The sequence below is a fragment of the Pandoraea eparura genome, from assembly GCF_902459725.1.
Taxonomy (GTDB): domain Bacteria; phylum Pseudomonadota; class Gammaproteobacteria; order Burkholderiales; family Burkholderiaceae; genus Pandoraea; species Pandoraea eparura.
The window spans coordinates 115,203-345,888 of sequence record NZ_CABPSH010000001.1 but is presented as its reverse complement, the minus strand read 5'-3'; the positions used below and the strand labels follow the sequence as shown (position 1 = coordinate 345,888).

At 63.3% G+C, this 230,686-nt stretch carries 195 protein-coding genes, 1 tRNA gene, 6 pseudogenes and 1 riboswitch (2 of these 203 only partly in view); of the genes and pseudogenes, 112 read left to right on the top strand and 90 right to left on the bottom strand.

The features are described from left to right. Window positions 1-1,270 carry the beginning of an isoleucine--tRNA ligase gene (gene ileS, locus PEP31012_RS01510; protein ID WP_150587590.1) on the bottom strand. It extends 1,568 nt beyond the left edge of the window, so only the first 1,270 of its 2,838 coding nucleotides appear in the window; it begins with the start codon at window positions 1,268-1,270; the stop codon falls past the left edge of the window. A gap of 140 nt (window positions 1,271-1,410) precedes the next feature. After that, window positions 1,411-2,403, bottom strand: coding sequence for a bifunctional riboflavin kinase/FAD synthetase (locus PEP31012_RS01505; RefSeq protein WP_150587589.1), 993 nt, complete (start codon window positions 2,401-2,403; stop codon window positions 1,411-1,413). A 237-nt stretch (window positions 2,404-2,640) separates the two neighbouring features. Between PEP31012_RS01505 and purN the strand changes: the two genes are divergently transcribed. The 6 genes from purN to nadC all read left to right on the top strand — a co-directional run bounded on the left by purN (window position 2,641) and on the right by nadC (window position 9,890). Beyond that, complete coding sequence (purN, locus tag PEP31012_RS01500) at window positions 2,641-3,291, top strand: phosphoribosylglycinamide formyltransferase (RefSeq protein ID WP_150587588.1); 651 nt, start codon at window positions 2,641-2,643, stop codon at window positions 3,289-3,291. 194 nt (window positions 3,292-3,485) lie between these two features. Then, window positions 3,486-4,757 (top strand): RsmB/NOP family class I SAM-dependent RNA methyltransferase, encoded by a 1,272-nt coding sequence (locus PEP31012_RS01495; RefSeq protein ID WP_150588029.1) that lies wholly within the window; start codon window positions 3,486-3,488, stop codon window positions 4,755-4,757. Window positions 4,758-4,855: 98 nt separating this feature from the next. Then, window positions 4,856-6,250 carry a mechanosensitive ion channel family protein gene (locus tag PEP31012_RS01490; protein WP_150587587.1) on the top strand — a complete coding sequence of 465 codons (1,395 nt, stop codon included), beginning with the start codon at window positions 4,856-4,858 and terminating at the stop codon, window positions 6,248-6,250. 313 nt (window positions 6,251-6,563) lie between these two features. After that, on the top strand, window positions 6,564-7,760 hold the full coding sequence (locus tag PEP31012_RS01485) for a DesA family fatty acid desaturase (RefSeq protein WP_150587586.1): 1,197 nt from the start codon (window positions 6,564-6,566) through the stop codon (window positions 7,758-7,760). Window positions 7,761-7,854: 94 nt separating this feature from the next. Continuing rightward, window positions 7,855-8,988, top strand: a complete 1,134-nt coding sequence (gene nadA / locus PEP31012_RS01480; RefSeq protein ID WP_150587585.1) for a quinolinate synthase NadA — start codon at window positions 7,855-7,857, stop codon at window positions 8,986-8,988. Then, a complete protein-coding gene (nadC, locus tag PEP31012_RS01475) occupies window positions 8,985-9,890 on the top strand; it encodes a carboxylating nicotinate-nucleotide diphosphorylase (protein ID WP_150587584.1) in 906 nt (301 codons plus the stop codon). Before nadA ends, nadC begins: the two co-directional genes overlap by 4 nt. Window positions 9,891-10,000: 110 nt before the next feature. On the opposite strand, the gene nadB is transcribed toward nadC, so the two are convergent. The 4 genes from nadB to radC all read right to left on the bottom strand — a co-directional run bounded on the left by nadB (window position 10,001) and on the right by radC (window position 13,163). After that, complete coding sequence (gene nadB, locus PEP31012_RS01470; protein WP_150587583.1) at window positions 10,001-11,605, bottom strand: L-aspartate oxidase; 1,605 nt, start codon at window positions 11,603-11,605, stop codon at window positions 10,001-10,003. Between the two features lie 242 nt (window positions 11,606-11,847). Next, on the bottom strand, window positions 11,848-12,015 hold the full coding sequence (rpmG, locus tag PEP31012_RS01465; RefSeq protein WP_017232785.1) for a 50S ribosomal protein L33: 168 nt from the start codon (window positions 12,013-12,015) through the stop codon (window positions 11,848-11,850). A gap of 16 nt (window positions 12,016-12,031) precedes the next feature. Beyond that, on the bottom strand, window positions 12,032-12,265 hold the full coding sequence (rpmB, locus tag PEP31012_RS01460) for a 50S ribosomal protein L28 (RefSeq protein WP_150587582.1): 234 nt from the start codon (window positions 12,263-12,265) through the stop codon (window positions 12,032-12,034). A 223-nt stretch (window positions 12,266-12,488) separates the two neighbouring features. Beyond that, window positions 12,489-13,163, bottom strand: a complete 675-nt coding sequence (gene radC, locus PEP31012_RS01455; protein ID WP_150587581.1) for a RadC family protein — start codon at window positions 13,161-13,163, stop codon at window positions 12,489-12,491. A gap of 160 nt (window positions 13,164-13,323) precedes the next feature. On the opposite strand from radC, the gene PEP31012_RS01450 reads away from it, so the two are divergent. The 7 genes from PEP31012_RS01450 (at window position 13,324) to PEP31012_RS01420 (ending at window position 20,516) form a co-directional block, all read left to right on the top strand. Next, window positions 13,324-13,779, top strand: a complete 456-nt coding sequence (locus PEP31012_RS01450; RefSeq protein ID WP_150587580.1) for an FKBP-type peptidyl-prolyl cis-trans isomerase — start codon at window positions 13,324-13,326, stop codon at window positions 13,777-13,779. An 8-nt stretch (window positions 13,780-13,787) separates the two neighbouring features. Beyond that, on the top strand, window positions 13,788-14,762 hold the full coding sequence (gene ispH / locus PEP31012_RS01445) for a 4-hydroxy-3-methylbut-2-enyl diphosphate reductase (RefSeq protein ID WP_150587579.1): 975 nt from the start codon (window positions 13,788-13,790) through the stop codon (window positions 14,760-14,762). Window positions 14,763-15,481: 719 nt separating this feature from the next. Beyond that, window positions 15,482-16,690, top strand: a complete 1,209-nt coding sequence (locus PEP31012_RS01440; RefSeq protein ID WP_150587578.1) for a branched-chain amino acid ABC transporter substrate-binding protein — start codon at window positions 15,482-15,484, stop codon at window positions 16,688-16,690. Between the two features lie 212 nt (window positions 16,691-16,902). Beyond that, entirely contained in the window at window positions 16,903-17,853 is a 951-nt protein-coding gene (locus PEP31012_RS01435; protein ID WP_017232791.1) for a branched-chain amino acid ABC transporter permease, read from the top strand. A gap of 18 nt (window positions 17,854-17,871) precedes the next feature. Further along, window positions 17,872-19,008: an ABC transporter permease subunit gene (locus PEP31012_RS01430; RefSeq protein WP_174978068.1), complete on the top strand. Its 1,137-nt coding sequence runs from the start codon at window positions 17,872-17,874 to the stop codon at window positions 19,006-19,008. Between the two features lie 21 nt (window positions 19,009-19,029). Beyond that, window positions 19,030-19,803, top strand: a complete 774-nt coding sequence (locus tag PEP31012_RS01425) for an ABC transporter ATP-binding protein (RefSeq protein WP_150587577.1) — start codon at window positions 19,030-19,032, stop codon at window positions 19,801-19,803. Continuing rightward, entirely contained in the window at window positions 19,803-20,516 is a 714-nt protein-coding gene (locus PEP31012_RS01420) for an ABC transporter ATP-binding protein (RefSeq protein ID WP_425494903.1), read from the top strand. Before PEP31012_RS01425 ends, PEP31012_RS01420 begins: the two co-directional genes overlap by 1 nt. A gap of 143 nt (window positions 20,517-20,659) precedes the next feature. On the opposite strand, the gene PEP31012_RS01415 is transcribed toward PEP31012_RS01420, so the two are convergent. From PEP31012_RS01415 to PEP31012_RS01400, 4 genes are all read right to left on the bottom strand, one after another. Further along, on the bottom strand, window positions 20,660-21,139 hold the full coding sequence (locus tag PEP31012_RS01415; protein ID WP_150587575.1) for a GNAT family acetyltransferase: 480 nt from the start codon (window positions 21,137-21,139) through the stop codon (window positions 20,660-20,662). Continuing rightward, window positions 21,136-21,633, bottom strand: a complete 498-nt coding sequence (locus tag PEP31012_RS01410) for a GNAT family N-acetyltransferase (RefSeq protein WP_150587574.1) — start codon at window positions 21,631-21,633, stop codon at window positions 21,136-21,138. Before PEP31012_RS01410 ends, PEP31012_RS01415 begins: the two co-directional genes overlap by 4 nt. Window positions 21,634-21,716: 83 nt before the next feature. Next, window positions 21,717-23,003 carry an acetylornithine transaminase gene (locus PEP31012_RS01405; RefSeq protein ID WP_150587573.1) on the bottom strand — a complete coding sequence of 429 codons (1,287 nt, stop codon included), beginning with the start codon at window positions 23,001-23,003 and terminating at the stop codon, window positions 21,717-21,719. Window positions 23,004-23,287: 284 nt separating this feature from the next. Next, a complete protein-coding gene (locus PEP31012_RS01400; RefSeq protein WP_150587572.1) occupies window positions 23,288-24,322 on the bottom strand; it encodes a CDP-6-deoxy-delta-3,4-glucoseen reductase in 1,035 nt (344 codons plus the stop codon). Window positions 24,323-24,337: 15 nt separating this feature from the next. Here PEP31012_RS01400 and PEP31012_RS01395 point away from each other — a divergent pair, with 15 nt between their 5' ends. After that, complete coding sequence (locus PEP31012_RS01395) at window positions 24,338-25,546, top strand: Rossmann-fold NAD(P)-binding domain-containing protein (protein ID WP_246171095.1); 1,209 nt, start codon at window positions 24,338-24,340, stop codon at window positions 25,544-25,546. Here the strand turns inward: PEP31012_RS01395 and PEP31012_RS01390 are convergent. After that, a pseudogene (locus PEP31012_RS01390) lies at window positions 25,465-26,697 on the bottom strand (MFS transporter); the annotation flags it as partial. The gene PEP31012_RS01395 and the pseudogene PEP31012_RS01390 overlap by 82 nt on opposite strands. 232 nt (window positions 26,698-26,929) lie before the next feature. Next, complete coding sequence (locus PEP31012_RS01385; protein ID WP_217427097.1) at window positions 26,930-27,505, bottom strand: isochorismatase family protein; 576 nt, start codon at window positions 27,503-27,505, stop codon at window positions 26,930-26,932. A 162-nt stretch (window positions 27,506-27,667) separates the two neighbouring features. Between PEP31012_RS01385 and PEP31012_RS01380 the strand changes: the two genes are divergently transcribed. The 4 genes from PEP31012_RS01380 to PEP31012_RS01365 all read left to right on the top strand — a co-directional run bounded on the left by PEP31012_RS01380 (window position 27,668) and on the right by PEP31012_RS01365 (window position 31,330). Continuing rightward, window positions 27,668-28,282 (top strand): LuxR C-terminal-related transcriptional regulator, encoded by a 615-nt coding sequence (locus tag PEP31012_RS01380; protein WP_150587569.1) that lies wholly within the window; start codon window positions 27,668-27,670, stop codon window positions 28,280-28,282. A gap of 563 nt (window positions 28,283-28,845) precedes the next feature. Further along, entirely contained in the window at window positions 28,846-29,067 is a 222-nt protein-coding gene (locus PEP31012_RS01375) for a hypothetical protein (protein WP_150587568.1), read from the top strand. Window positions 29,068-29,084: 17 nt separating this feature from the next. Next, window positions 29,085-29,927, top strand: a complete 843-nt coding sequence (locus PEP31012_RS01370) for a response regulator (protein ID WP_150587567.1) — start codon at window positions 29,085-29,087, stop codon at window positions 29,925-29,927. Further along, complete coding sequence (locus PEP31012_RS01365) at window positions 29,924-31,330, top strand: ATP-binding protein (RefSeq protein WP_246171094.1); 1,407 nt, start codon at window positions 29,924-29,926, stop codon at window positions 31,328-31,330. The genes PEP31012_RS01370 and PEP31012_RS01365 overlap by 4 nt, the downstream gene beginning before the upstream one ends. A 222-nt stretch (window positions 31,331-31,552) precedes the next feature. Here the strand turns inward: PEP31012_RS01365 and ppk2 are convergent, their stop codons facing one another. Next, entirely contained in the window at window positions 31,553-32,473 is a 921-nt protein-coding gene (gene ppk2, locus PEP31012_RS01360; RefSeq protein WP_150587566.1) for a polyphosphate kinase 2, read from the bottom strand. Between the two features lie 341 nt (window positions 32,474-32,814). On the opposite strand from ppk2, the gene PEP31012_RS01355 reads away from it, so the two are divergent. Beyond that, the gene (locus PEP31012_RS01355) at window positions 32,815-33,831 is read left to right on the top strand and encodes a transporter (protein ID WP_150587565.1); all 1,017 of its coding nucleotides are present in this window, start codon (window positions 32,815-32,817) and stop codon (window positions 33,829-33,831) included. Between the two features lie 37 nt (window positions 33,832-33,868). Here PEP31012_RS01355 and PEP31012_RS01350 read toward each other — a convergent pair whose 3' ends face one another. From PEP31012_RS01350 to PEP31012_RS01340, 3 genes are all read right to left on the bottom strand, one after another. Beyond that, entirely contained in the window at window positions 33,869-34,294 is a 426-nt protein-coding gene (locus PEP31012_RS01350; RefSeq protein WP_150587564.1) for a VOC family protein, read from the bottom strand. Beyond that, window positions 34,291-34,848 carry a helix-turn-helix domain-containing protein gene (locus tag PEP31012_RS01345; RefSeq protein ID WP_150587563.1) on the bottom strand — a complete coding sequence of 186 codons (558 nt, stop codon included), beginning with the start codon at window positions 34,846-34,848 and terminating at the stop codon, window positions 34,291-34,293. Before PEP31012_RS01345 ends, PEP31012_RS01350 begins: the two co-directional genes overlap by 4 nt. 190 nt (window positions 34,849-35,038) lie before the next feature. Continuing rightward, window positions 35,039-36,112 (bottom strand): porin, encoded by a 1,074-nt coding sequence (locus tag PEP31012_RS01340; protein WP_150587562.1) that lies wholly within the window; start codon window positions 36,110-36,112, stop codon window positions 35,039-35,041. A gap of 242 nt (window positions 36,113-36,354) precedes the next feature. Here PEP31012_RS01340 and PEP31012_RS01335 point away from each other — a divergent pair, with 242 nt between their 5' ends. Further along, complete coding sequence (locus tag PEP31012_RS01335) at window positions 36,355-38,172, top strand: sulfatase family protein (protein WP_150587561.1); 1,818 nt, start codon at window positions 36,355-36,357, stop codon at window positions 38,170-38,172. A 13-nt stretch (window positions 38,173-38,185) separates the two neighbouring features. Here PEP31012_RS01335 and PEP31012_RS01330 read toward each other — a convergent pair whose 3' ends face one another. Together PEP31012_RS01330 and PEP31012_RS01320 are read right to left on the bottom strand one after the other, a co-directional pair. Then, a complete protein-coding gene (locus PEP31012_RS01330) occupies window positions 38,186-39,436 on the bottom strand; it encodes an autotransporter strand-loop-strand O-heptosyltransferase (protein ID WP_150587560.1) in 1,251 nt (416 codons plus the stop codon). 327 nt (window positions 39,437-39,763) lie between these two features. Next, on the bottom strand, window positions 39,764-40,726 hold the full coding sequence (locus PEP31012_RS01320) for a LysR family transcriptional regulator (RefSeq protein ID WP_150588025.1): 963 nt from the start codon (window positions 40,724-40,726) through the stop codon (window positions 39,764-39,766). A gap of 205 nt (window positions 40,727-40,931) precedes the next feature. On the opposite strand from PEP31012_RS01320, the gene PEP31012_RS01315 reads away from it, so the two are divergent. After that, window positions 40,932-43,220 carry an NADP-dependent malic enzyme gene (locus tag PEP31012_RS01315; RefSeq protein WP_150587559.1) on the top strand — a complete coding sequence of 763 codons (2,289 nt, stop codon included), beginning with the start codon at window positions 40,932-40,934 and terminating at the stop codon, window positions 43,218-43,220. Between the two features lie 141 nt (window positions 43,221-43,361). Here PEP31012_RS01315 and PEP31012_RS01310 read toward each other — a convergent pair whose 3' ends face one another. Together PEP31012_RS01310 and PEP31012_RS01305 are read right to left on the bottom strand one after the other, a co-directional pair. Next, complete coding sequence (locus PEP31012_RS01310) at window positions 43,362-43,763, bottom strand: YXWGXW repeat-containing protein (RefSeq protein ID WP_150587558.1); 402 nt, start codon at window positions 43,761-43,763, stop codon at window positions 43,362-43,364. 193 nt (window positions 43,764-43,956) lie between these two features. Further along, window positions 43,957-44,358, bottom strand: coding sequence for a tautomerase family protein (locus PEP31012_RS01305; RefSeq protein WP_150587557.1), 402 nt, complete (start codon window positions 44,356-44,358; stop codon window positions 43,957-43,959). Window positions 44,359-44,492: 134 nt separating this feature from the next. Here PEP31012_RS01305 and PEP31012_RS01300 point away from each other — a divergent pair, with 134 nt between their 5' ends. After that, entirely contained in the window at window positions 44,493-45,377 is an 885-nt protein-coding gene (locus tag PEP31012_RS01300; RefSeq protein ID WP_150588024.1) for a LysR family transcriptional regulator, read from the top strand. On the opposite strand, the gene PEP31012_RS01295 is transcribed toward PEP31012_RS01300, so the two are convergent. Then, complete coding sequence (locus PEP31012_RS01295; RefSeq protein WP_150587556.1) at window positions 45,364-46,233, bottom strand: MBL fold metallo-hydrolase; 870 nt, start codon at window positions 46,231-46,233, stop codon at window positions 45,364-45,366. The genes PEP31012_RS01300 and PEP31012_RS01295 overlap by 14 nt on opposite strands. A 109-nt stretch (window positions 46,234-46,342) precedes the next feature. Between PEP31012_RS01295 and PEP31012_RS01290 the strand changes: the two genes are divergently transcribed. The 3 genes from PEP31012_RS01290 to PEP31012_RS01280 are packed head-to-tail and all read left to right on the top strand — an operon-like array spanning window position 46,343 to window position 47,624. Next, entirely contained in the window at window positions 46,343-46,735 is a 393-nt protein-coding gene (locus PEP31012_RS01290; RefSeq protein WP_246171093.1) for an ArsR/SmtB family transcription factor, read from the top strand. A 23-nt stretch (window positions 46,736-46,758) separates the two neighbouring features. Next, complete coding sequence (locus PEP31012_RS01285) at window positions 46,759-47,205, top strand: YeeE/YedE family protein (RefSeq protein WP_150587555.1); 447 nt, start codon at window positions 46,759-46,761, stop codon at window positions 47,203-47,205. Further along, entirely contained in the window at window positions 47,202-47,624 is a 423-nt protein-coding gene (locus tag PEP31012_RS01280; RefSeq protein WP_150587554.1) for a DUF6691 family protein, read from the top strand. Before PEP31012_RS01285 ends, PEP31012_RS01280 begins: the two co-directional genes overlap by 4 nt. A 38-nt stretch (window positions 47,625-47,662) precedes the next feature. Here the strand turns inward: PEP31012_RS01280 and PEP31012_RS01275 are convergent, their stop codons facing one another. Continuing rightward, window positions 47,663-49,045, bottom strand: a complete 1,383-nt coding sequence (locus PEP31012_RS01275; RefSeq protein WP_150587553.1) for an MFS transporter — start codon at window positions 49,043-49,045, stop codon at window positions 47,663-47,665. A 76-nt stretch (window positions 49,046-49,121) separates the two neighbouring features. Continuing rightward, window positions 49,122-49,715: a GNAT family N-acetyltransferase gene (locus PEP31012_RS01270; protein ID WP_150587552.1), complete on the bottom strand. Its 594-nt coding sequence runs from the start codon at window positions 49,713-49,715 to the stop codon at window positions 49,122-49,124. 857 nt (window positions 49,716-50,572) lie between these two features. Between PEP31012_RS01270 and PEP31012_RS01265 the strand changes: the two genes are divergently transcribed. Next, window positions 50,573-50,863 (top strand): H-NS histone family protein, encoded by a 291-nt coding sequence (locus tag PEP31012_RS01265; protein ID WP_150587551.1) that lies wholly within the window; start codon window positions 50,573-50,575, stop codon window positions 50,861-50,863. A gap of 431 nt (window positions 50,864-51,294) precedes the next feature. Here the strand turns inward: PEP31012_RS01265 and PEP31012_RS01260 are convergent, their stop codons facing one another. Both PEP31012_RS01260 and PEP31012_RS01255 read right to left on the bottom strand, forming a co-directional pair. Next, window positions 51,295-52,569: an ATP-binding protein gene (locus tag PEP31012_RS01260; protein ID WP_150587550.1), complete on the bottom strand. Its 1,275-nt coding sequence runs from the start codon at window positions 52,567-52,569 to the stop codon at window positions 51,295-51,297. Window positions 52,570-52,690: 121 nt separating this feature from the next. After that, window positions 52,691-53,410: a response regulator gene (locus tag PEP31012_RS01255; protein ID WP_150587549.1), complete on the bottom strand. Its 720-nt coding sequence runs from the start codon at window positions 53,408-53,410 to the stop codon at window positions 52,691-52,693. Window positions 53,411-53,942: 532 nt separating this feature from the next. On the opposite strand from PEP31012_RS01255, the gene PEP31012_RS01250 reads away from it, so the two are divergent. From PEP31012_RS01250 to PEP31012_RS01230, 5 genes are all read left to right on the top strand, one after another. Continuing rightward, window positions 53,943-55,292, top strand: a complete 1,350-nt coding sequence (locus tag PEP31012_RS01250) for an MdtA/MuxA family multidrug efflux RND transporter periplasmic adaptor subunit (RefSeq protein WP_246171092.1) — start codon at window positions 53,943-53,945, stop codon at window positions 55,290-55,292. Between the two features lie 91 nt (window positions 55,293-55,383). Next, window positions 55,384-58,569: an MdtB/MuxB family multidrug efflux RND transporter permease subunit gene (locus PEP31012_RS01245; protein ID WP_150587548.1), complete on the top strand. Its 3,186-nt coding sequence runs from the start codon at window positions 55,384-55,386 to the stop codon at window positions 58,567-58,569. Continuing rightward, the gene (locus tag PEP31012_RS01240) at window positions 58,566-61,733 is read left to right on the top strand and encodes a multidrug efflux RND transporter permease subunit (protein WP_150587547.1); all 3,168 of its coding nucleotides are present in this window, start codon (window positions 58,566-58,568) and stop codon (window positions 61,731-61,733) included. The genes PEP31012_RS01245 and PEP31012_RS01240 overlap by 4 nt, the downstream gene beginning before the upstream one ends. 181 nt (window positions 61,734-61,914) lie before the next feature. Then, the gene (locus PEP31012_RS01235; protein WP_246171091.1) at window positions 61,915-63,444 is read left to right on the top strand and encodes an efflux transporter outer membrane subunit; all 1,530 of its coding nucleotides are present in this window, start codon (window positions 61,915-61,917) and stop codon (window positions 63,442-63,444) included. 505 nt (window positions 63,445-63,949) lie between these two features. Beyond that, window positions 63,950-64,588, top strand: a complete 639-nt coding sequence (locus tag PEP31012_RS01230) for a response regulator (RefSeq protein WP_150587546.1) — start codon at window positions 63,950-63,952, stop codon at window positions 64,586-64,588. 60 nt (window positions 64,589-64,648) lie between these two features. Here PEP31012_RS01230 and PEP31012_RS01225 read toward each other — a convergent pair whose 3' ends face one another. Continuing rightward, the gene (locus PEP31012_RS01225) at window positions 64,649-66,871 is read right to left on the bottom strand and encodes an FUSC family protein (protein WP_150587545.1); all 2,223 of its coding nucleotides are present in this window, start codon (window positions 66,869-66,871) and stop codon (window positions 64,649-64,651) included. 254 nt (window positions 66,872-67,125) lie between these two features. Between PEP31012_RS01225 and recC the strand changes: the two genes are divergently transcribed. The 3 genes from recC to recD are packed head-to-tail and all read left to right on the top strand — an operon-like array spanning window position 67,126 to window position 76,513. Beyond that, on the top strand, window positions 67,126-70,551 hold the full coding sequence (recC, locus tag PEP31012_RS01220) for an exodeoxyribonuclease V subunit gamma (RefSeq protein WP_150587544.1): 3,426 nt from the start codon (window positions 67,126-67,128) through the stop codon (window positions 70,549-70,551). Next, on the top strand, window positions 70,548-74,384 hold the full coding sequence (gene recB / locus PEP31012_RS01215; protein WP_150587543.1) for an exodeoxyribonuclease V subunit beta: 3,837 nt from the start codon (window positions 70,548-70,550) through the stop codon (window positions 74,382-74,384). The genes recC and recB overlap by 4 nt, the downstream gene beginning before the upstream one ends. Beyond that, window positions 74,381-76,513, top strand: coding sequence for an exodeoxyribonuclease V subunit alpha (gene recD, locus PEP31012_RS01210; protein WP_150587542.1), 2,133 nt, complete (start codon window positions 74,381-74,383; stop codon window positions 76,511-76,513). The genes recB and recD overlap by 4 nt, the downstream gene beginning before the upstream one ends. Here recD and paeA read toward each other — a convergent pair. Next, a complete protein-coding gene (gene paeA, locus PEP31012_RS01205) occupies window positions 76,473-77,822 on the bottom strand; it encodes a polyamine export protein PaeA (protein ID WP_150587541.1) in 1,350 nt (449 codons plus the stop codon). The two genes, recD and paeA, sit on opposite strands and share 41 nt — an antisense overlap. A gap of 471 nt (window positions 77,823-78,293) precedes the next feature. Between paeA and PEP31012_RS01200 the strand changes: the two genes are divergently transcribed. Beyond that, on the top strand, window positions 78,294-79,382 hold the full coding sequence (locus tag PEP31012_RS01200; protein WP_150587540.1) for a hypothetical protein: 1,089 nt from the start codon (window positions 78,294-78,296) through the stop codon (window positions 79,380-79,382). A gap of 143 nt (window positions 79,383-79,525) precedes the next feature. Here PEP31012_RS01200 and thiC read toward each other — a convergent pair whose 3' ends face one another. Next, window positions 79,526-81,442: a phosphomethylpyrimidine synthase ThiC gene (gene thiC / locus PEP31012_RS01195; RefSeq protein WP_150587539.1), complete on the bottom strand. Its 1,917-nt coding sequence runs from the start codon at window positions 81,440-81,442 to the stop codon at window positions 79,526-79,528. 73 nt (window positions 81,443-81,515) lie between these two features. Then, window positions 81,516-81,614: riboswitch (TPP riboswitch) on the bottom strand. A 128-nt stretch (window positions 81,615-81,742) separates the two neighbouring features. Beyond that, window positions 81,743-83,311 carry a MocR-like pyridoxine biosynthesis transcription factor PdxR gene (gene pdxR / locus PEP31012_RS01190; protein ID WP_150587538.1) on the bottom strand — a complete coding sequence of 523 codons (1,569 nt, stop codon included), beginning with the start codon at window positions 83,309-83,311 and terminating at the stop codon, window positions 81,743-81,745. A gap of 227 nt (window positions 83,312-83,538) precedes the next feature. Here pdxR and PEP31012_RS01185 point away from each other — a divergent pair, with 227 nt between their 5' ends. Continuing rightward, complete coding sequence (locus tag PEP31012_RS01185) at window positions 83,539-83,994, top strand: carboxymuconolactone decarboxylase family protein (protein ID WP_150587537.1); 456 nt, start codon at window positions 83,539-83,541, stop codon at window positions 83,992-83,994. A gap of 37 nt (window positions 83,995-84,031) precedes the next feature. On the opposite strand, the gene PEP31012_RS01180 is transcribed toward PEP31012_RS01185, so the two are convergent. Next, window positions 84,032-85,687: a hypothetical protein gene (locus PEP31012_RS01180; RefSeq protein ID WP_150587536.1), complete on the bottom strand. Its 1,656-nt coding sequence runs from the start codon at window positions 85,685-85,687 to the stop codon at window positions 84,032-84,034. Between PEP31012_RS01180 and PEP31012_RS23520 the strand changes: the two genes are divergently transcribed. Next, complete coding sequence (locus PEP31012_RS23520) at window positions 85,686-85,844, top strand: hypothetical protein (protein ID WP_174978067.1); 159 nt, start codon at window positions 85,686-85,688, stop codon at window positions 85,842-85,844. The genes PEP31012_RS01180 and PEP31012_RS23520 overlap by 2 nt on opposite strands. A gap of 274 nt (window positions 85,845-86,118) precedes the next feature. Here the strand turns inward: PEP31012_RS23520 and wrbA are convergent, their stop codons facing one another. The 3 genes from wrbA to PEP31012_RS01165 all read right to left on the bottom strand — a co-directional run bounded on the left by wrbA (window position 86,119) and on the right by PEP31012_RS01165 (window position 88,467). Beyond that, on the bottom strand, window positions 86,119-86,751 hold the full coding sequence (gene wrbA / locus PEP31012_RS01175) for an NAD(P)H:quinone oxidoreductase (protein ID WP_150587535.1): 633 nt from the start codon (window positions 86,749-86,751) through the stop codon (window positions 86,119-86,121). Window positions 86,752-86,972: 221 nt separating this feature from the next. Then, a complete protein-coding gene (locus PEP31012_RS01170) occupies window positions 86,973-87,266 on the bottom strand; it encodes a hypothetical protein (protein ID WP_150587534.1) in 294 nt (97 codons plus the stop codon). Window positions 87,267-87,498: 232 nt separating this feature from the next. Further along, on the bottom strand, window positions 87,499-88,467 hold the full coding sequence (locus PEP31012_RS01165) for a LysR family transcriptional regulator (RefSeq protein WP_150587533.1): 969 nt from the start codon (window positions 88,465-88,467) through the stop codon (window positions 87,499-87,501). Between the two features lie 213 nt (window positions 88,468-88,680). Between PEP31012_RS01165 and PEP31012_RS01160 the strand changes: the two genes are divergently transcribed. Together PEP31012_RS01160 and PEP31012_RS01155 are read left to right on the top strand one after the other, a co-directional pair. Then, window positions 88,681-89,748: a bile acid:sodium symporter family protein gene (locus tag PEP31012_RS01160; RefSeq protein ID WP_150587532.1), complete on the top strand. Its 1,068-nt coding sequence runs from the start codon at window positions 88,681-88,683 to the stop codon at window positions 89,746-89,748. A gap of 283 nt (window positions 89,749-90,031) precedes the next feature. Further along, a complete protein-coding gene (locus PEP31012_RS01155) occupies window positions 90,032-91,522 on the top strand; it encodes a DEAD/DEAH box helicase (RefSeq protein ID WP_150587531.1) in 1,491 nt (496 codons plus the stop codon). 132 nt (window positions 91,523-91,654) lie between these two features. Here PEP31012_RS01155 and gluQRS read toward each other — a convergent pair whose 3' ends face one another. Both gluQRS and PEP31012_RS01145 read right to left on the bottom strand, forming a co-directional pair. After that, entirely contained in the window at window positions 91,655-92,590 is a 936-nt protein-coding gene (gluQRS, locus tag PEP31012_RS01150) for a tRNA glutamyl-Q(34) synthetase GluQRS (RefSeq protein WP_150587530.1), read from the bottom strand. 8 nt (window positions 92,591-92,598) lie between these two features. After that, a complete protein-coding gene (locus tag PEP31012_RS01145) occupies window positions 92,599-93,489 on the bottom strand; it encodes a sulfurtransferase (RefSeq protein ID WP_150587529.1) in 891 nt (296 codons plus the stop codon). A gap of 218 nt (window positions 93,490-93,707) precedes the next feature. Between PEP31012_RS01145 and dnaE the strand changes: the two genes are divergently transcribed. Then, window positions 93,708-97,304: a DNA polymerase III subunit alpha gene (gene dnaE, locus PEP31012_RS01140; RefSeq protein ID WP_150588021.1), complete on the top strand. Its 3,597-nt coding sequence runs from the start codon at window positions 93,708-93,710 to the stop codon at window positions 97,302-97,304. 92 nt (window positions 97,305-97,396) lie between these two features. After that, window positions 97,397-98,248, top strand: a complete 852-nt coding sequence (locus PEP31012_RS01135; protein WP_150587528.1) for a glycosyltransferase family 2 protein — start codon at window positions 97,397-97,399, stop codon at window positions 98,246-98,248. Between the two features lie 235 nt (window positions 98,249-98,483). Here PEP31012_RS01135 and PEP31012_RS01130 read toward each other — a convergent pair whose 3' ends face one another. Together PEP31012_RS01130 and recQ are read right to left on the bottom strand one after the other, a co-directional pair. Beyond that, entirely contained in the window at window positions 98,484-99,266 is a 783-nt protein-coding gene (locus tag PEP31012_RS01130) for a glycosyltransferase family 2 protein (RefSeq protein WP_425494902.1), read from the bottom strand. Window positions 99,267-99,313: 47 nt separating this feature from the next. After that, window positions 99,314-101,134 (bottom strand): DNA helicase RecQ, encoded by a 1,821-nt coding sequence (recQ, locus tag PEP31012_RS01125; RefSeq protein ID WP_150587527.1) that lies wholly within the window; start codon window positions 101,132-101,134, stop codon window positions 99,314-99,316. Between the two features lie 162 nt (window positions 101,135-101,296). Between recQ and msbA the strand changes: the two genes are divergently transcribed. From msbA to rfbC, 5 genes are read left to right on the top strand one after another with little or no spacing between them, the layout of a single operon-like run. Continuing rightward, window positions 101,297-103,048: a lipid A export permease/ATP-binding protein MsbA gene (msbA, locus tag PEP31012_RS01120; RefSeq protein WP_150587526.1), complete on the top strand. Its 1,752-nt coding sequence runs from the start codon at window positions 101,297-101,299 to the stop codon at window positions 103,046-103,048. 57 nt (window positions 103,049-103,105) lie between these two features. Further along, window positions 103,106-103,687: a peroxidase-related enzyme gene (locus PEP31012_RS01115; RefSeq protein WP_150587525.1), complete on the top strand. Its 582-nt coding sequence runs from the start codon at window positions 103,106-103,108 to the stop codon at window positions 103,685-103,687. A gap of 31 nt (window positions 103,688-103,718) precedes the next feature. Next, the gene (gene rfbB, locus PEP31012_RS01110; RefSeq protein ID WP_150587524.1) at window positions 103,719-104,783 is read left to right on the top strand and encodes a dTDP-glucose 4,6-dehydratase; all 1,065 of its coding nucleotides are present in this window, start codon (window positions 103,719-103,721) and stop codon (window positions 104,781-104,783) included. 7 nt (window positions 104,784-104,790) lie between these two features. Beyond that, complete coding sequence (gene rfbA, locus PEP31012_RS01105; RefSeq protein WP_150587523.1) at window positions 104,791-105,678, top strand: glucose-1-phosphate thymidylyltransferase RfbA; 888 nt, start codon at window positions 104,791-104,793, stop codon at window positions 105,676-105,678. A gap of 43 nt (window positions 105,679-105,721) precedes the next feature. Further along, on the top strand, window positions 105,722-106,270 hold the full coding sequence (gene rfbC, locus PEP31012_RS01100) for a dTDP-4-dehydrorhamnose 3,5-epimerase (RefSeq protein WP_150587522.1): 549 nt from the start codon (window positions 105,722-105,724) through the stop codon (window positions 106,268-106,270). Window positions 106,271-106,327: 57 nt separating this feature from the next. Here rfbC and PEP31012_RS01095 read toward each other — a convergent pair whose 3' ends face one another. From PEP31012_RS01095 to PEP31012_RS01025, 15 genes are all read right to left on the bottom strand, one after another. Continuing rightward, the gene (locus PEP31012_RS01095; RefSeq protein WP_150587521.1) at window positions 106,328-107,638 is read right to left on the bottom strand and encodes a cation diffusion facilitator family transporter; all 1,311 of its coding nucleotides are present in this window, start codon (window positions 107,636-107,638) and stop codon (window positions 106,328-106,330) included. Between the two features lie 30 nt (window positions 107,639-107,668). Further along, on the bottom strand, window positions 107,669-109,138 hold the full coding sequence (gene rng / locus PEP31012_RS01090; RefSeq protein ID WP_150587520.1) for a ribonuclease G: 1,470 nt from the start codon (window positions 109,136-109,138) through the stop codon (window positions 107,669-107,671). A gap of 44 nt (window positions 109,139-109,182) precedes the next feature. Beyond that, the gene (locus PEP31012_RS01085; RefSeq protein ID WP_150587519.1) at window positions 109,183-109,782 is read right to left on the bottom strand and encodes a Maf family protein; all 600 of its coding nucleotides are present in this window, start codon (window positions 109,780-109,782) and stop codon (window positions 109,183-109,185) included. Window positions 109,783-110,010: 228 nt separating this feature from the next. Continuing rightward, complete coding sequence (gene ugpQ, locus PEP31012_RS01080; protein WP_150587518.1) at window positions 110,011-110,790, bottom strand: glycerophosphodiester phosphodiesterase; 780 nt, start codon at window positions 110,788-110,790, stop codon at window positions 110,011-110,013. Next, window positions 110,787-111,884: a sn-glycerol-3-phosphate import ATP-binding protein UgpC gene (locus PEP31012_RS01075; RefSeq protein WP_150587517.1), complete on the bottom strand. Its 1,098-nt coding sequence runs from the start codon at window positions 111,882-111,884 to the stop codon at window positions 110,787-110,789. Before PEP31012_RS01075 ends, ugpQ begins: the two co-directional genes overlap by 4 nt. A gap of 2 nt (window positions 111,885-111,886) precedes the next feature. Continuing rightward, on the bottom strand, window positions 111,887-112,732 hold the full coding sequence (gene ugpE / locus PEP31012_RS01070) for a sn-glycerol-3-phosphate ABC transporter permease UgpE (protein WP_150587516.1): 846 nt from the start codon (window positions 112,730-112,732) through the stop codon (window positions 111,887-111,889). Beyond that, window positions 112,729-113,625 carry a sn-glycerol-3-phosphate ABC transporter permease UgpA gene (gene ugpA, locus PEP31012_RS01065; RefSeq protein WP_150587515.1) on the bottom strand — a complete coding sequence of 299 codons (897 nt, stop codon included), beginning with the start codon at window positions 113,623-113,625 and terminating at the stop codon, window positions 112,729-112,731. The genes ugpE and ugpA overlap by 4 nt, the downstream gene beginning before the upstream one ends. Window positions 113,626-113,773: 148 nt before the next feature. Then, window positions 113,774-115,105, bottom strand: coding sequence for a sn-glycerol-3-phosphate ABC transporter substrate-binding protein UgpB (gene ugpB / locus PEP31012_RS01060; protein WP_150587514.1), 1,332 nt, complete (start codon window positions 115,103-115,105; stop codon window positions 113,774-113,776). Window positions 115,106-115,370: 265 nt separating this feature from the next. Continuing rightward, window positions 115,371-115,841: a 23S rRNA (pseudouridine(1915)-N(3))-methyltransferase RlmH gene (rlmH, locus tag PEP31012_RS01055; protein WP_017232866.1), complete on the bottom strand. Its 471-nt coding sequence runs from the start codon at window positions 115,839-115,841 to the stop codon at window positions 115,371-115,373. 27 nt (window positions 115,842-115,868) lie between these two features. Then, on the bottom strand, window positions 115,869-116,318 hold the full coding sequence (gene rsfS / locus PEP31012_RS01050) for a ribosome silencing factor (protein WP_150587513.1): 450 nt from the start codon (window positions 116,316-116,318) through the stop codon (window positions 115,869-115,871). Between the two features lie 55 nt (window positions 116,319-116,373). Beyond that, entirely contained in the window at window positions 116,374-117,105 is a 732-nt protein-coding gene (locus tag PEP31012_RS01045) for a nicotinate-nucleotide adenylyltransferase (protein ID WP_150587512.1), read from the bottom strand. A 13-nt stretch (window positions 117,106-117,118) separates the two neighbouring features. Continuing rightward, complete coding sequence (gene hemF, locus PEP31012_RS01040) at window positions 117,119-118,054, bottom strand: oxygen-dependent coproporphyrinogen oxidase (protein WP_150587511.1); 936 nt, start codon at window positions 118,052-118,054, stop codon at window positions 117,119-117,121. 125 nt (window positions 118,055-118,179) lie between these two features. Continuing rightward, on the bottom strand, window positions 118,180-119,064 hold the full coding sequence (locus PEP31012_RS01035; protein ID WP_150587510.1) for a mechanosensitive ion channel family protein: 885 nt from the start codon (window positions 119,062-119,064) through the stop codon (window positions 118,180-118,182). Between the two features lie 361 nt (window positions 119,065-119,425). Further along, window positions 119,426-120,703 (bottom strand): phosphoribosylamine--glycine ligase, encoded by a 1,278-nt coding sequence (purD, locus tag PEP31012_RS01030; RefSeq protein WP_150587509.1) that lies wholly within the window; start codon window positions 120,701-120,703, stop codon window positions 119,426-119,428. A gap of 1 nt (window position 120,704) precedes the next feature. Then, a complete protein-coding gene (locus PEP31012_RS01025; protein WP_150587508.1) occupies window positions 120,705-121,430 on the bottom strand; it encodes a YebC/PmpR family DNA-binding transcriptional regulator in 726 nt (241 codons plus the stop codon). 326 nt (window positions 121,431-121,756) lie between these two features. Between PEP31012_RS01025 and PEP31012_RS01020 the strand changes: the two genes are divergently transcribed. Together PEP31012_RS01020 and PEP31012_RS01015 are read left to right on the top strand one after the other, a co-directional pair. Beyond that, the gene (locus PEP31012_RS01020; protein ID WP_246171125.1) at window positions 121,757-123,241 is read left to right on the top strand and encodes a helicase HerA-like domain-containing protein; all 1,485 of its coding nucleotides are present in this window, start codon (window positions 121,757-121,759) and stop codon (window positions 123,239-123,241) included. A gap of 118 nt (window positions 123,242-123,359) precedes the next feature. After that, window positions 123,360-124,277 carry a DMT family transporter gene (locus tag PEP31012_RS01015; RefSeq protein ID WP_150587506.1) on the top strand — a complete coding sequence of 306 codons (918 nt, stop codon included), beginning with the start codon at window positions 123,360-123,362 and terminating at the stop codon, window positions 124,275-124,277. A 62-nt stretch (window positions 124,278-124,339) separates the two neighbouring features. Here the strand turns inward: PEP31012_RS01015 and upp are convergent, their stop codons facing one another. Further along, window positions 124,340-124,990, bottom strand: coding sequence for a uracil phosphoribosyltransferase (gene upp / locus PEP31012_RS01010; RefSeq protein ID WP_150587505.1), 651 nt, complete (start codon window positions 124,988-124,990; stop codon window positions 124,340-124,342). Between the two features lie 206 nt (window positions 124,991-125,196). On the opposite strand from upp, the gene PEP31012_RS01005 reads away from it, so the two are divergent. From PEP31012_RS01005 to PEP31012_RS00995, 3 genes are read left to right on the top strand one after another with little or no spacing between them, the layout of a single operon-like run. Next, window positions 125,197-125,976, top strand: coding sequence for an SDR family oxidoreductase (locus PEP31012_RS01005; RefSeq protein ID WP_150587504.1), 780 nt, complete (start codon window positions 125,197-125,199; stop codon window positions 125,974-125,976). Between the two features lie 19 nt (window positions 125,977-125,995). Continuing rightward, on the top strand, window positions 125,996-126,409 hold the full coding sequence (locus PEP31012_RS01000; RefSeq protein ID WP_150587503.1) for a methylglyoxal synthase: 414 nt from the start codon (window positions 125,996-125,998) through the stop codon (window positions 126,407-126,409). A 52-nt stretch (window positions 126,410-126,461) separates the two neighbouring features. After that, entirely contained in the window at window positions 126,462-127,436 is a 975-nt protein-coding gene (locus PEP31012_RS00995; RefSeq protein ID WP_150587502.1) for a quinone oxidoreductase family protein, read from the top strand. 132 nt (window positions 127,437-127,568) lie between these two features. Here the strand turns inward: PEP31012_RS00995 and PEP31012_RS00990 are convergent, their stop codons facing one another. Continuing rightward, window positions 127,569-127,862, bottom strand: a complete 294-nt coding sequence (locus PEP31012_RS00990; protein ID WP_150587501.1) for a YkvA family protein — start codon at window positions 127,860-127,862, stop codon at window positions 127,569-127,571. A 349-nt stretch (window positions 127,863-128,211) separates the two neighbouring features. Between PEP31012_RS00990 and PEP31012_RS00985 the strand changes: the two genes are divergently transcribed. Further along, window positions 128,212-129,603 carry a gamma-glutamyl-gamma-aminobutyrate hydrolase family protein gene (locus PEP31012_RS00985; RefSeq protein WP_150587500.1) on the top strand — a complete coding sequence of 464 codons (1,392 nt, stop codon included), beginning with the start codon at window positions 128,212-128,214 and terminating at the stop codon, window positions 129,601-129,603. Between the two features lie 137 nt (window positions 129,604-129,740). On the opposite strand, the gene PEP31012_RS00980 is transcribed toward PEP31012_RS00985, so the two are convergent. Together PEP31012_RS00980 and PEP31012_RS00975 are read right to left on the bottom strand one after the other, a co-directional pair. Beyond that, complete coding sequence (locus tag PEP31012_RS00980; protein ID WP_150587499.1) at window positions 129,741-130,901, bottom strand: porin; 1,161 nt, start codon at window positions 130,899-130,901, stop codon at window positions 129,741-129,743. A gap of 877 nt (window positions 130,902-131,778) precedes the next feature. After that, complete coding sequence (locus PEP31012_RS00975; protein ID WP_150588019.1) at window positions 131,779-132,852, bottom strand: sigma-54-dependent Fis family transcriptional regulator; 1,074 nt, start codon at window positions 132,850-132,852, stop codon at window positions 131,779-131,781. Window positions 132,853-133,198: 346 nt separating this feature from the next. Here PEP31012_RS00975 and PEP31012_RS00970 point away from each other — a divergent pair, with 346 nt between their 5' ends. Next, window positions 133,199-134,143, top strand: a complete 945-nt coding sequence (locus PEP31012_RS00970) for a LysR family transcriptional regulator (RefSeq protein ID WP_150587498.1) — start codon at window positions 133,199-133,201, stop codon at window positions 134,141-134,143. 26 nt (window positions 134,144-134,169) lie between these two features. Here the strand turns inward: PEP31012_RS00970 and PEP31012_RS00965 are convergent, their stop codons facing one another. From PEP31012_RS00965 to PEP31012_RS00955, 3 genes are all read right to left on the bottom strand, one after another. Continuing rightward, window positions 134,170-134,925 carry an SDR family NAD(P)-dependent oxidoreductase gene (locus PEP31012_RS00965; RefSeq protein WP_150587497.1) on the bottom strand — a complete coding sequence of 252 codons (756 nt, stop codon included), beginning with the start codon at window positions 134,923-134,925 and terminating at the stop codon, window positions 134,170-134,172. Window positions 134,926-135,027: 102 nt separating this feature from the next. Further along, the gene (locus PEP31012_RS00960; protein WP_246171124.1) at window positions 135,028-136,890 is read right to left on the bottom strand and encodes a TRAP transporter large permease; all 1,863 of its coding nucleotides are present in this window, start codon (window positions 136,888-136,890) and stop codon (window positions 135,028-135,030) included. A gap of 15 nt (window positions 136,891-136,905) precedes the next feature. Further along, window positions 136,906-137,925, bottom strand: coding sequence for a TRAP transporter substrate-binding protein (locus PEP31012_RS00955; protein ID WP_150587495.1), 1,020 nt, complete (start codon window positions 137,923-137,925; stop codon window positions 136,906-136,908). Between the two features lie 576 nt (window positions 137,926-138,501). Here PEP31012_RS00955 and PEP31012_RS00950 point away from each other — a divergent pair. Genes PEP31012_RS00950 through PEP31012_RS00935 form a run of 4 tightly spaced genes read left to right on the top strand, consistent with a single transcriptional unit; the run spans window position 138,502 to window position 142,270 of the window. Continuing rightward, window positions 138,502-139,668, top strand: a complete 1,167-nt coding sequence (locus PEP31012_RS00950) for an acetyl-CoA acetyltransferase (protein WP_150587494.1) — start codon at window positions 138,502-138,504, stop codon at window positions 139,666-139,668. A gap of 39 nt (window positions 139,669-139,707) precedes the next feature. Continuing rightward, the gene (locus PEP31012_RS00945) at window positions 139,708-141,327 is read left to right on the top strand and encodes an acyl-CoA synthetase (RefSeq protein WP_150587493.1); all 1,620 of its coding nucleotides are present in this window, start codon (window positions 139,708-139,710) and stop codon (window positions 141,325-141,327) included. Further along, entirely contained in the window at window positions 141,324-141,860 is a 537-nt protein-coding gene (locus PEP31012_RS00940; protein WP_246171089.1) for a PPC domain-containing DNA-binding protein, read from the top strand. Before PEP31012_RS00945 ends, PEP31012_RS00940 begins: the two co-directional genes overlap by 4 nt. Then, on the top strand, window positions 141,857-142,270 hold the full coding sequence (locus PEP31012_RS00935) for a PPC domain-containing DNA-binding protein (protein WP_150587492.1): 414 nt from the start codon (window positions 141,857-141,859) through the stop codon (window positions 142,268-142,270). Before PEP31012_RS00940 ends, PEP31012_RS00935 begins: the two co-directional genes overlap by 4 nt. Before the next feature lie 80 nt (window positions 142,271-142,350). On the opposite strand, the gene alaC is transcribed toward PEP31012_RS00935, so the two are convergent. Then, on the bottom strand, window positions 142,351-143,568 hold the full coding sequence (gene alaC / locus PEP31012_RS00930; protein WP_150587491.1) for an alanine transaminase: 1,218 nt from the start codon (window positions 143,566-143,568) through the stop codon (window positions 142,351-142,353). A gap of 176 nt (window positions 143,569-143,744) precedes the next feature. Between alaC and PEP31012_RS00925 the strand changes: the two genes are divergently transcribed. After that, entirely contained in the window at window positions 143,745-144,074 is a 330-nt protein-coding gene (locus tag PEP31012_RS00925; RefSeq protein WP_150587490.1) for a DMT family transporter, read from the top strand. An 81-nt stretch (window positions 144,075-144,155) separates the two neighbouring features. On the opposite strand, the gene rocD is transcribed toward PEP31012_RS00925, so the two are convergent. Further along, on the bottom strand, window positions 144,156-145,373 hold the full coding sequence (gene rocD, locus PEP31012_RS00920; RefSeq protein WP_150587489.1) for an ornithine--oxo-acid transaminase: 1,218 nt from the start codon (window positions 145,371-145,373) through the stop codon (window positions 144,156-144,158). Between the two features lie 189 nt (window positions 145,374-145,562). Between rocD and PEP31012_RS00915 the strand changes: the two genes are divergently transcribed. Continuing rightward, a tRNA-Arg gene (locus PEP31012_RS00915) sits at window positions 145,563-145,639 on the top strand. A 168-nt stretch (window positions 145,640-145,807) separates the two neighbouring features. On the opposite strand, the gene PEP31012_RS00910 is transcribed toward PEP31012_RS00915, so the two are convergent. After that, window positions 145,808-145,909, bottom strand: coding sequence for a hypothetical protein (locus tag PEP31012_RS00910; protein ID WP_150588017.1), 102 nt, complete (start codon window positions 145,907-145,909; stop codon window positions 145,808-145,810). Window positions 145,910-146,108: 199 nt separating this feature from the next. Between PEP31012_RS00910 and PEP31012_RS00905 the strand changes: the two genes are divergently transcribed. The 4 genes and pseudogenes from PEP31012_RS00905 to PEP31012_RS00890 form a co-directional block, all read left to right on the top strand. Next, window positions 146,109-147,029 carry a hypothetical protein gene (locus PEP31012_RS00905; protein WP_150587488.1) on the top strand — a complete coding sequence of 307 codons (921 nt, stop codon included), beginning with the start codon at window positions 146,109-146,111 and terminating at the stop codon, window positions 147,027-147,029. Between the two features lie 351 nt (window positions 147,030-147,380). Continuing rightward, the gene (locus PEP31012_RS00900) at window positions 147,381-147,596 is read left to right on the top strand and encodes a hypothetical protein (RefSeq protein WP_174978066.1); all 216 of its coding nucleotides are present in this window, start codon (window positions 147,381-147,383) and stop codon (window positions 147,594-147,596) included. An 85-nt stretch (window positions 147,597-147,681) separates the two neighbouring features. Beyond that, entirely contained in the window at window positions 147,682-148,245 is a 564-nt protein-coding gene (locus PEP31012_RS00895; protein WP_150587487.1) for a hypothetical protein, read from the top strand. A 1,225-nt stretch (window positions 148,246-149,470) separates the two neighbouring features. After that, window positions 149,471-149,869: pseudogene (locus tag PEP31012_RS00890) on the top strand (integrase core domain-containing protein); the annotation flags it as partial. Between the two features lie 78 nt (window positions 149,870-149,947). Here PEP31012_RS00890 and PEP31012_RS00885 read toward each other — a convergent pair. After that, window positions 149,948-150,172, bottom strand: a pseudogene (locus tag PEP31012_RS00885) (DUF1153 domain-containing protein); the annotation flags it as partial. Between the two features lie 292 nt (window positions 150,173-150,464). On the opposite strand from PEP31012_RS00885, the gene PEP31012_RS00880 reads away from it, so the two are divergent. The 5 genes from PEP31012_RS00880 to PEP31012_RS00860 all read left to right on the top strand — a co-directional run bounded on the left by PEP31012_RS00880 (window position 150,465) and on the right by PEP31012_RS00860 (window position 156,702). Next, complete coding sequence (locus PEP31012_RS00880) at window positions 150,465-151,367, top strand: alpha/beta hydrolase (protein WP_150587485.1); 903 nt, start codon at window positions 150,465-150,467, stop codon at window positions 151,365-151,367. A gap of 41 nt (window positions 151,368-151,408) precedes the next feature. Beyond that, window positions 151,409-153,010, top strand: coding sequence for a flavin-containing monooxygenase (locus tag PEP31012_RS00875; protein ID WP_150587484.1), 1,602 nt, complete (start codon window positions 151,409-151,411; stop codon window positions 153,008-153,010). A gap of 252 nt (window positions 153,011-153,262) precedes the next feature. After that, window positions 153,263-154,153: a transporter gene (locus PEP31012_RS00870; protein ID WP_150587483.1), complete on the top strand. Its 891-nt coding sequence runs from the start codon at window positions 153,263-153,265 to the stop codon at window positions 154,151-154,153. A gap of 47 nt (window positions 154,154-154,200) precedes the next feature. Beyond that, complete coding sequence (locus PEP31012_RS00865) at window positions 154,201-155,253, top strand: alcohol dehydrogenase (RefSeq protein ID WP_150587482.1); 1,053 nt, start codon at window positions 154,201-154,203, stop codon at window positions 155,251-155,253. A gap of 18 nt (window positions 155,254-155,271) precedes the next feature. Beyond that, a complete protein-coding gene (locus PEP31012_RS00860) occupies window positions 155,272-156,702 on the top strand; it encodes an NAD-dependent succinate-semialdehyde dehydrogenase (RefSeq protein ID WP_150587481.1) in 1,431 nt (476 codons plus the stop codon). Window positions 156,703-156,956: 254 nt separating this feature from the next. Here PEP31012_RS00860 and PEP31012_RS00855 read toward each other — a convergent pair whose 3' ends face one another. Together PEP31012_RS00855 and PEP31012_RS00850 are read right to left on the bottom strand one after the other, a co-directional pair. Beyond that, window positions 156,957-157,886 carry a helix-turn-helix domain-containing protein gene (locus tag PEP31012_RS00855; RefSeq protein WP_150587480.1) on the bottom strand — a complete coding sequence of 310 codons (930 nt, stop codon included), beginning with the start codon at window positions 157,884-157,886 and terminating at the stop codon, window positions 156,957-156,959. A 335-nt stretch (window positions 157,887-158,221) separates the two neighbouring features. Beyond that, the gene (locus PEP31012_RS00850) at window positions 158,222-159,622 is read right to left on the bottom strand and encodes a GntP family permease (protein ID WP_150587479.1); all 1,401 of its coding nucleotides are present in this window, start codon (window positions 159,620-159,622) and stop codon (window positions 158,222-158,224) included. Window positions 159,623-160,409: 787 nt separating this feature from the next. On the opposite strand from PEP31012_RS00850, the gene PEP31012_RS00845 reads away from it, so the two are divergent. From PEP31012_RS00845 to PEP31012_RS00795, 11 genes and pseudogenes are all read left to right on the top strand, one after another. After that, a complete protein-coding gene (locus PEP31012_RS00845; protein ID WP_150588015.1) occupies window positions 160,410-161,864 on the top strand; it encodes an aldehyde dehydrogenase family protein in 1,455 nt (484 codons plus the stop codon). Between the two features lie 58 nt (window positions 161,865-161,922). Continuing rightward, window positions 161,923-163,146, top strand: coding sequence for a CaiB/BaiF CoA transferase family protein (locus tag PEP31012_RS00840; protein ID WP_150587478.1), 1,224 nt, complete (start codon window positions 161,923-161,925; stop codon window positions 163,144-163,146). Between the two features lie 94 nt (window positions 163,147-163,240). Then, a pseudogene (locus PEP31012_RS00835) lies at window positions 163,241-164,065 on the top strand (acetolactate synthase large subunit); the annotation flags it as partial. Between the two features lie 61 nt (window positions 164,066-164,126). Next, on the top strand, window positions 164,127-165,284 hold the full coding sequence (locus PEP31012_RS00830; protein WP_150587476.1) for an IS30 family transposase: 1,158 nt from the start codon (window positions 164,127-164,129) through the stop codon (window positions 165,282-165,284). Next, the gene (locus tag PEP31012_RS00825; RefSeq protein WP_246171088.1) at window positions 165,268-166,011 is read left to right on the top strand and encodes a thiamine pyrophosphate-dependent enzyme; all 744 of its coding nucleotides are present in this window, start codon (window positions 165,268-165,270) and stop codon (window positions 166,009-166,011) included. The genes PEP31012_RS00830 and PEP31012_RS00825 overlap by 17 nt, the downstream gene beginning before the upstream one ends. Before the next feature lie 60 nt (window positions 166,012-166,071). Next, a complete protein-coding gene (locus PEP31012_RS00820; protein WP_343039882.1) occupies window positions 166,072-167,037 on the top strand; it encodes an NAD(P)-dependent oxidoreductase in 966 nt (321 codons plus the stop codon). A gap of 39 nt (window positions 167,038-167,076) precedes the next feature. Further along, window positions 167,077-167,532, top strand: coding sequence for a cupin domain-containing protein (locus tag PEP31012_RS00815; RefSeq protein ID WP_174978065.1), 456 nt, complete (start codon window positions 167,077-167,079; stop codon window positions 167,530-167,532). A gap of 94 nt (window positions 167,533-167,626) precedes the next feature. After that, window positions 167,627-167,923 carry a DUF1330 domain-containing protein gene (locus PEP31012_RS00810; RefSeq protein WP_150587473.1) on the top strand — a complete coding sequence of 99 codons (297 nt, stop codon included), beginning with the start codon at window positions 167,627-167,629 and terminating at the stop codon, window positions 167,921-167,923. Between the two features lie 185 nt (window positions 167,924-168,108). Then, complete coding sequence (locus PEP31012_RS00805) at window positions 168,109-168,879, top strand: SDR family NAD(P)-dependent oxidoreductase (protein WP_150587472.1); 771 nt, start codon at window positions 168,109-168,111, stop codon at window positions 168,877-168,879. 224 nt (window positions 168,880-169,103) lie between these two features. Continuing rightward, window positions 169,104-169,904, top strand: a complete 801-nt coding sequence (locus PEP31012_RS00800) for an IclR family transcriptional regulator (protein WP_281355408.1) — start codon at window positions 169,104-169,106, stop codon at window positions 169,902-169,904. Between the two features lie 154 nt (window positions 169,905-170,058). After that, window positions 170,059-170,955 (top strand): LysR family transcriptional regulator, encoded by an 897-nt coding sequence (locus PEP31012_RS00795; protein WP_150588013.1) that lies wholly within the window; start codon window positions 170,059-170,061, stop codon window positions 170,953-170,955. Between the two features lie 164 nt (window positions 170,956-171,119). Here PEP31012_RS00795 and PEP31012_RS00790 read toward each other — a convergent pair whose 3' ends face one another. The 8 genes from PEP31012_RS00790 to PEP31012_RS00755 all read right to left on the bottom strand — a co-directional run bounded on the left by PEP31012_RS00790 (window position 171,120) and on the right by PEP31012_RS00755 (window position 178,223). Next, entirely contained in the window at window positions 171,120-172,070 is a 951-nt protein-coding gene (locus tag PEP31012_RS00790; RefSeq protein WP_150587470.1) for an electron transfer flavoprotein subunit alpha/FixB family protein, read from the bottom strand. Window positions 172,071-172,083: 13 nt separating this feature from the next. Next, a complete protein-coding gene (locus tag PEP31012_RS00785) occupies window positions 172,084-172,833 on the bottom strand; it encodes an electron transfer flavoprotein subunit beta/FixA family protein (protein ID WP_150588012.1) in 750 nt (249 codons plus the stop codon). 70 nt (window positions 172,834-172,903) lie between these two features. After that, entirely contained in the window at window positions 172,904-174,952 is a 2,049-nt protein-coding gene (locus tag PEP31012_RS00780; RefSeq protein WP_150587469.1) for an FAD-dependent oxidoreductase, read from the bottom strand. A gap of 44 nt (window positions 174,953-174,996) precedes the next feature. After that, on the bottom strand, window positions 174,997-176,157 hold the full coding sequence (locus PEP31012_RS00775) for an acyl-CoA dehydrogenase family protein (RefSeq protein WP_150587468.1): 1,161 nt from the start codon (window positions 176,155-176,157) through the stop codon (window positions 174,997-174,999). Window positions 176,158-176,346: 189 nt separating this feature from the next. Further along, the gene (locus PEP31012_RS00770) at window positions 176,347-176,631 is read right to left on the bottom strand and encodes a hypothetical protein (protein WP_174978064.1); all 285 of its coding nucleotides are present in this window, start codon (window positions 176,629-176,631) and stop codon (window positions 176,347-176,349) included. Window positions 176,632-176,767: 136 nt separating this feature from the next. Then, window positions 176,768-177,106 (bottom strand): hypothetical protein, encoded by a 339-nt coding sequence (locus PEP31012_RS00765; protein ID WP_217427096.1) that lies wholly within the window; start codon window positions 177,104-177,106, stop codon window positions 176,768-176,770. Window positions 177,107-177,257: 151 nt separating this feature from the next. Next, entirely contained in the window at window positions 177,258-177,614 is a 357-nt protein-coding gene (locus PEP31012_RS00760) for a hypothetical protein (RefSeq protein ID WP_150587467.1), read from the bottom strand. Between the two features lie 57 nt (window positions 177,615-177,671). Beyond that, a complete protein-coding gene (locus PEP31012_RS00755) occupies window positions 177,672-178,223 on the bottom strand; it encodes a DUF4339 domain-containing protein (protein ID WP_150587466.1) in 552 nt (183 codons plus the stop codon). A 182-nt stretch (window positions 178,224-178,405) separates the two neighbouring features. On the opposite strand from PEP31012_RS00755, the gene PEP31012_RS00750 reads away from it, so the two are divergent. Then, window positions 178,406-178,750: a helix-turn-helix domain-containing protein gene (locus PEP31012_RS00750; protein ID WP_425494915.1), complete on the top strand. Its 345-nt coding sequence runs from the start codon at window positions 178,406-178,408 to the stop codon at window positions 178,748-178,750. Here PEP31012_RS00750 and PEP31012_RS00745 read toward each other — a convergent pair. The 9 genes from PEP31012_RS00745 to PEP31012_RS00700 form a co-directional block, all read right to left on the bottom strand. Beyond that, window positions 178,728-179,366, bottom strand: coding sequence for a hypothetical protein (locus PEP31012_RS00745; protein ID WP_150587464.1), 639 nt, complete (start codon window positions 179,364-179,366; stop codon window positions 178,728-178,730). The genes PEP31012_RS00750 and PEP31012_RS00745 overlap by 23 nt on opposite strands. Window positions 179,367-179,368: 2 nt before the next feature. Continuing rightward, window positions 179,369-179,665: a hypothetical protein gene (locus PEP31012_RS00740; RefSeq protein WP_150587463.1), complete on the bottom strand. Its 297-nt coding sequence runs from the start codon at window positions 179,663-179,665 to the stop codon at window positions 179,369-179,371. A gap of 123 nt (window positions 179,666-179,788) precedes the next feature. Beyond that, a complete protein-coding gene (locus PEP31012_RS00735; RefSeq protein WP_150587462.1) occupies window positions 179,789-180,595 on the bottom strand; it encodes a DUF4942 domain-containing protein in 807 nt (268 codons plus the stop codon). Window positions 180,596-180,693: 98 nt separating this feature from the next. Beyond that, window positions 180,694-181,644, bottom strand: a complete 951-nt coding sequence (locus tag PEP31012_RS00730) for a hypothetical protein (RefSeq protein ID WP_150587461.1) — start codon at window positions 181,642-181,644, stop codon at window positions 180,694-180,696. After that, window positions 181,641-182,567, bottom strand: coding sequence for a recombination directionality factor (locus PEP31012_RS00725; RefSeq protein WP_150587460.1), 927 nt, complete (start codon window positions 182,565-182,567; stop codon window positions 181,641-181,643). The genes PEP31012_RS00730 and PEP31012_RS00725 overlap by 4 nt, the downstream gene beginning before the upstream one ends. A 76-nt stretch (window positions 182,568-182,643) precedes the next feature. Further along, window positions 182,644-183,639, bottom strand: a complete 996-nt coding sequence (locus tag PEP31012_RS00720; protein ID WP_150587459.1) for a YqaJ viral recombinase family nuclease — start codon at window positions 183,637-183,639, stop codon at window positions 182,644-182,646. Between the two features lie 80 nt (window positions 183,640-183,719). Next, window positions 183,720-184,688: a DUF932 domain-containing protein gene (locus PEP31012_RS00715; protein ID WP_150587458.1), complete on the bottom strand. Its 969-nt coding sequence runs from the start codon at window positions 184,686-184,688 to the stop codon at window positions 183,720-183,722. Between the two features lie 757 nt (window positions 184,689-185,445). Beyond that, on the bottom strand, window positions 185,446-186,102 hold the full coding sequence (locus PEP31012_RS00705) for a flavin reductase family protein (protein ID WP_150587456.1): 657 nt from the start codon (window positions 186,100-186,102) through the stop codon (window positions 185,446-185,448). 36 nt (window positions 186,103-186,138) lie between these two features. Beyond that, a complete protein-coding gene (locus PEP31012_RS00700; RefSeq protein ID WP_150587455.1) occupies window positions 186,139-187,527 on the bottom strand; it encodes a purine-cytosine permease family protein in 1,389 nt (462 codons plus the stop codon). A 137-nt stretch (window positions 187,528-187,664) separates the two neighbouring features. Between PEP31012_RS00700 and PEP31012_RS00695 the strand changes: the two genes are divergently transcribed. After that, window positions 187,665-188,315: a GntR family transcriptional regulator gene (locus PEP31012_RS00695; protein ID WP_246171085.1), complete on the top strand. Its 651-nt coding sequence runs from the start codon at window positions 187,665-187,667 to the stop codon at window positions 188,313-188,315. Between the two features lie 221 nt (window positions 188,316-188,536). Here the strand turns inward: PEP31012_RS00695 and PEP31012_RS00690 are convergent, their stop codons facing one another. The 5 genes from PEP31012_RS00690 to PEP31012_RS00670 form a co-directional block, all read right to left on the bottom strand. Then, the gene (locus PEP31012_RS00690) at window positions 188,537-188,893 is read right to left on the bottom strand and encodes a hypothetical protein (protein ID WP_150587453.1); all 357 of its coding nucleotides are present in this window, start codon (window positions 188,891-188,893) and stop codon (window positions 188,537-188,539) included. Between the two features lie 21 nt (window positions 188,894-188,914). Continuing rightward, complete coding sequence (locus PEP31012_RS00685) at window positions 188,915-189,430, bottom strand: DUF5681 domain-containing protein (protein WP_150587452.1); 516 nt, start codon at window positions 189,428-189,430, stop codon at window positions 188,915-188,917. Between the two features lie 184 nt (window positions 189,431-189,614). Beyond that, window positions 189,615-189,842, bottom strand: a complete 228-nt coding sequence (locus tag PEP31012_RS00680) for a hypothetical protein (RefSeq protein WP_150587451.1) — start codon at window positions 189,840-189,842, stop codon at window positions 189,615-189,617. A 15-nt stretch (window positions 189,843-189,857) separates the two neighbouring features. Further along, complete coding sequence (locus PEP31012_RS00675) at window positions 189,858-190,055, bottom strand: hypothetical protein (RefSeq protein WP_150587450.1); 198 nt, start codon at window positions 190,053-190,055, stop codon at window positions 189,858-189,860. Between the two features lie 287 nt (window positions 190,056-190,342). After that, window positions 190,343-191,026 (bottom strand): GntR family transcriptional regulator, encoded by a 684-nt coding sequence (locus PEP31012_RS00670; RefSeq protein ID WP_150587449.1) that lies wholly within the window; start codon window positions 191,024-191,026, stop codon window positions 190,343-190,345. A gap of 153 nt (window positions 191,027-191,179) precedes the next feature. On the opposite strand from PEP31012_RS00670, the gene PEP31012_RS00665 reads away from it, so the two are divergent. From PEP31012_RS00665 to PEP31012_RS00655, 3 genes are read left to right on the top strand one after another with little or no spacing between them, the layout of a single operon-like run. Beyond that, complete coding sequence (locus PEP31012_RS00665; protein ID WP_150587448.1) at window positions 191,180-192,025, top strand: fumarylacetoacetate hydrolase family protein; 846 nt, start codon at window positions 191,180-191,182, stop codon at window positions 192,023-192,025. Window positions 192,026-192,054: 29 nt separating this feature from the next. After that, the gene (locus PEP31012_RS00660) at window positions 192,055-193,848 is read left to right on the top strand and encodes an FAD-dependent monooxygenase (RefSeq protein ID WP_150587447.1); all 1,794 of its coding nucleotides are present in this window, start codon (window positions 192,055-192,057) and stop codon (window positions 193,846-193,848) included. A 19-nt stretch (window positions 193,849-193,867) separates the two neighbouring features. After that, on the top strand, window positions 193,868-194,830 hold the full coding sequence (locus PEP31012_RS00655) for a VOC family protein (protein ID WP_150587446.1): 963 nt from the start codon (window positions 193,868-193,870) through the stop codon (window positions 194,828-194,830). A gap of 52 nt (window positions 194,831-194,882) precedes the next feature. Here PEP31012_RS00655 and PEP31012_RS00650 read toward each other — a convergent pair whose 3' ends face one another. Next, window positions 194,883-195,647, bottom strand: a complete 765-nt coding sequence (locus tag PEP31012_RS00650) for a GntR family transcriptional regulator (RefSeq protein WP_150587445.1) — start codon at window positions 195,645-195,647, stop codon at window positions 194,883-194,885. Between the two features lie 177 nt (window positions 195,648-195,824). Here PEP31012_RS00650 and PEP31012_RS00645 point away from each other — a divergent pair, with 177 nt between their 5' ends. From PEP31012_RS00645 to PEP31012_RS00590, 12 genes are all read left to right on the top strand, one after another. Next, window positions 195,825-197,336, top strand: coding sequence for a class I adenylate-forming enzyme family protein (locus PEP31012_RS00645; protein ID WP_150587444.1), 1,512 nt, complete (start codon window positions 195,825-195,827; stop codon window positions 197,334-197,336). Next, window positions 197,333-198,172, top strand: a complete 840-nt coding sequence (locus PEP31012_RS00640) for a citryl-CoA lyase (protein WP_150587443.1) — start codon at window positions 197,333-197,335, stop codon at window positions 198,170-198,172. The genes PEP31012_RS00645 and PEP31012_RS00640 overlap by 4 nt, the downstream gene beginning before the upstream one ends. Window positions 198,173-198,229: 57 nt before the next feature. Further along, on the top strand, window positions 198,230-199,189 hold the full coding sequence (locus tag PEP31012_RS00635; RefSeq protein WP_150587442.1) for a VOC family protein: 960 nt from the start codon (window positions 198,230-198,232) through the stop codon (window positions 199,187-199,189). Window positions 199,190-199,196: 7 nt separating this feature from the next. Beyond that, window positions 199,197-199,868 carry an alpha/beta hydrolase gene (locus PEP31012_RS00630; protein WP_150587441.1) on the top strand — a complete coding sequence of 224 codons (672 nt, stop codon included), beginning with the start codon at window positions 199,197-199,199 and terminating at the stop codon, window positions 199,866-199,868. Window positions 199,869-199,887: 19 nt separating this feature from the next. Continuing rightward, complete coding sequence (locus PEP31012_RS00625; RefSeq protein WP_150587440.1) at window positions 199,888-200,946, top strand: maleylacetate reductase; 1,059 nt, start codon at window positions 199,888-199,890, stop codon at window positions 200,944-200,946. Between the two features lie 47 nt (window positions 200,947-200,993). Further along, window positions 200,994-201,707: an NIPSNAP family protein gene (locus PEP31012_RS00620; protein ID WP_150587439.1), complete on the top strand. Its 714-nt coding sequence runs from the start codon at window positions 200,994-200,996 to the stop codon at window positions 201,705-201,707. A gap of 80 nt (window positions 201,708-201,787) precedes the next feature. Then, window positions 201,788-203,383, top strand: a complete 1,596-nt coding sequence (locus PEP31012_RS00615; protein WP_150587438.1) for an alkaline phosphatase family protein — start codon at window positions 201,788-201,790, stop codon at window positions 203,381-203,383. A 183-nt stretch (window positions 203,384-203,566) separates the two neighbouring features. Beyond that, window positions 203,567-204,508 carry a TRAP transporter substrate-binding protein DctP gene (gene dctP, locus PEP31012_RS00610; protein ID WP_174978063.1) on the top strand — a complete coding sequence of 314 codons (942 nt, stop codon included), beginning with the start codon at window positions 203,567-203,569 and terminating at the stop codon, window positions 204,506-204,508. Beyond that, window positions 204,505-205,053: a TRAP transporter small permease gene (locus tag PEP31012_RS00605; RefSeq protein WP_150587436.1), complete on the top strand. Its 549-nt coding sequence runs from the start codon at window positions 204,505-204,507 to the stop codon at window positions 205,051-205,053. Before dctP ends, PEP31012_RS00605 begins: the two co-directional genes overlap by 4 nt. Window positions 205,054-205,061: 8 nt before the next feature. Next, window positions 205,062-206,342 (top strand): TRAP transporter large permease, encoded by a 1,281-nt coding sequence (locus PEP31012_RS00600; protein WP_246171083.1) that lies wholly within the window; start codon window positions 205,062-205,064, stop codon window positions 206,340-206,342. 121 nt (window positions 206,343-206,463) lie between these two features. Beyond that, window positions 206,464-207,651, top strand: coding sequence for a porin (locus PEP31012_RS00595; protein ID WP_174978062.1), 1,188 nt, complete (start codon window positions 206,464-206,466; stop codon window positions 207,649-207,651). A 20-nt stretch (window positions 207,652-207,671) separates the two neighbouring features. Next, a complete protein-coding gene (locus tag PEP31012_RS00590; protein WP_150588010.1) occupies window positions 207,672-209,414 on the top strand; it encodes a ClcB-like voltage-gated chloride channel protein in 1,743 nt (580 codons plus the stop codon). A gap of 380 nt (window positions 209,415-209,794) precedes the next feature. Here the strand turns inward: PEP31012_RS00590 and PEP31012_RS00585 are convergent, their stop codons facing one another. After that, window positions 209,795-210,766 carry a LysR family transcriptional regulator gene (locus PEP31012_RS00585; RefSeq protein WP_150587433.1) on the bottom strand — a complete coding sequence of 324 codons (972 nt, stop codon included), beginning with the start codon at window positions 210,764-210,766 and terminating at the stop codon, window positions 209,795-209,797. A gap of 269 nt (window positions 210,767-211,035) precedes the next feature. On the opposite strand from PEP31012_RS00585, the gene PEP31012_RS00580 reads away from it, so the two are divergent. From PEP31012_RS00580 to PEP31012_RS00525, 11 genes and pseudogenes are all read left to right on the top strand, one after another. Then, window positions 211,036-212,226, top strand: coding sequence for an NAD(P)/FAD-dependent oxidoreductase (locus PEP31012_RS00580; protein ID WP_174978061.1), 1,191 nt, complete (start codon window positions 211,036-211,038; stop codon window positions 212,224-212,226). Further along, entirely contained in the window at window positions 212,223-212,627 is a 405-nt protein-coding gene (locus PEP31012_RS00575; protein ID WP_150587431.1) for a RidA family protein, read from the top strand. Before PEP31012_RS00580 ends, PEP31012_RS00575 begins: the two co-directional genes overlap by 4 nt. Before the next feature lie 12 nt (window positions 212,628-212,639). Further along, window positions 212,640-213,884 (top strand): NAD(P)/FAD-dependent oxidoreductase, encoded by a 1,245-nt coding sequence (locus tag PEP31012_RS00570; RefSeq protein ID WP_150587430.1) that lies wholly within the window; start codon window positions 212,640-212,642, stop codon window positions 213,882-213,884. Between the two features lie 9 nt (window positions 213,885-213,893). Continuing rightward, window positions 213,894-214,976 (top strand): ABC transporter substrate-binding protein, encoded by a 1,083-nt coding sequence (locus tag PEP31012_RS00565; protein WP_150587429.1) that lies wholly within the window; start codon window positions 213,894-213,896, stop codon window positions 214,974-214,976. Next, a complete protein-coding gene (locus PEP31012_RS00560; RefSeq protein ID WP_150587428.1) occupies window positions 214,958-216,019 on the top strand; it encodes an ABC transporter ATP-binding protein in 1,062 nt (353 codons plus the stop codon). Before PEP31012_RS00565 ends, PEP31012_RS00560 begins: the two co-directional genes overlap by 19 nt. Further along, a complete protein-coding gene (locus PEP31012_RS00555) occupies window positions 216,012-216,887 on the top strand; it encodes an ABC transporter permease (RefSeq protein WP_150587427.1) in 876 nt (291 codons plus the stop codon). The genes PEP31012_RS00560 and PEP31012_RS00555 overlap by 8 nt, the downstream gene beginning before the upstream one ends. Window positions 216,888-216,895: 8 nt before the next feature. Then, complete coding sequence (locus tag PEP31012_RS00550; protein ID WP_150587426.1) at window positions 216,896-217,678, top strand: ABC transporter permease; 783 nt, start codon at window positions 216,896-216,898, stop codon at window positions 217,676-217,678. 820 nt (window positions 217,679-218,498) lie between these two features. Beyond that, window positions 218,499-219,869 (top strand): annotated as a pseudogene (gene ltrA / locus PEP31012_RS00540) (group II intron reverse transcriptase/maturase). A gap of 208 nt (window positions 219,870-220,077) precedes the next feature. Further along, window positions 220,078-220,260: pseudogene (locus tag PEP31012_RS00535) on the top strand (integrase core domain-containing protein); the annotation flags it as partial. Next, on the top strand, window positions 220,193-220,591 hold the full coding sequence (locus PEP31012_RS24225; RefSeq protein WP_425494914.1) for a type I restriction-modification system subunit M N-terminal domain-containing protein: 399 nt from the start codon (window positions 220,193-220,195) through the stop codon (window positions 220,589-220,591). The pseudogene PEP31012_RS00535 and the gene PEP31012_RS24225, both read left to right, overlap by 68 nt. A 941-nt stretch (window positions 220,592-221,532) precedes the next feature. Continuing rightward, window positions 221,533-222,951, top strand: coding sequence for a competence protein CoiA family protein (locus tag PEP31012_RS00525; RefSeq protein WP_150587425.1), 1,419 nt, complete (start codon window positions 221,533-221,535; stop codon window positions 222,949-222,951). An 867-nt stretch (window positions 222,952-223,818) separates the two neighbouring features. Here PEP31012_RS00525 and PEP31012_RS00520 read toward each other — a convergent pair. After that, the gene (locus tag PEP31012_RS00520; protein WP_150587424.1) at window positions 223,819-224,592 is read right to left on the bottom strand and encodes an IclR family transcriptional regulator; all 774 of its coding nucleotides are present in this window, start codon (window positions 224,590-224,592) and stop codon (window positions 223,819-223,821) included. 238 nt (window positions 224,593-224,830) lie between these two features. On the opposite strand from PEP31012_RS00520, the gene PEP31012_RS00515 reads away from it, so the two are divergent. From PEP31012_RS00515 to PEP31012_RS00495, 5 genes are all read left to right on the top strand, one after another. Further along, the gene (locus PEP31012_RS00515; protein WP_150587423.1) at window positions 224,831-226,852 is read left to right on the top strand and encodes a hydantoinase/oxoprolinase family protein; all 2,022 of its coding nucleotides are present in this window, start codon (window positions 224,831-224,833) and stop codon (window positions 226,850-226,852) included. A 2-nt stretch (window positions 226,853-226,854) separates the two neighbouring features. Then, window positions 226,855-228,483 (top strand): hydantoinase B/oxoprolinase family protein, encoded by a 1,629-nt coding sequence (locus PEP31012_RS00510; protein ID WP_150587422.1) that lies wholly within the window; start codon window positions 226,855-226,857, stop codon window positions 228,481-228,483. Between the two features lie 26 nt (window positions 228,484-228,509). Then, a complete protein-coding gene (locus PEP31012_RS00505; protein WP_150587421.1) occupies window positions 228,510-229,766 on the top strand; it encodes an ABC transporter substrate-binding protein in 1,257 nt (418 codons plus the stop codon). A gap of 128 nt (window positions 229,767-229,894) precedes the next feature. Further along, complete coding sequence (locus PEP31012_RS00500) at window positions 229,895-230,665, top strand: ABC transporter ATP-binding protein (RefSeq protein WP_150587420.1); 771 nt, start codon at window positions 229,895-229,897, stop codon at window positions 230,663-230,665. Window positions 230,666-230,681: 16 nt separating this feature from the next. Beyond that, window positions 230,682-230,686, top strand: the start of a protein-coding gene (locus PEP31012_RS00495; RefSeq protein ID WP_150587419.1) for an ABC transporter ATP-binding protein. 733 nt of this gene lie beyond the right edge of the window; 5 of the gene's 738 nt are visible here — the first part of the coding sequence; its start codon is at window positions 230,682-230,684; its stop codon lies off the right edge, out of view.

Sequence of the window (230,686 nt, the reverse complement as noted above, 5' to 3'; positions counted from 1 at the left end):
AGATGATTGGCGACTTGTGACGCCAGCAGTGCATGTAGCTGTGCGTGTACTTGAACGAATGGAACAGCGAGCCCGCTTCACGAAGCGCGTCGACGATCTGCGGGTTGGCATCCCAGATCGACTGGCCGCCGAACAGCGGCAGGCTGTCCTGGTAGCGGCCGTCGCCCAGCACCGGCATGCGGATTTCCGAGTCCGGCATGTCGTGCGACTTGCACGAGATAAAGTCTTCCACGCCGTAAGCCGGCGCCGAGTGGACGATGCCCGTACCGGTGTCGGTCGTCACGTACTCGCCCAGATAGATCGGCGAGGTGCGCGCGTAGCCGGCGTCGGCCGTCGAGAGCGGGTGATGGAAACGGATCAGCGAGAGCGCTTCGCCCTTCGTGCGGGCGATGATGTCACCGTGCAGGCCGTACGTTTTCAGGCACTCCTCGACGCGTTCGGTCGCGAGAATCAGCAGGCCGCGATCGGTCGAGACCAGCGCGTATTCGACCTCCGGATGCACGTTGAGCGCCTGGTTCGACGGGATCGTCCAGGGCGTGGTCGTCCAGATGACGATATAGCCGTCGTCGCGCGGCAGCTTCGGCAGGCCGAACGCCTTCGCGACCTTCTCCGGCTCGGCGAAGGCAAAGCCGACGTCGATGGCCAGATCGGTCTTGTCCTTGTACTCGACTTCCGCTTCGGCGAGTGCCGAGCCGCAGTCGAAGCACCAGTTCACCGGCTTCAGGCCACGGTACACATAGCCGTTTTCCATGATCTTCGCGAGCGCCCGAAGCTCGTTCGCTTCGTTCGAGAAGTTCATGGTCTTGTACGGGTTGTCCCACTCGCCAAGCACGCCCAGGCGCTCGAAGTCCGCCTTCTGGCGCTCGATCTGCACGGCGGCATAGGCGCGCGCCTTTTCCTGCACTTCGCGCACCGGCAGGTGCTTGCCGAACTGCTTTTCGATCTGGATCTCGATGGGCATGCCGTGGCAGTCCCAGCCCGGCACGTAGGCAGCGTCGAAGCCCCCAAGGCTGCGCGCCTTGACGATCATGTCCTTGAGGATCTTGTTGACCGCGTGGCCAATGTGGATGTCACCGTTCGCGTACGGCGGGCCGTCGTGCAGGATGAACTTCGGACGCCCCTTGCTGGCGCGCCGGATCTTCTCGTAGATCTTCTTCTCCTGCCATTGCTTGACCCACAGCGGCTCGCGCTTGGGCAGGTCGCCGCGCATCGGGAACGGCGTGTCCAGCAGGTTGACGGGATATTTGCTCGGGGCTTTCTTTTCGCTCATGGGGCTTCGCTACGAATTTGGAATGTCGGGGTAGGGCGCTTGCGCCGGTGGCGTTGCCGGCAGCCCATGTGGGCCCGGGCAGGTGCCGGCGGCGGCGGGCCGCGCGCGAGGCGCTGGGCGCCGGCGCACGCGGGCGAAGATCAACTAATTCGGTCGGTGGCCGAGGTGGCGAAGTCGCGTCGTGCGCTCGGGCCGTTGGCGTCGAGCGCATGCGCGAAGTAGGCGCGCGCCTCGCGCGTGTCCTGCGCGATGGCCGCCTCCAGTTCCGCCAGCCCGTCGAATTTGGCTTCGTCACGCAGCTTCTGCAAAAACTCCACGCGCACCAGCTTGCCGTAACAATCGCCGTCGAAATCGAGCAGATGCACTTCGAGCAGCACGCGCCCGGAGTCGTCCACCGTCGGGCGCCAACCCAGGCTGGCCACAGCGGGCAGCGGCCGGTCCGCCAGACCATGCACCTGCACGACGAAAATCCCCGTCAGCGCCGGATGCTTGTGGGCGATGCGAAGGTTGAGCGTCGGGAAGCCCAGTTGGCGGCCGAGCTTCATGCCATGCACCACGTGGCCAGTGATTGCGTACGGACGGCCGAGCAGCGCGTGAGCGCGCTCGAAGTTGCCGTCGGCGAGCGCTGTGCGCACTTCCGAGCTGGAAATCCGCACGCCGTCGTGCGCGATGGTCGGCATTTGCTCGACAACGAAGTCGAAGCGACGGCCCGCATCGCGCAAATATTCAATGTCGCCCGCGCGCTTCGCGCCAAAGCGGAAGTCGTCGCCCACGAGCAGCCAGCGAGTGTGCAAGCCGTCGACGATGATATTGCGCACAAACGCCTCGGGCGATTGGCCGGCGAAATGGGCGTTGAAATGCTCCACCACGAGACGGTCGACCCCATGCGAGCGAAGCGCCTCGAACTTGTCGCGCAGATTGGAAATGCGCGCCGGCGCCCGGTCGGGCATGAAATACTCGCGGGGATGCGGCTCGAACGTCATGACGCACACCGGCAGACCGCGCGCGGCGGCCGCCGCGCGTACGCGCGCCAGCAGCGCCTGGTGGCCCAGGTGCACGCCGTCGAAATTGCCGATCGTCAGCACGCAGGGCGCTTTGCTCTGCGCGTTCGGTAGACCCCGGAAGACTCGCACGATAAAGGAAGCGTCAGATCAGGACGTTGAGTTGAGCGTTGGTGAATGAACCGCGTGGCACCGCCGGCAGAACGTGCCGGCCTGCGGCAGCGGGACAGGCCCGGCATGGCGCAGGACGGCCGATCCGACATTGCGGCGCCGCAGAACGTTGAATTATAAACGCTTCGCGACCATCGCGGCGTACGACGCGGCCAATGCGACCTGTCTGGTGCGTCGCACCAATGATAAAATCCTGCGATGAAGAACATTGTCATCCTGATTTCCGGACGAGGCAGCAACATGCAGGCCATCGTCCGCGCCTGTACTGCAGAAGGCTGGCCGGCCCGCGTGGCAGCCATCATCGCCAATCGCGCCGATGCCGAAGGCCTGGCCTTTGCCCAGGCAAACGGCATTGCCACGGCCGTGGTGCCCAGCCAGGGCAAGACTCGCGAGGCTTTCGACGCCGAACTCGCCGCCGAGATCGACCGCCACCAGCCCGATCTGGTCGTGCTCGCCGGCTTCATGCGCATTCTCACGCCGGCCTTTACCGCACACTACGCCGGCCGGCTCCTGAACATTCATCCGTCGCTGTTGCCCGCCTTCCCGGGCCTGCAAACGCATGCCCGTGCGCTGGAAGCCGGCTGCAAGGTCGTCGGGGCGACCGTGCATTTCGTGACGGCCGAACTGGATCACGGTCCATACATTCTGCAGGCCGCCTTGCCCGTGCGGGCAGGGGACACCCCCGAGACGCTGGCCGAGCGTATCCTGCCGCTGGAACACATCATTTATCCGCGCGCCGTGCGCTGGTTCGTGGAAGACCGTCTGGTCGCGGCCGATGGCCGCGTGACGGTGTCTCCCGCGCCCGACGGCACGCCCGATCCGCAATGGCTTTTTGGTGAGGACGCATGAGCACCCGCCCGACACAGCGCCGCGATGGCGCCAATCAAGCCGGTCACCGCGCCGGCGGCCGATCCACCGATACCCGTCAGCCGCCCAAGGGCGGGCAGCCGGGAGAGCGTCACGAGCGATATGTCCGCCCCGATCGCTACGACCGCTCGCGCAACGATCGTCGCCCGGAGGCGCCGCCCGCCGAGTCGGCCCGCATGCGCGGCGAGCACCTGTCGCCCGCCCTCTTCGAACACACGCAACGACTGCTCGGCAGCGTGTTGACGTTCAGCGGCCCGGCCGATACGCTCGTGAGCACCTACTTCCGCGCCAACGCCAAGCTGGGCCACCGCGAGCGCGGCGTGCTGGCGGAAACGGTCTTCGCCATTCTGCGCCGCAAGCTCGAATTCGGTCAGCACGCGGGCAGCGGCTCCGGGCCGCTGGAACGCCGGCTGGCACTGCTCGGGCTGGCGTTCACGCGCGGTCTGGCGTCGGTGCAACTGGTGGCAACGCCCGATGAACTCACGTGGCTCGAGCACGTCGGTCAGATCGACCCGGCAAGCCTGTCGGCACGCGTGCGCACCAATTTGCCGGAATGGCTCTACGAGCGTCTGGCCAAGCGATTCGACGGCACCGAACTCGAAGCCCTCGCCGCCGCACTGAATCAGGCCGCGCCGCTCGACTGCCGTGTGAACGTGATCAAGGCCAATCGCGACGACGTGCTCGCGAAGCTGCGCGAAGACGGCTTTTCGGCCGAAGCGACGCCGCTCGCCCCCAACGGCATCCGTCTGTCGGGCAAGCCTGCGCTGCAGAAGCACCCGCTGTTCATGTCCGGCGCGATCGAAGTGCAGGACGAGGGCAGCCAGTTGCTGTGCCAACTGGTTGCGCCGCGTCGCGGGGAAATGATCGTCGACTTCTGCGCCGGTGCCGGCGGCAAGACGCTCGCCATCGGCGCGCAAATGCGCTCCACGGGCCGGCTTTACGCGTTCGACATTTCGGAGAAGCGCCTGGCCAAGCTCAAGCCGCGTTTGGCGCGCAGCGGCCTGTCGAACGTCTATCCGGTGATGATCGACAGCGAGAACGACAGCAAGATCAAGCGCTTGGCGGGCAAGATCGACCGCGTGCTGGTCGACGCCCCGTGTAGCGGGCTCGGCACGCTGCGTCGCAATCCGGATCTGAAATGGCGTCAGTCGCCGCAGTCGGTGGCGGAACTCACGCAGAAGCAGGCGTCGATCCTCGCGAGCGCGGCGCGACTGGTGAAGCCGGGCGGCCGTCTCGTGTACGCGACGTGCAGCCTGCTGACCGAAGAGAACAGCGCCATCGCCGAGGCATTTGCCGCCGCGCACCCCGATTTCGTGCTGGTGCCGGCGAACACGTTGCTGGCCTCTCAGAAAATCGACCTCGACACGGGCAAGTATCTCGAATTGCTGCCGAACCGCAACGCGACCGACGGCTTTTTCGCTGCCGTGTTCGAACGTCGGCCGGCGTAAGGTAGTGTTGGCGGTGATGGCGGTATTGGCAGTGCTCGGCGTCGGCTAACAACAAGAAGAAGAGAGAGAGAGAGAGAGAGAGAGAGAGAGAGAGAGCAATGCAGGAAAGTCCGGCTTTCGCGAGATTGGTGCGTGACGTCGTGCGTGACGTCGGCGAGCCGCAAATCGTCTGGCAGGTCGTCGCGCTCGTGGGCGCGCTGGCCGTCGCGTTCGTGCTGCGACGCTGGATGATCGGCCGGCTCGAACGTCATTTCGAGCGTGTCGCCCCCGCGCGTCGGGCGGGGTCATCGAGCCTGCGTCGCGCCTTCTTCCCGATCTTCGGCTGGATCTGCGTGGCGCTCACTCGCGTGGTGCTCCAGGATTACACGCACGTCTCGCTGCTGAAGCTCGCGGAAGTCCCGTTGTTCGGCACCGCGCTCATCTATCTGGCGTTCTATCTCGCGCGCCGATTGTTCGCCACCTCGCCCCACGCGTCGGGGCTGCTCAAAGTCTTCGAGCGGGTGTTCACGGCGATCGCCTGGCTGTCGATGCTGGCGTATGTGCTCGGTGTGCACGATGACATTCTGAAGTGGCTCGCCAGCGTGCGCTTCGCCGTCGGCTCGAGCCATCTGACGTTGCTCTCGATCCTCTCCGGCCTGCTCTGGATCGGCGTGACGCTGGTGCTCGCGATGTGGGTCGGGGCGCTGGTCGAAGATCGGATCATGCGCACGACCACGCTCGACGGCAATCTGAAAGTGGTGCTCTCGCGGCTGATCAAGGGGGTGTTGACGCTGATCGCCGTGCTCACGACGTTGTCGTTCGTGGGCATCGACATTACGGTGCTCGGCGTGTTCGGCGGCGCGCTGGGCGTCGGGCTGGGCTTCGGGTTGCAGAAGATCGCGTCGAATCTCGTGTCGGGCTTCATCATCCTGCTCGATCGCTCGGTGCGCATTGGTGACCTGATTACGGTGAGTCCGTATCACGGCACCGTTTCGCAGATCAATACGCGCTATACGGTTGTGCGTGGCCTGGATGGTGTCGAAGCCCTGGTGCCGAACGAGCAACTGGTGACGAACGTCGTCCAGAATCACTCATTTACCGAGACGCGCGGGCGTGCCAAGGTGAACGTGCAGGTGGCCTACAGCGCCGATGTCGAACTGGCGATGTCGCTGATGCTCAAGGCGGCCGTGGGCATTCCCCGGGTGTTGGCCGATCCGGCACCCTCGGCGCTGCTGTTGAATTTCGGCGCCGATGGGATGGATCTCGAAATGGGCTTCTGGGTGCAAGATCCCGCGCAAGGCAGTGGGGCGATCCGTTCCGAGATCAATTTGCGGATTTGGCGCACATTTCGCGAACATGGTATTGAAATTCCGTATGCGCAGCGCGAAATACGCATTCTCAATGATTGGACCGACGGCTTGCCGGTCGGGGGGGCGCCTGCGCCGGGCGTGATGGCGGAATCGCCTGAACGGGCGCCATCCCCTGCCGATGACGTCGTGCAGAAGCCCGCGTAGACGGCCATTGGGCGATTTTGCCGGGGGCACGGGTTGACCTGCGACAAAATGTGTGGCGGGCGCGTTACACACGGGCGACAGTCCGTCAGGTAAAATGCTGCCCAAACGATAATAAACCGACGTTCACTGGCACGTTTTCCGCCCATCTCGCCCCGGCATTCAGCAACTTGCCGAACTCCAGCGAATCCAAGCGTCAAGCGAGCGCAAGAACGACACCTGACGCGACGGCCATCGATGCCCTATCGGCCCGACAAGACAAGCCACGGCAGCATTGCCGTGATTGCTACCGTATTGATTAGTTTGGAGTGATATTTTGCTGGACAGTCTCCTTGGTTTTATCTCGACCGGCCTGCTCGGCTGGAGCGGCTGGAAGATCACGCTGTTTACCCTGGCCGTCACCCATGTGACGATTGCCGGCGTGACCATCTATCTGCACCGCTGCCAGGCGCATCGCGCGCTGGACGTACATCCGATCGTCGCCCATTTCTTCCGTTTCTGGCTGTGGATGACGACCGGCATGGTCACCAGCGAGTGGGCGGCCATTCACCGCAAGCACCACGCCAAGTGCGAAACGCCGGAAGATCCGCATAGCCCGCAAACGCGTGGTCTGTGGAAGGTGCTGGCCGAAGGGGCCGAACTCTATCGCGCCGAAGCGAAGAACGAAGAAACGCTGCGCAAGTTCAGCCACGGCACGCCGAACGACTGGATCGAGAACCATGTCTATAAGCGCTATCCGATTCTTGGCGTGAGCCTGATGATGATTATCGACATCGCTCTGTTCGGCGCCATCGGTCTGACCGTGTGGGCCGTGCAGATGGTCTGGATTCCGTTCTGGGCCGCCGGCGTGGTCAACGGCCTGGGCCATTATTGGGGTTATCGCAACTTCAATTGCGCGGACGCGTCGACGAACCTGCTGCCGTGGGGCATCATCATCGGCGGTGAGGAGCTGCACAACAATCACCACACCTACGCGACGTCGGCCAAGCTCTCGAACAAGTGGTACGAGTTCGACATCGGCTGGTTGTATATCCGCGTGCTGTCGGCCCTGGGCCTGGCGAAGGTGAAGAAGATCGCACCGACGCCGAAGCTCGCGAAGAACAAGGCGGCATGCGATGACGACACGCTGCAGGCCGTGCTCTCGAACCGCTATGAGGTGATGGAGCGCTACGCCAAGACATTCAAGCGTGCCTACGGCCAGGAACTGGCGCGCTTCAAGGAAAAGCGTCAGCATGGCGAGTATCAGTTGCTGCGCGGTGCCAGCAAGTGGCTGCACCATGACGAAGCCTCGCTTCAAGAGCCGCAAAAGCAGCAGTTGGGCGAGATCTTCGCGCACAGCAACGCCGTGAAGACCTACTACGAGCTGCGCCGCGAACTGGCCGGCATCTGGGAGCGCTCGAATGCGTCGCGCGAACAGCTTCTGAGCCAGTTGCAGAATTGGTGCCATCGCGCCGAGCAGAGCGGTATTCACGCGCTGCAGGAGTTTGCGACACGTCTGCGCCGCTACGCGTGAACGGGCTCAGCCAGAAATCCATTTTTGACGCATAATCGAAACCCCGCCAAGGCGGGGTTTTGTCATTCCCGGTCCCCCCGCGGGCCACGCGAAAATGAACGCTTCAATCAAATCCGTAGCATTCGAGCGCCCCGCACCGAGCGGCGCCACGTGCGTTGCCCATGCGTGGGCACGTGTCCCGGATGCGCCGTCGCAAGCAGAACGCGCGGCGCTCAAGGCCCGAATCAAGCGCTTGCTCGTGGAGCAGGACGCCGTGCTGGTGGCCCATTACTACGTCGATGCCGACTTGCAGGATCTCGCCGAGGAGACAGGCGGCTGCGTGGCCGACTCGCTCGAGATGGCGCGCTTCGGCCGCAACCATCCGGCCAAGACGCTGGTGGTGGCCGGCGTGCGCTTCATGGGCGAGACCTCGAAGATTCTCAGTCCCGAAAAACGCATTTTGATGCCGGACCTCGACGCGACCTGCTCGCTCGACCTGGGCTGTCCCGCCGACGAGTTCGCAGCCTTCTGTGATGCACACCCCGACCGTACAGTCGTCGTCTACGCGAATACCAGCGCCGCCGTGAAGGCGCGGGCGGACTGGATGGTGACGTCGTCGATCGGGCTGGAAATCGTTGCGCATCTCCATGCGCAGGGCAAGAAGATTCTCTGGGCGCCGGATCGTCATCTGGGCAGTTACGTCCAGAAGCAGACGGGCGCCGACATGCTGCTGTGGCAGGGCGCCTGCCTCGTGCACGACGAGTTCAAGGGCACCGAGCTGGAATTGCTGCGTCGCGAGTTTCCGAACGCCAAGGTGTTGGTGCATCCGGAGTCGCCCGCCTCTGTGGTGGAGCAGGCCGACGTGGTTGGTTCGACGTCGCAGATGATCACGGCCGCCCAGACGATGGATGCGACGGAATTCATCGTGGCGACCGACAACGGCATTCTGCACAAGATGCGTGCCGCGGCGCCGGGCAAACATTTCATTGAAGCGCCGACAGCCGGCAACAGTGCTACGTGCAAGAGCTGCGCACATTGCCCGTGGATGGCCATGAACAGTCTGCAGAACCTGGCTGACGTGCTGGCGTCCGGTAGCAACGAGATTCACGTCGATGCAGAGACCGGCCGTCGCGCCCATACCTGTATTGACCGGATGTTGAAGTTCGCCGAGGCGCGCAAGCAGAACGTTCGCGCCAGCGGTGATTTCGCGCGTGACGGCGCGCTGTTTGCCGGTGTGGGCCCCGCATGATGACGTCATCCAAAATCCTGAGTACCGACGAGGCCGTTTCACCCGAATTCGCTGCCTTTGGCGAGCCGCTCCACGCGGCGCTCGCCCGCAATGTGCGCGATGCGCTCGACGAAGACATCGGCGCGGGCGATTTGACCGGCCTGCTCGTGCCGTCTGAGGAAATGGCGCACGCACGCATCATCGTGCGTGAGTCGGCGGTGCTGTGCGGTGTGCGCTGGTTCGAGCGCTGCATGCAAGGCGTCGATGCGTCGGTGCGCGTTCAGTGGCACTACCGGGAAGGCGAGCGCATGGCGCCCGACTCGGCGGTGTGCGACATTCATGGCCCGGCGCGCGCGCTGCTCACGGGCGAGCGCACATCGATGAACTTCCTCCAGTTGCTCTCCGGCGTGGCGACGGCGGTGCGTCGTTATGCCGATATCGTCGAGGGCACGAAGGCGCGGGTGCTCGACACGCGCAAGACATTGCCCGGCCTGCGTCTCGCCCAGAAATTCGCGGTGCGCGTGGGCGGCGGGGCGAATCAGCGTCTGGCGCTCTACGACGGTATCCTCATCAAGGAAAACCACATCGCGGCGGCGGGCGGTATTCGTCAGGTGTTGGCGAACGCCGACCGTCTGGCCGATGGCGCGTCGGTGCAGATCGAGGTGGAGTCGCTCGAAGAGCTGGAAACGGCGCTGGAATGCGGTGCGACCTCGATCCTGCTCGACAACTTCACCTTGGAAATGATGCGTGAAGCGGCGCGCGTGACGGATGGCCGCGCGGTGCTGGAGGCGTCGGGCGGAATCAATCTCGAAACGTTGCGGGCCATTGCGGAGACGGGCGTCGACCGGATTTCCGTCGGTGGACTCACCAAGGATGTTCGCGCGACCGATTACTCGATGCGAATTCTGGAGACGGTGGGGTAAGCGCCGTTCGCGCTTGTCCGCTTGTCACGCGAGAAAAACGAAGGCCGCAGGGGTCCCCCTGCGGCCTTTTTGCTTTCACCGTTGGCGCGGTGCGAGCGATCGCCCGCCGGTCAGCGAGCGCGGCGCGGCAACGCGGGGGAAAGCACGGTCGGCAGGGCTTTCGGCAAGGTATCCGGGAAGTCTCTCGAGAAGTGCAGGCCGCGGCTCTCGTGGCGCGACAGCGCGCTGTCGACGATCAACGACGCCACGTCGACCAGATTGCGCAATTCCAGTAGATCGCGGCTCACGCGGAAGTTCGCGTAGTACTCGGCAATCTCCTCGCGCAACAGGGCGATGCGATGCTGCGCCCGCTCCAGCCGCTTGGTCGTGCGCACAATGCCGACGTAGTTCCACATCATGCGACGCAGTTCGTCCCAGTTATGGGCGACGACGACTTCCTCGTCGGCATCCGAGACGCGGCTTTCGTCCCATGCGGGGACATCTTCCGGCGTGGCTACCGTTGCTTCCCCTCGCTGGATATCTTCGGCCGCGGCTTTGCCGAGCACCAGGCATTCGAGCAGCGAGTTGCTGGCGAGACGGTTGGCGCCATGCAGACCGGTGTACGTGGCTTCGCCGACGGCGTAGAGCCCGGGCAGGTCGGTGCGCCCGCGCATGTCGGTGACGATGCCGCCGCACGTATAGTGCGCTGCCGGCACCACCGGAATCGGTTGCTTCGTGATATCGATGCCCAGTTCGGCGCAGCGTGCCAGGATCGTAGGAAAGTGCTCGTGCAGGAATTCGGGGCTTTGATGACTGATGTCGAGATACACGCAGTCCAGGCCGTGCTTCTTCATCTCGAAGTCGATGGCGCGGGCCACGATGTCACGCGGCGCCAGTTCGGCGCGCGGGTCGTGTTGTGGCATGAAGCGCGTGCCGTCTGGCAACACCAGGCGTCCGCCTTCACCGCGCACGGCTTCCGTGATCAGGAACGACTTGGCATACGGATGATAAAGACAGGTCGGGTGGAACTGGATGAACTCCATGTTCGCGATGCGGCAACCGGCACGCCAGGCCATTGCGATACCGTCGCCGGTCGCGGTGTCGGGGTTGGTTGTGTAGAGATACACCTTACCCGCGCCGCCCGTGGCCAGCACCGTGTGCCGCGCCGTCATGGCGTGGACTTCGCCGGTGCCGAGATCCTGCACGTACAGGCCTTGGCAGTGACGGCCGGCCGTCGGTGCCGCATCGGCACGGTCGGAGGTGATCAGATCGACCGCGAAGTGGTTTTCGAACACGGTGATGTTCGGATGCTGGCGCACGCGCTCGGTGAGCGTGGCGATCACGGCGTGCCCGGTGGCGTCGGCGGCATGAATGATGCGGCGGTGGCTATGGCCGCCTTCGCGCGTCAGGTGGAAGCCGAGTTCGGCGGCATCGTCGCGGGTGAACGGCACGCCTTGCGCGATGAGCCACTCGATGGCTTCGCGGCTGTGTTCGACGATGAATCGCGTGGCGGCTTCGTCGCACAGGTCGGCACCGGCAACGAGGGTGTCCGCGACATGCTCGTCGACGCTATCGGTCGAGTCGAGCACGGCGGCGATGCCGCCTTGTGCCCAGTCGCTTGCCCCTTCGGGCATGGGGCGTTTGGCGACCAGCGCCACGCGGCAGGTTTTGGCCAGATGCAGGGCGACAGACTGGCCGGCGAGCCCACTGCCGACGATGACGACATCGAAATTCATGATACGCGCGCTCTCTGGAATCGACGCCACGGGCGTGGTGTGATTCACGTGATGGGAAATGAGCCAGTATAGCGAGTCAATACGCGCGCGACACATGACCCTATGCGCACATCGGAGAAATTCTGCGTTGCGTGACTACGCATAGCGTAGCGTCGCGAATTTCGGGACGCCCAAACGAAAAACCCCGCCAGGGGCGGGGTATCGAACGCAGCAGCGAACCGCTGCGAGAAAACCTGTTGATCTTATTTGATCTTGGTTTCCTTGTAGGCCACGTGCTTACGAGCCACCGGATCGAACTTGCTGATTTCCATCTTTTCCGGATGGGTGCGCTTGTTCTTGGTGGTCGTGTAGAAATGACCCGTGCCAGCGGTCGATTCCAGCTTAATCTTGTCGCGAGCGCCTTTTGCCATGATGATCTCCTAAAACTTAGATGGCGCTGCGCGAACGCAGGTCCGCCAGAACGGCGTCGATGCCGTTCTTGTCGATCAGGCGCAGGCCGGCCTTCGAAATGCGCAGGCGCACAAAGCGGTTTTCGCTCTCAACCCAGAACCGGCGATTTTGCAAGTTCGGAAGAAAACGACGCTTGGTTTTGTTGTTGGCGTGGGAAACGTTGTTGCCGACCATCGGCGCTTTCCCGGTCACTTGACATACGCGTGCCATGAAGCACTCCTAACCCAGAATTCTGTGTAAAAAAAGGTGAGTCGAAAAGACAGACCGCGATGATACCACAAAAATCCCAGACAAATCAATCGCTTTCGCGATGTAGGATGCGAGTCCCTGGCGGGAAACGTCTGTCGGAGATTCGGGGAAGGGACGGATTATAGCGCAAGCGCGCCGCGAACGCGACCCGACTGCCAAAATTCTGGGCAAGTGTTGTAAGGCGTCACAGATCGCCATGCTCCGCGAGAGAGTACACGCCGGCCCCGGCCACGATGAAATGGTCGAGCAGCCGGATTTCCAGCAAGGCCAGCGCATCGCCCAATTGGCGGGTGAGCGCCAGATCGGCCGCGCTCGGGGTGGGAACGCCGGACGGATGATTGTGCGCGACGATGACCGCCGCGGCGTGCACGTCGAGCGCGGCGCGCACGATCTCGCGTGGATAGGCGCAGGTTTGCGTGAGCGTGCCCTCGAACATGATGCGGGTGCTGATCAGCCGGTGGGCGGCGTCGAGAAACAGGCAGGCAAAACGCTCGCGCGACCGATCCTGCAGCGTGAGCCGCAGATAGTCATGCACGCGCGACGGGGAGTCGAGCAGACTGCCGGACTGCATACCTTCGCCCAGCATGCGGCGCGCCACTTCGAGGGCCGCCTGAAATTGCAGAACTTTGGCTTGCCCCAGCCCGGGAATTTGGCGCAACGTCTCGAAAGGCGTGGCGAGCAGCCGGGTGAGCGATCCGCTTCGCGCCAGCAGGTCGCGACCGAGATCGACGGCGTTGCGCCCGTGCGAGCCCGTACGCAGCAAGATCGCGAGCAGCTCGGCATCGGACAGGGCGCCGGCGCCGCGGGCCAGCATTTTTTCACGGGGCCGCTCGGCGAGCGGCCATTGAGCGATGGACATGACGACTCCTGGGGCGGACACGGTCGCGCGCATGATCGCGGGTGTCACGAATCACAAACAGGGCCGTCGACGGGAAAAAATCGGGGCCGCTTCGATGGGGAGCCGGACGCGCAACGCGCCGTCATTTACAATAATAGCTTGACCTTGCTGTGAGACCCCCATGAGTTCTGCCGTAACCCCAGTGGTTCAAGATGATTCCTATCTGACGCTCCACTACCGGATCGCCGCGCCCGACGGTGCGGACATTGTCAACACTTTTGAAGGTACGCCGGCGACGCTGCAACTGGGCGGCGGCCAGATGGCGCCGACGTTGGAACAGGCGCTGCTGGGCATGGCGGTGGGGGAGCGGCGCCGGATCGACCTGGCGCCGGAAAACGCGTTCGGCCCGCGCAACCCGGAGCTGCTGCAACGCGTTTCGATGAAGACGCTGGAAGAAAACAGCAACTTCGGCGAAGCCTATAGCGTTGGCGATCTGGTCGAGTTCAATGCGCCGAGCGGCGGCCGCTATGCGGGCATCCTGCGTGAGCTGGGCGATGGCTGGGCCTTGTTCGACTTCAATCACCCGCTGGCCGGCCAGCCGATCGTGTTCGAAGTCCAGATTATCGGCATTCTGTAGGAATCGAGATGAGCGCCACCCAAGTTGTAGCACCGACCCTGTCGGATGCGGAAATCCTGCTGGCTCAGCCGCGCGGCTTTTGCGCGGGCGTCGACCGTGCAATCGAGATTGTCGAGCGCGCGCTCGCGATGTACGGCGCGCCGATTTACGTGCGCCATGAGATCGTGCACAACGCGTATGTCGTCGACAACCTGCGCAAGAAGGGCGCGATTTTCGTCGAAGCGCTGACCGACGTGCCGGCGGGCAACACGCTGATTTTCAGCGCCCACGGGGTATCGCAGGCGGTGCGCGCCGAAGCGGACGCGCGCGGTCTGCGCATCTTCGACGCAACCTGCCCGCTTGTCACGAAGGTGCACGTCGAAGTTGCGAAGATGCGCAGCCAGGGGCTCGAGATCATCATGATCGGCCACAAGGGGCATCCGGAAGTGGAAGGCACGATGGGCCAGTCGGGCGAGGGTATGTTCCTCGTCGAGACGATCGACGACGTGCTGGCGCTGCAGGTCGCAGACGAGGGCAAGCTCGCCTATGTGACGCAGACGACGCTGTCCGTCGACGATGCTGCCGAGGTCATCAACGCGCTCAAGCAGCGCTTCCCGCTGATTACCGAGCCGAAAAAGCAGGATATCTGTTACGCCACGCAGAATCGCCAGGATGCCGTGAAGTTCATGGCGCCGCAGTGCGACGTGGTCGTGGTGGTCGGCAGCCCGAACAGTTCCAACTCGAATCGCCTGCGCGAAGTCGCCGAGAAGATGGGTGTGCCCGCCTATATGATCGACGCACCGGAGCAACTCAAGCCGGAGTGGTTCGACGGCAAGCGCCGGATTGGTGTGACGGCCGGAGCGTCCGCCCCGGAAGTGTTGGCGCAATCCATCGTTTCGCGTCTGCGCGAGCTGGGTGTCAATCAGGTCAAGGTGCTCGATGGCGTGGAAGAGAATATTGCGTTTCCCCTTCCCAAGGGCCTTGTGCCGGTGAGTGCCGCTTAAGCGCCATCATCGCAGTCAGACCGATCGGCCAGCGGCAACCCCGCATGGCTGCCGAACCGGGTGTCGTCTTGTACGGCCCCGGTTTTTTTATGCCGCATTCCTGCGCCTCCTCGCTTCAGGCCGGCTCCCCAAGACGGTGCGCGTCAGGCCCCCCTGACGTACGTCCGGCGTCACTCGCTGGATCGCCGGTCGCGCCATCGATTTGTCGTGCGGAATTCGCGCATTATCGAATTTATTTTTGCAAAAAATCCGCACGTCGAATTTCGCTGTTTTCGATGTCTCGGTAGATAAAACTCCCTGCCGCAATCTGCAATTCAGTGAATATTGAATTGGTGCCCAAATGCGTAATTGACTTTCCGAAAGTCAATTATTTATTTGCTTCCTTAATTAGAGAGGACGCTCAAAATTATGTGGCATGCAAATTGCTCTTTTAGGTGTTGCAATGGTCTGGCCCATGAATGGTGCGCCGCTTGCACCATGACGTTACCCGGGCAGGTGAGCACGGGTGTATAAAACCTTTATCCAATCCAGGGTTGCGCTTTTGAAAAAATCGGGTTGCACAAGTCGGTATAAAACCTTAGGCCTCCATTATGGAAAACCCTGTGGCGGCGAGCATCGCATCCGCAAAGAATGGAGTTACAATGCGCGCGTTTCGCATACGAAACGTTGAATTGGCGTTACTGGCGTTATTCATCCGCCGACAATCTGGAGATAATCACATGCAACTCAAGTTCGCGAAGGTACTGCCCGTTGTAGCCGCAGTGACGCTGTTGGCGGCATGCGGTCAGAAGGAAGAAAAGCAGGCCGATTCGGGTGCCGCTTCGGCGCCCGCCGCGACGACTGCCGCCAGCGGGGGCGGTGATGCGGTTGTAGTCAAAATTGGTCACGTTGCGCCGCTGACGGGCCAAATTGCTCACTTGGGCAAAGATAACGAAAATGGTGCACGCCTCGCTGTCGAAGAAGCCAACAAGGCGGGTCTGGTCATCGACGGCAAGCCGGTCAAGCTCGAACTGCTGGCTGAAGATGATGCGGCCGATCCGAAGACCGCAACGCAGGTCGCCCAGAAACTCGTCGACGAGAAGGTCGTTGCCGTGGTGGGCCACTTGAATTCGGGCACGACGATCCCGGCATCGAAGATCTATAGCGATGCCGGCATCGTGCAGATCTCCCCGTCGGCCACCAACCCGGCCTACACGCAGCAGGGCTTCAAGACGGCCTACCGCGTGGTGGCGACCGATGCCCAGCAGGGTCCGGCACTGGCCAACTACGCCACCAAGGCGTTGGGCGCCAAGTCGGTGGCCATCGTCGACGACGCGACCGCGTACGGCAAGGGCTTGGCCGACGAGTTCGAGAAGACCGCCAAGGCCAACGGCCTGAAGGTGCTCTCGCACGACGCGACCAACGACAAGGCTACGGACTTCCGCGCCATTCTGACGAAGATCAAGGGTGAGCGTCCGGACATCATCATGTACGGTGGTATGGATGCGACCGGCGGCCCGTTCGCCAAGCAGTCGAAGGAACTGGGCATCGGTGCCAAGGTGCTGGCCGGCGACGGCGTGTGTACCGACAAGGTGGCCGAACTGGCCGGCGACGCCATTGACAACATCGTCTGCTCGGAAGCGGGTATGGCGCTGTCGAAGATGGAAGGCGGTGCGGACTTCTCGAAGCGTTACGAAGCCCGTTTCAACCAGCCGATCCAGATCTACGCCCCGTTCACGTATGACGCCGTCAACGTGATCATCGACGCCATGAAGCGTGCCAACTCGACCGATCCGGCCAAGATCCTGGCAGCCATGCCGGCCACCGATTACAAGGGCGTTATCGGCCACATCGCCTTCGACAGCAAGGGCGACATGAAGGAGCCGGTGATCACGCTCTACAACTACAAGGACAAGAAGAAGAGCGTGCTCGACGTGGTGAAGATGTAACTCTAGGGCGCTCGCGCCATGAAACGGCACCGTTGCCTACCCGTTCGGTGCCGTTCCTATCTCTGCGGAAAGACGCCGTGCCTGCATGACGGGCACGGCCCCCCCTCCTGACACAGGATTACGCCTCATTACCCGCAGTTCTCTCGACCCCCTCGCGCGCCCGATCGGGCAAGCGTGTCGAGAGCCCGTTCTCGGGACAAGGAGTTAGCTTCATGGATATCTTTATCCAACAAATCTTGAACGGCCTCGTGCTTGGCAGCGTCTACGCGATCATTGCACTCGGCTATACGATGGTTTATGGCATTTTGGGCATCATCAACTTTGCCCACGCCGATGTGATGATGATCGGCGCGATGGTCGCGCTCTCCACCATCAACCTGTTGTTGAAAATTGCGCCGGACATGAACCCGGCACTCATGCTGGCCATTGCCACGCTCGTGTGTATGCCCGTGTGTGCCTTGACCAACTTCGTGATCGAGCGTGTGGCCTACCGGCCGTTGCGCAATGCGCCGCGTCTGGCGCCGCTGATCACCGCCATCGGTGTGTCGCTGCTTCTGCAGACTATCGCCATGCTGATCTGGTCGCGTAACCCCCTCTCGTTCCCGCAACTGCTGCCGACCGACGCCATGACCGTGATTCCGCAGCACGGCGACCAAATCGGCGCCGTGACCAATGGCACCGGCGTCGTGATCGTGGTCGTTGCCTTCCTCGTGATGTTCGGGCTCACACAGCTCGTGAACCGCACCAAGCTCGGCCGCGCCATGCGGGCGACCGCGGAAAACCGTAACGTTGCCGGCCTCATGGGCGTGAACCCGAACTTCGTGATCTCCGCCACGTTCGCGCTGGGCGGTGGACTCGCGGCGCTCGCAGGCGTGATGATGGCGTCGAACTACGGCAACGTGCACTTCTACATGGGTTTCATTCCCGGGATGAAAGCGTTCACGGCGGCGGTGCTCGGCGGTATCGGCAACCTGCAGGGCGCGATGGTCGGCGGTGTGCTGCTCGGCCTGATCGAAGCGCTTGGCGCCGGGTATATCGGCGATCTGACCGGGGGCGTGTTTGGCAGTAACTATCAGGACGTGTTCGCTTTCATTGTCCTGATTGCGGTGCTCGTGTTCCGTCCGAGTGGTTTGCTCGGCGAGCGCGTGGCGGATCGTGCATAAGCGGGGAGGAACGACATCATGACTCAACCCGTACAAACCTCCTCCGGCGCCGCGACGCCGCTCACGGAAGCGGCCGCGGCTCGCAAGGCCTATCGCGGTCTCGCGTTCTTCCTCATCGCGGCGATTGTCGCGCCAGTGCTGGTCGGCTACGCCGGCGGCAACTACTGGGTGCGCGTGCTCGACTTCGCGCTGCTCTACATCATGCTCGCGCTGGGCCTGAACATCGTGGTGGGCTTTGCCGGCCTGCTCGACTTGGGCTACATCGCGTTCTATGCCGTGGGCGCGTACGTCACCGCTTTCCTCAGCTCACCTCACCTCACGCTGCACTTCGCATGGATCGCGCATCTGTTCCCAGGCGGACTGCATGTGCCGGTGTGGTTCACGATTCCGATCGGCGCAGCGGTTGCCGCCACCTTCGGTATTCTGCTGGGTGCACCGACGCTGCGTCTGCGCGGCGATTACCTGGCCATCGTGACGTTGGGCTTCGGGGAAATCATCCGTATCTTCATGAACAACCTGGACCGGCCGGTCAACATCACCAACGGCCCGAAGGGGATCACCGGCATCGAGCCCGCCTCGCTCGGTGGCTTCGACTTCTCGAAGGCGCACAACTTCTTCGGGATCCAGGTCAGCTCGGTGTACATGTATTACTACCTGTTCGTCTTTCTGGCGCTGTTCATCGCGTTCGTCTGCGTGCGTTTGCAGCACTCGCGCATTGGACGTGCCTGGGTGGCCATCCGTGAAGATGAAATCGCCGCCAAGGCGATGGGTATCAACACGCGCAACATCAAGTTGCTCGCGTTTGCCATGGGCGCGTCGTTCGGCGGTGTGGCCGGCGGCATGTTCTCGGCGTTCCAGGGCTTTGTCTCGCCCGAGTCATTCACGTTCTGGGAGTCGATCATCGTGCTCTCGATGGTGGTGCTCGGCGGCATGGGCCACATTCCGGGCGTGATCCTGGGCGGTATTCTGCTCTCGGCCTTCCCGGAAATCCTGCGCTCGACCATGGGCCCGTTGCAAACGAGCCTGTTTGGCAGCGTCATCGTCGATCCCGAAGTGATCCGGCAGTTGCTGTACGGTCTGGCCATGATCCTGATCATGCTGTACCGTCCGGCCGGCCTGTGGCCGTCGCCGCGTCCAGAAGAGCGGACACTGTAAGTTGAGGGAGATGACCTGACTATGAGCGAACAAATTCTTCTGTCCGTCAAGGGCGTGAACAAGCGCTTCGGCGGTCTGCAGGCCCTCACCGATGTGGGCCTGGAGATCAAACCGGGGCAAATCTATGGGCTGATCGGCCCGAACGGCGCCGGCAAGACCACGTTCTTCAATGTGATCACCGGTCTCTATACGCCGGACTCGGGCGAATTCAGACTCGACGGCTCGGCCTACAAGCCGACCGCCGTGCACGAAGTGGCGAAGGCGGGGATTGCCCGCACGTTCCAGAATATTCGTCTGTTCGGCGGCATGACCGTGGTCGAGAACGTGATGGTCGGCCGTCACGTGCGAACCAAGATGGGCGTGATCGGCGCGATCGTCCGGTATCCGGGCGCGAGGGCCGAGGAGCGAGCCATTCGCGAGCGCGCGATGGAACTGCTCGAATACGTGGGCGTGGCGAAGTATGCCAACTACACGGCGGCGAACCTCTCGTACGGCCACCAACGTCGTCTGGAAATCGCGCGTGCGTTGGCGACCGACCCGAAGCTGCTCGCGCTCGACGAACCGGCCGCCGGCATGAACGCGACCGAGAAGGTCGAGTTGCGCGGCTTGCTCGACAAGATCCGTAGCGACGGCAAGACGATTCTGCTCATCGAGCACGACGTGAAGCTGGTGATGGGCTTGTGCAACCGCATGACGGTGCTGGATTACGGCAAGGTGATTGCCGAGGGTTTGCCGCAGGATGTGCAGAAAAATCCGGCGGTGATTGAAGCGTATCTGGGTTCGGGAGGCCATTGATGAGCGCAATGTTGACGATCAAGGGCCTGAAAGTCGCTTACGGCGGGATCAAGGCGGTCAAGGGCATCGACCTGAGCATTCAGCCGGGCGAACTGGTCACGCTTATCGGCGCGAACGGCGCAGGCAAGACGACCACGATGAAGGCGATCACCGGTCTGCTGCCCTGGGCTGAGGGCGACATCGAGTATCTGGGCAAGTCGATTCGCGGCGTGAAGGCGTTCGATCTGCTCAAGCTGGGTCTCGCGATGGTGCCGGAAGGGCGCGGCATCTTCACGCGCATGACCATTCTCGAGAACATGCAGATGGGGGCGTATCTGCGCAACGACACCGCGGGGATCAAGCGCGACGTCGACAAGATGTTCGGCATCTTCCCGCGTCTGCAGGAGCGCCGTGACCAGCTCGCAGGCACACTCTCGGGCGGTGAGCAGCAGATGCTGGCCATGGCGCGCGCGCTCATGAGTCAGCCCAAGCTGCTGCTGCTCGACGAGCCGTCGATGGGGCTCTCGCCGATCATGGTCGAGAAGATCTTCGAGGTGGTGCGCACGGTGTCGGGCGAAGGCGTGACGGTGCTGCTCGTGGAGCAGAACGCGCGTCTGGCCCTGCAAGCCGCGCACCGCGGCTACGTGATGGACAGCGGTCTGGTCACCATGACCGGTGATGCGAAAGACATGCTCGACGATCCGAAGGTGCGCGCCGCGTATCTGGGGGAATAAGCGAGTGTGAGCGTGCGGCGCAAGCCGGACGTCAAGCGAAGGGCGCCGCAGGCAACTCCGGCGCCCTTCGTGTTTTCGTTGAACGATATTCGCGCTGCGAGCGTTCCATGCGCTCCGGGTGTTCCAAAGGTTACCGACCTGAGCTACCGGGGCGTCGACAGCGACGTGCCCGGCGTGAGCGGCAGCCGTTTGCCGAGACTCACGACATCGTCGGCGGCGTAGCCATGCGCGGTGTAGAACGCCAGCGCCTCGCGCGATTGGGTGAGCACCTGCAGATTGAGCTTGAGGCAGCCTCGCTCGGCCAGCGCGCACTCCGCATGTTGCAGCAGGGTGCTCGCCACGCCACGGCGTCGCAGCGCACGCGCCACCGCCAGGGAGTAGACCCAGCCGCGATGACCGTCATATCCGGCCATGACCGTGCCGACAATTTGCCGCTCGCACACGGCGACGAAAAACAACCCGTCACGCATGGCGACCTTGTTGGCGATCGATCGGCGCGGTTCGCGATGCGGTTTGTCGGCCGCGAGATATTCGGGAAACGCGTCGCGCCAGAGCGCGAGCACGGCGTCGGTATCCGCATCGTCGAAACCGCGGATGTGAACGTCGGCGAATGTGGCGATCATGGCGCGTCCTGTGGTCCGGTGTAGATGTCGGGCCGGTGGATCTGCATCATTTTGTTTACCGGGTCGAGCGGCTCGAACCCGTAGCGGGCGTAAAGGCCCGCCGCGTCGGTGGTGGCGAGCAGGAAGCGCCGCAGTCCTTGCAGGGCGGGATGCGCGAGCACGCTCTCGCACAAGCGCTTGCCGATGCCGAGCCCGCGCATCGACGGATCGACGAACACGTCGGCCAGATACGCAAACGTTGCGCGATCGGTAATCACACGAGCGAAGCCCACCTGACGGGCAGCGCCCCCCTCGACATGTGTGGCATAGGCGCCAAAGCACAGCGAGTGGGCGATGGCGCGCATGAGCGTGACGCGTGGGATGTCCTTCGCCCAATGCGTTTGCGTCGAGAGCGCGTGATGGATGAAGCCGATGTCGAGCCGCGCCGGATCGGACGAGATGTCGACGATGGCGTCGGCGGGCGGTGTTGGATGCCCGTGACTCAGATCGTTCATTGAGGGTGTCTCCTGTGCGATGGGGGCGCGCCGCGCTGCCCGGGAGGCGCCGGGCATGCCGCAGCGTGCATCGAGCCGATGCGTTAAACGTGTTTGGCGAGCAGCGCGTCGAGCATCGACAGCATCTGGTCGATCTCGTCGCGGCTCACGTTCAGGGCGGGCATGAAGCGCAGTAGGTTCGGACGCGCCGAATTGAGCAGCAGCCCGTCGGGGGTCATGTCGCGCGCAGCTTCCACCAGTTGCGGGCCGATGTCTCGGCCAAGCAGCAATGCGCGCAGCAGTCCGGCCCCGCGCTCGCCCTCGCCGCCGTAGCGCGATGACAGGTGGTCTAATCCGGCGCTGAGGTAGTCGGCCTGCGCGCGCACGAATTCGAGGAAGCCCGGCGCACTGACGGTGCGCATGACCGCGAGACCGACCGCGCACATGAGCGGATTGCCGTTGTACGTGCCGCCCTGGTCGCCCGGCTGGAAGACGGCGAATTCGTCGCCGCAGAGCATCGCCGCGAGCGGCACGCCGCCGCCAATGCCTTTGCCGAGCGTCATGATGTCCGGCACGATGCCGGCCTGCTGATGCGCGAAGAGCGTGCCGGTGCGTCCGCAGCCGGTCTGCACTTCATCCACGATCAGCAGCAGTCCACGAGATTTGGTGAGGGTGCGCAGTTCCTTCAGAAACGTGTCGGTGGCCGGCACGACACCGGCTTCGCCCTGAATCGGTTCGAGCATCACGGCGACAGTGTCGGGGCCGATGAGGGCTTCGACGGACGCGAGATTGTTCAGTTCGGCCTTCGGGAAGCCCGGCACCTGCGGGGCGAAGATCGTGTCCCAGCCTGGCTTGCCGCTCGCCGACATGGTGGCGAGCGTGCGGCCGTGGAAGGCGTCCCTGAACGTGATGATCTCGAAGCGCGCACCGCCCGACGCATTCGGATGCAATTGCCCCCACTTGCGGGCGAGCTTGATCGCGCTCTCGTTTGCCTCGGCGCCGCTGTTCGCGAAAAAAACCTTGCCAAGGCCCGAGAGCGTGGCGAGCAGGTCGGCGAGCTCGATCATCGGCACGTTGTAGTACGCGGGGCTTGGGTTGAGCAACAGGCCACTTTGCGTGGCGAGCGCGTCGCGCATCACCGGATGGCAATGGCCGAGGCTGTTGACGGCCCAGCCCTGGATGAAGTCGAGATATCGCTTGCCTTCGTGGTCATACAGCCAGCCGCCCTTGCCGTGCGTGAAGACGAGGTCGGGGCGCGACGTGATGGGCAGCAACGCCCCGGTCGCAAATTCCGAGAACCTGGCGTGGCGTGCTGCCTTGGACGCGGTGGACGCGCTGGGCGAGGTGGGGGCAGTGGGCGATCCGGCGGCGGAAGGCGTGGCAAGCGACATGACGGTCTCCGAAGGACAAGGGTGGGCGAGACGGAAGCATAAAAAAAGCCACGGGGGTTGCCCGTGGCTTCGCTGTACTTGAGAACTTGCGAGTTATCGCAGTCGATAGCGTGCCGCGCGGCATCCCGGTTGGGGCAGCGTACGGCGACGTCGGATCGAGGCGATGGCAATCAGGTTCATGACGGCAAGCATAAGTCGGTGACGCGGCGCTTGTCAAAGGGTACGGTCGCGCTGTGGCGCGCACGCCGCGCGGCGCCGCGTCGGCATCGTTCGATCGATACGGTTCACTGACCGCCGCCCGGGTTGTCGGCCTCGGTGGTGAACGCATCGGCGAAGAAGGCCGCTTCGGGCAGGTGGTGATGCGCGATGAAGTCGCGGCGCGCCGACTCCACCATCACGGGGGCCCCGCAGGCGTAGACCTCGTAGTCCGACAGGTCCGGCAGGTCTTCCACCACGGCGCGATGCACGAACCCGGTGCGGCCCTGCCACTGGTCTTCCGGCGCGGCGTCGGAGAGCACCGGCACGAACGTGAAGCCGGGAATCTCGCGTGCCCACTGTTCGGCCAGCTCGCGCAGGTAGATGTCCTTCAATTGTCGTGCGCCCCAGTACAGCGTCATGGGTCGCGCGAGCCCCTTGTGCGCGGCATGTTCGACGATGGCCTTGATCGGCGCGAAGCCCGTGCCCGACGCGAGCAGCACGATCGGCTTGTCGCTGTCTTCGCGCAGGAAGAACGTGCCCAGCGGCCCTTCGAAGCGCAGGATTTCGCGCTCCTTCATGTGATGGAACACGTGGTCGGTGAACACGCCGCCGGGCATGTGACGCAGGTGAAGCTCGAGGAAGCCTTCTTCGTGCGGCGCGGTCGCCATCGAATAGCTGCGCCGCTTGCCGTCTTTCAGGATGAACTCGATGTACTGCCCGGCGAGATACTGGAAACGTTCGTTGGCGGGCAATTGCAGGCGCATGACGATGACATCGTCGGCACGGCGCTCCAGTGCGTTCACGCGGCACGGCAAGCGTTTGACCGGGATATCGCCGAAGCCTTTGACTTCGCGCGATTCGACAACGAGGTTGCCCTTGGCATGGGCGCAGCAAAGCAGTGCAAAACCGCGCGTCTCTTCGTCCTTCGAGAGGGCGGAGCTGGAATGCGTGCCATGCTCGACGCTGCCCTCGACCAGCTTGGCCTTGCAGGAACCACAACCGCCGTTCTTGCAGCCGTAAGGCAGGCCGACGCCTTGACGCAGCGCAGCGCTGAGCACGGCCTCGCCGTCTTCGACCTGGAACTCGCGCCCGCTCGGCACGAGGGTAACGTTGTAAGCCATACTACAATCCGAAAAATGAATAAATCGTCAAAACCCTTCGGTCGTCCGCGCCTGCTGGTGGTGGGCTGCGGCGACGTCGGCATGCGCGCGCTGCCGGCCCTCGTCAAACGCTTTCGTGTCTTCGCGGTCACGTCGAGCGATGCTCGCCATGCGGCATTGCGCGCGGCGGGGGCCGTGCCCGTTGTCGCCAATCTGGACGACGCGGCGAGCCTGCATCGCATCGGCCGTCTGGCGCCGCGAGTGTTGCATCTCGCGCCGCCCGCCGGGGTTGCCGGCAGCGGCACTCTGGACCGGCGTACGCGCCGTTTGCGCGCGGCGCTCACCCAGCCGCCGAAGCCCACAATTGTACCCGAGGGAGGGCGGCACGCCCTGTCGCGCCTGCCTCGAGCGCCGCGTTGCATTCTCGTCTACGCGAGCACCAGCGGCGTGTACGGCGACTGCGGCGGCGCCCATGTGGATGAAACGCGCACACCGTGGCCGCGCTCGCCGCGTGGCCAGCGTCGTGTGGATGCGGAGCGCACGGTGCGCACGCTCGGCCGACCGTCGACGCACGCCCGGAACGCGCATCGTGTGCTGGCCGCCGGCCCGGCGCGCGCGCGCGCGGCATCGACGAGCGCCACGCATGCCGCCTGGCGTTTCACCGAGCGTGCGCGCGTGCCGTGGCGAACGACGCTTGTGCGCATTCCGGGGATTTACGCGGCGGATCGGCTTCCGGTCACGCGTTTGCAGAAGGGCACGCCGGCGTTGCAGGCGGCCGACGACGTCTTTACCAACCATATTCATGCCGACGATCTCGCCGCGATCCTGGTGCGCGCGATGTGGCGCGGCAAGGCGCAGCGGATTGTGCATGCGAGCGACGACACCGAGTGGCGCATGGGCGAGTATTTCGACCATGTGGCCGACGCCCTGGGGCTGCCCCGGCCGCCGCGTGTGTCGCGCGACGAAGCCCGGCGTGTGCTGGAGCCGACGCTGCTGTCGTTCATGTCTGAGTCGCGACGGCTCGTCAACACGCGACTCAAGCGCGAACTCGGCTATCGCTTGCGGTATCCCGACGTGGCGGTACTGCTCGCCACGCTCGCCCCGAGCCGCCACAACGCGGTCGCCGATATGACCGCCGACCCCACCATGAACCAGGCGACCGACGAGCCCTTCCCGGTTACGGAAAGCAAGGCCGTCGTGACGATGGGGGTCGCCGCGCTGCCCAGCAAGCCGGACAGCATGTAGCTCACCGATAGGCCGGAGTAGCGAATCTCGGGGCCGAACAGTTCCGCGAGAAACGTCGCGATCGGCCCATAGTTGGCAGCGAAGGCGGTCATCATCAGCAAATAACCGAGCAACGCCAGGGAGAACTCGCGGGCGTCGAGCAGCCAGAACAGTGGAAATGCCAGCAGCGCCTCGGCGACGATTCCGCCCATGATCACGGGCCTGCGGCCGATCCGATCGGAGAGCCATCCAAAGGCGGGCAACAACAGGAGACAAAGCGCGCAGGCGATGAGCGCGATCGTCAGCATTGCGCCACTCGAAAAGCCCAGGGTTTGGGTTCCATATGTCAGCCCGAACGCAACGATCAGGTTGAAGGACGTGCCCGTCGACATGGTGGCGATACCGCCGAGCAGCACGCGTTTCCAGTGCTTGCTGAGCAACGCGGCCAGCGGCACCTTGACCTGCGCATTGGCTTTCTGAATTCGGCGGAACGAGGGCGTCTCGGAGGTGTTCAGTCGAACATAGAGTCCGACAAAGACCAGTAATACGCTGATCAGGAACGGAATGCGCCAACCCCAGGCGAGCAGGGCGCCATCGGGCAGCATGACGTTGCTAAAGAGAAACACGAGATTGGCGATCAACGTGCCTGCCGGCACCCCGATCTGGACCCATGACCCGTAAAGCCCGCGCTGATGCCCAGGCGCGTGTTCGACCGCCATCAACACCGCGCCACCCCATTCGCCGCCCAGCGCCAGGCCCTGCACGATGCGAAGTGTGAGGAGCAGAAGCGGTCCCCAGATGCCGATCGACGCGTAGTCCGGCAGCAGGCCAATGCAGAACGTGGAGATGCCCATCATGACCAGCGAGACGAGCAACATCGACTTGCGTCCTAGCCGATCGCCGAAATGGCCGAACAGCGCGGCACCCACCATACGTGCAAGGTACGCGGACGCGAAGGTGCCGAAGGCGAGCAGGGTGCCGATCAGCGGGACAAAGCTTGGAAAGAAGACCTTGTTGAACACCAGCGCCGAGGCGGTTGCGAACACGAACAGGTCGTACCATTCGACCGTCGTGCCGATGACGCTCGCGATGGCAATGGTTTTGATGCTGCGCTCGTTTTTGTTGGCTTCGTTCGCTTCGAGCGGGCGCTCAACAGTGTGTGTTTGATTCATGGAATCCTCCATGAGGACAGGGGGCGCGAGCCGGTCACCGAACGCTGTCGACGGGACTGGACACGGTTGGGGGAACAATCGTGGCGGCGCATGCGGGTACGGCGAGTTGACCGTTCAAGGCGTCGAGAACGCGGGGCGCCTTGCCAGGTCGACCCGCCACCCGAAGCCGAACGCTGGAAGGGGGCTCCCAGCGTCCGAAAATTGGCGGATACCCGTCGCAGCACGCCGCCGTTCAGGCCATCGACTGACGGATATAGGCAATCACTTCGTCTGCGCTCGACACGTCTGCATAGCGCCGGCCGACGTCGCGCAAATTGTCGCGGTGCGGACCTTCCTCGATGTCGCCGACGCAGTCTTCCGGAACAATGGTGCGGAAGCCCCATTGAAAGCTGTCGATCGTCGAAGCGCGAATGCATCCGCTCGTGTTGCAGCCCGTGATGATGACCGTCTCGACGCCCTCTTTCACGAAGTACGGCACAACCGGCGTCTGGAAGAAAATCGATGGGCCATACTTGCACACGACCACGTCGTAGTCCTTGTCGTAGATCCGGGGATCGAGGGCAGAGCTGGGATGATCGAGCCTGAACTGATCGCGAACCGCGGCAATTTTCCAGTGAGGCATGTCGCGCTCATTTTTGTAGGCGGTGAAGCACGTCGCGATCGGAACGTTGTGCGCGCGGGCAACCTTGAGCAGGCGCTCGGTATTGGCAAGCCCACGCATGACCAGCGGTGCGCCGCCAAGCGGGTATTTCGGCTCGGTGAACGCCAGTTGATAGTCCACCACGACAATTCCGACTTTCCCCTTCATGCCAATTCCGACAGCCCCATAAGAGCGGTTTTGGTAATCGTCCATTTTTGACTCCAATTCAATGAGTTGAGCAACATTGCACTTAAGAGTCTAGTGGTGCAGCATACGTACATATATACGTATCGATTACGTACGGAATCACCCTGACGGCAAGGAGATGGCATGGACGACATGACGGCCGGCGCGCTCGCGTCTGAACCGATCGACTATGAACAGGTGTTCGCGAACGTACCGGTCGCGCTCATGGTGACCCGCAGGCGAGTGATATGCGCCTGCAACAAGCAATTTCTGGACATGTTTCGTACGAGCGGCGACGCCGTGATCGGCCAGTCGGTTCGCGTCCTGTACCCCAACCAGGTGGCGTTCGATCGATTTGGTGCGCGTGTGATTCCCGCTCTGAAAAAGTTCGGGCGAATCATGGAACCGCGAGCCATGCAGCGGCTCGATGGGCAATTGTTCTGGGTGAATGTGACGGGCGTCAGCGAGCACCGGGACGACCCGTACCGGGAGGCACTCTGGTTCTTTTCGGAGATGGGAGCGAGCATAAGCCTGTCCGGTGGCGCAAGTGCCGCCAACAAGCGGCTCGCAGAGACCAAGCATTCCATGACAAAGCGCGAGCGCGATGTGGCGGCATTGCTCATTCAGAACCAGACCGCCAAGGAAATTGGCATCGCCCTGGGGATCAGTCCGCGAACCGTGGAGGTCTTCCGGGGGAAGCTCTTGAAGAAGTTTGACGTTCCTACGACGCACGAACTGGTCAAGACGCTCCTTGCTTAGGCGTCTCCACTGCGCGGATGCCCACCTGCCTACCCGTCCGATTCGCACACGGCGGCGCCGAGTGGGGTAGGGCAGTCGACCATGGCCGCGAAAATGTGGAGACACGAATCGTGGCCGACGTTTTGCGGTGTTGCAGGCGCGACCGTGCCAGCGGCAGGCCCGCAAGCGCCGTCAGCCCCGCGAGACTGGGCGCCAGGCGCACATAGCGGGGGCGCGACCACAACAACGCTCGCCACGCTCGTCGTCGCGATGCGACTGCACAGTGTGAAGATTGCGCCGCGCATGTCGGCCCCGCATCGGCGTCTCGACTAACGGGAAAACGCCGTGGTGCGGGTGCGCATGCGACAACGTGGATATAATTGCCAGCTATGTCGCTTTACGTCTGCGAAATTCCGGATTTTCTTCGGGGGCTTTGTGGCCACGGCACGCCCCGGATGTCGACGCATCTTTCCAATCCTTTCTGAAATAAGGATTGAGCGCCATTCTGTAAGATGCTTCGGTCAACGCCGGCCTGGGCGGACACGCACACTTCGGTGTATCTCGACACCAAGGGAGCACACATCATGTCCACAGGCATTGGCGCGCCGGGGTCGGCGCTACATCGCGCCTGGCGTTTGCCAGGACAGGGGCCGGCCGCAACGCTCGGCACGCGTCGCGCGTCGTCGGCGCCGGAGCGATTCACGAATGCGCTGCGGGCGCTGTCCAGCACGCCAGCACCATCCGCTGTGACGCAAGACAGTGCCGTGACACTGTCGCAAGCCGCGAGCGCACGGCGCCAACCTTAAATTACCTAGAGAATTTCATGAGTCTGCATGTCCTGCTGGTCGACGACGATCCTGTCGTACGCGACCTCTTGCGCGAATTGCTGCATGCCAACGGCATGCAGGTCTCGGTGCTGCACAACGGCGCGTCGCTGATGCGCCGACTCGAACTCGAACGGCCCTCGGTGATTCTGCTCGATATCATGATGCCGGAGCGCGATGGCTTGCGTGCGTTGCAGGATTTGCGCGCGGCCGGCGAAGACATTCCAGTGATCATGCTCTCCGCGCGCGGCGGCCCGCTCGACCGGGCGCTCGGCCTCGAACTTGGCGCGGACGACTATCTGGCCAAGCCGTTCGACCCGCGCGAGTTGCTCGCCCGCATTCACGCGGTGTTGCGTCGTCGCGGGCCGGTCGCCGCCAGCGCGCCCGATGTGCGTGCACCGTACCGCTTCGGCCCCTTTGAGCTCGATTACTCGCTGCGCACGTTGCAGCGCGAGGGCGAGCGACTGCCGCTGCGCGATACCGAATTCGCCATGCTCAAGGCCTTTACGCAGCACCCAATGCAGGTGCTGCCGCGTGTGAAGCTCCACGCCATGCTCTATGGCGACGGCATTACGTTTCGCGATCGCAGCCTCGATGTGCCGGTGTGGCGTCTGCGTCGGCTCATCGAAGCCGATCCGTCCGAGCCGCGCTATATCCAGACGATTCGCGGCAAGGGGTACGTCTTCGTGCCGGGTGGCGAGTTGGCAGAAAGCGGCACGTCCGATGCGTGCGAGCGGTCAGGCTCAGGTGGTGTAGGCGGTCACGACAACGGGCAGGCGCTCGCCTCGCCGGCGCGGGTGGTCAAGCGTACGGTGCGCGGCTGGCGGGAGTCGGCGGCGTGAAACGGCGTTGGCTGCTGCGCGACTCGCTCTTCGCGCGCATGGCAGGGCTGGGTATTGCCGTGCTGTTGGTGATGCATCTGGTATGGAGTGCGCTGGTGTTCTACCAGCGTCCGCGTCAGCAAGTGGACGGATTTGCGCGCGGCCTGCTCATCGCCATTCAGAGTGTGGATCAACGCGCCGTGGACCCCGGCAGCCTTGTGCCGCCGCGCGGCCTGCGGCGCGTGCCACTGGCCGACGCCCCGACGTTTGTCGATCGCGTAGACGACGAACGCGCGGCACGCCTGCGCCACGAACTGCTCTCGCGCCTGCCGGCGGGGACGCAATTGCATCTGGTCGATGAGCGCAAGCGGGGGAGTTTATGGGTGTTGTTGCCCCAGCGAAGCGAGTGGATCGTCATCGGGCTCGACTTGCCGCCGACGCCCCCCTTTGTACGTGAGACGGTGGGCATTCTGATCGGCGCGGTGTTGCTGGCGTTGCTGGTCGCCTGGCAGATGCAGCGGCCGATCGCGCGCGTGGCACACGCCGCGCGTGTGATCGCACGTGGACGGCGTCCGGCCCTGCTGCCCGAGCAAGGGCCGCACGAGTTGCGCGATCTCACGCATGCGTTCAATGACATGGCCAAGCGCCTGGCGGAAGCGGAGGACAACCAGGCGATCATGCTCGCGGGGATTGCCCACGATCTGAAGTCGCCGCTCACGCGCCTGCGTCTTCGCGCCGACTTGATCGACAGCGACAGCTCACGCGACGGGTTTGTGCGCGATATCGCGTCGATCGACCACATCGTCCAGCAGTTTCTCGCCTACGCGCGCGACGAGGCCGATACGAGTCCGCTCGTCGGCGTCGATGCGTTCTTGCGCGAACAATTTCCCGTGGGGGAGGGCGAGCACGATGTCGCCACGACGGCGTCCGCCGCGGCGGTGCCGAACGCGTTGGACATGTCGAAACCTTCGAGCGCGCTGAATGATACGAGTGCATCGAGTGATCTGAGTGAATCGAGCGAGAGCGCGTCGTTGTTCGCCAGTCATTTGTGCGCGGGTCCGGGTTTCCGGTTGCCGCGCACGCTGCTCGACCGGGTGATGATGAATCTCGTCGACAACGCGCTTGAGCACGGCGAACCGCCGGTGCGTCTGGCGACGTGGTGCGAGGGGGCGGTGGGGTATATCGAAGTCAGCGATTGCGGGGCGGGGATTCCGGACGATCAGGCGGCGCTGGCGATGCGGCCATTCGTGCGGCTCGATTCGTCGCGCGGCGGCGAGGGCCATTGCGGACTCGGTCTGTCGCTCGTCGCGCGATTGGTCGAAGGGCTGGGCGGCACCGTGCGTCTGGGTAAGTCGCCGGACGGCGGGCTGCGTGTCACCCTGTGCCTGCCGGTCACCCCGGCCGCTGGGCTTGCGGGCGCGTGAGGCTGCCAGGGTGACTCAGTAAGCTCAGCAAGCTTAGGCGGCTTACGCGGCTTACGCGGCTCAAGCGGCTCAAGCGGCTCAAGCGGCTCAAGCGGCTCAGGCGGCTCAAGCGGCTCAGGCGGCTCAAGCGGCTCAGGTGGCTCAGGTGGCTCAGGTGGCTCAGGTGGCTCAGGTGGCTCAGGTGGCACGATGCCGCCCTGAACCGTCGCCGATCACACCGCGTCAGTAAATCTCCGGCACGATCATTTCATCGGGCACCGGCTGACGCATATAGTCTTCGCTGCGGGCGCGTTCGGGCAAGATCACCGACGAGCGCTCCACGTCGTGATACGGCACTTGCGCGAGCAGATGATGCATGCAGTTCAGGCGCGCCCGCTTCTTGTCGTCGGCCTGTACGACCCACCACGGGGCTTCCGGAATGTGGGTGCGCTCGAGCATCACTTCCTTCGCGCGCGTGTAGCTTTCCCAGCGACGACGGCTTTCCAGATCCATCGGGCTGAGCTTCCATTGCTTGAGCGGGTCCTGAATTCGCGCGAGGAAGCGCGCCTCCTGTTCGTCGTCCGAGATCGAGAACCAGTACTTCACGATCTGGATGCCGCTGCGAACGAGCATCTTTTCGAACTCGGGCACCGAGCGGAAGAACTCTTCATATTCGCTCTCGGTGCAGAACCCCATGACGTGTTCCACGCCCGCGCGGTTATACCAACTGCGGTCGAACAGCACGATCTCGCCGGCGGCGGGCAGATGCTGGACGTAACGCTGGAAATACCATTGCGTGCGTTCACGGTCGTTGGGGGCGGGCAGGGCGGCCACGCGGCACACGCGGGGGTTGAGCCGTTGCGTGATTCGCTTGATCGCGCCGCCCTTGCCGGCCGCATCGCGGCCTTCGAAGATCACGACGAGCCGGTGGCGGCTGCGGATGACCCAGTCCTGCAATTTGACGAGTTCGCCCTGCAGGCGGAACAGTTCGCGGAAATAGTGCAAACGGTCGCTGCGGGCGGCGTCGGTCAGGTCGTTCAGGCCGGGCAGACGAAGATCGTCGATCTCCATTTCGATCTCTTCGTCGTAGCTGTCGATCAGGTCGTCCTGGAGGCGACGCGCCAACGAGGCGTCGCGGTCGGCGTCGGAATCGAATTGGGTCATGGCGACGATCTCTTGCGGAGCAAAAAATACGGAAGGCGCCCGTAAGGCATGGGCGACGGCGGGCGGGAGCACGGCGTGTCAGCGCGTGCGGGGCGCACCCGAGGATGAGCCCAAGTCTGCGACGATTTTATGACACTGGCGTGGCGTTGACGAATCCTGTGCCGCGACGTTCCCATTCAGCCCTGCCTGATGGGCGAAAGCGGTGTTCGTGGACGGTGCGCGGGGTGCGGTATTGTCACAAAAACGCAATATGACGGGGTCATGATGTCACGCCCGTGCGCATTGCGTCGCGTTGCGGCGAGGTTCACGTTATTCCCCATGGTTGCCCACATACCGCGCGCATGTTCGCCGACTTGGTTCACAACGCTTATGGCTGCGATCAGGCGGGTCTGATCTACGGCTATCGATTTATCGACGGCACCCCGCCCGAACCCATCGATTCGCGCGAGGCACTCGCGTGGCTGGCGCAGGGCGAGCGTGCGCAGGGATTCCTGTGGCTGCACTTCAATTTCGCGCATGCCGCGTGCGAGCGGTGGTTGCAGCAGCATCTGCGCCTGCCGGACGAGTTCTACGAGCATCTTGCTGAAGGCTCGCGTTCCACGCGCATCGAGCATTCCGACGATTGGCTGCTGGCCGTCATCAACGATGTGATTTTCGCATTCGACATCGCGCAGTCGGAGATTTCAACGCTGCGCGTCGCCGCCAATGCGCGGCTGCTGGTCACCGGTCGGGTGAAACCGTTGCGATCGATCGACAAGTTGCGGGCATCGGTCAAACGCGGTGAAGCGTTTCGTTCGCCGCTGGCATTGCTGGTGCATTTGCTGCGCGATCAGGCGGATGTGCTCGAGCGCATCGTGCGCGAGACGAGCGCCCGCGTGGATACGGTGGAGGACCGGTTGTTGCAGCAGCGTATCGAGAGCAATCGCGCCGACCTGGGGTCGTTGCGCCGGGTGCTTGTGCGTTTGCAACGTTTGCTGGCGCCTGAACCGGCGGCGCTCTTTCGTTTGTTGAGCCGTCCCCCGGTCTGGGGGCATGTCGAGGACGTGCAGGAATTTCGCCAGGCAACCGAGGAATTTGCCGTCGTGCTCAACGACTTGACGGCGTTGCTCGAGCGCATCAAGTTGTTGCAGGAAGAGATCGCTGCGATGGTCAGCGAGCGCACCGAGCGCACGATCTACACGCTTACCGTCGTGACCGTGCTCGCCTTGCCCATCAATATTGTGGCGGGCTTTTTCGGCATGAACGTGGGCGGCATCCCGCTCGCCGATCACCCGCATGGCTTCTGGGTCCTGGTCGGCATCGTCGCCACCGGGACCGCCGCCGCCGGCGCGTGGGCGTTTCGGCGGCGGCCGGATTGACGGCGACAGGTCGGATAACGACGTCACAACCGGCGGTTCACTTTGCGTTCGGCGCGGCTTGAATCATCTTCCACCCGTTGCCGGCCGGGTCGCGAAAGCCCGCGTCGACGCTGCCATAGCGCTCGACCGGCGCCTGGGTGAATTCGACGCCGCGGGCTTTCAGCGCCTCGTAGCGCTCCCGGCAATCGGATACGTGAAGCACCAGGGGCGGCATGGCGCCCTTGGCGACCATCGCCCGCAACGTTTGGGCGGTCGCCTCGTCGTGAATCGGCGGGCCCGGGGTGAACAGGCCTAGCTGGAACGAGGGCTGGTCCGGATGCTGGACGGTCAGCCATCGGAACGCACCGTTGCGCACGTCCGTGTGGACGCGGAATCCGAGTGCCTCGACGTAAAAGGCAAGCGCTTCATCCTGGTCGTCGACGTACACGCCGACCACTTGTATTCCTTGGTTCGTCAGATTCATAAGTCCTCCTTGGTGGATGGAGGGACTGTACCCTCGGCCACGCGGCGGCGCTTCTCCAAAACTGCGATCTTGAGATCGGGCCGCTGCGCCGCTTTCACGACGCAGGCCGGGACACGATCCAGGCAATGGGGCGTGGCATTGCGCGCGGCCTGACGAACGGTGCTCGGGCTTTGTCCGTTGATGTCACGGAAGATGCGGCCAAACGTGCCCACGCTCTCCCAACCGGTGGCGAAGGCAATATCAGTGATGCTGAGGTCGGTGTCCCGCAACAGGGTATTGGCCTGCTCGATGCGCCGCGTCAGCAGGTAGCGATGCGGAGGAATGCCGAAGGCTCGCTTGAACGAGCGCGCGAAGTGCGCTTCGGAAGTGCCGCTGACCGCAGCCAGGCGTTTGACGGGCCAGGCCTCGTGCGAGGCCGCGTCCATGCGGTCTTTGGCGCGCAGCAGACGCCGCAGCAAGGCCGGGTCTTCCAACGGCGCGCCATCCGCCGGCCCGGCGCCGGGCACGGGCGACGAGGCAGGCAACGGGTCACGACGGCATTCGCGAGGGGCCATGGGTTCCAACGGCGCAGACGACATCCGGCTAGTTTAGGCGTAACACTGGGGGCGGTGTGACAATGCGCTCGACGAGAAAACGACAGGCGCTAACAACGATAGGCGTTGCACCGATTATCTTGAACACACGCCATGGTTGCCGCGTGACGCCTGCTATTGGGCGCCGTGAGAGGCCTAATGCCTGATTTCCTCAGAAGGTATGGTGCATGCCGCTCAGAACAATCACCTGATTCTCATTGCTGGATTGCCCCGCGATGGACAGATATGCCTTTGTCCCGGCGTTGGTGTGCTCGCACAGCGCTTGCAGATAGAGTTGCGTCGACCGGGACAGTGAGTAGATGTATCCCACCTCGATCTGCGACCATCGGTGACCAGACATCGTCGTCGTCGCAACGCCTCCGGTAACTTGATTGGCGAGCGTTAGCTGATACTCGGCACCAGCCTCGTAGCTCTGATAGACGTCGGAGGCGGTGCCCTTCTCAAGGCGAACGCGCGTGTAAAGTCCATGTACGCGAAGACTGCCGAATGTGTACAGGAGACCTGCGCCAAATGTCTCTGAACGGTCTGCAATGTATGCGGAAGCAGGGCTTCCTTGAAATGTTGCGAGCCCCGTTGCCGCCACACCAAAAGCGCGGTTGTGCTGGTTGGAGTAGATTGCTGCCGTTTTCAGATTCCCCGACGCGAAATTAACGCCGGCGCTGAACGTGTTGCCGAAACCAAAATTGGTCGTATTGCCGAGCCCGATCAACGAGCTAGCAGAGAGTCCGTGATAGCTTGCAGAACGATACTTGATCGCGTTGTTGACCGATGACGTCGCCGAGTTTGCGAGATTGTCGATATTGCCAGGATGGAACGCGTTCCATGACTGCGCGAGATAGGCGTTACTGAGCGGGGTGAGCAAATCGAAGTTCAAGGAACTTTGGTGCCCGACGGTAAGGGTGCCTGCGGTCGGCGAGGCGAGTCCCACGTATGCCTGGCGATTCCACATTGTCCCGCTTGAGACGGATGCACCGCTGCCGGTGAAAAAGCCGTTTTCCAGTTGAAAAACGGTATGTAGGCCGCCCCCGAGATATTCAACGCCTTTGAAGCCCCATCGATCCGGCTGCATATTGCTCTGGTTGAATTTGAACAGGGCACTGCCAGCGCTGTTACTGACATAAGCGCCCCCCGCGTCCAAGCTCCCGTACATCGTGACACCAGTTTGCGCCGACACATTGCCGGCGAGTGAGCACATCAGTAATCCAGTTGCGATCGAGACCTTCATATTTCCCCGTCGATTCGAAACGGAAGTCCGGACAAATCGAGACTTCGTCAGTTAGTCGAGATGGTGTTGTGTAATGTTCAAATATGAACACATAGAACAAAATTGTAGATTTCGAAGCGGATGGTTGCATACTCAAAATTTCCGAGATGCTAGTGATTTCACCAGTAGCGAAAGGGGAGGTCGTGATGGCTACAATTTCTCAATTGTGAATCACTGTTTCACACGTAAAACAAAGGAAGCAAATGGATACTCGGAGCACGACAGAGACCGATGCCGATTTACGGCCGGAGGGTGAGCGCCGACGCGCGTTCCTGAAGACAACGGGAGCCGCGCTTCTGTCCACATCGATCAGCAATCTCGTGCCTGCCGCCGCCGCTCCGACGCAGCACATCGCAAAATCCCCTCCTGCCTCGCCACCGACGGGTTACAACGTCCTGTTCATCCTCGTCGATCAGGAACGCTACTTTGAGGAGTGGCCGATGCCAGTGCCCGGACGAGAAAAGTTGAAGCGGCGCGGGATTTCGTTCGTCAATCATCAGATCGCGTCGTGTGTGTGTTCGCCGTCAAGATCGAACATCTACACGGGCCGCCATATGCAGCACACCGGCATCTTCGACAATGCGGGACTGCCATGGCAACCCGATCTGGGGCAAGACGTCCGCACGGTCGGGCATATGATGAAAGATGCCGGCTATCACTCGGCGTACTTCGGCAAATGGCATCTCAGCACGACCATGCATGAGTCGCGCAGCCCTTACGATGCCCCCGTCGCGGATTATGCGAAGACGATGCGGGCATATGGCTTTGACGATTACTTTGGCGTGGGCGATCTTGTCGGGGCCGCTCTTGGTGGTTATATGTACGATGGCACGACGACCGAGGCGGCGGTGACATGGCTTCGAAATCGCCGACCGAACGCGAGCACCTCCGAAACGTCAGCCAAGCCTTGGTTTCTCGCGGTCAATCTGGTGAATCCGCACGACGCGATGTGGTTCGACCCTGCACCGAGCGACAAAGGGCATGCGGGGTTGCTGCCTACCCGTGGCGCGCCAAAAGACAAGCTGTATGAAGCGCAATGGCGAAATGTGCCACTACCGCCGTCGCGCAAGCAACCACTGAACGGTCAGGGGCGACCGGCAGCACATGCGATGTACGGCGCGGCGCACGCAGCACTGATCGGCAGGTTCGACTTCAGCGACAGGAGTGTCGGCCTCTATCAAGACAATTACTTGAATTGCATTCGCGATTGCGATCGGCACGTCGCACGGATTCTGGAAGAATTGGACAACCTCGGCATTGCCGATCAGACCGTCGTGATCCTGACGTCAGATCATGGGGAGCTTGGCGGATACCATCAAATGATTGACAAGGGGGCGAACGCCTACCGCCAACAAAACCATGTGCCATTCATCGTTGCGCACCCGGCATACGAAGGTGGGAAACAATGCTCGGCCATCACATCACACGTCGACATAGCGCCCACGTTGCTGGCATTGACTGGGTTGCCGGAGGAAAAGGTGCGCGCCATCGCTGGAAAAGCATCGGTCGGCCGCAGTTTCGCGCATTTGTTGAAGGCGCCGGACGCAGCGCCCATGGACGCCGTTCGTCCTGCCGCGCTGTTCAATTATGCGATGCTGCTGTATTACGACAGCGAATGGATGCTCGCGGAGTTCAACACCATGCGGCAACGCGGTGTGCCGCCGCAGGAGATGCATCGACGCGCACGCGCCCTGCAACCCAATCTAACACTCAGGGGGGCAATACGGAGTGTATTTGACGGTCGTTATCGTTTCAGCCGGTATTTTGCGTTGTCGGATTTCAATCGTCCGACGACATTGGATGCTTTGATGCAACACAACGATCTGGAACTTTACGATCTTCAATCGGACCCGGACGAAATGAATAATCTGGCGTCGCAGCCGGGGCGATATGGGACCGAGCTGCTTGCGATGAACGGCAAACTGAATGCCCTCATCGACGCAGAAGTCGGCGAGGACGCCCTAAGCAGTCTGCCGTTCATCGACAACCGGCTGCAATTCAATTTCCGGAAACATTCATAGCGAAGCGCTTCCTTTACCCTGGCACGCGATCTAGCGCGGCCAACACATCTTCCGGGCGAATCTCCCGCGTGCACTCGAACGCGCGCGGCGTGTCGCGATGCCGTGGGCACCAGTGAAAGTCGTCGTGGTTGTAGCGCAGTGCCGGGTCGTGCCAGCAGCCGGTGCAGACGTCGCGCGCACTCACCCGGTAGGGCGTGGCGAACTCGTTGTGCGGCAGGGTGAAACCCGAGATCAGCACCGTGGGCGTGCCCATCGTCCACGCGAGCCACGACAGTCCGCTCGACAAGCCGATAAAGGCACTCGCGTGCATCAGCCAGCGCGCGCGTTCCGTCAACGGCAGGTCGCCTGTGGCATCGATCGCGCCCGCCGGGATCGACTGCCAGAAATCCCCTTTGCCATGCCGTGCCTTCTGATCGATACACACCACTTGCACGCCGCGCTCGTGTAGCCCGGCCACAACGGCATCCCATCCACCCGGCCGATTCCAGTACTTGCACTGCGCGGTACTTTGCACGGCGATGCAGACGTAAGGCGCCGCCATTGGCCGCGAGACGTCCGGCAACGCCGTTTTCGCGCGCGCCTCGGCGTCGTCCACGCCAAGGATGTGTGCCGCTGTGCGATGCAGTCCCGACGCGCGGAAGTCGCGCGGTTGCTTCACGAGTGCCACGTCGTCGAAGAAGAGGCCGACGTTGTACGTCGCGTAATACTTGCGTCGCTCGACCTTGTCCTGTGCGACGAAATCGACGTCCGGGTAAGCGTCGCGGAACAAGGCCGCCACCCCTGGGGTGACGACGCAGGCGAGCCGACATCCGTGCACCTGCGCAAAACGCAGCGCGTAGGGCAGCCAGCCGAGCACGTCGCCCAGGGCGGCCAACGGAAACTGGATCAGCACCGCCTGATCGCGCGCATCGTACCGATGCGCGAAGACCTCCACATCGTTCAGCCAGATCGTGATGCCGTACGGCACGAAATACTTGGCCGGACTGCGCACCACCCCCGAGGACAGCGAGACGTCGGCGAGCGTGCTGTCGTCTCGCAGGTCGCTGATCCGCACACGCCACGGCAGCGGCTGACCAAAATCGGGAATCACCACGCGCGCGCCGTCATTGAAGTCGAAGCGCAGGCCGGCCGGGCCGACTTGCGTGGGCAGCAGGGCCGGCGACAGGAATATCTGGTGCGGTGAGGGCACAAACGGCGTGACCACCGGCGAAGGGGCGTCGGGCGCGGTATCGGTGTGAGGCGGGGCAGGGGCGGCTTGGGTCATGCCCGACACCTTACGCGGGACATCGCGGGCTCGATCGCGCAGCAAATGAGCCGAAACGGGTCTATTTCAGGAAATTGGCCGGTTTGGGGGGGGCGAAGGGCCTTTCAGACCCTTTCGGCAAACCGTCCGGCAACGAGCCCGCGGACGCGTTCGACGACACCACGCCTGATCTACAGCCCGACGCGAAAGGAACCGCTTCGCACCCGCACCCGTAACCGCCCCCGTAACGGCAGAGGCGGACGCAAGGGCAAAGGCAAGGGCGAGGGCGAGGGCGAGGGCGAGGGCAGAGGTAGAGGCAGAGGCAGAGGCAGAGGCAGAGGCAAACGCTCAGGCCGCGCCAGCCACCACCTGATATTGCGCGCGCAGCGCCTGCGTGAACAGGCGATGGGTCTCGCGCGGACTTTCCCGACGCGTGAACATCGCCACGGGTGGCAGCGTCCACGCGAGCGACCAGGGCACGATCGCGACACCCGCAATGCGCACCAATTCCTCGGCAATGTCGGCCGGCAGCAACGACACCGCGCGCTCGCTGCTGGCGAGCAACTCCCCCGTCAGCCGGGACGAAAAACTCTCGACCACCGGCACCGGCGGCACCACGCCCGCATGTAGGAACAGATCGGACAACTGGTCACGCATTGGCGTATGCGGCGCGCCCATCACCCAGTCGAGTTCGGCGAGCTGCGCCCACACCGGGGCGCTGCGGCCGAGCCGGGCGGCCAGACGGCGGTTGGCAACCACACGCGGCATCTGGTGATGCAGCACTTCGAATTGCACCTGCGTCAGGTCGAGGCCGGCCGCAGCGCGTCCGATCACGACGTCAAGCGAGTGGTCGCGCAGTTGTGCCATCAGCGATTCGCTGGTGCCTTCATGGAGTGTGACGGTCAGCCGTTGGGGGATCTGGGCGAGCGTTTGCTGAATCGCGGCGGCAAGCGTCTTGCCAGAGATGTAGGGGATCACGCCCACCTGCAGCCGCGCGGCATGCCCGGCCATCACAGCCTCGATATCGCGGGTCAGGTGGTCCAGGTCGTGCACCATCGCCTGCGCCCGGGCGAGCACGACATCGCCCAGTGGCGTGGGCGTCATGCCGCGCGGCGTGCGGTCGAAAAGCGGCCCGCCGAGCATGCCCTCGAGTTCCGCGAGCGCGCTCGTGACCGCCGGCTGGCTCGTCGCCATGTGCTCGGCGACCCGCGTGAGCGAGCCGTGCTGCTGTATTTGCAGCAACAGCACGAGATGACGCATCTTGAGCCGAGTGGTCAACCGTCGGACCACTTCTCCCGTATCGAAAGGCACCGCCGCCATCTGTCCCCAATCCCCTGAAACCCCCGATGCTCCGGGCTTATAACGAAAACATGATGCCCCCATAGTAATTCAGAATCGTCCCCCGCTGGCGGCTCCCTAGAATGGCCTCACCTCTGATGCGCCCGAGCGGCAACCGTCTGCAGAACGGGCCGCGGCGCAAGGCAGAGCCGAGACATCGACCGAGGACGACACCCCCATGAGCCAAAGCAACGATCACCAGGCAGCCCTGGAATATCACCAGTTCCCGACCCCGGGCAAGATTTCCGTCACAGCCAGCAAGCCGCTCGTCACGCAGCGCGATCTGGCGCTCGCCTATACCCCCGGCGTCGCCATCCCGTGCCAGGAAATCGCGGCTGATCCGGCGCAGTCGTTCAAGTACACCGGTCGCGGCAACCTGGTCGGCGTGATCACGAATGGCTCGGCCGTGCTCGGTCTGGGCAACATCGGCGCGCTTGCCTCAAAGCCGGTGATGGAAGGCAAGGCCGTCCTCTTCAAGAAATTTGCCGGGATCGATGTGTTCGACATCGAAATCACCGAGAGCGACCCGGACAAGCTCGTCGACATCATCGCGAGCCTTGAGGCCACGTTCGGCGGTATCAACCTCGAAGACATCAAGGCCCCGGAGTGCTTCACCGTCGAGCGCAAGCTGCGTGAACGGATGAAGATTCCCGTCTTCCACGACGATCAGCACGGCACCGCCATCACTGTTTGCGCCGCGTTCATCAACGGCCTGAAGGTCGTGGGCAAGGACATCCGCGAAGTGAAGGTCGTGACCTCGGGCGCTGGCGCCGCCGCACTCGCCTGTCTGGATCTGATGGTCGACCTGGGGCTGCCGGTAGAGAATGTCTGGGCGACGGATATCGATGGCGTGGTCTACGAAGGTCGCGCGGTCGGCATGGACCCGGACAAGGCCCGCTTCGCGCAGAAGACCGACCAGCGCACCCTCGCGGAAGTGATCGAAGGCGCCGATGTGTTCATCGGTCTGTCCGCTGGCGGCGTGCTCAAGCCGGCGATGCTCAAGACGATGGCAGCGCGTCCGCTGATTCTCGCGCTGGCCAACCCGACGCCGGAAATCTTCCCGGAAGAAGCCCGCGCCGCACGCGACGACGTGGTGCTTGCCACCGGCCGTTCGGACTTCCCGAACCAGGTCAACAACGTGCTGTGCTTCCCGTATATCTTCCGCGGTGCGCTCGACGTGGGCGCGACCACGATCACGCGCAACATGGAAATCGCCGCTGTACACGCGATTGCCGCGCTGGCGCAGGAAGAGCCGAACGACTCCGTGGCGACCGCCTATGGGGCGTATGACCTCTCTTTTGGGCCGGAATACCTGATTCCGAAGCCGTTCGATTCGCGTCTGATCGTGCGCATTGCCCCGGCCGTGGCGCGCGCCGCCATGGAAGATGGCGTGGCCACGCGCCCGATCGCCGACTTCGACGCGTATGCGGACCAGTTGCAACAGTTCGTGTATCACTCGGGCGCGTTCATGAAGCCGATCTTCTCGGCGGCCAAGCAACTCGTGCGCGATGGCGGCAAGTCGCGCATCGTGTTCGCGGAAGGTGAGGAAGAGCGCGTGCTGCGTGCCGTGCAGGTGATCGTCGACGAAAAGCTGGCGCGTCCGATCCTGGTGGGCCGCCCGGAAGTGCTGCTCGCGCGCATCGAGAAGTTCGGTCTGCGTCTGCGTTTGGGCGAGGACGTCGAAGTCACCAACCCGTACTATGACGAGCGCTTCCACCAATACTGGACCAACTACTGGGAACTGCGTTGCCGTGACGGCATCACGAAGGAAATGGCGCGCGTCGAGATGCGCCGCCGCCTGACGCTGATCGGCGCGATGATGGTGCGTCTGGGCGACGCCGATGGCATGATTTGCGGCACCGTGGGCGCCTATCACGACCACCTGCGCTTCGTCGATGAGGTCATCGGCAAGCAGGCGGGCGCGAATACCTATGCGGCGATGAATATCCTGCTGCTCGACAAGCGCACCGTGGCGCTCGTGGACACGCACGTCAACGACGACCCGACGGCCGAACAGATTGCGGAGTTCACGCTGGCCGCCGCCAAGCAGATGTCGTGGCTGAACCTCAACCCGAAGGTCGCGCTGCTCTCGCGCTCGAACTTCGGCTCGGGCAGTGCCGCGTCGGGCACGAAGATGCGTCGTGTGCTGGAGTTGGTCAAGTCACAGGCGCCGGACCTGGAAATCGACGGCGAAATGCACGGCGACTGCGCGCTTGATGAAGGTCTGCGCAGCCGCATCCTGCCGCAGTCGCATCTGAAGGGCGCGGCGAATCTGCTGGTGTGCCCGAACGTGGATTCCGGCAACATCGCCTACAACCTGCTCAAGACGGGCGCGGGCAGCAACGTGGCGGTGGGACCGTTCCTGTTGGGGGTGGGGGCACCGGTCAATGTGCTGACGTCGAGTTCGACCGTGCGACGCATCATCAACATGACGGCGCTGACCGTCATTCAGGCCAATCACGACTGAGGTTCCCACGGCGCTCACATCCGGGGACGATTCCCTGGGGGTGAGCGCCACTCAAGGCCCCGGCCGGTTTGGCAGACGCATCGATCCGATGCGCTGCCGGCTGCGCCGGGGCCTTGTCGTTTGTACGTCAAATGGTGTGAATCAGCCGTGGTGGTCGCGGCCGTGGTCGCGACCCCGGTCATGGCCACGGTCATGGCCACGGTTGTCACGATGATCCGGTCCCCGGCCGCGATCGCCGTGATCCCAGCCGCCACGGTTGAGCTCCCAACCGTGCGGGCCCTGATGCCAGGCCGGCGCACGATACGCATAGCCTGGGCGCGCCCGTTCCCAGTGTCCGCCGCGCCATTCATGGCGATGACCGTCCCAGTCCCAGAAGCCCGGTGCCCAGACATACCCGACGCGCGGCGGCGGCACCGGTTCATAGCGCGGTGCCGGCGGCGCGCCGATGCTGATGGACACCCCCACCTGGGCGTGCGCCGGGGCCGTGGCAATGCCCCCGAGCGTGGCGGCAACGAGGGCAACGGTCAGCGTGAGTTTTTTCATGATGGCTCCCTTTGAGTTCGATTTTGGGTACGTCTTCATCGTACGAGGAGCCGCGTCTGCCGCGAAGCGAATAGTCGTAAGAAAGTGTTGGAATTGTTTTGTTTTGTTTGGCGAAACATGGCGTGGCCGGGGTATTCGCATCGACTGGCAGTCCTTGGGCGGCGTCCCGCCAGTCAATGTCAACACCGAGGTGTCACGACTTCGACGCGTGCTGATGACGATATTCCTGCGTGCGCCCGCCGTAACCATAGGCCGCGCCGCGCGCATCGATCACGTGGATGTACGAGCATTCGTGAACATTGCCGAGCAGACCCGACAACGTTTCGAACACCTGAGCAATGAATTGCGCCTTCTCCGCTTTCGTGTTCGTCTCGTCGGTCACGCTGATGTCCAGATGGAAGGCGTTCTTCCCTTGCTCCGACAGCGGCGCGCCGCCGATGAACCAGCGGGCATGCGGAATGTAGTCGACCGTGACGGCGATGACGTCCGGCGCCTTGTGCAGCGTATCGACGGTCAGTTGCGAGACTGCGCGAACGGCGTTGCGGGTGAGGGTGTCGTCGGGCGTGCCCGAGAGTTGCAGAACGAGGTGCGGCATGGTGTGACTCCCTGACGTTGAATGAAGGGGCATAAGGGGTGCAGACAACGACTTCAGTCTAGGGAGTGGATTGACATCGGAAAAGCGGGAATTTAAGATTTGATCCATCGGTTTTATCAATGGATGGAATCATGGTGCCCGGATTCGATTTCGACCAGTTACGTACCTTCGTTGCGGTGGCCGAGGCGGGTAGCCTGTCGGCCGCTGCGCCGCGCGTGTTCCTGTCGCAGTCGTCGGTGAGCGAGCAGGTTCGCAAACTGGAGGAGCGCGTTGGCGTGACGCTGTTCACGCGTGGCAAGCAAGGCGTGACAACGACGCCGGCGGGCGAGCGTCTGCTCGGACACGCGCGGCAGTTGCTCGCGCAGTCGGAGCGAGCGTGGCACGACGTACGTGGTTTTTCTCTCGCGGGCGAGCTGCGGCTGGCGATTACCGACTACTTCCGACCTGCCGACGTGGCTCGCCTGTTGCGACATCTTGGCGTCGCGTATTCGTCACTGCGCATTCACGTCACGATTCTGAAAAGTGGCGAGATCGAGTCGGGCTACGACACGGGCGACTTCGACATCGGTCTGTCGATGCGCGTGCTCGGCAAGGCCCTCGGTCGCGAGACGGTGCCGGGCACGCGAGCCTTGGGACGCGAGCCGCTCGAATGGGTTGCGTCGCCAGACCTCGCTCCGGTGGTGGGCACGCCGTTGCCATTGCTGGTGCTGCCCGACACCTGCGCATTGCATCGCTTCACCACGCAATGGCTTGATGAGCACCGCGTGCCTTACACGATTGCGCACGTGGCGTCGGGAGTGGCGGGGCTGCAGTTGGCGTTGAGCGCGGGACTCGGGGTCGCATGCCTGAATGCGTCGGCGGCTGGCCCGTCGCTTGCGCGTATTGCGACGTTGATGCCGGGGCGACGCTTACCCCCGCTGCCTGAGGCTGAGTTTCATCTGCTTCCCGCGCGCCGTGGCGAACCCGAGTGGGTCACGCAGGCGCGCGAGGCGTTGGCGGCGCACCTCACAGCACGTTGAGCGGGATCTTCAGATAGCGCGTGCCGTTGGCTTCCGGCGCGGGCATGTCACCCGCACGAATATTGACCTGCACGGCGGGCAGGATCAGCGTCGGCATGTCGAGCGTCTTGTCACGGGCTTCACGCATGGCGACGAAGGCGTGTTCGTCGATGCCGTCGTGCACATGGATGTTGGCGCGCCGTTGCTCGCCCACGGTCGTCTGCCAGTTCGCGGCGCGTCCGGCTGGCGGATAGTCGTGGCACATGAACAGTCGCGTTGACGCTGGCAGCGCCAGCAGACGGCGGATCGAGCGGAACAGCGTATGGGCATTGCCGCCAGGAAAGTCGCAGCGCGCCGTGCCGACGTCGGGCATGAAGAGCGTGTCGCCGACGAACACGGCATCCCCCACGCGATAGGCCATGTCGGCCGGCGTATGGCCCGGAACGAACATCGCTTCGGCTTGCAGGGCGCCAATCGCGAACGCCTCGCCATCTTCGAACAAGTGATCGAATTGCGAGCCATCGGGGGGCACGTCAGCGCCCAGATGGAACAGCGCCTTGAAGACGTGCTGTACCTCGCGGATGTGCGCGCCGATGGCGATGCGTCCGCCCACGCGTTCCTTGAGCCAGCGCGCCGCCGACAGGTGATCGGCGTGCGCATGCGTCTCGAGAATCCAGTCCACAGAGAGTTGGTTCGCGGCCAGGAAGTCGAGCACGCGCTCGGCCGATGCCGTGTGCGTTCGGCCCGCCTTGGGATCGTAGTCGAGCACCGGATCGATGATGGCCGCGCGAGAGCCCGGTGCATCGAACACGACATAGGTCACCGTGGAGGTGGTGGTGTCGAAGAAGGCTTCGATGTTCGCTGGCGTGGCTGACATGATCGGCTCCTGCATTAATTTATTAATTCATATATTATAATCAAGTAAATTGATTGTGGCGAGGCGACATCTCGTCGCGCCACAATGTCTCATTTGTGTCGATCCTGCCATGCCAAGAGTGACTGCGCTATCCCCTGACGACCGGGCGAGCGTTCCTGCGGACGTCGCGCCGCTGGATGCCGTCCCGCCGGAAGCCGCTTCGCTGGATGTCGCGCGGTTGCGCGCTGCCGCGTGCGATGCCACGGCGCTGCTGCGCGCGCTGGCCAACGAAGACCGTCTGCTGATTCTTTGTCAGCTGACGCAAGGCGAGTTGTCCGTGGGAGCGCTGGAGGCGCAGCTCGACATCCGACAACCGACGCTCTCGCAGCAGCTCGCCGTATTGCGTGCCGAGTCGCTCGTGACGACCCGGCGGGACGGCAAGCGCATTTACTATTCGGTCGCCGATGGCGCGGTGCTTGCGGTGCTGGCTTGCCTCTACGACCAGTTTTGTCCGAAATCCTGATGACTTAACGGGACATTCCGCTCATGACCCTCGATACCCTTCACTTCACTCCATGGACCGCGCTGGCCGGCGGTGTGCTGATTGGCGTTGCTGCCGTCTGGCTGATGCTGGCGACCGGGCGCATCGCGGGCATCTCCGGCATCGCGGGTGGCCTGCTGCGCCCCGTCTCGGGCGATGTGGGCTGGCGCGTCGCCTTCGTCGTCGGATTGATGGCGGCACCGTGGGCGTATCGCGCGGTGGCCGTCGTGCCCGCGGCGCAGATCGACGCCAGTGCCGCCATGCTCATCACGGCGGGCGTACTGGTCGGCTTTGGCACGCGACTCGGATCGGGCTGCACGAGCGGCCACGGCGTCTGCGGGTTGTCGCGCCTGTCGTGGCGCTCGCTCGTCGCCACGCTGTGTTTCATGGCGATGGGCTTCCTGACGGTGTTCGTCGTGCGTCATGTGCTCAACCTCGGAGGTGCGGCATGAAAAAGCTGCTGTTTGCGTTCATTGGCGGCCTCGTCTTCGGGCTTGGCCTGATTCTCGCAGGCATGGCGAATCCGGCGAAGGTACTGGGCTTTCTTGACCTGGCCGGTCAGTGGGATCCGTCGCTGGCGTTCGTGATGGGTGGTGCCATCGCCGTGGGGCTGGTCGGGTTCCGGCTGGCGCGTTCGCGGGCGCTGGCATGGACCGGCGAGCCGCGCGCTTGGCCGGGGGCAAAGGGTCTCGACAAACGGCTGGTGCTCGGGGCGTTGACGTTCGGCGTCGGCTGGGGGATCGCCGGGATTTGTCCGGGACCCGCACTGGTGCTGCTTGGCGCGGGGTCGGGCAAGGGATTGTTGTTTGTCGTCGCCATGGTTGCCGGCATGGCGCTGCACGCGATCGTGACGCGCGGCGACACGAAGTAACGCGACGTCGCGCGAAGTCGCGCAAAGTCGTGCGCGACTCAGCGCATTCTCGCCAGCTCCGTGCCCGCGTCGGCGGCCAGATGGCGGGTAACCGGGATCGACAGCCACGCGAACAGCCCGATCACGAGGAACGCCGGCAGGAAATCGCGGGTGGTCAGGTGTTCGTGACCGGCGAGCCGGCTGCTCGCCTGCAGCACCATCCCCGAGATCGTCACACCCAGCCCGAGCGACAACTGCTGAACCACACTCGCCAGACTCGTCGCGCGGCTGGCGTCGGCGCTGGCGATATCGGCGTACACGATCGAGTTCAGGCAAGTGAATTGCAGCGACGGGAAGAAGCCGCCAAAGGCCACGACCGCGATCATCACGATCACCGGTGTGTCATGCGTGAAGAGCCCGTAAGACGACAGCGCCAAACCGGCCAGCGCCGCATTGACGATCAGCACGCGACGAAAGCCGAATTGCGCCAGCACGCGCTGCGCAATCGCCTTCATGAAGATCGCCCCGAACGCCGATGCGCAGGTAATCATGCCGGATTCGAACGGATCCATATGCAGCCCTTCCTGCAGCGCCAACGGCAGCAGAAAGGGCACGGCCCCCAGTCCGATGCGAAAGAGCGAGCCGCCGACGACACTGGCGTGGAATGTCGGAATACGCAGTAACCGCAGGTCGAGCAGGGGCGCGTCCACACGATTGGCGTGGTGCCAGTAGGCGTAGACAAAGATAGCCCCCACGGCACACAAGGTGACGACAACGCTGCCGTCGATATGCGGCTCACCGATCATGGCCAGCCCCAGCATGAGCAGGCCGCTGCCGAGCGCGGAGAGGAGGAAGCCGAGCGTGTCGAGGCGTCCGGCGTCGCCGCCGCGCTCGTTGTCGATGTATTTGCCCGCGAGGTAGATGCCGAGCAGGCTCACGGGAATATTGACGAAGAAGATCCAGCGCCAGTGCAGGTAGGCCGTGATCGCGCCGCCGAGTGGCGGGCCGATGACTGGGCCGAGCAGCGCGGGCATCGTCAGGTAGCCAATGGCCTTGACCAGATCGTGCTTGGGCACCGCACGAAAGATCACGAGACGACCGACCGGCACCATCATCGCGCCGCCCACGCCCTGCAGGAAGCGCGCGAACACGAATGTTGTCAGCGAAAACGACAGTGCGCAGAGGATCGAACCGGCCATGAAGATGCCGATCGCCGTGCGGAAGACATTGCGCGCGCCAAAGCGGTCGGAGACCCAGCCGCAGATCGGAATGAAGATGCCCAGCCCGACCACGTAGGCGGTGAGGGCCATCTTCAGCGAAATCGGGTCTTGATGCAGGTCTCGCGCCATGGCGGGCAACGAGGTGGTGATCACCGTGGCGTCGATGTTCTCCATGAACAGGGCGCAAGCGATGATGAGCGGAATGATGACGGCGCGCGACACAATGGGGGAAACGGCTGGCGCAAAGAATCGAATTGTCCCACGATTTAAGCAGACGCTTCAATCGCTGAGGCGACGTCTAGCCCTTGTTGGCCGCCAATTCGTGGGCGTCGAGCCGATACAGCACATGACGGCGCATCCGGTGGCCCGGCGGCACCAACGGATGCAGAAAGTCTTCGCCGGGGCAGTGGCGCATGCCGATGCGTTCCATGACCGCGCGCGAGCGGACGTTGGCGGGCACGGTGAACGAGACCAGGGCCTCCAGATCGAGCGTTTCAAAGGCGAATTGGGCGACGGCGATGGCCGCCTCCGTCGCGTATCCCTTCGACCACCAGGCGCGCGCCAGCCGCCAGCCGATCTCCACGGCCGGCACGAAAGGGGCGTCGAAACCCACGCGCATCAGCCCGACGAACCCCGCGAACGGCGTCACGCCCGGAATCTCCAGTGCCCAGGGGCCGTAGCCATGGGTCTCGATATGCTGTGCCAGCCGGTGCGCGATGGCGTCGCTCTGGGCCCGGTCGAGGGTCGTCGGAAAGTGGCGCATGACGTCTCGGTCGGCGTTGAGCGCGGCGAAAAGCGGCAAGTCCTCGGGGCACCACTGACGCAGGATCGTGCGCTCGGTGCTTAACGTCGGCGCGGGCGTGCCGAAAGGTGAATGAGAATTCTCAGCCATGGTCGACGTGCTCATGCGTTCAAGATCCAGGTTGAATTCGTATGAATTCGAATGACAAATCGCCGATTGTGACAATTCTGTGTTGACTTAATTCGGTTCGCGCGAATGTTGCGTCCGTGTGCGTCAATACTGCCATACGGATCGTGGCGAGCGGTAGTGTTCGGCCGACCGCGCCCCCCTTGCGAAATGGCGCTCGATTCAGGAAATGACGTCGAAGCCTGCGTTTGATGTTCCAGGTCAATAGCGGGAATGACACGAATTTTTCTCGATTGAGTCGAATATCGACGTTACCAAATCGAGAATCGCCCGATGATGCCGGTGATTCAAGCTGCTGATCTCGCGCCAGACGATGCTCGGTGAATCTCCAGGATCCAGGGTCGCCTCCGCGTATCCGTAAATTACGGCGCTCCAATGCGAAGAATCCGAATCGGTGAAGTCTTTCGGATGCCGGAATGATCGGATGGTGCTCGACGGCTTGCGATCGTATCGCTTGAGTTCTCGATGACGGCGGGCGTCGGTGTCTCGGACATTGCCCTTTTTCGACGGAAAAGACTTACCAAACCTTGCAGGAGAATGCGTGAACTTGTCGCGTCGTGTCGTGTTCGGCACGCGGTGGTCGGCAATTGCCCCGGATGATGAGGCGATTGGCTGCGCTTATCCACCGATATGGACGTGGCGGATTCAATGGTAATCCCGGATTCATGCCCAGATGCTGTGCATTTTCTGAAGCATCGATGGGACGATTCAATGCGATTTCGGCATTCACAGACGCACTCTCTGGAAATGCGGTTTTCAAATTATTAAAACTCGTGCTATTTTAAGTGGCGATCCATTTTAACAACCTAAGGACACGCCAGATGGCAAGCTATAAAGAACTCGTCGCGCAGCGCGAAAAGATCGAAAAACAAATCGAAGAGGCCCGTGCCCGTGAAGTGGCTCAGGTCATCGCTGAAGTCAAACAGAAGATTCAGGAATATGAACTGTCCGCCAAGGATCTGGGACTTGCTGCGACAGATGGTCGCCGCCGCGCCGCGCGCGCCCAGATTGCGCCGAAGTACATGAATCCGGCCACGGGCGAAACGTGGTCGGGCCGTGGCCGCGCCCCGAAGTGGGTCGGCAAGAACAAAGAGAAATTCCTGATCAAGTAATTCCCAGGCTCAGGCTGGACGGGTATTGCCGGTCACATGTCAGGGGGCGGGGAGCCACTGTCGCCGCGTCGTCCCAACGTGCGCGGCGACCGGTTATCGGCGCCGTGTCCCAGTGAGCAGTAACGCAGCAGCCCAGTCGTCGCATTGCCCCCCCAAACCCGGATCGCCTGGCTGTGGCTTGATGTGATGCAGTGCCGTGAAAGACAAAATCCGCCGTTCGTGCACCGATGGCGGGTTTTTTTATGGTGCGAGGCGTGATGCGAAGAGCGTTTGCGGCGTGTCAGGGTGAGACGCCTGGGCGCCGATGCACGATGCTTCCCGCCGAACTCCCGAACTCCCGAACTCCCGAACTCCCGAACTCCCGCTTTCCCGCTTTCCCGCTTTCCCGCTTTCCTCGATTCCACCGATTCCACCGATTCCACCGACTCCGCTTATTCCGAGCCCGGATCCTCCGGCGGGAACATCAGCGTGACCTGCAAGCCGCCGGTGGGTCGATTGCTGAACGATACGCGTCCGCCCAGTTGCTGGGTGAGCTTGTCGACAATGGCGAGACCCAGCCCGCAATGCGCATTGCCGCCGCGCGCCGGGTCGAGTCGTACGAAGGGCCGCACGATGCGATTGATGTCCTCGTTGGCAATGCCCGGGCCGCTGTCTTCGATCACGAGACGCCAGCCGCTGGCATCGTGCGATGTGCGGATCGCGAGCGGCGCGCGGCCGTAAGTCACCGCGTTATCGAGCAGGTTGTTGACGATGCGCTCGAGATAGGTCTGCCGAAGCTTGAAGCCCGGCCCGGCCTGCAGATCCAGTTCGATGGCATAGCCCTGGTCGAGGAACGGCGCAATCAAGGCGGGAATGCGGGCTTCGACCGGCGACGCCGCACTCTCCATCTCGATGCCCCGGGCAAACAGCAGGAACTGATCGACGATGCGCGTCATCGATTCGGCGTCGCGCGTAATGCCTTCGCTCATCTGCGCGTCGTCGATCATTTCGGCGCGCAGGCGCAACCGGGCGAGCGGTGTCTTCAGATCGTGCGCGATCCCGGCAAGCATGGTGTTTCGCTCCCGATCCGTTTGCACGATGTCGTGGCTCATGCGATTGAAACGCTCGGTCAATTGACGCAACTCCAGCGGGCCGCGCTCCTTGACCTGGGTGCGAACCCGATGGGTCGCGAGTTGCTCGGCGGCCGCGGCCATGTCCCGCACCGGCCGTTGCAACTGCCACGCCGCGAACAACGCAAAGATGACCGTAATGCCGAGAACCGCCGCCAGGCCAGGCAGAATTGTGGCGGTACCCGGTGGGTTGCGCACCGACAGCACCGGCGTGGCGATCCAGTAGTCGCGGCCCGGCAGGCGTGCCCAGATACGCGGCGGTGGCGTGCGCTCCACGCGCAACTGCGTGCCGGCCGGCAGGCGCCGGGCGAGTTCGGTCGTCAACCGGGCGCTTTTGCTGACAGGCTCGAAGACGTCGCCATGCGCGAACGAGATCGGCACGACCTGCACGAGATCGGGCAGCGTGAGCGTCGAGTTGCCGTCGTGGACTTCGGCCGCCGCCTTGATGATGAAGGCCATTTGCTCCGCGGCATTCTGCACGCGCGTCTCGTCGTGATCGCTGCGCAGGATCGTGAGGTACGAGAAATGGCTGATGACCAGTGCCGCGATGATGAGCAACGCGAGCCGGCCAAACAAGGTGTCGAAACGGCCTTTCATGCAGGACTCCGCCTGTAGGCTGGGGTAAGCGGTAGCGGCGCCATGCCGGCGTCCTTGTCAGACCGGGGGATGACGTCGCCGAGTGGGACGACATCCATGCGTTGCGTCTGGCACCGGCCCATCAACCGGTGACCATGTCGGCGCGTTGACCGTCGGGAACGAAGATGTAGCCGCGTCCGCGCACGGTCTGGATGAAGCGAGGGCTCTGTGCGTCTTCGTCGAGCAGGCGGCGCAGGCGCCAGATCTGCACGTCGATGCCGCGGTCGTTGACGTCGCTGTCCGCACCGTAGAGCAATTCGATGATGCGCTCGCGCGAGAGCACCTGCATGGCGTGGTTCACCAGCAGGCGCAGCAAGCCGTATTCGCCGTCCGACAGCGTGAGCAGTTGCGCATCGCGCGTGAGCGTGCGGCTGCGGAAGTCGAGCACGAACGGACCGAACGTATAGTTTTCGCGCTGCTCGGGCACCGCGGCGTCGGGCATCTTGCGACGGCGCAGCACGGCATTGATCCGCGCCAGCAATTCGCGCGGGCTGAACGGCTTGCCGAGATAGTCGTCGGCGCCGATTTCCAGCCCCACGATGCGGTCGATCTCGTCGCTGCGCGCCGTGAGCAGAATCACCGGCACATCATCGTTGCGCGCGCGCAGGTCCCGCAGGGCCGTGAGGCCATCGACCTTGGGCATCATCAGGTCGAGCACGATCAGGGCGGGGCGCTCACGCTCCAGGCGTGCCGCCAATCCGTCGCCGTCGTGCATCACGGCGACCGAGAAGCCGTGACGGCTCAGGTACTCGCGCAGCAGGTCGCGCAGATCGGGGTCGTCGTCGACAACAAGAATCTTCATATTCGCTCGGACAGGTAGTGTTGTCATGATAGTGGCCTCCCCGCATGGCTTGACGCGGGTTTTGTTTCCAGACATTACAGCATTGGTCACCCGTAACGTTGCGTAATAATAGAGCCAGCGTCGGTGACACACGAATTTCGCCCCCATCGCGTAAGCTTTGATCTAACCGGCGAGCCGACCCTGTCGGTGGCCAAATCCGCACACCCAGTCGTACGTCTCGCGTCGCGAGAGTGCTGCGACAAGGCAACGCAGCGCATCACAAGGGGCAGCGCCAACGCTTCCATGCGAACCATCGCTCGCGCGGTCGGTCTCTTCTTTGCCGCGCCGCTATCGATCCCCCGCGGGGAAAGCTGATGTAATCAGCCGTCCTATCGGGCTTTTTGCGACGGTCTGCTATGCTGATCAGCCGAATCTGGCGTGAGGCACGGCCCCCGGGGCTTCCGGATGGTTTGCTGCGCCGCGGCAATCCGGCCACAAGACACGCGTCCATACGGGACGAATCCACCCACTACTGCGCTGTAACGAGGAAGTCATGACCGAGCACGGTCCCCACGGTTCCGAACCACCGAACGGTTCTGATCGGCCTGCGTCCGCCACCATCGGCACACAACGCGACACCGGCCCAGCGCCCGCGGCCTCGCGCACGCGTCGCTGGCTCGTGCCCACCGTGATCGGGCTGATCGTCGTGCTCATCGCCGGGGGCGTGTATTACCGTCTGCATTCGCAAAGCGCCCAGGGCCCGGCCCAGGCGGGTGGGCGACGCGGCGGTCCGCCGGGCGGCATGGGCGGCGCCGCCACGCCGGTGACGGCGGTCGAGGCGAAGACGGGCGATATGCCGGTCTTCCTCAATGGGCTGGGCACCGTCGTTCCCACGCGCAGCGTCACCGTGCATTCGCGCGTCGATGGCCAGCTCATGAAGGTGCATTTCAAGGAAGGCGACATGGTCAAGGAAGGCCAGTTGCTTGCCGAAATCGATCCGCGGGCGTTCCAGGTGCAGGTCACCCAGATGGAAGGTCAGCTCGCCCGCGATCAGGCGCTGCTCAAGAATGCGCAGATCGACCTCGCCCGCTACGAGACGCTGCTCAAGCAGGACTCGATCGCCGCCCAGACCGTGGACACGCAGCGCGCGCTCGTCAAGCAGTACGAAGGAACGGTCAAATCAGACGAAGGACAGCTCGGCAACGCTCGCCTGCAATTGAACTACGCAAGCGTGACCGCGCCGGTCTCGGGGCTCGCGGGGCTGCGTCAAGTCGATCCGGGCAACATCATTCACGCCTCGGACACCAACGGCATCGTCATCATCAACGAGGTCACACCGATTACCGTCGTCTACACCATTCCCGAAGACAACCTGCCGAAGGTCATCAAGCGCTCGCGTGACGGGGAAACGCTGCCGGTCGAGGCCTTCGATCGCTCGGGCAAGGTGAAGCTGGCCACCGGCAAGCTCGCCTCCATCGACAACCAGATCGATACGACGACCGGCACCGTCAAGCTCAAGGCGGAATTTGCCAATCGCGACGGCCTGTTGTTCCCGAACCAGTTCGTCAACGTGAAGATGCTCGTCGACACGCTCAAGGGCGCCACGCTGATTCCGAGCGCGGCGGTGCAGCGCGGCACGCAGGGTAGTTTCGTTTATACGGTGCAGCCGGATCAGACGGTCAAGCTCAAGACCGTGAAGCTCGGGCCGACCGACGGCACCCATGTGGCGGTCGAGTCGGGCATCGCGCCGGGCGAGAAGCTCGTGATCGACGGCATGGACAAGCTGCGCGACGGCGCCAAGGTCGAGGTGATCACGGCCGCGAGCCGTGCGGCGGCGATTGCCCCACCCGCGCCGGGGGAAAAGCGCAGCGGCAACGGCGGGCATCGCCGTTCGGCGCCCTAGGACGGTCTCGCGTGACGTCGCAGGACCTCGCGCGCCCACGCCCCGCCCACGTTTGGCCCACGGCCCCCAAAGTCGCCCTTCGACGTAGCCAATGAATCCGTCCCGCCCGTTTATTCTCCGACCGGTCGCCACATCGTTGCTGATGGTGGCGATCCTGCTTGCCGGTTTCGTCGCCTACCGGCTGCTGCCGCTCTCGGCACTGCCGGAGGTCGACTATCCGACCATTCAGGTGGTCACGCTCTATCCTGGCGCAAGCCCGGACGTGATGACCTCGTCGGTGACGGCCCCGCTGGAGCGTCAGTTTGGCCAGATGCCCGGCCTGAACCAGATGTCGTCTACCAGTTCGGGCGGTGCATCGGTGATCACGCTGCAGTTCTCGCTCAATCTCGGGCTCGACGTTGCCGAGCAGGAAGTGCAGGCCGCGATCAACAGCGCCAGCAACTTGCTGCCCAGCGATCTGCCGATGCCGCCGATCTACAGCAAGGTCAATCCGGCCGACACGCCGATCCTGACGCTGGCGATCATGTCGAAGACCCTGCCGCTGCCCAAGCTCGAGGATCTGGTCGACACGCGCGTGGCGCAGAAGATCTCGCAGTTGCCCGGCATCGGCCTGGTGAGTCTGTCGGGCGGGCAGCGTCCGGCCGTGCGCATTCAGGTCAACCCCCACGCGATTACGTCGTACGGCCTGAACATCGAGGACGTGCGCACGTCCATTGCGGCGGCCAACGTCAATCAGGCCAAGGGCAGTTTCGACGGCCCGCTGCGGGCGTCGACCATCGACGCGAACGACCAGCTCGCGTCGGCCGACGAGTATCGCAATCTGGTCATCGCGTACAAGAACGGCGGGCCGATCCGGCTGTCCGACATTGCCGACGTCATCGACGGCGCCGAGAACACCAAGCTTGCCGCGTGGGCCGATACCACGCCGGCCATCGTGCTGAACGTGCAGCGGCAGCCGGGCGCTAACGTGATCGAGACGGTCAACCGGGTCAAGGCGCTGCTGCCGCAGTTGCAGGCCTCGCTGCCGGGCAGCATCGACGTGAAGTTGCTGACCGACCGCACCACGACGATCCGCGCCTCGGTCTCCGACGTGCAATTCGAACTCCTGCTCGCCGTTGCCCTGGTGGTGATGGTGATCTTCCTGTTCCTGCGCAACGTCTCGGCGACGATCATCCCAAGCGTGGCCGTGCCGCTGTCGCTCGTCGGCACGTTCGGCGTGATGTACCTGGCCGGTTTCTCGGTCAACAACCTCACGCTCATGGCGCTTACCATCGCGACCGGCTTCGTGGTCGACGACGCCATCGTGATGATCGAGAACATCGCGCGTTACATGGAGCAGGGCGAAAAGCCGCTGCAGGCGGCGCTCAAGGGCGCGGAGCAGATCGGCTTCACCATCATTTCGCTCACGTTCTCGCTGATCGCCGTGCTGATTCCGCTGCTGTTCATGGGGGACGTCGTCGGCCGTCTGTTCCGCGAGTTTGCGATCACGCTGGCGGTGTCGATCCTGATCTCGGCCGTGGTGTCGCTCACGCTTACGCCGATGATGTGCGCGAAGCTGCTGCGTCATGTGCCCGAGGAGAAGCAGGGCAAGTTCTACCGCAAGACCGGCAAGATGTTCGATCGCATCATTGCCAAGTATGGCGAGTGGCTCACGTGGGTGCTCGATCGTCAAACCGCCACGCTGTTTGTGGCGCTCGCCACGCTCGTGCTCACGGTGCTGCTGTACCTGTGGGTGCCGAAGGGCTTCTTCCCGGTGCAGGACACGGGAGTGATTCAGGGAATTTCCGAAGCGCCGCAGTCGATCTCGTTCGCGGCGATGGGCGAGCGCCAGCAGGCGTTGGTCGCCGCGGTGCTCAAGGATCCGGCCGTCGAATCGGTCTCCTCGTTCATCGGGGTGGACGGGGTGAATACCACGCTCAACAGCGGGCGCCTGCTCATCAATCTGAAAGACAAGGCCGTGCGCGGACTCGATGCCTCGGAAGTGATCCGCCGGATTCAGCCCGAGGTCGCGAACGTGCCAGGCATCGCGCTCTATATGCAGCCGGTGCAGGATCTGACCATCGAAGACCGCATCAGCCGAACGCAGTATCAGTTCACCCTGCAGGACCCCAGTCTCGATACGCTCGGTATCTGGGTGCCGAAACTCGTCGACACGCTGCAACACGTGCCGCAACTGGCTGACGTGACGAGCGATCTGCAGGTCAATGGCTTGCAGGCGTATGTGGACATTGACCGCGATACGGCGAGCCGCCTGGGCGTGACGCCCGCAGCCGTCGACCAGACGCTCTACAGCGCGTTCGGTCAGCGACTGATTTCGACAATTTACACACAGGCGTCGCAGTACCGCGTGGTGCTCGAAGTGGGCAACGACTTCCAGCGCGGGCCCGACGCGCTCACGGGCATTTACGTGGCGTCGACCTCCGGGGTGCAGGTGCCGCTCACGTCGTTCGCGAAGATCGTGGAGAAGCCCACCCCGCTCGCGATCAACCACCAGGCCCAGTTCCCGGCCGCCACGATCTCGTTCAACCTCGCCAAGGGCGCGTCGCTCGGCGACGCCGTGAAGGCGATCACCGCGGCCGAGGCGTCCATCGGGCTGCCGGTGAGCACGCAGACGACGTTCCAGGGCGCGGCGCAGGCATTCCAGGCCTCGCTCTCCAACACGCTGTGGCTGATTCTCGCGGCGGTCGTGACGATGTACATCGTGCTGGGCGTGCTCTACGAGAGCTATATCCATCCCATCACAATCCTCTCGACGCTGCCGTCGGCCGGTGTCGGTGCGCTGCTCGCCCTGATGGTCTCGGGCAACGATATCAGCATCATTGCGATCATCGGCATCATCCTGCTGATCGGCATCGTGAAGAAGAACGCGATCATGATGATCGACTTTGCGCTGGAGGCCGAGCGCGAACAGGGCATGGCGCCGCGCGAGGCGATTTATCAGGCGTGTCTGTTGCGTTTCCGGCCGATTCTGATGACGACGATGGCTGCCCTGCTGGGCGCGCTCCCACTGATGCTCGGCTCGGGCGTGGGTTCCGAGTTGCGTCAGCCGCTCGGCATCACGATGGTGGGCGGGCTGATGGTCAGTCAGGTGCTCACGCTGTTCACCACGCCGGTCATCTACCTGTGGTTCGACCGTCTGGCTGCGCGTGCGCGCGCCTGGCGCGATCGGCGTTTCGACCCCTCGGGGCCGCCGGACGATCCGGGGCATGGCGATCACGGCCACCCGGGCGGTGGCGGCGGTGATGACCCGGCAACGACAGGCGGCCCGGCGCGATGAACCTGTCGGCCGTCTTCATCAAGCGCTCGGTCGCGACCGTTCTGCTGACCATCGGCGTGACGCTGGCGGGCATCGTCGCGTTCGGCCTGCTGCCCGTCTCGCCGTTGCCGCAGGTCGATTTCCCGACAATCTCCGTCTCGGCGTCGCTGCCCGGCGCGAGTCCAGAGACGATGGCCGCGAGCGTGGCCACGCCGCTGGAGCGCTCGCTCGGTCGTATTGCCGGGGTGACCGAGATGACGTCGAGCAGCTCGCTGGGCTCGACCCGCATCACGCTCCAGTTCGACCTCTCGCGCGACATCAACGGCGCGGCGCGCGACGTGCAGGCGGCCATCAATGCGGCGCGCAGTCTGCTGCCGTCGGGCCTGCCGAGCAACCCGACCTATCGCAAGGTGAATCCCGCGAGTGCGCCGGTGATGATTCTTGCGCTGACGTCGGACAGCATGACGCGCGGGCAGATGTACGACGCCGCATCGACCATCCTCGCGCAGAAGATATCCCAGCTCGATGGCGTGGGCGACGTGACCGTGGGCGGCAGCTCGCTGCCGGCGGTGCGCGTCGAACTCAACCCGACGGCACTCAACAAGTACCAGATCCCGCTCGAGACGGTGCGCACGACGATTCAGGCGACCAACGCGAACCGGCCGAAGGGCGCGCTCGAAGACGGCGACCGGCGCTGGCAGATCCTCGCCAACGATCAGGCGAAGACCGCCAAGGACTATCTGCCGGTCGTCGTCAGCTATCGGGACGGCCGACCGGTGCGTCTGTCCGATATCGCCGACGTCGTCGATTCCGTGCAGGACTTGCGCAACGCCGGGTCGGTCAACGGCAAGCCGTCGGTCGTGCTCATCATCACGACGCAGCCGGGCGCGAACATCATCAAGACGGTCGACGGCATCAACAAGATACTGCCCGTGCTGCGCGCCTCGATCCCGGCGGCCATCAATCTGGACGTGGCGATGGACCGCACGCCGACCATCCGGGCATCGCTCAAGGAAGTCGAGCGCACGTTGCTGATCTCGATTGCGCTCGTCATCATGGTGGTGTTCCTCTTCCTGCGGAACTGGCGCGCGACGCTCATTCCCAGCGTGGCGGTGCCCGTCTCGCTGATCGGTACGTTCGCGGTGATGTACCTGTGCGGCTTCAGCCTCGATAACCTGTCGCTCATGGCGCTGACCATTGCGACCGGCTTCGTGGTCGACGATGCCATTGTGGTGCTGGAAAATATCTCCCGCCATATCGAAGACGGGCTGAGTCCGTTCGCCGCTGCGCTCAAGGGCACGCGCGAAGTCGGCTTCACGGTGCTCTCGATGAGCATTTCGCTGGTGGCGGTGTTCATCCCGCTGCTGCTCATGGGCGGCATCGTGGGGCGGCTGTTCCGCGAGTTCGCCGTGACGCTCTCGGCCGCCATCCTGGTCTCGCTGGTCGTCTCGCTCACGGCCACGCCGATGATGTGTGCGCGTTTGCTCAAGGGCAAGCCTGCACCGCGTGAACCTGGTTTGCCGGAGGACACGCTGTCGCACGCCTGCGAGCCGCCGCCGCGCCCATCCGTCTGGTCGCGCATGGGCGGATGGAGCGAGCGCGTGTTCGACGGCATGCTGCGCGAATATGAACGCTCGCTGTCGTGGGCGCTGCGTCACGGGCCACTCATGCTGGGCATTCTGTTGGCCACGATCTGCCTGAACGTCTGGCTTTATACCGTCGTGCCCAAGGGTTTCTTCCCGCAGCAGGACACGGGGCGAATGATCGGCTTCATCCAGGCCGATCAGGCGATCTCGTTCCAGGCCATGGAGAAGAAGCTGGCCGACTTCATCAAGATCGTGCAGGCCGATCCGGATGTGTCGACCGTCACGGGCTTTACCGGTGGGTCAAACCGCAACGGCGGCTTGATGTTTGTCACGCTCAAGCCGCTGGGCCAGCGCAAGCTCTCGGCCGATCAGGTCATCGCGCGATTGCGGGGCAAGCTGGCCAAGGAGCCGGGCGCGATGCTCTATCTGCAGTCGGTGCAGGATATTCGCGTGGGCGGGCGGGCCAGTAACGCGCAGTATCAATACACGCTGCAGGCGGACGATCTCCAGCAGTTGCGCGAGTGGGAGCCCAAGGTGCGCAATGCGCTCTCGCATCTGCCGAATCTCGTCGATGTCAACACCGACCAGCAGGACAAGGGCTTGCAGACGACCCTCGACGTCGATCGCGATCAGGCGTCGCGCCTCGGACTGACGATGAGCCAGATCGATAGCGTGCTCAATGATGCGTTTGGGCAGCGGCAGGTCTCCACGATCTACAACCCGCTCAATCAGTACAAGGTCGTGATGGAAGTCGCGCCGCAATGGTGGCAAAGCCCCGAGTCGCTCAAGGACATTTATGTGGTGACCTCGGCCGGGGCACAGGTGCCGCTCTCCGCCTTCGCGCGCTACCGGCCGACGAACACGGCGTTGGGCGTCTCGCACCAGGGCCAGTTCGCGGCGAGCACGATTTCGTTCAACCTGCCGCCGGGCGTGTCGTTGTCGGCGGCGCAAGCGTCGGTCCAGGATGCCGTGGCCCGGCTGGGCATGCCGACGTCGGTGCATGGCAGTTTCCAGGGCACGGCGCAGGCGTTCCAGTCGGCCTTGTCGTCGCAGCCGATACTGATCCTCACAGCGCTGCTCACGGTGTATATCGTGCTGGGTGTGCTCTATGAGAGCTACATTCATCCGCTCACCATTCTGTCGACGCTGCCGTCGGCAGGTGTGGGGGCATTGTTGGCGTTGCTGCTCTTCAATACCGAGTTCAGCATCATTGCGCTGATCGGGGTGATTCTGCTGATCGGCATCGTGAAGAAGAACGCGATCATGATGATCGACTTCGCGCTCGATGCCGAGCGGCGCCAGAACATGTCGCCGCGCGAGGCCATCTACCATGCCTGTCTGCTGCGTTTTCGCCCGATCATGATGACGACGATGGCCGCCATGCTCGGTGCGATTCCGCTCGCGCTGGGCACGGGCGACGGCGCGGAGTTGCGCCAGCCGCTGGGCATCTCCATCGTGGGCGGCCTGCTCGTCAGCCAGGTGCTCACGCTTTATACGACGCCGGTCGTCTATCTGTATCTCGACCGCTTGCGGCTGCGCTGGGCGCGGTGGCGTGCAAGGGGTGGTCGGGGCGATGCTGCGGAGGTGACGCATGGCTGATGCCGCGCGTCGCCAGCGCCGCGCGTGTTCCGGTGCGTCGCGTTCTCGTGTGCCTTTTGAAACTTCTGTTCCGGCCGAAGGGCCGATGTGTGCCATGTCCCGTATCCTGAATCGTCAAGTTGCCACTGTGGGTTCTCGTGCGCCTGCCGCAGCTGCGGCGGCTGTGAGACAAGGGCGCCGTATGCAGACGTCGCCGCGCCTGCGTCGGGCCGTCACGTGGCTCGCGGCGAGTGCTGTGCTGTGGCTCGCGGGCTGTGCCGTAGGGCCGGACTACGTGCGTCCGAGCATCGATACCCCCACCGCGTTCAAGGAGACCGGCGACTGGAAGCTTGCCGAACCCAGCGATGCGGCGTCCAAGGGCGCGTGGTGGGCCATCTACCAGGACCCGGTGCTCGCCGAGTTGATGGCGCAAGTCAATGTCGACAATCAGAACATCAAGGTCGCCGAGGCCAACTATCGGCAAGCGCTGGCCGTGGCCTCGCAAGCCCGCTCGGCGTTTTTCCCGACGATCGGCGCCGATGCCGGTCTCACGCGGGCCAGCTCGCGCGTGAGCAGCACGGCGGTGAGCGGATCGGGGGCGGGCGGCATCTCGAACAGCTATAGCCTGTCGGGCACGGCGAGCTGGGAACCCGACATCTGGGGCAGCGTGCGCCGCTCGGTCGAGGCCGGCAATGCGAGCGCCGAGGCGAGTGCGGCCGATCTGGCCAATGCGCGTCTGTCGGCGCAAGCGCTGCTCGCGCAGAACTACTTCGACCTGCGGGTGACGGATGCGCAGAAGGCGCTGCTCGATCGTACGGTCGCGGCGTATGCAGAGACGCTTAAGCTTACGCAGAATCAGTATGCCGTCGGCGTGGCACAGCGCTCCGACGTGATCCAGGCGCAGACGCAACTGCAATCGGCGCAAGCCTCGGCGCTCGATATCGAAGTGACGCGCGCCCAACTGGAGCATGCGATCGCGCTGCTCGTCGGCAAGGCCCCGGCCGTGTTCTCGCTTGCGCCGGCGCCATTGCGCGCCGCGTTACCAGGGGTTCCGGTGACCCTGCCGTCGACGTTGCTGGAGCGCCGACCCGACATTGCGGCCGCCGAGCGCTCGGTGGCCGCAGCGAACGCGAAGATCGGCGTGGCCAAGGCGGCCTTTTTTCCGACACTTTCGCTCTCGGCCACGGGCGGGTTCCAAAGCAGCAGCTTCGCCGACTGGCTGACGCTGCCAAGCCGCTTCTGGTCGGTGGGCCCGGCGCTGGCGGCCACGCTCTTTGACGGTGGCCTGCGCCGCGCGCAGACCGACGCGGCCATCGCGGCGTACGACGCGCAGGTCGCGACCTACCGTCAGACGGTGCTCACGGCCTTCCAGTCGGTCGAGGATAACCTCGCCGCGTTGAACTATCTGGGACGCGAGGCCGCCGTGCAGGACCAGGCGGTGCAGTCATCGCGCGAGGCGCTGCAACTCATCCTCAATCAGTACAAGGCGGGCACCGTCGGGTTTCAGAATGTCCTGACGGCACAAACGACTGCGTACACCGCGGAGCGTACGGCGCTGACGATTCTCGGCCGTCAGTTCACGGCCAACGTGCTGCTCGTCACGGCGCTCGGCGGTGGCTGGCACGCGTTGCCGTCCGAGGGCGGTGCCGATGCCGAGTCGCCTGCGATGAAGGCGTCCGCTGCGCTCAGCCCCGCCGCCAGCCCCGCCACTGGCGGCAACGGGCAGAAGTAACGCCCGATTCGGAACCCCGCGTCACTTCCCGGTCGAGCCGAGGCTCGACCGGCGACCCCTCGGCATGCCTGCCGCCTCCGACTACGCATCTTCCGATGCCCGCAACGAGCCGATCACTAAATCGGCCGTCGGTGTTTAAGGTAATTCCGAACTTCGTGATTGGAATGTCGGAAGGGCGCGTGGCGAATCTTCCGAATACCGGTAACGCGAGTAGCACAGACTGCGCTGCGGGGCGTCTGAGCAATTTCACCTCCGGGCGAGTCCCATCAAGCGCTTAGGCGGCAGTGCCCGCGCTATCGGGCAGCATGCGGGGCGCTCGCGCATTGACCACGCCGCGTGGCAAGGCGGCGCGTGCGCACCGTCTATGTGACGTTTCCCAGCCGGTCGGCATGATCCCTTTTTGCCAGAATGGACTCGCTTCGCCGCGATGGCAGGCGCGAAGCACCGTACGTGTTGTGCGGCGATGACGGTGCTGCCAGATGACGAATAAGGGGAGGGGGCAACGATGACGATCAATGTCGTGGTCGCGGATGACCATCCGATTGTGCGCTATGGAATACGACGTCTGCTTGAAGAGCGGGAAATGATTCATCTGGTCGGCGAGGCGGCCAATTCGTCGGAACTTGTGAATTTGCTGGCAAAAGCGCCATGCGACATTCTCGTGACCGATTTCTCGATGCCGGGGGGGAATTTCAAGGACGGACTGTTTCTGATCGGCTATGTGCGCCGCTATTTCCCGCACATCAAGATCATCGTCGTGACGATGTTGGAGAATCTGGCGATTCTTCGCGGCATGCTCAAGCTTGGGGTGCATTCCATTCTCTCGAAGCTCGACGAGCAGAGTTCGATTGCCGACATCGTTTGCGTGGTGGCGGACGGTAGCCGCTACATTCCGGCGGGGCTGGCGACGCGGCTGCACGACTCGGTGGTCGACGACGCCGAGATCGATGCATCGAAGCTATCGGGCCGCGAAGTGGAAGTGGTGCGGTTGTTTGTCTCCGGGCTCACCATCAGCGAGATCGCGTTCCAGCTCAGCCGCAGTGTCAAGACTGTCAGTTCGCAGAAGACCAACGCCATGCGCAAACTCGGTCTGGATCGAGACGTCGATCTTTATCACTACGCCACCCGCACGGGTATCACCTGACGGATCGGGGGAACCCGCCAGCCGGGGCGTCGCGGCGGCGTGGCAGCGCCGCCGCCCAGGTCAGGCCGGCAGGCGAACGGCCCGCATATCACGCAGGATCAGCTCACCGGCCCGGAGCATTTGCTTGAGTTGATGCACCACCTGCTTGATCTCCTGCACGTGGGCCTCGGGGGCGCCGGGCTGCTGCTCCTGGGCGACGACCAACGCATCGAGGCGCCGCGTATAGTCGCGCATCGCCTCGCTCGCGGCCTGCGTATCCGTCGGCACCGACGCGGCCGGGGCCGCCACCGCCTGAGAGAGCAGATCGCTGATCGCGGAGACGACCTGTCCCAGCTCGCCGCTCTTGTCCGCCGCAATCTGACGCGGCAGCACGTCCGACATCCCCGTGATGTACGACGCCATCACATGGTTCTGCACCAGCAGATCGTTGAGTTCCCCGACCGAGACCTGTTTGGACTTGGGCTCCAGCATCATGCGCCTGAACGCCGCGCCGAAATTGCCGAACGCAATGTGCATGTCCTTGCGCGCCATGCGATAGGCGAGGTCGTCGCGCTTGCCGTCGCGACCGGCGCAAGATTCCAGATAGGCACGCGTCGACTGTACCGCTTGCCGGATAAGCGGCCCCATCAGGCGGTACTCCCAGTACGGGAAGAGATACGAGCACACCAGCGCCACGGCGGAGCCGATCAGCGTGTCGATCGCGCGCTCGCCGATCACGGACAGCGACCCGGGGAGCAGGAAATGGAACAGCAACAGCACGTAAGACGACATGAAGACGACCGACAGGCCGTAATTGAACAGGGACAGGCTGTTGCCCATGACCATGCAGAAGAACATGAGGGCGAGCAGCACCCACGCCTTGTGCACGAAGGCCAGAATGATCAGCACGCTGACGCACCCCACGAGCGTGCCAGTCAGACGCTGGGCGTTCTTCTGCTTGGTCAGGCTGAAGCCGGGCTTCAGAATCACGATGATCGTGAGCAGCACCCAGTAACTGTGCGCCTGCCCGGCGAGGAGCGACCAGTTCTCGCAAATGATCATCCCCGCCGTGATGGCAATCGTCACCCGCAAGGCATGGCGAAAGCTCGGTGAGGAAAACGTCAGATTCTTCCAGAGCAATTTCGGAGAATAGCTCTGTCGCGACGTGAAGCGAACAAGCGCCTGATCGATCTGCACCTCGGTGGCCGCGCCCGCCGTGGCGAGATTCGTGTTGCGGTGCATGCGTTCCACGACGCGCGTGCTGCTCCAGACCCGACGGAAGGTGCTCGTCAGCGCTTGATAGGCTTCGGGCGAGCGCTGCGGCAACGACTGCTTGCGCATCAACTCGATCTCGTACTCGATGGCCCGAAATTCCGCACGCCAACTGCGCTGCGCCCGCGACGGCTCGTTGGTGGCGATGGCATAGCCGATGGCATCGACTTCGTTGGCGATTTTTCGGATCATGTCGCGGAAGAACAGGAGCACGTCATGGTCGGCGAACTCCCTGCGCAGCATCGGATAATCGGTATGCACCGAGACCACGACCTCATGCAGATCGACGATGTTGATGAACAGGTTGAACAGCATCGTGCGGCGCGGCTCCAGCGTGCCGGTGCGCAGGCGGGGCAGGTTGCGAAGAATGATCTCGCGCGCCGCCTGCTGCTTTTCCACGACGTTGACCTGCGCGGCGATCAGTCGCCGGTAGCAATCGTCGATGTCGGTCGACGTGTCGTAGAACGCCGCCTTGGCTTCCAAGTACTGCGCCGTGACGAAGAAGCATTCGGCGAGCGTTTGCTGTTCGATGCGAAACCACCAGACTCGGCAGACGACGAGACTGAAGTAGGTGTACCAGAGCCCCCCGGCGAGCACGGCACCGGCATCGAGCACGGCCTGATGCCGGGTGAGGTCGCCCTCGACGTTGAGCACCATCATCATCAGGCAGGCGAAACTCACGAGCGACGCGCGATAGCCATAGATCACGAGCATCGACAGACCGAACGTCAGGATCAACGACGTGATCCAGAGCTGCCACGGCTGTGCGGCGGTGGCCATGCCCGTGATCAGCACCGTGAGGGCGCCGAGCAGCGTGCAACTGAGCAGTTCCGCGTGCTTGTGACGCAGCGGTCCGTTGATGTCGACCACGCTCGCGCACAGCGCTCCCGAGGCGACCTCGATGCCGAGCAGGTGCTGGTCCATCCCCCAGAAGAGCACGAGCGCCGGCAATACGACCCCCAGGGCCTGACGGGTGCCGGTGAAAAAGTAGTGGCTGTAAAGGAACTTCTTGATATCGGTCTGGTAGTCCATGCGTCGGGGGCGAGGGTTCCGCAGCAAAGCCGGCCGCGCGGCGGGGGCAGGCGCGGTGCAGTGAGAGTCTAGCCGAAGCCCTGCACGCCGCGAAGAGGGGGGCGGCGCGTGGCACTCGGCGTGCCGACGGGCTGGCCACGACGTGCAACGTAGACGTCACGCATGACGGGGCAGGTTTTCGGATCCGCCCGATCGGTTTCGCGGGGAGGCTTTTGTTATGCTTGCGAACAGACTCGCTCAGCCGCCACGCCCGCATGCTCCATCTATTCTTTTCCAACCGGTTCACGACCCTCGAAGCCGCCCTGCTGCGCGATCTCGCACAGGCGCCCGGTAGCGCGGGGAAATCCGGCCATCCGTTCGAGACGGAAACCATCGTCGTGCCAAGTGTGGCGGTGCGGCGCCGGCTCGAACTGGACTATGCGGACGTGTTTGGCGTGTGCGCGAACGTTCGTCTCACGTACCTCGCGCAGTGGCTGTGGGATATGGCGGGTCAGTTGCTCACGGTGCCCGAGAGTTCGCCGTTTGCGCCGGACCGGCTCGTCTGGCCGCTGTATCAGTGTCTCGGCCAGCCATGGGTGACGACCTCGCCACGACTGGCGGGCTATCTGGCGGGGGCGGACGAGGTCATGCGCTTCGAGCTGGCCGACCGTCTGGCGCATCTCTACGACCAATATCTGACGTATCGGCCGAACTGGCTCGAGCGCTGGCAATCCGGCGATGCGATCGCGCCGGGGGCGGCCACGGGCTGGGGCGACGTGCAGCGTGCCGACGAAGCGTGGCAGAGCGCCCTGTGGCGGCAGGTGTTGACACATCTCGAGATTCGCGAGCGGCATCCGACGTTGCGCGCCATCGACCGGATCGAGGCATTGACGCCAGAAACCGTGCCTGCCGGCTGGCCGTCGCGCGTGTCGGTGTTTGCACTGTCGTCGATGCCGCCGCTCTCGATGGCGCTGCTCAAGGCGATGTCCCGTCTGATCGACGTGCGCCTGTACGCCCTCAATCCGTGCGAGAGCTACTGGTTCGACATCGTGCCGCCGTCGCGTCTGTCTTATCTGGCACGGCGTGACGGGGCGGCGCATCGGGAAGTGGGGCATCCCTTGCTGGCCGAGTGGGGACGCCAGACGCAATCGCATATCGATGCGCTGTATGCCGACCTCGCGCCGCAGGCGGTGGAGGACCGGGCGTTGTTCCAGCCCAATGCCGCTCCGACCCTGCTTGCCGCCCTGCAGAACGGCATTCTCACGCTGGACGACGGCCGCCACGGCGCGCCCGACGGCGTGGGTGCCGACGGTTCGGTGCAGGTGCACGTGTGCCATAGCCTGGCGCGTCAGATCGAAGTGCTGCATGACCGGTTGCTGGCGTGCTTCGACGAGATTCCCGATTTGCGTCCCGACGACGTGCTCGTGACCGTGCCGGATCTCGGGCGCGCGGCCCCGCTCATCGATGCCGTGTTTGGTACCGCGACACCTCGCATCCCCTATCTCGTGACCGGGCTGCCGCCGACGCGGACCAACCCCGTCGCGCGTGCGTTTGCCGCGATCCTCGCCTTGGCGCAGCAGCGGGTGGCCGCGTCGAGCCTGGTGGAGCTGGCACGCACGGAGGCCATCGCGCAACGCTACGACCTCGGCGGCAACGTGCTCGACGCCATTCAGGACTGGTTGCATGCCGCGGGCGCGCGACGCGGCTGGCGCGGCGACGCCCTGCTGCGGCTCGACGCGCCGCCGTCGTCGGCGCTCTCCGATACGGAAGCCTCGCCGGTGTTGGAGCGACACACGCTGGGCGATGCCATGATGCGGCTGTTTCTCGGCTACGCCTTGCCTGACGACGCGTTGCCGGTCGCCGATTGGCTTCCTGTGGGGGGCATCGAGGGCGGGCGTGCCGAGTGGCTCGGGCAGTTGGCGCGGCTCATCGACGATCTCGATGCCAATGCCGTGACGCTGCAAACGGCGCGCACTGGGCTCGCCTGGCGCGACCAGTTGCTGGCGATGCTGGAGCAATTCTTCTCCGACGAGCCACGCTTTGCCGATGATGTTGCCGAGGTGCGCATGGCCATCGAGCAGATCGGCTCGGCCATTGCCGATGGCGCACCCGACGTGCAGGTGCCCGTCGATGTGGTGGCGCGCGTGTTGGCCAATGCGCTCGATGACCCGACCCGCGGTGGCGTGCCGTCGGGGCGCGTGACGTTTGCGGCGATCCCCAGTCTGCGCCTGCTGCCGTATCGGGTCGTGTGCATGATCGGCATGGACGATGGCGTATTGCCGGGGCGCGTGCGGGCCGACGAATTCGACCTCATGCGCGCGTTGCCGCAACGCGGCGATCGCCAGCGACGCGACGACGAGCGCAATCTCTTCCTCGATCTCATGTTGAGCGCGCAGGATCGATTCCTGATCACTTACACGGGGCGAAGCGTGCGTGACAACGCCCCATTGCCGCCATCGACGGCGGTGGATGAATTGCTTGACTTCGCCGGGCAGTTGCTCGCACCGGTGTTGCAGGGGTACAGCCTCGACGACCAGCGCGAAGCCCGCGAGCGTCTTGCCGTGTCGCATCCGCTTCAGCCGTTTTCTCCGGCGTATTTCGACGGGCACGATGCGTCGCTCTATAGCTACGACGCGGCTAATGGCGAGGCGGCGCAGCAATTGGCGGATCAACTGGCGTCCCCCGCGCCGGAGGCCCCCGCCGCTCCCTTCGTGCGCGAACCGTTGCCCGCCATCGTCCAAACCCATCTGACGTTGGATGACCTGCTGCGTTTCTGGCGTCACCCGGGCCGAGCCTGGGCGCGCGACCGGCTAGGGCTCTCGCTCGGTGAGCTGCTCACGGAGGTCGACGACGAAGAGCCGTTCGTGCTCGACTGGGCCGGACGCGATGCGCTGGCGGCGCGTCTGCTGCCGCGCCTGTTGCGCCAAGATGGACGCGGTGTGCGGGAGGGGCACGCGAGTACCGACGCGATCGAGCGGATTGCGAAGGTCAGTCATGAGTTGCCGGGTGGGGCGACCGGTGCCGTCTGGCGGCGCAGAGAACTGGGCGCCCTGCGGGCGCTGGCATCGCAGGTGCGCGAGGTGCAGGCAGAAGGCACGCAGGACTTGCTGGTGACGCTTCCGTTGACGCCGGCGCTGCCGCCGTCATGGCTTGAATCGACGGATACCGCGTGGCACGGCGATGCCACACTGCGCGCGGAATGCCTGTTGCAGGGGCGCTTGGCGCCGGTGTCGCGTTACGGCCTGGTGATGTATCGGTACGGCAGCATGCGTCCGAGCGATTTGCTGGCCGCATGGCTATCCCATCTGGCACTCTGTGCGCATTTGCAGCAGCCTGAGCACGCCGGGCTGGACGTGGCCGCCAGAACGCTCTGGTACGGCGAGGACGAGACGTTTGCGTTGCGGCCTGTGGAAGACGCGGCCGCGCTGTTGGGGCAATGGGTGGCGCTGTACCGCCTCGGCCAGACGCGGCCGTTGCCGTTCTTCGTACGAAGTGCCTGGAAGTTGGCGAGCACCGGCAAGCCGGGTGAGGCGCAAAGCGCGTGGCTCGGTTCCGCATTCGCCCGCGGTGACGTGGACGATCCCTACACGCGACTGATCTGGCGCGGCGTGGAGGACCCGCTGGCGTCGCCGTTCGATCGGCTCGCCAATCTGTTGTTCGGCCCGGTGGCGCAACACCTCGACATGGTGGAGGGCGCATGACGCAACTCATCGACCTCGACGTCTTCGGTTGCGACCTCGACGGCGTTTGTTTGATCGAAGCGTCGGCCGGCACCGGCAAGACCTGGAACATCTGCGCGCTTTACGTGCGGTTGCTGCTCGAAAAGCAATTGACGGTCGAGCAGATTCTTGTCGTGACCTTTACCAATGCCGCCACGGCGGAATTGCGTGAACGGATTCGCACACGGCTGGCCGGACTGGTCGCCGCGATAGCACCGGTCTTCGGGGAGGAGGACGATGCGACGGGAACCGAAGCGGGTGATGAATTCCCCGACTTCGATCCCGACGCGAGCGACGACCCCTTGTTCAGCGTGATGATCGCGGGGTTGATCGAGCGCGGTGACATGACGCCAAAGGCCATCCGCGCTTGTCTGCAAACCGCGTTGCGCGGCTTCGATCAGGCCTCGATTCACACCATTCACGGCTTTTGCCAACGTGCGCTCGCTGAGGTGCCGTTTGCTGCCGGATTGCCTTTCGCCTACGAGCTGGTGCCGGACGACAACGGCGTGCGCCACGATCTGGCGGTCGAATTCTGGCGCCGCGAGGTCGAACCGCTGGCCGCACAGGACGACGGATTTGCGGCGTGGCTGGTCGATGCCAAACGCTCCCCGGGCACGCTCACGGACCAGTTGGCGCGTCGGCTGAAGAAGCCGATGTCCGAATTGCGCTGGCCGGCGGCGGTGGAGGCGGACGCGCAAAGCGCGGCGGATCCGGCATGGCTTGCGACCTACGCGGCAGCGTGCGATTGCTGGGACGCCGAAGCCTCGGTGATTGCCGATCTGATGCGTGCCGCGTTACCCTCGTACAAGAAGAACATTTATCACGAGGCCTCGCTCGCGCAAGCCGTGGCGGCCTGGCAACGCTATCTGGGTGCGCGCGATGCCGGGGCGCTGCTGAGTCCGAAGGCGGAATTGCTCACGACGACGCGCCTCGGCAAGGACATCAAAAAGGGCGAGACGCCACCCGACCACCGCTTCTTCGGCATGGCCGATGCGCTGGTGCAAGCGCGTGCCGATGCGCACGCGCGCTACGCCATGCAGTGGCTGCGGATATTGCGCGAGTGGCTGATGCAGGCGCCCGACGAATTGGCGCTTCGCAAGCGCGAGTTGCGTGTGGTCTCGTTCGACGACCTGCTCGGCAATATTGCACGGGCACTGGTCCAGCACCCCGATCTGGCGCAGGCCTTGCGCGAGCGATATCCCTGCGCCCTGATCGACGAGTTTCAGGATACCGACCCGCTGCAATTCGATATTTTCAGCGCAGTGTATGGGCAGCGGGAGGCGGCGTTACCTACCACCGGACGCGGGCCGATGTTCATGGTGGGCGATCCGAAGCAGGCGATCTACAGCTTCCGGGCCGCCGATCTGCATACCTATCTGGCGGCGCGCGAGCGCGCCGACGCGGCGTACACGCTGGCGGTGAATCAACGCTCCACGCCCGCCATCATCGCGGCGGGCAATCGTCTGTTCGGTGCCAACGATCGGGCGTTCGTGCTCGAAGGGCTCGACTATCGGCCGGTGCGGGCGGGGGCGCGGCAGCGTGCGCCGTTCACGGATGCGCGCGACGTGGCCGATGTCACCGTCTGGTGGCTGCCCGACGATGACGAGCCGCTGTCGAAGGACGACGCGCAGCAGGCGTGCGCGCGCGCAACGGCGGCCGAGGTGGCGCGCTTGCTGGCTGGGGCGTCGCGCGGCGACGTGCGGGTGGGCGACCGAGCATTGGCGCCTGGCGACATCGCCGTGATCGTGCAGACGCACCGGCAGGGCGCGCTGATGAAGGCGATGCTTGCCGAGCATGCCGTAGGCAGTGTGGAGCTGACACAGGACTCGGTGTTTGCGAGCGAGGACGCGCAAACGCTGTTGCGGGTGCTGCGCGCGGTGGAGTCCCCCGGCGACGTGCGGGCGCTGCGTGCGGCGCTGGCGACCGAACTGTTCGGGCTCGACGCCACGGCGTTGTATCGCATGCAGACCAGCGAAGCCTCCGACGCCGAAGCGATCGCCTGGATCGAACGCCTTCAGCGCTATCGCCAGCTATGGATGGATCGCGGCTTCGCGGCGATGTGGCGCACGCTGATGCGTGAGTTGGGTCTCGCTGCGCGATTGGTCGCGCAGCCCGGTGGCGAACGGCGTCTGACGAACTTCATGCATCTGGCGGAGCTTGCACAGACCCGCTGGGCCGAGCAGCCGGGCATGCCCGCGCTGCTGCGCTGGCTCGCGTCGCAGCGCAATGCGAGCGGTGGCGAGGACGCGCAGTTGCGTCTCGAGTCGGATCAGAATCTGGTGCAGATCGTGACCGTTCACAAGTCGAAGGGACTTGAGTACAGCGTGGTCTTCTGTCCATTTCTGTGGGACGGCGCGGTGCGTGACGGCGGCAGTCTCGACGGACTCGAATATCACGATGGGCCGACCGCCGTCATCGACTTCACCGACGCCACGGGCAAGGGTTCGCCCGCCGCTGCCGCGCTGCGGCAGGAGCAATCGGCGGAGCAGGCGCGACTGTTGTACGTCGCGCTCACGCGCGCGGTCTACCGTTGCTATCTGGCGGCGGGCATCTATACCTCGCGACGCAGCGTCAAGGAGGGGTGCGGCGGCATGCTCAACTGGCTTGCGGCGGGTCAGGGCAATAGTTTTGACACATGGGTGTCGTCGACGCTCGATACCGACGAGCGCGTGGCCGCCATCCGCTTGGCGTGGAAGACGTTGGCCGGTGGCCCGATCGCCGTTGTGCCGTTGCCGATGGGGGACGCGTTGGAGGCCGACACGCGTATCGTCCACGAGGCGTCGCCGCAGCTCAGCCCACGCGCGAGTGCTCGCGCGCTGCGCGAAGTCTGGCGGATCGGCAGCTTCTCGGGACTGTTGGCGGGGATGCACACCGGTTCGCAACTGGGCGGCGGTCAACTCAGTGCGCCGGAGCGCACGCGTCCCGATTACGATGCGCAGGCCAATGCCGGGCCGACGTTCGCGTTGCCGCCGGAGGGGGACGACGCCTGGCCGCCGGCCGACGACATTCTGCGTTTTCCGCGTGGGCCGGCCGCCGGCGAGAGCCTGCACCGGGTGTTCGAACTGGCTGACTTTCAGGCGCGTGCGCAATGGCCGCATGCCGTGTCGCGCGCCTTGCGCGAGCGACCGCCCGGGCGTGGGGCCGAGCAAAACGAGACTTGGCGCGCCATGATGATGAACATGCTGGCCGATACCCTCTCCACCCCACTGCGTCCCGGTCTGCAACTGGCCGACGTGGCGCTGGCCGAACGGCTCACCGAAATGGAATTCACGTATCCGGCCGATGCCGTGTCGCTCGAGGCATTGCGCGGCGTGTTGCGCCAGTTCGGTTATCCCGATTTGCCGCTCGACGCGACGGTGTTGCGCGGCTACCTCAAGGGCTTCATCGACCTGGTATTCCGTCACGGTAGGCAGTGGTGGATCCTCGACTGGAAGTCGAACTACCTCGGAACCGCACCGGAAAACTACGGTGCAGAGGGTTTGCGCGAAGCGATGGCCGAGCACGGCTATCACCTCCAATATCTGCTCTACACGCTGGCATTGCATCGCTACTTGCAGCGCCGCCTGGCTGACTACGATTACGACCGCGATATGGGGGGGAGCCTCTATCTGTTTGTCCGAGGCGTTCGGCCCGACTGGGCGAGTGCGCATCTGACCGGCGACGATGTCCCTGGGGTGTTCTTCGACAAACCGTCGCGCGAGATGGTCGATGCACTCGACCGGCTGTTCGCCGCGGGCGAAAATACCGCGCTGGCACAAGCGCTGTCGCTCGACGTGCCGGGCAACGGCGCCGGTGCCGACGGGGAGCGCCCATGAGCGATATGCGACATCGGACAGAAGCGTCCGGCGCGCCGCTGGCCGACAGTGGCGTGGTGCGATTGGCGCAGGGCTTCGCGCGTCGAATGGCGATGCTCGCGCGCGGACACGGGGCGGACGAGTCCACATGCCGCCATGTCTGGCGTGCCGCCCTCGCGGTCAGTCTCGCCACGGCGGAAGGTCACGTCTGCGTGCCGCTCGATAACCTGCTCGACGGGCAAGCCAGCGGCGAATTGTTTCCCGGCGACGCGCCCGCATTGTCTGTCTGGCGTGAGGCGCTCTTTGCCAGTGGCTTGTGTGCCCCCGCCAACTTGGCGCTGGCGCTCCCCGGCGACGCGCAGGCCGACGCCTATCCCTTGCTGCTCGACGACCACGACCGTCTCTACCTGGCGCGCTATTACAGCTACGAAGCGCGGCTGGCGGCGGCGCTCGGGCGCAAGTTGTCGCTCACCGAGCGCACGCCGGTCACCGCTGAGGACCGCGCGCGTCTGCGCCGTTACTTTGGCGAGGGCGTGCTGGCGTCGTCCGATGGGCAGTGGGAACCGAACTGGCAGATGGCGGCCGCAGCGCTGGCGCTGCAACGCCGGCTGGTTGTCCTCAGCGGCGGGCCGGGCACGGGCAAGACGACCACCGTGGTGGGCTTGCTGGCATGTCTGCTCGAGCGGGACGCGAACCTGCGCGTGGCGCTCGCCGCGCCCACGGGGAAAGCGGCGCAGCGCATGCAGGAGGCATTGACGGCGCGCCAGGATCTCCCGGAGACGGTCCGCCGGGCATTGCCGGAGGCGGCCGTGACATTGCACCGGTTGCTGGGCGTCTTGCCGGAATCGGCCGAGCAAGTGGGTCGGCGCTTTCGCCATCACGCCGGCAATCCGCTGCCCTACGATCTGATCGTCGTGGATGAGGCGTCGATGATCGATCTGTCGATGGCGACGCAATTGCTCGAAGCGGTGCCCGAAGACGCGCGCCTGATTCTGTTGGGCGACAAGGACCAACTGGCGGCCGTCGAGGCGGGGGCCGTCTTCGGGGAGTTGAGCGCACAACGCATGTTCTCGTCGGATATGCGCCTACAACTGTTGTCCGCGCTGGATTGGCCCGCCGACGCACCGCCGCGCTCAGGGCCACTAACCGTCGTCGAGACGGGGGTGACGGGTGTCGCCGGCGGAGGTGTTCGAAAGTCGCAAGGCCTGGAGGACACCGTCGTCTGGTTGGAGCGGACGTATCGTTTCGGGGAGAACTCGGCGATTGGCCGTCTTGCAACCGCCATCAAGGCCGGCAAGGTCATCGAGGCGCGCAAGGCGTGCACCGTCGCGGATGACGTCACGCTCGCCGGCATCCGTTCGGCGAACGTTACCGCCGCGGCCGACGAGGACCGCGTGATGTTCAGTGAGGACAGCGGCGTGCAGTTGTCTGCCGCGCATCTGAACGCGCTGGCGGACGGGTATTCGGCGTACCTCGCAGCGCTTGCCGGGGCGGTGACGATGATCGGGCAACTTGGCGATCCGGCGGCGGCCACCGCCGCAGACGTGGCCATGGTCGCGCAGCCGGTGTTTGCGGCGTTCGGTCAGTTCCGTGTGTTGTGTGCCACCCGCGGCGGTCGGCGCGGCGTCGAATTTCTTGGGGCGCAACTGACGGCGTTGATCGCACGTCGGGCCGGCATGGCGCTTGGCGCCGGCGGCGGCGCATGGTTTGCGGGGCGCCCGGTGTTGGTGACGCAAAACGAATACGCGCTGAACCTGTTCAACGGCGACATCGGCATCGCGTTGCCGCTCGGGCCGTCCGGTACGCTGCGAGTGGCATTTGCCACGCCGGACGGCGCGTACCGACTTTATTCGCCGGCCAGTCTGCCGGCGCATGAAACCGCGTTCGCCATGACGATTCACAAGTCGCAGGGCTCGGAATTCGAGCAGGTGGCCATGGTGTTGCCGGAGCAGTCGAGCCGAGTGTTGTCAAGGGAATTGGTCTATACGGGGGTGACGCGAGCGCGCCGTCAGGTATGGCTCTACGCGCCGTGGCAGGTGGTCGCCTCGGCCATCGCGCGGCCCACGCAGCGCGACGGCGGATTGACCGACCGCTTGCGGGAGGTACTGGCTACGACGCCGGCTTGGATGTCTGTGCCGCCGCCGCGATAGCGGCCTCGGCCACCGAGCCCAGCCGTGTGACAAGCAACTGGTCGATCTTGTAGTTGTCGATGTCGACCACTTCGAACTTGTAGCCCGCCGCTTCGGTGGCCTCCGATTTTTTCGGAATGCGCTTGAGCTGATAGATCATGAACCCCGCGATGGTCTCGAATTCGCCTTCGCCGGGCAGCTCGTCGATATCGAGCGCCTTCTTCACGTCTTCGACCGACGTGACACCGTCGACGAGCCACGAATGCTCGTCGCGCTGCACGATCTGATCTTCGTCCGCCGGGTGAATCACGTTGCCCATGAGCGCGCCCACAATGTCGTTGAGCGTCACCACGCCGACCACCAGTCCGTATTCGTTGATGATCACGGCAAAGCCTTCGCGCGTTTCCTTGAAACGTGCCAGCGCTTCGGAAAGATTCAGGGTGTCGGGGATCACCAGCAGCTTCTTCGCATACAGGCGGTCGAGATTGCGAATCACGCTCGACAGGTCTTCGCTCGCAATCCGCTGAAGCAAATCCTTCGAGTCGACGTAACCGAGCACGTTGTCGATTTCGTCGCGGCACACGAGGTACTTCGAATGCGGGCTTTGGATGATCTTCTCGCGAATGCTGCGCTCTTCCTCGGCGATGGTGAAGTACACCACGTCGTCGCGAAATGTCATGACCGACCCGACGGTGCGCGATTCCAGCTCGAAGACGTTCTCGATCAAATGGAGTTCCTCCTTGCGCACCACGCCGGCTTGCGCGCCCGCGCCGACCATCGCCGCGACGTCTTCGGACGTGATGTTCTCGATGGCATGCGTCGGCAACTTGAACAGGCGAAGAAACAGGTTCGCGACGCCGTTGAAGAGGTAGACGAGGGGCCGCAGCACCTTCAGGCACAGCAGCATCGGATCGATGATGCCCATGGCAACGCGCTCGGGGTTGACCATCGCGAGACGCTTGGGGATCAGGTCGGCAAACTGGATGAAGGCGATGGTGATGAACAGGAACGAGCCGATGCCCGCCAGGCGCAAGGCCAGTGCCTGATCGGCGAGCGGCGAGAGCCATGCGAACAGATAGCCGGTCAGAAAACTCTCGCCGAGCACACCGCCGAGCACGGCGACCGCGTTCACGCCGATCTGCACGACGGTGAAGAAATTGCCGGGCTGCTCCTTGAGCGCCAGGACCTTGATCGCCTGTGGATCGCCCTTTTCCATGAGCACGTGCAGCTTGGTGCGCTTGGCGGCGGTCAGCGAGATTTCGGCGGCGGAAAAGAACGCACTCGCCAGAATCAGCAAGAAGATACTGAAAAGAAAGCCGTAACCACTCATGTTGTCATCCCTGTAAATGCGAAGGCGAGTACACAGCCGCGACGCTGTCCGGACCGATTCGCATGGCGAAGGGTTCGGTGGGCAGGGAGACATTTCAAAACAAGCCCGGTGGGCCGTCATTTTGAGATGCCTTCAGGCGGGCGCGCGGATGGCGCGTACCCGGCGCGGTGTCGCCGGCGGACCCAAGGTGCCGCCGACGCCATGTTGGCGGGCCGCGTCAGCCGCGTCGGCTGTGCCGCTGTCCGATAGCATGCCATAAGTTCGGGGCACCTCGACACCCGCGCCCCAACGATTGGGCGTGCGCCGGGGCGCGCTGCTGTCTACTTTCGGACGGTGGCGTGCGCGAGCTGCGAGACACCGTGTACAGAACCGACAATGGCGGCACACCGCCTCGGGCATCGTGAGCCTCGCATCGACACCTTGTCGGCGCCGTGGCGATGGGCCACGTTTCTCCCTACTGAGGATTTCACGATGATGAATGGCATCCAGGCATTCCACTATTCGCCGGGGTTGGGCAACGTTGCGGCAGCGGCCCCCATCGCGTTGGCGCCGGGGGCGGGACTCGCCAACGCCGCCGGCATTCCGCTGGTGCGCATCGCCAACGCGCGCGCCGAGAGTCTGGCGCACCCATGGACGGCGCGCGAGGTGCGTGCCGTGCCGGTGTCTCGTGGCATGGACAAGACATTCGGCAATGACTTCCTGGGCGCGTCGGCGGAAGTCGAGGCTTCGGGCCAGTTCATTTCCGAGGGCGACGGCATTGACAGCGGCGAACTGGCCGCACTCGTGCTCGCCGGTCCGACGAGTGGCCCCGCGCGTGGTGCGCAACCGGTCCTGAGCCCGTCCGCCGTGCAGACGCTTCATGTGTGCGCCAGCGCGCAGACCACCCATACACGCGGGGTATCGCCGGACGGTCGCAATCATCCGGTCTTCATGCCCGACGGTCGCAGTGAGCGGGCACAGATCTGCCGCGACATTGTGAGCGGCTCGCTGCTCGGCACGGGCGGTCGCAACGGTACGGTGGCGTTCGACACCGGCCGCGACGACGTGACGACGATCGTCGCGGATACCGCCCGCCGATGGACGGGCAAACCGGCACTGGCAGGTAAAAAGGAATGGTCGAAGGCGTGCGAGGAACTGGAGTCGCCCGCCACGTTCATCGCGAAGGTGAACGAGCGGTTGCACCAGGGGGCTCGCATTCTGCCCTCGCGCGAGAGCACCGAATGGATGCTTCGCGTGGGGTTCGCCGACGGCTTGCCGATGCATCAGGCCATGGTGCGCGCGGATCTGCCGCCGTCTGTCGGGCTGGGCACTGACGAGTGGGTCAAGCTCGCCCTGGGCGTCGAACAACTCGGTGAGCGACACTGGGAGCTTCGTCACACGGAGGTGATGGACGCCGCGGCGCTGCCCGCGACGAACACGAAGGCCTTTACGGCCCTGGCGACGTCGATGTCGTCGCGCCCGCCGCATATCGCCACGCAGCGCCTGCGCAACCAGCTGGCGATGCGGGGTGTGCCGACGGTCTCGGCCAGCACCACGATCGATCCGTCAACGAACGGCTAAGCGCGCCGACCGCCCGGCCGGGCAAGCGTCAGCCATGAAAAAACGCGCCCGGGGTGACCCGGGCGCGTTGGCTGTCGCCGGCGACGACGCAAAGCGTGTCGGCGGGGCGGCATGACAACGTCGCCGCCGCCGCGTGCGCATCGTCAGGTGCGACGATAGATTTCGGCGCCGCTCTTGACGAACTCCACGGCCTTGACTTCCATGCCCTGCTTGAGGGCGGCTTCGTCGGTAAGGCCTTGCTTGGCGGCGTAATCGCGCACGTCCTGCGTGATCTTCATCGAGCAGAAGTGCGGCCCGCACATCGAGCAGAAGTGGGCAACCTTGGCCGAGTCCTTCGGCAGCGTCTCGTCGTGGAATTCACGCGCCTTGTCCGGATCGAGACCCAGGTTGAACTGGTCTTCCCAACGGAACTCGAAACGCGCCTTCGACAACGCGTTGTCGCGAATCTGCGCGCCGGGGTGGCCCTTGGCGAGATCGGCGGCGTGCGCGGCCAGCTTGTACGTGATGATGCCTTCCTTCACGTCGTCCTTGTTCGGCAAGCCAAGGTGTTCCTTCGGCGTGACGTAGCACAGCATGGCGGTGCCGTACCAGCCGATGGTGGCCGCGCCGATGCCCGACGTGATGTGGTCGTAGCCGGGGGCGATGTCCGTCGTCAGCGGTCCGAGCGTGTAGAACGGGGCTTCGTCGCAGTACTCGAGCTGGAGATCCATGTTCTCCTTGATGAGCTGCATCGGCACGTGGCCCGGGCCTTCGATCATCACCTGCACATCGTGTTTCCAGGCGATCTGCGTGAGTTCGCCCAGCGTCTTCAGCTCGGAGAGTTGCGCTTCGTCGTTGGCGTCGTAGATCGAGCCCGGACGCAGACCGTCGCCCAGCGAGAACGCGACGTCATACGCCTTCATGATTTCGCAGATCTCTTCGAAGTGCGTGTACAGGAAGCTTTCCTTGTGATGCGCGAGGCACCACTTGGCCATGATCGAGCCGCCACGGCTCACGATGCCGGTCATGCGGTTGGCGGTCATCGGCACGTAGGCAAGGCGCACGCCGGCGTGAATCGTGAAGTAGTCGACGCCCTGTTCGGCCTGTTCGATGAGCGTGTCGCGGAACATTTCCCAGGTCAGGTCTTCGGCCTTGCCGTTGACCTTCTCGAGTGCCTGATAGATCGGCACTGTGCCGATGGGCACCGGGCTGTTGCGCAGAATCCATTCACGCGTTTCGTGAATGTGCTTGCCGGTCGACAGATCCATCACCGTGTCGCCGCCCCAGCGGATCGCCCACGTCATCTTGTCCACTTCCTCGCCGATCGACGACGTCACGGCCGAATTGCCGATGTTCGCGTTGATCTTCACGAGGAAGTTGCGGCCGATGATCATCGGCTCCGATTCCGGGTGGTTGATGTTGTTCGGGATGATGGCGCGACCGCGGGCGATCTCGCTGCGCACGAATTCCGGCGTGATTTCGGCGGGCAGGCTCGCACCGAAATGCTGCCCCGGATGCTGGCGCGAGAGCAGCTTGGCCAGGCGCTCGCCCTGCGGGCCGGCGTTGCGCACGCTCTCGATGTATTCCTGACGGCGCAGGTTTTCGCGAATGGCGATGTATTCCATCTCGGGCGTGATGATGCCCTGACGCGCGTAGTGCATCTGCGTCACGTTCTTGCCGGCCTTGGCGCGGCGCGGCGTGCGATGCAGGCCCGGGAAGCGCAGGTCGGCCGTGGCGTCGTCGGCGGCGCGCTCGCGACCGTAGGCGGATGTCATGCCCGGCAGGGCTTCGGTGTCGCCGCGCTCTTCGATCCATGCCGCACGCAGGGCGGGCAGGCCGGAGCGAATGTCGATGCGGGCGTCCGGATCGGTGTACGGACCGGACGTGTCGTACACGAAGATCGGCGGGTTCTTCTCACCGCCAAAGCTCGTCGGTGTGTCGGCTTGCGAGATTTCGCGCATCGGCACACGGAGGTCGGGGCGCGAGCCGCTGACGTAGATCTTGCGGGAATTCGGCAGCGGTGCGATCGCGGCTTCGTCCACGCGCGCATTGGCTGAGAGGAACTTCGGATTGGCGTTCATGCAATGTCTCCTGGCGGGGCACGTGTTGACGCCGACAATTTCGGCGAAAAGCGGCTCAGGAGCATGAACGGGGGCGAGGAACTTCTACGCTCCCTGCGCTGGCATTATCCAGATCAGGTTCTAAGGGTATTTCTCACCCACAACTCACGTTGCAGGACCCCTGCGCTAGCTTTGCGGCAACAATACACCGACATGCCCGGCAAACACAAGCACGATCCGTCCCGAAAAACGTGAACGGCCGATGGTGCGCTGCCGCATGCAACGGTGCGAGCGCTTGCCAACTCGCGTCCAGCGGCGATCTCAGGAGACCGGGGGTATGCCGGCGGCGGCGTCGAGCGTGCGCGCCAATCGTTGCGCGACGTCACCGGCCAGCGTCTCGGGCACGTTGGTAAAGCTCATCACCAGCGCTGGTGGCAGCGCACGGGCGAGGCAGAAGCGCGTTAGCGCGCCCGGTGCCAGTCCATGGCGCAACGCGATCCGGCAGACGGTGCGGTCGTCGAGCTGCGTCTCGAGCCAGCCGAGCAGATGCATGCCGCCGGCCTGGTGCGCCAGCTCGATGCGTCCCGCGAGGTGCTGGCGCAGGGCATCGGCAAGGGCGGCCCGGCGCTGCGCGTAAAGTTGGCGCATGCGCTTGATGTGGCGGCTGAAATGCCCCTGGGTGATGAAATCGGTGACGGTGGCCTGTTCAATCAAACCTTGTGCCGGGCAGGCGAGCGATGCGTGGGCGGTGAAGGCGTCGGCCAGCGAGGGGGGAACGACGAGATAGCCGAGTCGCAAGCCCGGAAACAGCACTTTGCTGAATGACCCGGCGTAGACCACGCGCTCGCCGCCATCCAGACTCTTGAGCGCCGGCAGCGGGGCGCCGGTGTAGCGGAATTCGCTGTCGTAGTCGTCTTCGACGATCCACGCCTCATTTGCCTGCGCCCATGCCAGCAGCGCGAGACGACGCGCAAGCGGCAGCGCCACGGACAGCGGTGACTGGTGCGATGGCGTGACGATCGCCAGTCGCGCGTTGGGCGCCGTGCGTTCGCCCGCCGCGACGTCGAGTCCGTCCTGATCGACCGGTATGGGCACCAGCGTTGCGCGCGCCAGTTTCAGCGCGTCTTGCGCGCGGAAATAGCCCGGATCCTCGCACCATACGGCATCGCCCGGGCGCAGGATCACGCCCGCGACCAAGGCGAGTGCGCCCTGATAGCCTGCCGTGACGACGATCTGCCCCGGGTCGCAATGAATGCCTCGTGCGATCGCGAGATAGCCGGCGATGGCTTCGCGCAGCGGCGCCCAGCCGGTGGCATTCTGGTAATGCAGGTCTTCGTGGGAGAGATGACGGGCACGACGCGCCGCCAGCCGAGCCCATAATTTGCGCGGGAATTCATCGAGGGCGGGCAGACCGTTTTGCAGCGGGAATGGCATGCCGACCGGGTTCAGCGGGATCGTGTCCGGGTTGTCGGCGAGATCGCCGCCGAGCCCGCCCGGCGCCTCGGCGCGTTCATCGACGACACAGGCGGGCCGAAGTGTTCCGGGCCCGACGGTTCGTGGCCCCGCCCCCGCCGGTATCGCATTCGCGGCCGCCCCGAGCCGTGCGGTGTCCAACTGCGGGTTGACGCGGCTGCCCGCTGCGCCGCGTCCGATCACGAAGCCTTCCGCGACCAGCCGCTCGTACGCCGCCTCGACGGTGCCGCGCGCCACGCCCAGCTCACTGGCGAGCGAGCGCGTGGACGGCAACCGGGTCGACGGCGCGAGCTTGCCCGAGAGAATGCCGTCGCGAATGCGCTCGTATAGCGCCCGATAAGTCGGCACCCCGACGGTTTGTGCGGCAGCGGCCAGATGCAGCGCCGCCAGCGCGGGAGGACTGGGTTTGTCGGTCATGAGGCAATCCCTGGGATGGCGTGGGGAGCGTCTGGCATCGGGCGCGCCGGACGCTGCACGCTCGGGGGTTCGCTTGGCTCACTTTGGCCTAACGATTTTATTCGATTTTGGCTCTTCCGGATGAGACAAGGGGTGCGTATCTTCAAAGGCATGAATACGTCGCATGCGTGAGCACGGCATGCGTCCTCTTTGTGAAGCCGATCCTGAACGGAATGGAGAATTGACTCATGCTACGACTGAACTACATCAAGGCCGCTCCGCGCCCATACGAACATATGGGTGCGCTGAGCCAGTACTTTCACGACTGCGGCCTGCCGGACGGCCTGGTCGAGCTGCTTTGGTTGCGCGCGTCGCAACTCAACGGGTGCGCGTTCTGCATTGACATGCACGTGACCGACGCCCTGAAGATGGGCATCGAGCCGCGTCGTCTGCATCTGCTCGACGCCTGGCGCGAGACCGAGCTGTACTCGCCGGCCGAACGCGCCGCGCTGGCATGGACGGAAGCCGTCACCAACGTGCAGGACGGGCACGTGCCGGACCCCGTGTTCGCCGACCTGCGCGCGCATTACGACGACAAGCAGATCGCCGACATGACGTTCGCCGTCGCCACGATCAACGCGTGGAACCGTATGGCGATTGCATTTCGCGCGCCGCTGCCGAAGGCGCCGCAGGGCGTGCGCTAAGGGCGTGCCCGACGCGAAGCGTGTTCTGGCGCCGACGTCATGGCGCCAGACGCACTTCGCGCTGAAAGTCGCGCGGCATCCAACGCAACGCATCGCGGAAAAAGCGCCGGTCGGGCGGCGGCAACACAGGCAGCACGCGGCCCAGCGAGTGGGCGGCGTGCAATGCCTGCGGCGAGTCGCCGTCCTGGTGTAGCGCGAACCACAACATCTCGAACCACAGGTTGGCGAGCTGCAACGGCTCGAAGCAGATGCGTCCCTCTTCATGGTCGGCGAGCGTCGTTGCCAGCACATCGGTCCAGCGCAGGAATCCCTTCGCCCGCGAGAACGGCGCCCCGAACGGCTGCACAGCGTCGAGAAACGCGTCGACGCTCAGCGGCGTGCTCGCGCGCAGCGTCGCCAGATCGGGGTCGCGCCGCGTGGGCACGGCACCGCGCGCAATGCGCAGCAGGAACACGGTATTCCAGACCGAATTGCCTCCGACCCCAAACCGGTCGCAGATCCACTCCGACAGCCCGATCCAGCGCAGCGCCTGCCGCTGGACGTCGACCGCGGCAAGTCGCCGGCCGGGATCGATGAGCGCGCCTTGCCAAAACAACCACAACGACAGCCCGATGTTGGCTGCGACGTGTTGCGCGAGTTCGAGGGAGTCGGCTTCGAACGCGGCTTGCAGGGCGTCCGAAAAGGCGGCCAGCGCGTCGGCCGCCGACTGGGCCCGTGCCGGCATCGGGCCGCTGCGCGCGGCGTGCGACTTGTGCAGTAGCGCTTGCAGGTTGCGACTCTCGAAGCGGATGCGCGGGTTGTAGACGAGACAGGGCGCGAGCGTGGCGTCGTCGGTAATGCGTTGCAGATGGGCGAATGCGCCGGCTTCGTCGCGCAATGCGTACGCTTGCCACGCCTGTACGACCCAGTGCATGGCGCGTAACGTGGGCGAGCCCGGCGGGTTCGCGCCAAAGGTCGCGGCGAGCGTTGCGAGCGTTCGATTCGTGCGCGCCGCGTCTCCCATGCGACGCCAGGCGATCGTCTCGGCAAGCAGCGCGATGCCGCGTTGCACGTCGTCGACGGCGCACACCTGCGCCGCATGAAACGAGGGAATCGCTCCGGTGCGCGGCTGGCGCCGCACCTCGCCATGCGACGGCGCTTGGGGCGGCGCGAAGAACACGCCGTCCTGCATATCGCGCTTGCCAAGCGTGAGGTGATGCCAGAACGCAATGTCCTGCATGACGTATTCGAGCGCGGGCGATGGCGTATCCGGGGCGGCGTCTTGTGCCAGTCCAAGAAACGAGGCAATGGCGCGTCGCGGATCGGTGGGCGTCGCGTCCCCGATCGTCACGACGATACGCGACATCTCGTCTCGCGCGAGCCAGAACGGTCCTTTGCTGCGCCCGCGCGTCGGCAGCAGCCGCGCATCGATCTGGACATCATCGCCCCAGCCTACGGTGACGCCCCAGCGTGCGAAGTCCGAGAACGCGCGGCTGACCAGCATGCGCAGATCGCCTGCTGCGCCCGATTGGCCGAAGCGGATCTTCAACGCGGCGAGCGAGACCGGCGACGGTTCGAAATGCGCCGCATAGTAGACCCGCATCAACAGCCACAGACTCTGATATCGCACCGGTTGGCCGTCGACATGGTGCGGCGCGTCAAGGCGGACGACGAGCGTCGGCGTCCCGGTTCCCGCGTCGTTGGAATGCGTCATGGCAGACGCACTGGAATACGCACTGGAATACGCAATGGAAGACGTGGTGGAAGACGTAGTGGACGACGCGACGGGAGGCGAGCTGCGTGGTAGACGGGTGTCGGTCATGGCGTCGAGGGGAATCGCGTCGCACCGGTCAGCGCACGGCGGCTGCTGACGCGGCGGAATCCAAGGGGAATCTTCAGATGCGGTGCGCCGATGATAAGGCGGTTACGTAAGTTACGGTAGCGTTGCGTTGTGCCTGCGCAAACGCGGACGATGCGGCAAACGCTCCCCTAATCGGGTACCCGGCCGCCGCCACGCACAACGCTTTTGTCTTCCAGAAGTCATTCCAGTAAATAAGGATTGCGAATCAAATGGAAAAGCCCATCGTCGACGTGGCAGCATCGCGCGACAGGCGGTCGACGCCGCCCGTGCGCGGTGGTAGCGAGTTACAACGTGCGTCCGTGCTTGAGGGCGGCGGCGATTTCCGCCACGTGACGGCCTTGCGTCCTAGCGATCTTCAACTCGTTCTCACTGGGCCTGCGCGAGCCATCGGCCGCGGCGAGCGTTGTCGCCCCGTACGGCGTGCCGCCGGTAATTTCACCCATGTTGGTGAGGCCCGGCTCGGTGTAGGGCACGCCGACGATGACCATGCCGTGGTGGAGCAGCGTCGTGTGAAAGCTGGTAATCGTTGTTTCCTGTCCGCCGTGCTGCGTTCCCGTGCTCGCGAAAACGCTGCCGACTTTGCCCACGAGCGCGCCCTTGGCCCACAGGCCCCCGGTCTGGTCGAGGAAGTTGCGCATCTGCGCGGTCATGTTGCCAAAACGCGTCGGGGTGCCGAAAAGGATGGCATCGTAGTCGGCAAGCTGGTCGGCGCGGGCGATGGGCACGTTCGCGAACGCGGCGCGCGCGGCTTTTGCGCCACTCTTTTCAAGCACTTCGTCGGGAACCAGCTCAGGCACTTGCATGACGGTGACGTCGGTGCCAGCAACGCTGCGTGCGCCCTCGGCGACGGCTTCGGCCATCGTGTGGATGTGCCCGAACATGCTGTAGAACACCACCAGGATCTTGGCGTTGGCCATGTGAATCTCCTTAGGGGTCGAGAGAGGCTGGCGTCACGGGCAGTTCGCCGCGCGAGGCGAGCCGTTCCATGATAGTCGACGCCAAGGGCGAAACACTGAATTCGTAGGGGGCAAGTGCGCGGCGCAGCGATGCGCCCCCATGAGGGCGCTCGCACGCCTGCCTGGCGTGGACGGGCCGCCGAATAGGCGTCGGCCCGTGGCGCGTGTGCCGCCCCGAACGATTAGCGCAAGCGCGAGCCGATGAGGCAGCCGAGCGCGAGTGCAGCGATCAGCACCGTGACACTCGCCGATACCCCGCCTGCCAGCGCGAGACTGGTGGCCGCCATGCCATGCGCCATCACCGCGGCCGGGACGAGCAACATTGTGCTCACGACACACCAGCGCATGACATAGCGCCACATGAAGCGACTGACGACATGCATGCGTGCGTCGAGTTGATGCCGCTGCCAGAACGACAGATCGGCCGCCGCGTGGAAGAGCCACAGCGGGCTGAAGTATTTGATGAACAAGTCCATGACGCCATACCGGAAACACAATGCCCGCAGGGCGCGGGCATGTCGTCGAGGCACGATGGCGGGGCGGTCGCCCGATGGCACAGTCACGCACTTGGGGGAGTCGACGTCCGCGTATTGTAGCAGGCGCTCACTCACTTTGTGGTGTCGGGAGGCGATCGGTGGCAGGAAAATTTCGCCGAATATCGCGTAATTCTCCCCGAAATTTCAAGATCGCATCGCATCTCCCATGATGTCAGGGTCGAGGTGGTGCGTCGCCCGTTGGCCCATTTTTTCCGGGCGGGGCGGTCATGGTGTGAGAGGTCCCGGCCGTGATTTGCTGGATCAACGTCCAGACCGTCTGGGCAGCGGGAGAGAGCGTGCGGTTCTTGCGGCGCACGAGCATGATGGTGCGGTCGAGTTGCGGCACGAGTGGCAGGGCGACGAGGCGCCCGCCTTGCGTCGGCGGCCCAGGCATCGCGGGCAGGGCCAGAGCCGGCATGATGCTGATGCCGATGCCCGCCTCGATCATTCGGAAGACGGTGATGGCATGGCCGACTTCCTGCGCCACCTGACAATAGGCGCCATGCTCGGCCAGCGCTCGGTCGATCAGCGGCCGGCTGCCCGACGCGTAGTCGAGCAGCACCAGCTTCTCGCCGTTGAGTTCCTCCCACGTCACCTGCGTCTGCTTGGCGAAGCGATGTGACCGGTCGCACACCACGAGAAACGGCTCCACCATGATGGGCTCGCCGACCAGGTCGTCCGTACCCTCCGAGGCCACGATGACGCCGAAGTCGACTTCACCGTGCCGCACGCTGTCGCTGGCGAGCGTCTGCACCTGATCGCGCAGCATGAAGGTAATGTCCGGATAGCGGGCCGCGCAGGCAGAGATGCATTCGGGCATCAGATTGGCGGAGATGGTCGGCGCGCTCGCGACGCGCACCCGGCCGCGCCGCTCCTCGGCCAATCCGTGCGTGTCGCGCAGGGCGCTTTCCAACTCATCGAGCACCCGAGCGAGCGTTGCGGAGAGGCTAGTGCCCACTTCGGTCAGCGTGACCTCGCGCGTGGTGCGGTCCACCAGCTTGAGCCCGAGTTCTTGCTCCAATTCCCGTATGCAGCGGCTGACGGCCGGCTGGGTCAGGCCGATGTCCTCGCCGGCACGGCTGAAACTCCCGTGTTCGGCCACTGCGAGGAACACCTTGAGCTGGCGCAGCGAGATATTCATGCGTGATTGGTATGAATAAATTTTTTAAATGAATTTGTATTTTAACTGCCCTTGCGCTCTAATACGTAAAAACCCGTATCGCGAGCGCACACTTCCGGTCACCCTCGATCGCCTGCCGATCGACTGACGGACGATCGCTGGCGGCCGCCACGCCGTCGCGTCCCGTGTTCTGGCGGACGGGCTTTGTCTTTTCCGACGCATCCGAGATCGACGATGGCCAGACCGCGTTACCTTCCCGACAATTTCACGTTGATGCTTGTGACGACCGTCGCGCTTGCCAGCTTCCTGCCGGCGCACGGCGAAGGCGAAGTCGCCTTCAACCTGCTCACCAACGTGGCCATTGCCGCCCTGTTTTTCCTGCACGGTGCGAAGCTCTCGCGCGAGGCGGTGCTCGCCGGCGCCACGCACTGGCGCCTGCACCTGCTGGTGTTCGGCAGCACGTTTGCGGTGTTCCCGATCGTCGGTCTGGCGCTCAAGCCGGTGCTCTCGTGGATGGTGACCCCGGAGTTGTATCTGGGCATCCTGTTCCTGTGCACGCTGCCGGCGACGGTGCAGTCCGCCATCGCGTTCACCTCGATCGCCCGGGGCAATGTTCCGGCCGCGGTGTGCAGCGCGTCGGCGTCGAGTCTGTTCGGCATTTTCATCACACCGCTGCTTGTCGGCCTGGTGGTCATCCATCACAACGGCGCGTCCGGCACGTCGCCGTTCGACTCGATCGGCAACATCATGCTGCAGTTGCTTGTGCCGTTCATCGCTGGCCAGGTGTCGCGCAAGGCCATCGGCAAGTGGGTCGAGCGCAATCGCGCATTGCTCAAGATCGTCGATCAGGGCTCGATTCTGCTGGTCGTCTACACCGCGTTCAGCGAAGCCGTGAACACGGGCTTGTGGCACCAGATTCCGCCGCTGGCGTTGGTCGGCCTGCTGGGGTGCTGTGCAGTGATCCTGGCCATCATGCTCGGCTTCACCACTTATTCGGCCCGTTGGCTCGGTTTCTCCCGCGAGGACGAGATCACCATCGTCTTCTGCGGTTCGAAGAAGAGTCTCGCGAGTGGGATTCCGATGGCCAAGGTGCTTTTCGCGACCGGACCCCTCGGCGCCATCGTGCTGCCGTTGATGCTGTTTCATCAGATGCAACTGATGGTGTGCGCGGTGCTCGCGCAGCGCTACGCCAATCGTCAGCGCGCGGCACAGGCGGGCAAGCGGGTGAGGGCTGGCGGCCCCAAGCCTGCCGTGGCCGACACCAAGTCCGAGAGCGGCGCCAACGCCGGCGCGGGTCGCTGACAGCGGAATCCAGGCAAAATCCGGGCTCGAATGCGAGCAGAAGGCGGCCCATCAAGGGCAACTGTCACACGTTGGTCGTGTGCAAGTGCTAGAATTGCGCTTGTTTTGCTTCTTCATGACCTCCCTGGTCCGGCGGCGCCCGACGCATCTGTCCCTCGACAGGCCCCTCTCGCGCCAGCCCCGAGCATGGCGCACAGCGCCCCTTGAATCTTCGCGAGTGAGCTTTGATGCGGAATCCTTCCGCGTGGCGGCCCCCGTTTTTTAAAAGAGATGTCCCTTCATCATGGCTGATGTAAATGCTGTTCCGACCCCCGGCTTCGATAGCTTTGGGCTGCATGCGGACATCTTGCGGGCCATCGCCGAGCAGGGCTACACCCAGCCGACGCCGATCCAGGCGCAAGCCATCCCGGTGGTGCTGTCCGGACGTGACGTCATGGGCGCCGCGCAAACGGGAACGGGCAAGACCGCCAGCTTCTCGCTGCCGATCATCCAGCGTCTGCTGCCTGATGCCAATACGAGTGCCTCGCCCGCGCGTCACCCGGTGCGTGCGCTGATTCTCACGCCAACGCGCGAACTCGCCGACCAGGTCGCCGACAACGTGCGCGCCTACGCGGCGCATACGCCGTTGCGCAACACGGTGGTGTTCGGCGGCGTCGACATGAATCCGCAGAAGGACGCGCTGCGACGCGGCGTCGAGATCCTGATTGCCACGCCCGGTCGATTGCTCGATCACGTCGAACAGAAGACCGTGAATCTGAGCCAGGTGAAGATGCTCGTGCTCGACGAGGCCGACCGCATGCTGGATATGGGCTTTCTGCCCGACCTTCAGCGCATTCTGAATTTGCTCCCGAAACAGCGCCAGACGCTGCTGTTCTCGGCCACTTTCTCGAACGAGATCAAGAAGCTCGCCTCGAGCTATCTCACGAATCCGCTCACGATCGAGGTTGCCCGTCGCAACGCCACGGCTGACAAGGTCGAGCAGGTCGTCTATGAAGTGGCTGAAGACGACAAGCGTGCCGCCGTGGTGCAGATTCTGAAGGAGCGCGATCTCAAGCAGGTCATCGTGTTCGTCAACAGCAAGGTGGGGGCGAGCCGTCTGGCGCGTCAGTTGGAGCGCGAAGGCGTTGTCACGGCCGCGATTCACGGCGACAAGTCGCAGAACGAGCGCATGCAGGCGCTCGAAGCGTTCAAGCAGGGCGGTATCCAGGCGCTCGTGGCCACCGATGTCGCGGCGCGCGGCCTGGACATCTCCGATCTGCCTGGCGTGATCAACTACGACCTGCCGTACAACCCGGAAGACTATGTGCACCGTATCGGACGCACGGGCCGTGCGGGCGCGTCGGGCGAGGCGATTTCGCTGTGTGCTCCCGACGAGCGCAAGCAGATCGTGGAAATCGAGAAGCTGATCAAGCGCGAACTCAAGCGTGGCGAACTGGTGCTCGAGCGCCGCAGCCGTCCGCGCGACGACCGTAGCGAGCGCGGCGAGCGTAGCGACCGCTTTGATCGTAGCGACCGAAGCGAGCGCCATGGCCGCCACGACGGTCTGCGCGCCGGCCGTAGCGGCGGCAGCGTGGCACCGCGTCGTGTCCGTCCGGAAGATGAATTTTTCTACAAACCGTACGAGCCGTCGCCGTCAACGAGTGACGCCCAACGCGACGACCGCTCGTCGCAGGAGTCCGGCGTGCCGACGTCATTTGGCGGGTTGCCCGACAAGGCACCGAAGCGCCAGGTGGCCGCGTTGCTCGCGGGTTTCCCGCGCAAGGCGAGTCATTGAGCGCCGACTGACGGCGTCGCGAACTTCGCGCGCTGAAGCGGTGCGTTGAAGTTGCTCGATGAAGGTGAAAAGCCAGCGTGGTTGCGCTGGCTTTTTCATTTTGGGAGCGCCAACGAAGGCAGGGGCGGGCCTTCACTCCCCGTGCTGAACCCGCCACGCCTGTGTCGCCGCGGCATAGAAGTCTTCGCGGTGGGCGGCGTGGGCAAGCGATGCAGGTAATCCGAGATGCGTCGCGGCGTCCTTGAGCGCGGCGAGTGCGGCCTCAGGCGTGTCGGTGACGAGCGGCGCCGCGCCGTTCTGTTTGCTCAGCTTTTCGCTGTCGTCCGCGAGGACGAGCGGCACGTGGAGATAGCGCGGTGTCGGCGCATCGAGGCATGCCTGCAGATAGATCTGACGTGCCGTCGAATCCAGCAAATCCGCCCCGCGCACGATATGGGTCATGCCCTGCGCCTGATCATCGACAACCACGGCCAACTGGTAGGCCCACTGGCCGTCGGCACGTTTGAGCACGAAGTCACCGACTTCCGTCGCCAGGTCCTGTGTCTGTGGGCCCATCCAGCGATCGTCGAAACGGATGCGCGCCGCTTCGCCGTCCGGCACGCGCAACCGCCAGGCCCGCGGGGTTTTGCCATGCAGGCCGTGGCGGCACGTCCCCGGATAGGCGAGTGTGCTGTGGCGCGCGTGCACGCGTGTGAGCGAATCGGCAATTTCGCGACGAGTACAGCCGCAGGGATACACGAGTCCGCGCGCCGTGAGCGAGGCGAGCGCTTGCTCATACTGCGCGTGTCGCTGGCTTTGCCAGACAACCGGTTCGTCCGAGTGCAGGCCCAGGCGCGAGAGCGTTGCGAGAATGGTGTCGGCCGCCCCCGGCACGCATCGCGGTTCGTCCAGATCTTCCATGCGGACGATCCAGATGCCGTCGTGCGCACGCGCATCCAGCCAACTGGCCAGCGCCGTGACGAGCGAGCCGCGGTGGAGCGGCCCGGTCGGGGAGGGGGCGAAACGGCCCCGGTAGCGCGGCTCAGAGCGGGCGGGCGGCGTGGCGTCGTGCGTGAAAGCGTGAGCCACCGACGCCCTCAGGCAGAGAGGGCAGGCGTGGCGGCAGGGGGCGCGTTCTCCAGCGTGTCGGCGTCAGCGCGGCTGTCCGCGCACGCCGGACACTGAGCGCCTTCGACGTAAGCGGGGCTGCGTTGATCCTCGGCCGTGACGACGGCACGACAGGCGAAGCACTGCTTGGTCGTCGACGGCGTGAGGTCGGGCGTCAGCGCCGTGCGGTAATCGAACACGAAGCAGTCGCCCTGATAGTGCGCGCCGCCTACGTCCTCGAAGTATTTGAGGATGCCGCCGTCGAGCTGATAGGTATGCTCGAGGCCTATGTCGCGCATATAGATCGCGGCCTTCTCGCAGCGAATGCCGCCGGTGCAGAACGACACGATGGTCTTGCCTTCGAAGTCCTCGCGGTGAGACGCGACGATGTCGGGAAATTCCGAGAACTTGGTCAGACGATAGTCGATGGCATTGTCGAACGTGCCGACATCCACTTCGAAGTCATTGCGGGTGTCGAGCATCACCACCGGGCGGCCGTCGTCGTCCCGGCCGGCGTCGAGCCAGCGCTTGAGCGTGACGGGATCGATGCCGGGCGCGCGCCCGTCTGCCGGCTTGATGACCGGCATCTTCATCGTGATGATTTCTTTCTTCGGGCGCACCAGCATCCGGCGGAACGGCTGTGTTTCCGAGAGGCTTTCCTTGACAGCCAGGTCGGCGAACCGCGCATCGGCGCGCAGTTCGGCGAGGAAGGCGTCGATGGCCTCGCGCCCGCCCGCCAGGAACAGGTTGATGCCCTCGGGCGCCAACAGGATGGTGCCCTTCAGGTCGAGCGCCTGGCAGGTTGCCTGCAGGGCCGGACGCAGGGTCGCGATGTCGTCGAGCGTGACGAACTTGTACGCAGCGATGTTGACGATGGACATGGCAACGGGATTTCGCAAAAGCGTGAAGCAATAAAACGCCATTATCGCCGATTCGGCGCGAACGCACTTTGATTTCACCCCGGATTTCACCGAATCGGACGGCATCCCGGTCACGGCGGGGAAAAATTCCGAGCGCCCGCCCGGCCTCATCCGAAAAGCGCGGCAAAGCGGCACGATTCGCGACGCGAGGCGCTGTATCCGAGGGACGGCGCGTTACAATACGGCCCATGTCAGAACCTCGCTTCGTCCACCTCCGTCTCCATTCCGAATACTCGATCGCCGATGGCATTGTGCGGCTCGACGACGTCGTCAAGGCCGCCGCCAAGGATGGTCAGGGCGCGCTCGCGCTGACCGACCTCGCGAACATGTTCGGCGCCATCCGTTTTTACAAGGAAGCCCGCAGCAAGGGCGTCAAGCCGATCATCGGCTGCGACGCCTGGATCACGAATCCGGCCGATCGCGACAAGCCGTCGCGACTGCTGCTGCTCGCGCGCGACAGGGAAGGCTATTTGAACCTGTGCCAGTTGCTCTCCAAGGCCTGGCTTGGCAATCAATGGCGCGGGCGGGCGGAGATCGAGTCGTCGTGGCTGCAGGCCGATGGCCTCGCGCGCGGCCTGCTGGCGCTGTCCGGCGCGCAGATGGGGGATGTCGGCGCGGCGCTGGCGGCTGGCAACCCGGAGCAGGCGCTGCAATGTGCGCAGCACTGGGCTAGCGTTTTCCCCGGCGCGTTCTACATCGAGTTGCAGCGCACCGGTCAGGCGGGCATGGAGACGTACGTACAGCAGGCGGTGCAACTGGCGGCCAAAGCGGGCCTGCCGGTCGTCGCCACGCATCCGATTCAGTTCATGACGTCCGACGACTTCACCGCGCACGAGGCGCGCGTGTGCATTTCGGAAGGCGAGATGCTGGGCAACGCGCGCCGTGTGCGCCGATTCACGCAGGATCAGAGCTTCCGCACGCAGGACGACATGCTCGCCGCGTTCGACGACGTGCCCTCGGCACTGGCCAACACCGTTGAGATCGCCAAGCGCTGCAACCTGACGCTCGAACTCGGCAAGCCGAAGTTGCCGCTGTTCCCCACCCCGGACGGCATGTCGCTCGACGACTATCTCGTGCATCTGTCCAAGGAGGGATTGGAGACGCGTCTCGGCCAACTGTTCCCGGACGACGCCGAGCGTGACGCGCAGCGTCCCGAGTATTACAAGCGGCTCGACTTCGAGACCGGCACGATCATCAAGATGGGCTTTCCTGGCTACTTCCTGATCGTGGCGGACTTCATCCAGTGGGCGAAGAACAACGGCGTGCCGGTGGGGCCGGGCCGTGGCTCGGGGGCGGGTTCGCTTGTCGCTTACGCGCTGGGCATCACCGATCTCGACCCGCTCAAGTACAACCTGCTGTTCGAGCGTTTCCTGAATCCGGAACGCGTCTCGATGCCTGACTTCGACATCGACTTCTGCCAGGACGGCCGCGATCGCGTCATTCAGTATGTGAAGGACAAGTACGGCGCAGACGCCGTGTCGCAGATCGCGACGTTCGGCTCGATGGCTGCCAAGGCGGCGGTGCGCGACGTCGGCCGTGTGCTCGATCTGGGCTACAACTTCGTTGACGGTATCTCCAAGCTGATTCCGTTCAAGCCGGGCAAGCACGTCACGATTGACGACGCACTCAAGGAAGAGCCGCAACTCGCAGAGCGCTTTCAGACCGAGGACGAAGTCAAGCAGTTGATCGAACTTGCGCAGCGCGTCGAGGGCCTCACGCGTAACGTCGGCATGCACGCGGGCGGCGTGTTGATCGCACCGGGCAAGCTGACGGATTTCTGTCCCCTGTACACGCAGGGCAGCGGCGAAGATGCCAGCGGCGTGGTGAGCCAGTACGACAAGGACGACGTGGAAGCCGTCGGCCTGGTGAAGTTCGACTTCCTGGGGTTGACCACGCTGACGATCCTGAATTGGGCCGAGCGCTACATCAAGCGGCTGCATCCGGAGATGGCGGACTGGTCGCTAGACCAGGTCTCGCTCACGGATCCGGCCGCCTTCAGCATCCTCAAGAAAGCCAACACGGTGGCGGTGTTCCAGTTGGAAAGCCGCGGCATGCAGGGCATGTTGAAGGACGCCCAGCCGGACCGCTTCGAGGACATCATCGCGCTGGTGGCGTTGTATCGTCCGGGTCCGATGGACCTGATCCCGAGCTTCTGCGCCCGTAAGCACGGCCGCGAGAAGGTGGAATATCCGGATCCGCGCGTCGAGCCGGTGCTCCAGGAGACCTACGGCATCATGGTCTACCAGGAGCAGGTGATGCAGATGGCGCAGATCATCGGCGGCTACTCGCTCGGTGGCGCCGACCTCTTGCGTCGTGCGATGGGTAAAAAGAAGGCCGAGGAAATGGCCCAGCACCGCGAGATTTTCGCGCAGGGTGCCGCGGCGAATGGCCTGACGCGCGAGAAGTCTGACGAAATCTTCGACTTGATGGAGAAGTTCGCGGGCTACGGTTTCAACAAGTCGCACGCGGCTGCCTACGCGCTGCTGGCGTATTACACCGCGTGGCTCAAGGCGCACCACCCCGCCGAATTCATGGCCGCCAACATGAGCTTGGCCATGGACGACACGGACAAGGTCAAGATTCTCTACGAAGACTGCCTGACCAGTGCCAACGGCCTGGGCGTGTTGCCGCCCGACGTGAATGTCTCGGCCTACCGGTTCGAGCCGGCCGACGCGAAGACTGTGCGTTACGGTCTGGGCGCGATCAAGGGGAGCGGTCAGTCGGCCATTGAAGAAATCCTGCGCGCGCGCGAAGGAAAGCCGTTCACCGATCTATTCGACTTCTGCGCGCGTATCGATCGTCGCGTGGTGAATCGTCGCACCATCGAAGCACTGATTCGTGCCGGAGCTTTCGACAGTATTCACGCCAATCGCGCGCAGTTGATGGCGTCGGTGCCCATGGCGATGGAGGCCGCCGAGCAGGCGAGTGCGGCGGCCAATCAGGTCAGCCTGTTCGATCTGGGCGACGAAAGCCTGCAAGCGCCGCTGGAGCTGGCTGACGAGCCGGCCTGGACCGACAAGCGCAAGTTGCAGGAGGAGAAGCAGGCGCTCGGCTTCTACCTGTCGGGGCATATGTTCGACGCCTACGCGGAGGAAGTGCGGCGCTTTGTCCGTACGCGCATCAAGGACTTGTCCGAGGGCCGCGACCGGCTGGTTGCCGGCGTGATTTCCAGCATGCGCACGATGATGACTCAGCGCGGCAAGATGCTGATCGTGCAGCTCGACGACGGCACCGCGACGCTCGAAGTCACGATCTTCAACGAGCAGTTCGAAGCGAACAAGCATTTGTTCAAGGAGGACGAACTGTTGATCGTGCACGGCAACGCCCGCCCGGACAGCTTCACTGGTGGCTTGCGCTTCACCGTGGAAAGCCTGATGGATCTCGGCCGAGCGCGTGCGCGTTTCGCGCGTGCGCTCAAGCTGTCGTTCAACGGCAATGCCGACTGGACGCGTCTACGTGCGACGTTGCAACCGCACTGCACGATGTACCGCGTTGCGGCAACGGCAGGCGCGGGCGGCGGCTCTCATGGCGGAGGCGGCGGCTTCAATGGCGGCGGTGGTGGCGGCGGGGGAGGACGGGGCGGCGGCTTCGGCCGACGCCATGACGAGGGTGAAAACGACAAGCAGAACGGCTTGCCGGTGCACATCGTGTATCGCCGTCCGGACGCCGAATGCGAGTCGCGACTGGGCGACGACTGGAAGGTCCAGCCGGGCGACGAACTGCTCGGCGAGCTTCGCCAGTGGCTGACGGCCGATTCGGTGCAAGTCATCTATTGAGGCAGGCGAGGCGGCGCGGCGTTGCATGACGGCGCGATGCCGCCCAATGCTGCCCAATACCGCCCAATTTGCGACACAACAAGGAAATCCGGATGTTTTCGATCATCGTTCCGACCTGGAACAACCTCGCCTTGCTGCAACTTTGCGTGCGCAGCATTCGCCAGAATTCGAGTTATGCGCACCAGATCATCGTCCACGTGAACGACGGCTCGGACGGGTCGCTTGACTGGGTGCGGGCCGAGGGGATCGAGCATACGGCGTCGCCGGAGAACATCGGCATCTGTTACGCCGTGAATCAGGCGGCGGCGCTCGCGCGGGAAAAGTACATCGTTTATCTGAACGACGACATGTATTGCTGCCCCGGGTGGGATCGCGCGTTGATCGAACGTGCCGAGGCCATGCCCGACAAGGCGTTCATGCTTTCGGGCACCATGATCGAGCCGGTCGATACGGGAAATCCGTGCGTGCTCGTGCAGGACTTCGGCCGAGATGTCGACACGTTCGACGAAACGGGGTTGCTCGCCGCTGTCCCGACCTATCGCAAGGCAGACTGGTTCGGCGCGACCTGGCCGCCGACGCTCGTGCACCGCGATTGGTGGTTTCTCGTCGGTGGCTACAGCACCGAGCTTAGCCCGGGCATGAGCAGCGACAACGACTTCTCGATGAAGATGTGGGCGGCGGGCGCGCGTCGGTTCGTCGGTGTCGGCGAAAGCCTTGTGTACCACTTTCAGTGCAAGAGCACGGGCAAGGTGGTGAAGAACGACGGCCGCACGCAGTTTCTGCGCAAGTGGGGCGTGACACAGTCCATTTTCGACCGCTATTACTTGCGCCGCGGCAAGCCGGTGCCGGCAGGTAACGACGGACGGCTGCCTGAGCCGGTCGATGACGGCAAGCTGCGCTGGGAACGGTTCCGCTCACGGGTGAAGCGGGCACTCGCCAAGTAGCGCCGACGTTGGAGGAAGCAAAACGGACGCCCTCGGCGTCCGTTTTGCTTTCGCGGCTAGCGATTCATGGTCAGCCGTTCGCAACCGGCCGCTGTGCGTTTCGATAGTTGTGTGTAGCAAGTCGCATTTGGGACTTCGCACTTACCACTTAGCCCTTAGCCCGTCGCCATTCGCACTTACGCAATTAACATTTCGCACCTAAAACGTCGTGATTTGCGGATGACCTGCGACTGCATCAGGCGTCTCCGCGTCGCAGCAGCGCGTACTTCAGAAAGGCACTGCGGGCATTCATCCGCGCAATCGCAGCGCCGGTGGCACCGTCGAGAAACCCTCGGCGCAGCAGGTAAGTGCGCACGAACGCCCACCCGCCATTGACCCACGGCTTCAGCGGCGAGACGCGTTTGCCGCGCAGCGCCATCTCCTTCGCGCCCGCGCGCGCATACCGCTGAACCTTGTCCTCGATCTGACGAACCTCGGTATAGCTGTAATGCAGCAAGTGATGCGCGAGCGTCCCGATCTCGCCATCAACGATCACGCGCTCGTGCACAAGGTTGTCGGAGAAGCGCCCGGCTTCGCGACGAAACAGTCGCAGCACGTAGTCGGGGTACCAGCCGCAATGCCGCACCCAGTGTCCGAGGAACTGCGACAGGCGAGGGATGCGGTAGCCCGCGTGGCCGCCGTGGGCAATCGCCGCTGCAATGTCGGCCGCCAGTTCGGGCGTGACGCGCTCATCGGCGTCGATCGACAGCACCCAGGGCTGTGTCGCATGCGACAAGGCGCGATTCTTCTGCGGACCGAAACCGGGCCAGTCCGCGGTGACGTGCACCTCCGCACCCGCGGCGCGGGCGATATCGACCGTGCCATCCGTGCTCGCGTTGTCCAGGACAACAATCTGCGACGCCAGCGATTGCACCGACGCGATGCACTCGGCAATGTTGTGGTGCTCGTTGCGCGTGAGAATCGTGACCGTAAGCGGCAGGTGCGGTGACGACGAGACAGGCGGTGTGGCTTCCATCATGACAATTCACGAAATGGCGGCATCCGAAATTCGGACTCGGGCAGCGATCAGGCGTTGGCGACGTGGTTGAGCAACTCGACAAGCGCTTCACCGTAGCGTTCGATCTTGGCTTCGCCCAGCCCGGTGATATCGGCCAACCCTTCCCGATGGCGGGGACGGCGCTGGGCGAGTTCGCGCAGCGTACGGTCGTGCAGGATAACGTAGGCGGGCACCTGCTGTGTCTTGGCGATGTCCTGCCGCCAGGCCCGCAGCTTGTCGAACAATTGCTGATCGGCGGGATCCAGCTCGATGGCTTGCGACGACGCGTACCCGGCAAAACGACTCTTCTTGCCGACGGCGGCCCGCTGGCGTCGCAGTGACAGTGTCGTCTCGCCCTTGAGCACTGGCCGTGCCGCGGCGTTAAGCGTCAGCGCGCCGTACTGGCTGCTGTCGGGCTCGATGATGCCATGCGCGATCAATTGCCGGAACACCGCGCGCCAGCCCTGATCGTCGAGTTCGCCGCCGACGCCGAACGTCGGCAGGGCCTCGTGCCCGAACTGACGAATCTTGTCGGTGCTGCGCCCGCGCAGCAGATCGACCAGATGCCCGGCGCCGAAGCGCTGGCCCGTACGCAGAATGGCCGAGAGCGCCTTCTGGGCGGCGATGGTCCCGTCGAACACTTCGGGCGGATTCAGGCAGACGTCGCAATTGCCGCACGGCTCGCTCGACTCGCCGAAGTACGACAGCAGCACGGTACGCCGGCAACGCGGTGCTTCGCAATAGCCGAGCAGGGCATCGAGTTTCTGGCGTTCGATGCGCTTTTGCTGTTCGGGGGCATTCGACTCGTCGATGCGGCTGCGGTGCACCACAACGTCGTTCAGCCCGTAAGTCATCCAGGCTTCGGCGGGTTCGCCGTCGCGCCCTGCGCGTCCCGTCTCCTGGTAATAGGCCTCGAGGCTTTTGGGTAAATCCAGGTGCGCGACGAAGCGCACATCGGGCTTGTCGATGCCCATGCCGAACGCGACCGTGGCCGACATCACCAGCCCTTCTTCGCGCAGGAAGCGCTGCTGGTGCGTGCGGCGCACGTCCGCATCGAGCCCGGCGTGATAAGGCAGCGCCGGAATGCCCTGCGTCTCGAGCCAGGCGGCGGTTTCTTCCACTTTCTTGCGCGACAGGCAATAGACGATGCCCGCCTCGCCCCGATGCCGCCCCAGAAAGGCGAGCAACTGCTTGCGGGGATTGTCGCGATCGACGATCTCGTAGCGAATGTTGGGCCGATCGAAGCTGGAGACGAACAACCGTGCCTCGGTCAGGCCGAGCCGCGTCTGAATATCCTCGCGCGTTGCGCCGTCCGCCGTGGCGGTCAGCGCGATGCGCGGCACGCGCGGATAACGTTCGTGCAGCGCCGAGAGCTGGATGTATTCGGGACGGAAGTCATGCCCCCATTGCGAGACGCAATGCGCCTCGTCGATGGCGAACAACGCCAGTTGCCCGCGCTCGTCCAGGCGGTCGAGCAAATCGAGAAAGCGATCGGTCAGCAGACGCTCGGGCGCCACGTAGAGCAGATCGAGTTCGCCGCGGGCGGCGCGGCGCTCGGTATCGAGCGCTTCCTCGAAGCCGAGGCTGGAATTCAGATAGGCGGCGCGCACCCCCGCTTGCAGCAAGGCATCGACCTGGTCCTGCATGAGCGCAATGAGCGGCGAGACGACGATACCCAGGCCGGGGCGCAGCATCGCGGGGATCTGGTAGCACAGCGACTTGCCGCCGCCAGTGGGCATCAGCACGAGCGCGTCACCCCCGTCGGCCACGTGGTCGACGATAGCGGCCTGATCGCCACGGAATGCGTTATAGCCGAATACGGTACGGAGGACTTCGAGTGCGCTTGCCATGGGCGGGAGTATACCGGTTCCCCCCGGCCGCGGCGCACCATCGCCCTCCGATCGCGGCCATCGTGGCGAATTTCGCGGCGGCGTCCGAGCCCGGCTCGGACGTGTCCCGGCAAGACCGGCCGGTACGTTAGAATAGCGGTTTTTCCGCCGTCCCCCATCTACATGAGCGCACCGCACAAGCCCGTCGGACCGATTCTTCGACGTCTGCTGGGCTACCTTCAGCCATATTGGCATATGGGCCTGCTGGCCGTTCTCGCCATGGCGCTCGTGGCCGGCACCGAAGCGGCCATTCCGGCCGTGCTCAAGCCGGTGCTCGACAAGGGGTTCTCGGGCCAGGATCCGTGGAATCTGTGGTACGTGCCCGCCGCCGTGATCGGCCTGGCCGTCATCCGGGGGCTGGCGCAATATTCGGCCAACTACATGCTCTCGTGGGTGTCCAACCGCGTGCTGCTCGACCTGCGCGTGCGCATGTTCGAGCGTCTGCTGCATGCGCCGGCCGCCTTCTTTCAACGCGAGACGACGAGCACGCTCATCAATGCGCTCGTCTACGAAGTCAACCAGGTGCTCGGCGTCCTCACCACGGTGCTCATCACGCTCGTGCGCGATTCGCTCACCGTCGTTGGCCTGCTGGGCTATCTGTTCTACCTGAACTGGCGCCTCACGCTCGTCGTGGCCGTGATTCTGCCGTTCATCGGCTGGCTCGTCGGCAAGATCAATCGTCGCCTGCGTCGCCTGAACCGCGAGCAGCAGACGCTGACCAACGCGCTGTCTTACGTGGTCGAAGAAGCGGTGGGCGGCTACAAGGTGGTTAAGATCCACAACGGCGAAGCGTATGAAAAGTCGCGCTTCGACAAGATGACCAGCACGCTGCGCGGCTATGCCATGCGCGTGACGGTCTCCGGCGGCCTGGCGCAGCCGGTGACACAGGCCCTTGCCTCGCTGGCGCTGGCCATCGTCATTACGGTGGCGATGATCGAGTCGTCGTCGGGCGAGATGACCGTGGGCGGCTTTACGGCCTTCGTGACGGCGCTGCTGCTCGTCGTCTCCCCGCTCAAGCACCTGATGGACGTCAACCAGCCGCTGCAGCGCGGTGTGACGGCCGCCGAGCTGATTTTCGAAGTCATGGACGTCGACGTCGAGCCGACCGGCGGCGAGCGCACACTGGAGCGCGCCAAGGGCCGAGTGACGTTCGATCAGGTCAGCTTCCACTACGGTGCCAGCGAGCGTCCGACGCTCGACAGGATTTCGCTGGAGGTGGCGCCCGGTGAGATGGTGGCGCTGGTGGGGCCGTCCGGCAGCGGCAAGACGACGATGGTCAACCTGGTGCCGCGTTTCTACGATCCGACCGGTGGCCGCATCCTGCTCGACGACATTCCGCTCACCGACCTGCGCCTGGCCGATCTGCGTCGTCAGATTGCGTTCGTGAGCCAGGACGTCGTGCTGTTCAACGACACCATCGCCGCAAACGTGGCCTACGGCCAGGAGATCGACGCCGAGCGTGTGCAGGCGGCGCTGCGGGCGGCCAATCTGGCCGATGCGGTCGCGGCCATGCCAGACGGCGTCGAGACGCTCGTGGGCGACAACGGCATGCGTCTGTCGGGTGGTCAGCGTCAACGTCTGGCGATCGCGCGCGCGATATACAAGGATGCGCCGATCCTGATTCTGGACGAAGCGACCTCCGCGCTGGATTCGGAGTCGGAGCGTCACGTGCAGGCGGCGTTGGAAGTGCTGATGGAAGGACGCACCACGCTGGTGATTGCGCACCGCCTCTCGACCATCGAGCGCGCGGATCGCATCGTCGTGCTCGAGCACGGGCGCATCGTGGAGCAGGGCTCGCACCAGGCGTTGGTGGCGCATAATGGCCTCTACGCGCATTTGCACCGCATTCAGTACGCACAGCAGCAGGACGCCTGACGTCGTCGAAGCGTCGCGAACGTCAGCCCATACCCGCCTGTCTTGAAGAGGATCACGATGAGTCAGCCGCCGATCAGCCGTTTCCCCGTGCCCGACCTTGCCACGTTGCCGGCCGATATTCGCGCACGTATCGACGAAGTGCAGGAGAAGGCCGGCTTCATCCCGAACGTGTTCCTCACGCTGGCGCATCGCCCCGACGAATTCCGCGCATTTTTCGCGTATCACGATGCGCTGATGGTCAAAGCGGGCAATCTCAGCAAAGGCGAACGCGAGATGATCGTGGTTGCCACGAGCGCAGTGAATCAGTGTCTGTATTGTGTCGTTGCGCACGGTGCGCTGGTGCGCATCTATGAAAAGCAGCCGTTGCTTGCCGATCAGGTGGCCGTCAACTACCTCAAGGCCGACCTGAGCGAGCGCCAGCGGGCGATCCTCGGTTACGCGATGAAAGTGTGCGAGCGCTCCCACGAAGTCGGCGACGACGATTACGCGGCGTTGCGCCGACACGGCCTCGACGATGAGGACATCTGGGACATCGCCGCGATCACGGCGTTTTTCGGCATGTCCAACCGCATCGCCAATGCCATCTCGATGCGGCCTAACGACGAATTCTTTTTGATGGGACGCGTGCCGCGCAAGTAGGGCCGCCTCCGCACTCCTTAATTTTCAGCCCATGATTTTTGTGACTGGCGGTGCCGGATTTATCGGCGCGAATTTCATTCTTGACTGGCTCGCGCAACATGACGAGCCGGTGTTGACCATCGACAAGCTGACTTACGCGGGCAATCTCGCCAATCTTGCCAGTATCGAGCATGACCGGCGACATCGCTTTGCCCAAGTTGATATCTGCGACCGCGACGCGCTCGATCGACTGTATGCCGAGCATCGCCCGCGCGCGGTGCTGCACTTCGCGGCGGAAAGCCATGTCGACCGTTCCATTCATGGCCCTGGCGACTTCGTGCAGACGAACATCGTCGGCACATTCACGATGCTCGAAGCCGCACGCGCCTATTGGGGAACGCTCGACGGCGAGGCGCGCGATGCCTTCCGCTTCCTGCACGTCTCGACGGACGAAGTCTATGGCTCGCTGAGCCCGAGCGATCCGGCATTCACCGAGACCACGCCTTACGCGCCCAACAGCCCGTACTCGGCGTCCAAGGCCGGGTCCGACCATCTGGTGCGAGCCTATCACCACACGTATGGTCTGCCGGTACTCACGACCAACTGCTCGAACAACTACGGCCCGTACCAATTCCCCGAAAAGCTCATTCCGCTGGTGATTGCCAATGCGCTGGCCGGCAAGCCGCTGCCGATCTATGGCGACGGCAGCAACGTGCGCGACTGGCTGTACGTCGGTGACCATTGCGCCGCCATTCGCGAGGTGCTTGCCAGAGGCGTCGTGGGCGAGGTCTACAACGTGGGCGGCTGGAACGAGCAGAACAACCTCTCGGTCGTGAAGCATCTGTGCGCATTGCTCGACGAACTATCGCCGCGTGCCGACGGAAAGTCGTATGGCGATCAGATCACGTTTGTCACCGATCGTCCGGGCCACGACCGTCGCTATGCCATCGACGCGCGCAAGCTTGAGCGCGAACTGGGCTGGCGCCCAGCCGAGACGTTCGAGACCGGCATGCGCAAGACGGTGCAGTGGTACCTCGCCAACGGAGAGTGGGTGCGCCAGGTGCAGTCGGGCGAATACCAGCGCTGGATCGAGACACACTATCAAAAGAACGACTGAGGCACGCATGAGTATCAAGCGCAAGGGCATCATCCTCGCCGGCGGCTCCGGTACGCGACTGTATCCGGCGACGCTGGCCGTCTCCAAGCAGTTGCTCCCGGTGTACGACAAGCCGATGATCTACTACCCGCTGACCACGCTGATGCTGGCGGGGATTCGCGACGTGCTGATCATCTCGACGCCGCAGGACACGCCGCGCTTCGAGCAACTGCTGGGCGACGGCAGCCAGTGGGGCCTGAACCTGCAATACGCCGTGCAACCGTCGCCGGACGGACTGGCGCAGGCATTCCTGATCGGCGCGGACTTCATCGGTCGCGATCCGTGCGCGTTGGTGCTCGGCGACAATCTGTTCTACGGTCACGATTTCGCGTCACTGCTTTCGGCAGCGAATAGCCAGACGGATGGAGCCTCCGTGTTCGCGTATCGCGTGCACGATCCGGAGCGATACGGCGTAGTGACGTTCGATGAGAAGGGCAAGGCCATCGAACTCGTCGAGAAACCCAAGGAGCCGAAGTCGCGTTACGCCGTGACCGGTTTGTACTTCTGCGATAACGACGTGATCGAGATCGCACGGTCGATCAAGCCGTCGGCGCGCGGTGAGCTGGAAATCACCGACGTGAACAACGAGTATCTGCGTCGCGGCAAGCTCAACGTCCAGATCATGGGTCGCGGATATGCATGGCTGGATACCGGCACGCATGAATCGATGCTCGAAGCGAGTACGTTCATCCAGACGATCGAAAGCCGTCAGGGCTTGAAGGTCGCGTGCCCCGAGGAGATCGCCTACCGGCGTGGCTGGATCGACGCCGCCGCGATCGAGGCGCTCGCGCAGCCGCTCGCCAAGACCGGTTACGGCCAATACCTGCTCTCGATGCTGCGCGAGCGGTTGTTCTGAGTCTGCCGCATCGCACTCCTTCGATTCTTACCGGTATCTCGCTATGCAAGTGATTCCCACCGCCATTCCCGCCGTTTGCGTGATCGAACCCAAGGTCTTTGGCGACGCCCGCGGCCATTTCTTCGAGAGCTTCAACCAGCGCAACTTCGACAACGCGCTGGGCGAGACGCTCACGTTCGTGCAGGACAACCAGTCGCGCTCGGCCCGAGGCGTGCTGCGCGGGCTGCACTACCAGGTCAAGCAACCGCAGGGCAAGCTCGTGCGCGTGCTGCACGGCGAAATTTACGATGTCGCGGTCGATATCCGTGAAGGCTCGCCGACCTTCGGCCAGTGGGTCGCGGAAGTGCTGAGCGCCGAAAACAAGAAACAGTTGTGGATTCCTGCGGGCTTCGCGCACGGTTTTGTCGTCACGTCGGAGACGGCCGAAGTGCTGTACAAGACCACGGACTATTGGGCGCCGCAGTTCGAACGCTGCATTCGCTGGGACGACCCGACGCTCGCGATTCCCTGGCCGCTCGACGGCATCACGCCGAACGTCTCGGACAAGGATCGGCAGGGCATGCTGTTCTCGGACTTCCGGCACGAAGCGTGATGCCCCGTACGGGACCATGTCCCGTACGCGTTGCCTCCGGCCGTCGCGGCCCGGTCGTCAATCGACGGCGGGTCCGGCGGCCGTTGCTTTTGCAGGCGTCGTCGGGATGTCGGCAATGTCGGCAATGCTGGCGACGTCGCCCTCACCCGGCGCGGCGGACGTGTCGCCCGTCACCCGCAGCACTCTGACGGCGCGCAGACCAAAGCGCGCGCTGAGTGCGTCCGCCACGCTCTGCGATGACGGTTCCGTGCCGCCGCCAACGGGTGAGCCATCCGCCCCCGAGGTGCCAGAGCGCGCCGGGTCACGCAGCCCTTCGACAATCACGTCGGCCTCCAGCCCGTTGTTCAGGTAATGCAGTTTGACGTCGTGCAGCGCCAGCGCATTGGCGCGGCACAGTGCCTCTGCCGCGCCGACCACGACCGAGCGCGCAGGCCATTGCTGCAACGCAGTGCCCTTGGTGTCGCTCTCGGGATCGACGTGTACGAGCACATCGAGAATCTGCGGCTCGAGCATGACCGTCGCGCGTGCCTGTTCCGCGATGTAGTGTCCCTCGGACACCGACAATCGCGCATCGACGAGGATGTGCACGTCGACCACGATCTCGTCGCCCATGCGGCGCGTGCGCAGCATGTCGATGGTGCGCACGCCGGGCGTCGCGAGCAGACGCTCCCGAATGGTGACGGTCGTGGCGTCGTCCACGCCGCGATCGATGAGGTCCTGCAACGCGTTCCAGCCGAACTTCCAGCCGGTGCGTCCGATCATCAGGCCCACGAGGGCGGCGGCGAGCGGGTCGAGAATGCGGTAGCCCGCGAGGTTGCCCAGAATACCGAACGCCACGACGAGCGACGACAGCGCGTCGGAGCGCGCGTGCCACGCGTTGGCCACGAGCATCGCCGAGCGCACGCGTTGCGCGGCGCGCAGCATGTAGCGAAACAGCCCTTCCTTGCTGACCAGCACCAGAACGGCGACGACCAGCGCGATCGTGTGCACTTCCGGAATGTCTTCGGGGTGCAGCAACCGCTCGATGCCGCGCCACAGCATGCCTGCTCCCACGACGAGCAGAATGACGCCGAGAAACAACGACGCCGCGTTCTCGTAACGGCTATGGCCGTAGGGGTGATCGGCGTCCGGCGCGCGGGCGCTGCCGCGCGCGGCAGCCAGCACGACGAAGTCCGAGACGATGTCCGAGAGCGAGTGAATGCCGTCGGCAATCAACGCCTGCGAACGGGCGAAGATGCCGATGACGATCTGCGCCGTCGTGAGCAAGATGTTGACCCAGATGCTGACCCAGGTCGTATGACGTGCGACGGCATGCTTGTCGAGCGCCTCGCTCGAGGCTGCCAGGTTATCGTAGTTCGAGTAGGGCATGACGTCGGAACGTGCGAGCGCTGCGTTGGGTTACACCAGGATGATGTCGTACTGCTCCTGATGGAACGACGATTCCACCTGCAGCGAAATCGGCTTGCCGACGAAGTCGATGAGCATCGCGAGATGCTGCGACTCTTCCTCCAGGAACAAGTCGACGACCGCCTGCGAAGCGATCAGACGGAATTCGCGCGGGTTGAACTGGCGCGATTCGCGCAGAATCTCGCGCAGGATGTCATAGCACAGCGTGCGCGGCGTTTTGACCTGTCCCTTGCCCTGGCAGACGGCACATGGCTCGCACAGTACATGGGCGAGCGATTCGCGTGTGCGCTTGCGGGTCATCTCGACCAGCCCGAGCTGGGAGAAGCCATTCACGGTGATGCGTGTGCGGTCGCGCGCGAGCGCCTTCTTCAGCTCGGCCAGCACCGAGTCGCGGTGCTCGGTGTTCTCCATGTCGATGAAGTCGATGATGATGATCCCGCCCAGATTGCGCAGCCGCAACTGGCGCGCGATCATCAATGCCGCTTCGAGGTTCGTCTTGAAGATCGTGTCGTCGAAGTTGCGCGCACCGACATAGCCACCGGTGTTCACGTCGATGGTCGTCATCGCCTCGGTCTGATCGATCATCAGATACCCGCCGGACTTGAGATCGACACGGCGCGACAGCGCGCGCTCGATTTCCGTCTCGACGTTGTACAGGTCGAAGAGCGGCCGCTCGCCGGTGTAATGCGTGAGCTTGCCGAGCACCGCCGGTGTGTACGTTGTCGCGAATTCCGCCAGTTTCTGGAACGTCTCGCGCGAGTCGACCAATATCTTGCCGGTTTCCTCGTGCACGAAGTCGCGCAGCACGCGCTGGGCGAGGTTCAGATCCTGGTACAGCAGCGCCGGCGCCGGCATGCGTGTGCTCTGCTCGCCGATGGTCTGCCAGGACTTGCGCAGATAGGCGATGTCGTTCGCCAGTTCGGCGTCGGCCGCGTCTTCCGCAATCGTGCGCACGATGAAGCCGCCTTTCTCGTCGGCCGGCACGAGCGCCTGGATCTTGCTGCGCAACGCCTCGCGCTCCGCTTCGCTCTCGATACGCTGCGAAATACCGATATGGGGCTCCTGCGGCAGGTAGACGAGCGTGCGCCCGGCAATGCTGATTTGCGTCGACAGGCGCGCGCCCTTGGTGCCGATCGGGTCCTTGATGACCTGCACCATCAGCGTCTGCCCCTCGAACACCGTCTTCTCGATGGGCGGCTGCGGGTGCGGCGTGGACGTGTCGTTGCTCGTGCGCGGATGCCAGATATCGGCCACGTGCAGGAACGCCGCGCGCTCCAGCCCGATATCGATGAACGCCGATTGCATGCCCGGCAGCACGCGCACGACCTTGCCCAGGTAGATGTTGCCGACCAGACCGCGCGAGAGCGTGCGCTCGATGTGCAATTCCTGCACCGCTCCGAGCTGCATGAGCGCCACACGGGTTTCCTGTGGCGTGATGTTGACCAGAATGTCTTCGTTCATAAAGTGTCGACCGGACTCGGTAGGCTTGGCAAATTCGGTGGGTGTCAGAAGTCGACGCCGGCCTGGCGCAACAGCGCGGCGGTCTCGCACAACGGTAGCCCCATGATGCCGGAGTAGCTGCCGTCGATACGCAGCACGAATTCGGCGGCCCTGCCCTGAATCCCGTAAGCGCCCGCTTTGCCCCTCGGCTCGCCCGAGGCGACGTAGCGCTCGATCTCCTCACGGCGCATCGGCCGGAACCAGACGTGAGAAATGTTCACTGCCTGATGGATCTGGCCGTCGGCGCACACGGCGACGGCGGTCAGCACGCGATGGCGCGTGCCCGACAGACGAGCGAGCACGGCGCAGGCGTCGGCGTCGTCGAACGGCTTGCCGAGGATGGTGCCGTCCAGGCACACCGTCGTATCGGCGGCAAGAATGGGGGCGCCGGGCAGGCCGGCGCGGGCCAGGCGAGCGATAGCCGCCTCGGCCTTGGCGCGCGTGACGCGCTGCACGTAGTCGTCGGGCGGCTCACCCGGCAGCACGGCTTCGAGCGCTTCGGCGTCCTCGTGGGCCGCCGGCAGCAGCATTTCGAAGCGAACGCCGAGCTGCTGCAGCAGTTCCTGACGGCGGGGGCTTTGCGACGCGAGATAGATGTACGGCATGGCGGCTTGGCTTGAATTCGTCCAACCCGGCACACGACTTCGCAACGATCTGCAATCGCGTGCACCGGGCCGCGGGATGGGCTGGGCGAGGGGAACGTCCTATTATGCCGCCTTGCGCCCATGCCCGCCAGCGCGCAGGGCGGGTGGACAGCGGCATAGGAGGGGACTTCGACGCGGACATGGACCGGAAAACGGGCGGACTGCCGTCGATGGTTCCCCGGCAGAGGCTCAGGCGTCGTCGAGGAAATCGGCGCCGATCAGGTCGATGCGGTCGGTGCAGATGGCATCGACCCCCCACGCCGCCAGTTCGCGCGCGCGGACCGGATCGTTGACCGTGTAGACCAGCATCTGCAGGCCGGCCGCCTTGATTTGTGCGACCTGCGGGCCGTCGAGCGGCTGATGGCTTGCGTGCAGCGAGACCGTGCCGAGCTTGCGGGCGTCCTCGCGCCAATGCACCGGAACGGCTTCATACAGCATGCCGCGCGGCAGGTCGGGGGCAGCGGCAGCTGCCGCTTCGAGGGCCTCGTAGGAGAACGACGAGAGCAGAGGCGGCAGGGCCTGGCCCGCCCACAGCGCCTGAACGGCCTCGGCGACCCGCTTGCCCGTTTCCGCCTCGCGGCCCGGGCACGGCTTGATCTCGACGTTCGCCGCCAGCCCCAGCGCCATACAGCGCTCGGCCACCTGGGCGAGGGTCGGCATCACCTGCCCTGCGAAGCGTGCGCCGAACCAACTGCCGGCGTCGAGCTTCGCGATGTCGGCGTAAGTCATCTGCGCGGCGGCACCGTGGCCGTTGCTCGTGCGATCGACGGTGTCGTCGTGCAGCAGGAAGACAGTGTTATCCGCCGAGAGCTTGGCATCGAACTCGACCATGCGCAGGCCGAGCGACGCGCCCGTCTCGAAGGCGGCCAGCGTGTTTTCCGGCGCCAGCTTGCCGCCGCCACGGTGCGCGACGATGCGCGGATAGGGCCAGGTGGGCCAAAGCGGGGCCGGTGTCGAGCGATCGCTCATGCTTCGACTCGCTTGCCGGTGGCCGGATCGAACAGATGCAAGGCCTTGGCCGAGATGGCCAGCGGCACCACGGTGCCCGCCGCCGGACGCATCTCGTGCGGCAGACGCACCGTAACGGGCTGCTCGCCCCAGCGGCCGTGGGCCAGATTGTCGGCGCCGAGCAGTTCGAGCTGATCGACGAGGATACTCGTCTGCGCGGCAAAGGCCCCCAGGCCGTTTTGCGGATCGGCGGGCACCAGATGCTCGGGGCGCACGCCAAGCACGAGCTCACGGTTGGCGTACGCCATGCTCGTGGGCGGCAGGCGCAGGGCCGGTCCGCCGCCGTCGACCTGGAACGTGCGACCTTCCGTGTCGACACGGCCCTTGAGCAGGTTCATGGCGGGCGAGCCCATGAAGCTCGCCACGAACAGCGACGCCGGGCGCTCGTACACGTCCGTCGGTGTGCCGATCTGTTCCGCGTAGCCCTTGTTCATGACGATCACGCGATCGGCCAGCGTCATCGCTTCGATCTGATCGTGCGTGACATACAGACTGGTGGTTTTCAGGCGGGCGTGCAGTCGCTGGATTTCCAGGCGCATTTGCACGCGCAGCTTGGCGTCGAGGTTCGAGAGCGGCTCGTCGAACAGGAATACCGCGGGCTCGCGCACGATCGCGCGGCCCATGGCCACACGCTGACGCTGACCGCCCGAGAGTTCGCGCGGCTTGCGGGCGAGCAGGGGTTCCAGTTCCAGAATGCGCGCGGCGGCGAGTACGCGCTCGTCGATGGTCGCCTTGGCGATGCCGCGGATCTTCAGGCCATACGACATGTTCTGGCGCACATCCATGTGCGGATACAGCGCATAGTTCTGGAACACCATCGCGATGTTGCGGTCCTTCGGCTCCAGTTCATTGACGACCTGCGAGCCGATCAGGATGCTGCCTTCGCTGACCGATTCGAGGCCGGCGACCATGCGCAGCAGCGTCGACTTGCCGCAGCCCGAGGGACCGACGATGACGACGAATTCGCCGTCTTCGATGTCGATGTCGACCCCGTGCAGGACATAGTTTTTCCGGTCGTAGGTTTTCTTGACGTGATGGAGTTTGAGATTTGCCATGATTACTTTTCCGAATCGACCAGACCGCGCACGAACCAACGTTGCATGAGCAACACCACCGCGAGCGGCGGCAGCATGGCGAGCAGCGTGGCGCTCATGACGAGTTGCCATTGGGTGGCGGTGTCGCCGCTGCCGATCATGCTCTTGATGCCGACCACGGCCGTCGTCATCGACGGGGCATTGGTCACCAGAATCGGCCACAGGTACTGATTCCAGCCATAGATGAAGGTGATGACGAACAGCGCCGCGATATTCGTCTTCGACAGCGGCAGCACCACATCGAAGAAGAACCGCATCGGGCCGGCGCCGTCGATGCGCGCGGCTTCGACGAGTTCGTCGGGCAGCGTCATGAAGAACTGCCGGAACAGGAACGTGGCCGTGGCCGAGGCGATGAGCGGCAGCGTGAGGCCCGTATAGCTGTTGATGAGGCCGAGCGTCGAGATCACCTGCACCGTCGGGAATATGCGAACCTCGACCGGCAGCATCAGCGTGACGAAGATCAGCCAGAAGAACAGATTGCGCAACGGGAAGCGGAAGTACACGATGGCGAAGGCCGACAGGATCGACACCGAGATCTTGCCGAAGGTGATGACTAGCGCCATGAACAGGCTGTTGCCGAGCATCAGCCCGAACGGCATTGCGGAATCGCCCGTGCCCTGGTTCCAGACGGTAGCGAGGTTCTGCAGCAGGTGCGTGCTCGGGATGAGCGACAAGGGAACGTTGAAGATCTCGCGCTCGTTCATGGTGGCGGCGACGAACGCCACATAGAGCGGGAAGACCACCAGCAGCACGCCGATGACCAGCATGACGTGGCAGAAGATATCCAGGCCGCGACGGTTCTCGATCATGCGTATTGCACCTTGCGTTCGATGAAACGGAACTGCACGACCGTGAGCACGATGACGATGGCCATCAGCACTACCGACTGGGCAGCCGAGCTGCCGAGGTCGAGCCCCTTGAACCCTTCCGAGTAAATCTTGTAGATCAGCGTCATGGTCGACTGACCCGGACCGCCGCCGGTCGCGGCATCGATCACCGGGAAGGTGTCGAAGAACGAGTACACGAGGTTGACCACCAGCAGGAAGAACGTCGTCGGCGAGATCAGCGGCAACACCAGTCCGAAGAACCGCCGGATCGGCCCGGCGCCGTCGATCGCCGCCGCTTCCACGAGCGAGCGCGGAATCGCCTGCAAGCCCGCATAGAAGAACAGGAAGTTGTAGCTGATCTGCTTCCAGATCGAAGCGAGCACGACGAGGAACATCGCCTGGCCGCCGTTGAGCGCGTGATTCCACTCGATGCCGAGCTTCGCCAGGCCGTAGGTGACGAGACCGATACTCGGATTGAACAGGAACGCCCACAGCACGGCCGCAATGGCGGGTGCTACGGCGTAAGGCCAGATGAGCAGTGTCTGGTACGTGCGCTTGCCGCGCGTGACGCGGTCGGCCATGGCCGCGAGCAGCAACGAGATGACCAGTCCGCAGACCGTCACCAGCCCGCTGAAGACCATCGTGGTGCGAAACGACGCGAGGTAGAGCGGGTCGCGCCACAGCGAAACGAAGTTGTCCAGGCCGACGAACTGGCTGGACAGCCCGAAGGCGTCCTGCGCCGAGGTCGATTGCCACAGGGCTTCGCCCGCGGGCCACAGGAAGAACACGACGGTGATGAGCAGCTGCGGGGCGACGAGCGCGTAGGGCAGCCAGCCGGTGCCGAAGCGAGGGCGTTCTCTGGAGGTATGCGCCATAACGTAATGAGCGGAAAAAACCAACCCGGCCCATGTCGTCGACGGGGCCGGGTGGTCAGGGTAACGTCACGATTCTAACGTCACGATGTGCGCGGCGAACGCGGTCAAGTTGCCGGCGTCGCGCGCGCCATCGTGCGCTGCGGGCCGCTTAGCTGCCCTGCTTCTCGAAGCGGCGCAGCAGTTCGTCGCCACGGGTGACCGCCTTGTCCAGAGCGGCTTTGGGCGTTTGCTTGCCGCTCCACACGCCTTCGAGTTCTTCGTCGACCACCGTGCGAATCTGCGGCATGTTGCCCAGGCGCAGACCTCGCGTGAACGGCAGGGGCGGCTTGTTGAGCATCTGCTTGATGGCCATGTCGGCGCCAGGATGCTTCGCGTAGAAGCCCTGCTTCTCGGTCAGTTCGTAGGCGGCCTTCGTCACCGGCAGATAACCGGTGTCCTGGTGCCACTTCGCCGCCACGGCCGGCGACGCAAGGTAGTTCAGAAACTTGGCCACACCCTTGTACTCGGCGGACGACTTGCCGGCGAGTACCCACAGGCTGGCGCCACCGATGATGGCATTCTGCGGCGCACCCTTCACGTCGGCGTCGTACGGCATCATGCCCACGCCGTAGTTGAACTTGGCGTACTTGGCGATATTGGCGAGGGCCCCCGAGGTGGTCATCGCAATGCCGCAGTCGCCGCTGTAGAACTTCGACGTCACTTCGTCCTTGCGGCCCACGTAGGTGAACGTGCCTTCCTTGGCCATGTCGGCCAGGAACTGGATGTGCTTGATCTGCTGCGGGCCGTTGAAGTTCAGCTTGGCGTCAAGACCGTCGAAACCGTTGTTCTTCGTGGCGAACGGCAGGGCATGCCAGGCGCTGTAGTTCTCGAGCTGCGTCCAGCCCTGCCAGCCCGTGCTGAAACCGCACGACATGCCGGCAGCCTTGAGCTTCTCGGCATCGGTCTTCACGTCGGCCCAGGTCTTCGGCGGGGCGTTCGGATCGAGACCCGCCTTCTTGAAGGCGTCCTTGTTGTAGTACAGCACCGGCGTCGAGCTGTTGAACGGCATCGACACGAGATGATTGGTCTTGCTGTCGGCGTAGTAGCTCGCCACGGTCGGCACGAACGCCGCTTCGTTGAACGGCTCGCCGGCGTCCTTCATAACTTGCCACACCGGCTTGACGGCCTTCTTGGCCTGCATCATCGTGGCCGTGCCCACTTCGTACACCTGAAGAATGGCGGGGGCATTGCCGGCGCGGAACGCGGCGATACCGGCCGCCAGCCCTTGCTCGTAGTTGCCCTTGTAGATCGGGACAATCTTGTAATCGCTTTGCGACGCGTTGAAATCGTTGGCGATCTGGTTGACGCGCTCGCCAAGGGCCGATTCCATGGAGTGCCAGAACTGAATCTCGGTCGCGGCCAGGGCCGACGTGCTCATGCCGAACGTCATTGCAGCGCCAACGCCGGCCAGGACGATACTTCGCAGGGACGGTTGCTTCATGCCAATCTCCGGGGGTTCACGAGAAGTCTAATTGTTGTTCGCGGTGCGAACTGTGTAGCGCGGCGTAGACTACCACGTCACTGTGTTTTTTCCACCCGCAGCGCACAACGCGTGTTGCATGGAGGCGTCGATGGGGGATTGACAATCGCGCATGGGGGGGCGGGCGGCGACGCGTTGCGCGTCGTTTGAGGTTCGGCGCAACGTGGCATTGCGCCGCACAACGTGAATCGACTTATTTTCGACTTATTTCTGACATGCGGCGTTGTCAGACGCGGTGATAGGGGTGATTGGCATTGATGCTCCACGCGCGGTAGAGCTGCTCGGCGAGCAATACCCGCACCATGCCGTGGGGCATGGTGAGGCTGGAAAGTCGGATGAGGGTGTCGGCGCGCGCCTTGAGAGCTGGGTCGAGCCCGTCGGCACCGCCGATCACGAACGCGACGTCGCGTCCGTCCTGCTGCCAGCCGGTGAGCGACTGGGCCAGACGCATCGTCGTGAGGTCCTGTCCGCGTTCGTCCAGGCACACGAGACGGCAGCCACGCGGCAGGGCCGCGTCGATACGCTGCGCCTCGGCCGCCATGACGGTCTCGGCCGTGCGGGAGTTGGAGCGTTGCTCCGGCTTGATTTCCTTGAGTTCGATGCGCAGCTCGGGCGGCATGCGCTTGGCGTACTCGGCGAAAGCGGTCTCGATCCAGCCGGGCATCTTGTGCCCGACCGCGAGAATGAACAGACGCATGACGGCAGACTCCCGCGCAGCGCCGGCTTACTTTGCCTTGCGGCGGGCAGGGGCCGGGGCGTCGAGCGCGTCGTGCGCTTCTTCCACTTCGTCTTCGTGATCTTCCACGCTGGCCTTGGCGCCGGCCTTGGTGCCGGCGGCTTTCAGGCGCACCGGCTTTTCGCCCCAGATTTCTTCGAGGTTGTAATACTGGCGCAGAGCCGGCTGCATGATGTGGACGATGGCGTCGCCCGTGTCGACCAGCACCCATTCGCCCACGTCTTCGCCTTCCATGCTGACGATGTCGCCGCCGGCGGCCTTGACCTTGTCGCGCACGCTGGCGGCGAGCGCCTTGGTCTGGCGATTGGACGTGCCGCTCGCGATGATCACGCGCTCGAACAGGGCGGTGAGGTGCTCGGTGTTGAACACCTTGATGTCCTGGGCCTTGACGTCATCGAGGGCGTCGACGATCAGGCGCTGAAGTTTACGAATATCCATAGTGCGTCTTTTTGGTGAAACAGGGGGCGCCGAGGCGGCGGCCCGGCAAGGGCCGTCAGGCGCGATACAGGTGTTGCGCGCGGATGTAATGCCACACGGGTTCGGGCAGGTTCGCCGGGGGCGTGGCCGCGTCTCGCGCTTGCGCCAGTGTGGCGCGCAACTCGGTGGCGGAGATGTCGACAGCCAGTGAGTTGTCGATCAGGATGCCGCCGCATGGCGTGGATTGTACCCTGAGTGCGGACTTCTCCCGTTCGGCGAAGACCTGGCGCAGCGGCAAGGAGGCGCTGGCCCACCGGAAACCGGGGCGTGCGGCCGCGCAGACGTGGGCGTAGTCGAACAGTTCGCGCCAGGCGTGCCAGGTGTCCAGGCGCACCAGTTGGTCGGAGCCGATGAGCAGCGACAGCGACGCTTGCGGGCCGATGTCGCGGCGCATCTCACGCAGCGTGTCGACGGTATAGCTCGGTCCGGCCCGCTCGATTTCGCGCGTGCTGACGCTCAGTCGCGTGGTCGGTTGCGTGCGGGCCAACTCGGCGGCGAGCTGCGTCGCGGCCAGACGCGTCATGGCCAGCCGATGCTCGGCCGGGGTGCTGCCTTGCTTCTGTGGCTGCTGGCCGGCGGGCATCAGGATCAGTTCGTCGAGCGCGAGCGTGCGGGCGAACAGCGCACCCAGCGCGAGGTGGCCGGTGTGAATGGGATCGAACGTGCCGCCCAGCACGCCGATGCGCGGGATCGAACCGGCGGGCGACGCGTGCGTGGCGTGTGGCGAGGCAGGGGACGAGACGCTCATGCGGGGCCGGCCTTCACACCCACTCGCGGCGAACGAGGAAGTCGGTATAGAGCATCGCTTCCGGCGTGTCCGGCTCGGGCTTCCAGTCGTAGTGCCATTTCACGATCGGCGGCATCGACATCAGGATCGATTCGGTGCGGCCCCCCGATTGCAGGCCGAAATGGGTGCCACGGTCCCAGACCAGGTTGAATTCGACGTACCGGCCGCGTCGGTGGGCCTGGAAATCGCGCTCGCGCTCGCCGTAGGGCATGCCGCGACGGCGCTCGACGATCGGCACATACGCGTCGAGGAAGGCGTCTCCCACGCTTTGCATGACGGCAAAGCCCGTATCGAAGCCCCCCCCCGAGAAATCGTCGAAGAAGATGCCGCCGATGCCGCGCGGCTCCTGGCGGTGCTTCAGGTAGAAGTACTCATCGCACCACGTCTTGAAGCGCGGATACCACGTGGTGTCGAACGGATCGAGCGCGTCCTTGCAGGTCTGGTGAAAGTGCCGGCAGTCCTCTTCGAACGCATAGTAGGGCGTGAGATCCATGCCGCCGCCGAACCAGAACGCGGGCAACTGGCCGGGCGCCGTGGCGATCAGGATGCGCACATTGAAGTGCACGGTCGGGCAGTATGGATTGCGCGGGTGCAACACCAGCGAGACGCCGAGGGCTTCGAAGCCGCGCCCGGCCAACTCGGGGCGGGACGCGCTGGCCGAGCCCGGCAGCTTGTCGCCGACCACATGGGAGAAGTTCACGCCGCCGCGCTCGAAGAAGTCGCCGTCGTCGAGCACGCGGGTGCGACCGTCGCCGCGCAGCGCGCCATCGGCCGGGCGTTGCCAGTCGTCGGCGAGGAAGCGTTTGCCGTCAAGGCGCGCGAGCGTCTCGACAATGCGGTCCTGAAGCCCGAGCAGATAAGTACGCACCGCACCCGTATCCGGTGCTGGTGCGGCGTCTTGCGCTGTCATGCTGTGACGTCCCGATGCGTGGTAATACCGCGATTGTACCGGCAGCCACGCGTTCGGGGGGCGGGCCGGCGCGGCAAACCGTCGCGCCGGATGCGGCCCGGATGACCTGCATCAAACCCCGTCGATCAGGGCGCGGGGGCATTGGGCAGCGGACTGGCCGCGGCCACGCCGCCCGCAGACGCAGGGGACATTCCCTTGTTGAGGTCGCCCGGCGGGGGCATGAGGATCTGGCGCGTCGTCGGCACCGGCCACTGCGCCGTGCCACCGACCTCGGCGATGGCCCGGTTGGTATCGAAATACACCTGCCAGTAGTCGCGGTTGTGGCAATACGGGCGCACCGCGAGCACCGGCCCGGCCGGCGTGAATTCGAGAATCGCTACGTCGACGGCCGGCGTGCCCATCACGTTCGGGATCTGGGCGATGCGTGCCTTCAGGCGCGCCATCGCGTCCTGCACATCGACCGTGTGGGCGAGCTGCGCTGTCAGGTCGACGCGGCGGAACGCGTTGGCGTCATACACCGTGATGTTGTCGCCGAAGACCTTCGTGTTGCCCACATACACGCGCAGATTGTCGGCCGTCGTGAGCGTGGTGACGAACAGGCCGATCTCGTCGACCACCCCGGTCACGCCGCCTGCGCTGATCATGTCGCCGGTCTTGAACGGGCGCAGCACGATGAGGAAGATGCCCGAGGCGAAGTTCGACAGGAGTCCGGACCAAGCGGCGCCGATGGCGATGCCGGCGGCGGCGAGCAACGCGGCGAACGACGTCGTCTCGATACCGCAGACGCTGAGGATGGAAATGATCAGGGCAATGCGCAGGGCGATGCGCAGTGTCGATTCGGTGTAGCGAACGAGGGTGGGATCGATGGCGCGTCGGGTCATGGCGCTGCGCACGAGCCGCGCCACCACATTGATGACGATACCGCCGACTATCCAGATGACGACGGCCATCAGAATCTTCAGGCCGAAGGGCATCAGGTAATCGTTGACCAGCTTGTCGAGATCGAACATGAAAGTCTCCGTCGAGCGAGGGTCTGTCGGGAAAACTGCATGACATCCGCCGGGGCTGGCCGGACGCGCGGCAGGCAAGGACTGACGCGCCCGCGCGGTGTCAGCGTGCCAACTTGCCCCGCGCTTGTCAATCGCGACCGTGTGACGGTGTCCGGCGGCGTGCGGCGCGCGGGGACGCCGCCAAAACGACAACGGCCCGGGCGACATGACGTCCCCCGGGCCGTGACACAACGGTTCGGCGCTTGCTCAGCGCTTGTTCAGCGCATATCCGGCACTGCAAGGTCTCCCTTGAGGCGCGCCCGGACAGACACCGACTGACTGACTTCGACCCACTGACTTCGACCCACTGACGTCGACCCCCTTACTCCGGTTTGCGCGCCAGTGCACGGTTGCCGATGTCGTGGCGATACTGCATGCCGTCGAAACTGATCTGATTGACGGTCTGGTACGCCACGCTCTGCGCGCCGCGCACCGTGTCGGACAGGCCGACCACGCACAGCACGCGCCCGCCGGTCACTGTCAGCACGTCGTTCTCAAGCTGGGTACCCGCGTGGAACGTCACGCAATCGGCCGTCTCGGCGGGCACTTCGGAGATCCGGTCGCCCTTGCGCGGGGTGTCAGGATACCCGTGCGCGGCAAGCACTACGCCCAGCGCGTAACGGCGATCCCAGTCGAGTTCGACCTTGTCGAGCGTGCCGGCAATCGCGTGCTCGACCACCACAGAGAAGTCGCCCTTCAGGCGCGCCATGATCGGCTGCGTCTCAGGGTCGCCCATACGGCAGTTGAATTCGAGCGTCTTGACGTTGCCTTGGGCGTCGATCATCAGGCCGGCATACAGGAAGCCCGTAAAGCGGATGCCGTCGGTTTCCATGCCGCGCACGGTCGGCAGAATGATCTCGCGCATCACGCGCGCATGGATCTGCGGCGTGACGATCGGCGCGGGCGAATAGGCGCCCATGCCGCCCGTGTTGGGGCCCTGATCGTTATCGAGCAAACGCTTGTGATCCTGCGACGTGGCAAGCGGCAGCACGTTCTTGCCGTCGACCATCACGATGAAGCTGGCTTCCTCGCCTTGCAGGAACTCCTCGATCACCACGCGGGCACCGGCGTCGCCGAGCTTGTTGTCCGCGAGCATCATGTCGACAGCGTGATGGGCTTCGTCAAGCGACATCGCCACGACCACGCCCTTGCCTGCGGCGAGGCCATCCGCCTTGATGACGATCGGTGCGCCCTTGGCGTCGATGTAGGCATGCGCGCTGACCGCGTCGGAGAACGTTTCGTAATCGGCGGTGGGAATGCCATGACGCTTCATGAACGCCTTGGCGAAGTCCTTCGAGGATTCGAGCTGGGCAGCTTCCTTGGTCGGGCCGAAGATCTTCAGGCCACGGGCGCGGAAGATATTGACGATACCGGCGGCGAGCGGCGTTTCCGGGCCGACCACCGTCAGCGCGATGCCTTCGCGCGCGGCGAACTCGGCGAGCACGTTCGGATCGCTGATCGGCACATTGCGCAGGCGCTCGTCGAGCGCTGTGCCGCCGTTACCTGGCGCGACATAAACCAATTGAATACGCGGCGATTGGGCAAGCTTCCACGCCAGCGCGTGTTCGCGGCCGCCCGAGCCGACAACCAGAATCTTCATCTTATTCCTCGATGACGGCGTTGGTGAATACTTCCTGCACGTCGTCGAGGTTTTCGAGCGCGTCGAGCAGCTTTTGCATCTTCACGGCGTCTTCGCCGGTGAAGACCACTTCGGTTTGCGGCTTCATCGTGACTTCCGCGACTTCGGCCTTCAGGCCGGCCGCTTCGAGCTTGCCCTTCACCGCCTGGAAGTCGTTCGCCGGGCAGATGACTTCGAAGCTGCCGTCGTCGTTGCCGATCACGTCATCGGCGCCGGCGTCGAGCGCCACTTCCATCAACTTGTCTTCCGGCGTTTCCGGCGAGAACAGGAACTGGCCGCAATGCGTGAAGAGGAAGGCCACCGAACCGTCGGTGCCCATGTTGCCGCCAAACTTCGAGAACGCATGACGCACTTCCGCGACGGTGCGCACGCGGTTGTCCGTCATGGTGTCGACGATCACGGCCGCACCGTTGATGCCATAGCCTTCGTAGCGGATTTCTTCGTAGTTGGCGCCGTCCAGACCGCCAACGCCGCGATCGATCGCGCGTTTGACGTTGTCCTTGGGCATGTTCGCGTCGGCCGCCTTTTCCACGGCCAGGCGCAGGCGCGGGTTGCTGTCGACGTCACCGCCGCCCAGACGCGCGGCCACCGTGATTTCCTTGATCAGGCGTGTCCAGACTTTACCGCGCTTGGCATCTGCCGCGGCCTTCTTGTGTTTGATGTTGGCCCATTTGGAATGACCCGCCATGAATTTCTCCGTCGTGCCGCATTGAGCGGCGAAGTCCGAGCGGCAACCTGCCGCTATAATCGGAGGCAATTTTATCATGCCGCCGCACCGTGCCACGGGTGTTTGCTGCGCCGTGTCACGTGCTACGCCGCGACTACCGCCGAGGACTCTCAATGCCCCAGAAGCCCGTGCTGCCGCCGCCCTCGTCGCTTGCTGCCTCCCCAGCGGCATCTTCCCCTTCCCACGCCACCGCACACGCCCCGGCTGCCTCGAGCGCCGGCGGCGAGCCCGGCGACCGGCTCCTTATTGCGCGTAACGACCAGCATCTACTCGGCCTGCTGCCCGCCATGGGCAATCGCCACGGGTTGATTACCGGGGCAACGGGCACGGGCAAGACCGTCACGCTTCAGGTCATGGCGCAGGCCTTCTCCGACATCGGGGTGCCGGTGTTCCTCGCCGACGTGAAGGGCGACCTGACCGGCATCACGCAGCCCGGCGTCGAGACACCCAAGCTCAAGGCGCGCATCGCCCAGTTCGGTTTCGATACGCCCGATTGGCACGGTAGCCCGGCCACGCTTTGGGACGTGTTCGGCGAGCAGGGCCATCCCGTGCGCGCGACGGTCTCCGATCTCGGCCCCCTGTTGCTCTCGCGACTGCTGGGCCTGAACGAGACACAGACCGGCGTGCTCAACCTCGTCTTCAAGATCGCCGACGACAACGGCCTGCTGCTGCTCGACAGCAAGGACCTGCGCGCCATGCTTCAGCACGTGGGCGAGAACGCGTCGACCTTCACCACGCAATACGGCAACATCTCGGCCGCGTCGGTTGGGGCGATCCAGCGTGGGCTGCTCACACTCGAGCAACAGGGCGCCGACAAGTTCTTCGGCGAGCCGATGCTCGATATCGACGACTTCATGCAGACGGATGCGCAAGGGCGCGGCATCGTCAACATCCTCGCGGCCGACAAACTGCTGGCCGCGCCGCGCATTTACGCCACCTTCCTGTTGTGGCTGCTCGCCGAGCTGTTCGAGCGTCTGCCGGAAGTGGGCGATCCCGACAAGCCCAAACTCGTCTTCTTCTTCGACGAGGCGCATCTGCTGTTCAACGAGGCGCCGAAGCCGTTGCTCGAGCGCATCGAGCAGATGGTGCGTCTGATTCGTTCGAAGGGCGTTGGCGTGTACTTTGTGACGCAAAACCCGGTTGACGTACCGGACACCGTGCTCGGCCAGTTGGGCAATCGCGTGCAGCATGCGCTGCGGGCCTACTCACCACGCGATCAGAAGGCGGTCAAGGTGGCGGCGCAGACCATGCGTGCCAATCCATCGCTCGACATCGAAGCGGCGATCGGCGAATTGGGCGTGGGCGAAGCGCTGGTGTCGTTGCTCGACGAGAAGGGCCGCCCGGCCGTGACCGAGCGTGCGTACATCGCGCCGCCGGCCTCGCGTATTGGACCGATTACGCCACAGGAACGCGCATCGCTCATCGCCGCGTCGCTTGTGGCCGGCGTGTACGAAAAGGCGGTGGATCGCGAGTCGGCTTACGAGCGCCTTGTCGGGCGCACCCAGATGCGTCAGGCTGACGCTCCGCCCGTTTCCGCGGACGGCGCCGCGCCGCAAGCGCCAAATGACGCTGAGACATCCGGCGGGGGGCTGCTCGATGCCGTGAGGGACTCGCTCGGCGGCTTGCTGGGCGGTTCCGGCAGCTCGCGACGCAAGGATACGGTGGTCGAAGCGATGGTCAAGAGTACGGCGCGCACGATCGGCAGTCAGTTGGGCCGGGAGATCGTGCGCGGTGTGCTGGGCAGCATTCTCGGCGGCAGCAGGCGCCGATGACCGTGTTCGCCGGACGTCGCGGCAAGGCAACGGGCCAACGCTCGGCCGTGATTGCCTTGTGCCGCGCTGCTGACGTGCCGCCGGCACCGTCTCTCGCTCAACGTTTCCTCATGCCTCCATGTCGCTGAAATCTTCGCTGGAACCGGTGCGCACCGGCGTCGCCCACGATCCGTTGTGGCTGCGCGCCGCGCCGCTCATCTTTCTGTTTCTGTGGTCGGTCGGCTTTACCGTCGCCAAGATAGGTCTGGCGTACGCCGATCCGCTCACGTTTCTCGCGTTGCGCTACGGGCTGGTGCTCGTGCTGCTCGCGCCGCTGGCGATCGTCATGCGCCCGCCCTTACCGAAGACGGCGGCCGCGTGGGGCCATCTCATCGTCATCGGTCTGCTCATCCAGGCGCTGTACTTCAGCATGACGTATCTGGCGCTGCGTCTGGGCGTGTCGGCCGGTAGCGTCGCGCTGATTACGTCGCTGCAACCGATTCTCGTGGCGCTGGCCGTGCCGCATCTGGTGGGCGAGCGCGTAAGCGGTCTGAACTGGATAGGACTCGCGCTGGGGCTGGCGGGGGCGGCGCTGGTCATCGTGGCGCGCTCGGCGGTAGAGGTGACCTCGGCGCTGGGGCTGGCGCTGACGTTCGTGGCGCTGGGCGCGATCACCTGCGGCACGCTCTACGAAAAACGCTTCGGCGTGGGTCAGCACCCGGTCACGGCCAATCTGGTGCAGTACGCCGTGGGCTTTGCGGTGACCCTGCCGCTTGCCGGGTGGCTGGAGCCGATGCGTATCGATTGGACATGGCAGCTCGGCGCGTCGCTCGTCTATCTTGTGATCGGCAACTCGATCGTCGCGATTTCATTGCTGCTGGCGATGATCCGGCGCGGCGAGGCGTCGCGCGTCTCGGCGCTGTTTTTCCTCGTGCCGCCGTCGGCGGCGCTCGCGGCGTGGCTCATGGTCGGCGAACACATGCCGCCACTCGCGTGGGGAGGGATGGGGCTGGCGGCCGTTGGGGTGGCGATGGCCACGCGGCGCAAGGCCCGTTAGGGCGCGGGAAGCAGGCCCCGGCACGCGATGGCCGGGGCGTGCGATCTGGCGTCTGGCGCGTGTCAGTTCTTGGTGCCGAACAGGCGGTCGCCCGCGTCGCCCAGACCCGGAATGATGTAAGCGTGATCGTCCAGACGCTCGTCGAGCGACGCGACATACAGCTTCACGTCCGGATGCGCATCATGGAGCACCTTCACGCCTTCGGGCGCGGCCACGAGCGCGAGGAACGCGATATTCTCCGCCGCCACGCCGCGCTTGCGCAGCACGTCAACGGCGTGCACGGCCGAATAGCCGGTCGCCACCATCGGGTCGCACAGAATGAAACGGCGGTCGGCCACATCGGGCAGGCGCACCAGATATTCGACTGGACGATGCTGCTCGTCGCGATACACGCCGATGTGACCGACGCGTGCCGATGGCACCAGATCGAGCAGGCCGTCGCTCATTCCCACGCCGGCGCGCAACACCGGCACGATGGCGAGCTTTTTGCCTGCGATGACGGGCGCGTCCATGGCGACCATCGGCGTGTCGATGTGCTCGGTCGTGAGCGGCAGGTCGCGGGTGATCTCGTAGCCCATGAGCAAGGTGATTTCGCGCAGCAGACCGCGGAACGTGCGCGTCGACGTTTCCTTGTCGCGCATATGCGAGAGCTTGTGCTGGATCAGCGGGTGATCGCAGATATAGAGATTCGGGAAGCGGGAGTCTTGTTTCATGGCAGGCAATCGGAGGCAGGGCCGGTGTGGCCCGCATGGCCGCGATTTTAGCCGATGCGGGCGCCGCCGGTCCGGGTTTCGACGCCGCAGGGGGCGATCGCCCAGGCGCGCGCCCGACAAAGCGGAGCCCGCACGATTCCCTTAGAATCGCTGCAAGACGCGGCGCGGCCGCAGTTGTCCAACGTTTCACTTGTCGAAGGCTGAACATGGATCTGGGAATCAAGGGGCGCACCGCGCTGGTCTGCGGTGCGAGCAAGGGGCTGGGACGGGCGTGTGCGCAGGCGCTGGCCGAAGCGGGGGCGAACGTTGTGATCGTTGCCCGCACGGCTCAGACGCTCACGGCGGCGGCCGACGAGATTCGCGTGGCCACCGGCGTGCGCGTCACCCCCGTGGCTTGCGACATCACCACGCCCGAGGGGCGCGCGCAGGCGCTTGCGGCGTGCGAACCCCTCGACATTCTCGTGACCAACGCGGGCGGGCCGCCGCCGGGCGACTTCCGCGACTGGCAACGCGACGACTGGATTCGAGCGCTCGACGCGAACATGCTCACGCCCATCGAACTGATCAAGGCGAGCGTGGACGGCATGATCGCGCGCGGTTTCGGGCGCATCGTGAACATCACGTCGTCGGCCGTGAAGGCGCCCATCGATATCCTCGGGCTGTCCAATGGTGCCCGCTCCGGGCTGACCGGGTTCGTCGCCGGGCTGGCGCGCACGACCGTAGGCCACAACGTCACCATCAACAACCTGCTGCCGGGCGCTTTTGATACCGACCGCCTTGCGCACACCCTTCAGGCATGGGCGGCCAAGAACGGACAGACGCTGGAATCGGCCCGCGCGAAGCGCGCTGCCGCCATTCCGGCCCGCCGCTTCGGGCAGCCGGACGAGTTCGGCGCGACCTGCGCGTTTCTCTGCAGCGCACAGGCGGGCTACATTACCGGACAGAACGTGCTGATCGACGGCGGCGCGTATCCGGGCACGTTTTAACCCTTTTGAGATGGCTCCAATGACAGTATCGACGGTACCGAAGGTCCGGATTGCGCTGATCGCGCACGACATGAAGAAGGACGACATTCTGGCGGTGGCGAGCGATTACGTCGACGTGCTGCGCCAGTGTCAGCTCGTCGCGACGGGCACGACGGGCGGACGCATCGCCACCGAGCTGGGCCTGGACGTCGAGCGCATGCTCTCGGGACCGCACGGCGGCGACCTCCAGATCGGCGCGCAACTGGCCGAGGGGCGCGTCGACATGGTGCTGTTCCTGCGCGACCCGATGACGCCGCAGCCGCACGAACCCGATATCAACGCCCTCGTGCGGGCTTGCGACGTGCACAACGTGCCGTGCGCGACCAACAGCGCCACGGCGCGCATGCTGCTCGAACAGTTGATCGCGCGTCTGGCCGCACAACCGGCGGCGTGACGCCGGGAACCAACACATCACGACACACTTCACAAGCGTGAGAGGAGCGAGGATGACCAAGGCAATTCGCATCGAACAGAATGGCGGCCCGGAAGTGATGAAGTATGTCGACGTCGAAGTCGGCGACCCCGGACCGGGCGAAGCGCGTGTGCGCCACAACGCCGTCGGGCTGAACTATATCGACGTGTATTTCCGCACCGGTCTGTACCCGCAGCCGCTGCCGGCCGGTTTGGGCATGGAAGCTGCGGGCGTGGTCGAGGCCGTGGGTGAGGGCGTGACGCACGTCAAGGCGGGCGATTGCGTGGCCTATGCCAGCCGTCCGTGCGGCGCCTACGCGCAGGCCCGCGTGATGCCCGCGGCCTCGCTGGTGCGAGTGCCGGATGCCATCAGCGACGACCAGGCCGCCGCCATGATGCTGCAAGGCATGACCGCGCAATACCTGCTGCGCCGCACCTACCCGGTCAAGGCCGGCGACACGATCCTCATCCACGCGGCCGCCGGTGGCGTGGGTCTTATCGTGTGCCAATGGGCCAAGGCGCTCGGCGCGACGGTGATCGGCACGGTCGGCTCCGATGAGAAGGCGGCGCTCGTGCGCAAGCACGGCTGCGACCATCCCATCGTCTACACGCGTGAGAATTTCGTCGAACGCGTGAAGGAGATCACGGGCGGCGAAGGGGTACCGGTGGTCTACGATTCCATCGGCAAGGACACGTTCATCGGCTCGCTCGACTGCTTGCGCCCGCTCGGCATGATGGTGAACTTCGGGAGCGCATCCGGCCCGGTCGCGCAGATCAACACGGCCGATCTCGTGTCGCGCGGCTCGCTGTTCTTCACGCGCCCGACCTTGTTCAACTACACGGCCAAGCGTGCCGACCTGGAAGCCACGGCCAACGAGTTATTCGACATCGTCGGCAAGGGCGCGGTCAAGATCGAGGTCAATCAGCGCTACGCATTGGCCGACGTGGCCCAGGCCCATCGCGATCTCGAGGCGCGAAAGACCACGGGGTCGACGTTGCTCATGCCCTGAGTGGCGGTGGATGGTGCCAACGCTGGGGAGATATGAAGCGCCCCCCATCGCTGGGTGTCAGTCCAGTCGTCGCCGGCCGCCAGGAACTTATCCATGGCGTGTCGCCGACGACGCCGTCGGGGGCTGCTGAATTCAGGCGCGCTGCTTGAAGACGGGAGCGTGGGCGTGAGCGCGTGCATCCTCGCGCACGTTGGCGGGCAGGCGCTTGATGAGCCAATGCACGACCAGCCCGATCACGACGACGTCGTCAAGCAGGCCGAACACCGGCACGAAGTCGGGGATCAGGTCGAACGGACTGATCAGATAGACGGCGAGCAGCGCCAGCGCGGGCAGCAGCCAGCGCGGGCGGCGCGGATCGCGGGCCGCGTGCCAGAGCACGCGAAAATCGTGGCGGGCGACTTGCCACAGACGCAGAAAACGCTTCACTTGCAGGCTCCTGGACGAATATTGCCGCCGGGCGAGGCGGATGGCTTCATTGAATTGTCGGAAACGTCGCCAATCGCTTCGTTAAGTGATTGTATCGTGTGTCTATTGTCATGATTGGCTTTGCGACCTGTCGGGTGCTGGCGATGGCGCACGATACGTGACATTCTGCTTCGACCCTACCGAACCGGGTCGGTTTCATCGATGCATCGACACGCGTAGGGTGCCCTCGCGCCCGATCTGGCGGTCGATTGGCTTTCCAGGTTGCGGCGGGATCGGGCCAGCGGGATAATTTGCCAGCCGCAGTGGTCCATCCATTTTTCCCCTTCGCGGACGCCATCCAAACGCCACCATGACCGACGCTCAAGATCCGAAATCGCCGCAGCAGCCGAACAAGACCGAGTCCGATACGAGCAAGAGCGCAACCCCACCCCTGACACCGCCCGCCACCGAGGCGGGCGCCGCTGCCACGCCGGCTTCGCCGCGGGGATCCGATTATGTAGCGCCGGCCACCGCGGCGACGCCGCATCCGACGGCGAAGCCCGTCGCTGGCACGGCCGAGGCTTCCAGCGACATGCCGGCAAATCCTGACACACTCACGCGCCCGGCGCACGCGCCGGACACCCCGCCGGCACCAGAGGCGGCAGCGACGGCAGCGATGAAACCTCCGTTCCAGGCGCCGACCGCCGAAGTGGCAGCGGAGCGCAATCCGATTGGCGCCTCGTCACCGAAGCCGAGCGAAGGCGAGGGAGAGACCGGGGGGGCGGGGGTCACCGGCATGGGCGGTGGCGACGAGCCGCTGCATCAACCGACCTTTGGCCCGGGCGCGGCGCGTCCCGGCAGCCCCGCGTCGATGGGGACGCAGCCGTCCTATCTGCAGGCGGGCGATTCACCGTGGTCGGTGCTGCGTCGCATCACGTCGGCGCGGTTCCGCGCGTGGTACGAACGCGCGGGACAGCGCATCACGCAGCGCACGCTGAAGATCGGCATCTCGGCGCGCATCTTCCATCCGGAGCCGGGGTCGAAGGGGTTGCGCAGCAAGACGCTGCAGTACCTCGAAGAGTCGATCGCGCACTGGGTAATGTCGCGCGACGTGCTGGTGTTCATGATTCCCACGGTCGACACGCAGGGTCTGCTGCACCCGAGTCATATCCGTCTGCATGACTATGCGAAGCATCTCGACGGGTTGGTGTTGCAGGGCGGGGCGGATGTCTCGCCGCAAAGCTATTCGGAGGTGGCGACGCGTCACGAATGGCAGGGCGACCGCATGCGCGACATGTACGAACTCGAATTGCTGCATGAGTTCGTGGAGCAGGGCAAGCCGATTCTTGGCGTGTGTCGCGGCTGCCAGCTCATCAACGTGGCGTTTGGCGGCACGCTGCACCAGGATATCGCCACGGATCTGCCCGATGCGATTCCGCACGTGACCGATACCTACGAACACAACCGTCACACGCTGACCTTCCCGGAGGGGTCATCGCTCGCTCAGATGTTGGGGCCGGTCGATGTGCCGATCGTCAACTCCATCCACCACCAGTCGGTGCGCACACTTGGGCGCGATCTGAGTGTGGAGGCGGTGTGTTCGGAAGATGGTGTGGTGGAAGCCATTCGCTATCGCAAGGCACCGTTCGTGATGGGGCTGCAATGGCACCCGGAATTTCACCGGGCGGGCGGGCCGGAGTATCTTGATTGCACGCCGGTGCTCGACAACTTCCTGCGCGCCGCGCGCGAAACGCGCTTCTGATTGAACTGCCGATCGCGCGTTTGACCGCATGGTTGACCGCGTTGCGATCGATTCCATGAAAAATGGGCAGCCGCGAGGCTGCCCATTTTTCTATCCGAAGCACCGGAATACTGCCTCCGGTGCTCGCGCCGCATCGATTAGAAGCGGTGACGGATGCCCGTGCCCACAACGGTTTGCGAGCTGGTCGACGACATACCGCCGGCAGCGCCGACACCGGCTTGGAGGCCCGTGCCTTCGTTGTCGGAGATGTGCTGGTACGAACCGGTCAGGTACACATCGGTGCGCTTCGACAGACGGTAGTCGGCTTGCAGCGTCACAGTGTGGAACTTCGGCTTCTTGTCGGTCGAATCTTGCTTGGCCATCGTGTACGTGTACGCGGCGGACAGCGAGACTGCCGGGGTCAGCATGTAGCGACCGTTGACTTCGAAGTTGTCGAACTTCAGGCCGTCGTTGCCGAAGGCAACAGCGGTGCTGTTGAAGTTCAGGCCGGTCAGGCCTTGGAGTTGCGTGTGGGTGTACACCAGGCCGACGGTTGCCGGGCCGAAGGCGTAGTTACCACCGATACCCCAGACGCGTTGCTTCGAGGCGGCGAACACCGAGTCACCGCCAGCCGACGTGTCGACGGCGCCGCTGGTGTTGTTGGCGCCCGTGTTGCCCTGGCGTTCCAGGTAGGCGGCGGCCACGGTCAGCGGGCCGTTGGCGTAGTTCACGCCGGCGCTGAAGGCACGGTTGTTGGCGAAGTCGCCAGCCTTGTTCGAGAAGCCATACAGGCCGCCGAAGGTCAGGCCGTTGTAGTTGGCGCTCGAGTACTTGACCGAGTTGTTCACACGGAACGAGTTGTTCGTGTTGTCGTTATCGTACGGGTGCGCTGCGATCGTGCCGCCGAACGACGAGCCGTTCAGCGTCAGCGGTGCCAGGTAGTCAACCAGCGAGTCGTATTGACGACCGATCGTCACCGAGCCGAACTTGTCGTTCTGCAGGCCAACGAATGCCTGACGGCCAAACATGCGACCGTTCTGGCCCGACGTGCCGTTGTTGATCGAGAAGCCGTTTTCCAGCACGAAGATGGCCTTGTTGCCGCCACCGAGGTCTTCCGCACCCTTCAGGCCCCAACGGCTGCCGTTGATCAGGCCGCTCGTTGCGCGGAAGTTCTTCGAACCCGAAGCCGTCGAGGTCGTCGAGTTGCTGGTGTAAGCGACGCCGGCGTCGATCAAGCCGTACAGGGTGACGCTGCTTTGTGCTTGGGCGCTCGCGGAGAACGCGCCGACAACGGCAGCGGCAAGAAGAGTTTTTTTCATGGTCTAAGCTCCAGTAACGTGACACGAATCGCAGAATTCGCGTGAAAACAGAACGCGGCGAAACAGAACATGTCGAGGTGACGGTTTGTCATTCGCGAACCCGATCAGGTATCGGCACTGCTCTGTTGACAGGGGGCAGTGTATGAGTGAGCGTGGCTCGCACCTATTTCAGAATCCGCAAGAATCTATTTCGGATACGGGAAGAATGCGCCGAAGGTGCCCGAAAGCGTTGTCAGATAAGGGATTGGCTTGATTAAGCCTAGGCCATAAATCGCCACGCAAGCGACGTGTGTTGCGCGTGGGAGACAATGCACAAGCGATGCACGATCGCGCGTGAAGTATTGCCAGTACTGGATTTGCACGCGACCGGGATTGACGGATTAAGTTCCGGCGACGCGAGAACGCGTCGCGGCACGCATTGACGCGAGCGTCAAACACCGAGCGAATTCATGTCGTCGATGTTTGCGACTGCCGCCGATATCGGGCGCTCATCGATGCGACACACATCGGGTATTGCGGCAGCGATATCAACAGACCTATTCGAGACCGCATCTGGCGGTCATCAGGGTCTCGTCATCGGAAGCAATGGCGCTCGCCAGATGAGGAAAATCCTAGATGCTGGCCAGCGTGAATGAACGACTCGCGTCAAAAAGTCCTTTATACATAGTGTTTTACGGACTATTGCGAGTCGCCGAATACTGCATTGCGCCGAATGATGAGAATGATTCGAGAGGCCAGACCCTATACTACGTTCCGCGAGAAGTAGACTTTTGCATTGAGTGAAAAGTCTCCAAACCTTGGCGCGGCCTTATTGGCCGCGCTTTTTTTTGTTCGTCATTTTCGTCGCGTTTTCGTCGTGTTGCTGCTGCGTTTTCGGCTACGCGTAGTGGCCCGCGCTGAGGACGTCGCCGCAATCGCGCACGTGGGGAATGCGCAACTGCTTGAGCTTGCGATACAGCGATGCCCGACAGAAGCCGAGCGTGCGCGCTGCTGCCGAGATGTTCCAGCGATGTTGCGCGAGGGCCTGCAGAATGCGCTCACGCTCGTGATCGTTCGGTGACGCTTGCGCACGGGTGTCGACCGACTTGGCGGCGTGGCGCGACACAACGGCATCTCGCACTTGCGGCGCGCGCATCGCGATGGTGCCTTCCGATCGGGGCGCCGTCGACGGCATGACGAGCTCCGGCGGCAGGTCGTCCATGCACAGCACATGGCCGCTCATCACTGCGCACGCGTATCGCAATGCCGCGCGCATCTGACGTAGATTCCCCGGCCATGCGTGGGCCAGCAGACACACCAAGGCCTCCGGCGACAGGCGCGCCAGTGCCTGCTCGGCGCGCAGCCCCGGCCACTCGTCGCACAGCATGTGGGCGATCAATTCGCGCTTGTCGTCACGCTCGCGCAGCGTCGGCAGCGTGAGCACGCCCACGGCAATGCGGTAATAAAGATCTTCGCGGAACGTGCCCTGTGCCACAGCGCCGGCGAGATCCTGATGCGTGGCGCAGATCAGTTGCACGTTGACGGGCACCGGTTGACTCGCCCCCAGCGGCGTGACCTCACGCTCCGAGAGCACGCGCAGCAGTCGCGTCTGCAGCGCGTGGGGCATGTCGCCGATTTCGTCGAGAAACAGCGTGCCGCCATCGGCCTGCTGCAATTTTCCCTTCATCCCGCCGGGCAGGGCACCCGAAAACGCGCCGCGCTGATAGCCGAACAGTTCGCTCTCGACGAGAGGCTCCGGCAGCGATGCCGTATTGATCGCGACGAACGCTTGCGCGCGCCGCTCGCTATACGCATGCAGCGCTCTGGCCAGAAACTCCTTGCCCGTTCCCGTCTCACCGAGGATCAACACCGGCAGTCCGCGATCGACGAAGCGCTTGCCGCGCGCGAGCAAGTCGCGCATGCGGGCGTCGGTGCCGCACAGGTCGTCGATGGCGAGATAGTCGGGGCGCATCTGCGGGGCGGCGGCAGCGACGGCAGCGGCGGCCGGTACGCGCACGATGCGCTCGGCCAGGGCGGCAATGTTGTTGAAGGCGGTGTTGGCCGTGGCGGCGCCAAGGGGACTGGTGTGGCCGACAGGTCGAGCGGGGGCGTGCGCTACAGCAAGGTGAGCGGGCATGACTTGTCTCCTTCTCGTATCGGTACGAAAGGGCGCCGTCGGGGGCTTGTGGCCTGGCGATTCCTGACGTCTCTTTATGTCGCAGCCGGCTCGGGTGGCCAACCGCTAATGCAGCATACGACTGGACAGTCATAACATCCAATACAATATAGATGCGCTATTAATACCTTTGAGGTATCAGATGATCGAGCTGCGTCATTTCCAGTACTTTGTGGTGCTCGCGGAGACCCTTCACTTCGGTCGCGCAGCCCAGCAATTGCATATCTCGCAGCCGCCGCTGTCGCGTCAGATCGCGTTGATGGAGGCGGAGCTGGGCGTGCAGCTTTTCGAGCGCACGCGGCGCAGTGTGCGGCTCACGCGGGCCGGCGCGCGCTTTTATCAGGATGCGGTGGACATCCTCAACTCGGTCGACCGGGCGCGCCGCAATGTCGTGGCGGCGAGCCGCGGCGAAGACGGCGCGATCACGGTCGGCTTCATGATGTCCTCGGCGTACAACATCCTGCCCGCGCTCACGCGCACGTATGCCGCCGCCTATGCGCGCGTTGACATGAAACTGGCGGAGACGTTACCGAATCTGCTGGCGGAAGCCGTGCGGGCTGGGCGGACCGACGTCGGCATCATGTATCGCCCGGAAGACCTGACCGGGCTCAATACGGCGACCGTGTTTCGCGAGGAAATGGTGGCCGTGCTGCCGCGCACGCACCCGTTGGGAAAGGCGCGTGTGCTCGACGCCGCGCAACTGGCCGAGGAGTCGTTCGTGAGCATTCCGCGCGAGATCGCGCCGCTCGTCTACGATCTGGTCGTCGATCATTGCCGCCGTGCGGGCTTTTCGCCGCACATCCGGCTCGAAACCAATCTGCAGCAGACGATTATCAACCTCGTGGGCGAAGGCCTGGGGGTGGCAATGGTGCCGATGTCGATGAGCAGCACGAGCGCGTTCGGCAATGCGGTTTTCAGACCGTTGCGCAATGCACCGGTGGCGGAAGTGGCGCTGCTGTGGAGCCGCGACAATCACAATCCGTGTGTCGAGACGTTTGTCGAGAATGCGCGCGCGGTATGGCACGACATGCAGCGCGCGCGGGGCGCACGGCTGGTGCCCGACAGCCCGGACACCAGCGCGCACTGAAAACGACGCGGGAAACCAGCGCGAGGTCAGATTTCCAGAATGCCGGCGGCGACGAAGCCGCCGTCGACCGGCAGGATATGGCCGGTCACATACGAGGCGTCGTCCGATGCGAGAAAGCTCACCGCGCCGGCGATCTCGCGCGGCTGCCCATAGCGGCCCAGTGGCGTCGTCTCTGTGTAGTGACGGCGCGAAATGTCGGAGTGCAGCGCCTGCGTGAGCGGCGTGTCGACGGGGCCGGGGGCGATGCCGTTGGCGGTAATGCCGAACGGTGCGAGTTCGATGGCCATCTGGCGCGTGAGCCCGATCACGGCGGCTTTCGAGGTGCCGTAGGCCGTGCGCCCCGCGCTGGCCAGAATGCCCGCCACGGATGCCAGATTGACGATACGCCCCCAACGCTGCTCACGCATGAGTCGCGCGGCGTGCTGCCCGCACAGAAAGGTGCCCGTCAGATTCACGGCCATGACCTGATGCCAGTGATCGAGCGGATAGTCGAAAAACGGAAACGTTTTGGCGATACCCGCGTTGTTCACGAGCACGTCGCAGCGGCCATGGCGCTGCGCGATCCGTGCGAAGCCGTCGGCAATCGATGCGGCGTCGCCCACATTCATGCCCAGCGCCCAGGCGTTGCCGCCCGCAGCGCTCAGCGTGGCCGCCGTCTCCGAGGCTGCGGCTTCGTTCAGATCGGCGACCACCACGGTCATGCCGTCATTCATCAGGCGCTCGCAGATGGCGGCGCCAATGCCCATTGCGCCGCCCGTCACTACCGCTACCTTCTCCGTCATGATATGGACTCCTAAATTTAATGATTTTTACAGATCGGGCTCCGCCGCCAGCTTTGCGGCGGAGCCCGTCGGTGATATTGCGAAATCGCTGGCGGATTCGCCTTACTTCAGGAAGCCGATCGAGATCCAGGGGACGAGCACCACGAGAAGCAGCGCAATGAACAGCGCGCCCATGTAGGTCCACATCCGGTTGAACACCTTGTCGGGCGATGTCTTGCCGATGGCGCACGCGGCGTAGAAGCCAACGCCCAGCGGCGGGGCGAAGAGTCCCATGCCCATCGACAGGATCACGACCATCGCGTAATGCACGTCGTGAATGCCCAGGGAGCGAGCCACCGGGAACAGCAGCGGTCCGAACAGCACGATGGCGGGAATGCCTTCAAGCACGCTGCCCAGGATGATGAAGACGACCATCGAGATGAGCAGGAAGCCGACCTGTCCGCCCGGCATGCCGTGCATCAGGCTGACCAGTGCGGCGGAGAACCCGGACTGCGTGAGTGCCCAGGCCATGGCCGTGGCCATGCCGATAATCAACAGGATCGCCCCCGAGAGCGCTGCAGTTTCCGTCAACAGCGGGTACAGGCGCTTGAAGTTCAGGTGCTTCTTGAACGCATGCACGATCAAGCCGATCACGACCGTGTAGGCAATACCGACGGTCGAGACTTCGGTGGCGGTCGCGGCGCCTTCGATCACGGCCGTGCGGATGAGAATTGGCAGGGCAAGCGCGGGCAGGGCCACGATGAAGGTCTTGCCGATCACGCGCCACGGCGCACGGCGGGCCGCACTCGGTGCTTCTTTGCGCGAACGCGCGAAACACACGATGACAATGGCGAGCGTGGCGATGACCGCGGGCAGCAGGCCGCCGACGAAGAGCGAGGTGATCGACACGCCGCACACGGCGCCGATCGTGATGAGGACGAGGCTCGGCGGGATCGTCTCCGTCATGGCGCCAGTCGACGAGAGCAAGGCCACGAGATCTTCCGGTTTCGAGCCGCGCCGTTGCATCTCGGGGAAGAGCGCGGGTGCGACCGCTGCCATGTCGGCGGCCTTCGATCCGGAAATCCCCGAGACCAGGAACATCGCGCCGAGCAGCACGTATTGCAGGCCACCGCGCACGTGACCGAGCAGGGCGGTCATGAATTCGATGAGGCTGCGGGCCAGCCCGCTCATCTCGATGAGCGCGCCGAGCAGCACGAACAGCGGCACCGACAACAGGATGAGGCCCGACATCCCTTCGTCCATGCGGCTGACGACGATCTGCAACGGCGCGTCGGTCACGAGCGCCAGATACGCCAGCGTTGCCGTCCCGAAGGCAAAGGCGATCGGGATGCCGCCGGCCACGCACACACCGACGATCAGCACGAAGAACACCAGCAAGTTGTAATTGCCCATGGCGATGAGCGCGGGGCGCCCGAGCCACAGCGCGGCGCCCAGCGCGGCCACGACCAGCACACCGAGACCGAGCTGACGCAGGCTCGAGCAGCGCGCCAGCCGCGAGACGGCGGCGATCAGCATCAGCACCGCCCCCACCGGCAGGGCCGCGGCGCGCAGCCCGTCGGGTATTTCGAGCGCGGGCGTCGTGATGTCCATCTGCTCGATGGCATGGGAATAGGCGGGCACGATAATGAGTGCGACGAAGACGCAGACCGTGAGCGCGGCCATGGTCTGGAACCAGTCGCGCCATGCCACCGGGAGTTTGTTGACGATGGCGGACAGCCGCATGTGCTCGCCCCGATCGAGCGCGAGCACGGCACCGAGCATCGACAGCCAGATGAAGAGGATCTGTGCCAGTTCGTCCGACCACGTGAGCGGATTGTCGAACCCATATCGCGAGATCACCCCCGCGAGCAGGATGAGAGTCTCCGCCACCACCAGCAGCACGGCAACCGCTTCGGTGACTTTCATCACCGCACGGTTGACGTGGCAGAAGAGGCGGGCAAGCGCGTGCGTCGGCTCGGCCGTCATCGTCAACGTTTCCATTTACGCAAGCTTCCCGGTGTACTTCTCCAGCATCGACCATGCTTCGTCGCCGAACTTCTTGTGCCATTCGGCATAGAATCCCGCGGCGCGAAGCTTGTCGCGGAACTGCTCGTTGTTCGGTGCGTTGAACACCAGGCCCTTCTGCTTGAGTTCGGTCGTCAGGCTTTCGTTGAGCTTGCGAACATCGTCGCGTTGCGCCAGAGCGGCCGCGTTCACGTTGGCGGTGACGATCGCCTGCAGGTCCTTCGGCAGCTTGTCCCACTTTTGTTTGTTGGCGAGAAACCAGAAGCCGTCCCACATGTGGTTTGTCATTGACACGTACTTCTGCACTTCGTACAGCTTGGCCGTGGCCAAAATGGCCAGCGGATTTTCCTGCGCTTCGACGATGTGCGTTTGCAGGGCCGAATACACTTCGGAGAAGTTGATCGACGTGGGCGCCGAGTCGAACGAGCGGAACATCGATGTCCACAGCGGGCTCGTCGGCACGCGAATCTTCAGGCCCTTGAGGTCGACCGGCGAATTGATTGGGCGGCTGCTCGTGGTGATCTGGCGATAACCGTTTTCCCAGATCTTGTCGAAGGCAAATACCGAGGTCTTCGCGATCTGGCTGCGCACATGGGCGCCAAGGTCGCCGTCCATCGCGGCCCATACCTGGCTGTAGTCCTTGAACGCGAAGCCCACGCCGGAGATCTGCGCCGAGGGCACGAGCGTGCCGAGAATCAGTGGCGAGAGCGTGAAGTAGTCGATGGCGCCCGAGCGAACCTGGCTCAGCATGTCGCTGTCGCTGCCCAACTGGTTGTTCGGGTAAATCTGGAAGTCGATGCGACCTTTGGACTGCTCCGCGATCTTTTGCGCCATCTCTTTGGCGCGAACGTTCATCGGGTGGCTGGCGGGAAGGTTGTTGGCGAACTTCAGCGTGAATTCGGCAGCGTGCGCTTGCGTCTGATACAAGCCCGTGGCGGCGGCGGCCGACGTGGCTGCGACGACTTTGATGAAGTGGCGGCGATCCATGTTGCTCATACTGCATGTCTCCTGTTTATTGGTTTGGTGACTGCGTCTGAAGCGCGAGGTGGTGGACGTGTTGCCCTGCAACGCCTCGGCCATCTCGTAACGCGAGCGTGATGCGGCTCGCAAGTGGCTTGGCTATCTTACGCAAATCGAGTGCCAGATCGCCGTCCGAACGGGAAAACCCTTACGTTATTAAGCATTTTTGGTCTCTGACGCCATGCGGATGGCCGGGTTGGGCGGCCGGCCGTGCGACACCTGTCGCATCGGTAGCCCATCTTGCGACACCTGTCGCATGCGAGCGGCGACGACGATGCGACAGGTGTCGCTGGCTTCGGGGTGCGCGATGTCGCATTGCGGCGCAGCAAAAGACGTGCGCCCTGACACGCCGATGAATTCGCTTGATGGGCTGGCGACGGTGGCTTTACGCTTACGTCAATGGCGCGCGAGCGAACGTCAGGATGGGGACCCAACGCAGAGGCATGGCGTCATGGGCGCCCTGAATAGCGCAAGGCGAGACTGCGACGCACGGGTCTGGCATCGAAATTGCTCACCGGAGTCTGGATGACCTCATTTTTCCGGAGACACTTCATGGTTGCTGCATGCCTCACCGGCTGGGCCCACTCCCAGTTCGGAAAACTCGATAACGTCGATGCCGAAGTTTTGCTGGCCGATATCGCCCAGACCGCACTCGACGACGCGGGCCTTGCGCCCGAGCAAATCGACTCCATTCACGTCGGCACCTTCAATGGCGGCTTCCTCTATCAGGACTTTCCGTCGTCGCTCGTCTTCAATCGCATTCCCGGCCTGCGCTTCAAACCGGCCACTCGCTACGAAAATGCGTGCGCAACGGGATCGGCTGCCGTGCATGGCGGCTTGCAGTCGATCGAGGCGGGCAAGGCCACCCATGTGCTCGTGATCGGCTTCGAAAAGATGACCGAGTTGGCGACGCCCCAGGTGGGCGAAGTGCTGCTCAAGTGTTCATACGCGCGCGAGGAGGCCGACATTCCGGGTGGCTTCGCGGGCGTATTCGGCACCATCGCGCAGGCCTATTTCGACCGCTATGGCGATCAGTCCGATGCGCTTGCGCGCATTGCCGCGAAGAATCATCGCAATGGGTCGGTGAATCCGTACGCGCATATGCGTCGCGACTTCGGCTACGACTTCTGCCGCAACGTCTCCGAGAAGAATCCGTTTGTGGCCGGGCCGCTCAAGCGCACCGACTGTTCGATGGTGTCGGATGGCGCCGCTGCGCTCGTGATCTCGAAGGCCGACGTGGCGCGCACGATGCCGAAGGCGGTCGGCTTTCGTGCGGCGGTGCAGGTCAACGACTACCTGCCGCTCTCGCGTCGCGATCCGCTGGCGTTTGAAGGCGGCCAGCATGCGTGGCGTCAGGCGCTGGGGGTCGCCGGTGTCGCGTTGAAGGATCTGTCGCTGGTCGAGACGCACGACTGCTTCACGATCGCCGAGCTGATCGAGTACGAAGCCATGGGGTTGGCCAAACCGGGGCAGGGCGCAGGCGTGGTGGCCGAGGGCCTGACCGAGAAGCATGGCCTGCTGCCGGTCAATCCGTCGGGGGGGCTGAAAGCGAAGGGCCATCCCGTCGGCGCCACGGGCGTGTCGATGCACGTGATGGCCGCGATGCAACTGACGGGGACCGCGGGCGAGATGCAGATCCCCAACGCGCGGCTCGCGGGCGTGTTCAACATGGGCGGCGCGGCCGTCGCCAATTACGTGAGCATTCTCGAAGCGCGTTGAACGGTCGCTGCAAACGCGCTCAGGCAGGCTGCCCGGCGTATGCCGGGCAGCACTGAGAAAAGGAACGAGGAGACGAGCGATATGCTCAAGAAGGTCATGAATCTCGGCCGCCTGCTGGCCGACGTTGCCCGGCGTCATCCGGACGAACCCGGTCTGATCGTCGGCGACAAGGTCAGCACGTGGGCAGAGATCGATGCGCGCGTGAACGCCGCCGTCGAGGCGCTGCGCAAGCTGGGCGTGGGCAAGGGCGACAAGCTGCTGGTGCACTCGCGCAACAACTTGCCGATTTTCGAGAGTGCGTGGATTGCCTTTCGACTGGGCGCGGTGTGGGTGCCGACGAACTTTCGTATTACCGCACCCGAGGCGGCGTATCTGGGCCAATCGAGTGGTGCGTGCGTGATGATCTACGACATCGGCTTCGAAGGGCATGTCGACGCCGTGCGTGCCGCGTCGCCGGCATTGCGCCATGTGATCGCACTGGGTGTGCCGCGCGCGGGGGAAATGCATTACGAGACGCTGCTCGCGGAACATCGCGGTGCGCCCGGCTACGAGGCGGAAGTCGAGTACGAGGATCCGCTGTGGTTCTTCTACACGTCGGGCACGACCGGGCATCCGAAGGCGGGGGTGCTCTCGCATGGACAGATGGCGTTCGTCGTGACGAATCATCTGGCCGACCTGATGCCCGGCATCACATATCGCAGCCGCTCGATGGTGGTGGCGCCGCTTTCGCACGGCGCGGGCATTCACGCCATCGTCAATACGGCGCGTGGGGCGGCCAGCGTGTTGCTGCCAGGAGAGAAAATGGATGCCGAACAAGTCTGGCAGGCCATCGAGCGTCATGGCGTCGACAACATGTTCACAGTACCGACCATCGTCAAGATGCTGGTCGAAGATCCGGCCGTGGATCGCTACGACCATCGCTCGCTGCGGTTCGTGATTTACGCCGGCGCGCCGATGTATCGCGCCGATCAGAAATTCGCATTGCAGAAGCTGGGTCTGGTGCTGGTGCAGTACTACGGGCTGGGCGAGGTGACGGGCAACATCACCGTGTTGCCGCCGTGGCTGCACACCGATGACGACGACGCGCCCGATGCGCGCGTGGGCACCTGCGGCATGCCGCGTACCGGCATGGAGGTGGCGATTCTCGATGAGCACGGCGAGCGCCAGCCGCCGTTCGCGTCGGGCGAGATTTGCGTGCGCGGCCCGGCCGTCTTCATGGGATATCACAACAATCCGGAGGCAAACGCCAAGGCGTTCAAGGACGACTGGTTCCATACCGGCGATCTCGGACACGTTGACGCACAGGGATTCCTGTACATCACGGGCCGGGCATCGGACATGTACATCTCGGGCGGCTCGAACGTCTACCCGCGCGAGATCGAGGAAGCGTTGCTCACGCACCCGGCCGTGTCGGAGTGCGCGGTGCTCGGCGTGCCCGACCCCAAATGGGGTGAGAGCGGGCTTGCCGTGGTGGTTGCCCGGGAAGGCATGGCCGCTCAGGCCGATGAACTGCTCGGACATCTCGAAGCGCGTATCGCCCGCTACAAGTGGCCGCGCCGCTTCGTATTCTGGAGTGCCATGCCCAAGTCGGGCTACGGCAAGATCGTGAAGAAGCAAATCAAGACGATGCTCGAAGAGCAAGGAGACTATCGACTATGAAACCTGCGCTTTCACGGATCTATCGACATGCAGGCGCCCCCACGTTACCCCGTGTGGAAGACTGTGTGTTGAGCGGGCAGCACGAACTGCGCGTCACGATCCGGTCGGGTGCGAATCTGGGTGAGTCCTTACGCGAAGCGTTATCCCGCTATGCGTATGGTGGCGGCGTCGGCCGTTTCTGCGCGGGCACCGCGCGAGGTCTGCGGTATCACATGATCGAGACCACCGCAGACACGGAGCGTCCCTTCGGCTACGGGGCGCCGGTTGACGAAATCCGGGAGGTGGATCTGATCGGTGGCGCGATCACCGTGGGCCGCACGTCCGATGGCGCCACGCTGCTCCATTGCCATGCGGGGTTTGCCGATCCGGGCGGCGAGCTGCACGGCGGGCACCTGATTCTCGATCACACCTGGGCCGGCGACGAGCCCGTGGTGATTCGCCTGTGCTTGTTCGAGCGAGGCGGCTATGTGAGCGCGGATGACGAGGAAACGCGTTTCCGGTTGCTGCATCCCGTGGCGGGAGATCTCTCATGAGCGCCGCACTCGATATCCCCGTCGCCATCGAGAACGGCACGCTGGGCAGGTTGGTCGTGGCCCGCCTCAAACCGAATCAGGACTTGACGGAGAGCATTGAAGCGCTGTGCGCCGAGCATGCCATCTCGCGCGCCATCGTGCGCGGTGCCGTGGGGAGCCTGATCGATGCGCGTCTGGCGTTTCGCTCGGGCGATGGCTGGCGCGAGCAACGGGTGAGCGGCCCCGGGGTGGAAATCCTCAATGTGTTCGGCGAGGTCGACGTACGGACCGATGCCGCGAGTGAGCTGCCCATGCTGCACGGCATGGTCGCGGACACCGCGGGGCGCATGTTCGCCGGGCGCTTCGTGCGCGGCGCCAACCTCTCGTTCATCACCATCGAAGTGACGCTGCAGGAGTGGTTGCCGGCCTAGGTGTCGTGCGTGACGTGCCGGGAAAGGCCAACGGGGAGTCTTCGGACTCCCCGTGACGTTGTGGCGTGTTCGGAAGCGACTCAGGGCGTCGTCGGGTGCACCAGTCCGTCTTCACGGAACATGTGCTTGATGCCGCGTACCGCCTGACGAATGCGCGACTCGTTCTCGATCAGGGCAAAGCGCACATAGTCGTCGCCATACTCGCCGAAGCCGATGCCCGGCGAGACCGAGACCTTGGCCTGCGCAAGCAGCTTCTTCGCGAATTCGAGTGAGCCGAGTGCGCGATAGGGTTCGGGAATGCGGGCCCAGATGTACATCGACGCGCGTGGCAGATCAACCTCCCAACCGGCTTCCGTCAACCCTTTGTAGAGCACGTCGCGGCGGCGCTGATATTGCTCGCGAATTTCTTCGACGCAATGCTGATCGCCTTCGAGCGCGGCGATGGCGGCGACCTGTACCGGCGTGAATGTGCCGTAGTCGTGATAGCTCTTGATGCGCGCGAGCGCGGCGACGAGTTCGGCATTGCCGACCATGAAGCCGATGCGCCAGCCGGCCATGTTGTAGCTCTTCGAGAGCGTGAAGAATTCGACCGCCACGTCCTGCGCGCCGGGCACCTGCATGATCGAGGGCGCCTTGTAGCCGTCGTAGACGATATCGGCGTAGGCCAGATCGTGCACCACGAGAATGTCGTGCTTGCGCGCGAGGTCGACGACACGCTCGAAGAATTCGAGTTCGACGCACTGGGCCGTGGGGTTCGACGGGAAGCCGAGTATCACCATCTTCGGCTTCGGATGGCTTTCGCGAATGCCGCGCTCGAGTTCGGTAAAGAAGTCGATGCCGGGCGTCATTGGCACGGAGCGGATGTTCGCGCCTGCGATGACCGCGCCGTAGATGTGAATCGGGTAAGACGGATTCGGCACGAGCACCGTGTCGCCTTGATCGAGCGTGGCGAGCATCAGGTGAGCGAGGCCTTCCTTCGAGCCGATGGTGACGATGGCTTCGCGCTCGGGGTCGAGATCGACGTCGTAACGATCCTTGTACCAGCGTGTGATCGCGCGGCGCAGACGCGGAATGCCGCGTGACGTCGAATACCCGTGCGTGTCGGGGCGTTGCGCGACTTCGACGAGCTTGTTGACGATGTGCGCCGGGGTGGCCCCGTCGGGATTGCCCATCGAAAGGTCGATGATGTCCTCGCCACGGCGGCGTGCGGCCATCTTCAGCTCGGCGGTGATATTGAAAACGTAAGGGGGAAGACGATTGATGCGCGCAAAGCTGCGCGAGCCCTGAGAGCTGGACATGATGATCCTGGAACGTAAGCGCCCGGAACCGTCCGAGCGACGCCGATGTGCTGGCCACACCGTGACGGCGACTGTAGCGCGGCGCGGGGGGCTTGGGCAAGTGAATTTTGCAGGGTGGGGCGCAGAACCCTGTCGGTTATGATGGGCGGCCGCGAGTTCGAGGAAAAGGAGAGTCGATGGCGTATCTATACCTGTTGGTGGCGATCGTGGCCGAGGTGATTGCCACGTCGGCGCTGAAGGCCTCGGAGGGATTCACGCGCGTTGGGCCGGTTGCGTTGGTTGTGGCGGGTTACGGCGTGGCGTTCTACATGCTGTCGCTCACGCTGCGCACGATTCCCGTGGGCGTGGCTTATGCGATGTGGTCGGGACTCGGCATCGTGCTCATCTCGATTGCCGCACGCGTGCTGTTCGGTCAGAAGCTCGACGCCCCCGCGCTCATCGGCATGGCGCTCATCATCGCGGGCGTCCTGGTGATGAATCTCTGGTCGAAGTCGTCGGCGCATTGACGCGCCGCTGTGCTCGGGGGAACGGGTGCTCTGGCGCTCATGCGCCCTTGCGCCTGGTTCGGCCTCGTGCCATGCCTCGTGTCACGCCTCGTGTCGGGCCTCGTTTTCCGCTTCGGCCAGCACGGCCTTGAGGGCGGAGATGCAGGTGTCGATTTCGGTGCGTTCGATCACCAGCGGCGGAGCGAGGCGCAGCACGGTCGCGCGTGTTTCCTTGGCCAGCACGCGACGGCGCAGCATCCGCATGGACAGGTCGTGGGCGTCGGCGCGTGCGGGGTCGATTTCGATGCCGGCCCAGAGGCCACGGCCGCGGACTTCGCGAATGAGCGGTGAGTGAATCGCATGCAATCGCGACAGCAGGTATTCCCCCATTTCGGCGCTGTTTCCCGGCAGATCTTCGTCGGCCATGACGTCGAGCGCTTCGAGCGCGACGGTCGCGGCGAGCGGGTTGCCGCCGAAGGTCGAGCCGTGGCTGCCGGGCTCGAACAGGTCGATGATGTCGCGTCGCGCCACGAAGGCGGACACGGGCAGCAGGCCGCCGCCGAGTGCTTTGCCGAGCATGACGCCGTCGGGCACGATATCTTCATGCTGATAGGCGAACCAGCGGCCGGTGCGTCCCAGACCTGACTGGATTTCGTCGAGCAGCATGAGCACGTTGTTTTCTGTGCAGAGCTGGCGAAGTGCGCGCAGGAAGCCGTCGGGCGGGAGCACGATGCCGCCTTCGCCCTGAATCGTTTCGAACAGGACGGCGCAGGTGTTGGGGGTGATGGCGGCGCGCACGGCATCGATATCGCCGAAGGGCACGCGGACGAATCCGGGGGAGAACGGGCCGAAGTCGGCGCGATAGGCGGGTTCGGATGAGAAGCCGACGATGGTGGTGGTGCGTCCGTGGAAGTTGCCGTCGGCGACGATGATTTCGGCTTTATCGGCGGGGATGCGCTTGACGCTGTAGCCCCAGCGGCGGGCGGCCTTGATGGCGGTTTCGACGGCTTCCGCGCCGGTGTTCATCGGCAGGGCGCCGCCGAGCGTGGTGAGGTCGCACAGCCGTTCGAGGAAGGCACCGAGCCGGTCGGTGTAGAAGGCGCGGGAGACGACGGCGAGGCGTTGGGCCTGCGTGGTGAGGGCGGCGACCAGGCGAGGATGCGCATGGCCGTGGCTGACGGCGGAGTAGGCGCTCATCATGTCGAGATAGCGATTGCCTTCGACATCCCAGACCCAGACGCCCTTGGCGTGCGAAAGCACGACGGGCAGCGGCGCGTAGTTGTGGGCGCCAAAGCGTTGTTCGCGTTCGATTTCGTTCATGCTCGCGCTCCTCCACGTTGCCAGTCTAAAGGCGAACGAGACGGCGCGCAAAGGGGGACATCTCCTGAAGCAATGCCGATGAAATTGGCATGCGCGTGCGTTATAATTGCCGATTGCTCGGGCGTGACGCGTGATATGTCGTCACACCCGGACCCGCCGGCAGCGACTTCCTGTCGCCGCCATCACGCACTGCCCATAGCTCAGTTGGATAGAGCATCGGCCTTCTAAGCCGACGGTCGGGGGTTCGAATCCCTCTGGGCAGGCCAGTAAAATCAATGGTTTAAACGTTGCATTTGTTTCGATGGGACTTTGTCTGCAGGCGGTGTAGGTGCTGTGTAGGCGTTTTCGATCAAATTAAGTCAACCATGATCAACGTCACCTCCGGTGGCGAATCAAACCCCTGCTTTGGCGTTGCAGCTATTGATCCCAAAGTCCTACACTGCTTCTGCGCTTCTGCGCTTCTGCGCTTCTGCGCTTCTGCGCTTCTGCGCTTCTGCGCTTCTGCGCTTCTGCGCTTCTGCGCTTGAGCGCGACAGCCGTTGACGTCAATAAGTTCGTATTGCAAATGACTATTTTGGAAGGATGTAATTTTCCGAAGTCTCTTCTAAGCCGAGAGCATTGGCGGACGGGGAGGCGTCAAGTTAGTTTGCCGTGCCTATTTGTTGCGAGCGCCAAGCCGGGCCGATTTGGTCGAGGTATGATTGCGGTCCCGATTTCTAGAACTGAGGAAGAAGAATGGTGATGGCGGTTAGGACAACGAACGACGAGGATATCATCAATGCGATGGCCATGAAGAAATGGTCGCCGTTGGAGGGTGCCTTGCTCGTATGTAAGCAGTTTCCGGTGGCATCTAATGGGAAGTTTCTCACCTTGGAGGACTGCCGGGACCTGGCGATAATGAGCTCGAACTTCGAGACCGCCGAGCGGATCTTTTCGCTATGGAAAAGTGAGCCGTTCGGTTCGATATGTCCGACCCCGAACGCATTTCTCCTGTGGTGCAAGTATCGGAACATCAAGGAAGCTGATTGGTTTGTGAAGCGAGTTGCCCAAGTGGCGCCGCGCTTCATGACTGTCGACGATCCTGAACGGTTCTCGGACCCGTCTCGACTCAAAGCGGCCTGCGAAAAAGCGCTGGCACCATTTCTTTTGAGCCACTGGGGCATCCCGGCGTCTTCCCCTGCCAATGAGTCGGAGACGTGGACAACGCGCAAGGCAAGCGGAAGTGCTCAAATTGAAGCTGTCGTGACGAAGGAGAAGCCGCTCGAGCATTACCCTTCCTCGGGGGTAATCGCAAAAGCGTTTGACGGTTGCATTTGGTCAATGCGTGAGTGGTCAGTCAAGCTTAAGGATCCGGGCACAACGAAATGGCTCGTGGAAGCTAGGAAGTCAGTCGGTGGCGTGGGCACTTCCGGCGCCCTTTGGAATCCAATTGAGCTCGCATCGGCTCTGTACCTCGGGGTGAATAAGAAGCTCAGCAAGGGAGAACTCGCATCTCCAGCACATGAAGGCTATTTCACGACGCGTACGGTTGGCCTCGAAAGGCTCAGTCGCGTTTTTGAGACGACCGTAGAACTTGCAGTATGGCGCGAAGACTGGGAGCGCAAGGCCGAGGTCTTGAAGGATTACAGTGCTGCCAACGGTGTCATGAAGTTCTAGCTTGCGCTCTGCAGGATGGCGCAGACATGCCCCGCGGTTTCGGATTGAAAGCAGTCTGTCTCTAGCGTCGCCCCTACTTTTTCGCCTACTAAATTCGATAGCCTCCGCAGACTGAGATTGCGGAGGTTTTTTTGATTTTGGGGGAGGGAAATGCGGTCACCACGTGGCTAAGTCATTGGCGCAAAAGGGACTCCAATCGCGGAGGCATCGGTGTCGGCGTCTCCGCCATATCAAATTCGACTCACGAACTGTCCCGGCGGGAACGACTGGTAAGCGCAGGTTGGCTTGCAGCGAACGTCTCGTGGGCAATCCTTAAACCACTCCCGTTCGGGAGTTGCGGAGTCGATTGAAATGCATGTCAAGAACTTGTCCGAAGTGTGTCTGAACCGTACCCACATTAGCACCAAAGAGGCGGCGGCAATCCTGCTTGTCAAGCCGCAGACGATGCGCAAGAGTCATTGCATTTACGGTGAGTACGCCGGCATCCGTCCTACGCGTCTGGCATCGCGCAAACTTGCATGGCCGGTTGATGGCATCGAGCGCGCATTGATGCACGGGGCAGCATAAGAGCGCACGTAAAACCGTCCAGTTAAAAACGATCGGGCGCGGCCACCGTTAGCGCCCCGTGGAACCAAAGCACTCGGAGGTGAGGATGTTGGATGTAAATGGTTTTTTGGCAGATCTGCAAAAGTTGTCGGCGCACTCCCGCAGCATGACTGATACGATCCGCGACTACTCAGACTGGATTAAAGTCGCCATTCTTGAGTATGGTGTCACTGACGCAGCCATCGTCGATTCGTTGAATCGCCATGGTCTTGCGATCAAGTTGTCTACGTTCAAAACTGCGTGGCGCCGAATCTGCGACGAGAAAAATATTCCCATGCGCCGCGCAAACCGGTCGGGTGCTCAATCGCGAGCCAACTATGTCGTTGAAGGCTCAGGGCCGGTAGCAGCAAATAATTTCATTGCCGCGAGCCCTGCAATGCCGAGCGGTGTAGTCCCGCAGTCGGAGCAGTCGGTCAATGCCTCGCAGCGCCGGTACGGGGTGCCTGCTGGTGGCAATGTCAACGGCCCACTAACGACTGTGAGCGGTGACGCGAATCAGCGCACGCCCAACGTTGAACAGATGCGCGCACACGTATCCGGCTACAAATACCCGGAGCATGGCAAGTATGGTGCTTCGATGACCACCTATGAAAGTCAGTTCAAGTATTAATCGTCCCCGCTAAATCCGCGCGTACGGATACCTGCGCGCCGGATATATCAACCAATCGAATCGTGTTGCAGACGCGTTAGGCATCTTGCCGCGACAGATAGCCCGAATACAGCATTGTATTCGGGCTGCGCAGCTTTCGCCGTTTCAGAATCACCTCTCCGCCATTCTTGCTGGTCACGCTCCCGAGCACTCTCGCTTCTTCCGAGGGGCGGGTGGCGCGTAATTTCCCCATTTCCTATCCCCGCCATTTCTGCCGTGGGTCGCGATCCCGCGACATCGTCCTTTTTCGTTCTTAGGTTTGCCGTTGTTCGCGTCTAGCACATTCGCACTCAAGTTTCGTCGACTGCCTTGTGAACGCGAGTGGCGACTGTGCTCGGTTGCTCGAGGTACACGGCAATCCTTTGGGCGTCATAGTTCAAGAGCCGGATTCGCGACGATTCAGTTTGATTCATATCGATCGATAATAGACATCCTGTCTCCAGAGGTCGATGTTCATTGCACGTCTGGTGCCATGACGAGTCGTAGTGAGTTGTGCGTGTCGCGAAGCGCCTGGTTTCTAATCGCTTCAAAGCGATTTACCTCGATGCAGTTTGACAGTGTTCGCATCAGTGAAAGGCGTTCAATAGTTCACTGCATTGAGAACTTGGATTCGTCCAGCCACCGCTTTGGATGGGGACGTGACGCGTTCACGCGGCGCGTGATAGGCGAGCGTTGAGAGTTGCCAGTCATTTCTTCACCGCCTTCGAACGCGTCTGAGCACTATGTATATGTGAAGGATGAAGATCTCGGTCCCATAACATTTCGGCGCACGGCCGGCGTGCGCCGCATCTATGCCGTAAGGCCCAATCCCTGCTGTATGCGCGCGTAGGCAGGCCTGACTGTTGTCCTGCCAGTTAGCCTGGACGGGGGTGATATTCGCTCGAAGTTGTGGCGGTGTTCGATTGCTTGGACCGCAATCTGCAGATGAAGGGCAGGTTGATAAACATCTGATTCTTCACCGCGTTGGACACGCACTTCCTCATTTCTGAGTGGGATTACTCTTAGTGCTCATTTGCTTGGCTGGTTTTTCCAGATGGCTGGCTATCCAACCACTTGGTAGCAATGTCGCACCAAGGGGTATGGGAGGGGCGTACAGTGACGTCTCATACTCTTGCCGATAGTGGAAAAAATTATCTGAGCGTTCTTTGCATGCGGGGGCCGTGAATCGCCCCGGGGGCGATTCACGGAGAGCTTGGCGATCACTGTCGATTACGCCTTGAAGGCGGCAGATGTGGTGGCCAAGATGGGGCATGTGAAAGCGCTGCGAGGTACGCCGAAACGCATACAGGTCGATAACGGAAGCGAATTCATTTCGCATGCGCTAGATCACTGGGCGTATGAAAATGGCGTAACCTTGGATTTCTCTCGGCCAGGAAAACCCACGGACAATCCGTTCATCGAGTCGTTCAATGGCAGTTTCCGGGATGAATGCCTGAACGTGCATTGGTTCCTGTCATTGGACGACGCTCGTGAAAAGATCGAGGACTGGCGACGGGACTACAACGACTTCAGACCGCATAGCTCGCTAGGCGATTTGACTCCGGGGGAGTTCCGACTCGCACACCTTGACGCCGGAAATCTCTAGGTCAAGGTGCTCGGTTAAGCGGGGGGAGGTCACACGCAGCTCCAGCATTGCCTCGCCGTATGCCTCTTGCAGGTCTTAGAGTTGCCGCTCGTATTGCTCCCGAACGTCCAGCGGGTTTGCTCGCAGCGCATTTTCCATGCCCCGCTTGCCGTCTTCGACCCACGATTCGACTTCCGAGGGTGCGAGGTCAAACGACCGGCTCGCCTCAGATATCGTCGTTTTGCCTTGAATAATGTCGAGCACCAACGCGCTTTTGCGCTTGGCCGTCCACCGCTTGATCTCGTCTTCCATCTTCATGCTCATGTGTTTGTCCTCGAAGGTTAACACCTGAGCAGGTTTTCAGTGGGTCATTACATCAGCGATAAAACATCCGCGCGTCAGCCGGCGCCGGCTGTGGCCTGACGGCACAACCCACACGGCGCACTGAATCTGACGCACCGCGGCCGGCCGACGGCATGCAGTCTCGGTTTCGACGACAGCCTCGGCGTCCCGCATTGCGCATTTCCTTCAACACGGATGACCAGGACGTTCAATACCGCACGTGCGTTTGCTCCGACCATTGAGTCATCCCACATGACAACAGACGGAGACAAGCATGGGAATCTCACCCCAATCGGATTTTTTGAGGGCGCTGTACCAGTCGTGGTCGGACCGCATGGCAGCCAACCCAGGTCTGACCATTGCCGACCTGCGCAGCCTGTTTGACGAGTGGCACCAGCCGACACTCGAGCCGGAGGGCGTGACTTATAAGTCGGCCCGGCTCTCTGGCATCGATGCCATCTGGACGCTGCCGGAAGGCGCCAATACCGAGCAGGTCATCCTCTATACCCACGGCGGCGGCTTTGCCGTGGGATCGACCGATAGCCACCGCAAGCTCGTCGGGCACTTGGCCAAGCAACTGGGCGTGACGGCCGTGGTTATTGATTACCGGCGTGCGCCCGAGCATCCCTTTCCGGCCCAGATCGAGGACTCGACGGCGGTTTACAAAGAACTGCTGGCGCGCGGCTTCAAGCCGGCCGACATCATTACCAGCGGTGACTCCGCCGGTGGCAACTTGGCCATTTCGACGGTGCTGAAACTGCGCCAGGATGGGGTGGCACTGCCCGCTGCGGTCATCGCCTTCTCCCCTTGGCTCGACATGGAACACGTCGGCAAGACCTTGCAGACCAACGCGGCCACCGACGCTCTGGTCAGCAAGGCCGTGCTTGAGGGCATGTCGGGCATGTTCCTCGGCGAGAAGGGCTCGCGCACGGACCCCCTTGCCAACCCCCTGAAAGCAGACTTCCGCGGCTTCCCGCGCCTCTACATCAATGCCGGCGCGGTCGAAACCCTACTGGATAACGCGCAGGATCTAGCGCGCATTGCCAAGGCGGCCGGCGTCGACGTCACCTTGTCCGTGGTTGACGGCATGCAGCATGTCTTCCCGTTTCTGGCAGGCCGGGCCCCCGAGGCAGACGACGAACTGCGCCGCATAGCCCAGTGGTTCAAGCGCAGCTGAGCGGCGCACGCGATTAAAAAATGATTACAGGAGACAACACCATGGACAACGAGCAAAACTTCGATGCCATCGTCATTGGCAGCGGCTTTGGCGGCATCTACATGCTGCACAAACTGCGCAACGAGCTCGGGCTGAAGACCCGTGCGTTCGAGAAGGGCGGCGGTGTAGGCGGAACTTGGTACTTCAACCGCTACCCCGGCGCCAAGTCCGACACGGAGGGCTTCGTCTACCGCTATTCCTTCGACAAGGACCTACTTCAGGAATGGGACTGGAATACCCGCTACCTGGAACAGGCCGACATCGAGACCTATCTCAACCACGTCGTCGACCGGTATGACCTGCGCCGCGACATCCAGATCAATACCGAGGTGACGAGCGCGGTGTTCGACGAGCAGCGCAAGCGCTGGCAGATCCGCACCAGCACCGGCGAGGCGTTCACCTGCCGCTACCTGGTGACGGCGCTTGGCTTGCTCGCCAAAAGCAATATCCCTGACATTCCTGGGCGCGACAGCTTTGCCGGCAGGATGGTACACACCAATGCCTGGCCCGAGGATCTGGACATCACCGGCAAGCGCGTTGGCGTCATCGGTACCGGCTCCACCGGCACCCAGTTCATCATTGCCGCTGCCAATATGGCGGGCCATCTGACGGTGTTCCAACGCTCGCCCCAGTATTGCGTGCCGTCCGGCAACGGCCCGGTCGATGCCGCTGAGGTCGCCGAGACCAAGAGGAACTTCGATGCAATCTGGGACCAAGTGCGCAATTCCGTGGTCGCCTTCGGCTTCCAGGAGAGCGGCATCGAGGCGATGAAGGTCTCCGAGGCCGAGCGGGATCGCATTTTTCAGGAGAACTGGGACAAGGGCAACGGCTTCCGGTTCATGTTTGGCACCTTCTGCGACATCGCAACCAACCCGCATGCCAACGAGGCCGCAGCCGCCTTCATCCGTTCGAAGATCAAGGAAATCGTCAAGGATCCCGAGACGGCCCGCAAGCTCACGCCGAGCGGCCTGTATGCCAAGCGCCCGCTGTGCAACGAGGGCTACTACGAGACCTTCAACCGCGACAACGTCAGCCTGGTCTCGATCAAGGAGAACCCGATCGAGCGCATCACGTCCAACGGGGTGCTGACGGCCGACGGCGTCGAGCACAAGCTTGATGTGCTGGTTTTCGCCACCGGTTTCGACGCGGTGGACGGCAACTACCGCTCGATGAATCTGCGCGGTCGCGGCGGGCGGCACATCAACGACCACTGGGCCGAGGGGCCTACCAGCTATCTGGGGTTGTCCACGCACGGTTTCCCGAACATGTTCATGATCCTCGGGCCCAACGGCCCGTTCACCAACCTGCCACCGAGCATTGAAGCGCAGGTTCAGTGGATTGGGGACGCGATTCGCCATGTCGAGCACTCGAAGCTCGCCACCCTCGAGCCGACCCGGCAGGCCGAAGAGAGCTGGACGAAGACCTGTCTGGACATTGCCAACATGACGCTCTTCCCGAAGGTTGAGTCGTGGATCTTCGGCGCCAACATCCCCGGCAAGAAGAGCACGGTCATGTTTTACATGGCCGGACTTGGTGCCTACCGACAGCAACTCGAGGCTGTCCGTAGCGCCGGCTACGAAGGGTTCGCCCTCGACCAACGCTAGACATCTCCCCGCTTTGGGCTCCACGCGCTGAACAGAGGCTGCGGCAGGCGCGCAGCCCTTTCAGCGGGGCGGTGCGGGTACCCCACACGTTCATCGATGCAGGGGGGGGGGGCGACTGTCGTCCCTTTGCCTAGCCTTTCGCGTCGAATGCGCTCGCCGCGCTGCGTCCATACCTCGGAGCCGCCCCCAGTTCTCGAATCCTTTCACCTGCGCCCTGCGGTGAAGCATGACAAAAAAATTAGGAGACAAATCTTGAAACAAGCTTCCAAGCAACTGGCCGCACTGGCTGTCGCCTTTCTGGCGCTGACGCTGGCTGCGCCCGCAAGCGCCGTCGACCTCGATGCCGGTGACTACACTGCGTTGCCGGGCGGCACCAACGCGCTGGTAATTTATGGCCAACATGCCACGCGCGACGAGCTTTACAGCAAGGGCAGCCAAGTGCCCATCCATCCGAGGCTCGACTCGGATATCGGCATCCTGCGCGGGGTGCACTTCATGGACGTCGGTGGCCACATCATCGATCCGCAATTCCTGCTGCCGTTCGGCCGGTTGAGCGCCAAGGACGACATCTCCGCGCTGGGCTCGAAGAGCGGTGTAGGTGACCTGATCCTCGCGTCCGCGTTCTGGTTCACCAGGCCCGGCGACAAGACCCATTTCGCTATCACCCCCTACCTGTGGCTGCCGACCGGGACTTACGACCGTAACCAACCCCTTAGCCTCGGCGAGCACCGCTACAAGTTCGCGCTCCAAGCCGGCTACAGCACGGAACTGGCACCTCGCGTCATCTGGGATCTGGCCGGCGACGTCACGCTGTTCGGAAAGAACACCGACGCGAACGACGGCCAGGGTGGCGCGACCACGCTGAAACAGAAAGCGCTGTACGAGTTCCAGACCCATCTGCGCTATCAGCTCACCCCGGTGCTGGACCTGCGCGTCGGCCTGTTCCATACCTTTGGCGGGGAAACTGAACTGGGTGGGGTGAATCAGGGCGACCGGCAGGTCACCACCAAATTCAATGTCGGTGCGGCCTGGTTTGTGGCGCCCACCGTTCAGCTGATCGCGACCTACGGCCGTGACATCAAGGTGCGCGAAGGTTTCAAGATCAACAACCAGGTCAACCTGCGGTTGCTGACGCTGTTCTGACGCCGCATTCGAATCTGAAATCTGCCGAATTGAAGGAGATACACACCATGCGCTGCTATTGCGTCATGCATCACGGCCAGCCGCTGGAGCTCGTCGAGAAAGACGTGCCCAAACCCGCGGGTACCGAGGTACTCGTACGGGTCACGGCTGCGGGTCTGTGCCACACCGACCTGCACATCTGGGAGGGCTACTACGACCTCGGTGGCGGTAAGCGGCTGAACCTGTCAGATCGTGGCATCACGCCTCCCATTGTGCTCAGCCACGAGATCTGTGGCGAGGTGGTGTCCGCGGGCGAGGGCGCCGGCGACGTGAAGCTGGGCGGTCGCTTCGTGGTCCACCCGTGGATCGGCTGTGGCGAATGCCCGACCTGCCTGCGCGGCGACGAGAACATCTGCCTGAAGAGCCGCCCCCTCGGCGTGGCCAGGCCAGGCGGGTTCGCCGACTACGTGCTGGTGCCTCACCCCCGCTACCTGGTCGACATCGACGGCCTGAACGACGCGGAGGCCGCACCGCTGGCTTGCGCCGGCGTAACCACCTACAGCGCGATCCGGAAGCTGGGTGACGGCATCCACCATGAGCCGGTCGTCATCATCGGTGCGGGAGGCTTGGGCCTGATGGCCATCGAGGTGTTGCGCGCGCTAGGCGGGCAGGGCGCTATTGTGGTCGACATTGATCCCGCCAAGCGTGAAGCCGCGCTGGCCGCTGGCGCGCTCGCGGTAGTGGATGGGAAGGCTGTGGATGCCGCGAAACAACTCATCGCAGCCACCCAGGGCGGGGCGGGGCAGATACTGGATCTGGTGGGCTCATCGGCCACCGTGTCGCTGGCGATGCAAAGCGCGCGGCGCGGCGGACACATCGTCATCTGCGGGCTGATGGGCGGCGAGCTCACGCTGCCGCTGGCCACGATCCCCTTGCGACCGCTGTGTATCGAGGGCAGCTATGTGGGCACCCTGTCCGAGCTCCGCGAACTTGTCGACCTGGTGAGGCGCACCGGCATGAAGTCCATCCCCGTGTCGCGCCGCCCGATGAGCCAGGTGAGCCAAGTGATTGACGACCTCCACCGCGGCCAAGTGATCGGCCGTGCCGTGCTGCTGCCGTGAACTTTTGAAAGAACCGTTATGTACCCCCAACTCAGCCTATACATCGATGGGCAGTTCCTGAACGGTGCGGGGCGCCGTGAGCAGGAGGTCCTGAGCCCGGCCAGCAATGAGGTGATTGGCCACCTGCCGCATGCCACGCATGCCGATCTGGACCTGGCGCTATCGGCAGCAGAGCGCGCCTTCTCGGCCTGGCGCACTAGCTCGGCCCTGCAGCGTGCCCAGGTGCTGAACCAGGTCGCCGGTCTGATCCGCGAACGGGCGCCCGCGATCGGCCGCAACCTCACCCTCGAGCAAGGCAAGACCCTGGCCGAAGCCGTGGGCGAAGTCACGAGCTGCGTCGAACATGCCGAGTGGCATGCGGAGGAATGCAGGCGCATTTATGGCCGGCTGATTCCCCCTCGCGATCCCCGCGTGCAGCAGACTGTGCTGCGTGAGCCTATCGGCGTTTGCGTGGCCTTCTCGCCCTGGAACTTCCCGTTCAGCCAAGCCTTTCGCAAAGTGGTCGCCGCAATCGGCGCGGGCTGCGCCGTTATCCTCAAGGGCTCCAGCGACACACCGGCTTCGGTGCTCGCAATCGCCGAACTTTTCCATGACGCAGGCTTGCCGCCCGGCGTGCTGAACCTGGTGTCAGGCGACGCCGGCATGATCTCGGAGTACCTGATCCGCTCGCCCATCGTCCGCAAGGTGTCTTTCACCGGCTCCACCCCGGTGGGCCAGCAGCTCGCCGCGCTTGCCGGGGCGATGATGAAGCGCAGTACGATGGAACTCGGCGGTCACGCGCCGGTGATTGTCTGTGACGACGCAGACATCGACCGGGCAGCGGACGTGCTCGCGGCCTTCAAGTTCCGCAACGCGGGGCAGGTCTGCATCTCCCCTACGCGCTTCTACGTGCAGGAGGGTGCCTACGCCCGTTTCGTTGAACGCTTTGCTGGGCGCGCTGAAGCCCTGAAGGTGGGTGACGGCCTGGACGCGGCGAGCCGGATGGGGCCATTGGCACAGGGCCGTCGCGTCACGGCGATGGAGGGCTTCGTCGGCGACGCACGCCATCGCGGCGGCAAGGTGCTGACTGGCGGGCGGCGCCTACCGGGTGAGGGCAATTTCTTTGCCCCGACCGTGATGATCGACCTTCCTGACGACTCGCGGCTCATGACGGAGGAGCCCTTCGGCCCGATCGCCGGCATTGTGCGATTCAAGACGATGGAGGAGGCCCTCGCACGCGCGAACAGTCTGCCCTTCGGCCTGGCGTCCTATGCGTTCACGAGCTCGCTGCAGAACGCCCATCAGGTCTCTCGCGGGTTGGATGCCGGCATGGTGTCCATCAACCACATCGGGCTGGCGCTTGCCGAGACGCCGTTTGGTGGCGTGAAGGCCAGTGGCTATGGCAGTGAGGGCGGCAGCGAAACCTTCGATGGCTACCTGACCACAAAGTTTGTGTCGCAACTCAACTGAAGGGCAGGCCGCCGCCGAGCGGAGGCAGAGACCGTAGGCATCACTGGCTGCAGTTGAAGTCCACGGGATCAAACGCGTGGCTTGACGCTCGCGGCTGGTGGCTACCGACTTGGTCTCGCCACATCACAGCGGGTTCTGCGCCCCGCGAATCAGGCCTGTCGACGGTCGTCCCGGCATTGAACCGGGGACTCCGATCACGGAAAGGGCGCTCCAAAGTCCCGTGGTGGCGGCGGTAAGCCACCGATGCCGGCCCGCTATCGGCTCTGCGGGTCGGGCTCGGGCGGCGGTAGGGGGCGCCCGGTGACCGTGCTGCGGTAATCCGCAGGTGTCTGCTCGAACGCGCGCTTGAAGTGGCGCACCAGATGGCTTTGGTCGGAAAAGCCACAGTCCGTCGCGATGCACTTCAGGGGCGTGGCCACTGGACGGCTGAGCAGTTGCCGAGCCCGCTCCAGGCGCTGGCGCAAAACGTAGGCATGGGGGGAGCAGCCGAACTCTGCGCGGAACTTGCGGATCAGCCCGGAGACGCTGACGCCAACCTCCCCGGCCATTTCTTCGAGCTTGAAATTGCGGTCCAGGTTGTCCTCGATGAACTGGACCAAGCGTCGGCGTTGCCAATCGGCCATGCGAACCGCCAACGGCACCTCCCGCACGCGAGCCTTGGCATAGCGGCGCAGCAGGTGGATGCAAAGCTGATTCACCAAGGCAGACCGATAGAGATTTCCGCCAAGGCCGCCACTCGTCAGCTCCTCCTCGAAGGCGGACGCCAGGCTTGGCAGGATGCTGTCCTCGACGCGGACGCAGTCTTCCATTCCGACGTCACTGATGCTGTGCTCGAAGACGTCCTCTGCGACACGGCACAACTCCGTCTGTGCCACATAGATGTGGGTGACGTCGATCGGGCGGTCCCACTTCCACTGCGACGACTCGCCGCGGGTCAGCAGGGAACACACGCCGCGCCCGACCTGCTCGCTGCGCCAGGGACCACCGGCCCGCCGGCTCATCATGGCATCGCTGCCTTTGTAGCTGACGATCATGTAGTCGCGCATGGACGGAATGGCGACGTCGAGCGAGCCATAACGATAGCCCTTGAGCGCCACGTGCTCCCATCCGGCTGTCGCGCTATTGAGCGTCAACTCGCCGGGTATCCAGAGGGGCACTTCATCCGGTGCAATCAGTTGGCCCACAAGCCGCGTCTCCAGTGTACGGATGGCTTAAGCTAAACTCTGATTGTCCTCCACGCGGGCAGTGACCGTCATCGGGGGAAATCCTACCCGCGTCGAGGCGCCGTGCCGCGCACTTTAAAGAAGCACAAATTTCGAAGGTAAATCGCCCCCCATTTTTGAGGCGGCGTGTTGGTGAAACCCATGCGGCGGCGCATTGCCAGCGTGAAAACGCGCAGCGCGGTGCGCGCGCCGCCGCGGGTCGTAGCCGGTTGCCCAGGCAAGACGGTACTGCTCAACGTGAAGTGCTTTGATCAACTGCTTCTGCACCGCCAACCCTTGGGCCACTTACGCGAATTTCAGACCAGCCCGGTCGCGTAATAGACAACAATCACGAACGCGACCGCAATCGTCTTGATTAGCGTCACGGCGAAGATTTCGGGATACGACTGCCGGTGAGTCAGCCCCGTCACCGCCAGCAGCGTGATCACCCCGCCGTTGTGCGGCAGCGTGTCCATGCCGCCGCTGGCCATGGCAACGACACGATGCAATACGTCCATCGGAATGTGTGCGGCTTGTGCGTTCTTGATCAGCATTTCCGAGGTGGCGGCAAGTGCGATGCTCATGCCGCCCGAGGCGGATCCGGTAATGCCGGCCAACGTACTCACCGATACGGCGGCATTCACGAGCGGATTGGGAATGTTCTTGAGCGCATCGCCGATGACGACGAAGCCCGACAATGCTGCGATCACCGCGCCGAATCCATACTCCGATGCCGTATTCATCGCCGCCAGCAACGCACCGCCCGCTGCGACCCGCGTGCCCTCGGCAAACGCGGGGATAACACGTCGATATGCCGAGATGACCACAAACGCAATGCCGAGAATCAGTGCTGCCTCGACGGCCCAGATGGCAGTCACGGTCTTGATCGATGTGGTCACCGGAGCGAGAACGCCGGGGAGTACGTGCGGCGCAACGGTATAAGACGCGCCGTACCAGTGCGGAATCCATTTCGTGAACAGATAGTTTGCGACGCCCACCAGTATGAGCGGCATGATCGCGAGCACGGGATTGGGCAGCGCATTCTCTTCAATGCGAACCGGTTCGTTCACGAGCGCGCTACCGTAGCCTTCGCCCTTCGCCATCACGCTTTTGCGGCGCCATTCCAGATAGATCAGGCCCACGATGAGCATGAAGATCGACCCGACCGTGCCAAGCGTCGGCGCAGCCCAACCAGTGGTTTTGAAGAACGTGGTCGGAATGATGTTCTGAATTTGCGGCGTGCCCGGAAGCGAATCCATCGTGAAGCAAAAAGCGCCGAGCGCAATCACGCCAGGCATGAGTCGCTTTGGAATGTTGCTTTGTCGATACAGCTCCGCCGCGAACGGATACACCGCGAATACGACGACAAACACTGACACGCCACCGTACGTCAGGAGTGCGCACACGGCGATAATCACCACATTCGCACGCGATCGGCCAATAAAGCGAATCGCGGCCGCGACGATCGCCGCCGCAAAGCCCGATAACTCGATGACTTTTCCGAACAACGCGCCCAGCAGAAACACGGGGAAATAGAGCTTGACGAAGCCCACCATCTTTTCCAGGAAGATGCCTGAAAACACGGGGGCTACGGCCGAGGGCTCGGTCAACAACACGGCGCCTAGTGCGGCGATTGGCGCAAAGAGAATGACGCTATAGCCGCGGTAGGCGGCCAGCATCAGAAAAGCCAGCGAACAAAGGACAATCATCAGGGCCATACAAGTCTCCACCTCTATCTTCGAGTGATATCGGCCGCCGGCATTGCGCCAGTCGCCGTGTTATGTACAACGAATCAAGAACTCCGCAATCCGCTGGTAATGCGGTCACATCCGTCTGTCGCAGCGGTGCTCCCCGCGCGCCGGCATGGACGCGCGCAGAACGCCGGGCACTTCGGCACGAAACGCCTCGTTTCGTCTCGGTCGAAAAGTCTCAACGCCATGACGGCAGTTCCCTCCAGAGATTGATCGCGACGCAGGCTCATCCGCCGATGTCTGCTCGCGAAATCCGCGTCCCATGCGAGAGCCGCACGACAAAGGGCGACGCGTGCCCGGAGGACCGAATTTGCGTCCGCGAACAAGCGAATGCCTCCGAGCGACGAATCCTGCCTGAGCGTATCCGCGCAGCGCATCGACCCATTGCAGCAGGCTGGAAAGCCGAACGCGTGATGCCGTTCGAGGCACGACAAGTCCCAGTGACCAAACGGTAAACGGACTCCCTTTTTTGTAAATAGGGTTATTGAGTTACCCATAGGATAATTTTTTGGTGGATGGCGTAGCGCGGATTCCACGCCAAGTGTTCGCTGACTCGCTAGGGGGCGGAGGTCGGATATTCCTCGGGAAAACCCTGAATAATTATCCTATAGACAACGTTATATCCCTATTTACAAAGCCGATCAGTCGGTTTACCGTTCAGTCATTGACACTTTCCGGTTCCCGATCTGCATTGCATACGTGCGGAAGTCGTCCGAAAGCCCAACTGTTCTGCATCCGAAGACTGAGAGAAATCGTGCTTGATAAGAGACAGTTTTATATCGAAGGGAAGTGGGTAGCACCTGAGAACGCCCGCGAACTCCCTGTGATCGATCCCTCGACCGAACAGCCTTGCGCTGTCATTTCCATCGGCGATGCGGCGCACGCCGATCGTGCGGTGAAGGCTGCCCGGCAGGCACTCGAGACTTGGTCGGTCACCGAACCCGCCGACCGTCTTCAGCGAGTGGAGCGGCTTCTCGACATCTATGAGCGACGCGCCGCCGAAATGGCGCGAATGATCAGTATGGAAATGGGCGCGCCGATCGACATGGCGCTGTCCGATCACGTCGGCGCCGGGGCTTATCACATCAGGAACTTCATCGCGGCGTTTCGCGAGTTCCGGTTCGAACGCCCCCTAGGGCCGCATGCCCCCGACGATCGCATCCTGATGGAGCCGATCGGCGTCGCCGGACTGATTACCCCGTGGAACTGGCCGATGAATCAGGTCGCGCTCAAGGTCGTGCCGGCATTACTGGCGGGATGCACGACGGTGCTCAAGCCATCGGAAATCGCACCGCTCTCGTCGATGCTCTTTGCCGAGTACGTCGATGAAGCCGGTTTCCCGAAGGGGGTGTTCAATCTCGTCAACGGTGACGGCATCGGCGTTGGCGCGCGCCTTTCTTCGCATCCCGACGTCGACATGATCAGCTTCACCGGCTCGACGCGCGCCGGCATCGCCATCTCGAAAGCCGCCGCCGACACGCTCAAGCGTGTGGCGCTCGAACTCGGCGGCAAGGGGGCGAACCTCATCTTTGCCGATGCGGATGCCAATGCGGTCAAACGCGGCGTGCTCCATTGCTTCAAGAACACTGGGCAGAGCTGCAACGCCCCTACGCGCATGCTGGTCGAGCGCGCCATTTATGAGCGCGTCGTCGATGAAGCGCGCGTGATTGCGGAGCGCGTTTGCGTCGATGCGGCTCACGCGCCCGGCAAGCATATGGGGCCGCTGGCCTCCGAAGCGCAGTTCCTGAAAGTGCAGGAGATGATCGAGAAAGGCATTGGCGAGGGGGCACGGCTTGTCGCGGGTGGCCTGGGTCGGCCCGAGGGACATGCCACCGGCTACTTCGTCCGGCCAACCGTATTCGCCGATGTTAACAACCAGATGGCCCTTGCCCGCGAGGAGATCTTCGGACCCGTGCTCTCGATCCTGCCGTTCGACAGCGAAGAGGAAGCGATCGCCATCGCCAACGACACGCCGTATGGTCTCGCGAACTATGTGCAGTCCACTGACGGCGAGAAGCGCAATCGCGTCGCAGGCCGGCTGCGCTCCGGGATGGTCGAAATGAACGGTAGACCGCGCGGCCCGGGCTCGCCCTTCGGCGGCATCAAGGCATCGGGACGCGCCCGTGAAGGCGGCGTCTGGGGCATCGAGGAATTCCTGGAGGTCAAGGCTGTTTCGGGTTGGGCGGGCTCCACCGGCACGCATCAGTGACGTGTGCCATCAGCAACACGACCGCAATCATCGAACAGGTTCCATCAGGAGACGGAAGATGTCCAAAGCACTAACCGGGGTACGCGTACTCGATCTGTCGCGAGTGCTCGCAGGACCTTGGGCCAGTCAAACGCTGGCGGATCTTGGCGCGGAAGTGATCAAGATCGAACGGCCCGAAACCGGAGACGACACCCGCGGTTGGGGGCCGCCTTACCTCAAGGATGCGCAGGGCAATCCCACCGGCGAGGCTGCCTACTACCTTGCCGCCAATCGCGGAAAAAAGTCGGTCACGCTCAATATCGCGCACAGCGAAGGCCAGGCCATCATTCGCAAGCTGGCGTCGCAGGCCGATGTCTTCATCGAGAATTACAAGGTCGGCGACATGGCCCGATATGGCCTGTCGTATGAAGACCTCCGCGAGATCAATCCGCGTCTCATCTATTGCTCGGTGACCGGGTTCGGACAGACCGGGCCGCTGGCCTCGCTCGCCGGCTACGACTTCATCGTGCAGGGCATAGGCGGCCTGATGAGCATTACCGGTGAAAGCGACGAGCGCCCCGGCGGCGGACCGCAAAAGGTCGGCGTGGCGTTCGCCGACATCATGACCGGAATGTATTCGACGGTGGCCATTCTCGCGGCCATAACACAGCGCGCGACGACCGGCAAAGGGCAGTACATCGACATGGCATTGCTCGATGTTCAGGTCGCCACCATGGCCAACATGAACCTGAACTACCTCGTTTCGGGCAAGACGCCGCAGCGCCAGGGTAACGCGCACGCGAATATTGTTCCCTATCAGGTCTTCGATGCCAGGGACGGTCAAATGGTGATTGCCGTCGGTAACGACAGTCAGTTCGGGAAGTTCTGCGAGATCGCGGACTGTCTCGATCTTGCGATCGATCCGAGGTTCGCTACGAACGCGGCGCGCGTGACGCACCGCGACACCCTCGTTCCGATGCTTCAGAAAGTCATGTCCACACGAACCGTCGAAGAATGGACGACGCAGTTCAATGAGAAAGGCGTACCTGCCGGCCCGATCAATAGCATCGCGCAAGCGTTTGAACATCCGCAGGTCAAGCATCGCAAAATGAAGGTCGATATCCCGCACCCCCTTTCGGGGACGGTCCCGAGCGTGGCGAGCCCGATCCATATGTCCGCGTCGCCGGTGGGCTACGACACACCACCTCCCACGTTGGGCCAGCACACGGATGAGGTGCTGGCATCGCTTGGCGGCCTGACCCATGAACGTATTCAGGCGCTGCGCCGGGACTCGGTCATATAGCGGGAGTGTTGTCCTGGATCGTGTTGAATCGCGCGTTGGTGAAGTGTTGTCATGCACCCCGACTCGCACATTGTTGAACCGGAGAAAGTACAGAATGAACGGCGCTGAAAGTTTGGTCACCACACTGCTGGAGTCAGGGATCGACACCTGCTTTGCCAACCCGGGCACCAGTGAGATGCACTTTGTCGCTGCCCTGGATCAGATTCCCGGCATGCGCTGCGTGCTGGGCCTTCAGGAAAACATTGTGACCGGCATGGCGGATGGCTACTATCGCATCGCCGGAAAGCCGGCGAGCACGCTGTTGCATTGCGGGCCGGGCCTCGCCAATGGCTGGGCCAACCTGCACAATGCGCGCAGGGCAAATAGCGGGATCGTCAATATCGTGGGCGATCAGGCGACGTATCACTATCCCTACGACGCACCGCTGACCGCTGACACCGCCGGGCTCGCGGGCGCCGTATCGCACTGGGTTCGCACCAGCCGGCACGCCGCCGATGTCGGCCGTGACGCGGCGGCCGCGGTGGCCGCTGCCCGCACCGCGCCGGGACAGATCACCACCCTGATCCTGCCGTCCGATACGTCGTGGGATGCGGGGGGCGTCGCCGCGCGCGCGCTTCCGGTCCCGGCCGCCCCGGCCATCGACCCGTTCGCCGTCGAAAACGCGGCGCGAATTCTGCGCCAGGAGAAGCACGTGTTGATTCTCCTGGGGGGGGGCTGCGCGCATCCGACGGTCCAGGCGCAGGCGTGGCGAATTGCCAGCGCAACGGGCGCGACGCTGAAGTACGAATATGTGAATGGACGCATCGCGCGTGGACGGGGTCGTCTGCCGGTCGAACGCGTGCCGTACAACATCGACCAGGCGATCAAAGTGCTGGCACCGTTCCAGCACATCATTCTCGTCAATGCGAAGCCGCCAGTGGTAGGTTCAATCGATCGTTGCAACACCTTCCTATTAATATCGAATGAGGGAGGGTTGACGAATGGCACAAATGGGACGGCCGGGGTTGTCGCCAGAAGGCAAGTCCGAGGTTTGGCGGCGGTGGCGGGCAGGTGAATCGTTTCTTGGTATCGGGAAGGCGCTAGGCAAGCCTGCAGGCTCGATCTACGGCGTGATCCGACTATGCGGAGGGTACACCCCTGCTGCTCGTAAGCGGTCGTTGCGGGCATTAACCTTGAGTGAACGTGAAGAGATCTCGCGTGGTGTCTCGGCTGGACGTTCAATTCGAGCGATTGCCCGCCAGTTGAACCGCGCGCCTTCCACGATTTCCCGTGAGATTGCGCGTAACGGCGGAACGGGCCACTATCGAGCTCTGGAAGCGGATGAGCGAGCCTTGCAGGCTGCTCTGCGACCCAAACGCTGCCTTCTGGAGCAGAACCGGCGCTTGCGCTATGCGGTCGAGCGTAAGCTTTGCCGCGAATGGTCTCCAGAGCAAGTGAGCGGTTGGCTTAAGAACCGATATGCCGATGACGAGGCGATGCGCGTGTCTCACGAGACGATATATCGCAGCCTGTTTGTGCAAGCGCGCGGCGTTCTGAAGAAGGAACTGCAGTATCACTTGCGGACCCAGCGGAAGATGCGTCACTCACGCTCGTCCAGCACGAAGGGCGCTCGCAATAAGATTGCTGACGCGGTTTCGATTCACGAGCGACCGCCTGAAGCAGCCGACCGTGCGGTGCCGGGTCACTGGGAAGGAGATCTCGTCAGTGGCGCCAACAATACTCATGTCGCCACTTTGGTCGAGCGACGCTCGAGGTTCACCATCATCGTCAAGGTAAAGGGAAAAGACACGGTGAGCGTTGTGGCGGGCCTGAAGCGCGAGGTTAAGCGGTTGCCGCAGCATCTACGCAAGTCGCTCACCTGGGACCGCGGCATGGAACTGGCGAACCACAAAGACTTCACGATCGCGACGGACGTGAAGGTCTACTTCTGCGACCCGCGAAGTCCTTGGCAACGTGGTACCAACGAAAACACGAACCGACTCCTGCGTCAGTACTTGCCGCACGGTACGCAACTTGATCAATACTCGCAGGCGGAATTGAACAAGATCGCAGCGCGGCTCAATGAAAGGCCCAGAAAGACATTGGGCTTCATGTCTCCGGCCGATAAACTATGCGAGGCTGTTGCAGCGACTCATTGAACCTACCGTCGGGTTCTTCGCGTATCCCGGCAAACCCTCGACGCAGTACGCCAGCGGCGCGCAGTTGCACACGCTGTCGCGCGTCGATCAAGACCCGGAGGCGGCCCTGCGCGCCCTGGCGGAAGCGCTTGATGCGCCGGTTGTCGCGATGCCGGGTGCCGGGCCGTGCGCTGAAGCCGGCAGCGGCGCGCCGACGCCGGAAGGTCTTGCCCAAACCCTCGCGGCCTTGATGCCGGAAAACGCGATTGTGTCGGATGAAAGCATCTCGTATGGACGCGGCTTCTACAAGTTCACCCACGCAGCGGCACCGCATGACTGGCTGCCGCTCACTGGCGGCGCTATCGGCGACGGCCTTCCCGTGGCGACCGGTGCCGCGGTCGCCTGCGGGGGCTCGCGAAGAGTGATCAGCCTGCAGGCTGACGGCTCGGCGATGTATTCGCTTCAATCGTTGTGGACGCAAGCGCGCGAAAAACTGCCGTGTACGACGATTTTGCTCAGTAATCGCAAGTACAACATCCTGATCGGCGAATACGAGAACGTCGGGGCCATCCCCGGGCCGACGGCCATGGGCATGCTCGATCTGTCGAATCCCGATCTCGATTGGGTCAAGCTGGCGAACGGCATGGGCGTCGAAGCCGCGCGTGCCACGACGCTCGAAGCGTGCGCCGATCTGATGCGGCAGAGCTTCCGTCAAAACGGGCCATTCCTGATCGAGCTGCTGATTTGATGAGGCGTTGCCCGCCGCAAGTGGCGGATTCCACCCGAGGCGTGGCATGGCGTGGGCGCCATGCGCATGACGCGGGAAAATTTTTGGAGACATACGAACGTGAGCGCAATAACGCACGTCGGCTTTCTTGGCCTTGGAAACATGGGCGCCGCAATGGCCATGCGGCTCATTCAACCTGAATCGAAAGTTCACGTTTTCGACCTCAACCCCGCGGCGGTAGCGCAGCTCGTGGAAGCGGGCGCGATCGCGCATACCAGTCCTCGCTCGGTCGCGGATTCGGCCGATGTCGTCATGGCCTGCCTGCCGAGCATCGACGCTTGCGAAGCCGCGATCTTCGGTCCGGAGGGCGTGGCGGCCGGCAAGGCCGTACACACCTATGTCGAGATGTCGACGATCGGACCGACCGCCGTCTCGTCGATTGCGAAGCGGCTCGCGGACAACCGCATCGTCACGATTGATGCGCCGGTCAGCGGTGGTCCGTCAGCGGCGCGTGCCGGCACGCTGTCCATCATGGTGGCGGGATCCAGCGATGACATCGCACGGGCCATGCCTTGGCTCGGTCACATCGCGAAGACGCTTCACAAGATAGGCGATCGACCCGGTCAGGCGCAGGCGATGAAGCTGGTGAACAACATCATGCTGGCCGCCAATATGGCGGTCGCGTCAGAAGCGCTTGCGATGGGCGCCAAAGCCGGCTTGGACGCCGACGCGATGATCGACGTCATCAAATCCAGTACGGGACAGAGCGCAGCGGCGGATATTCTTGCTCGCTTCGCGATCCCCGCGGCATTCGATTTCGGCGCACATATTTCGATTGTCGCAAAGGACGTGGAACTGGCCATCGCCGAGGCGCGCGCCCTGGACGTTCCCGTTCCCGTGCTGGATCAGGCGAGAAGCCTTTGGCATGCGGCCTTGGAACAAGGTCGCGGTGGCGACGATTTCACGTCGATCATCAAGCTCGTCGAGGCGCGCAGCAACGTCCTGGTTCGGGGCGCACCACGACCAACGGGCGCCAAAGCATCCTAAATCCGTTTCAAAAAATTTCGTATACCTATGGAGAAGACAATGGATTCAAACACGGAGAAACTCGATTTTCCCTCGACGGCCAATGATGCCGCCAATCTGATGGGGAAACTTGCCTACGCTACGCCGGAGACGGCGCCGCTCGTGCCGGGCCGCCGAACGTTTTTCAAGTACCGCGACCTCGGCGTCACGGACGCCACGAATGGGCGAATGCGCGCTCAGCTCACCATCGCAACGGGCGAAATGCAGCAGACAGGATGGCACTACCACCTCTGCGAGTCGCAGTTCATCTATACGTTGCGCGGTTGGGTCGATCTCGTCTTCGAAGACGGTCGCCAGATCCGCGTCAGTGCCGGAGAGTCCCTGCATATTCCGGGCGGTCTCAAGCACAACGAACTTGCGATATCGGAAGATTTCGAGCTTCTTGAAGTCTCGGTGCCGGCGAAGATGGGAACGGTGGCGTGCGAGCCGCCCGAGAATTTTGTCGCGCAGCGCTGAGGTCGGAACCGATTGACAGCGGACGCCATCGGCAAGCCAACGCATCGACAACTTTGCGTTGTCATACCCAATCAAGCGTAGGGCAATTTCAGACATGACCAAAGGCTATATCTTCGCCGAAGTGACCATTCGTTCGCCCGGAGCGGAATGGAACGAATACAGCAGCAAAGTCCAGGCGACGCTGGACGCATATGGCGGCATCTTCCTGATCCGGGGCGGTACCCAAAACGTGCTGGAAGGCGAGACGGACACGGGCACCATCGTTGTCCTGGAATTCGAGAGCCAGGAGAAGGCGGAAGACTGGTATGCCTCGACGGCGTATCAGACCATCTTGCCGCTTCGCCGGCGTAATGCCGATGCGCGCGTCATTTGCATGGCTGGGGTGGACTAAAGGACCGTAGCGCGGCGCCGCGATTTTCCCCTGGCGAAGCCGCGGCGTTGACGGATTGTCCGCTGAAAAGGCGTGCCTTCCTTGACTTGGATCTACGTGGTGACCCGGCGAATGCGTCGCATCGCCAATACGACTGCGGCGCGGGTCTCCCTTCAGTGCATCGACAGACTTCGGAACTGACTAGCATGATCAACGTAAACGGCCGACTGGCGGGAAAGGTTGCATTCATTACGGGCGCTGGCGCGGGCATCGGACGCGCCGCCGCGGAACGGTTTGCCCGTGAAGGCGCCACGATCGTCATCGCGGAATTCAATGCCGATAACGGCGAGTTGGTCGCCGAGGCGATCAATGCAGAAGGGGGAAGGGCGAGGTTCTTTCATGTGGATGTCACGAGCGAAGACAGTGTGCGTGAGTCGATCGACGCCGCCGTCAGGTTCGCCGGAAAAATCGATGTCCTGTATAACAACGCGGGCGGATCAAGCGCTGTCGATGCCCGTGTGACGGACTGCCCGACAGACGAGTTCTGGCGTGCCGTCAAGCTCGACCTGTTCGGGACCTGGGTCACGTGCAAGTATGGCATCGCATCGATGTTGAAGACCGGCGGCGGATCGGTCATCAATAGCTGCTCGGTCTTTGCGCTGATCGGTACGCGCGGGAAGGATGCCTACACGGCCGCGAAAGGCGGGATCGCATCGATCACGCGCTCGATGGCCGTCGAATACGCGCCATATCAGATTCGCGTGAACGCGCTGGCTCCCGCGGTAACGACAACCGGCCGCGTGCTTACCCTCATCGAACAGCAGCCGGACGTGTTGGGCAAAACCAGCGAGCGACAGCTACTTGGACTCGTCAAGCCGGAGGAAGTGGCGATGACTGCGCTATTCCTCGCGTCGGACGAATCAAAGACCACGACCGGCCAGATTTTCGCGGTGGATGGTGGATTTTCGATCTCGTGATGCCGGGATCGCGGAAGCATTTGCCATGCGCCCGCGAGCGTTTCGACGGCATCGGCCCGTGGAATCGACATGGTAAACTCGTGCGCCTGTCAGCGTGATTCCCGTGCGCCTTGATGAAACAAGCTCTCTTCGTGGGGGCGCACACGGGGTCGCGGACCGAACCCCATCGAGAGGGATAGACGAGATTGTCAGAAACGAAAAAGCGAGTCGCACCCCCCACTGAGGTGCCAGCGGACGACGCTGCCTCGGCTTCCGCCGGCAGCGGCGGAGGACGCCGCCGCATTCAGTCGGCTGACAAGGCGACGGAAGTTCTGCTCGCGCTTGTCGAGGCAGGAAAAGCGGCGCCCTTGCGCGATTTGGCGCGCGCGGTCGGCATGCCGAACAGCCTCGCGCATCGCTATCTGGCGAGTCTGATGGCGAGCGGGCTCGCGGTCCAGGACGAGATCACAGGTCTTTATGACCTGGGACCTACCGCGCTTCGCATCGGTGCTTCGGCGCTCGGCCGTCTGGATCCCCTGCGCCTTGCCGGCGAAGCCATGCCGCAACTGGTGGAGAGCACGGGACTTCCCACGCTGCTCAACGTCCTGGGCGATCGGGGGCCGACCATCATTCGTTGGGAGCGCAGTTACGTTCCGTTCATCACCACGCTATCGGTCGGATCGACGTTCCAGTTGACGAATTCGGCCACGGGACGGGTGATGCTGGCGTTCATGCCGGAGAAGGTCCGGGATCACCTTATCGAGTTGGCCGTCTCCCGAAATCTCGAGCGGCCGCCGGCAAAGTTGCTCGAGCGCCTGCAAGAGATTCGCAAGCGCGGATACGATGAAGCCGAATCGGTCCTGATTCCCGGTCTTGCGGCGATCAGCGCGCCGATACTCGACGTTCAGGAGGAAGCGGTCGCTTGTCTGACCTTGATCGGCGCGAGCGCGGATGTCGCACGAATCAGGGCCAAGGCTATCAAGTGTCTTGTGGAAACGAGCATACGAGTTTCGCAGGCTTGCGGAAGCAACGTTTCGTTCTCGTGATCCAGGCACGATTTGGCGCAGCGCGCTGCGCCGGATCACCGGCGAATTTGCGGCCATGTCAGGCGAACGGGGGGCGCGTCCGTCAAGCTTCGATTTCGCTGGACAATTCCCGGCGCAGTTGAGATTCTGTCAAATCAATTTGACGGATGACGCCATGGATGCACAATCGCTCATTCTCCTCGTAGACATCATCGAGGCGGGCAACCTCAGCCTGGCCGCGCGAAAGCTCAAAATGAGCCGCGCCAACATCAGCTACCACCTCGCGCATCTCGAACAGTCGCTGGGTCTGCAACTGTTGCGACGGACCACACGCCGCGTCGAGCCGACGGAAGTCGGACTGCAGCTCTTTCAACACGGCCGCGTGATTCGCGATGAACTGCTCGCCGCGCGCGAATCCGTGGCGTCGCTGGGCAAGGGGCTGCACGGTGCCATTCGGCTGAGTCTTCCGACGGGCTTCGGCCACCTGGTCATGTCGGATTGGCTCATCGAGTTCAAGCGAACCTATCCCGACATTTCACTGGAATTGCTGTTTGAAAACCGGGTAGACGATCTGCTCCGGGAGGAGGTCGATATCGCCATTCGCGTGATGTCCGAACCCCCGCAACAAATGGTCGCGATCGAGCTGGCCAAGGTTCGCTACGTGCTTTGTGCCACCAGCGAATATGCCGCGTCCAACCGCATGCCGACGGCGCTTGAAGATATCGCGTCCGTGCCGTTAATTACGTCGGCAGTTGGGGGACGGGAGCTACGGGTGTCCGCTTATCTGGGTGATGAGCGACGCGAGGTCTCGCTGCGGCCGACGCTGGCTTCCGAGAATTTCCAGTTCCTGCGCGAAGCCGTGCTGGGCGGGCTGGGTGTCGGGTTGGTGCCGGACTATGTCGTCAAGCAGGATCTGCTCGAAGGACGCATGGTCACCGCGCTGCCCGAGTGGCGATTGAGCATATTTGGTACGCGCATGTTCCTTCTGCGGATGCCGGGGCGGTACCAGACGCTTGCAGCGCGTACGCTGATCGATTTCGTCGTCGGTCGCGTGCGGACCTGGGCACAGTAGCCGCGATTCGACGTGCTCAAACCTCAACGATTGGGGAACCGGCGATTTGTGCATAGGCGGTTTGCAAGCGTCACCTATACAGGCGCCAGGCTATTCGCTACGCTCTTCGGCCGAGGGCCGAACATGTTGCAACGTTCTTCCCTCGGCCACCTTCCCGATAGGTATCAAGCGTGTTGTCGCGCTTCCAACGCATGGGTAAGTTCGGGCACCGCTGTGAACAGATCGGCTTCCAGACCGTAATCCGCGATGCTGAAAATGGGCGCTTCCGGATCCTGGTTGATGGCCACGATGACCTTCGAATCCTTCATGCCGGCCAGATGCTGAATGGCACCGGAGATGCCCGCCGCAATATAGAGATCCGGCGCCACGATCTTGCCCGTCTGACCCACCTGAAGGTCGTTGGGGGCGTAGCCGGAATCCACGGCGGCCCGGCTCGCACCGATCGCCGCACCCAACGCATCCGCCAACGGCGTGATGACCTCGTCGAACTTCTCTCGGCTGCCGAGCGCGCGTCCACCGGAGACGACAACGCGGGCGGCCGTCAACTCCGGCCGATCGGATGTCGTAGTCTCGCGGCCAACGAAGCGGGACTGGGTCGTCGACGCCGCGACGACAAGCGTCTCGATCTCCACGGAGGTGTCTCCCGACGTTGTCGCCGGGAAGCTCGTGGTTCGCACCGTCAACACTTTGATCGGGTCTGACGATTCAACCGTCGAAATCGCATTGCCCGCGTAGATCGGGCGGCGGAACGTTGCCGGCGTCACGACGTCGATGACGTCGCTGACTTGTGCGACATCGAGCTTGGCTGCGACGCGGGGCGACACGTTTTTCCCGAAAGCCGTCGTGGAGAAAACGATATGCGAATAGCGATGCGCGATCGCGAGTACCTGCGCTGCCAAGGGTTCTGCCATCCCGTGCGCCAGTTCGGGTGCGTCGGCGTGCAGCACCCGGCTGATCCCCTGCAGGCGAGCCGCCGCTTGTGCCACGGCGTCGGATCGATAGCCGGCGACGAGCAGATGCACGTCGTCGGCGCATGCGCGCGCCGCACTGACGGCGTGGCTTGTGGGGCTCTGGAGGGCGTGATTGTCGTGATCTGCGATAACGAGTGTCGTCATGAGCGTTGCTCCCTTAAATGACCTTTGCCGTATTCGTGAGCTTGTCCAGCAATGCCGGGACGTCCGCGACCTTGATGCCCGCAGCGCGGCGCGCCGGTTCTTCGACCTTGAGCGTCGTCAGTCGGGGCCGGACATCCACCCCGAGGGCGTCGGGCGACGTCACGTCGAGCGGCTTCTTCTTCGCCTTCATGATGTTGGGCAGCGTGACATACCGGGGCTCGTTGAGTCGCAGATCGGTGGTGACGACTGCCGGAAGCGACATGGCAATGGTTTCCAGTCCGCCGTCCACCTCTCTCGTCACCGTGATCTCTCCGGGGGTGACGTCGATTCGGGAGGCGAAGGTCGCCTGTGGCAGATCCAGCAGCGCGGCAAGCATCTGGCCTGTCTGGTTAGCATCGTCGTCGATCGCCTGCTTGCCCAGAACAATGATGTCCGGCTGCTCTTTCTCGACGATGGCTTTGAGCAGTTTGGCAACGGCGAGCGGCTGCAACTCGGCGGCCGTTTCGATGAGCACGCCACGATCGGCGCCGATGGCCAAGGCCGTCCGCAAAGACTCCTGGGACTGTGCCGTACCGCACGACACCGCGACGACTTCCGTGGCGGCGCCGGCTTCCTTCCATCGCACCGCTTGTTCGATGGCGATTTCGTCGAACGGATTGACGCTCATTTTCACGTTCGCCAGGTCGACGCCACTTTGGTCGGCCTTGACGCGAATCTTCACGTTGTAATCGACGACTCGCTTGACTGCGACAAGAATTTTCATGCTTTCTCTCAATGGATGTAAGGCATCGCGAGGGATCGACGACGATGCCATGGTGCGGTTCCCGGCGTTGTCAGTCGGTCAGCAATGCGGACAAATCTGCTTCTGCAAAGCCGAATCCTGTCGTCTCACCGAGCGCTCGCAGGTCTCGCGTCAGTTGGGCTTCGGGCTGCTGTCTTGCCCACCAGACGGGGCCGCCGAGCCAACGGGGAAAGCCATAGCCGTGCACCATCACGACGTCGACATCGCTCGGACGGTGGGCGACACCTTCGGTCAACAGGAGCCCGGCCTCGTTGACCATGGCGAGCAGTGCCCGTCGTTGAATGGTCTCTGGCGTCAGTGCCTGACGCGCGCGATTCCGGTCGCGGCGCGCCTGTTCGATGACGGCACGCACCGTGGAATCCGTGGTGCCAGAGGCGTTGCCGTTGGCGTAGGTGTAGTAGCCCGCGCCGCTTTTCCGCCCCAGTCGGCCCTGCTCGCATAGCGTGTCGGGAATCGACACGTACCTGACGCGCGGGTCACGCGTCGGTGCTTGTGCTTTGCGCATACGCCACGCAATGTCGAGTCCGGACAGATCCGCAACCGCAAACGGCCCCATCGCGAATCCCAGCGCCGTGAGCGCGTTGTCGATATCTTCCGGCCAGGCGCCATCTTCGAGCATGAATTCGCATTCGCGCCGGTAGGCCTGATAGATCCGGTTGCCAATGAAGCCGAACGCGTTTCTTGTCAGCACGGGGACTTTGCGCAGGCGAGCTCCGAGCGCCATGCCGACGCCGATCGCCTCCGGCGACGTCTTCGTCGCGCGCACCACTTCGAGCAGCCTCATCACGTTGGCGGGACTGAAGAAGTGGAGCCCGAGGACAGCTTCGGGGCGTTGCGTTGCCTCGGCGATCGCATCGACGTCCAGGTACGACGTGTTCGTCGCGAGAATGGCGCCGGGGCGCGCATAGCGATCAATCTTCTTGAAAACGTCGCGTTTGACGTCGAGCGCCTCGAACACCGCTTCGATGACCAGATCGACCGCGGAGAGCGTGTCCCAATCGGTGGTTGCCGTCAGTGCGGAAGTGCGGGCTTCCGCCACCTCGGCGGCCATCTTCTTGGCGTTCGTGCGGTCTTTGTAATGCGTCACGATACGCGTCTTGCCCCGTTCGACCGCGGCGTCGTCCTGGTCCAGCAACGTGACGCGGATGCCCGCGTCCAACAGCGCTATCGCAATGCCCGTGCCCATCGTTCCCGCGCCGATCACGGCGACCCGTGCGAGTGGCTGCGCGGGTGTCTTTGCCTCGTCGGGAACCCGTGTCGCCTGGCGCTCTGCCTTGAACTGATAGCGCAACGCTTCGGCTTCCGGGGTCGCCAGCAAATGCAGGAATTGCTCGCGCTCAATCTTTAGGCCATCATCCCACGCCTGTGCGGATGCGGCCAAGGCGGTCAGTGTGGCAGCGTACGCCGGTTGAAGCTTCTGGCGTGCGCTCAGAGACGCACGCTTTGCCTCGATCAGCGCATTCACTGCGGTCGGATCCAGACGGGACCGGCGCGCTTGGGGGAGTGGCTCGTCGCTGTTGGCAAGCGAAATGGCACAGGCGAGGGCGGCGCTCAACGTGTCGGTTTCGACGACGTCGTGGAACAGTGCTGTGTCCGAAAGGGACTTCGCAAGGACGGGCTGTCCGCCCAGTACCAGTTCGGCGGCACGTTCGATACCGATCAGTCGCGGCAGCCGTTGGGTGCCGCCGCTGCCGGGAATCAATCCCAGATGGATCTCGGGCAGGCCGATACGGGCCGACGCAAGCGCGACCCGTGCGTGGCAGGCAAGGGCGAGTTCCAGTCCGCCGCCCAGCGCAACGCCGTCGATGGCGGCCACAACGGGCTTCGACGAATTTTCAATATGTTCGAGAACGTCCCGGAGTATGGGGGCGCACAGTTGGCGCGGCGTGCCAAATTCTGTCACGTCAGCGCCGGCAGAGAAGGCCTTGGCCGTGCCGGCGAGCACTATGCCCCTGACGGACGGATCGGTTTGCGCGAGGCGCACTTGCTCGACGATGTTGGCGCGCAGCGAGTGATTCAGGCTGTTGACCGGCGGATGGTCGAGAGAAACGACGGCGATGCCTTGACTGACGGTGTACATGAGCGAGCGGTATCGAGGGTTCGCGAATCGACGGGGGGGCGGAGTCAGCCGGCACGCATCAGATGCTTGCCGATGACCAACTGCTGAATTTGCGTGGTGCCCTCGTACAGTCGCAGCAAGCGAACATCGCGATAGAAGCGCTCGACCTTGTACTCGTTGATGTAGCCGGCGCCGCCGTGGATCTGCACGCCGCGATCCGCGACACGGCCAACCATTTCCGTCGTGAACATCTTGGCGCACGACGCCTGCATGCTGACCTCCGGGTCGCTCACGCCAACGGGCTTGGCGTCGTACTTACTGGCCGCGGCTTGAACGAGCGACCATCCGGCGAGCAACTCTGCCTGGCTATCGGCAAGCATTGCCTGAACGAGCTGGAAGTCGCCGATGCGTTTGCCGAATTGCTTTCGCTGCGCGGCGTAGGCGATGCTTTCGCTCAGAATCCGGTTCGCCATGCCGCAGGCCAGCGCCGAAACGTGGAGGCGGCCGCGATCGATGATCTTCATTGCCGTCTTGAAACCCATGCCGGGCACGCCGCCGATGATGTTGGCCGCCGGCACTCTGACGCCATCGAGATTCACGTCGCAGGTTTTGGTCCCGCGCTGCCCCATCTTCTTGTCGGGCTTGCCCAGGCTCAGTCCGGGGAGGCCAGCGGGCACGATGAACGCACTGATGCCTCCGGCCCCGGCGTCGCCGGTTCGGGCCATGAGCGTGAAGGCCCCGGCACGCGGCGCATTGGTGATGAATCGTTTCGTTCCCGTCAGCAGGTAGTCGTCGCCATCGCGAACGGCTCGCGTGCGCAGCGACGCCGCGTCGGATCCTGCGTCCGGTTCCGTGAGCGCAAACGATACGATCAACTCACCGCTGGCGATTCGCGGCAGAAAGGCCGCCTTCTGCTCGGGCGTGCCGTCCATCAGAATGCCCTGCGATCCGATGCCGATGTTGGTGCCCACGACGGATCGGAAGGCAAGCGCCGTTTGCCCGAGCGCGTAGGCGACTTGAACTTCCTGGCTCATCGACAGGCCGATGCCCCCGAATTCCTCCGGAATCGAGAGGCCGAACAGCCCCAGCGTGCGCATGTCGTCCACGATGTCTGCAGGAACGTCGTCCTGTTCTTCGACGATGTCTTCCGCGGGGACGAGCCGCTCCTGAATGAACCGCTCCACGCTGGCCTGAAGAAGGTGGAATGTTTCCTGATCGAGAGCCATCTGCCACTCCTGAAATGCTGTCAATGGGATGACACACATTCTGGAGAATTCGATTGCTTTAAACAATCACAAGAGGCGTTGACATTCTGTCAAATAATCTTTTCCAATGGTGAGGTCGTTCCTCGGGGTGCCGCGGTGCCGCGGTGCAGCGGGCTTGGCGAGCCGATGTCGGCTCGTTCCCGATGGCGCTTACGCCAGCGCCGTCCCCTTCATTTCGCGGCTCATGAACACCGCCACCATCGAGACCGGGCTGACCGCGATGACGTAGCCGGCCGGCGCGAGCTTGGAGCCGGTCACGCCAATGGGCCACGTCGCGATGAACTGTGCGAATCCCCCGAGCACGGACACACCCAGACCGTAGACGATGGCCAGGCCCGTCGCGCGAATCCTGAGTGGAAAGACTTCAGTGATGTTTATGCCGATGCCTTTGAGCGTGTCCCGGTTGCGAAGATGGCTTTGAGTCCACGACTGCAATAAGCTGAGCCGATCTAGCAACGGCGCAGCATGCGCGGGCGATATGCCAACTCGTATGATTGCCGGCCGTCTGGCAAAAAAAAGATTCGCTATTCAGTGAGAAGCGCCCGATCGGGCGCTTCTCGCTTTGGGCAGGCTACTTCATGTACTTGACGGTCACGGTACCTGTCACCTTGTTCTTCCCGATCTCATAATCCGGGTCGTAGGTGGCGAGATTGTGTGCGGCAATTCCGATAGCCGCACCTACGCCGAAGATAGCCGCCGGGCTAAATATCGTTGCCAGGGAGGCGGAGCGGTATTCCGTGTATACGCGGCATTCCAAATCGGACTTTTCGATTCTTCCTTCGATCACCTCGACGACCTTGCCGATATCGGCGACGCCCACGACTTGGAACGATGCGCGAGCACCAATGAGTTGGTTGAGTCGTTCTCCGCCGAGTTCGTCGGCGGCAAATTTTTGAATGTCGACGGACATTTGTAGTCCTTCCAAGAGTGGAAATTTCGGACGCAGGACCTCGTCGTTGCGTCGGCCAGCGGCACTGCGGTGTCGCCGCTTACCCCGTCAGTGGTGCTGATCTGGCGTCCGACGGTATCCAAGTGCATTTGAGGGGCTGTGGGGTATTGCCTTAATTGCAGTTACGCTGATCCTGGAAGTCAAAGTCACTCAACTTGGCCCATCCGACGACACGCCCCGCATTCTGGTTCGGGTTTGGTTTATCGTAGTCAGGAACGGTCGCCAACTGTACAAAGCCGCCAGGCGCCTGTGCCTTGATGGTGAACGCCTCCATCGAGGTGAGTACACGTTTGCCTGAGCTGGTATTCGGTGCGTCGGCGAGATTGATCGGCGATTTCATGACAAACCGACCTCCCGCGCCCACTTTTGTCTTGGGGAATACGCACTGCCCAACGTGGTTGGCAGCGAATGCGGTCGCCGAGCAGGCAAAGCCGATGGCGATAGCCATGACTGTGGTGATCTTCTTCATGATGTTCCTTGTAGTGATAGAGCGATTGAGGTGCTGATCTGCCGCTTTTCGAGCCGGTCAGATAAGTCCAATGAGGACGAAAGTTGCAATCCAAACCCAGAAGTACGCTTTGGGCTGGCGCAACGAGGCGGCCCGCCTCCACAGGTACACGGGCACGATGAATGCGAACTTGCCGAAAGAAGACGTATCCACGCCTGCGCGCTTGAGTTGCCGATCGTCCAGCAGGCTTAAGCCAATGTTGACCAACAACGTGATGTACCAGTACTGGTTCGACCGCAACGCTGCGGTAGCTGCCGTACTTGCCAAATAGTCAGGGGCAATAGCGGCGGCAAAGGTCGCCTCGAGAAATGCCCCGATGATCGGCGCAAACGCGAGGATCCACACGATAGTGTTGCTAATGCGTGTAGCTGGCAGCACCGGCGGCGCACTCGCCTGACGCAAATGCACGGCCAGATCAGTCTCGGCAAGCGGCGTCCAATCTGCCAAGCCTTGCGACCAGACTAGGGTCTTCCCATCGATAGTGCGGTTCTGAATCAACGCTCCGATCTCGGTGGCGCTAATGGCGCCGATACGCTGACCGTTCTTTTCGTAATGCCATGAATCCGTCATGAAGCACCTTTCTCCTTGAAAGTTTGATGTGTTTACTCTACAAATGCCGGCAAACCCTCGCCCTGCCCACTGACCTCCGCGTCACGGCGGATTCGCAGGGCAAAGGATCACAATATTTTTGAAGTATATAGTCATCATTAATTGATGTGTTTACAGCGTCGTTAATTAGTCATCAAGCGGGCATCCTGCCGTTCATGACTGCCAAACGACAGGACGCCATTGGTGTCCGCCAACCGGCCCCTATTTCGCTTGCATTGGGCAAGCGGATTAAGCAGTGCCGGCATGCCATAGAGAAATCACAGGAAACACTGGCGTTTGAGGCGCACGTGGATCGGACGTATATCTCTGCGATAGAGCGCGGCGTGGCGAACCCATCAATTGAGACGATCGCCAACATTTGCCATGTGTTGGGTGTAACGCTCGCCGAGCTATTCGAGCCGCTTGGTAAGGTGTCCCTGGCGCCGACGGGTACACGCCGCGCAAATGCGGCAACCCCGCCAGAAATCAAGCGTCAGCGTTTGCGCTAGCGATATCTCGGATCGAGACACCTCCAAGCAATTTGACGCCTCGGGAAGCTGATGGCGACTGATAGCGAAATAGCGTGTCGTTGTGTCGAGCAACACGTGCATTGAACCCTGCAAGACCGGGTTCATTTCCCGTTGGGTCGATCAGCAGTAATCCTTGCGTATCGAAGGTGCGAGCGTTCTGGCGTCCCTCAATACCGATAACGAGCGCCGCGCGCCGTTTGACGGGATGCCGCTGCTGCCAGCCGATGATGACCGGCCATCCGGAGTCGAGCTCACGTTGCACAAAGCACAATAGGTCATGTCCTGAGGCCGTACACGTCGCAGGTCGTACCCCAAGATTCAACTTCGCGACAAAGCTAGCAAGTTCGGCGAGTGTCATCCCGTTGAGGTAATGCGGCCAGACGTCGTCCCAAACTTTTTGCTCAGCCCCCTTGCCGTGGTACGGCAGATACACCGGATCTGTCAGTTTGCCAAGAAGCGCGAGCGCCATGGCAGCACAGTGCAACGTGCTGCCGCCGTCCCAATGGCCTTGCCGACTGAACAGTGGGTTGCCGGTTTGAGCGACGACCGGTTGCTGACCGAGCCGGATGGCCGGATGAAATTTGTGAATCACCATGATCAATACTCATCAGGCAGCAGGATGGTGGTGGTCAACCGATCAGCTTCGGTGATGATCCACACCTTCTGTTCGCCGCCGAGCGGGTAGCAGGACAGCACACGTCGCCCTGCCACGACCGACAGGTCGTTTTGCTCCCGATCGGCTTCAGGTAGGTCGCCCCAGTCGCCGCGAGCATGGCGGTTGACCAAGGTAAAGATCGAGGCGCCAGCCGACTGGATCGCATCGACGGCGGCAGGCGTTGCCAACAAGCGGCCGAGTGGCAGGCGAGCGCGTCGGATGGGTAAAGTGGAATTCATCGAAATATCCTCCTAGATAGGGGCGAGCAGCGGCCTCCGAACGAATCGGACGTGCCGTTGAATGGAACCAATGGGGAAATGCCAGACGCAGAACGCGTCCGTAGGTGATGGTTGGTGCGGTAACTAGCGCACTTCGGATGCGAGCGCGTTGGGGTAGTGCTTGGCGAGAATCTTGTTCATTCGGTCGACGAGATCGGCGCGCAGGAACGTCAAATGGCCATTTCCGTTCTTGAACCAACGCAACTGGAAATAGGCGTTCTCGGCCTCTGACTTGCGTAGACGCTGGGCGTGCGAAATGAGCGACGATAGGCCATGCCGATGATCCGGCTCGGGCTTGCCATCGAGCACGCTGAACACTCGCGTTAGATCGTCCAGTTCGTTGGTGATGTGATAATTTGAGCTCCCTTGCGAGAGGAGATAGCGCACGATGATGCGCTTGCCGAACCTGAACGGCGAATTGGATTTGTAGTCCCACGACAGCCGGCGAAAGCACTGAAGCACGCCGCGCTCGAACATATCGCCGCGTGCGCCGTAGAGCTGGGCGAACGTGGCTTCGATATTGGCGGCGGTGAGTTCTGGCACGTCGCCCTCTGCGATCTGCCGGCTCCACTGCTCACGTGCCTTGGCGTCCATGAACGTACGCATACCGGATTCCGACAGCAGGTAATTCCAGCCATGGGCGTCGATGAGACGCACCATGGCGGCTTGGGCTTCGTCGCGTTTGGCGTAGTCGCCGGTGACGCTGGGACGACCGCGGCAGCCATAACTTTCGTCGAGGACAAGCCGGGGAAATCGTAGATGCGCTACGGTGGCGAGTTGTTGGGCTTCGCCGAGCAGGTCGAGCGCGGCGTGGATGCGCTCGACGATAGCGGTGCGCTGATTGGCGAGGTTGGCGATGCTGATGCTCTTGACGAGGTCGGTGGTGTCCATGGGGCATGGTGGGTTTGGTTTGAACGGGAAAGATGAGAACGGGCATAAGTGCCGGGCAGCGTGCCCGGCGCTTATGCCGTGATGTCACGATCAGCGAGCTAGGACAGATCGGCTAACCGACGGCGCAGGGCGATAGCCCGAGCTTGTGAGCAGCCGAGGTGACGACGAATGTCAGTGACGGTGGGGCGTAGCCGTCCGGCTGCGATGTCCTGAGCAAGTTGCTTCACGTCGTGACTACCGGTCTCCGGTGCCGGTGACTGCGAGATGGCGGCGTCGTGCAGGACACGAACAGCACGATCTCTGTCGTTACCATCGTGACTCTGCGTGACTGGAGGCGCGACTGGCCGTGCCGAGAGAGGTTGAAAGGCAAGGCGCCAGAGCAGGCACGCGACACCTTCCAGTACTGCCGCAAAAGCCAGACCCGTCAGCAGATCGACGCGCACACCGGTCGTGCCGAGTAACGCCGCGAGTCGCGCAGTCACGGGATCCGTCGACAACGGGTCGAGTTGGGCGATGGCGCGGTCGTCCGACGCTTGCGCGCGACGAACATCGCTGGCTTCCGCGTCAAGTGCCTCGAGTCTGGCGAAAAGTGTGTTGCGGCGTACCGCCAGCGTTGTGCATTTACCGGAACACGACTGGGTGTTAGCGACCGCCAGTCGTGCCAAGACGTCCGCTCGTTCTCCCATGACGATGGTAAGACTGCGCTTCACAGGTGCCGCCAGGACAATGGGCTCAGCGCTTGCGCGGATCTGTGCGGCGTGCTGCTGGGCGAACAGGAGGAAGTAGGCGTGACTGTTGATGGTCGCGAGCATGCATGCGGCCCACAGCCAGTAGCCTACCCACCGGATGCCCCCCGTAGCACCTCGCAGCAACGCGGGTAACAGATGGGCGCTCATTACCAGCACGACGCCTAACGTGACCCACACGACTCGCTCGGCTAGCATTCCGCCGCGTTGCCCGCCAGCAATGATCGAAATGCTGATGGCGGTGGCCGTTGCCGCGACCGCCAGCCAAAACGCCAGACGTTCAGCCGGGCGGCCCCGCGTCATGCTGCCCGGCCTTCGTGGTGGGTACCCAGCCGTGCGGCCCGCCGATCCAGCCGGTCCTTGAGACTAGACTGCGCAGGAGAATCCGGAGCATCTTCCTTGTTAGACGGCTGGTTCTCAGATGGCTCGGCGGGATAGAACTCTTCCGCAACGGCTGCCCTATCTTCGACGCTTTCCTCGAACGCGCCATTGCGAAATCCCGCCCGCGCTGCGTCGTCCAGTGCGTTTTGGTCGAACCCGGCCGTCTTGCGCTGTGTAGCCAGTTCGACGGCTTCGGCAATGGCATCTACCAGCGCACTACCGCTACTTACGCCAATGTCTGCGTAGTAGATGGGCGAGCGATAGCTCTGCGTGGTCGACTTGCCTCGCAGCTTGAGCTCCAGCGGCAGGCACGCGAGCCGGTTGCCGGATACTGCACTGAAGTAATGCAGGCGCGCGGCCAGCGTGAGGATCGAGTTGTACGAAGTGGTGCGGAAAATGAACGAGCCCATTTCGTCTTCGTCGCCGATCAGGACGTTCAAACGCCCATAGGGCTTGCAAGCTCCCGATTTACCGAAGGCGCATCCGTCGGGGGACGGGCACGGCAATTCTGCGATGCCGGCTTCACCGGCGCGGCGACAGGTCTCGCCATTACCGACGCACACCGGACGGCCGGACTCGCGGTCGAAGCAGGCGTATTCGGCTCGAAGATTTAGGTCTGGGTCGTTAAACAGAAACCGAACGGGGATCGAGCGCAGCTTGCCGGTATTGGCTTTGCGCAGGGATTCGTTCAGGGGATGCAGCATCCAGCCGTCGCGTTGCTGGATCTGGGTGGTCAGGGTGAACTGGTCATCCTTTTCAGGAAGACGTTTGCCGTTCTTCTCGACGACACGACCGATGGAGATTCGCCCAACGACGGGCGGGGTAATCGCAAGACCTTTGAGCATGTAAGGACTCCAATTAGAGACTGAGAAATGAAACTGGAGATGGGAGGTATACGAAGCTGCGAACGAGCTTGACGATCTAGCCCTGCACGAGGAAGCGGCGCGAACCCGGTTTCGTGATGCCATACTGGGTGGAGAGTTCGGGGTGGTCGGCCAGCAGCCGCTTGAGGTCGATGCCGGTGCCGTCCTTGCTGCGTTTGTAAGAAACGGAGCCGGTCTCAAACTGCGCACGATCCGCGTCGCCCATCGCTTGGGTGAGCGTATGTTTCAATTGCGCTTCGATCGTCTGGCGGGCTTCAATCTCCGCTCGAACCGAGACGAGATCGGCAAACGTTGCAGAGAGCGCACGGTCGCCCGTGAAATCCACTGTGGCGCCTGTGCCTGGATAGAGGCAGCGCAATGCCCGATCGGCCGATGCCGAGCCGTCGGCGGGCGGTGGAGTATCGGTCTGCACGTAATGCCAGAACGCCGCTTCGAGCTCGATCAGCCGTGCAATCAATGCGTCGTCGCGGACAATCCGGTGGACTTCGAGCGTCTGACCGCATAGCAGCACCGCCACGTCGGCGGCGAGTTTCCCGGTGACGGCCAACTGGTGTTGGATCTGAAGCTGAACGTATTCCGGCACCCCGTCGCGCCACAGCCGAGCGCCGAATTCTCCCGCCGTCTTGCATTCGAGAATCGACACTTCGGGAGCTCCGACGATCTCCCGGTCGATATTGGCGAGTATCCAGGCAACGGTGGGATGCCGGAGCACAGCGTTGACGCGCCGCACTCGACGTCCGGTCTGCTTGGTGTAGGCCGCTGCGACGACCGGTTCAAGCAACGTGCCCCAATACACGGGATCGGTGGTGTCATCGGGATCGGGCGAAGGCAGATCGGCGTCTCGCCCGGTCTTGATCATCCACAATTCCAGAGGACTCATGTAGGGACTCAGTCCTACGGCGGCAGCGGCGTCGGAGCCGCCAATCCCGGTTTTTCTCACCGACAGCCAATCCTCGCGGGACAGGGAGGTGGTGTCGACCAACCGAAGCGCTGGACGATGCCGGTTACGGCTGGCGGGTTCAGGGTGTGGCATGGCAATCTCCCAAAATAAGAACGCCCGGCGGGGAAGATCCCGGCCGGGCCGTATGACGATATGACGTGGTGGGCGAGGATTTAGGCAACCAGCTTCATCGCTTCGTCCCAGGCTTGTTGCTTGAGCGCCGCACCGGCGCCGAACCAGGCGGCGTCGCGCCGGTGATCGTCGCTGCGAGCACGTCGATGGTGATCCACATGTTCGGTGATGGCATTGACCAACCCCCAGGCCGTGCCCGCTGCGGACGCCAGCGTTGCGCCTTTACCGCGACCGGCGTACAACTCCCCAACCGCCTTGACGGCACGTTCATTCACAGCAATCGCATCACGATCGGCTGTACTCGTAGTGGAATAGGTGAGCACCCGGCGGAAAAATGCCTCTGCGGTGGTGTCGGAGACTTTGCGTTCTGCCAACGCCTTGGTGCGGACCATGAAGGCGTCCCACGACGAGACTGCGATGCCGAGCTGGCGTTTGACGGCTTGAGCGTTGAACTGCGAGCGGTGAGGGACCTTGACCGCGCCGACGTTGTTATCCAGCGCAATCGCCAGCGTGTTATTACAGACGACACGAACCGATGTGAATTGAGCGGTTGTTGCGAGCGTGCCGTCGCAGGCAGTTGCTAACAACAGATAGCCGTTGACCTGATCGCGGTCTTTGAGCGTGCCGCTTTGACCCGTGCGTGCGAGTGCCCACAGTTTGCGCCCCTCCTTGAGGACGCCCGCCGTCTCAAGCTCGAACCCACCGACTTCCGTTAGATCCTTGTAAAAGTCCAAGATTTCGGAGGGCTGTACGACCTGATAGCGGGCGGACACGACAGACAGCGGAGCCTTAGTATCGGAGCGGTAGAGGACTTTCTGATCGGGAAACGTGTGGATCGAGCTAAGATCACGGCTGCCGGAAGCGACGAAGCGCACTTCGGCTTCTTCGATATGCCAGTCCATACCGGCGGCTTTTGCCCAGACGTCGAGCGATTGTTTGGGGGGTAGTCGGTTGCCAAGGCCGTGCCACGGTTGATCGCCGACATAGGCCATCGATTTGACGAGATGCATGAAATTTGCTCCTGAAAAGCATAAAGCCCGGCGCAAAGGCCGGGCTTTATGCTGGCTTACTGGGTAGGTAATTTGGGATGCTAGCAATTGCGGAACGTGCGTCCGCAGTCAAGGCAGCGGATGTTGTTGAGCACGTTCGTATCAACGGCTTGGCCAAGTGCCGCGCCGACGGCACAGCCTGTTGTTCCGCTGAGGAGGCACCCGAGAATCGCGCCGGTGAGACTGCCTAATGCGGCGCCAGCGGGGCCTATCACCATGCCAATTGCTGCACCTGTCTCGGCGCCAGCTAGCGTCGCTGCAGCACCGCCGGCAGCGCCAGCAAGCGCCCCGAAAGCACCGCCGATTCGTGCTGCGCGATCGAGGTCTTCATACCGTCCTGATTGACAGCGGGGGCATTGAATCGTCATCTCAATCTCCGTATAAAGTGATGTGACAAGTAGGTCCGGCGAAAGCCGGACCTACTCTGCTTCAAGACGGTGATATGTGACTATAAAATTCTGGAGCAGAGCTTCCCCGAGAGTCGGACCAGAGCGACCAAGCAAGGCGCCCCCCACCGGCGAGAGGCCAGGCGGGGCGAAAGACAGTGGGGGCAAGTCTGTGAGGCAGGCCGGTGGTGACCGCCTAGTTGTCCGAGGATTTTGCAGAGCCCCTGAGCTTGCCGGGCTCGCTCAAGGTCGGGCGTCTGCATGGCGGGTTGCTCGAAATTCCGGCGTGCCGCCATGGATAAAGCGGGGGGCGCAATACCTTCGAGCGATGGTCAGCCGGCCGCCCCTTCGAGCCCATTGGCTTCCTCGTCGCTGGCGTTCGGGATCCGCATTTCAAAGACCTCGGTGACGCTGGTGTAATCGTAGTAGCCCAGCCGCGCCAGCGGTCGGATGCGTGGGATGTCGAGTTTTCCCTCGTGCGTGATGAAGTTCTCGTTTATGTGGATTCGCTCCACCTGCGCGAAGACCACGTCAATGGTGCCTACGTTCGAGTTGCCGGTGAAGCGATGAGTGGAGATGTAGCGGCACTCGAAGTGCACGGGGCTCTCGGCGACCATTTGAACATTGCTGAGATCGGCGCGTCGCCGGGTGACGCCGACGCGGTCGAACTCACTCTCTCCTCGCGGCAGGGCCATGGCGCTGATATTGACTGCCTCGCGCAGGTCGTAGGTTGCCATATTCCAGACGAACCAGCCGGTCTGCTCGGCGTTAAGTACAGTGTCCTTGCGACGCCCGTCCGGGTACTGGTTCGCCGCGAACATCACCATCGGCGGGTCGAACGTTAGATTCTGCCACTGGCTGTATGGCGCCAGATTGTCGATGCCGTCAGGACTGCTACTGGAGAGCCAGCCGATGGGACGCGGTACGGTGCAGCTCTTGAACGGCGAAAAGGGGAGAGGGCTTTTTTCGTGGGACGGGTCGTACTTCATAGAGGCTCCGGATGGTGGTAGGGATACGGAAATCGATTAAGTGCTTTGGTTCGCGGACGTCGCGGTTATCACCCGTCGGATGGAGCCGGTGGAGGCGTAATAGAGGCCACCGGCGACGACGAGCCCAATCACCCAGGCGATTTCGGCGCCGCCGAGCAGATGGGCGATGGGGCCGACGTAGAGCGAACTGTTCATGAACGGGATCTGGATCAACACGCCAAGGAAGTACGCGACAAAGGCGCCCACCCTGACTCGCCCGTACTCTCCGTCCTGGACGAAGAATTGGGTGACCTTGTAGCGCTCGCGCCGCACCCAGTAATAGTCAACAAGATTGATAGCTGACCACGGAGTCATGAAGTAGAGCAGGAACAGCAGAAAGTTCATGAAATTGGACAGAAAGTTGCTGCTGGCTGCGAGGGCGATGCCTAGCGCAATCGCGGAGATGATGCCGACGAAGGCTGCGCGCTGCCGGGGACTCACACGGTCTTGGCCGGTCAGGCTGGTGACGATAGTGGTGAGCGACATGCATCCGCCGTAGGAACTCAGGGTATTGCCGGTGAGCTTGCCGCAAATCACGGCGAGCAGGACCAGCGGCCAGATCGCCCCGCCGAGGCCGGCAAGGTAGCCCACCTGGTCGTTGCTGAACGCGGCACCGCCGAGGGCAGCAGCGAGTGCGCCGAGGATCATCGCGACGGAGCCCCCAAGCACACTGCCGAGGAACGTCCAGCCGATGGTCGCTTGCTTCGGGGTCTCCGCGGGCAGGTAGCGGGAGTAGTCGGCGATATAGGGTCCGAAAGTGAGCTGCCAGGAGGCCGAGATTGAGATGCCGAGCGCGAACGGTGCGGCCGCAAAGCCGTGGGTCGCGATAGCGGTGGGCATATTGCCGTCCGCGATGATTCGGACCAGCAGGATGGCAAACGCGACACCGCTTAGGACTGCGGCTACCCGTGAGAACCGGTGGATGTACCGGTAGCCGACGATGGCCAGGACGGTCGACATCAGTGCGAACACGACGGCGCCGGCCTGGGTGGGGATGTGGAATAGGGCACTCATGGCTTGGCCGCCCAATACCAGCCCGGTGGCGTAGAAGCCGACGTAGATCATCAGGGCCAGCACCAGCGGCAGGATTGCCCCGTAGTAGCCGAACTGGGCCCGGCTCTGGATCATCTGCGGTACGCCGAGCTTCGGCCCCTGGGCTGAGTGCAGGGACGTGAAGAAGCCGCCGACTGCGTTGCCGAGCACGATGGCGGGGATGGACCACAACGCGCTGTTGCCCAAGATTACGAACAGCGCCCCAGTCACCACGGCAGTGATAGACGTATTGGCGGCGAACCATACGAAGAAGAGGCTGCGCGGTGACCCGTGCCGTTCTTCTGCAGGAATGAAGTCAATCGAGCGCCGTTCGATGGTGGCGGTCTTCGTCATGGGGACCTCCAAGTTGTTGATGGAGTGGCCAGTATGCTACCGATATATCGGATGGATAATGGATGTATACCCTATTGGTCGGCGTTGAGCTATGCTTCACCTTTCATACCCACACTAGCGGCGGTAGGAGCGTGATGATGAACCAAGGCAAGGCCGGACAGGCCTACCATGAGATTGAGAAGTTGATCGTGTCCGAGGAGTTGGCGCCAGGCACTTTGGTGTCTGAGGCCGTGCTCATGGAGAAGACGGGACTCGGTCGCACCCCAATCCGCGAAGCCCTCCAGCAGTTGGCCCGAAACCGCATGGTTGAGATCCACCCCAGCCGTGGGGTACTCATTCCGCCGGCCTCAGTGGAGGCACAACTCCGCATGCTTGAGGTGCGGCGTGTTCTTGAGGTGCTCGCCGTGCGTCTGGCCTGCCACGACGCCTCCGCGGCCGACCGGGCGCGCATGGACGCCATGGTGCGTCGTCTATCGGGGGATCCAGTATCGTTGGCCGAGTACGCCGAAACGCTCAAGGATACGCACCAGATGGTCGCAACAGCCGGCCACAACGAGTACCTTGCTGACGCCATGGCCCCTCTCCAGGGCCTCTCGCGCCGGTTCTGGCTGGCCAACGTGCGCGACGAGCAGGACGAGATTAGAAATGGCACGGCGCATCATCTCGCGATTCTGCGCGCGATCCTCGCCAGCGATCCGCAGGCCGCCGAGCAAGCTTCCCTCACCCTGAACGATTACCTTATCGATTTCGCCTACAAAACGATTCGCCGCCCGTCCAGATCCTCGTAGGGGGCGTTTCCCAGTGGCCCCAGGCAATTGCTCTGATGGATTGCGCGGTCAACCGGGCGCATGGCGGCAATCGCCCGAAGCCGATCTGGCGCGAACGACTTATCATGCTTAGGAAGTTGCCGTCGATGTGCTGGTAGCGGCGGGTTTGGGGCGATAGCTGCCGGTCAGTTGGTGGCTGCGACCGCTCTCATCAGACGAAAACCCTGCCCTCTGATGTCTAGTTAGAGGGGCGAGAGCATCAGCTTGAGGCAGGCACGTGCGTGAAAATCCGCCAGATCCTGCGAGTAACTTGCACAGATAATGCGCCTGGTCGGGGCCAGCCCCAACAGCCACGCCGTCAGGCTGACGCTCGCGCAGTGAGACTTCAGGCTGCGCGGCGGCAGCATGATGACCTGGCGCGTCGCCTTGCCCAGCGCAAACGCGGTCAGCCGAGCGGCGAGTACGTCGATATGCCAGTTGTGCAGGTACGGCGTGCCAGGGTTGAGTTCGACAAACGCCGCGGCAAGGAAGCTGGCGAAGTCAGATCGCATCAGCCGGGCCATATCGAGCGCTGAGAGGCGAGGCGGGGAGAGCGTCATGGTGTGTCCTCTGCTTCGGCATCATGGTTGAGTCCGGAGAGCCGGGCAAACAACGCCTTGGTGGCGGCAGAGGATGGCGCGTTTGGTTCGCCGCCGGCGTACGCCGTTTTCGACTACAGTGACTTCCTCGTTCAGGGCAAGATGGAGCTTGGTCGCGAGGTTGCGCCGCCCCTTGGGACGGCCCTTGGGATTGCCCGACTCGCCCTTGTGGAACTGGTTAGCCTTCGGCGGCTTGGCCTCGATGCTGAAGTCCAGATCGACGGCCGCGAGCTCCTGCAACTGCTCGGCGAGGAGTCGGTCATCCCAGTCGGCGAGCTCGGTCAGGCGGTTGTCGGCGATCTGGAAGGCGCGGGCTTGCTCGGGTGTCAGGTGCTCCAGACGGAGGGTGGGTACTTGCTTGAGTCCCAATTCCCGAGCGGCCAGGAGGCGGGTGTGGCCGGCCAGGACGCGATCGTCGGCGTCGATCAGGATCGGCAAGTTGAAGCCGAAGGCTTTGATGCTCTGCGTTCGGTGTCTGAGCTGACGCGGGTTGTGCATCCGCGCGTTGCGGGGATCGGGGCGCAGGGCCTCGGCCGACCGATAGGTGATATCAAGGGGACGTGGCTTGGCGTTGCCGGTCTTTGCGTACAGTGGTTGCTATGTGTCGCTCCAGGTGAAGCGTCCGGTCCATTCCGGATCACCTGGCCATTACATCGCGGTCTCCCGCCCCCAGGCGGACAGATCATTTCAGGAAATTCGAGCGAATCGTCGCGAGGATTCTTCGGAGCGTGCGGGGATCGGGGCAGGGCTTCGTTGGGTCTTTTTGCAGGTCAGCGAGCACCGCGGAGACCAACTTCCGGGGAACGGTGCCTCGATCGAGCTGCTCTTGAAACAGGCGCTCAATTTCGCCGTGCTGGATTGTCCTCATGTCCACCGTCAGGCATGGAAGCCCCTTCAGTTGGTAGATCAAGCCTCGACGCAGTTGTTACGAGACGTCGCACTGCGTGAGTACCCGTTTTGGCTTTCTGCCGGGCTTATTTTGCGGAATCGGTTTCGGCACACCCAAGTAAATCGGGCGTTTGAGGAGTTCGACGACCTCTGCCCGAGTGAGCATCGGTCTGCCTCTGGCGCGAATTGTTTTGATCTGCAGGGCGGCGGCGTCCAGCTCCAAATTCTCGCTCATGGTTCCTCCATCTTGGAGCTTGGGTTATGGGGACTATGCCCAGCCTGCGTCTTGAATTATTGCGGTACGTTCGCGATCAACCGGTGCGCGCCACGGGGTTCGCTCACCAGCCTACTCTTGTGTCATGGATTCTGCCGTCGCTACTGCGACGTCTCCGCAACCTCGAGTAGAGCCCAACCGCTCGAATGCTGCCTTCGTATGAGTAGGTGAACTACCTCCTGGTAGTTCAAGATTTTGGCCGCATCCCCTCGACACTAACACCTAGCTTAATGCGTGGCGGCCGGCGCTTAGTCCGACATTAGGAGATTCGCAGTGGCATCAAAGTGCTTGGCCAGCAGATCGCAGGCGAGGTCAGCGTCGCGTGCTAATACGGCCTGAATGATGTTGTCATGCTCCTTGACGACGTCACGTTCGGTCGCGTGCTCACTGCGAATGGATTGATGGCGGTAGCGCGCGGTCTGGATTCGCAGGGTTGAGGCGAACTGCTTTAGCCACCGGGAGCGCGAGCCCGACAGCAGAGTCTCGTGAAATTGGTCATGGGCCCGTTCCCATGCGGGATTCATGGCTGAGGGATCGCTAGGTAGCGTGATTGGAACACACGTCAACTGGTGATAAGCCGCGAGCACCGCGCCTTCCCACGCCACACCGCCGAATGTCATCGCATCGCGCAGCGCGTCGGTTTCAAGGCGCTGACGCACGCGCGTGATGTCCGCGAGATCCTCTTTCGAAATCGCCGTGACGCGAAAACCGCGTTGGTCCTCCGCGTCGACAAAACCGCTCATGGCAAGGCGCGAGAGAGCCTCACGCACTGGTATCGGGCCAGCCCGATACCGATCGCTTAACTCCCGCACCTTTAACTTCGAGCCGGGACGCAGTACCCCCTTCACTATGTCGCGCAAGATCGACTCGGCCAGTGTCGAGGCCATTGTTCTTGCGCCGCCGTTTGCTTCGCTGATCTGTTCGTCGCCCATCTCGGTCGGCTCCTCGTGTTTACGGTTGATTATATATATTCCTAGGGTTAACAACTAAAACAAAAAATACATATGTTTTTATTTTTTGTATATATTTACTCGAACGCGGCAACATGTCGTGCAAAACTTCGAAATCCGTTGGCAGGAGTCATCATGCAATACGTTCATTTTTCACCCGACGGCCAACAGCGGCTGCTCGGTCTGTTGAGTGGAGCTACGATCCACTCGCTAGGGGCCATCCGCCTCGAAGATCTGCTGGCCGCCGGCGTGGACCTGACGGCATTCGCCAAGGCTCATCGGGCGACCGGCAACGAGTATGCCGCTGAGGCCGTCACCTACCTGCCCCCGCTTACACGCCCGGGCAAGATCATCTGCGTCGGCCTAAATTACGCCGATCACACCGGCGAAAGCCCCTACGAGCAACCTACTTACCCGACCATCTTTCCCCGCTTCAATTCCAGCCTGATGGGGCACGGCGCGCCGATGATTCGGCCGCGCGTGTCGGACTCGCTCGACTTCGAGGGCGAACTGGCGGTCATACTGGGCAGCGGCGGCCGCCACATTCCGAAGGCGCGCGCGCTTGAGTGTGTCGCCGGCTATTCCATCTTCAACGACGGTTCCGTGCGCGAGTATCAGTTCAAGTCGCCGCAATGGACGATCGGCAAGAACTTCGATGGCACCGGCGCATTTGGTCCGACGCTGGTCACGCCCGACTCGCTGCCGCCGGGCGGTGTGGGACTGCATCTCGAGACCCGCCTGAATGGGCGCGTGGTCCAGTCGGCCAACACGAGCGACATGATCTACGACGTCGCTACGCTGATCTCCATTCTGAGCGAGGCGGTAACGCTCGAGCCCGGCGACGTCATCGTGACCGGCACACCGGCCGGCATTGGCTGGGCCCGCGAGCCGAAGCTCATCATGCGCCATGGGGACGTCTGCGAAGTCGCCATCGAGGGACTCGGCGTGCTGCGCAACCTGGTACAGGACGAAGCCGCCTGAGCGGCGCACAGAAACGAAACGGAGGAGACATGAAACAGATTCGAGTGCCTGTACTGGTTGTCGGTGCCGGTCCAGCAGGACTGACGACAGCCGCGTTGCTTGCCAAGTATGGCGTCGACGTACTCGCCATCACGCGCTATCCCGGCACGGCCAACTCGCCGCGAGCGCATATCACGAACCAGCGCGCCGTCGAAGTATTTCGCGACCTGGGCATCGAGGAGCGCGTAATGAGCGTGGCGACGCCCGTGGCACAGATGCGCAACAATGTATGGGCCACGAGCTTCGCTGGTCCTGAGCTTGCGCGACTGCAGGCGTGGGGCACGGGCGAACGGCGCGCGGCTGACTATGCGCTGGCGAGCCCCTCCCACATGTGCAATGCGCCGCAGCACCTGCTCGAACCGGTCATCCTGACCGCAGCGCGCGAATTCGGGGCGCGCCTGCTGTTCAATACCGAACTCGTGTCGATCCGACAAACCGACGACGCAGTGCATGCGCAGGTCGTCGACCGCATAACGGGCGAGGAAACCGAAATCGTGGCCGACTATGCTGTCGGCGCAGACGGCGCGCAAAGCCGTGTCGTCACTGACATCGGCTTCGATCTCGAAGGCGAGATGGGGCTCGGTTGCGCGGTCAATTGCTGGCTCGAGGTGGACCTAACGAAGTATTGCGAACACCGGCCTGGCGTTCTGTATTGGATCGCACAGCCGGGCAGCGACTACTGGGTCGGCAGCGGCACCTTCATCTGCGTGCGGCCATGGAACGAGTGGGTCATGCTGTTCATGTACAACCCGCAGGCGGGCGAGCCGGATCTCAGCGACGAGGCAGTCATTGCGAGAGCGCGCGCGACCATTGGCGATCCGGACGTCGCGATCAAGGTCAAGTCGGTGTCGAAGTGGACTATCAACAAGATGTTCGCGCGCCAGATGGTCAAGGGCCGGGTGGCGATCGCCGGCGATGCCGCACACCGGCATCCGCCCGCCAACGGGCTCGGTTCGAACACCTCGGTGCAGGATGCCTTCAACCTCGCGTGGAAGCTCGCGATGATCGTCAAGGGGCAGGCCTCGCCAGCGCTGCTGCAGAGTTACTCGGACGAGCGCCAGCCCGTCGCGCGCCAGATCGTGGAGCGTGCCATGAAGTCGGTGGTCGACATGCATCCCATTTCAGATGCGCTGGGTTTCCGCGAGGGGCAGAGCGTGCGCGAGGGGCAGGCGTCGCTCGACGAACTGTTCGCTGATACCGAGCAGGGGCGTCGCAGGCGCCAGGCGCTGGCCGAAGCCGTGGAGTTGCAGCATTATCAATTCAACTGCCATGGCGTGGAGCTTGGACAGCGCTACGCGTCGGCGGCCGTTATCAAGGACGGGTTGCCGCAGCCCACACCGCTGGCTGAACCGGAACTGTATTACCAGCCGACCACCACGCCGGGCGCATGCTTGCCGCATGCTTGGCTCGAGCATGATGGTGCGGCCGTGTCTACGCTCGATCTCGTCGGTCGGGGTGCCTTCACTGTCCTGACCGGGCCCGGCGGGCAGGCATGGCTCGACGCGGCACGCCGTGTCGGCGAAGACTTCGGCATTGATCTGCGTGTGGCGCTGATAGGCTATGGCGGCGATGCACTCGACACGTACGGACGTTGGCGCGAGTTGCGCGAGATTGAGGAAGACGGTTGCCTGCTGGTCCGCCCGGACCGCTTCGTCGCGTATCGGTCGATGACACTGGCCGCCGATCCTGAGGCGGCGCTGCGGCAAGTGCTTGCTGACATTCTTGGCAAGGCACCGGCCGATGCCCACGAGGCGGCGCGCTCACCGTCTATGTTAATTGCGTGATCGGGAGGGAGGCGAAGCCATGTTCAACAATGCGAATGCATCGTCGCCGGCAAGCACCGGCGTCCACTCAATCGACCACTATGCGTTAGAGGTTCCTAGCCTGGAACTAGCCGAGACGTTTCATGCAGCGTTCGGCCTCGACGTGACGCACGAAGCCGGCGGCTTGGCCGTGCGGACGACTGGGGGGGCGCACGTATGGGCGCGGATGTTGCCCGGATCACGCAAGCGGTTGGCTTACCTGTCGTTCAGCGCCTTTGCCGATGACATTGATGTGCTGCGCGCGCAGATCAAAGCGGTTGGCGGTCGTGAAACATCATCCTTACCTACCGCGGTGGGAGGGGGCGTCAGCGGCGCCGGCTTCTGGTTCCACGATCCTGACGGGAACCTTATTCAGGTAAAGGCTGCTGCACGGGTCTCGCCGAGCCACAGGTCATCGGCGGCGCCGTCCGCGCGTCGCGCGTTGCGGGGCGTAGCCGATCACGCGTCGGTGCTGAGCGTGCGGCCACAGCGTCTTTCGCATGTGCTGTTGTTCACTCCTGATATTGACCGCGCCATCGCGTTTTATCGGGACGGGCTTGGTTTGCGTTACTCCGACGGCTCCGCGGGCATAGTCGCGTTCTTGCATGGGCGCCACGGCAGCGACCATCACATGGTGGCGTTCGTGCAGTCAAGCGCAAAGGGCTGGCATCACGCCGCTTGGGACGTCCCTTCCGTGGACGACGTCGGACTCGGCAAGATGCAGATGCAAGCGGCTGGATATGCGCAAGGCTGGGGTGTGGGGCGGCACGTGCTGGGCTCTAACTATTTCCACTACGTGCGCGATCCGTGGGGATCGTTCTGCGAGTATTCGGCGGATATCGACTACGTGCCGCCAGGCCAGGCGTGGCCCGCGGGCGACCATCCGCCGGAGGATGCCCTCTACCTCTGGGGGCCGGACGTGCCGCCGTATTTCATCGTCAATACCGAGGCGGAGACGGGCTGAGATGGACGGCGCGCACGCGCGCGCTGCGGTGCCGCCCCGCGACGCGGGGACATCACAGCACGCCAGGGGGCGCGGCGGTATTCCCGAGGCTGTCCTGCAGTTCGAAACGCATCCTGTAGGAAAACCGGTTCTCCGGGTGCAAGCTCACGGTCACCTCGACGATTTCGTCGCCGCGGTAATACGTGCGAACGATGCGCATGCCGGGGGCGTCGTTGGCGACCTTCAGCGCGTGCGCCGCTTCGCCAGTAAGGCTGGCGGCGGAAAGCTCCTGCTCGACGTGCGTGATGCGGATGCCGTAGGCCGCTTCGATGAGCTTGTAGATGGGCGTGTGGAGCTGCTCGCCAACAACGCCAAAGGCGGCGTATGGCTTGCGCACGTAGATGTCCGCGTACGTGATCGGCTCGCCCGCGGCGCCCGCCGAACGTATCCCGCGAATGCGCAGCCATTGTCCGGACAACGGGCTCGGCAATACCGCCTTCAAGGCGTCGCTGGTGTCCTCGAAGCGCTTGTCGAGTACGTCGAACGTCGTGCCCTTCGCATACTGTGCCAGGTCGCCGAGATCGCGCATGGTCTGCGTGTAATGGCTGGCCGGGCGGTCCGAAATAACGCGCGTGCCAATGCCTTGTTGGCGAGAGACGATGCCGGTGCGCTCGAGAACGCCGGCAACTTCGCGCAAGGCATAGCGACTCAGGCCCAACTGCTCGCACAGCACTTGCTCGGACGGCAGCAGCGAGCCGACGGGCCACTCGCCGGCCTGTATCCGCGCCGTGATGCGCCCGGCCATCGCCACGTGTTTCGGGTTGTCTTCTTTGGTCAAGCGGCTTCTCCCTGAGGGATCCAGTCATTCGAATGATAGCCGGAACTGGAGCTGTACGGGTTTTCATTGATATTCGAACGTTCGAATGTTTAATAAAGTTTAGGCATCGAAAGTGGTGTTCGATGCCATTCCCTCGGGATGGGACGTCGCAACACGCAATCCAGGAGAAGACAGCGCATGTACCCGATCGACTTCCTGTGGCGCGCCGCGGAACGGTTTCCGAACCGCACGGCCATCGTCAGCCCGGAAGGCAACCTGAGTTTTGCCGATCTCGCCCGCCGCGTGCTTGAGCGCGCCACGGCCCTCACTGCCATCGACCCCGGCCCGGGCACGCGTGTCTGCGTGGGCGCTGCCAATACCGTCGACCATCTGGTGGCGATCCTGTCCATCCTGGCCGCCGGCAAGGTCTGGATTCCGCTCAATCCGCGCAACGGCGACCCCGAGCTGCACCGCATCGTCGAGTTTTCCGAGCCGTCGCTGGTGCTGGCTGACGTCGACATGGCCGCCCGTCTGGGGGGCGTCAGCGCGCCTGTGCGCACGCTCGACGAACTGGCGCACGGCGGGCTTGGAGGTGCCAGCGCGGCCCACGCCGTGGCGATAGGGCCCAATGCGAGCGGTGGCGTGAGCGTCAACGCACCTCAGGCGATCAAATTCACCGGCGGCACCACCGGCGTTCCCAAGGGAGTGATGCAGCCCTTGCGCGCCTGGAACGCCAATATCGTTACGCAGATCCACGAACTTGGTCTCACGCCCGAGGATCGCTATCTTGTCGCGGCGCCGATCACGCACGGCACGTCGACGTACATGCTGCCGCTGCTGGCCGTCGGTGGCGCGCTGGTCTTCCCCGAGCAGGCCAAGCCGGCCGCGCTGCTCGACGCCGCCGCGCACCATCGCGTCACACTGTTCTTCGTGCCGCCCACGCTGGTGCTCGCGCTGGTCGACGAGCAGCGCAGTGCGCCGCGCGATCTGTCTGCGCTGCGCTATCTCGTCTATGGCGGCGCACCCATGCGGCCCGAGCAGATTCGCGGCGCGCAAGCGGTGTTCGGTCAGGTGCTGTGCACCTCGTTCGGCCAGACGGAGGCGCCGCAGATCATCACGTTCCTGCGGCCCGAGGCGATGGTGGGGGAACTGCTCGCCTCGATCGGCAAGCCGACGCTGCTCACGCGCGTGGCGATCGTCGACAAGGACGGTAACCCGCTGCCGGCCGGCGAAGCGGGAGAAATCGCGGTGCGCGGCGATCTCGTCATGACCGGCTATTTCAAAGCCGAGGCGGAAACGCGCAAGACGCTTGTGAACGGCTGGTTGCGCACCGGCGACGCGGGCGTGTTCGACGAGCGCGGCTATCTGTTCCTGCGCGACCGGATCCGCGACGTGATCATCACCGGCGGGTTTAACGTCTACCCGAGCGACGTCGAGGTCGTGCTCTCTGCGCATCCGGCCATCGCCGACTGCTCGGTGGTGGGCGTGCCCGACGACAAGTGGGGCGAGGCGGTCCACGCCGCGATCCAGGTGCGGCCCGGAATGCACGTGGACGTTGAGGCCCTGATTGCCGAAGTCAAGCGCGAGCTGGGCTCGGTCAAGACGCCCAAGCAGGTGCATCTGTTCGACGTGCTGCCGCGCAGCGCCGTGGGCAAGGTTCTCAAGCCCGCGATTCGCGAAGCCATCCTCACCGACAGGAGCCGCTCATGACTACGACGTTGCACACTCACGTGCCGCGCTCGAAGCTGTGTCGCTACAACGAGAAGGCCGTCTGGTACGGCGACGAGGACCTCGTCGGCGATCTGCTCGGCAAGACGGGCTTCGTGGACGTCTTCATGAAGCAGACGTTCGGCGTGGCGCCGAGCGTCACGCAGCGCCGCGTCATCGAAGCTGTACTCGTGACGCTGATGGAACACGGCATGACGCCGAGTGCGATTGCCGCGCGCATGATCTACGCGAGTTCGCCAGAAAACCTGCAGGCCGGCGTGGCGGCCGGGCTGCTCGCCGTGGCGAGCCGCTTCGTCGGAACCATGGAGCCGGCCGCCGAATTGCTCGAAGCGATCGTCACGGCAGGCGGCGACAGGGAGGACGAGACGCTGTCCCGGGAGTACGCTCGCCGGATCGCGCAGGACTTCCGCCAGCGTCGGGTGGCGGTGCCAGGCTTCGGGCATCACCTGCATCGCCCGGACGACCCTCGCGCGGCGGCACTGCTGGCGCTGGCACGCGAATGCGACACCAACGGCCGCCGCTGCCGGGCCCTGGCACTGCTGTCCGCCGAGATCGACGCGGTGGTCGGGCGCCACATCACCATCAACGCAACCGGCGCCATCGCTGCGGTGCTCGGCGACATCGGTATCCCGGCGCCGCTCATGCGCGGCTTTGCGGTGCTGGGACGCGCGGCGGGGCTCATCGCCCACATTGCCGAGGAACAGCGTGATCCGTCGGGGCGCTTCATATGGGATCTCGTGGACGGTGCCATGTCAGAGCATGCCGAACCCGTTGACGAACCTGCTGGCCGTCGTGGCGCACCGGTGCCGACACCGTAGCCGGTCCGCGCGCCCACAATCACGCATTCACGTATTCACGCATCAAAGGAGACAATCATGCGAGCAGCTACCCCCATCATCCAGCGCCACCATCACATCACGCTGTGCGTCGGCACGGCGCAGCAGGACTACGACTTCCACACCAAGGTGCTCTCGCTCAAGAGCGTCAAGAAAACTTTGATCTACGACGGCGTGGCGCCTTTCTACCATCTCTACTACGGCAACGACCTAGGCGAGGAAAGCACGCTGATCACCTGCTTCCCGGTTGCGCACTTCGGCCGCAAGGGACATGGCGGCGCCGGCCAGATCGGTAACCTCGCACTGTCGGTGCCGGTCTCGGCGATCCCGTTCTGGGAGCGCCGTCTGGCCGGCTGCGGCTTCGAGGTCAAGCGCTCCGAACGCTTCGGCGAATCGGTGCTTACGTTCGCGCATCCCTGCGGCATCGAATACGAACTCATCGGCATCGCCGATGACGACCGCAAGCCATTCTCGAACGGCGAAGTGCCGGCCGAGTTCGCGATCCGCGGGCTCCATACCATTGCCGTCAACGTCCATGAAATGGAACCGTCACAGGAATTCATGCATGACGGCTGGTCCGCGCGTGAGGTCGCCCGCGACGGCCGGTATGTGCGATTCGCGTTCGGGGAGGGCGGTTCGGGAAAGTTCGTTGACTATGCGCTGACGCGCGAGATGGCGCAGGGCACCTGGACCTACGGCGAGGGCACCATTCATCACTGCGCGTTTCAGGTCGCCGACCACGGCGTGCAGGATCGCGTCAAGGCGAATCTGGAAGGGATGGGCTTTACGGACACGTCCGAGCGCAAGGATCGCGGCTATTTCGAATCGATCTACGTGCGCACGCCGAGCGGTGCGATGTTCGAGGCGACCGTCTCCAAGCCCGAAGGCTTCTTGATCGACGAGGCATACGAGCAACTGGGCGGTAAGGTGCAGATCGCGCCGCAGTTCGAGAGCCAGCGCACGGAGATCCTGGCGTCGCTCGAAGCACTGAAGTATTGAGGCCGTCATGTCGAACGGGAATCCCCACTTGCAGGCGCCCGTGCGCGTGTTCGGCGCGCCGCCGGGCGAGGCGTCGCTTGCCGTGATCCTCGTGCATGGGCGTGCCCAGTCGCCCGACTGGGTGCACGACATGATCGTGCGTCGCATGGCGCTGCCCGGGATGGCCTGGTGTGCACCGGCCGCCGCCGACGGTAGTTGGTATCCGGCGCGCTTTCTCGAACCGGTTGACGCCAACGAGCCGCGCCTGTCCCAGGCGCTAGCGTGCCTCGACGCGTTGACCGAATCGCTGTGCGCGCAAGGATTCCCTTACGAATCGCAGGTGCTGATGGGCTTTTCGCAGGGGGCCTGCCTGTGCAGTGAGTATGTCTGGCGCCGGCAGCGCCGCTATCGCGCGCTGGTGGCCTTCACGGGCGCGCTGATCGGTCCGCCCGGCGCGGCGCGCGATATGACGCATCAGACGTTGGCGGGCATGCCGGTGCTGCTGTCCACCTGGGATGACGATCCCTACGTACCGCAAGACAGCGTGCGCGAGGCGGCGCGGTGGTTCGACGCGGCCGGCGCGCAGGTCACCTTGCGTATTGCCGCGGGAACCGAACACGGCATTCGCGCCGAGGAAATCAAGTGGGCGCGCGCGTTGCTGCTTGACACGTGCGCCGGGTCGGGCGCGGCTCATCCGTGACGCGGGCAGGGGACTAATCATGCAATCGTTCATCCATGAAACCCATAATGCCCGCGTCGTGTTCGGCGCCGGTAGCCGCCACAACCTGACGGCCGAACTTGACGCGCTCGGCATCCGGCGCGCCTTGATCCTCACCACGCCCGAGCAGGAAAGCCTGGGTCGCGCGATCGGCGCGACGCTTGGCACGCGCTGTGCCGGCGTCTACGCCAAGGCCGTCATGCACGTGCCGGCGGACGTGGCGCGCGCAGCGCTCGCGTATGCACGAGAGGTGGACGCCCAGGGGTGCGTGGCCGTTGGCGGCGGATCGACCATCGGCCTGGCCAAGGCGATCGCCCTCGAATCGGTCATGCCGATTGTGGCGCTGCCGACCACCTACGCCGGATCCGAAATGACGCCGCTGTATGGCCTCACCGAAGCGGGCATCAAGAAGACGGGGCGGGACTGGCGCGTGCTGCCGCGCTGTGTGGTGTACGACCCGGAGTTGACTGTGTCGCTGCCGGTCGGGCTTTCGATGACCAGCGGACTTAACGCCGTGGCGCATGCGGCCGAAGCCCTGTACGGCCACAACGCGAGTCCTGTGCACGCGCTGATGGCCGAGGCCGGCATCGCCGCGCTGGCCGGCGCGTTGCCGCGCTTGCGGACGCACGCCGACGACATCGACGCGCGCACTGGGGCGCTATACGGTTCATGGCTTTGCGGCACGGTGCTCGGCGCGGTCCAGATGGGTTTGCATCACAAGCTGTGCCACACGCTTGGCGGCAGTTTCAACTTGCCGCATGCCGAGGTGCACACGGTGATCCTGCCCCACGCACTGGCCTACAACGCCGCAGTGGCGCCGCAGGCGATGTCGCGCATCGCGCGGGCACTCGGCAGCGAGGGCGCCGTGGCCGGGCTCGAGGCGCTCGTGGCCGCGCTGCAGGTCCCGCGTTCGCTGCGCGAGCTGGGCATGCCTGCGGACGGCCTGGAGCTGGCCGCGGACCTGGTCGTCGAGACGCCTTATCCGAATCCGCGGCCAATCGACCGCACGCCCGTACGCGAGCTGCTGCAGCGAGCGTATGACGGCGCTGCGGCGCTTTGATGCGACATCGCTCCCATGATCATTGACCCTCACGAGGTGCGTGCCCAATGTTGATCGAACACCGAACCTACACCCTGCGACCCGGCGCCACCGAACGGTTCTGGGCGACGCAGCAGGCGCGCGGCGAGCACGCGCTGCGCCCGCTCCTCGAGCGTCTGATCGGTGCCTTCGCGGCGCGCTCCGGTGCAAGCGACCAGATCACGAGCCTGTACCGTTACGACAGCTTCGACGACTGGCATACGCGCCTGTTCGGTGTTTACGGCAATGAATTGCTGCAGCCTTATTTCCGCGCCGTCAGGCCTTTGATCGTTCAGCAGGAGAGCCAGTTCCTCGTTCCCGCGCCGTTGCCCGAGCTCACGCCTTTGTGGGGCAACGGCCGCGATGCGTTGCCCGGCGCGGACGCGCCGCTCGGCAGGCGGCGCAAGCCTGAGGTGGTAGAGCAAACCACGTTGACCTTTACGCCGGGCGGCGTACCGGCGTGCTGGGAGGCTGTCGGCCGATTCGAGCTGCATGACGATGCGGCCGTCATGACGGGGCTGCTTGGCGCGTTCGGCAGCATTGCCGGTGCATTGAACCAGATACGGATCTATCGATGCCTGCCCGATGCCGCCGCTTGGGCGGCGCACCGGACGGCATTAGGCGGTTCACCGCGCTGGCGGTCCTTCCTCGAGGCGCTGGCACCGTTCGCCATCCGCTGCGATTACCAATGGCTCGCGCCTTCGCCGGTGCCAGACATGTCGCCGCTGTTCGCGCCGGATTGAGCGCAGGCCGGCCACCATCGCCGACGAAACTCAACGCAAACCGGTAATACAAACCTGATACTCATAGACGGAGACAACTCATGCCTGGCCCCCACGACAGGACCGTGCGAAACGTCCTTTTCATCATGGCGGATCAACTGCGGCGGGACTATTTGTCCTGCTACGGGCATCCGACCCTGCACACGCCTCACCTCGATGCGCTCGCCAAGCGTGGCGTTCGGTTCGACCGGGCGTACGTCCAGGGTCCCGTGTGCGGCCCGTCCCGAATGTCTTACTACACGGGCCGGTACGTAACGAGCCACGGCGCGATATGGAATTTCGTGCCCGTATCGGTACGTGAGCAGGGGCTCGGCGATTACCTGCGCCCGCACGGCATCCGCACGGCGGTGGCAGGCAAGACGCACATGGAGCCGGACGTCGCCGGCATGGCCCGGCTCGGCATCGAGCGCACCAGCGAGCAGGGTGTGCTGGCCGAGCAACTGGGCTTCGAGCCGTTCGACCGTGACGATGGCGTCTGGCCGCCGGGCTTCGTCAGCGAGCACAACCAATACACGGCTTTCCTCAAGAAACACGGCTACGTCAGCGACAATCCGTGGCACGACTTCGCCAACTCTGCCGCGAGCCCTAACGGGGAGGTGCTCTCAGGATGGGAGATGCGTTACGCGAACCTGCCCGCGCGCGTCAAGGCCGAGCATTCCGAGACGCCGTACATGACCGATCGGGCCATTGACTTCATCCGCGAGCAGGGCGAGTCACCCTGGTGCCTGCATTTGTCGTACATCAAGCCCCACTGGCCCTACGTCGCGCCCGCGCCTTACCACGACATGTACAAGGCCGAAGACGTATTGCCCGTCAAGCAGCATTCGGCCGAGCGCGGCGACGATGCACACCCGGTGATGCAGGGATTCCAGCGCTTTGCGGGGGCCGAGAATTTCTCGCAGGAAGCCGTCCGCAAGCACGTGATCCCCGTGTACATGGGACTGGTCAAGCAGCTCGACGATGAGATCGGACGCCTGATGGCCCATCTCGAGCAGGCGGGCCGGCTCGAGGACACGATGATCGTTTTTTGCAGCGACCACGGGGACTACCTCGGCGACCACTATCTCGCGGAGAAGGAGCTGTTCCACGACACTGTCGCGCGCGTACCGCTAATCGTCTATGACCCGAGCCGCGAAGCCGACATCACGCGCGGGCGCGTGGAATCACGCCTGGTCGAGTCGATCGACGTCGTACCGACGATCCTGACGGCCCTGGGTGTCATGCCGCAGGAGCACATCCTCGAGGGCCGCTCGCTGCAACCGCTGCTTCACGGCGAGGCCATCGCCGATTGGCGCGACGCGGTCTTCAGCGAGATGAACTACGCCTTCCGTGATTTCGTGCGCCTGCCGATCCAGCAGCCGATCGAGCGGTGCCACGGCTATATGGTCAGCGACGAACGCTGGAAATGCGTGTTCTTCGACGATCTGCGCCCGCAGCTCTTCGACCTTGAGAACGACCCCGACGAGTTTCACGACCTCGGTGCCGATCCGACCTACGCGGTCGTACGCGAGCGCGCGCGCGAGCGCCTGTTCGAGTGGCTGCGCCACCGCAAGATCCATCCGACGGTCAGCTATCCGCGCATGGCGGCCTGGACACGCAAGGAGCAGGAGGCCGGCATCCACATCTGCGCCTGGTAGCGGGACGAGACGGTACATCCCGGGCTGCGCCCGCAGCCCGTTCAACGACAAAAAATCACCGAAGGAGACATCATGAAGGCGCGCACATGGCTAAGCGGTGCATTGTTCGCACTGCTCCTGTATGGCAGTCTGGGCTTGTTGCCGGCAGGGGCCGCACCGGCAACGACGACGGCCACGACCACATTGGTCATCAACACCTACCTGCCACCCAAATACCCGCTGAACAGCCACGTCCTCAAGGCGTGGGCTGATGACGTCGCACGTGTCACCGAAGGGCGGGTCAGGATCCTGATCCCGCCGGCCAGCCTAGCGGCGCCGCAACAACTATGGGAAGCGGTCACAGGTGGCGTGGTAGACGGTGCCTATGTATTCAACGGCAACTTTTATCGACAACTGCCGCTGATGCAGATCGCGCACCTGCCGCTGGGCTCCACCACGGCGCGCGGCATGTCGGTCGCGCTGTGGCGCACGTACCAGCGCTATTTCAAGAGCGCCAATGAATACCGGGACGTTGAGTTGCTGGCGCTCTTCGCCTTCCCCGGGGGGCAATTGTACGGCCTGAAGCATCCCCTCAACTCGCTTGCCGATCTCCAGGGCAATAAGGTCTGGGCGCTGCCCGGTGTGGCCGCGCAGGTCATGGAGGCCGCGGGCGCCGGCGTGATGTCGACCCCGGCGGCGAAGATCAGCGAGATCGTGGCCAGCGGCATGGTCGACGGCTTCGCCGGCATTCCCGAGATGGATGCGGGGGCGCTGAAAGTCATCCGGTACGCCAGGTACGAGACCGTGGTGCCGGGAGCGCTCACGTCGCCGAGCTTCTCATTGATATTAAACAAGAAGAAGTGGCAATCCATTTCGCCTCAGGATCGCGCCGCGATTATGAAGGTATCGGGTGAAGCGTTTGCCCAGCGCCTGGCGATATTCGACCAGATCAACGCCGGTGCGCGAAAGAAAGCGGCGGCCGATGGGCTGCGCGTGAGCGAGGCGTCTCCGCAGTTCGTCGAGGCGTTGAAGCAACTGGCCGTGCCGCTGGAGACGGCATGGCTGGGGCGCGCCGCGCGGGCAAACGTCGACGGTGCGGCAGCGCTGGCCTTCTATCGTGAGGAAGCCGGGAGGACCGATCAATGAGTGCGGAGATCAATATGCTGGAAACCCCTGCCACGCCGATGCCGGTGCGCATCAAATGGGTCGCCTGGGCCGAAGGCGTGCTGCAGGGCATCGTGGCCATCGCCATCCTGTTCATCATGGTGCTGACGTTCACCGACGTAGTCATGCGCTACTTGGTGTCGTCGCCGATTAAGGGCAGCGCGGAAATGGTGCAGTTCGCCATGGCCTTGCTGATCTTCGCGGCCTTTCCGCTTGTGACCTACCACGAGAAGCACATCACTGTGAGCCTGCTGCACGGCAGGTTGCACGGGACGAGCGGTTGGGTGCATCGGCTGATCATCCTAGCGATCGACACCGCAACCTGTTTCGCCATCGCGTGGCAATTGGCGGAGGAGGGGGCGTACCTGGGCAACAGCGGCATGTCGACCATGGTGCTGGGTTGGTACCTCGGGCCGCTCGCCTATGCAATGAGCGCCTTGTCGGCGGTAGCCGGCATGGCGGCACTGGTTCTTGTCGTCGGGCACTGCCGCAAGGCTGGCCGTGGCGCTGAGGAGAAATCGGCATGACAATCGCATTGATCGGCTTTGCCACGGTCCTGATCCTGGCCTTCATCGGTATTCCGCTGGGGTTCTCGATGCTCACGGTAGGCGTAGGTTTTTTCGCGCTGCTGCGAGGGTTCGACCCGGCCATGATCATGGCGGGACAGACGATTTCCTCCATGGCCGCCAACGACGCCCTATCTGTCGTGCCGATGTTCATTCTCATGGGAACGTTCATCTATCGCGCTAATTTGGCCGAAGAGCTTTACGACGCCGCACACTCGTTGCTGGGCCATCGCAAGGGCGGCCTCGCCTATGCGACGGTGCTCGCCAGTGCCGGCTTTGCAGCGATTTCGGGGAGCTCGATTGCCACTGCGGCGACTATGACCAAGGTGGCCATGCCGCCGATGCGCCGTCGCGGGTATTCCGACAGCCTGGCGAGCGGCTGCGTGAGTTCGGCGGGTACGCTCGGCGCGCTGATTCCACCCAGCGTGCCGCTGTTGATCTACGGCATCATCACGCAGCAGGACATTGGCAAGCTGTTTGCCGCCGGCATCACGCCCGGCATTCTGCTGGGCCTGCTGTTCATGACGGCCGTTTGGTGGACCGTGCATCGCAACCCGGCCAAGGGACCTGCAGGCGACTATGTCGGCTGGAAGACGCGCCTGCAGCGCATTTCCAAGGTCTGGGGTGTGCTGGCGCTGTTCCTACTAGTAGTTGGCGGACTGTACAGCGGATTATTCACGGCGACGGAGGCAGGCGGCATCGGTGCCATGGGGGCCCTGGCGTTTGCTTCGGCGCGCGGCAAGATCAGTCGCCGCACGCTTCTCGAAGCGCTGGTGGAGGCAGGGCGGACCACGGCCATGATCTTCATCATTGCCTTCGGCGGGCTCGTGTTTGCAAACTTCATTACGATGTCGGGCCTGACCACGACGCTGGTCGCGTGGATTCAGTCGCTTCACCTTCCGACCATTGGTGTGATCCTGGTCATCGTGCTGATCTACGTGGTACTCGGCTCGCTGATGGAGGCCATCTCAATGATGCTCCTGACCGTGCCGGTGTTTGCAGCAGTGGTGCAGCCGCTTGGCGTGGACCTCATCTGGTTCGGCATCTTCATTGCGATGATGATCGAGATCGGACTGATCCATCCTCCAGTGGGCATGAACGTCTTCATGGTTAAGGCCGTGATGCCCGAGTTGTCAGTGAGGACGATCTTTGCCGGCACGATCCCGTTTCTGGTCGCCAGCGTCGTTGCGCTTGCCCTGATCATCGCGTTCCCCAGTATCCCGCTCTGGCCACTGCAGTTCATGCGCTGAACCCGGAGGGCCGGCGCGCTCGCGCGCCATTATGAAAACCTTGTGGCATTCCCCTCTTCCGCTATGGCCGGGGGCAAGGGAGTGCTGCGCCCAAAAAATAGTATCCCATCGAGGAGGAGACATGATGAAGGCACACAAGCTAGTTGCCTGGGGCGGCGTTTGCCTGCTGGCACTGACCGGCTACCCCTGCGCCGCACAGGAAAGCCTACAGATCTACGGCGTGCTGCAGGCAGCCTACGAGCAGTACCACATTAGCGGCGCAGACGCTTCGAGCGCCGTTGCCAGCCCGGCTACCAGCACCAGCCGGATCCCGAGCTACGGATCGTTCATCGGGTTTCGAGGTAGGGAGTCGATCGACGGTGACCTTGCGGCGACCTTCCAGATCGAGAGTTATGTATTCCTGAACGGTGTACAGCCTCCGGGATTCAATCCGTTCGGCTCACGCAACACACGGGTGGGCCTGGAGAGTCAGCGGTATGGAACCGTATTCTTGGGCGTGTGGGACACTCCGTTCCGAGACCTGCTGATTCGACTGCCGTTCCCAGGGTCGACGCTCGACGCTGGACAATTGATGGGCAACGGCATTGGCAACACCGTGGGGAACGGGCCGGCACCGGGGTCGTTCGAGCGGCGCCAGACCAATACCGTTGCTTATTGGTCGCCGACGCTTCACGGTTTCCAGGCTAGGGTGCACTACGGCATTAACGACGGCACGACCGGGGGCAATGGCGCACACCTGCTGTCGATGCGCGGATCATACGCTGGGGGCCCCTTCAATCTCATGGCCGCCTACGAGACGCACCACGATTACGGAGGCTTTGGCACCAATGATCGCGGACTAGCTCTGTACGGCGATTGGCTCATCGGTCACGCCAAGTTGGGGGCGATCTTCACTCAACTCTCCTACCAGCGCGTGGTCAACGGCGGCCAGCGGGGTCTGCGGGTCAACAACTGGTCGGTTTTTGGCAGCTATCCTGTGGGATCGGGGGCGGTTAACGTCGCATATACCCGAGCCGGGAGCGGCAGCGGCAGCCTGCAGGCATTGTCGACGACGCCAACTGGGCAAGTCCAGGCCAATCCCGCGCTGTATGCCGGCCAAGCTACGAGCGGAGGCCAGACGGGGGCCCAGATGTTCGAGATCGGTTATGACTATTACGTGTCCAAGCGCACCAAGCTGTTTGCCAACCTGGCGTACCTGAAGAACGATGCGCACGGGGCATACGCGCCGTTTGGCGCGGTACCGACGCCGACCGGGGCTCTAGGCCTGAATACGACGGTCCTTGCGCTGGGGATGGTGACGAGCTTTTAACGCGTCATTAATTGTTCATTATGGTTCGTCGCCACGTGATCTGGGTGCTGAAGGCGCGCTTGCGCCTCAAAGCCTTGCTGAGCACCTCCGAGGGCTACGCGTTGCTGCCCTGGGCGGCCCTGGCGGGGCTGCTCGGGGCGTTGGCGACGATTGCGTTTAGGGAGAGCATCCACGCGATTCAGTTCGTATTGAGCGGGCACTCGGGCTCGCTCGTGGAAATGGCCAAGGCGCTGCCTTGGTATTGGCGTGTGGTAATGCCGGCCGCCGGGGGGCTTGTCGCGGGACTGTTTCTGATCTGGTCGAGGCGAGTGCCGGCCGGCGCCATGTCCGACTATATGGAGGCTGTAACGATAGGCGATGGCCGGCTGCCGATGCGTCAAAGCTTGCTGCGCAGCCTGTCATCCCTGTTCACCATCGCATCTGGAGGGGCCATCGGCCGTGAAGGCTCGATGGTCCAGTTGGCGGCCTTGGTGGCGTCGCTCCTCGGGCGTCTGCGGAATTTTGATGCCGAGCAGTTGCGTATCCTGGTGGCGTGCGGGGCTGCGGCGGGACTGACCAGTGCCTACAACGCCCCAATTGCGGGTGCATTCTTCGTGACGGAAATCGTGATTGGTTCGATCGTCATGCGGCACTTCGGCCCGATTCTGGTGGCATCGGTAGTTGCGAATATCACAATGCGCGAGCTTCCGGGCTACAGGCCGGCCTATGAAATGCCGGCGTTTCCAGCGATTTTCGGCGTAGAGGTCGTGCTTTTCATCGCGCTTGGCGCGTTTTGCGGCGTGATATCCCCACAATTTCTGCGGCTGCTCAACCGTTCCAGGAAGGAGTTTCAGCGCATGACGTTGCCGGTGCCGTTGAAGCTTGCCATTGGTGGCCTTGGGGTTGGCATCATCTCGATCTGGGTGCCGGAGGTTTGGGGTAACGGCTACAGCGTGGTGAATTCACTGCTGCATGCGCAATGGGTATGGAGTTTCGTAGTCGTCGTGCTTGTTTTAAAGATCATCGCAACGGCGCTCACCATTGGGGCGGGGGCAGTTGGGGGCGTTTTCACGCCGACTTTGTTCGTGGGCGCGGCGCTAGGATATTTGTCCGGGCTTGTAGCCCATGGGTTGTGGCCACACGCGACATCGGATCCGTTTGCCTACGCGATGGTCGGGATGGGGGCGTTTCTGGCGGCGTCAACCAGTGCGCCGCTCATGGCCATCTTGATGATTTTCGAAATGACACTGAGCTATCAGGTCGTTCTCCCGCTAATTGTGTCGTGCGTGGTCGCCTACTTTGTCGCGCGCTCGATCAGCGATGTGTCGATGTACGATGTGACCATCAAGCGACACCGGGACGCTACAGACCGCCTGCGATTGCGTGGCATGCAAATGCGGATGCTCATCCGTCCGACCGAGACGGTGCTGCCGATGACCGCTGGGTTTGACCAGATATCGAGCATGTTCCTGGAGTACCCGGTCAAGTATGTCTATGTCGTGGACGAGGCGGGGCGTTATCAAGGGGTATTAGCCTTAGGTGACTTAGTACGCGTCATGCTGAAGCGCCGGGAGGGCGATGCCTTGACCGCCCGGAATTTACTGCGCCGTGACGACGTCCATGTGATTTCACCCAACATGGGGCTCGCGGACGCGTTACAGCGTTTCATGACACATCCGGGCGAGCGCCTGCCGGTGGTGGACGGAATGTGCGGTACTTTACTCGGAGTTGTCCACAAGTCATCGGTGCTTGATGCGTATGCCCGGCTTGGCGCGTCAATGTGACCGGCGACAGATGTGGGCGCGAAAACTCGGACGGGCCGATAAGTGGGGCTGCCGGGGCCTGAGCCTGCGATGATGCTGGAACGGGAACCGAGAAAATGACGAAGAGAACCAGACGGGCGCACTCAGTTGTGTTCCACTCGAAAGTGGTGAGGACAGAGGTCAACGGCGAGCGGACGTTGGCCGAATTGGCGCAGCAGTTCGATGCGCACCGAACCAGATCACGGAATGGAAGCGGCCGTTGCAGGCGCGCGCGGCAGGCGTGTTTGGCGCGGCGAGCGCGCCGCCGGTGGATGTGAAAACGCTGCGCGCGACGACATCGGCCTGCTGGAACGTCACGTGTCGCCGCGGTCGGAGGGGCGGGCGAGCGCAGAGGACTGCGGTTACGCGACAAAATTGAGCGGATGGTTTTCCGCGATGCCGTAACGTGCGTCGTCGGCCAGGCTGCCTGCGCGGATGAGTTCGGTCAGTAGGTCGGCCAGCAATGCGGCACTCGGAGTGAGCGTACGGTCCTTGATCCGCACCAAAGCCCACTCGCCGAAACGATTCCGGGACATCGGCACGTTCAGCTTGACGACCTCTGGGTTCCGGAAACAGTCCGCCATCAAGAGGTTGCCCGTCGCCAGGATAATGTCGCTGCCCGGCACTATTCGGTTCAGCAGGGATATGTCATCGCATTCGATGTTCACCGCGAACGTGTCGCTCCGGTCAAGCCCCATGCTCTGCTTGAGCTCGAGAAACATCAGCGGTGGCAACTTGACCGTCGCGAACGCGTAGTCGAGCAGTTCCCTTGGCGGGATGACGCGCGTCGGATCACCGGCCACCAGCGGATGATGACGACAACAGCATAAGGTAACCGTCACTCCCCCCAAGGGCGTGATGTCCAGCCTCGCGTCGTCCTCGAGGTTCCGGATATCAGCCATGAAGAAATCCAGCTCTCCGGCCAGGAGACCCCGCAGCAGATTGCCCCAGTTGTCGATACGCAGGTTCAACGACACCGTGGGATGACGCCGGTGGAACTCCTTGATCCCGGTGTCGAGGAAGCAGGCAGCGGGAAATGGACCGGACCCGAGCGCGACGCTGCCCAGCTCACCGGTTTTCAGATACTCGATGTTCTTGCGGAAGTTGGTCGCCTCCGACACGAGATGCCGCGCGTGCAAGACCACATGCTGCCCCGTCGGCGCGATCTCCACCCGGGCGGTATTGCGTTCGAAAATCTGTATGCCGAGCTCCGCTTCCAGCGCCGCAATGCTCTTGCTCAGCGCCGACTGGCTCAGGTGCATGCGCTGCGCTGCCTTGTTGAAGTTGAGCGTATCGGCAAGCGCGAGGACGTGGGAGAGCTGCTTGAGATTCATGTCGATGGTCGGTCGTCGGTGCTCATGAATTTTGCGACTTAACGCCCCGTTTTTTTCTCATTTTACATATCACTCGCCCCCAAGCATAGTGAGTCATCAACAGCGCGCCCGAGCAGTAAACGGTCTTCACGCCGTCGGGGAATGCGCAATGCAACGAGGGGACGGTTGTGATCGAACATTGCAGATATGCCTCGCCCAGCGGATGGAACGCCATCGCACGAAGGCCGGCAAGCCATACAAGGCTGCACGCTGACGTAACGGCGAGCTTCGTGGTGGTAGGGGCTGGCTACGCAGGGCTTGCCGCCGCACGGGATCTGGCTGAACGCTTTCCCGACGACAAGATCCTGCTGCTCGATGCAGGCCGGCCGGGCGAAGGAAGTTCCGGTCGCAACTCCGGCTTCATGATCGACCTGCCGTTCGCGAAGATTTCCGCCAGTTCGGACCCCGCGCAGCGCGACTGGCAGACCCGGCTCCTCGGTTACGGAAGGCGAGCGCTGCGTGAGGCGGTGGATGCCGCTGGCATCCGGTGCGACTGGCGGGATATCGGGCATTACAAGGCAGCAACGACAGTCGGCGGCAGCAGGAAACTGGCCGCACTGGCCGGCACGCTCGATGCACACGGCGTCGAGTACCGGATGCTCACGCCCGACGATATCCGGCGTGAGCTCGGTACGTCTCACTATACGGCGGCCATCTGGCTGCGCCATTGCGCCCTGGTGCAACCCGCGGAGTTGGTGCATGGACTTCTGGCAGCGCTGCCAGGCAACGTGCAGGCCTGCTTCGAGACTCCGGTGACGGACCTGCGCCGCACGCAGATGTACGAACTTTGCGCCGGAGGCCATCGTGTCAAGGCACGCTGCGTGCTGTTGTGTGTGAATACCGACCTTCCCGGCTTCGGGTACGCAAAGTACCGTCAGCTCACCGCCTACACCTATGCCGGACTCACGCGCGAGCTGACCGCCGCGGAGTCCTCGCGCCTGGGCGATGGACCCGACTGGGGCGTGACGCCGGTGGAGCGCCTGGAAGCGACCAGTCGCAAGGTCAGCGGCAATCGGCTCATGCTGCGGGTCGGCTTTTCCTACAGGCACGAACTCGAGCCACGCAGGGTGCGGGCGGCGCTCACGGCCAGCCTGATGGCCCGTTACCCCGGGCTGCCCCCGGACGCATTCGAGCACGCCTGGGGCGGCGCGGTCAGCCTGACCCGAAATGACGCCCCCATCCTGCGGCAGCTTGCAGATGGCCTGTATGCCGTCTCCGGCTGCAACGCCTCCGGCATCCTGAAGATGACTGCGCTCGGCCATCTGCTGGCCGAGCTCGCCTGTGGGACCCACTCGCCATTGCTGGGCGAAACACTCGTGTTCAGTCGCCCCTCCTTCATCCCGCCAGACCCGATCCGCAGGCTGGCTGTCGGCATGCAAATGCAGCGCTTTCAACGAGAACTCATCGGAGATCGAGCATGAACACCACGGACACCGGACTGCAGGCAGTCACGTCGAAAATCCGCAACCCACCCACCGTGCCCATCAGCAATGCCGTCGCCGCCGGCAATCTCATCTACACGGTCCAGGTCCCGAGGGATCCGGAAACCCTCGCGCCGAGCGGGGATGGAGACATCGAGGTGCAGGCCGCCCGGGTGTTCGATCAGCTCGCTCACGTCCTCGAATGCGCCGGCTCGAGCCTGCGCCATGTGGTACAGATGACCATCTACCTCGTCGACAAGGACCATGCCGAGATGATGAACCGGGTCTACCGACGGTATTTCAGCGCACCCCCTTACCCCAATCGCGCCACGGTGGTCGTCAAGGAATTGCTGGGTCAGCACTGCCTGATCGAAATTGTCGTGCAGGCACTCAAGGCATAAAGCGGAGCCGTGATGGATCAAGTCAGTATCATCGGGGCCGGCATCGTCGGCATGTGTACCGCGGTCAGGCTTCAGCAGCTCGGCGTACCGGTACGCATCATCGACGAACGCGAACCCGGTACCGGTACGTCGTTCGGCAACGCGGGCCTGGTCAGTATCGACAGCTGCATCCCCATCGCCATGCCCGGCATGCTGCGCAACGTGCCCAGGTGGCTTGCCGATTCGACCGGCCCGCTGAGTGTCCGCCCGGCGTACGTCCCTAAGGCAGCGCCGTGGCTGATGAAGTGGATTCGCTCCGGGGCGAGCCTGAAAAGCGTATCCGCCATCGCCTCGGCGTTGCGGCAACTGCACAAGGATGCGATCGAGAAATACAGGACGCTGCTCGGGCCGGAGGATTTCAGCCAGGCCATTCGGGTATCGGGACAACTGCACGTCTGGGAAAGCCGGCAGAAATCCGCAGGGGAAATCCTTGCCGACAGACTCCGCGCCGAGAACGGTGTCGTCGTGCGAGAACTGGCGGGCGAGGAGATCTTCGACATCGTGCCGGGCATGAGCCGCGTCATCAACCGTGCGCAGTACTACGACAAGAACGGTTACGTTGCGAATCCATATCTGCTCGTGCAGCGCCTGCTCGATATTTTCATTTCCAACGGGGGAGAGTTCCTGCGGCAAAAGGTCAACGGCGTGAGTCCCTTGCCGGATGGCCAGGGCTATCGCATGATCACCACCTGCAGCGACCTGAGCGCACAGCGCCTGGTCGTGTGTTGCGGCGCGTGGTCCAGCCGCCTGCTCCAGGGGGTGGGCATACAGGTGCCGCTCGAGACGGAGCGGGGCTACCACGTGGCGTTCGATCAATCCGCCCTCGATGTTCCGCTTCCCGTGCTGCACAAGGAGCGCGCCTTCGGCATCACGCCGATGGTCGACAACATCCGCGTAGCGGGCTTCGTGGAAATTGCCGGACTCGACGCACAGCCTGACATGCAGCGCGAAGCCGCACTCATTGCCCAGGCGCAGCGGTTGTTTCCGGCGCTCGATGTCAGCCGCAAGAAAAGCTTCTGGCTCGGCTTCCGGCCGTCGACGCCCGACAGTTTGCCTGTGCTGGGCGAAATCGCCGCAATGCCGGGCCTGTATCTCGGGTTTGGACACGGCCACACCGGCATCACCGGCGCACCCGCGTCCGCGGAGATCTTGGCCAACATGATCACCGGGACCCGCAATAGCATCGATGTAGCACCCTACGACATCAGTCGCTTCTAGGAGACGATCATGAACAAAAGACATGGGGAACCCATCACCAGCATGGGGCGCCGATCGGTATTGAAACTTGCGGGGGCGGTGGCCATCGCCCCGATGATCTGGGTAAAGAACACTGAGGCGGCACAGGAAACCGTGGTGATCCGCTCGCCCGGCGGTGCATATGACGAGATCCGCCGCAAGCTGATCTATGACCCGTTCACGGCAAAGACCGGCATTCGCGTGATTCCGGTGGCTACGACCACCGGCAAGCTCGAGGCGATGATCAAGTCCGGCCATCTTGAACTCGACATCATCGACAACGACGACAGCGTGCTTCTCCAATGGGAAGATGCCCTGGCTCCGCTGAACTACGCCGGCTTCAAGTTTACCGACCCGGCCGACATCCTGCCGGAATACAAGCATGACAAGTACGTGGGCAATTTCGTCTACGCGGACGTCATGGGTTATAACCTGGGCAAGTGGAAGCAGGACACCGTTCCGAAGAGCTGGGCCGATTTCTGGGATTTCAAGAAATATCCGTCCACCCGGGCACTCGCCGACATGGACAGCGGCGCGCCGAATCTCGAATTCGCACTGCTCGCCGACGGCGTGCCGATGGACAAGCTGTATCCGCTGGACCTGCCACGCGCGTTCAAGGCACTCTCGCGCATCAAGCCGGGGATCACCAAGTTCTGGTCGTCCGGCGCGCTGTCCGTGCAGATGCTCTCGACACGCGAAGCGGACCTGAGCTCCGTTTGGAGCACGCGTATTCTCAACGGCATCGCGAACAATGCGCCCCTGGAGATCAACTGGAATCAGCACGGCGTACACGTCCAGGCCTATGCCGTTTTAAAGAAGGCGAAAAACTTCGAGAACGCGCAAAAGCTGGTCGACTTCTGCCTGAGCAAGGAGGTCCAGAGCAAGTTCAGCGCCCTGTGGAACAGCGGCCCCGTGACGAAGACGGCATATGAATCACTGACACCGGCCTTGCGCGACAAGATCCCGGGCGGTGATCGCACGCGCCAGCACGGCTTCTTGCTGGACGCGAAATGGTGGGCAGATAATCGGGCAGTAGTCGGCAAGGAGTGGGCAAAATGGTCGCTGAATTCGTGAAATCGAGCGGGCGCATCCGCTTTCGCAACGTCACAAAGAGATACGGCGATCAGGCCGTGGTCGATGACTTGAACCTCAGTATCGAACCTGGCGAGTTCTTTTCCCTGCTGGGGCCGAGCGGGTCGGGAAAGACCACCACGCTGATGATGCTGGCCGGCTTTGCGACGCCGGATGCAGGCCATGTCATGCTTGACGACACCGACATCAGCTACATGAGCCCCCAGCAGCGCAACCTGGGCATGGTGTTCCAGAACTACGCGTTGTTCCCGCACATGAGCGTGCTGGAGAACGTGATGTTTCCGCTCAAGGTGCGCAAGTTCGGCAGCAAGGCGTGCCTGGAGCGTGCGCAATGGGCGATTGACCTCGTGCGCCTGTCGGCCTTTGCCAAGCGACTCCCGAAGGAGCTCTCCGGCGGACAGCAACAACGTGTCGCGCTGGCGCGTGCGATCGTGTTCCACCCGAAAGTGGTGCTGATGGACGAACCGCTCGGCGCGCTGGACAAGAACCTTCGATACCAGATGCAGATGGAGATCAAGGAACTGCAGCGCGCACTCGACATGACCGTCGTCTTCGTTACCCATGACCAGGAAGAGGCGATGAACATGTCTGACCGCATTGCGATCATGAACAATGGCCGGATCGAGCAGGTGGGTACGCCCAGGGATGTCTACGAATCCCCGTGTAATGTGTTCGCCGCAGGCTTTCTCGGCGAGGCCAACATCCTGCCTTACGCGCACCTGGATTCGCGCTATCGCCAGGGCATGGGCATGCGCGACGGAGACCACTTGTTCATTCGCCCGGAGCGCGTCGAGCTCCACCCGGTGCGTGAACGTGCCAGCGCACAGCCCGATCCGCTACAGGGCAGGATCCTGAACATCTCCTTTCTCGGGCACATCATCCGGTATCAGGTCGCCCTTGGCGAGCGCACGAAGATCTATGCCGATTCCAGCAATGTTGCCGATGCCCATGCGTTTGTCGTTGGCGATCCGGTGAGCATCCAATGGAAGAAGACGTCGGACGCGAGGATCCTCCAACATGGCTGAAATCGCCCTCGATAAAGTGCAACGCATCGACGTGAAGCCCCCCTCCCTCGGGACGGACAAGCTTATCTACCCCGTGCTGGGCTTCCTCACCGTGTTCTTCGTGCTGCCCATCGCATGGTTCTTCATCAAGTCGGCGCTGGATTTCGATGGCAATTTCGCGGTGATGCTGTATGAGACGTTCACATCGCCGATGTTCATCACGGTTGCCTGGAAGACAGTGTGGATTTCCTTGGTAGTAACGCTGCTTGCGCTGCTGGCGGCGTACCCGGTCGCCTTCACGCTTACGCAGATCCGGTCGTTCAAGTTCACCCTGGTGGTCATTTGTGTCGTGGTGCCTTACTTCACGTCGATCATTGTCAGGACCTATTCGTGGATGATCATCCTCGGCACGAAGGGGGTACTCAACAAATTCCTGATATCGATCGGGTTGATCGATACGCCGCTCAATCTCATGTACAACATGACCGGCGTAGTGATCGGCATGACCTATGTGCTGCTGCCGTATTTTGTATTGACGTTGTTCGCCACGATGAAGGGCATCGATACGCGCTTGCTTCAGGCCGCCCACAGCATGGGGGCGTCGCGTATCCACGCGTTTCGCAAGATATTCTTCCCGCTCAGCATGCCTGGCGTGATCTCGGGGTTCCTGATCGTCTACATCCTCGCGATCGGCTTCTTCATCACGCCCGCGCTGATGGGGGGGCCGAACGACGTGATGATGGCCATGCTCATCCAGCGCAACATCGAGGTCACGATGAACTGGCCGCTGGCGTGTGCGTTGTCGCTTTTCCTGTTGGTCATCACGTTGGTCATCTATGCGGTCTACTGCCGGTATACCGACCTGGACAAAATGCTCGGCAAGTCGTGAGGGGCGACATGAAATTCATTGAAAAAATCCCAGTGGCGCAAGTGCTGACGTGGGTCATCTGCTCGTTGATGATCGTGCCGATTCTGATCGTCATGACCGTTTCATTCGGCAAGAGCAGCTACATGATCTTTCCACCCACCAGCTTCTCGTTACGGTGGTATGACGAGTTCTTTTCCAGCCCGGAATGGATGAGTTCGTTGGGATCCAGCTTGCTGATCGCCATACTGGCGAGCGCAATCGCGACCACGCTTGGCTTCCTGGGCGCCTACTCGCTGGTGCGTGGCCGATATGGGCACAAGAAGCTGATCGTCTCGTTCTGCCTGTTGCCGTTGATCGTCCCGACGATCATTACGTCGGTAGCCCTGTACTTCGCTTCGGTCCCGTTGGAGCTGGTCGGATCTAAAGTCTGGATCGCCGTGTGCCATTCATCGCTGGCATTGCCGATCGTATTGCTGATCCTCATCAGTACACTCCAGGGGATCGACATTTCTGTGGAGCGAGCGGCGGAAAGCCTGGGTGCGTCGCGTACTTATACATTCCTGAGGGTCATTTTGCCCATGACGGCTCCCGGTGTGGTTTCGGCTGCATTCTTCAGCTTCCTGACGTCCTTTGACGAGTTGGTGATTTCACTCTTCCTGTCAGGCGTCGAGACGGAAACGCTGCCCGTGCGCATCTGGAACAGCCTCGTCATGAACATGGAGCCGGTCATCGCTTCCATCAGTTCGTTCCTGATCATATTGACGGTGGCATTGCTTCTGCTGGAGTTGGCGGTTCGACGCGTAAGGGCATAGGCAGAACCGGCTCGCATCCTGACCGACAGCGGCCTCCTCATGATGGCGTGCACGCCCCAATTGCCGTTGACTAAGCAATGACGATCAGCCACAGGAACGCTTTTGACGAACTATCTGGCGCATGTTATTGAAACCGCATGACGGTACCTCACGATGATCCTATAAGCCGCGGCCCTCGTCTCGGATGTTTCCCTGTTATTCGCTGTTCCGAGTCGGTCGTAACGGCCAGCCGCGCGTGGCAGCCCGCAAAGCATCTGGCACATGGCTGGAGTAGGGGGGGGGCGGAAAGGTCAGAATTCCCTGCAAATTTCCCTGTTAGCAGGGGGCGTGCCGTGAGATAAACCATGCCCAGACTCACCGCTCCGCCAGTACTTTTGGGACACTGATGAAACAGTGCCCAGTTCGAGCAAAGCCCCGCCACTGGTGGGGCTTTTTTCGTTGTGCGCCCAGCATGGGCGCACTCCTGCGGGTGCAAGTCCCGCCATAAGCTGGTCACAGCGAATGAAGTGAAGCGCAACTGCATGAGGGCGACCGATTGTGGGGAGGAAGCGTGGAGCGTAAATCGTGAGCCGATGAACAAGAACCGTATAGAAGGCGCTGCCGAGCAGGGCGAGCGGGCAATGGACCGCGAAGCTCTCGTGACCAAGGCGAAGTGGCGTAAATGCGGCGGTTGTGCGATGAAGGAGTGCGTTCTTACCTGGGGAGATCTCGCCTTGTGCCTGAAAGGGCGACGGTGTTGAACCGGAGCGAGAAGTCAGCCGAGGTCGTAGTAGCTGCCGGTATGGGGCGAAGGGCCGAACGCGTAGGAGGGCCGAAGGCCGTGGTGCTCGAACGTGCAGTGCATCAGAAGTCCGCGAAAGCGGAGCGTGACGCGCGAAGGCGAGGTGAAGCCGAGCCGGGAGCGTCGCGTGATGAGGCACGGTCGGTGCACGACGAAACTGGAAGCCCGGGGCGAGACGGCCTGTTAGGGCAGGCGCTCGCGAGAGCGAATCTGGTGAAGGCGTGGAAACGCGTCAAAGCCAATCGCGGCAGTGCTGGGGTGGATGGGAAGTCGATGGCCGAGACGGCGGACGAACTCAAGACGCACTGGCCTCGGATTCGGGAAGCGTTACTGGATGGAAGCTACCGGCCTGAGCCGGTGCGGCGAGTCCAGATCCCGAAACGCGGAGGCGGAGTGCGTGAATTGGGGATACCGACGGTGACGGATCGATTGATCCAGCAAGCCCTGCTGCAAGTCTTGCAGCCCATTATTGATCCGACCTTTTCCGAACACAGTTACGGTTTCCGGCCGGGACGTCGTGCGCGTGATGCGGTGCTGAGGGCACAGCGGTATGTGCAGGAGGGCTACCGGGTGGTGATCGATGTGGATCTGGAGAGGTTCTTCGACCGGGTCAATCACGACATTCTGATGCAGAGGTTATCGAGACGGATAGACGATAAGGCCGTGCTACGGCTGGTGCGTCAGTACCTTGTGGCCGGGATCATGGATGGCGGGGTGGTCATGGAGCGTCACGAGGGTACGCCGCAGGGCGGGCCGCTGTCGCCGCTACTGGCCAATGTGCTGTTGGACGAGGTGGACCGGGAACTGGAGACGCGAGGCCACCGCTTCGTGCGCTACGCCGACGACTGCAACGTGTACGTGCGCAGTGTGCGAGCGGGCGAACGGGTGCTGGAGGGCATGCGCAAGCTCTATGACCGGCTCCGCTTGAAGGTCAACGAGGTCAAGACGGCGGTTGCGCAGGCGCCTGGTCGCAGGTTTCTGGGCTACGAGTTGTGGCGCAGCGCGCACGACCGGATCAAATGCGCGGTGGCCGGAAAGGCGTTGGAGGCATTCAAGCAACGCATTCGGTAGATGACCCGGCGCTCGGGCGGGCGAAGTCTGCTGGAGGTGGCGCAGCGACTGCGGGCCTATATGACGGGTTGGAAAGCGTACTTCCATCTGGCGCAGACGCCCAAGGTGTTCCGCAAACTCGACGAGTGGATCAGACACCGGCTGCGTGCGATGCAGCTCAAGCACTGGCGACGAGGCACAACGATGTACCGGGAGTTGCTGGCGCTGGGTGCCTCGGAGGCGGACGCCCGCAGGGTGGCCGCGAACAGCCGCAGGTGGTGGCGTAATAGCTACCTGCTGTTGAACCGAGCGCTACCCGTTGCCCACTTCGACCGGCTTGGCGTGCCTCGACTCTCATAACCTCAACTGCTCGAACCGCCCGGTGCGGACCCGCATGCCATGTGGTGTGGCAGGGGTGTAGCTTTAACGGCTACCCCCTATGCCGATTCTGCTTTCTCGGCAGTACGTTAAGTCCGGATTTTTTGGCGTCCGGCCCCGTCATTCTCAGAATGACAGTGCGGCAGTACGTTATCGGGCGGATGCCACATTAACGTTGCAGTGACGAGGGAACGCGTACATCGAACGGTTCAATCGGACCGCTCGATACGAATGGCTCTCGCAATATCTGTGGGAAGACCTGGAGCAGGTTCGGCAGGCAGCGGCCGACTGGATGTGGACTTACAATCACGAGCGCCCAAATATGGCATTGGGCGGTTTTACCCCGAAGCAGCGGCTGGCCATGGCCGCTTAGTTTCTACTTCTGCCGACTGTGGAAAACGGGGGGCATTACCACCCGAGGCGAGCTTGAAAGCTACCTCGACAAGGCCGCCGGCGTCTTGCGCGGCAACGCCGACCACTCGGAATTCCGTGGCTACGTGTTCGCATTGTTGTTCTACAAGCGCATCAGCGACTGCTTCGACGAGGAAGTTCGGACCCAGGTGGCGACGCTGACTAGGGCGGGCGTGGGGATAATCGCATTTATCCATGTGACACCGCTCCCTATAATGAGTGTCATCATTCCCGACGTTGCATGTCATCGTTCCCGAAAACGCGGCGCGGCAGTGCCCTCAACCCTTTCATAAATTGGCCATGCGGGCGGTTGCCCGTTTTCCCTATTAGTTGTGCTGTTAGCTCTTCTTGTCTATAAATCTGGTCGTTAGGGCATTTGGCTCGGCGGAAAACCGCTCCGTTGCCTAGGTTGACCAGAGTCACAATGCGTCATCGCTACGTTTTTTGGGTGGCCATGACGCATACTTGGCGAATTGCAATGAGGGCATCGGAAGGCGCAAGCTTGAAAGTATGTTTGTGAACTGCCTTGCTAAATCCGGCCGCCAAATTTCCCGCGCTGCGAACGGCTCACGCCCGCGGGACTATCTTCTCGTCCGACTATGTGCCAAGGCAGAGATGCGCCCCATCCGCGCCATTCGGGCTTGGCCCCCCTTAGGGCTGCACCCCCGCTTCGGACCTTGCCCGACAGGCGGCGAGAGCAGGGCACCGCTACGCTCAGACCTGCCCCTTGCCGCTAGGCTGTATGACTTCCATCGGCATTAAGGGTTCGCTACGCTGACACCCTCATCCGTTCGGTGCTCACGTGCGGCTGCGCTCCGCTGCGGCTTCCGGTGCCGCCCTTGACACCGCCTCCAGCCCAAAGTCCGCAACACAGCCGGCGAGCCTGACGGAAGGGCGATAAGGTTGCCCCAAAAAACATCCATATTTGCTGGTAGGTGTCGGCATTCTCCGCTGCCTTGAAAGAATTTGGCGCGCGTGGTGCAGGTCACGAACACCGCCAACTAATGCATGTCCCTCTCCGCATTGACCATTCCCGCAGCGTAGCAAGACCCATAACGTGAGATTTTCTGGCCCTTTAGATAACGCTCTCTCGGCCTTGGGAATCAACGGGTGAAAAGTTGGAAAGCATTGTGGAAGATTGCCGTCTCACCGCCGAGCTCGCCGCGTCACCGGGGGCTTGTCTCCGTGATACTGCTACCATGGTCATCCACGACACTTTCGCTTTCATTCTCAATTGAAGATTCCGTTTGCACTTGATGGGAAAGGGCGCATCGTCGATATTCACGATGTGCCGCCATCCGTCGAGGGCACCTTTCGCTGCGCCGAGTGCAAACAGCTCGTGACGCGAAAGCAGGGCGACGCGCGTGTCTGGCACTTCGCGCACAAGGCCGAGGCTTCCTGCACAACGGCGTTCGAGACAGCGCTGCATATCCTTGCCAAGCAGATTCTGGTTGAAAGCGACACCCTGCGTGCGCCAGCGCTGGTGTGCCAGTTGCACGAGCAACCGAGCGGTGAAGACATCACGCTGTGCGTCGAGCATACACTCCGCTGGGACGTAGCGGGTGAGGCGGAAGTCTGGGTCGACGGCATCCGGCCGGATTTTCGGGGTGTTTGCCAGGGCGAGACCATTTTCGTCGAGGTGACGGTCACGCACGAGCCGGACCGTCCAAAACTGGAGGCGCTGAAGCGACTTCAAACACCGGCCCTGGAAATCGACTTGTCGGCCGTGCCGCGCGACGTGACGGCGTCGGAAGTCCGGCGACTCGTGCTTGACGCAGCTGAGGGCAAGTGCTGGCTGTTCTATCCAAGAGAGGCCGAGGCAAGGGCCCGGCTGGAAGCCTTGCGGAATCGGCGCGATGCCGCAGAATACGCCTCGCTCGACGAGGTGTACCGGGAAGAACGTCGACTTGACGCTGCGCTCAACGCCGCGCGCGCTGACGCAATAACGGACCGCCTCGTGAAGATTGAAATGGCCAACGCCCGTTTCCGGTCCGCCACATCCGCCCAGAAGCTGGCGTTCCTCGTGACAAAACTGGGCAAGCCCGTCACGGCTTGGCCCGCCATCCTCGGGCATGATGTGCGGGGGGGCTCTGCCATCAAGGTGTCTACCCGCATATGGCAGGCCGATGTGTTTCGCAGGCACATTCTCCGGCGGCGCGCGCGAAACCCAAATCAAAGAATAACCGTCGAGGCGGTCGCCGATTGGCTGATTGAGCGTTACGACATCGCCTCGTCGGAATCGACCTCCGTGCGCGTCGCCGTCTGGGATTATTTTTCCGCGCTCGAGCAAGCGGACTATCTGCGTCGGTGCGTGCGGCAGGAGTTCGAAATCCTTTGGGACGTACTCGGTGACGAGACGCGAGTGCCGAGCTCGGATGCCAAAGCCAGGGCCTCGAAGACCGCCCCCCTCGGATACTGCTGGGCACGCGGCGATGTCGATACATCGCGGTTCTGGTCCGCCGTTCGCAAGACAGGCGTGCATGTTGCGCCCAGCGAGGCGACGATACTCTTGAATACATGGCAAGAACCAGGGCGCCGGATGTCGAATGAGGCGGCCTACGCCCAAAGCGTCGCAACGACGTTGCGCATCTCCGTCGAGAAGGCTGTGGAACTTCTGGCGGCGGCCGGCGTGTTCGTGCGGGCTGTCGCCTAAAGCCGCCCAAATTCTCACGTTACTGCTCCGGCTAACACTATGCATAAGGCAGCTTTAAATACGCCGCGCAATGACAAACTAACAGCGGAATTCGGAGACCCCAAAAAAAGCGCCGTATCGTTTGTCTGGCAAGAATCCAGCCGCAGTCAGTGTCACGGGCGCGCAGCGGTCCTGGTCGGCCGGTGCGGCCCGCAGCCGAGGGCGAGGACACGGGCCGTCCGAGGAGAACCCTTGATGCTGGATGGGGCGGATCAGCCTAGCAGCTCTGGGGCAGGGTGCTTTTGCCCCCGCCCCAGAGCGTCCGGGGCGGCCCCCGGTGGGGTGCGGGGCGATGCCCCGCGAATCGACTGGATTTTCGCGGACGCGAAAAAATGTGAATTCCGCGCCTGGGGTCCCCAAGAGATAAGACATGGTACTCGACAGGTAAGTCAGTCGAATCAGCTTCGTCGCCACAGTCGCAGAACTGTGGCGCCTTACGGCGGCCTTTTTGCAGTCGCGCGAAATTTTAAGGAAATCGATCTGATAACCTACAGCAACCCACCAGCCCAGATCGCTTCACTCATAGGGCGCCACTGTCCATGCGACTATAGACCCAGATAAATCAACGAGTTGCCGTCGTGATCGCCAATAGGCGGATTTGACAACACCATAGTTCTCGCGACTAACCTACGGCAGCGCCAGAGTAGTTGCACTCGACCGGCATCCAGATTCCGGAGCTGACCGACGAACAAGCGGCAGCCCACCCAAGCGCCTCGGGGCTTACGAGCCGGATCGGGGCGTCTGCGCCGGCAGCGATTGCGCGACGGCGTGCGCACGCGGTAACGGCAAGGCGCGGTCGTCACCCGGTCATGCTGCCACGCACGCAGGTCAATGCGCGCGTACGGCGTTCGTGATGGCGCCCGCGCATTCGCGCACCATTGCCCCCAACTTGCCTGTCACGTCGTCACGCGTCCAGCGACTGCTGGGGGCCACGACGTGTACTGCGGCGATGGCTCGGCCGTGCTTGTTGTACACAGGCGCGCCCACATTCATGTGCCCCAGCATGTACTCCTCGAAGTTCATCGAGAAGCCGCGCGCGCGGCTTTCGACAACATGCGTGAGGATCGTCTCCGGGTCGAGCAGCGTCGCCGGGGTGAGCGCCTTGATTTCCGATTCGCGCAGCAGTGCGCGCGCTTCCTCATCGGGTAAACCGGCGAGATAGGCCCGGCCCGCCGAGGTGCAATACATCGGCATGCGGCTGCCGATCGCCATGTGCGCGACGATGGGCTTGCGACTCGTAAACGATGCGACGTAGACCATGTTCGTACCGCACGGCTCCGTGAGCGCCACGGTTTCGTCGCACGTGCTGTTCATCGCGGAGAGAAACGGATTGGCGCTCTCGATCAGCGGGTTCGCAGCAACGTAATTGCAGCCGATCTCCATCACCTTGTTGGCTAGCTCGTACCGTCGCGTGTACGGATCCTTAGTCACGTACCCCAGCGTGTCGAGTGTGAACACGATGCGCTGTGCCGAGCTGCGTGTGATGCCGACCGCCTCTGCGATTTGCGCGAGGCTCATCTGACGATTGCGCGCGCCAAACGCCGCCAGAATCGCCAATCCCTTGTCTACAGACTGGTTGAACATCGGTGAATCCTTGTCCATTGCACTGCTCCTTCTTGTTACAAATAAATCGCTTATCGATTATTGATAGGCGTTTACCGAATCTTAGTGTGTGAATACACTGAAACCAACCGCTTTATGAATTGATTGTATCGCATATCGATTATCGATTATCAATGTGTGTTTTAGCGGCCATCGAGTCGGCGTCTTCCCGTATCGATTGACGGGGGCGTTGTTCATCATCGAAAGCCGTCCCGAGGTCGGGACGAAGGGAACGCCAATGAAAGTCGGAGTTGAAGTGGGGGGGACGTTCACGGATCTGGTCGCACATGACAATGGCCGGATTCGCGTCATCAAGGTACCCAGCACGCCGGCCTCGCCGGATATCGGGGTGCTCGACGCCCTTCGGACGGCGGGCATCGATTTCGCCACGATCGAGGACTTCGCGCACGGTTCGACCGTCGCCACCAATGCCGTGCTCGAACGTAAAGGCGGCAAGGTCGCCTTCGTCGCGACGCAGGGGTTTCGCGACATCCTGTTCCTGCAACGTCATGATCGAAAGCATATCTACGACCTGTTCTACAAGAAGCCATCGCCGCCGGTGCAGCGTCGCGCCTGCTTCGAAGCCAAAGAGCGAATCCTGACCGACGGAAGCGTCGACACGGCACTCGACGAAGCGCGCTTTCGCAGCGAAGTGCTGCCGCAACTGGAGCGGGGCGCCTACGACGCCGTCGCCATCTGCCTGCTCAATGCATATCGCAATCCGGCCCACGAGCTGCGTCTGGCCCAACTGATTCGCGCCGCGCTGCCGAATGTGACGGTAACCTGCTCGCATCAGGTGGCTTGCGAGTTCCGCGAATACGAGCGCGCCAGCACGGCCACGCTCTCCGCCTTCGTGCAGCCGGTCATTGCCGGCTATCTGGGCCGACTGACGCAGGCGCTGGAGCGCGAGGGTTTTCGCGGCCGCTTCTCCGTGATGCAGTCGAACGGCGGCCGTTTGCCTGCCGACGCCATGCGAGAGAACGCCATCAGCGCACTGTTCTCGGGGCCGGCCGCCGGCGTAGTTGGCGCCGTGCGCCAGGTCGTGCGCTCCGGTTATCGCAACGTCATCACCTTCGACATGGGCGGCACCAGCTCCGATGTATGTCTCGTGCAGGACAGCAAGCCTACGCTCGCGTCCGAAACCGAGATCGACGGCCTGCCCGTGCGTACGCCTGTCCTCGACATCGTCACGGTCGGCGCCGGCGGTGGCAGCCTGATCTGGGTCGACAACGGCGGCATGTTGCGTGTCGGCCCGAAGAGCGCCGGCGCTCAACCGGGGCCGGCCTGTTACGGTCGCGGCGGCACCGAACCAACCATTACGGATGCTCACGTGGTGCTCGGCACGGTGCGGGCCGAAGCGTTTCTCGGCGGTCAGATGGCCCTCGATGTAGCCGCCGCGCATCGCGCCTTCGACCGGCTGGCAGCGCACTTTGGCCTGTCGGTCGAGGCTGTTGCCCACAATGCCGTGCGCCTGGCCAACGCCAACATTGTTCGCGCCATCCAGCTCGTGTCGACCGAGCGAGGCCGGGACCCACGCGACTACGTACTCGTGCCGTTCGGCGGTGCGGGTCCGATGCAGGCCGCCCAGATTGCCGAAGACCTCGGCATCGGCACGGTAGTGGCGCCGCCGAACCCCGGGGTGACGTCGGCCCACGGCCTGCTGGCGTCCGATTTCATCAAGTACGAAACGCAGACGTACCGCGTGCAGGTCGCAGACGACACCTGCGACCAGTTGCGCGAGCGCTTCGCCGGGATGAAAGCCGATCTGCAAGCGCAGTTCGTGCGGATGGCGTTCGACCAGCCGCTGGAATTCAGCTTCACGCTTGAAATGCGCTACGTGGGGCAGGCCTTCGAAGTGCCGCTCGAACTCGACGCCGCGGCGCTTGCCGCACTTGAGCGCAATTCGCTGAGCGAGGGCTTCACCGAGGCACACGAGCGTATCTACTTCCATGCGGACAAGACGGGGCGTCCGATCGAGGTCGTGGCGCTTCGCGTCGGCGCCACGCTCGTCACGCCGCACGTCAGCGCGACGGCAAGCGTCACGGGCAGTCTGGACGCTGCGCCGGGCGAACCTGCGCTGTATGACGGCCGAAACTGGATGCCATGCCGCCGTCGCACGGTCGCTGCGCTGGGTGCGGACGGCGCAGCGTTGAGCGGCCCGGCGGTGCTGGAGGACTACACCACCACCGTACTCGTGCCGGCGGGCTGGCAGGCCAGCGTGGACACGCAATCCAACCTGATTCTCTCCAAGGAGGTTTGACGATGCCTGTCAATCCGTTCGACAACGCCATCATCAGCCAGAGCGTGCTGGCCGCCGCCCGCGAAATGGGCGTGAAGCTGATCCGCTCCGCGTACTCGACCATTCTGCGCGAAGCGAGCGACGGCTCGGCCGCCATCAGCAACCTGCAAGGAGATATCGTTGCACAAGCCGAATTGATCCCGATCCAGCTCGGCCCGATCGGCATCACGCTGAAGCAGTGTCTGGCGCGTTTTCCCGTGGAGACGATTACGCCGGACGATTTCATGATCACCAACGATCCGTACTCCGGCGGCCAACACCTTCCGGATGTCTACATCTTCTGCCCGATTTTCTACGGCGAGCGCTTGATCGGATTTTCGGCGAGCGTCGCCCATCAGATCGACTTCGGCGGCGGTGCGCCGGGCCTCGATCCTGGGGCCACGGACATTTATCAGGAAGGCTTGCGCCTGCCGCCGACCAAGTGGTCGCAGAGCCGCGACTGGAACGGCGGACCGCTTGAACAACTGGTGCGGGCAAATATCCGTGTGCCGGATCTGACCATCGGCGACATGAATGCCATGTTCGCCGCCAACGCGATCGCCGCCGCGCGCGTGGCCCAGCTTTGCGACAAATACGGCGCGGACGCCGTGACCGAAGTAATGGCCGAAATGGTGAACTACTCGGAACGACGATTCCGAGCTGCCATCACGCAACTGCCCGACGGCGTGTACTACGGGGAAGACGTGATCGACGACGACGGTGTGACCGACGAGCCGCTGCTCATCAAGGTCAAGGTCGAAGTGCGTGGGGACGCCATCGACATCGACTTCACCGGCAGCAGCCCGCAGGTGCGGCGCAACCTGAACTCGCCATTCTCCTGCACGGTGTCGGCGGCGGTCACATGCGTCAAATCGGTGCTGACGTCGCCGGATATTCCCTTCAACGACGGCATTCTGCGCGCGGTACGAATCAGCGCGCCGTACGGCTCGATCCTCAATCCGGCGCCGCCTTCGCCGGTGCGCGCACGGCTGGAGGCCAACTACCGGATCTATAACGCCATCATGCGGGCGCTCGCACCGGTCGCACCGGAGAAGGTGATTGCGACGGGCTTTGATACGCTGACCGCCGCCTGCTTCTCGTTACAGCGTGACGAAAGTTACAGCGTCTATCTGGAAATCTTCGGGGGCGGCTACGGCGGCTCGCAACACGGCGATGGCTGCGATGCGGTCGACTCGCCGCTGTCGAACTGCGCCAATACGCCGGTCGAAGCGCTGGATATGGAATACGACTTCTTCCGCCTGGAACGCTACACGCTGGAGCCCGACTCGTTCGGTAGCGGGAAATATCGGGGCGGCGCGGGGTTCAGCCGGGAGTACAGCGTGCTCAAGGACGGCGTGGTCTTTGCGATCTATGCTGACCGTCACCGGTACGCACCGCAGGGACTGTTCGGCGGCGGGGCCGGTGAGCGGGGCTACTGCGAACTCACACGCAACGGCGTGACAGAGCGCATTGCGTCGAAATCAATGGTCACGCTCAATCGCGGCGACCGCGTCAAGGTCTACATGGGCGGTGGCGGCGGCTATGGCGATGCTGCCGAGCGTCCGCGAGCGCTGCGCGAAGCCGATATCGAAGACGGTATGGTCACTCAGTGAGTCCACACACAATGGAGGGCATGACAATGAAAAAGCATTTGACCGGGAGACTTCGCCTGAGCAGCCTGTGCATCGCCACGGTGACGGCCACAGCGGCAATGATCGCATCGGGCGCCGCCCATGCGGGAATCGAGGGCAATACCGTCAAGATCGGCCTGCTCACCGACATGAGCGGTGCCTTCTCGCAGTTCTCCGGGCAAGGCTCGGTCGTTGCCGCGCAATTGGCCATCGACGACTGCCTCGCCAAGGAATGCAAGGGCCTGAAGATCCAGCTTCTCACGGCGGATCACCAGAACAAGACCGATATTGCGCTTTCCAAGGCGCGTGAGTGGGCAGACGTCGAACACGTGGACGCCTACGCTGACATGGTCAACTCGGCGGTTGCGCTGGCCATGGAGAATCTGGCGGTGCAAAAGAAGAAGATCGCCCTGTTTGTCGGCGGTCCCCTCAGCATCACCAACGAGAACTGTCAGCCCGAGTACGCGGTGCAGTGGATGTGGGATACCTACTCGCAGACTGCGGCGGCGATCAAGGGGCTGGCCAAGCCCAAGCAGGGCTGGTACTTCGTGACGGTCGATTACGCCTACGGTCTTGCCGCTACGGCAGAGGCGCGCAAGCAGCTCGACGCGATCGGCGCACAGACAGTCGGCGAGTCCAAGCATCCGCTCAACACCAGCGACATGTCTTCGCAGATCATCGCGGCCCAGCAGTCGAAGGCCGATGTCGTGGCGTTCGCGAACTCGGGCGCCGACGCAGCCAATTCGATCAAGACCGCCAGCGAGTTCCAGCTCGGCGCGAAGAAACAACTAGCAGCGTTTTTCCCGACCGTCTACGAAATCAAGGGCATCGGGCTCGCGCAGGCACAGGGCCTCCAGTTCCCGGAGAGCTTCTACTGGGACCTGGATGACGGTACCCGCCGCTTCAGCAAGCGCTTCATGGAGCTGTACAAGAAGGGACCGCCGTCGCTCACGCACGCCGGCGTGTATTCGTCCGTCTACCACTATCTCAAGGCAGTCGTCGCCGCCGACTCGAAGGACCCGGCACTCGTCATGCGCAAAATGCACGAGCTTCCCATTAAGGATGACGTGGTGCGCAACGCGACGCTGCGTGCCGATGGCCGCATGATCCACGACTACTACTACTTCAAGGTGAAGTCGCCGAAGGAGTCGAAAGGACCGTGGGATCTGTACACCCTGCAAAAGGTGCTTCCGGGCGAGCAGGTGTTCCTGCCGGCATCGCAAAGCCAGTGCCGGGCGCTCAAGAAGAGCACGGCGTCGCGCTGATCGATTCCAGTCAGGGATAAGCCCCGCGCGCCAGACGCGGGTCACCTTGCGCGTTTGGCGCGAGGGGCCCGCGCTCGGCCCGGGTTTTGCCGACCGACTGTCACGCAATTCATTTTCCGGCGAGCGGTATGCCTCACGAAGACCTGATTCTGCGAACCCACGCGCTGACCAAATCCTTCAAGGGATTCTCAGCAGTAACCGACGTCAACCTCGAAGTCCGGCGCGGCTCCATCCACGCGCTGATCGGCCCGAACGGCGCCGGCAAGACGACCTGCTTCAATCTGCTGACCAAGTTCCTGACGCCGAGCGCCGGCAGCATCGTCTTCAACGGCATCGATATCACGCGCGAGAAGCCCGCCCAGATCGCGCGCCGGGGCGTCATCCGTTCATTCCAGATCTCAGCGGTCTTTCCGCATCTCACCGCGCGCCAGAACGTGCGTGTCGCGTTGCAACGGCGGTCGGGCATGAGTTGGCAGTTCTGGCGCAGCGCACGCGCCCTCGACGCCCTCGATGCGCGTGCGCTCGCCTTGCTGGGGGAGGTCGGCCTGTCCGATTTCGCTAACACGCTGACGTTGAATCTGCCGTACGGCCGCAAGCGGGCACTCGAAATCGCCACCACGCTCGCGATGGAACCCGAGTTGATGCTGCTCGACGAGCCAACGCAGGGCATGGGGCACGAGGACGTTGCAAGCGTCACGGCATTGATCCGGCGAGTCAGCGCTGGGCGCACGGTCCTGATGGTCGAACACAACATGAACGTGATTTCGTCCATTGCCGATCGGGTCACGGTGCTGCAACGCGGGGCGATTCTCGCGCAGGGCACCTACGCCGAGGTTTCGCAGGACGCCCGGGTGATGGAAGCGTATATGGGAACGGCCGATCAGGAAGCCGTCAACTGATGGGAACGACAACACGATGAC

Bases quoted from the DNA above. Each gene is read 5' to 3' on its own strand.
- PEP31012_RS00695 (WP_246171085.1), top strand. From the start codon at position 187,665: ATGAACCAAGGCAAGGCCGGACAGGCCTACCATGAGATTGAGAAGTTG.
- PEP31012_RS01380 (WP_150587569.1), top strand. From the start codon at position 27,668: ATGGACGACATGACGGCCGGCGCGCTCGCGTCTGAACCGATCGACTAT.
- rocD (WP_150587489.1), bottom strand. From the start codon at position 145,373: ATGAACGAAATCGAACGCGAACAACGCTTTGGCGCCCACAACTACGCG.
- PEP31012_RS00940 (WP_246171089.1), top strand. From the start codon at position 141,324: ATGAAACCTGCGCTTTCACGGATCTATCGACATGCAGGCGCCCCCACG.
- PEP31012_RS01185 (WP_150587537.1), top strand. From the start codon at position 83,539: ATGCTACGACTGAACTACATCAAGGCCGCTCCGCGCCCATACGAACAT.
- PEP31012_RS00585 (WP_150587433.1), bottom strand. From the start codon at position 210,766: ATGAATCTCAAGCAGCTCTCCCACGTCCTCGCGCTTGCCGATACGCTC.
- PEP31012_RS00675 (WP_150587450.1), bottom strand. From the start codon at position 190,055: ATGAGCGAGAATTTGGAGCTGGACGCCGCCGCCCTGCAGATCAAAACA.
- PEP31012_RS01235 (WP_246171091.1), top strand. From the start codon at position 61,915: ATGCAGACGTCGCCGCGCCTGCGTCGGGCCGTCACGTGGCTCGCGGCG.
- PEP31012_RS01415 (WP_150587575.1), bottom strand. From the start codon at position 21,139: ATGATCGCCACATTCGCCGACGTTCACATCCGCGGTTTCGACGATGCG.
- PEP31012_RS00630 (WP_150587441.1), top strand. From the start codon at position 199,197: ATGTCGAACGGGAATCCCCACTTGCAGGCGCCCGTGCGCGTGTTCGGC.
- PEP31012_RS00560 (WP_150587428.1), top strand. From the start codon at position 214,958: ATGGTCGCTGAATTCGTGAAATCGAGCGGGCGCATCCGCTTTCGCAAC.
- PEP31012_RS01225 (WP_150587545.1), bottom strand. From the start codon at position 66,871: ATGGACTACCAGACCGATATCAAGAAGTTCCTTTACAGCCACTACTTT.
- nadB (WP_150587583.1), bottom strand. From the start codon at position 11,605: ATGAATTTCGATGTCGTCATCGTCGGCAGTGGGCTCGCCGGCCAGTCT.
- PEP31012_RS01430 (WP_174978068.1), top strand. From the start codon at position 17,872: ATGACTCAACCCGTACAAACCTCCTCCGGCGCCGCGACGCCGCTCACG.
- radC (WP_150587581.1), bottom strand. From the start codon at position 13,163: ATGTCCATCGCTCAATGGCCGCTCGCCGAGCGGCCCCGTGAAAAAATG.
- ugpB (WP_150587514.1), bottom strand. From the start codon at position 115,105: ATGAAGCAACCGTCCCTGCGAAGTATCGTCCTGGCCGGCGTTGGCGCT.
- PEP31012_RS00840 (WP_150587478.1), top strand. From the start codon at position 161,923: ATGTCCAAAGCACTAACCGGGGTACGCGTACTCGATCTGTCGCGAGTG.
- PEP31012_RS01165 (WP_150587533.1), bottom strand. From the start codon at position 88,467: ATGAATATCTCGCTGCGCCAGCTCAAGGTGTTCCTCGCAGTGGCCGAA.
- PEP31012_RS01330 (WP_150587560.1), bottom strand. From the start codon at position 39,436: ATGACCCAAGCCGCCCCTGCCCCGCCTCACACCGATACCGCGCCCGAC.
- PEP31012_RS01245 (WP_150587548.1), top strand. From the start codon at position 55,384: ATGAATCCGTCCCGCCCGTTTATTCTCCGACCGGTCGCCACATCGTTG.
- PEP31012_RS01155 (WP_150587531.1), top strand. From the start codon at position 90,032: ATGGCTGATGTAAATGCTGTTCCGACCCCCGGCTTCGATAGCTTTGGG.
- PEP31012_RS00505 (WP_150587421.1), top strand. From the start codon at position 228,510: ATGAAAAAGCATTTGACCGGGAGACTTCGCCTGAGCAGCCTGTGCATC.
- PEP31012_RS23520 (WP_174978067.1), top strand. From the start codon at position 85,686: ATGGCAGACGCACTGGAATACGCACTGGAATACGCAATGGAAGACGTG.
- PEP31012_RS01375 (WP_150587568.1), top strand. From the start codon at position 28,846: ATGTCCACAGGCATTGGCGCGCCGGGGTCGGCGCTACATCGCGCCTGG.
- PEP31012_RS01035 (WP_150587510.1), bottom strand. From the start codon at position 119,064: ATGTTCGATCTCGACAAGCTGGTCAACGATTACCTGATGCCCTTCGGC.
- thiC (WP_150587539.1), bottom strand. From the start codon at position 81,442: ATGAACGCCAATCCGAAGTTCCTCTCAGCCAATGCGCGCGTGGACGAA.
- PEP31012_RS00595 (WP_174978062.1), top strand. From the start codon at position 206,464: ATGATGAAGGCACACAAGCTAGTTGCCTGGGGCGGCGTTTGCCTGCTG.
- PEP31012_RS01025 (WP_150587508.1), bottom strand. From the start codon at position 121,430: ATGGCGGGTCATTCCAAATGGGCCAACATCAAACACAAGAAGGCCGCG.
- PEP31012_RS01265 (WP_150587551.1), top strand. From the start codon at position 50,573: ATGGCAAGCTATAAAGAACTCGTCGCGCAGCGCGAAAAGATCGAAAAA.
- rsfS (WP_150587513.1), bottom strand. From the start codon at position 116,318: ATGGATATTCGTAAACTTCAGCGCCTGATCGTCGACGCCCTCGATGAC.
- PEP31012_RS01085 (WP_150587519.1), bottom strand. From the start codon at position 109,782: ATGCCGTACATCTATCTCGCGTCGCAAAGCCCCCGCCGTCAGGAACTG.
- ugpE (WP_150587516.1), bottom strand. From the start codon at position 112,732: ATGATCGAGAACCGTCGCGGCCTGGATATCTTCTGCCACGTCATGCTG.
- recB (WP_150587543.1), top strand. From the start codon at position 70,548: ATGACGCAACTCATCGACCTCGACGTCTTCGGTTGCGACCTCGACGGC.
- PEP31012_RS01495 (WP_150588029.1), top strand. From the start codon at position 3,486: ATGCGCGGCGAGCACCTGTCGCCCGCCCTCTTCGAACACACGCAACGA.
- PEP31012_RS00950 (WP_150587494.1), top strand. From the start codon at position 138,502: ATGGTTGCTGCATGCCTCACCGGCTGGGCCCACTCCCAGTTCGGAAAA.
- PEP31012_RS01490 (WP_150587587.1), top strand. From the start codon at position 4,856: ATGCAGGAAAGTCCGGCTTTCGCGAGATTGGTGCGTGACGTCGTGCGT.
- PEP31012_RS00955 (WP_150587495.1), bottom strand. From the start codon at position 137,925: ATGAGCAACATGGATCGCCGCCACTTCATCAAAGTCGTCGCAGCCACG.
- rpmB (WP_150587582.1), bottom strand. From the start codon at position 12,265: ATGGCACGCGTATGTCAAGTGACCGGGAAAGCGCCGATGGTCGGCAAC.
- PEP31012_RS00670 (WP_150587449.1), bottom strand. From the start codon at position 191,026: ATGGGCGACGAACAGATCAGCGAAGCAAACGGCGGCGCAAGAACAATG.
- PEP31012_RS01250 (WP_246171092.1), top strand. From the start codon at position 53,943: ATGACCGAGCACGGTCCCCACGGTTCCGAACCACCGAACGGTTCTGAT.
- PEP31012_RS01310 (WP_150587558.1), bottom strand. From the start codon at position 43,763: ATGAAAAAACTCACGCTGACCGTTGCCCTCGTTGCCGCCACGCTCGGG.
- PEP31012_RS00830 (WP_150587476.1), top strand. From the start codon at position 164,127: ATGGCACAAATGGGACGGCCGGGGTTGTCGCCAGAAGGCAAGTCCGAG.
- PEP31012_RS00810 (WP_150587473.1), top strand. From the start codon at position 167,627: ATGACCAAAGGCTATATCTTCGCCGAAGTGACCATTCGTTCGCCCGGA.
- PEP31012_RS00895 (WP_150587487.1), top strand. From the start codon at position 147,682: ATGTTGGATGTAAATGGTTTTTTGGCAGATCTGCAAAAGTTGTCGGCG.
- recQ (WP_150587527.1), bottom strand. From the start codon at position 101,134: ATGGCAAGCGCACTCGAAGTCCTCCGTACCGTATTCGGCTATAACGCA.
- wrbA (WP_150587535.1), bottom strand. From the start codon at position 86,751: ATGGCCAACGCCAAGATCCTGGTGGTGTTCTACAGCATGTTCGGGCAC.
- ppk2 (WP_150587566.1), bottom strand. From the start codon at position 32,473: ATGACCCAATTCGATTCCGACGCCGACCGCGACGCCTCGTTGGCGCGT.
- PEP31012_RS01045 (WP_150587512.1), bottom strand. From the start codon at position 117,105: ATGAGCGTCTCGTCCCCTGCCTCGCCACACGCCACGCACGCGTCGCCC.
- PEP31012_RS01370 (WP_150587567.1), top strand. From the start codon at position 29,085: ATGAGTCTGCATGTCCTGCTGGTCGACGACGATCCTGTCGTACGCGAC.
- PEP31012_RS00865 (WP_150587482.1), top strand. From the start codon at position 154,201: ATGCGCTGCTATTGCGTCATGCATCACGGCCAGCCGCTGGAGCTCGTC.
- PEP31012_RS01135 (WP_150587528.1), top strand. From the start codon at position 97,397: ATGTTTTCGATCATCGTTCCGACCTGGAACAACCTCGCCTTGCTGCAA.
- PEP31012_RS00715 (WP_150587458.1), bottom strand. From the start codon at position 184,688: ATGCATCTCGTCAAATCGATGGCCTATGTCGGCGATCAACCGTGGCAC.
- PEP31012_RS00510 (WP_150587422.1), top strand. From the start codon at position 226,855: ATGCCTGTCAATCCGTTCGACAACGCCATCATCAGCCAGAGCGTGCTG.
- PEP31012_RS01355 (WP_150587565.1), top strand. From the start codon at position 32,815: ATGTTCGCCGACTTGGTTCACAACGCTTATGGCTGCGATCAGGCGGGT.
- PEP31012_RS01295 (WP_150587556.1), bottom strand. From the start codon at position 46,233: ATGTCAGCCACGCCAGCGAACATCGAAGCCTTCTTCGACACCACCACC.
- PEP31012_RS00935 (WP_150587492.1), top strand. From the start codon at position 141,857: ATGAGCGCCGCACTCGATATCCCCGTCGCCATCGAGAACGGCACGCTG.
- recD (WP_150587542.1), top strand. From the start codon at position 74,381: ATGAGCGATATGCGACATCGGACAGAAGCGTCCGGCGCGCCGCTGGCC.
- PEP31012_RS00745 (WP_150587464.1), bottom strand. From the start codon at position 179,366: ATGGTGATTCACAAATTTCATCCGGCCATCCGGCTCGGTCAGCAACCG.
- purN (WP_150587588.1), top strand. From the start codon at position 2,641: ATGAAGAACATTGTCATCCTGATTTCCGGACGAGGCAGCAACATGCAG.
- PEP31012_RS00850 (WP_150587479.1), bottom strand. From the start codon at position 159,622: ATGGCCCTGATGATTGTCCTTTGTTCGCTGGCTTTTCTGATGCTGGCC.
- PEP31012_RS00790 (WP_150587470.1), bottom strand. From the start codon at position 172,070: ATGACGACACTCGTTATCGCAGATCACGACAATCACGCCCTCCAGAGC.
- PEP31012_RS01395 (WP_246171095.1), top strand. From the start codon at position 24,338: ATGAATAAATCGTCAAAACCCTTCGGTCGTCCGCGCCTGCTGGTGGTG.
- nadA (WP_150587585.1), top strand. From the start codon at position 7,855: ATGAACGCTTCAATCAAATCCGTAGCATTCGAGCGCCCCGCACCGAGC.
- rfbB (WP_150587524.1), top strand. From the start codon at position 103,719: ATGATTTTTGTGACTGGCGGTGCCGGATTTATCGGCGCGAATTTCATT.
- PEP31012_RS00705 (WP_150587456.1), bottom strand. From the start codon at position 186,102: ATGAAGTACGACCCGTCCCACGAAAAAAGCCCTCTCCCCTTTTCGCCG.
- PEP31012_RS01240 (WP_150587547.1), top strand. From the start codon at position 58,566: ATGAACCTGTCGGCCGTCTTCATCAAGCGCTCGGTCGCGACCGTTCTG.
- PEP31012_RS01435 (WP_017232791.1), top strand. From the start codon at position 16,903: ATGGATATCTTTATCCAACAAATCTTGAACGGCCTCGTGCTTGGCAGC.
- PEP31012_RS00725 (WP_150587460.1), bottom strand. From the start codon at position 182,567: ATGCTCAAAGGTCTTGCGATTACCCCGCCCGTCGTTGGGCGAATCTCC.
- PEP31012_RS00755 (WP_150587466.1), bottom strand. From the start codon at position 178,223: ATGACGGATTCATGGCATTACGAAAAGAACGGTCAGCGTATCGGCGCC.
- PEP31012_RS00605 (WP_150587436.1), top strand. From the start codon at position 204,505: ATGAGTGCGGAGATCAATATGCTGGAAACCCCTGCCACGCCGATGCCG.
- PEP31012_RS00520 (WP_150587424.1), bottom strand. From the start codon at position 224,592: ATGGACAAGGATTCACCGATGTTCAACCAGTCTGTAGACAAGGGATTG.
- PEP31012_RS00815 (WP_174978065.1), top strand. From the start codon at position 167,077: ATGGATTCAAACACGGAGAAACTCGATTTTCCCTCGACGGCCAATGAT.
- PEP31012_RS00690 (WP_150587453.1), bottom strand. From the start codon at position 188,893: ATGACGCTCTCCCCGCCTCGCCTCTCAGCGCTCGATATGGCCCGGCTG.
- PEP31012_RS00775 (WP_150587468.1), bottom strand. From the start codon at position 176,157: ATGGCTCTCGATCAGGAAACATTCCACCTTCTTCAGGCCAGCGTGGAG.
- PEP31012_RS00925 (WP_150587490.1), top strand. From the start codon at position 143,745: ATGGCGTATCTATACCTGTTGGTGGCGATCGTGGCCGAGGTGATTGCC.
- PEP31012_RS00785 (WP_150588012.1), bottom strand. From the start codon at position 172,833: ATGAAAATTCTTGTCGCAGTCAAGCGAGTCGTCGATTACAACGTGAAG.
- PEP31012_RS01000 (WP_150587503.1), top strand. From the start codon at position 125,996: ATGACAGTATCGACGGTACCGAAGGTCCGGATTGCGCTGATCGCGCAC.
- PEP31012_RS01285 (WP_150587555.1), top strand. From the start codon at position 46,759: ATGACCCTCGATACCCTTCACTTCACTCCATGGACCGCGCTGGCCGGC.
- rpmG (WP_017232785.1), bottom strand. From the start codon at position 12,015: ATGGCAAAAGGCGCTCGCGACAAGATTAAGCTGGAATCGACCGCTGGC.
- rfbC (WP_150587522.1), top strand. From the start codon at position 105,722: ATGCAAGTGATTCCCACCGCCATTCCCGCCGTTTGCGTGATCGAACCC.
- PEP31012_RS01440 (WP_150587578.1), top strand. From the start codon at position 15,482: ATGCAACTCAAGTTCGCGAAGGTACTGCCCGTTGTAGCCGCAGTGACG.
- PEP31012_RS00965 (WP_150587497.1), bottom strand. From the start codon at position 134,925: ATGACGGAGAAGGTAGCGGTAGTGACGGGCGGCGCAATGGGCATTGGC.
- PEP31012_RS00515 (WP_150587423.1), top strand. From the start codon at position 224,831: ATGAAAGTCGGAGTTGAAGTGGGGGGGACGTTCACGGATCTGGTCGCA.
- PEP31012_RS00880 (WP_150587485.1), top strand. From the start codon at position 150,465: ATGGGAATCTCACCCCAATCGGATTTTTTGAGGGCGCTGTACCAGTCG.
- PEP31012_RS01255 (WP_150587549.1), bottom strand. From the start codon at position 53,410: ATGAAGATTCTTGTTGTCGACGACGACCCCGATCTGCGCGACCTGCTG.
- upp (WP_150587505.1), bottom strand. From the start codon at position 124,990: ATGAAACAAGACTCCCGCTTCCCGAATCTCTATATCTGCGATCACCCG.
- recC (WP_150587544.1), top strand. From the start codon at position 67,126: ATGCTCCATCTATTCTTTTCCAACCGGTTCACGACCCTCGAAGCCGCC.
- PEP31012_RS01075 (WP_150587517.1), bottom strand. From the start codon at position 111,884: ATGGCAAATCTCAAACTCCATCACGTCAAGAAAACCTACGACCGGAAA.
- PEP31012_RS00970 (WP_150587498.1), top strand. From the start codon at position 133,199: ATGATCGAGCTGCGTCATTTCCAGTACTTTGTGGTGCTCGCGGAGACC.
- PEP31012_RS01425 (WP_150587577.1), top strand. From the start codon at position 19,030: ATGAGCGAACAAATTCTTCTGTCCGTCAAGGGCGTGAACAAGCGCTTC.
- PEP31012_RS00740 (WP_150587463.1), bottom strand. From the start codon at position 179,665: ATGAATTCCACTTTACCCATCCGACGCGCTCGCCTGCCACTCGGCCGC.
- PEP31012_RS01230 (WP_150587546.1), top strand. From the start codon at position 63,950: ATGACGATCAATGTCGTGGTCGCGGATGACCATCCGATTGTGCGCTAT.
- PEP31012_RS00980 (WP_150587499.1), bottom strand. From the start codon at position 130,901: ATGAAAAAAACTCTTCTTGCCGCTGCCGTTGTCGGCGCGTTCTCCGCG.
- PEP31012_RS00875 (WP_150587484.1), top strand. From the start codon at position 151,409: ATGGACAACGAGCAAAACTTCGATGCCATCGTCATTGGCAGCGGCTTT.
- PEP31012_RS00660 (WP_150587447.1), top strand. From the start codon at position 192,055: ATGAAACAGATTCGAGTGCCTGTACTGGTTGTCGGTGCCGGTCCAGCA.
- PEP31012_RS00620 (WP_150587439.1), top strand. From the start codon at position 200,994: ATGTTGATCGAACACCGAACCTACACCCTGCGACCCGGCGCCACCGAA.
- PEP31012_RS00640 (WP_150587443.1), top strand. From the start codon at position 197,333: ATGACTACGACGTTGCACACTCACGTGCCGCGCTCGAAGCTGTGTCGC.
- PEP31012_RS00795 (WP_150588013.1), top strand. From the start codon at position 170,059: ATGGATGCACAATCGCTCATTCTCCTCGTAGACATCATCGAGGCGGGC.
- PEP31012_RS01270 (WP_150587552.1), bottom strand. From the start codon at position 49,715: ATGGCTGAGAATTCTCATTCACCTTTCGGCACGCCCGCGCCGACGTTA.
- ugpA (WP_150587515.1), bottom strand. From the start codon at position 113,625: ATGGCGCATACCTCCAGAGAACGCCCTCGCTTCGGCACCGGCTGGCTG.
- rlmH (WP_017232866.1), bottom strand. From the start codon at position 115,841: ATGCGTCTGTTCATTCTCGCGGTCGGGCACAAGATGCCCGGCTGGATC.
- PEP31012_RS00570 (WP_150587430.1), top strand. From the start codon at position 212,640: ATGGATCAAGTCAGTATCATCGGGGCCGGCATCGTCGGCATGTGTACC.
- purD (WP_150587509.1), bottom strand. From the start codon at position 120,703: ATGAAGATTCTGGTTGTCGGCTCGGGCGGCCGCGAACACGCGCTGGCG.
- PEP31012_RS01015 (WP_150587506.1), top strand. From the start codon at position 123,360: ATGTCGCTGAAATCTTCGCTGGAACCGGTGCGCACCGGCGTCGCCCAC.
- PEP31012_RS01280 (WP_150587554.1), top strand. From the start codon at position 47,202: ATGAAAAAGCTGCTGTTTGCGTTCATTGGCGGCCTCGTCTTCGGGCTT.
- PEP31012_RS00565 (WP_150587429.1), top strand. From the start codon at position 213,894: ATGAACAAAAGACATGGGGAACCCATCACCAGCATGGGGCGCCGATCG.
- rfbA (WP_150587523.1), top strand. From the start codon at position 104,791: ATGAGTATCAAGCGCAAGGGCATCATCCTCGCCGGCGGCTCCGGTACG.
- PEP31012_RS01180 (WP_150587536.1), bottom strand. From the start codon at position 85,687: ATGACGCATTCCAACGACGCGGGAACCGGGACGCCGACGCTCGTCGTC.
- PEP31012_RS00700 (WP_150587455.1), bottom strand. From the start codon at position 187,527: ATGACGAAGACCGCCACCATCGAACGGCGCTCGATTGACTTCATTCCT.
- PEP31012_RS00820 (WP_343039882.1), top strand. From the start codon at position 166,072: ATGCGCATGACGCGGGAAAATTTTTGGAGACATACGAACGTGAGCGCA.
- PEP31012_RS01315 (WP_150587559.1), top strand. From the start codon at position 40,932: ATGAGCCAAAGCAACGATCACCAGGCAGCCCTGGAATATCACCAGTTC.
- PEP31012_RS00900 (WP_174978066.1), top strand. From the start codon at position 147,381: ATGCATGTCAAGAACTTGTCCGAAGTGTGTCTGAACCGTACCCACATT.
- PEP31012_RS01115 (WP_150587525.1), top strand. From the start codon at position 103,106: ATGAGTCAGCCGCCGATCAGCCGTTTCCCCGTGCCCGACCTTGCCACG.
- PEP31012_RS01130 (WP_425494902.1), bottom strand. From the start codon at position 99,266: ATGATGGAAGCCACACCGCCTGTCTCGTCGTCACCGCACCTGCCGCTT.
- PEP31012_RS00655 (WP_150587446.1), top strand. From the start codon at position 193,868: ATGTTCAACAATGCGAATGCATCGTCGCCGGCAAGCACCGGCGTCCAC.
- PEP31012_RS01145 (WP_150587529.1), bottom strand. From the start codon at position 93,489: ATGTCCATCGTCAACATCGCTGCGTACAAGTTCGTCACGCTCGACGAC.
- PEP31012_RS00975 (WP_150588019.1), bottom strand. From the start codon at position 132,852: ATGCGCCCCGACTATCTCGCCATCGACGACCTGTGCGGCACCGACGCC.
- PEP31012_RS00625 (WP_150587440.1), top strand. From the start codon at position 199,888: ATGCAATCGTTCATCCATGAAACCCATAATGCCCGCGTCGTGTTCGGC.
- PEP31012_RS00765 (WP_217427096.1), bottom strand. From the start codon at position 177,106: ATGTCCGTCGACATTCAAAAATTTGCCGCCGACGAACTCGGCGGAGAA.
- PEP31012_RS01160 (WP_150587532.1), top strand. From the start codon at position 88,681: ATGGCCAGACCGCGTTACCTTCCCGACAATTTCACGTTGATGCTTGTG.
- PEP31012_RS00665 (WP_150587448.1), top strand. From the start codon at position 191,180: ATGCAATACGTTCATTTTTCACCCGACGGCCAACAGCGGCTGCTCGGT.
- PEP31012_RS01020 (WP_246171125.1), top strand. From the start codon at position 121,757: ATGGGCAATCGCCACGGGTTGATTACCGGGGCAACGGGCACGGGCAAG.
- PEP31012_RS01305 (WP_150587557.1), bottom strand. From the start codon at position 44,358: ATGCCGCACCTCGTTCTGCAACTCTCGGGCACGCCCGACGACACCCTC.
- PEP31012_RS00500 (WP_150587420.1), top strand. From the start codon at position 229,895: ATGCCTCACGAAGACCTGATTCTGCGAACCCACGCGCTGACCAAATCC.
- PEP31012_RS00635 (WP_150587442.1), top strand. From the start codon at position 198,230: ATGCGAGCAGCTACCCCCATCATCCAGCGCCACCATCACATCACGCTG.
- PEP31012_RS01385 (WP_217427097.1), bottom strand. From the start codon at position 27,505: ATGAAGGGGAAAGTCGGAATTGTCGTGGTGGACTATCAACTGGCGTTC.
- PEP31012_RS01170 (WP_150587534.1), bottom strand. From the start codon at position 87,266: ATGGACTTGTTCATCAAATACTTCAGCCCGCTGTGGCTCTTCCACGCG.
- ispH (WP_150587579.1), top strand. From the start codon at position 13,788: ATGAGCGCCACCCAAGTTGTAGCACCGACCCTGTCGGATGCGGAAATC.
- nadC (WP_150587584.1), top strand. From the start codon at position 8,985: ATGATGACGTCATCCAAAATCCTGAGTACCGACGAGGCCGTTTCACCC.
- PEP31012_RS01335 (WP_150587561.1), top strand. From the start codon at position 36,355: ATGGATACTCGGAGCACGACAGAGACCGATGCCGATTTACGGCCGGAG.
- PEP31012_RS00730 (WP_150587461.1), bottom strand. From the start codon at position 181,644: ATGACGCGGGGCCGCCCGGCTGAACGTCTGGCGTTTTGGCTGGCGGTC.
- alaC (WP_150587491.1), bottom strand. From the start codon at position 143,568: ATGTCCAGCTCTCAGGGCTCGCGCAGCTTTGCGCGCATCAATCGTCTT.
- PEP31012_RS00645 (WP_150587444.1), top strand. From the start codon at position 195,825: ATGTACCCGATCGACTTCCTGTGGCGCGCCGCGGAACGGTTTCCGAAC.
- PEP31012_RS01200 (WP_150587540.1), top strand. From the start codon at position 78,294: ATGATGAATGGCATCCAGGCATTCCACTATTCGCCGGGGTTGGGCAAC.
- PEP31012_RS01260 (WP_150587550.1), bottom strand. From the start codon at position 52,569: ATGAAAGGCCGTTTCGACACCTTGTTTGGCCGGCTCGCGTTGCTCATC.
- PEP31012_RS00735 (WP_150587462.1), bottom strand. From the start codon at position 180,595: ATGGACACCACCGACCTCGTCAAGAGCATCAGCATCGCCAACCTCGCC.
- PEP31012_RS01410 (WP_150587574.1), bottom strand. From the start codon at position 21,633: ATGAACGATCTGAGTCACGGGCATCCAACACCGCCCGCCGACGCCATC.
- PEP31012_RS00590 (WP_150588010.1), top strand. From the start codon at position 207,672: ATGGTTCGTCGCCACGTGATCTGGGTGCTGAAGGCGCGCTTGCGCCTC.
- PEP31012_RS01340 (WP_150587562.1), bottom strand. From the start codon at position 36,112: ATGAAGGTCTCGATCGCAACTGGATTACTGATGTGCTCACTCGCCGGC.
- PEP31012_RS00780 (WP_150587469.1), bottom strand. From the start codon at position 174,952: ATGTACACCGTCAGTCAAGGCATCGCCGTCGTTTCTCTCGACCATCCG.
- PEP31012_RS01405 (WP_150587573.1), bottom strand. From the start codon at position 23,003: ATGTCGCTTGCCACGCCTTCCGCCGCCGGATCGCCCACTGCCCCCACC.
- PEP31012_RS00995 (WP_150587502.1), top strand. From the start codon at position 126,462: ATGACCAAGGCAATTCGCATCGAACAGAATGGCGGCCCGGAAGTGATG.
- PEP31012_RS00555 (WP_150587427.1), top strand. From the start codon at position 216,012: ATGGCTGAAATCGCCCTCGATAAAGTGCAACGCATCGACGTGAAGCCC.
- paeA (WP_150587541.1), bottom strand. From the start codon at position 77,822: ATGAGTGGTTACGGCTTTCTTTTCAGTATCTTCTTGCTGATTCTGGCG.
- pdxR (WP_150587538.1), bottom strand. From the start codon at position 83,311: ATGACCGACAAACCCAGTCCTCCCGCGCTGGCGGCGCTGCATCTGGCC.
- PEP31012_RS01400 (WP_150587572.1), bottom strand. From the start codon at position 24,322: ATGGCTTACAACGTTACCCTCGTGCCGAGCGGGCGCGAGTTCCAGGTC.
- PEP31012_RS00760 (WP_150587467.1), bottom strand. From the start codon at position 177,614: ATGAAGAAGATCACCACAGTCATGGCTATCGCCATCGGCTTTGCCTGC.
- ugpQ (WP_150587518.1), bottom strand. From the start codon at position 110,790: ATGAGCGATCGCTCGACACCGGCCCCGCTTTGGCCCACCTGGCCCTAT.
- msbA (WP_150587526.1), top strand. From the start codon at position 101,297: ATGAGCGCACCGCACAAGCCCGTCGGACCGATTCTTCGACGTCTGCTG.
- PEP31012_RS00615 (WP_150587438.1), top strand. From the start codon at position 201,788: ATGCCTGGCCCCCACGACAGGACCGTGCGAAACGTCCTTTTCATCATG.
- PEP31012_RS00985 (WP_150587500.1), top strand. From the start codon at position 128,212: ATGACCGACGCTCAAGATCCGAAATCGCCGCAGCAGCCGAACAAGACC.
- hemF (WP_150587511.1), bottom strand. From the start codon at position 118,054: ATGACAGCGCAAGACGCCGCACCAGCACCGGATACGGGTGCGGTGCGT.
- PEP31012_RS00860 (WP_150587481.1), top strand. From the start codon at position 155,272: ATGTACCCCCAACTCAGCCTATACATCGATGGGCAGTTCCTGAACGGT.
- PEP31012_RS01450 (WP_150587580.1), top strand. From the start codon at position 13,324: ATGAGTTCTGCCGTAACCCCAGTGGTTCAAGATGATTCCTATCTGACG.
- PEP31012_RS00720 (WP_150587459.1), bottom strand. From the start codon at position 183,639: ATGCCACACCCTGAACCCGCCAGCCGTAACCGGCATCGTCCAGCGCTT.
- PEP31012_RS00945 (WP_150587493.1), top strand. From the start codon at position 139,708: ATGCCGGGCAGCACTGAGAAAAGGAACGAGGAGACGAGCGATATGCTC.
- PEP31012_RS01290 (WP_246171093.1), top strand. From the start codon at position 46,343: ATGCCAAGAGTGACTGCGCTATCCCCTGACGACCGGGCGAGCGTTCCT.
- PEP31012_RS00960 (WP_246171124.1), bottom strand. From the start codon at position 136,890: ATGACGGCCGAGCCGACGCACGCGCTTGCCCGCCTCTTCTGCCACGTC.
- PEP31012_RS00905 (WP_150587488.1), top strand. From the start codon at position 146,109: ATGGTGATGGCGGTTAGGACAACGAACGACGAGGATATCATCAATGCG.
- PEP31012_RS00550 (WP_150587426.1), top strand. From the start codon at position 216,896: ATGAAATTCATTGAAAAAATCCCAGTGGCGCAAGTGCTGACGTGGGTC.
- PEP31012_RS01005 (WP_150587504.1), top strand. From the start codon at position 125,197: ATGGATCTGGGAATCAAGGGGCGCACCGCGCTGGTCTGCGGTGCGAGC.
- PEP31012_RS00575 (WP_150587431.1), top strand. From the start codon at position 212,223: ATGAACACCACGGACACCGGACTGCAGGCAGTCACGTCGAAAATCCGC.
- PEP31012_RS01095 (WP_150587521.1), bottom strand. From the start codon at position 107,638: ATGCCCTACTCGAACTACGATAACCTGGCAGCCTCGAGCGAGGCGCTC.
- PEP31012_RS01345 (WP_150587563.1), bottom strand. From the start codon at position 34,848: ATGGCCCCTCGCGAATGCCGTCGTGACCCGTTGCCTGCCTCGTCGCCC.
- PEP31012_RS01350 (WP_150587564.1), bottom strand. From the start codon at position 34,294: ATGAATCTGACGAACCAAGGAATACAAGTGGTCGGCGTGTACGTCGAC.
- PEP31012_RS00685 (WP_150587452.1), bottom strand. From the start codon at position 189,430: ATGCACAACCCGCGTCAGCTCAGACACCGAACGCAGAGCATCAAAGCC.
- PEP31012_RS00805 (WP_150587472.1), top strand. From the start codon at position 168,109: ATGATCAACGTAAACGGCCGACTGGCGGGAAAGGTTGCATTCATTACG.
- rng (WP_150587520.1), bottom strand. From the start codon at position 109,138: ATGAACGAAGACATTCTGGTCAACATCACGCCACAGGAAACCCGTGTG.
- PEP31012_RS01420 (WP_425494903.1), top strand. From the start codon at position 19,803: ATGAGCGCAATGTTGACGATCAAGGGCCTGAAAGTCGCTTACGGCGGG.